The organism is Ruegeria sp. SCP10 (assembly GCF_040329495.1).
Lineage (GTDB): Bacteria > Pseudomonadota > Alphaproteobacteria > Rhodobacterales > Rhodobacteraceae > Ruegeria.
Window position 1 is genome coordinate 1 of sequence record NZ_JBDZYF010000001.1, and the last position, 223,719, is coordinate 223,719.

General features: G+C 57.5%; 230 protein-coding genes, 2 tRNA genes and 2 pseudogenes (1 of these 234 only partly in view). 132 read left to right on the top strand and 102 right to left on the bottom strand.

The window, feature by feature from the left end:
• Positions 1–80 precede the first annotated feature (80 nt).
• Positions 81–476: a DUF5343 domain-containing protein gene (locus tag ABLN87_RS00005; RefSeq protein WP_353006156.1), complete on the bottom strand. Its 396-nt coding sequence runs from the start codon at positions 474–476 to the stop codon at positions 81–83.
• 573 nt (positions 477–1,049) lie between these two features.
• Between ABLN87_RS00005 and ABLN87_RS00010 the strand changes: the two genes are divergently transcribed.
• Positions 1,050–1,370 carry a hypothetical protein gene (locus tag ABLN87_RS00010; protein ID WP_353006158.1) on the top strand — a complete coding sequence of 107 codons (321 nt, stop codon included), beginning with the start codon at positions 1,050–1,052 and terminating at the stop codon, positions 1,368–1,370.
• Between the two features lie 130 nt (positions 1,371–1,500).
• A complete protein-coding gene (locus tag ABLN87_RS00015) occupies positions 1,501–1,953 on the top strand; it encodes a hypothetical protein (protein ID WP_353006161.1) in 453 nt (150 codons plus the stop codon).
• Positions 1,954–2,862: 909 nt separating this feature from the next.
• On the opposite strand, the gene ABLN87_RS00020 is transcribed toward ABLN87_RS00015, so the two are convergent.
• On the bottom strand, positions 2,863–3,000 hold the full coding sequence (locus ABLN87_RS00020) for an entericidin A/B family lipoprotein (protein ID WP_353006163.1): 138 nt from the start codon (positions 2,998–3,000) through the stop codon (positions 2,863–2,865).
• 254 nt (positions 3,001–3,254) lie between these two features.
• Between ABLN87_RS00020 and ABLN87_RS00025 the strand changes: the two genes are divergently transcribed.
• From ABLN87_RS00025 to ABLN87_RS00050, 6 genes are all read left to right on the top strand, one after another.
• Positions 3,255–3,887, top strand: coding sequence for an ATP-dependent Clp protease proteolytic subunit (locus ABLN87_RS00025; protein ID WP_170530866.1), 633 nt, complete (start codon positions 3,255–3,257; stop codon positions 3,885–3,887).
• 133 nt (positions 3,888–4,020) lie between these two features.
• Positions 4,021–5,286: an ATP-dependent Clp protease ATP-binding subunit ClpX gene (gene clpX / locus ABLN87_RS00030; RefSeq protein ID WP_353006165.1), complete on the top strand. Its 1,266-nt coding sequence runs from the start codon at positions 4,021–4,023 to the stop codon at positions 5,284–5,286.
• A 177-nt stretch (positions 5,287–5,463) separates the two neighbouring features.
• Positions 5,464–5,820 (top strand): RidA family protein, encoded by a 357-nt coding sequence (locus tag ABLN87_RS00035; RefSeq protein WP_353006167.1) that lies wholly within the window; start codon positions 5,464–5,466, stop codon positions 5,818–5,820.
• A 78-nt stretch (positions 5,821–5,898) separates the two neighbouring features.
• Positions 5,899–6,282 carry an NADH:ubiquinone oxidoreductase subunit NDUFA12 gene (locus tag ABLN87_RS00040; RefSeq protein ID WP_170530861.1) on the top strand — a complete coding sequence of 128 codons (384 nt, stop codon included), beginning with the start codon at positions 5,899–5,901 and terminating at the stop codon, positions 6,280–6,282.
• A gap of 12 nt (positions 6,283–6,294) precedes the next feature.
• The gene (gene mlaD, locus ABLN87_RS00045) at positions 6,295–6,747 is read left to right on the top strand and encodes an outer membrane lipid asymmetry maintenance protein MlaD (protein WP_353006169.1); all 453 of its coding nucleotides are present in this window, start codon (positions 6,295–6,297) and stop codon (positions 6,745–6,747) included.
• Positions 6,744–7,112, top strand: a complete 369-nt coding sequence (locus ABLN87_RS00050) for a DUF2155 domain-containing protein (protein ID WP_353006171.1) — start codon at positions 6,744–6,746, stop codon at positions 7,110–7,112. The genes mlaD and ABLN87_RS00050 overlap by 4 nt, the downstream gene beginning before the upstream one ends.
• Here ABLN87_RS00050 and aat read toward each other — a convergent pair.
• The 4 genes from aat to ABLN87_RS00070 all read right to left on the bottom strand — a co-directional run bounded on the left by aat (position 7,067) and on the right by ABLN87_RS00070 (position 10,292).
• Complete coding sequence (aat, locus tag ABLN87_RS00055; protein WP_353006173.1) at positions 7,067–7,699, bottom strand: leucyl/phenylalanyl-tRNA--protein transferase; 633 nt, start codon at positions 7,697–7,699, stop codon at positions 7,067–7,069. The genes ABLN87_RS00050 and aat overlap by 46 nt on opposite strands.
• 51 nt (positions 7,700–7,750) lie before the next feature.
• Positions 7,751–9,100 (bottom strand): acetyl-CoA carboxylase biotin carboxylase subunit, encoded by a 1,350-nt coding sequence (accC, locus tag ABLN87_RS00060; RefSeq protein ID WP_353006175.1) that lies wholly within the window; start codon positions 9,098–9,100, stop codon positions 7,751–7,753.
• Between the two features lie 9 nt (positions 9,101–9,109).
• Entirely contained in the window at positions 9,110–9,613 is a 504-nt protein-coding gene (accB, locus tag ABLN87_RS00065) for an acetyl-CoA carboxylase biotin carboxyl carrier protein (protein ID WP_353006177.1), read from the bottom strand.
• 142 nt (positions 9,614–9,755) lie between these two features.
• Positions 9,756–10,292 (bottom strand): LuxR C-terminal-related transcriptional regulator, encoded by a 537-nt coding sequence (locus tag ABLN87_RS00070; RefSeq protein WP_353006179.1) that lies wholly within the window; start codon positions 10,290–10,292, stop codon positions 9,756–9,758.
• A gap of 198 nt (positions 10,293–10,490) precedes the next feature.
• On the opposite strand from ABLN87_RS00070, the gene ABLN87_RS00075 reads away from it, so the two are divergent.
• The 5 genes from ABLN87_RS00075 (at position 10,491) to ABLN87_RS00095 (ending at position 16,397) form a co-directional block, all read left to right on the top strand.
• Positions 10,491–11,780, top strand: a complete 1,290-nt coding sequence (locus tag ABLN87_RS00075) for a helix-turn-helix domain-containing protein (protein WP_353006181.1) — start codon at positions 10,491–10,493, stop codon at positions 11,778–11,780.
• Positions 11,781–11,858: 78 nt separating this feature from the next.
• A complete protein-coding gene (locus ABLN87_RS00080) occupies positions 11,859–12,239 on the top strand; it encodes a response regulator transcription factor (RefSeq protein ID WP_353006183.1) in 381 nt (126 codons plus the stop codon).
• The gene (locus ABLN87_RS00085; RefSeq protein ID WP_353006185.1) at positions 12,236–12,544 is read left to right on the top strand and encodes a hypothetical protein; all 309 of its coding nucleotides are present in this window, start codon (positions 12,236–12,238) and stop codon (positions 12,542–12,544) included. Before ABLN87_RS00080 ends, ABLN87_RS00085 begins: the two co-directional genes overlap by 4 nt.
• Positions 12,544–15,222, top strand: coding sequence for an ATP-binding protein (locus ABLN87_RS00090; RefSeq protein ID WP_353006187.1), 2,679 nt, complete (start codon positions 12,544–12,546; stop codon positions 15,220–15,222). Before ABLN87_RS00085 ends, ABLN87_RS00090 begins: the two co-directional genes overlap by 1 nt.
• A 77-nt stretch (positions 15,223–15,299) precedes the next feature.
• Entirely contained in the window at positions 15,300–16,397 is a 1,098-nt protein-coding gene (locus tag ABLN87_RS00095) for a FliM/FliN family flagellar motor C-terminal domain-containing protein (protein WP_353006189.1), read from the top strand.
• Positions 16,398–16,418: 21 nt separating this feature from the next.
• Here the strand turns inward: ABLN87_RS00095 and ABLN87_RS00100 are convergent, their stop codons facing one another.
• Genes ABLN87_RS00100 through ABLN87_RS00115 form a run of 4 tightly spaced genes read right to left on the bottom strand, consistent with a single transcriptional unit; the run spans position 16,419 to position 18,616 of the window.
• Positions 16,419–16,850 carry a TIGR01244 family sulfur transferase gene (locus ABLN87_RS00100; protein ID WP_353006191.1) on the bottom strand — a complete coding sequence of 144 codons (432 nt, stop codon included), beginning with the start codon at positions 16,848–16,850 and terminating at the stop codon, positions 16,419–16,421.
• Positions 16,851–16,859: 9 nt separating this feature from the next.
• A complete protein-coding gene (locus ABLN87_RS00105) occupies positions 16,860–17,291 on the bottom strand; it encodes a DUF6691 family protein (protein WP_353006193.1) in 432 nt (143 codons plus the stop codon).
• Positions 17,291–17,719, bottom strand: coding sequence for a YeeE/YedE family protein (locus ABLN87_RS00110; protein ID WP_353006195.1), 429 nt, complete (start codon positions 17,717–17,719; stop codon positions 17,291–17,293). The genes ABLN87_RS00105 and ABLN87_RS00110 overlap by 1 nt, the downstream gene beginning before the upstream one ends.
• A 33-nt stretch (positions 17,720–17,752) precedes the next feature.
• Positions 17,753–18,616 (bottom strand): MBL fold metallo-hydrolase, encoded by an 864-nt coding sequence (locus ABLN87_RS00115; RefSeq protein ID WP_353006197.1) that lies wholly within the window; start codon positions 18,614–18,616, stop codon positions 17,753–17,755.
• A 244-nt stretch (positions 18,617–18,860) separates the two neighbouring features.
• On the opposite strand from ABLN87_RS00115, the gene ABLN87_RS00120 reads away from it, so the two are divergent.
• A complete protein-coding gene (locus ABLN87_RS00120; RefSeq protein ID WP_353006199.1) occupies positions 18,861–19,076 on the top strand; it encodes a hypothetical protein in 216 nt (71 codons plus the stop codon).
• Between the two features lie 10 nt (positions 19,077–19,086).
• Here the strand turns inward: ABLN87_RS00120 and ABLN87_RS00125 are convergent, their stop codons facing one another.
• The gene (locus ABLN87_RS00125; RefSeq protein WP_170530829.1) at positions 19,087–19,305 is read right to left on the bottom strand and encodes a hypothetical protein; all 219 of its coding nucleotides are present in this window, start codon (positions 19,303–19,305) and stop codon (positions 19,087–19,089) included.
• A 173-nt stretch (positions 19,306–19,478) separates the two neighbouring features.
• Between ABLN87_RS00125 and ABLN87_RS00130 the strand changes: the two genes are divergently transcribed.
• Entirely contained in the window at positions 19,479–19,745 is a 267-nt protein-coding gene (locus ABLN87_RS00130) for a DUF2312 domain-containing protein (RefSeq protein ID WP_170530827.1), read from the top strand.
• 14 nt (positions 19,746–19,759) lie between these two features.
• On the opposite strand, the gene ABLN87_RS00135 is transcribed toward ABLN87_RS00130, so the two are convergent.
• A complete protein-coding gene (locus ABLN87_RS00135; protein ID WP_353006201.1) occupies positions 19,760–20,638 on the bottom strand; it encodes a hypothetical protein in 879 nt (292 codons plus the stop codon).
• 175 nt (positions 20,639–20,813) lie between these two features.
• On the opposite strand from ABLN87_RS00135, the gene ABLN87_RS00140 reads away from it, so the two are divergent.
• Positions 20,814–20,889 (top strand) — tRNA-Thr (locus ABLN87_RS00140).
• 184 nt (positions 20,890–21,073) lie between these two features.
• On the opposite strand, the gene ABLN87_RS00145 is transcribed toward ABLN87_RS00140, so the two are convergent.
• Together ABLN87_RS00145 and ABLN87_RS00150 are read right to left on the bottom strand one after the other, a co-directional pair.
• A complete protein-coding gene (locus tag ABLN87_RS00145; protein ID WP_353006203.1) occupies positions 21,074–21,283 on the bottom strand; it encodes a hypothetical protein in 210 nt (69 codons plus the stop codon).
• Positions 21,284–21,789: 506 nt separating this feature from the next.
• Positions 21,790–21,863: transfer RNA gene (locus tag ABLN87_RS00150), tRNA-Cys, on the bottom strand.
• Between the two features lie 228 nt (positions 21,864–22,091).
• On the opposite strand from ABLN87_RS00150, the gene ABLN87_RS00155 reads away from it, so the two are divergent.
• The 3 genes from ABLN87_RS00155 (at position 22,092) to ABLN87_RS00165 (ending at position 25,170) form a co-directional block, all read left to right on the top strand.
• Positions 22,092–22,745 (top strand): protein-L-isoaspartate O-methyltransferase family protein, encoded by a 654-nt coding sequence (locus ABLN87_RS00155; RefSeq protein ID WP_353006205.1) that lies wholly within the window; start codon positions 22,092–22,094, stop codon positions 22,743–22,745.
• A 95-nt stretch (positions 22,746–22,840) separates the two neighbouring features.
• The gene (locus tag ABLN87_RS00160; protein ID WP_353006207.1) at positions 22,841–24,259 is read left to right on the top strand and encodes a TolC family outer membrane protein; all 1,419 of its coding nucleotides are present in this window, start codon (positions 22,841–22,843) and stop codon (positions 24,257–24,259) included.
• Positions 24,260–24,333: 74 nt separating this feature from the next.
• Positions 24,334–25,170 (top strand): hypothetical protein, encoded by an 837-nt coding sequence (locus ABLN87_RS00165; protein WP_353006209.1) that lies wholly within the window; start codon positions 24,334–24,336, stop codon positions 25,168–25,170.
• A 4-nt stretch (positions 25,171–25,174) separates the two neighbouring features.
• Here ABLN87_RS00165 and ABLN87_RS00170 read toward each other — a convergent pair whose 3' ends face one another.
• Positions 25,175–26,632 carry a cobyric acid synthase gene (locus ABLN87_RS00170; protein ID WP_353006211.1) on the bottom strand — a complete coding sequence of 486 codons (1,458 nt, stop codon included), beginning with the start codon at positions 26,630–26,632 and terminating at the stop codon, positions 25,175–25,177.
• Positions 26,633–26,691: 59 nt separating this feature from the next.
• Between ABLN87_RS00170 and ABLN87_RS00175 the strand changes: the two genes are divergently transcribed.
• The gene (locus ABLN87_RS00175) at positions 26,692–27,261 is read left to right on the top strand and encodes a cobalamin biosynthesis protein CobQ (protein ID WP_353006213.1); all 570 of its coding nucleotides are present in this window, start codon (positions 26,692–26,694) and stop codon (positions 27,259–27,261) included.
• A gap of 64 nt (positions 27,262–27,325) precedes the next feature.
• Here ABLN87_RS00175 and ABLN87_RS00180 read toward each other — a convergent pair whose 3' ends face one another.
• A complete protein-coding gene (locus ABLN87_RS00180) occupies positions 27,326–27,646 on the bottom strand; it encodes a DUF6280 family protein (RefSeq protein ID WP_008757056.1) in 321 nt (106 codons plus the stop codon).
• Positions 27,647–27,864: 218 nt separating this feature from the next.
• On the opposite strand from ABLN87_RS00180, the gene efp reads away from it, so the two are divergent.
• Positions 27,865–28,428 carry an elongation factor P gene (gene efp, locus ABLN87_RS00185; RefSeq protein WP_170530793.1) on the top strand — a complete coding sequence of 188 codons (564 nt, stop codon included), beginning with the start codon at positions 27,865–27,867 and terminating at the stop codon, positions 28,426–28,428.
• A gap of 63 nt (positions 28,429–28,491) precedes the next feature.
• Here efp and ABLN87_RS00190 read toward each other — a convergent pair whose 3' ends face one another.
• Both ABLN87_RS00190 and ABLN87_RS00195 read right to left on the bottom strand, forming a co-directional pair.
• A complete protein-coding gene (locus ABLN87_RS00190) occupies positions 28,492–29,433 on the bottom strand; it encodes an ABC transporter transmembrane domain-containing protein (protein ID WP_353006216.1) in 942 nt (313 codons plus the stop codon).
• Positions 29,434–29,544: 111 nt separating this feature from the next.
• Entirely contained in the window at positions 29,545–30,282 is a 738-nt protein-coding gene (locus tag ABLN87_RS00195; protein ID WP_353006218.1) for a YgfZ/GcvT domain-containing protein, read from the bottom strand.
• A 73-nt stretch (positions 30,283–30,355) separates the two neighbouring features.
• On the opposite strand from ABLN87_RS00195, the gene ABLN87_RS00200 reads away from it, so the two are divergent.
• Positions 30,356–31,030, top strand: a complete 675-nt coding sequence (locus ABLN87_RS00200) for a TIGR04283 family arsenosugar biosynthesis glycosyltransferase (RefSeq protein ID WP_353006220.1) — start codon at positions 30,356–30,358, stop codon at positions 31,028–31,030.
• 7 nt (positions 31,031–31,037) lie between these two features.
• Here the strand turns inward: ABLN87_RS00200 and ABLN87_RS00205 are convergent.
• A pseudogene (locus ABLN87_RS00205) lies at positions 31,038–31,784 on the bottom strand (hypothetical protein); the annotation flags it as partial.
• Positions 31,785–31,971: 187 nt separating this feature from the next.
• Here ABLN87_RS00205 and ABLN87_RS00210 point away from each other — a divergent pair.
• Complete coding sequence (locus tag ABLN87_RS00210) at positions 31,972–32,811, top strand: DMT family transporter (protein WP_353006222.1); 840 nt, start codon at positions 31,972–31,974, stop codon at positions 32,809–32,811.
• Between the two features lie 109 nt (positions 32,812–32,920).
• Here the strand turns inward: ABLN87_RS00210 and ABLN87_RS00215 are convergent, their stop codons facing one another.
• The 3 genes from ABLN87_RS00215 to ABLN87_RS00225 form a co-directional block, all read right to left on the bottom strand.
• The gene (locus ABLN87_RS00215; protein ID WP_353006224.1) at positions 32,921–33,697 is read right to left on the bottom strand and encodes a hypothetical protein; all 777 of its coding nucleotides are present in this window, start codon (positions 33,695–33,697) and stop codon (positions 32,921–32,923) included.
• Positions 33,698–33,720: 23 nt separating this feature from the next.
• Positions 33,721–35,679 carry a DNA topoisomerase IV subunit B gene (gene parE / locus ABLN87_RS00220; RefSeq protein ID WP_353006226.1) on the bottom strand — a complete coding sequence of 653 codons (1,959 nt, stop codon included), beginning with the start codon at positions 35,677–35,679 and terminating at the stop codon, positions 33,721–33,723.
• 160 nt (positions 35,680–35,839) lie between these two features.
• Positions 35,840–36,832, bottom strand: coding sequence for a Hint domain-containing protein (locus tag ABLN87_RS00225; protein ID WP_353006228.1), 993 nt, complete (start codon positions 36,830–36,832; stop codon positions 35,840–35,842).
• 167 nt (positions 36,833–36,999) lie between these two features.
• Here ABLN87_RS00225 and ABLN87_RS00230 point away from each other — a divergent pair, with 167 nt between their 5' ends.
• Positions 37,000–37,608, top strand: a complete 609-nt coding sequence (locus ABLN87_RS00230) for a carboxymuconolactone decarboxylase family protein (RefSeq protein WP_353006230.1) — start codon at positions 37,000–37,002, stop codon at positions 37,606–37,608.
• Positions 37,609–37,612: 4 nt separating this feature from the next.
• On the opposite strand, the gene ABLN87_RS00235 is transcribed toward ABLN87_RS00230, so the two are convergent.
• The gene (locus ABLN87_RS00235) at positions 37,613–38,488 is read right to left on the bottom strand and encodes an alpha/beta fold hydrolase (RefSeq protein WP_353006232.1); all 876 of its coding nucleotides are present in this window, start codon (positions 38,486–38,488) and stop codon (positions 37,613–37,615) included.
• 123 nt (positions 38,489–38,611) lie between these two features.
• On the opposite strand from ABLN87_RS00235, the gene ppk2 reads away from it, so the two are divergent.
• Positions 38,612–39,532, top strand: coding sequence for a polyphosphate kinase 2 (gene ppk2, locus ABLN87_RS00240; RefSeq protein ID WP_353006234.1), 921 nt, complete (start codon positions 38,612–38,614; stop codon positions 39,530–39,532).
• 122 nt (positions 39,533–39,654) lie between these two features.
• Positions 39,655–41,019: an MATE family efflux transporter gene (locus ABLN87_RS00245; RefSeq protein WP_353008353.1), complete on the top strand. Its 1,365-nt coding sequence runs from the start codon at positions 39,655–39,657 to the stop codon at positions 41,017–41,019.
• A gap of 3 nt (positions 41,020–41,022) precedes the next feature.
• On the opposite strand, the gene ABLN87_RS00250 is transcribed toward ABLN87_RS00245, so the two are convergent.
• Both ABLN87_RS00250 and ABLN87_RS00255 read right to left on the bottom strand, forming a co-directional pair.
• Entirely contained in the window at positions 41,023–41,424 is a 402-nt protein-coding gene (locus tag ABLN87_RS00250) for a hypothetical protein (RefSeq protein WP_353006236.1), read from the bottom strand.
• Between the two features lie 12 nt (positions 41,425–41,436).
• On the bottom strand, positions 41,437–42,639 hold the full coding sequence (locus ABLN87_RS00255) for a pyridoxal phosphate-dependent aminotransferase (protein WP_353008354.1): 1,203 nt from the start codon (positions 42,637–42,639) through the stop codon (positions 41,437–41,439).
• Positions 42,640–42,729: 90 nt separating this feature from the next.
• Here ABLN87_RS00255 and ABLN87_RS00260 point away from each other — a divergent pair, with 90 nt between their 5' ends.
• The 3 genes from ABLN87_RS00260 (at position 42,730) to ABLN87_RS00270 (ending at position 43,952) form a co-directional block, all read left to right on the top strand.
• Positions 42,730–43,122 carry a helix-turn-helix domain-containing protein gene (locus tag ABLN87_RS00260; protein ID WP_353006239.1) on the top strand — a complete coding sequence of 131 codons (393 nt, stop codon included), beginning with the start codon at positions 42,730–42,732 and terminating at the stop codon, positions 43,120–43,122.
• Entirely contained in the window at positions 43,119–43,382 is a 264-nt protein-coding gene (locus tag ABLN87_RS00265) for a succinate dehydrogenase assembly factor 2 (RefSeq protein ID WP_353006241.1), read from the top strand. The genes ABLN87_RS00260 and ABLN87_RS00265 overlap by 4 nt, the downstream gene beginning before the upstream one ends.
• 72 nt (positions 43,383–43,454) lie before the next feature.
• Positions 43,455–43,952 (top strand): MarR family winged helix-turn-helix transcriptional regulator, encoded by a 498-nt coding sequence (locus tag ABLN87_RS00270; protein WP_353006243.1) that lies wholly within the window; start codon positions 43,455–43,457, stop codon positions 43,950–43,952.
• On the opposite strand, the gene ABLN87_RS00275 is transcribed toward ABLN87_RS00270, so the two are convergent.
• Together ABLN87_RS00275 and ABLN87_RS00280 are read right to left on the bottom strand one after the other, a co-directional pair.
• A complete protein-coding gene (locus ABLN87_RS00275; RefSeq protein ID WP_353006245.1) occupies positions 43,891–44,694 on the bottom strand; it encodes a DUF1194 domain-containing protein in 804 nt (267 codons plus the stop codon). The two genes, ABLN87_RS00270 and ABLN87_RS00275, sit on opposite strands and share 62 nt — an antisense overlap.
• Complete coding sequence (locus tag ABLN87_RS00280; protein ID WP_170530760.1) at positions 44,691–45,119, bottom strand: VOC family protein; 429 nt, start codon at positions 45,117–45,119, stop codon at positions 44,691–44,693. Before ABLN87_RS00280 ends, ABLN87_RS00275 begins: the two co-directional genes overlap by 4 nt.
• 177 nt (positions 45,120–45,296) lie before the next feature.
• Here ABLN87_RS00280 and thyX point away from each other — a divergent pair, with 177 nt between their 5' ends.
• On the top strand, positions 45,297–46,208 hold the full coding sequence (thyX, locus tag ABLN87_RS00285; RefSeq protein ID WP_353006248.1) for an FAD-dependent thymidylate synthase: 912 nt from the start codon (positions 45,297–45,299) through the stop codon (positions 46,206–46,208).
• 56 nt (positions 46,209–46,264) lie between these two features.
• Complete coding sequence (locus ABLN87_RS00290) at positions 46,265–46,573, top strand: hypothetical protein (protein WP_353006250.1); 309 nt, start codon at positions 46,265–46,267, stop codon at positions 46,571–46,573.
• 85 nt (positions 46,574–46,658) lie between these two features.
• Here the strand turns inward: ABLN87_RS00290 and ABLN87_RS00295 are convergent, their stop codons facing one another.
• Entirely contained in the window at positions 46,659–46,865 is a 207-nt protein-coding gene (locus ABLN87_RS00295; protein ID WP_170475872.1) for a cold-shock protein, read from the bottom strand.
• Positions 46,866–47,079: 214 nt separating this feature from the next.
• On the opposite strand from ABLN87_RS00295, the gene ABLN87_RS00300 reads away from it, so the two are divergent.
• Complete coding sequence (locus ABLN87_RS00300; RefSeq protein WP_353006252.1) at positions 47,080–47,397, top strand: ArsC/Spx/MgsR family protein; 318 nt, start codon at positions 47,080–47,082, stop codon at positions 47,395–47,397.
• Positions 47,398–47,438: 41 nt separating this feature from the next.
• Entirely contained in the window at positions 47,439–47,807 is a 369-nt protein-coding gene (locus ABLN87_RS00305) for a hypothetical protein (protein WP_170530753.1), read from the top strand.
• A gap of 1 nt (position 47,808) precedes the next feature.
• Here ABLN87_RS00305 and ABLN87_RS00310 read toward each other — a convergent pair whose 3' ends face one another.
• From ABLN87_RS00310 to ABLN87_RS00340, 7 genes are all read right to left on the bottom strand, one after another.
• Positions 47,809–48,327 carry a DoxX family protein gene (locus tag ABLN87_RS00310; RefSeq protein WP_353006255.1) on the bottom strand — a complete coding sequence of 173 codons (519 nt, stop codon included), beginning with the start codon at positions 48,325–48,327 and terminating at the stop codon, positions 47,809–47,811.
• Positions 48,324–49,085 (bottom strand): DNA-binding domain-containing protein, encoded by a 762-nt coding sequence (locus ABLN87_RS00315; protein ID WP_353006258.1) that lies wholly within the window; start codon positions 49,083–49,085, stop codon positions 48,324–48,326. The genes ABLN87_RS00310 and ABLN87_RS00315 overlap by 4 nt, the downstream gene beginning before the upstream one ends.
• Positions 49,082–49,939, bottom strand: coding sequence for a DUF692 domain-containing protein (locus ABLN87_RS00320; RefSeq protein WP_353006260.1), 858 nt, complete (start codon positions 49,937–49,939; stop codon positions 49,082–49,084). The genes ABLN87_RS00315 and ABLN87_RS00320 overlap by 4 nt, the downstream gene beginning before the upstream one ends.
• A gap of 71 nt (positions 49,940–50,010) precedes the next feature.
• Complete coding sequence (locus ABLN87_RS00325) at positions 50,011–50,313, bottom strand: DUF2282 domain-containing protein (protein ID WP_353006262.1); 303 nt, start codon at positions 50,311–50,313, stop codon at positions 50,011–50,013.
• A 221-nt stretch (positions 50,314–50,534) separates the two neighbouring features.
• Positions 50,535–52,493, bottom strand: coding sequence for a threonine--tRNA ligase (gene thrS, locus ABLN87_RS00330; RefSeq protein WP_353006265.1), 1,959 nt, complete (start codon positions 52,491–52,493; stop codon positions 50,535–50,537).
• A gap of 161 nt (positions 52,494–52,654) precedes the next feature.
• On the bottom strand, positions 52,655–53,065 hold the full coding sequence (locus ABLN87_RS00335) for an MAPEG family protein (protein WP_353006268.1): 411 nt from the start codon (positions 53,063–53,065) through the stop codon (positions 52,655–52,657).
• Positions 53,065–53,808: an ArsR/SmtB family transcription factor gene (locus ABLN87_RS00340; RefSeq protein ID WP_353006271.1), complete on the bottom strand. Its 744-nt coding sequence runs from the start codon at positions 53,806–53,808 to the stop codon at positions 53,065–53,067. The genes ABLN87_RS00335 and ABLN87_RS00340 overlap by 1 nt, the downstream gene beginning before the upstream one ends.
• Positions 53,809–53,933: 125 nt before the next feature.
• Between ABLN87_RS00340 and ABLN87_RS00345 the strand changes: the two genes are divergently transcribed.
• From ABLN87_RS00345 to ABLN87_RS00365, 5 genes are all read left to right on the top strand, one after another.
• Complete coding sequence (locus ABLN87_RS00345; protein ID WP_353006274.1) at positions 53,934–54,677, top strand: alpha/beta hydrolase; 744 nt, start codon at positions 53,934–53,936, stop codon at positions 54,675–54,677.
• Positions 54,677–55,669 (top strand): alpha/beta hydrolase, encoded by a 993-nt coding sequence (locus ABLN87_RS00350; RefSeq protein WP_353006276.1) that lies wholly within the window; start codon positions 54,677–54,679, stop codon positions 55,667–55,669. Before ABLN87_RS00345 ends, ABLN87_RS00350 begins: the two co-directional genes overlap by 1 nt.
• Positions 55,669–56,094 carry a VOC family protein gene (locus ABLN87_RS00355; RefSeq protein ID WP_353006279.1) on the top strand — a complete coding sequence of 142 codons (426 nt, stop codon included), beginning with the start codon at positions 55,669–55,671 and terminating at the stop codon, positions 56,092–56,094. Before ABLN87_RS00350 ends, ABLN87_RS00355 begins: the two co-directional genes overlap by 1 nt.
• Positions 56,095–56,114: 20 nt before the next feature.
• Positions 56,115–56,729: a hypothetical protein gene (locus tag ABLN87_RS00360; protein ID WP_353008355.1), complete on the top strand. Its 615-nt coding sequence runs from the start codon at positions 56,115–56,117 to the stop codon at positions 56,727–56,729.
• 85 nt (positions 56,730–56,814) lie between these two features.
• A complete protein-coding gene (locus ABLN87_RS00365; RefSeq protein ID WP_353006282.1) occupies positions 56,815–57,531 on the top strand; it encodes an alpha/beta fold hydrolase in 717 nt (238 codons plus the stop codon).
• Here ABLN87_RS00365 and ABLN87_RS00370 read toward each other — a convergent pair.
• Both ABLN87_RS00370 and phaZ read right to left on the bottom strand, forming a co-directional pair.
• The gene (locus ABLN87_RS00370) at positions 57,522–58,106 is read right to left on the bottom strand and encodes a DUF6151 family protein (RefSeq protein WP_353006284.1); all 585 of its coding nucleotides are present in this window, start codon (positions 58,104–58,106) and stop codon (positions 57,522–57,524) included. The genes ABLN87_RS00365 and ABLN87_RS00370 overlap by 10 nt on opposite strands.
• Positions 58,107–58,110: 4 nt before the next feature.
• On the bottom strand, positions 58,111–59,382 hold the full coding sequence (gene phaZ / locus ABLN87_RS00375) for a polyhydroxyalkanoate depolymerase (protein WP_353006287.1): 1,272 nt from the start codon (positions 59,380–59,382) through the stop codon (positions 58,111–58,113).
• A gap of 112 nt (positions 59,383–59,494) precedes the next feature.
• On the opposite strand from phaZ, the gene ABLN87_RS00380 reads away from it, so the two are divergent.
• From ABLN87_RS00380 to phaR, 3 genes are all read left to right on the top strand, one after another.
• Positions 59,495–61,297, top strand: coding sequence for a PHA/PHB synthase family protein (locus ABLN87_RS00380; protein WP_353006290.1), 1,803 nt, complete (start codon positions 59,495–59,497; stop codon positions 61,295–61,297).
• Positions 61,298–61,427: 130 nt separating this feature from the next.
• Positions 61,428–61,874: a phasin family protein gene (locus ABLN87_RS00385; RefSeq protein ID WP_170530732.1), complete on the top strand. Its 447-nt coding sequence runs from the start codon at positions 61,428–61,430 to the stop codon at positions 61,872–61,874.
• A 136-nt stretch (positions 61,875–62,010) separates the two neighbouring features.
• Positions 62,011–62,562: a polyhydroxyalkanoate synthesis repressor PhaR gene (gene phaR, locus ABLN87_RS00390; protein ID WP_353006292.1), complete on the top strand. Its 552-nt coding sequence runs from the start codon at positions 62,011–62,013 to the stop codon at positions 62,560–62,562.
• 49 nt (positions 62,563–62,611) lie between these two features.
• Here the strand turns inward: phaR and ABLN87_RS00395 are convergent, their stop codons facing one another.
• From ABLN87_RS00395 to ABLN87_RS00425, 7 genes are all read right to left on the bottom strand, one after another.
• Positions 62,612–63,826 (bottom strand): DegT/DnrJ/EryC1/StrS family aminotransferase, encoded by a 1,215-nt coding sequence (locus ABLN87_RS00395; RefSeq protein WP_353006295.1) that lies wholly within the window; start codon positions 63,824–63,826, stop codon positions 62,612–62,614.
• A gap of 117 nt (positions 63,827–63,943) precedes the next feature.
• The gene (locus ABLN87_RS00400) at positions 63,944–65,248 is read right to left on the bottom strand and encodes an NAD(P)/FAD-dependent oxidoreductase (RefSeq protein ID WP_353006297.1); all 1,305 of its coding nucleotides are present in this window, start codon (positions 65,246–65,248) and stop codon (positions 63,944–63,946) included.
• 19 nt (positions 65,249–65,267) lie between these two features.
• Positions 65,268–66,626, bottom strand: coding sequence for a glutamine synthetase family protein (locus ABLN87_RS00405; RefSeq protein ID WP_353006300.1), 1,359 nt, complete (start codon positions 66,624–66,626; stop codon positions 65,268–65,270).
• Positions 66,626–67,306, bottom strand: a complete 681-nt coding sequence (locus tag ABLN87_RS00410; protein ID WP_353006302.1) for a type 1 glutamine amidotransferase — start codon at positions 67,304–67,306, stop codon at positions 66,626–66,628. The genes ABLN87_RS00405 and ABLN87_RS00410 overlap by 1 nt, the downstream gene beginning before the upstream one ends.
• Before the next feature lie 60 nt (positions 67,307–67,366).
• Complete coding sequence (locus tag ABLN87_RS00415) at positions 67,367–68,686, bottom strand: glutamine synthetase family protein (protein WP_353006305.1); 1,320 nt, start codon at positions 68,684–68,686, stop codon at positions 67,367–67,369.
• A 150-nt stretch (positions 68,687–68,836) separates the two neighbouring features.
• Positions 68,837–71,023: a xanthine dehydrogenase family protein molybdopterin-binding subunit gene (locus ABLN87_RS00420; protein WP_353006308.1), complete on the bottom strand. Its 2,187-nt coding sequence runs from the start codon at positions 71,021–71,023 to the stop codon at positions 68,837–68,839.
• 2 nt (positions 71,024–71,025) lie between these two features.
• Entirely contained in the window at positions 71,026–71,490 is a 465-nt protein-coding gene (locus ABLN87_RS00425) for a (2Fe-2S)-binding protein (RefSeq protein WP_170530716.1), read from the bottom strand.
• Positions 71,491–71,626: 136 nt separating this feature from the next.
• Between ABLN87_RS00425 and ABLN87_RS00430 the strand changes: the two genes are divergently transcribed.
• From ABLN87_RS00430 to ABLN87_RS00455, 6 genes are all read left to right on the top strand, one after another.
• The gene (locus ABLN87_RS00430; protein WP_353006309.1) at positions 71,627–72,235 is read left to right on the top strand and encodes a TetR/AcrR family transcriptional regulator; all 609 of its coding nucleotides are present in this window, start codon (positions 71,627–71,629) and stop codon (positions 72,233–72,235) included.
• A 122-nt stretch (positions 72,236–72,357) separates the two neighbouring features.
• Positions 72,358–73,353, top strand: a complete 996-nt coding sequence (dusA, locus tag ABLN87_RS00435) for a tRNA dihydrouridine(20/20a) synthase DusA (RefSeq protein WP_353006311.1) — start codon at positions 72,358–72,360, stop codon at positions 73,351–73,353.
• 37 nt (positions 73,354–73,390) lie between these two features.
• Complete coding sequence (locus ABLN87_RS00440; protein WP_353006313.1) at positions 73,391–74,215, top strand: sulfite exporter TauE/SafE family protein; 825 nt, start codon at positions 73,391–73,393, stop codon at positions 74,213–74,215.
• The gene (locus ABLN87_RS00445) at positions 74,209–74,994 is read left to right on the top strand and encodes a hypothetical protein (RefSeq protein ID WP_353006316.1); all 786 of its coding nucleotides are present in this window, start codon (positions 74,209–74,211) and stop codon (positions 74,992–74,994) included. The genes ABLN87_RS00440 and ABLN87_RS00445 overlap by 7 nt, the downstream gene beginning before the upstream one ends.
• A 35-nt stretch (positions 74,995–75,029) precedes the next feature.
• Positions 75,030–75,758: an STAS/SEC14 domain-containing protein gene (locus ABLN87_RS00450; RefSeq protein ID WP_353006318.1), complete on the top strand. Its 729-nt coding sequence runs from the start codon at positions 75,030–75,032 to the stop codon at positions 75,756–75,758.
• A gap of 303 nt (positions 75,759–76,061) precedes the next feature.
• The gene (locus ABLN87_RS00455; RefSeq protein WP_353006320.1) at positions 76,062–76,283 is read left to right on the top strand and encodes a hypothetical protein; all 222 of its coding nucleotides are present in this window, start codon (positions 76,062–76,064) and stop codon (positions 76,281–76,283) included.
• Between the two features lie 4 nt (positions 76,284–76,287).
• On the opposite strand, the gene ABLN87_RS00460 is transcribed toward ABLN87_RS00455, so the two are convergent.
• The 3 genes from ABLN87_RS00460 to ccmI are packed head-to-tail and all read right to left on the bottom strand — an operon-like array spanning position 76,288 to position 78,229.
• Entirely contained in the window at positions 76,288–76,521 is a 234-nt protein-coding gene (locus tag ABLN87_RS00460) for a DUF1289 domain-containing protein (RefSeq protein ID WP_353006321.1), read from the bottom strand.
• A 17-nt stretch (positions 76,522–76,538) separates the two neighbouring features.
• Positions 76,539–77,003 (bottom strand): Holliday junction resolvase RuvX, encoded by a 465-nt coding sequence (gene ruvX / locus ABLN87_RS00465; RefSeq protein WP_353006323.1) that lies wholly within the window; start codon positions 77,001–77,003, stop codon positions 76,539–76,541.
• Positions 77,000–78,229, bottom strand: a complete 1,230-nt coding sequence (gene ccmI / locus ABLN87_RS00470) for a c-type cytochrome biogenesis protein CcmI (protein ID WP_353006324.1) — start codon at positions 78,227–78,229, stop codon at positions 77,000–77,002. The genes ruvX and ccmI overlap by 4 nt, the downstream gene beginning before the upstream one ends.
• A gap of 176 nt (positions 78,230–78,405) precedes the next feature.
• Between ccmI and ABLN87_RS00475 the strand changes: the two genes are divergently transcribed.
• The 6 genes from ABLN87_RS00475 (at position 78,406) to ABLN87_RS00500 (ending at position 85,198) form a co-directional block, all read left to right on the top strand.
• The gene (locus ABLN87_RS00475; protein ID WP_170530698.1) at positions 78,406–79,650 is read left to right on the top strand and encodes a sarcosine oxidase subunit beta family protein; all 1,245 of its coding nucleotides are present in this window, start codon (positions 78,406–78,408) and stop codon (positions 79,648–79,650) included.
• A gap of 61 nt (positions 79,651–79,711) precedes the next feature.
• A complete protein-coding gene (locus tag ABLN87_RS00480) occupies positions 79,712–80,041 on the top strand; it encodes a sarcosine oxidase subunit delta (RefSeq protein WP_353006326.1) in 330 nt (109 codons plus the stop codon).
• A 67-nt stretch (positions 80,042–80,108) separates the two neighbouring features.
• Positions 80,109–83,123 carry a sarcosine oxidase subunit alpha family protein gene (locus tag ABLN87_RS00485; RefSeq protein ID WP_353006328.1) on the top strand — a complete coding sequence of 1,005 codons (3,015 nt, stop codon included), beginning with the start codon at positions 80,109–80,111 and terminating at the stop codon, positions 83,121–83,123.
• Positions 83,116–83,682 (top strand): sarcosine oxidase subunit gamma, encoded by a 567-nt coding sequence (locus ABLN87_RS00490; protein ID WP_353006331.1) that lies wholly within the window; start codon positions 83,116–83,118, stop codon positions 83,680–83,682. Before ABLN87_RS00485 ends, ABLN87_RS00490 begins: the two co-directional genes overlap by 8 nt.
• A gap of 578 nt (positions 83,683–84,260) precedes the next feature.
• A complete protein-coding gene (locus tag ABLN87_RS00495; protein ID WP_353006332.1) occupies positions 84,261–84,737 on the top strand; it encodes a hypothetical protein in 477 nt (158 codons plus the stop codon).
• A gap of 17 nt (positions 84,738–84,754) precedes the next feature.
• On the top strand, positions 84,755–85,198 hold the full coding sequence (locus tag ABLN87_RS00500; protein ID WP_353006334.1) for a hypothetical protein: 444 nt from the start codon (positions 84,755–84,757) through the stop codon (positions 85,196–85,198).
• A gap of 72 nt (positions 85,199–85,270) precedes the next feature.
• Here ABLN87_RS00500 and ABLN87_RS00505 read toward each other — a convergent pair whose 3' ends face one another.
• On the bottom strand, positions 85,271–86,026 hold the full coding sequence (locus ABLN87_RS00505; protein ID WP_353006335.1) for an FkbM family methyltransferase: 756 nt from the start codon (positions 86,024–86,026) through the stop codon (positions 85,271–85,273).
• Between the two features lie 101 nt (positions 86,027–86,127).
• Here ABLN87_RS00505 and ABLN87_RS00510 point away from each other — a divergent pair, with 101 nt between their 5' ends.
• The 3 genes from ABLN87_RS00510 (at position 86,128) to ABLN87_RS00520 (ending at position 88,116) form a co-directional block, all read left to right on the top strand.
• Positions 86,128–86,727: a superoxide dismutase gene (locus ABLN87_RS00510; RefSeq protein WP_170530688.1), complete on the top strand. Its 600-nt coding sequence runs from the start codon at positions 86,128–86,130 to the stop codon at positions 86,725–86,727.
• Between the two features lie 271 nt (positions 86,728–86,998).
• A complete protein-coding gene (locus ABLN87_RS00515; protein ID WP_353006337.1) occupies positions 86,999–87,451 on the top strand; it encodes a host attachment family protein in 453 nt (150 codons plus the stop codon).
• Between the two features lie 173 nt (positions 87,452–87,624).
• Positions 87,625–88,116 carry a hypothetical protein gene (locus tag ABLN87_RS00520; protein WP_353006339.1) on the top strand — a complete coding sequence of 164 codons (492 nt, stop codon included), beginning with the start codon at positions 87,625–87,627 and terminating at the stop codon, positions 88,114–88,116.
• 17 nt (positions 88,117–88,133) lie between these two features.
• Here the strand turns inward: ABLN87_RS00520 and ABLN87_RS00525 are convergent, their stop codons facing one another.
• On the bottom strand, positions 88,134–88,685 hold the full coding sequence (locus tag ABLN87_RS00525) for a TIGR00730 family Rossman fold protein (RefSeq protein ID WP_353006341.1): 552 nt from the start codon (positions 88,683–88,685) through the stop codon (positions 88,134–88,136).
• A gap of 127 nt (positions 88,686–88,812) precedes the next feature.
• Here ABLN87_RS00525 and ABLN87_RS00530 point away from each other — a divergent pair, with 127 nt between their 5' ends.
• Both ABLN87_RS00530 and ABLN87_RS00535 read left to right on the top strand, forming a co-directional pair.
• On the top strand, positions 88,813–90,129 hold the full coding sequence (locus ABLN87_RS00530; RefSeq protein WP_353006344.1) for a LysM peptidoglycan-binding domain-containing protein: 1,317 nt from the start codon (positions 88,813–88,815) through the stop codon (positions 90,127–90,129).
• Between the two features lie 74 nt (positions 90,130–90,203).
• Positions 90,204–92,009 carry an ABCB family ABC transporter ATP-binding protein/permease gene (locus tag ABLN87_RS00535; protein ID WP_353006347.1) on the top strand — a complete coding sequence of 602 codons (1,806 nt, stop codon included), beginning with the start codon at positions 90,204–90,206 and terminating at the stop codon, positions 92,007–92,009.
• Positions 92,010–92,510: 501 nt separating this feature from the next.
• Here ABLN87_RS00535 and ABLN87_RS00540 read toward each other — a convergent pair.
• Entirely contained in the window at positions 92,511–96,278 is a 3,768-nt protein-coding gene (locus tag ABLN87_RS00540; protein WP_353006350.1) for an efflux RND transporter permease subunit, read from the bottom strand.
• Positions 96,275–97,501, bottom strand: coding sequence for an efflux RND transporter periplasmic adaptor subunit (locus ABLN87_RS00545; RefSeq protein WP_353006353.1), 1,227 nt, complete (start codon positions 97,499–97,501; stop codon positions 96,275–96,277). Before ABLN87_RS00545 ends, ABLN87_RS00540 begins: the two co-directional genes overlap by 4 nt.
• A gap of 226 nt (positions 97,502–97,727) precedes the next feature.
• Here ABLN87_RS00545 and ABLN87_RS00550 point away from each other — a divergent pair, with 226 nt between their 5' ends.
• The 5 genes and pseudogenes from ABLN87_RS00550 (at position 97,728) to ABLN87_RS00570 (ending at position 103,097) form a co-directional block, all read left to right on the top strand.
• Positions 97,728–98,399 (top strand): hypothetical protein, encoded by a 672-nt coding sequence (locus ABLN87_RS00550; RefSeq protein ID WP_353006355.1) that lies wholly within the window; start codon positions 97,728–97,730, stop codon positions 98,397–98,399.
• 39 nt (positions 98,400–98,438) lie between these two features.
• Positions 98,439–99,761 (top strand): PQQ-like beta-propeller repeat protein, encoded by a 1,323-nt coding sequence (locus tag ABLN87_RS00555; protein ID WP_353006357.1) that lies wholly within the window; start codon positions 98,439–98,441, stop codon positions 99,759–99,761.
• Between the two features lie 48 nt (positions 99,762–99,809).
• A complete protein-coding gene (gene der, locus ABLN87_RS00560; protein ID WP_353006359.1) occupies positions 99,810–101,273 on the top strand; it encodes a ribosome biogenesis GTPase Der in 1,464 nt (487 codons plus the stop codon).
• A gap of 163 nt (positions 101,274–101,436) precedes the next feature.
• A pseudogene (locus ABLN87_RS00565) lies at positions 101,437–102,423 on the top strand (fatty acid desaturase).
• Positions 102,424–102,509: 86 nt separating this feature from the next.
• Positions 102,510–103,097: a helix-hairpin-helix domain-containing protein gene (locus ABLN87_RS00570; protein WP_353006362.1), complete on the top strand. Its 588-nt coding sequence runs from the start codon at positions 102,510–102,512 to the stop codon at positions 103,095–103,097.
• Positions 103,098–103,151: 54 nt separating this feature from the next.
• Here the strand turns inward: ABLN87_RS00570 and serS are convergent, their stop codons facing one another.
• Positions 103,152–104,444 carry a serine--tRNA ligase gene (gene serS / locus ABLN87_RS00575; protein ID WP_353006365.1) on the bottom strand — a complete coding sequence of 431 codons (1,293 nt, stop codon included), beginning with the start codon at positions 104,442–104,444 and terminating at the stop codon, positions 103,152–103,154.
• A gap of 86 nt (positions 104,445–104,530) precedes the next feature.
• The gene (locus ABLN87_RS00580) at positions 104,531–106,192 is read right to left on the bottom strand and encodes a mechanosensitive ion channel family protein (protein WP_353006368.1); all 1,662 of its coding nucleotides are present in this window, start codon (positions 106,190–106,192) and stop codon (positions 104,531–104,533) included.
• Between the two features lie 199 nt (positions 106,193–106,391).
• Between ABLN87_RS00580 and yajC the strand changes: the two genes are divergently transcribed.
• The 10 genes from yajC (at position 106,392) to ABLN87_RS00630 (ending at position 113,385) form a co-directional block, all read left to right on the top strand.
• Positions 106,392–106,679, top strand: coding sequence for a preprotein translocase subunit YajC (yajC, locus tag ABLN87_RS00585; RefSeq protein WP_170686211.1), 288 nt, complete (start codon positions 106,392–106,394; stop codon positions 106,677–106,679).
• A gap of 33 nt (positions 106,680–106,712) precedes the next feature.
• Positions 106,713–108,374, top strand: coding sequence for a protein translocase subunit SecD (gene secD, locus ABLN87_RS00590; RefSeq protein WP_353006371.1), 1,662 nt, complete (start codon positions 106,713–106,715; stop codon positions 108,372–108,374).
• Position 108,375: 1 nt separating this feature from the next.
• On the top strand, positions 108,376–109,344 hold the full coding sequence (gene secF / locus ABLN87_RS00595) for a protein translocase subunit SecF (protein ID WP_353006374.1): 969 nt from the start codon (positions 108,376–108,378) through the stop codon (positions 109,342–109,344).
• Entirely contained in the window at positions 109,337–110,083 is a 747-nt protein-coding gene (locus ABLN87_RS00600) for a sulfite exporter TauE/SafE family protein (RefSeq protein ID WP_353006377.1), read from the top strand. Before secF ends, ABLN87_RS00600 begins: the two co-directional genes overlap by 8 nt.
• A gap of 9 nt (positions 110,084–110,092) precedes the next feature.
• Positions 110,093–110,446 carry an Mth938-like domain-containing protein gene (locus ABLN87_RS00605; RefSeq protein ID WP_353006380.1) on the top strand — a complete coding sequence of 118 codons (354 nt, stop codon included), beginning with the start codon at positions 110,093–110,095 and terminating at the stop codon, positions 110,444–110,446.
• Between the two features lie 146 nt (positions 110,447–110,592).
• Positions 110,593–111,207: a heme ABC exporter ATP-binding protein CcmA gene (gene ccmA / locus ABLN87_RS00610; protein ID WP_353006383.1), complete on the top strand. Its 615-nt coding sequence runs from the start codon at positions 110,593–110,595 to the stop codon at positions 111,205–111,207.
• Entirely contained in the window at positions 111,204–111,860 is a 657-nt protein-coding gene (gene ccmB, locus ABLN87_RS00615) for a heme exporter protein CcmB (RefSeq protein ID WP_353006386.1), read from the top strand. The genes ccmA and ccmB overlap by 4 nt, the downstream gene beginning before the upstream one ends.
• A 61-nt stretch (positions 111,861–111,921) precedes the next feature.
• On the top strand, positions 111,922–112,695 hold the full coding sequence (locus tag ABLN87_RS00620) for a heme ABC transporter permease (RefSeq protein ID WP_353006388.1): 774 nt from the start codon (positions 111,922–111,924) through the stop codon (positions 112,693–112,695).
• Complete coding sequence (gene ccmD, locus ABLN87_RS00625; RefSeq protein ID WP_353006390.1) at positions 112,692–112,850, top strand: heme exporter protein CcmD; 159 nt, start codon at positions 112,692–112,694, stop codon at positions 112,848–112,850. Before ABLN87_RS00620 ends, ccmD begins: the two co-directional genes overlap by 4 nt.
• On the top strand, positions 112,843–113,385 hold the full coding sequence (locus ABLN87_RS00630) for a DsbE family thiol:disulfide interchange protein (RefSeq protein ID WP_353006392.1): 543 nt from the start codon (positions 112,843–112,845) through the stop codon (positions 113,383–113,385). The genes ccmD and ABLN87_RS00630 overlap by 8 nt, the downstream gene beginning before the upstream one ends.
• On the opposite strand, the gene ABLN87_RS00635 is transcribed toward ABLN87_RS00630, so the two are convergent.
• Positions 113,380–114,072 (bottom strand): SDR family NAD(P)-dependent oxidoreductase, encoded by a 693-nt coding sequence (locus ABLN87_RS00635; protein WP_353006394.1) that lies wholly within the window; start codon positions 114,070–114,072, stop codon positions 113,380–113,382. The two genes, ABLN87_RS00630 and ABLN87_RS00635, sit on opposite strands and share 6 nt — an antisense overlap.
• A 148-nt stretch (positions 114,073–114,220) precedes the next feature.
• A complete protein-coding gene (gene acnA / locus ABLN87_RS00640; RefSeq protein ID WP_353006396.1) occupies positions 114,221–116,911 on the bottom strand; it encodes an aconitate hydratase AcnA in 2,691 nt (896 codons plus the stop codon).
• Positions 116,912–117,137: 226 nt separating this feature from the next.
• On the opposite strand from acnA, the gene ABLN87_RS00645 reads away from it, so the two are divergent.
• The gene (locus ABLN87_RS00645; RefSeq protein ID WP_353006398.1) at positions 117,138–117,839 is read left to right on the top strand and encodes a DUF1223 domain-containing protein; all 702 of its coding nucleotides are present in this window, start codon (positions 117,138–117,140) and stop codon (positions 117,837–117,839) included.
• Here ABLN87_RS00645 and ABLN87_RS00650 read toward each other — a convergent pair whose 3' ends face one another.
• The 4 genes from ABLN87_RS00650 to purB form a co-directional block, all read right to left on the bottom strand.
• Entirely contained in the window at positions 117,840–118,763 is a 924-nt protein-coding gene (locus tag ABLN87_RS00650) for a lysophospholipid acyltransferase family protein (protein WP_353006400.1), read from the bottom strand.
• A gap of 129 nt (positions 118,764–118,892) precedes the next feature.
• Positions 118,893–119,984, bottom strand: a complete 1,092-nt coding sequence (locus ABLN87_RS00655; RefSeq protein WP_417750372.1) for a flagellar motor switch protein FliG — start codon at positions 119,982–119,984, stop codon at positions 118,893–118,895.
• Positions 119,985–120,139: 155 nt separating this feature from the next.
• The gene (locus ABLN87_RS00660) at positions 120,140–120,679 is read right to left on the bottom strand and encodes a tetratricopeptide repeat protein (RefSeq protein WP_353006402.1); all 540 of its coding nucleotides are present in this window, start codon (positions 120,677–120,679) and stop codon (positions 120,140–120,142) included.
• Between the two features lie 370 nt (positions 120,680–121,049).
• Positions 121,050–122,354 carry an adenylosuccinate lyase gene (gene purB / locus ABLN87_RS00665; RefSeq protein WP_353006404.1) on the bottom strand — a complete coding sequence of 435 codons (1,305 nt, stop codon included), beginning with the start codon at positions 122,352–122,354 and terminating at the stop codon, positions 121,050–121,052.
• Between the two features lie 89 nt (positions 122,355–122,443).
• On the opposite strand from purB, the gene ABLN87_RS00670 reads away from it, so the two are divergent.
• From ABLN87_RS00670 to ABLN87_RS00680, 3 genes are all read left to right on the top strand, one after another.
• Positions 122,444–122,776, top strand: a complete 333-nt coding sequence (locus ABLN87_RS00670; protein WP_353006406.1) for a hypothetical protein — start codon at positions 122,444–122,446, stop codon at positions 122,774–122,776.
• Positions 122,773–123,195, top strand: coding sequence for a DUF6314 family protein (locus ABLN87_RS00675; protein WP_353006409.1), 423 nt, complete (start codon positions 122,773–122,775; stop codon positions 123,193–123,195). Before ABLN87_RS00670 ends, ABLN87_RS00675 begins: the two co-directional genes overlap by 4 nt.
• 75 nt (positions 123,196–123,270) lie before the next feature.
• Positions 123,271–123,858: a biotin transporter BioY gene (locus tag ABLN87_RS00680; RefSeq protein ID WP_353006412.1), complete on the top strand. Its 588-nt coding sequence runs from the start codon at positions 123,271–123,273 to the stop codon at positions 123,856–123,858.
• Positions 123,859–123,957: 99 nt separating this feature from the next.
• Here ABLN87_RS00680 and ABLN87_RS00685 read toward each other — a convergent pair whose 3' ends face one another.
• Both ABLN87_RS00685 and ABLN87_RS00690 read right to left on the bottom strand, forming a co-directional pair.
• Entirely contained in the window at positions 123,958–124,767 is an 810-nt protein-coding gene (locus ABLN87_RS00685) for a glycosyl transferase (RefSeq protein ID WP_353006415.1), read from the bottom strand.
• 50 nt (positions 124,768–124,817) lie between these two features.
• Complete coding sequence (locus ABLN87_RS00690) at positions 124,818–126,035, bottom strand: bifunctional alpha/beta hydrolase/OsmC family protein (RefSeq protein ID WP_353006418.1); 1,218 nt, start codon at positions 126,033–126,035, stop codon at positions 124,818–124,820.
• 250 nt (positions 126,036–126,285) lie between these two features.
• On the opposite strand from ABLN87_RS00690, the gene ABLN87_RS00695 reads away from it, so the two are divergent.
• On the top strand, positions 126,286–126,480 hold the full coding sequence (locus ABLN87_RS00695; protein WP_353006421.1) for a hypothetical protein: 195 nt from the start codon (positions 126,286–126,288) through the stop codon (positions 126,478–126,480).
• Between the two features lie 8 nt (positions 126,481–126,488).
• Here ABLN87_RS00695 and dddP read toward each other — a convergent pair whose 3' ends face one another.
• The gene (gene dddP / locus ABLN87_RS00700) at positions 126,489–127,829 is read right to left on the bottom strand and encodes a dimethylsulfonioproprionate lyase DddP (RefSeq protein WP_353006424.1); all 1,341 of its coding nucleotides are present in this window, start codon (positions 127,827–127,829) and stop codon (positions 126,489–126,491) included.
• Between the two features lie 123 nt (positions 127,830–127,952).
• Here dddP and ABLN87_RS00705 point away from each other — a divergent pair, with 123 nt between their 5' ends.
• On the top strand, positions 127,953–128,696 hold the full coding sequence (locus tag ABLN87_RS00705; RefSeq protein ID WP_353006426.1) for a heme-dependent oxidative N-demethylase family protein: 744 nt from the start codon (positions 127,953–127,955) through the stop codon (positions 128,694–128,696).
• Between the two features lie 36 nt (positions 128,697–128,732).
• On the opposite strand, the gene ABLN87_RS00710 is transcribed toward ABLN87_RS00705, so the two are convergent.
• From ABLN87_RS00710 to ABLN87_RS00730, 5 genes are all read right to left on the bottom strand, one after another.
• The gene (locus tag ABLN87_RS00710; protein ID WP_353006429.1) at positions 128,733–129,656 is read right to left on the bottom strand and encodes a hypothetical protein; all 924 of its coding nucleotides are present in this window, start codon (positions 129,654–129,656) and stop codon (positions 128,733–128,735) included.
• Positions 129,657–129,855: 199 nt separating this feature from the next.
• Entirely contained in the window at positions 129,856–130,647 is a 792-nt protein-coding gene (locus ABLN87_RS00715; RefSeq protein WP_353006432.1) for a lytic murein transglycosylase, read from the bottom strand.
• A gap of 63 nt (positions 130,648–130,710) precedes the next feature.
• Complete coding sequence (locus ABLN87_RS00720; RefSeq protein WP_353006435.1) at positions 130,711–131,355, bottom strand: MSMEG_1061 family FMN-dependent PPOX-type flavoprotein; 645 nt, start codon at positions 131,353–131,355, stop codon at positions 130,711–130,713.
• A 106-nt stretch (positions 131,356–131,461) separates the two neighbouring features.
• Positions 131,462–132,868 carry a type I glutamate--ammonia ligase gene (gene glnA, locus ABLN87_RS00725; protein ID WP_170530610.1) on the bottom strand — a complete coding sequence of 469 codons (1,407 nt, stop codon included), beginning with the start codon at positions 132,866–132,868 and terminating at the stop codon, positions 131,462–131,464.
• A 33-nt stretch (positions 132,869–132,901) separates the two neighbouring features.
• Positions 132,902–133,240 (bottom strand): P-II family nitrogen regulator, encoded by a 339-nt coding sequence (locus tag ABLN87_RS00730; protein WP_050602105.1) that lies wholly within the window; start codon positions 133,238–133,240, stop codon positions 132,902–132,904.
• Between the two features lie 169 nt (positions 133,241–133,409).
• Between ABLN87_RS00730 and ABLN87_RS00735 the strand changes: the two genes are divergently transcribed.
• From ABLN87_RS00735 to tig, 3 genes are all read left to right on the top strand, one after another.
• Entirely contained in the window at positions 133,410–135,062 is a 1,653-nt protein-coding gene (locus ABLN87_RS00735) for an NAD(P)H-hydrate dehydratase (RefSeq protein WP_353006439.1), read from the top strand.
• A gap of 296 nt (positions 135,063–135,358) precedes the next feature.
• Positions 135,359–136,483 (top strand): porin, encoded by a 1,125-nt coding sequence (locus tag ABLN87_RS00740; protein WP_353006442.1) that lies wholly within the window; start codon positions 135,359–135,361, stop codon positions 136,481–136,483.
• Between the two features lie 185 nt (positions 136,484–136,668).
• A complete protein-coding gene (gene tig, locus ABLN87_RS00745; RefSeq protein ID WP_353006445.1) occupies positions 136,669–138,000 on the top strand; it encodes a trigger factor in 1,332 nt (443 codons plus the stop codon).
• Positions 138,001–138,101: 101 nt separating this feature from the next.
• Here the strand turns inward: tig and ABLN87_RS00750 are convergent, their stop codons facing one another.
• The 6 genes from ABLN87_RS00750 to rpsF form a co-directional block, all read right to left on the bottom strand.
• Positions 138,102–138,956, bottom strand: a complete 855-nt coding sequence (locus ABLN87_RS00750) for an acyl-homoserine-lactone synthase (RefSeq protein WP_170530606.1) — start codon at positions 138,954–138,956, stop codon at positions 138,102–138,104.
• Between the two features lie 107 nt (positions 138,957–139,063).
• Positions 139,064–139,765 carry a LuxR family transcriptional regulator gene (locus ABLN87_RS00755; RefSeq protein ID WP_353006449.1) on the bottom strand — a complete coding sequence of 234 codons (702 nt, stop codon included), beginning with the start codon at positions 139,763–139,765 and terminating at the stop codon, positions 139,064–139,066.
• 237 nt (positions 139,766–140,002) lie between these two features.
• Complete coding sequence (locus tag ABLN87_RS00760; RefSeq protein WP_353006452.1) at positions 140,003–140,488, bottom strand: lytic transglycosylase domain-containing protein; 486 nt, start codon at positions 140,486–140,488, stop codon at positions 140,003–140,005.
• A gap of 149 nt (positions 140,489–140,637) precedes the next feature.
• A complete protein-coding gene (gene rplI / locus ABLN87_RS00765; RefSeq protein ID WP_353006455.1) occupies positions 140,638–141,261 on the bottom strand; it encodes a 50S ribosomal protein L9 in 624 nt (207 codons plus the stop codon).
• 12 nt (positions 141,262–141,273) lie between these two features.
• Positions 141,274–141,501 (bottom strand): 30S ribosomal protein S18, encoded by a 228-nt coding sequence (gene rpsR / locus ABLN87_RS00770; protein WP_005608650.1) that lies wholly within the window; start codon positions 141,499–141,501, stop codon positions 141,274–141,276.
• Positions 141,502–141,528: 27 nt separating this feature from the next.
• Positions 141,529–141,882, bottom strand: coding sequence for a 30S ribosomal protein S6 (gene rpsF / locus ABLN87_RS00775; protein WP_039970775.1), 354 nt, complete (start codon positions 141,880–141,882; stop codon positions 141,529–141,531).
• Positions 141,883–142,164: 282 nt separating this feature from the next.
• On the opposite strand from rpsF, the gene ABLN87_RS00780 reads away from it, so the two are divergent.
• Entirely contained in the window at positions 142,165–142,683 is a 519-nt protein-coding gene (locus tag ABLN87_RS00780) for a hypothetical protein (protein WP_353006459.1), read from the top strand.
• 129 nt (positions 142,684–142,812) lie between these two features.
• Positions 142,813–143,385, top strand: a complete 573-nt coding sequence (locus ABLN87_RS00785) for a YceI family protein (RefSeq protein ID WP_353006462.1) — start codon at positions 142,813–142,815, stop codon at positions 143,383–143,385.
• A gap of 62 nt (positions 143,386–143,447) precedes the next feature.
• Here ABLN87_RS00785 and ABLN87_RS00790 read toward each other — a convergent pair whose 3' ends face one another.
• Positions 143,448–144,674 carry a cytochrome b/b6 domain-containing protein gene (locus ABLN87_RS00790; protein WP_353006465.1) on the bottom strand — a complete coding sequence of 409 codons (1,227 nt, stop codon included), beginning with the start codon at positions 144,672–144,674 and terminating at the stop codon, positions 143,448–143,450.
• A 166-nt stretch (positions 144,675–144,840) separates the two neighbouring features.
• On the opposite strand from ABLN87_RS00790, the gene fabD reads away from it, so the two are divergent.
• From fabD to mltG, 7 genes are all read left to right on the top strand, one after another.
• Positions 144,841–145,779 carry an ACP S-malonyltransferase gene (gene fabD, locus ABLN87_RS00795; protein ID WP_353006468.1) on the top strand — a complete coding sequence of 313 codons (939 nt, stop codon included), beginning with the start codon at positions 144,841–144,843 and terminating at the stop codon, positions 145,777–145,779.
• Between the two features lie 42 nt (positions 145,780–145,821).
• The gene (gene fabG / locus ABLN87_RS00800) at positions 145,822–146,559 is read left to right on the top strand and encodes a 3-oxoacyl-[acyl-carrier-protein] reductase (protein WP_170530597.1); all 738 of its coding nucleotides are present in this window, start codon (positions 145,822–145,824) and stop codon (positions 146,557–146,559) included.
• Positions 146,560–146,769: 210 nt separating this feature from the next.
• Positions 146,770–147,003: an acyl carrier protein gene (locus ABLN87_RS00805; RefSeq protein WP_008756330.1), complete on the top strand. Its 234-nt coding sequence runs from the start codon at positions 146,770–146,772 to the stop codon at positions 147,001–147,003.
• A gap of 138 nt (positions 147,004–147,141) precedes the next feature.
• Positions 147,142–147,681, top strand: a complete 540-nt coding sequence (locus ABLN87_RS00810; protein WP_353006471.1) for a GNAT family N-acetyltransferase — start codon at positions 147,142–147,144, stop codon at positions 147,679–147,681.
• Between the two features lie 121 nt (positions 147,682–147,802).
• Complete coding sequence (locus ABLN87_RS00815; protein WP_353006474.1) at positions 147,803–148,546, top strand: 1-(5-phosphoribosyl)-5-[(5-phosphoribosylamino)methylideneamino] imidazole-4-carboxamide isomerase; 744 nt, start codon at positions 147,803–147,805, stop codon at positions 148,544–148,546.
• 123 nt (positions 148,547–148,669) lie between these two features.
• Positions 148,670–149,935, top strand: coding sequence for a beta-ketoacyl-ACP synthase II (gene fabF / locus ABLN87_RS00820; RefSeq protein ID WP_170530594.1), 1,266 nt, complete (start codon positions 148,670–148,672; stop codon positions 149,933–149,935).
• Positions 149,936–151,093, top strand: coding sequence for an endolytic transglycosylase MltG (gene mltG, locus ABLN87_RS00825; protein ID WP_353006478.1), 1,158 nt, complete (start codon positions 149,936–149,938; stop codon positions 151,091–151,093).
• A 50-nt stretch (positions 151,094–151,143) separates the two neighbouring features.
• Here mltG and ABLN87_RS00830 read toward each other — a convergent pair whose 3' ends face one another.
• Positions 151,144–152,406, bottom strand: coding sequence for a DEAD/DEAH box helicase (locus ABLN87_RS00830; protein WP_353006481.1), 1,263 nt, complete (start codon positions 152,404–152,406; stop codon positions 151,144–151,146).
• Positions 152,407–152,735: 329 nt separating this feature from the next.
• On the bottom strand, positions 152,736–153,536 hold the full coding sequence (gene phhA / locus ABLN87_RS00835; protein ID WP_353006483.1) for a phenylalanine 4-monooxygenase: 801 nt from the start codon (positions 153,534–153,536) through the stop codon (positions 152,736–152,738).
• A gap of 109 nt (positions 153,537–153,645) precedes the next feature.
• On the opposite strand from phhA, the gene ABLN87_RS00840 reads away from it, so the two are divergent.
• The 19 genes from ABLN87_RS00840 (at position 153,646) to ABLN87_RS00930 (ending at position 169,367) form a co-directional block, all read left to right on the top strand.
• The gene (locus ABLN87_RS00840) at positions 153,646–154,113 is read left to right on the top strand and encodes an Lrp/AsnC family transcriptional regulator (protein ID WP_353006486.1); all 468 of its coding nucleotides are present in this window, start codon (positions 153,646–153,648) and stop codon (positions 154,111–154,113) included.
• A gap of 595 nt (positions 154,114–154,708) precedes the next feature.
• A complete protein-coding gene (locus ABLN87_RS00845; protein WP_353008358.1) occupies positions 154,709–155,935 on the top strand; it encodes a DNA-packaging protein in 1,227 nt (408 codons plus the stop codon).
• A 78-nt stretch (positions 155,936–156,013) separates the two neighbouring features.
• On the top strand, positions 156,014–156,676 hold the full coding sequence (locus tag ABLN87_RS00850) for a hypothetical protein (protein WP_353006489.1): 663 nt from the start codon (positions 156,014–156,016) through the stop codon (positions 156,674–156,676).
• A gap of 168 nt (positions 156,677–156,844) precedes the next feature.
• Positions 156,845–158,005 carry a phage portal protein gene (locus ABLN87_RS00855; RefSeq protein WP_353006493.1) on the top strand — a complete coding sequence of 387 codons (1,161 nt, stop codon included), beginning with the start codon at positions 156,845–156,847 and terminating at the stop codon, positions 158,003–158,005.
• Positions 157,998–158,216 (top strand): GTA head formation protein, RCAP_rcc01685 family, encoded by a 219-nt coding sequence (locus tag ABLN87_RS00860; RefSeq protein ID WP_353006496.1) that lies wholly within the window; start codon positions 157,998–158,000, stop codon positions 158,214–158,216. Before ABLN87_RS00855 ends, ABLN87_RS00860 begins: the two co-directional genes overlap by 8 nt.
• Before the next feature lie 14 nt (positions 158,217–158,230).
• On the top strand, positions 158,231–158,788 hold the full coding sequence (locus ABLN87_RS00865; protein WP_353008359.1) for an HK97 family phage prohead protease: 558 nt from the start codon (positions 158,231–158,233) through the stop codon (positions 158,786–158,788).
• A gap of 35 nt (positions 158,789–158,823) precedes the next feature.
• The gene (locus ABLN87_RS00870; RefSeq protein WP_353006499.1) at positions 158,824–160,002 is read left to right on the top strand and encodes a phage major capsid protein; all 1,179 of its coding nucleotides are present in this window, start codon (positions 158,824–158,826) and stop codon (positions 160,000–160,002) included.
• Between the two features lie 175 nt (positions 160,003–160,177).
• A complete protein-coding gene (locus tag ABLN87_RS00875) occupies positions 160,178–160,777 on the top strand; it encodes a head-tail connector protein (protein ID WP_353006502.1) in 600 nt (199 codons plus the stop codon).
• On the top strand, positions 160,774–161,112 hold the full coding sequence (locus ABLN87_RS00880; RefSeq protein WP_353006505.1) for a phage head closure protein: 339 nt from the start codon (positions 160,774–160,776) through the stop codon (positions 161,110–161,112). Before ABLN87_RS00875 ends, ABLN87_RS00880 begins: the two co-directional genes overlap by 4 nt.
• Entirely contained in the window at positions 161,109–161,522 is a 414-nt protein-coding gene (locus ABLN87_RS00885) for a DUF3168 domain-containing protein (RefSeq protein ID WP_353006508.1), read from the top strand. The genes ABLN87_RS00880 and ABLN87_RS00885 overlap by 4 nt, the downstream gene beginning before the upstream one ends.
• A gap of 20 nt (positions 161,523–161,542) precedes the next feature.
• Complete coding sequence (locus tag ABLN87_RS00890) at positions 161,543–161,956, top strand: phage major tail protein, TP901-1 family (RefSeq protein ID WP_170530581.1); 414 nt, start codon at positions 161,543–161,545, stop codon at positions 161,954–161,956.
• Positions 161,957–161,960: 4 nt separating this feature from the next.
• The gene (locus tag ABLN87_RS00895; protein WP_353006511.1) at positions 161,961–162,281 is read left to right on the top strand and encodes a gene transfer agent family protein; all 321 of its coding nucleotides are present in this window, start codon (positions 161,961–161,963) and stop codon (positions 162,279–162,281) included.
• Positions 162,278–162,487, top strand: coding sequence for a rcc01693 family protein (locus ABLN87_RS00900; RefSeq protein ID WP_353006514.1), 210 nt, complete (start codon positions 162,278–162,280; stop codon positions 162,485–162,487). The genes ABLN87_RS00895 and ABLN87_RS00900 overlap by 4 nt, the downstream gene beginning before the upstream one ends.
• The gene (locus ABLN87_RS00905; RefSeq protein WP_353006517.1) at positions 162,474–163,136 is read left to right on the top strand and encodes a phage tail tape measure protein; all 663 of its coding nucleotides are present in this window, start codon (positions 162,474–162,476) and stop codon (positions 163,134–163,136) included. Before ABLN87_RS00900 ends, ABLN87_RS00905 begins: the two co-directional genes overlap by 14 nt.
• 15 nt (positions 163,137–163,151) lie before the next feature.
• Positions 163,152–163,784 (top strand): DUF2460 domain-containing protein, encoded by a 633-nt coding sequence (locus ABLN87_RS00910; protein WP_353006520.1) that lies wholly within the window; start codon positions 163,152–163,154, stop codon positions 163,782–163,784.
• Positions 163,784–164,671: a DUF2163 domain-containing protein gene (locus tag ABLN87_RS00915; protein WP_353006523.1), complete on the top strand. Its 888-nt coding sequence runs from the start codon at positions 163,784–163,786 to the stop codon at positions 164,669–164,671. The genes ABLN87_RS00910 and ABLN87_RS00915 overlap by 1 nt, the downstream gene beginning before the upstream one ends.
• Positions 164,668–165,114, top strand: a complete 447-nt coding sequence (locus ABLN87_RS00920) for an NlpC/P60 family protein (protein WP_353006526.1) — start codon at positions 164,668–164,670, stop codon at positions 165,112–165,114. Before ABLN87_RS00915 ends, ABLN87_RS00920 begins: the two co-directional genes overlap by 4 nt.
• Positions 165,114–169,061 carry a baseplate multidomain protein megatron gene (locus tag ABLN87_RS00925; protein WP_353006529.1) on the top strand — a complete coding sequence of 1,316 codons (3,948 nt, stop codon included), beginning with the start codon at positions 165,114–165,116 and terminating at the stop codon, positions 169,059–169,061. Before ABLN87_RS00920 ends, ABLN87_RS00925 begins: the two co-directional genes overlap by 1 nt.
• Before the next feature lie 9 nt (positions 169,062–169,070).
• On the top strand, positions 169,071–169,367 hold the full coding sequence (locus ABLN87_RS00930; protein WP_353006532.1) for a hypothetical protein: 297 nt from the start codon (positions 169,071–169,073) through the stop codon (positions 169,365–169,367).
• Here the strand turns inward: ABLN87_RS00930 and ABLN87_RS00935 are convergent.
• Complete coding sequence (locus ABLN87_RS00935) at positions 169,348–169,686, bottom strand: TraR/DksA family transcriptional regulator (RefSeq protein WP_353006534.1); 339 nt, start codon at positions 169,684–169,686, stop codon at positions 169,348–169,350. The genes ABLN87_RS00930 and ABLN87_RS00935 overlap by 20 nt on opposite strands.
• A gap of 84 nt (positions 169,687–169,770) precedes the next feature.
• On the opposite strand from ABLN87_RS00935, the gene cysE reads away from it, so the two are divergent.
• A complete protein-coding gene (gene cysE, locus ABLN87_RS00940) occupies positions 169,771–170,580 on the top strand; it encodes a serine O-acetyltransferase (protein ID WP_353006537.1) in 810 nt (269 codons plus the stop codon).
• Positions 170,581–170,649: 69 nt separating this feature from the next.
• On the opposite strand, the gene ABLN87_RS00945 is transcribed toward cysE, so the two are convergent.
• The 5 genes from ABLN87_RS00945 to ABLN87_RS00965 all read right to left on the bottom strand — a co-directional run bounded on the left by ABLN87_RS00945 (position 170,650) and on the right by ABLN87_RS00965 (position 176,156).
• Complete coding sequence (locus ABLN87_RS00945; RefSeq protein ID WP_353006540.1) at positions 170,650–171,951, bottom strand: pyruvate dehydrogenase complex dihydrolipoamide acetyltransferase; 1,302 nt, start codon at positions 171,949–171,951, stop codon at positions 170,650–170,652.
• A gap of 12 nt (positions 171,952–171,963) precedes the next feature.
• On the bottom strand, positions 171,964–173,334 hold the full coding sequence (locus tag ABLN87_RS00950; RefSeq protein WP_353006543.1) for a pyruvate dehydrogenase complex E1 component subunit beta: 1,371 nt from the start codon (positions 173,332–173,334) through the stop codon (positions 171,964–171,966).
• A 15-nt stretch (positions 173,335–173,349) separates the two neighbouring features.
• Complete coding sequence (gene pdhA, locus ABLN87_RS00955) at positions 173,350–174,339, bottom strand: pyruvate dehydrogenase (acetyl-transferring) E1 component subunit alpha (RefSeq protein WP_353006546.1); 990 nt, start codon at positions 174,337–174,339, stop codon at positions 173,350–173,352.
• A gap of 176 nt (positions 174,340–174,515) precedes the next feature.
• A complete protein-coding gene (locus ABLN87_RS00960; protein ID WP_353006549.1) occupies positions 174,516–174,815 on the bottom strand; it encodes an FtsB family cell division protein in 300 nt (99 codons plus the stop codon).
• Positions 174,816–174,965: 150 nt separating this feature from the next.
• Positions 174,966–176,156 carry a phosphoglycerate kinase gene (locus ABLN87_RS00965; RefSeq protein ID WP_353006552.1) on the bottom strand — a complete coding sequence of 397 codons (1,191 nt, stop codon included), beginning with the start codon at positions 176,154–176,156 and terminating at the stop codon, positions 174,966–174,968.
• A gap of 136 nt (positions 176,157–176,292) precedes the next feature.
• On the opposite strand from ABLN87_RS00965, the gene ABLN87_RS00970 reads away from it, so the two are divergent.
• Together ABLN87_RS00970 and ABLN87_RS00975 are read left to right on the top strand one after the other, a co-directional pair.
• Positions 176,293–176,799 (top strand): peptidylprolyl isomerase, encoded by a 507-nt coding sequence (locus ABLN87_RS00970; protein ID WP_353006555.1) that lies wholly within the window; start codon positions 176,293–176,295, stop codon positions 176,797–176,799.
• A complete protein-coding gene (locus tag ABLN87_RS00975) occupies positions 176,792–177,349 on the top strand; it encodes a peptidylprolyl isomerase (protein ID WP_353006558.1) in 558 nt (185 codons plus the stop codon). The genes ABLN87_RS00970 and ABLN87_RS00975 overlap by 8 nt, the downstream gene beginning before the upstream one ends.
• 45 nt (positions 177,350–177,394) lie before the next feature.
• On the opposite strand, the gene ABLN87_RS00980 is transcribed toward ABLN87_RS00975, so the two are convergent.
• From ABLN87_RS00980 to ABLN87_RS01010, 7 genes are all read right to left on the bottom strand, one after another.
• The gene (locus ABLN87_RS00980; RefSeq protein WP_353006561.1) at positions 177,395–178,684 is read right to left on the bottom strand and encodes a hypothetical protein; all 1,290 of its coding nucleotides are present in this window, start codon (positions 178,682–178,684) and stop codon (positions 177,395–177,397) included.
• A gap of 148 nt (positions 178,685–178,832) precedes the next feature.
• Positions 178,833–179,522 (bottom strand): aquaporin Z, encoded by a 690-nt coding sequence (aqpZ, locus tag ABLN87_RS00985; RefSeq protein ID WP_353006564.1) that lies wholly within the window; start codon positions 179,520–179,522, stop codon positions 178,833–178,835.
• Between the two features lie 114 nt (positions 179,523–179,636).
• Complete coding sequence (locus tag ABLN87_RS00990) at positions 179,637–180,446, bottom strand: zinc-dependent peptidase (RefSeq protein WP_353006567.1); 810 nt, start codon at positions 180,444–180,446, stop codon at positions 179,637–179,639.
• A gap of 110 nt (positions 180,447–180,556) precedes the next feature.
• Positions 180,557–181,057, bottom strand: coding sequence for a bactofilin family protein (locus tag ABLN87_RS00995; RefSeq protein WP_170530561.1), 501 nt, complete (start codon positions 181,055–181,057; stop codon positions 180,557–180,559).
• Positions 181,047–182,375 (bottom strand): M23 family metallopeptidase, encoded by a 1,329-nt coding sequence (locus ABLN87_RS01000; protein WP_353006570.1) that lies wholly within the window; start codon positions 182,373–182,375, stop codon positions 181,047–181,049. The genes ABLN87_RS00995 and ABLN87_RS01000 overlap by 11 nt, the downstream gene beginning before the upstream one ends.
• Positions 182,376–182,550: 175 nt before the next feature.
• Positions 182,551–183,369, bottom strand: coding sequence for a ferritin-like domain-containing protein (locus tag ABLN87_RS01005; RefSeq protein WP_353008361.1), 819 nt, complete (start codon positions 183,367–183,369; stop codon positions 182,551–182,553).
• A gap of 87 nt (positions 183,370–183,456) precedes the next feature.
• Positions 183,457–183,918, bottom strand: a complete 462-nt coding sequence (locus ABLN87_RS01010) for a peroxiredoxin (RefSeq protein WP_353006573.1) — start codon at positions 183,916–183,918, stop codon at positions 183,457–183,459.
• Positions 183,919–183,986: 68 nt separating this feature from the next.
• Between ABLN87_RS01010 and ABLN87_RS01015 the strand changes: the two genes are divergently transcribed.
• The 4 genes from ABLN87_RS01015 (at position 183,987) to ABLN87_RS01030 (ending at position 190,534) form a co-directional block, all read left to right on the top strand.
• Entirely contained in the window at positions 183,987–187,373 is a 3,387-nt protein-coding gene (locus ABLN87_RS01015) for a DUF3971 domain-containing protein (RefSeq protein WP_353006576.1), read from the top strand.
• Between the two features lie 44 nt (positions 187,374–187,417).
• A complete protein-coding gene (gene queA, locus ABLN87_RS01020; RefSeq protein ID WP_353006578.1) occupies positions 187,418–188,464 on the top strand; it encodes a tRNA preQ1(34) S-adenosylmethionine ribosyltransferase-isomerase QueA in 1,047 nt (348 codons plus the stop codon).
• 113 nt (positions 188,465–188,577) lie between these two features.
• Entirely contained in the window at positions 188,578–189,849 is a 1,272-nt protein-coding gene (locus tag ABLN87_RS01025) for an MFS transporter (protein WP_170530557.1), read from the top strand.
• Between the two features lie 109 nt (positions 189,850–189,958).
• Complete coding sequence (locus tag ABLN87_RS01030) at positions 189,959–190,534, top strand: DUF924 family protein (RefSeq protein WP_353006581.1); 576 nt, start codon at positions 189,959–189,961, stop codon at positions 190,532–190,534.
• Here ABLN87_RS01030 and ABLN87_RS01035 read toward each other — a convergent pair.
• Positions 190,531–190,965 (bottom strand): hypothetical protein, encoded by a 435-nt coding sequence (locus ABLN87_RS01035; RefSeq protein ID WP_353006583.1) that lies wholly within the window; start codon positions 190,963–190,965, stop codon positions 190,531–190,533. The genes ABLN87_RS01030 and ABLN87_RS01035 overlap by 4 nt on opposite strands.
• A gap of 215 nt (positions 190,966–191,180) precedes the next feature.
• On the opposite strand from ABLN87_RS01035, the gene lpdA reads away from it, so the two are divergent.
• Complete coding sequence (lpdA, locus tag ABLN87_RS01040; protein WP_353006586.1) at positions 191,181–192,575, top strand: dihydrolipoyl dehydrogenase; 1,395 nt, start codon at positions 191,181–191,183, stop codon at positions 192,573–192,575.
• Between the two features lie 134 nt (positions 192,576–192,709).
• Here the strand turns inward: lpdA and ABLN87_RS01045 are convergent, their stop codons facing one another.
• Positions 192,710–194,095 (bottom strand): dipeptidase, encoded by a 1,386-nt coding sequence (locus ABLN87_RS01045; RefSeq protein ID WP_353006589.1) that lies wholly within the window; start codon positions 194,093–194,095, stop codon positions 192,710–192,712.
• A gap of 332 nt (positions 194,096–194,427) precedes the next feature.
• On the opposite strand from ABLN87_RS01045, the gene hemA reads away from it, so the two are divergent.
• The 3 genes from hemA (at position 194,428) to ispG (ending at position 198,181) form a co-directional block, all read left to right on the top strand.
• Positions 194,428–195,651, top strand: coding sequence for a 5-aminolevulinate synthase (gene hemA / locus ABLN87_RS01050; RefSeq protein ID WP_353008362.1), 1,224 nt, complete (start codon positions 194,428–194,430; stop codon positions 195,649–195,651).
• A 131-nt stretch (positions 195,652–195,782) separates the two neighbouring features.
• Positions 195,783–196,988, top strand: a complete 1,206-nt coding sequence (locus ABLN87_RS01055; protein WP_353006592.1) for a helix-turn-helix domain-containing protein — start codon at positions 195,783–195,785, stop codon at positions 196,986–196,988.
• Between the two features lie 71 nt (positions 196,989–197,059).
• Positions 197,060–198,181 (top strand): flavodoxin-dependent (E)-4-hydroxy-3-methylbut-2-enyl-diphosphate synthase, encoded by a 1,122-nt coding sequence (gene ispG, locus ABLN87_RS01060; RefSeq protein WP_353006595.1) that lies wholly within the window; start codon positions 197,060–197,062, stop codon positions 198,179–198,181.
• Positions 198,182–198,199: 18 nt separating this feature from the next.
• Here the strand turns inward: ispG and ABLN87_RS01065 are convergent, their stop codons facing one another.
• From ABLN87_RS01065 to ABLN87_RS01080, 4 genes are all read right to left on the bottom strand, one after another.
• Positions 198,200–199,150 carry a Hint domain-containing protein gene (locus ABLN87_RS01065; RefSeq protein ID WP_353006598.1) on the bottom strand — a complete coding sequence of 317 codons (951 nt, stop codon included), beginning with the start codon at positions 199,148–199,150 and terminating at the stop codon, positions 198,200–198,202.
• A 183-nt stretch (positions 199,151–199,333) separates the two neighbouring features.
• Positions 199,334–200,404 carry an agmatine deiminase family protein gene (locus ABLN87_RS01070; protein ID WP_353006601.1) on the bottom strand — a complete coding sequence of 357 codons (1,071 nt, stop codon included), beginning with the start codon at positions 200,402–200,404 and terminating at the stop codon, positions 199,334–199,336.
• A gap of 10 nt (positions 200,405–200,414) precedes the next feature.
• Positions 200,415–201,173 (bottom strand): DsbA family protein, encoded by a 759-nt coding sequence (locus ABLN87_RS01075; RefSeq protein ID WP_353006604.1) that lies wholly within the window; start codon positions 201,171–201,173, stop codon positions 200,415–200,417.
• Complete coding sequence (locus tag ABLN87_RS01080) at positions 201,170–202,555, bottom strand: M48 family metalloprotease (RefSeq protein ID WP_353006607.1); 1,386 nt, start codon at positions 202,553–202,555, stop codon at positions 201,170–201,172. The genes ABLN87_RS01075 and ABLN87_RS01080 overlap by 4 nt, the downstream gene beginning before the upstream one ends.
• Between ABLN87_RS01080 and ABLN87_RS01085 the strand changes: the two genes are divergently transcribed.
• The 3 genes from ABLN87_RS01085 (at position 202,554) to ABLN87_RS01095 (ending at position 207,588) form a co-directional block, all read left to right on the top strand.
• Positions 202,554–203,717, top strand: coding sequence for a pyridoxal phosphate-dependent aminotransferase (locus ABLN87_RS01085; RefSeq protein WP_353006610.1), 1,164 nt, complete (start codon positions 202,554–202,556; stop codon positions 203,715–203,717). The two genes, ABLN87_RS01080 and ABLN87_RS01085, sit on opposite strands and share 2 nt — an antisense overlap.
• Before the next feature lie 66 nt (positions 203,718–203,783).
• Positions 203,784–205,004: an N-acetylmuramoyl-L-alanine amidase gene (locus ABLN87_RS01090; protein ID WP_353006612.1), complete on the top strand. Its 1,221-nt coding sequence runs from the start codon at positions 203,784–203,786 to the stop codon at positions 205,002–205,004.
• A gap of 94 nt (positions 205,005–205,098) precedes the next feature.
• The gene (locus ABLN87_RS01095; protein ID WP_353006615.1) at positions 205,099–207,588 is read left to right on the top strand and encodes a penicillin-binding protein 1A; all 2,490 of its coding nucleotides are present in this window, start codon (positions 205,099–205,101) and stop codon (positions 207,586–207,588) included.
• Here the strand turns inward: ABLN87_RS01095 and ABLN87_RS01100 are convergent.
• The gene (locus ABLN87_RS01100) at positions 207,582–208,415 is read right to left on the bottom strand and encodes an aminoglycoside phosphotransferase family protein (RefSeq protein ID WP_353006618.1); all 834 of its coding nucleotides are present in this window, start codon (positions 208,413–208,415) and stop codon (positions 207,582–207,584) included. The two genes, ABLN87_RS01095 and ABLN87_RS01100, sit on opposite strands and share 7 nt — an antisense overlap.
• A gap of 77 nt (positions 208,416–208,492) precedes the next feature.
• Between ABLN87_RS01100 and prfB the strand changes: the two genes are divergently transcribed.
• The 3 genes from prfB (at position 208,493) to ABLN87_RS01115 (ending at position 212,004) form a co-directional block, all read left to right on the top strand.
• Positions 208,493–209,617 (top strand): peptide chain release factor 2, encoded by a 1,125-nt coding sequence (gene prfB, locus ABLN87_RS01105; protein ID WP_353006621.1) that lies wholly within the window; start codon positions 208,493–208,495, stop codon positions 209,615–209,617.
• A 184-nt stretch (positions 209,618–209,801) separates the two neighbouring features.
• Positions 209,802–211,202 (top strand): amidase, encoded by a 1,401-nt coding sequence (locus tag ABLN87_RS01110; RefSeq protein WP_353006624.1) that lies wholly within the window; start codon positions 209,802–209,804, stop codon positions 211,200–211,202.
• A 25-nt stretch (positions 211,203–211,227) separates the two neighbouring features.
• Positions 211,228–212,004: a DUF2189 domain-containing protein gene (locus ABLN87_RS01115; RefSeq protein WP_353006627.1), complete on the top strand. Its 777-nt coding sequence runs from the start codon at positions 211,228–211,230 to the stop codon at positions 212,002–212,004.
• 31 nt (positions 212,005–212,035) lie between these two features.
• Here the strand turns inward: ABLN87_RS01115 and ABLN87_RS01120 are convergent, their stop codons facing one another.
• The 4 genes from ABLN87_RS01120 to ABLN87_RS01135 all read right to left on the bottom strand — a co-directional run bounded on the left by ABLN87_RS01120 (position 212,036) and on the right by ABLN87_RS01135 (position 215,775).
• Complete coding sequence (locus tag ABLN87_RS01120) at positions 212,036–212,983, bottom strand: helix-turn-helix domain-containing protein (RefSeq protein ID WP_353006630.1); 948 nt, start codon at positions 212,981–212,983, stop codon at positions 212,036–212,038.
• A gap of 72 nt (positions 212,984–213,055) precedes the next feature.
• On the bottom strand, positions 213,056–213,616 hold the full coding sequence (gene ilvN, locus ABLN87_RS01125) for an acetolactate synthase small subunit (protein WP_170530541.1): 561 nt from the start codon (positions 213,614–213,616) through the stop codon (positions 213,056–213,058).
• A 6-nt stretch (positions 213,617–213,622) separates the two neighbouring features.
• Entirely contained in the window at positions 213,623–214,024 is a 402-nt protein-coding gene (locus ABLN87_RS01130) for a hypothetical protein (RefSeq protein WP_353006634.1), read from the bottom strand.
• Complete coding sequence (locus ABLN87_RS01135; protein WP_170530540.1) at positions 214,024–215,775, bottom strand: acetolactate synthase 3 large subunit; 1,752 nt, start codon at positions 215,773–215,775, stop codon at positions 214,024–214,026. The genes ABLN87_RS01130 and ABLN87_RS01135 overlap by 1 nt, the downstream gene beginning before the upstream one ends.
• A gap of 420 nt (positions 215,776–216,195) precedes the next feature.
• On the opposite strand from ABLN87_RS01135, the gene ABLN87_RS01140 reads away from it, so the two are divergent.
• Positions 216,196–217,041, top strand: coding sequence for a HalD/BesD family halogenase (locus ABLN87_RS01140; protein ID WP_353006639.1), 846 nt, complete (start codon positions 216,196–216,198; stop codon positions 217,039–217,041).
• Positions 217,042–217,087: 46 nt separating this feature from the next.
• Positions 217,088–217,471: a bleomycin resistance protein gene (locus ABLN87_RS01145; RefSeq protein ID WP_353006642.1), complete on the top strand. Its 384-nt coding sequence runs from the start codon at positions 217,088–217,090 to the stop codon at positions 217,469–217,471.
• An 80-nt stretch (positions 217,472–217,551) separates the two neighbouring features.
• On the opposite strand, the gene ABLN87_RS01150 is transcribed toward ABLN87_RS01145, so the two are convergent.
• Entirely contained in the window at positions 217,552–218,190 is a 639-nt protein-coding gene (locus ABLN87_RS01150) for a response regulator transcription factor (protein ID WP_353006645.1), read from the bottom strand.
• Positions 218,187–219,620: a cache domain-containing protein gene (locus ABLN87_RS01155; protein WP_353006648.1), complete on the bottom strand. Its 1,434-nt coding sequence runs from the start codon at positions 219,618–219,620 to the stop codon at positions 218,187–218,189. Before ABLN87_RS01155 ends, ABLN87_RS01150 begins: the two co-directional genes overlap by 4 nt.
• A gap of 250 nt (positions 219,621–219,870) precedes the next feature.
• Here ABLN87_RS01155 and ABLN87_RS01160 point away from each other — a divergent pair, with 250 nt between their 5' ends.
• The 3 genes from ABLN87_RS01160 to ABLN87_RS01170 form a co-directional block, all read left to right on the top strand.
• On the top strand, positions 219,871–220,953 hold the full coding sequence (locus ABLN87_RS01160; protein WP_353006651.1) for a TRAP transporter substrate-binding protein: 1,083 nt from the start codon (positions 219,871–219,873) through the stop codon (positions 220,951–220,953).
• A gap of 120 nt (positions 220,954–221,073) precedes the next feature.
• Complete coding sequence (locus tag ABLN87_RS01165; RefSeq protein WP_170530534.1) at positions 221,074–222,000, top strand: TRAP transporter small permease subunit; 927 nt, start codon at positions 221,074–221,076, stop codon at positions 221,998–222,000.
• A gap of 17 nt (positions 222,001–222,017) precedes the next feature.
• Positions 222,018–223,719 carry the 5' portion of a TRAP transporter large permease gene (locus ABLN87_RS01170; RefSeq protein ID WP_353006655.1) on the top strand. It continues 653 nt past the right edge of the window, so 1,702 of the gene's 2,355 nt are visible here — the first part of the coding sequence; the start codon lies at positions 222,018–222,020; the stop codon falls past the right edge of the window.

A 223,719-nucleotide genomic window follows, 5' to 3' on the forward strand; every position in this document is an offset into this window, starting at 1 on the left:
CACACAGTGCACTGGGCTATCGCCCGCCAGCACCTGAAACCATCATCCCAATGGATTACAGGCCGATGATGCACTAACAATCAGGTTGGACCAGTCAGATGAGGCTGCTCACTATCGCTCATTGTTCCTTGCGATAATGTCTTAACTTTGTTCACTACTTCTTGCTTACTCATGTTTTGAGCATCCTTACGTAGAACGAACAAATCAGAGTAAGTTTCTTTTATAGCTTCTGCTAATACCGCATCGCCTTGTGTCTGATCTAAGAATCTAAAATAGCGATCCTTAGGTTTGCTATCAGAGTCTAAGAAATCCAGTTGCTTTAGCAGAGTGATAACGAGTCGATCAGCTGCAGATGAGAACCCGATGTTTGCAAGGTGTCGCGTAGTGAATCTTTCTGGGGCTTGCCCTGCTTGAATTTCCTTAAAAATGCTCTCTACGTTTTTAAAGCTAGTCAAATATGCTTTGGGAAGTGCCATAGTATCTCCTCGTTAATATGAGGAGATTGGCATCAAGGGTTTTCAATTTCTAGATGTTTGTTGAATCCAGTTTGGATTTGATACGAAGCGTCATGCCAACCATCCCACCCGCCCGGCAGCACCGCCGGGCCGCGCCGACCCGCCCCCATGGGGCGGCGCGTTTGCGCCACCCCTCGGGTCGGTCGCGGCCCTATGCGCCCTGTAGCCCGATGTACTAAAGTCTTCAAAATCAATTGGCTCTTGCCGTTTGTTCCTTCAAAATGCGTAACGTGAAAGCGCGAGGAGGCAGTGAGGCAGTGAGACAGTGAAGGCTTCATTGATTTGGAAAATCATTGCCATCGTCCTCGCAGCGGTTTTCCTGTATTTTTCTAGGGTCGTGACGCAAGGCGAAAGTGTTTGGCCCACTGTCGCAATCGTATTTCTTGTCAGCTTGGGATTTCTGTTTTCTGAGTTCAGGAAGAAATAGCCAAATCGCTTTTCGTCACAAGCGAGTGGCACTGTGACCCACCTCACAGCCCCAATCACCCCCTCCTGCTAAGATTGACCCAACGGAACCCTCGGTAGGAGGCGCAGATGTCCACATCCATGATCCCCATCATCGCCCTCGGGTCTGCGGGTCTTTATTCCGTGGCCATGATCGCAATGAAGTTCTGGTGGAAACTCCCCGGCGTGGGTCTTGGCCTGCTGATCGTCGCGACCTTGCTGGCCGGGGCTACACTGGAACTCGCCGCGCTGCGCGAGGAGCGTTTGGGCATTATCTACACCGGCATTCTGGGGGCCGAGGTTGTTCTGATCGCCATCGCCTCGTTCTTTCTGTTCGGCGAGAATTTTTCATACCGTGAAGCCTTCGGTATTAGCCTTGTCATCATCGGCACCGCGCTGGCCTGGGCCTGAGCGCGCCTGTTATCTAACGCCAATCTAAGCCCTTCATGAAGTTTCCTTTAGGTAAGTTGCAACCCGTCCTCACCCTCCCAATCTGTGGAACACGGGCCGCTGATGGCCTCAACCTCAGGGAGGAAAGCCCATGACCAGATTTATGACTGCCGGAGCAGCCGCTCTGGCCACGAGCCTCGCCCTCGGTACCGCTGCCGCCGCCGACACCACACCCGATCTGCGTGGAACTTGGACAGCCAGCCAAACCACCGTGTCGCCCTCGAATTCGGCCACCGGTGCTGCGCCGCGTTTCAACAAGTCGGAATGGGTGCTCGACATCAAGGTGCAACATGACAATGCGTTCTGGGGGCCCAGCATGTGGCGCCGCAGCGCCATGGATGATTGGACCATGTACGAAGCGACGGGTTCGATCAGTCAGGATGGCTCGGGCAAGATCGGCATCATCGAGAGTTCTGCCGAACCTACCACCGGAATCAACGCGCTGATCGATGCGCGATATGAGGATGGCAAGATCTACGCAGATTTCCGTAGCCTGCGGACTGGAACGACCTACAGCACTGTTCTGGAACGACAGGTGAACTGAAGCGTCTCCGGCCTGATCTATTGTAGGGGGTACCAGCTGCCCAAGCGGGCAGCGTTTAGTAGGTATTTATGATCAGGTCGGGACGCTTCTCAGAACCAAGCCCGCCTTGGTGGTCGGCCATCGATTCGGGCTCAACCAAGGCGGGATCAGTCAAGTTTCGGCTGCGGGTGGCCTTCGCACCTGCAGCATCGACTGGGTTTCGAGTGTTTTTCTTCGGTTCGGACTTTTCCACGCGCAAGCAGGCCAAGTTACAAAACTTCTCGATTTATCCACATCCTCCTCCCGGCGGATATCAACAGGTTATCCCCGTCTAATTTTCATGCTGCAGTGCTATTTTCTTGCTGGTTTCAGGCCGCAATGTAACAGTGAGATCACCGCAGCACTTCCTCGGAACAGGCAGCGGGGCGCAAGGGCCAGGGGGCCAACGCAGGATCGGGTGGATTTTAGGATTTGCTCGGGTTTGCAGGGGCTTACCTGTTGCTGACCGGTCGAGTTGGGTGTCAGATCCCGGGTCGATAGATCAGCTTCTCAAAATGGGTCTTGGGCGCTGTAACGGCCTTCGGGTCGAAGCGGCAGTCGCAGCTTCGAAAGGGGCTGAGGCAACTGGATTGGGGTGCCCCTTGGGGCGCGCTGAACCGGTAAGGCGTCAGGAGTGTCCGCAAGGACACATGCAAAGACCGCGTCTGCGCACCTGACGCCTTTTCCTATTCTGGTTCCATACAGGCCATCATCCAAGACCCCTTCGAATGGAAACGGGGTTCCTTCGTGTGAACGAAAGAACCCCGTCTTTGTGTCAGATAATGCAGTGCCGCGTCTATGCACCTGTAGCGCCAAGACTAGTGGTTCTGGATCAGAAGATCAACAATATGTTGATGAATTCTGGCGCGGCTCCGCAATATACTGGGCCTGTCAGATGTTCTCTTGAACCTCGGTGGCCGCATTCTGGATTGCATCCCCCGCGTTTTCGATATCTTTGCCCGCGCCTTTGGCGGTTTCGCAGGCGGTCAGGGCAAACAGGCTCAGGCCAATCAGGATTGCTCGGATCATATTCGTCTCCTTGGTGGTCGATCATGATTTCAGTAGCACCTTTTCCCAAGCGGGACCAGCATCAGCGGCGCTGTTCGTGGCAAAAGCGACAGGCCCGGTTGAATATGGCCTGACGCAACGCCAGCGATCAACAATCTCACAATCGGCCTGCGAAGTGAGGTGCACCCCTTGCAGCCCCCCAAAGGCAACACTAAGACTCGGGTAACACTTGTTGGGATACTCTCCCGATCCATAGCAAAGCAGGCAGGTTAAGAATGTTCGATCCAGTAGACACCTACATGAATACGCTTGTCCCCATGGTTGTTGAGCAGACCAGCCGGGGTGAGCGCGCCTATGACATTTTCTCACGCTTGCTGAAAGAGCGGATTATTTTCATCAACGGCCCGATCCATGACGGGATGAGCCATCTTGTGGTGGCGCAGCTGCTGCATCTTGAGGCGGAAAACCCGAACAAGGAAATCTCGATCTACATCAATTCGCCCGGCGGCGTGGTGACCAGTGGTTTGTCGATCTACGACACAATGCAGTACATCAAGCCGAAATGTTCGACATTGGTGATCGGTCAGGCGGCCTCGATGGGGTCGGTCCTGCTGGCCGGTGGCGAGAAGGGGATGCGCTTTTCGCTGCCCAACAGCCGCATCATGGTGCACCAGCCCAGCGGCGGCTATCAGGGTCAGGCCAGCGACATCATGATCCACGCGGCCGAGACGCAGAAACTGAAAGATCGCCTGTATGACATCTATGTGCGCCATACAGGGCAGACAAAAAAGGCGGTTGAAAAAGCGCTGGATCGTGACAATTTCATGAGCCCGGAAGAGGCGAAAGACTGGGGCCATATCGACGAGATCGTCGAGAACCGCGCCAAGATGGACACGGAAGAAGCCTAACAAACATGCCTGGCGCCATCGGCGTCGGGCGCATTTTTGAGATTGTAGCCGCCACAGTGCTGGCCTAAGCTGCATGAACATGCGCAAGCGCGGCCCCAAATAGGGGCAGTGGACGAAGCCCGAAAGGTAGATCATGGCGACGAATTCAGGCGGTGACAGCAAAAACACGCTCTACTGTAGCTTTTGTGGAAAAAGCCAGCATGAGGTGCGCAAGCTGATCGCAGGTCCGACCGTTTTCATCTGCGATGAATGTGTCGAGCTATGCATGGACATCATTCGGGAAGAGACCAAAGCCAGCGGGCTGAAATCCTCTGATGGGGTGCCAACACCCAAGGACATTTGTGAGGTGCTGGACGACTACGTCATCGGTCAGGCCACGGCAAAGCGTGTTCTCTCGGTTGCGGTCCATAATCACTACAAACGTCTGAATCACGCGCAAAAGGCCGGCGGCGATATTGAGCTGGCGAAATCCAACATCCTGTTGATCGGCCCAACGGGTTGCGGCAAGACATTGCTGGCCCAGACGCTGGCGCGCATTCTGGATGTCCCGTTCACCATGGCAGATGCAACCACTCTGACCGAGGCGGGCTATGTGGGTGAAGATGTCGAGAACATCATCCTCAAATTGCTGCAGGCCAGTGAGTATAATGTTGAACGCGCACAACGCGGGATCGTCTATATTGACGAGGTCGACAAGATCACGCGCAAATCAGAAAACCCATCGATCACGCGCGACGTCTCGGGCGAAGGGGTGCAGCAGGCGCTACTGAAGCTGATGGAAGGCACCGTTGCCAGTGTACCGCCTCAGGGCGGCCGCAAGCACCCGCAGCAGGAATTCCTGCAGGTGGACACGACCAACATCCTGTTTATCTGCGGTGGCGCTTTTGCAGGGCTGGACAAGATTATCGCACAGCGTGGCAAGGGCTCGGCCATGGGCTTTGGTGCTGATGTGCGCGACAATGATGATCGCGGCGTGGGTGAGATATTCAAGGATCTGGAACCCGAAGACCTGCTGAAATTCGGCCTGATCCCGGAATTTGTTGGCCGCTTGCCGGTTCTGGCGACTTTGGAAGACTTGGACGAAGACGCACTTGTCACAATTCTGACCAAGCCCAAGAACGCGTTGGTCAAGCAATATCAACGTCTCTTCGAACTCGAAGACGCCGAGTTGGCCTTTACCGATGATGCGTTGAAAGCGATTGCCAAAAAGGCGATCGAACGCAAGACCGGCGCGCGCGGGTTGCGATCGATCCTTGAAGATATCTTGCTGGACACGATGTTCGAACTACCGGGCATGAAGAACGTGACCGAGGTGGTCGTGAACGAAGAAGCCGTGACTTCTGTCGCACAACCTTTGATCATCTATGCCGAGACGGCAGAATCTGCGTCAGCTGGCTAAACGCTAGAGCTGCTGAGGGGCTTTGGCGGCCTTGTCGTCGTGGGGTGACATCGTCGCCTGATTGGCGCGGTTTCTTCTGTATCTGGCTAACAATTTCTCGGAGCGCGCGACAGAGCCTCGCTCACTCTCTCGACAGATAAGCCGCGCGCTCCATTCCCGCGAAAAGGTTAAATTGCAATGAAACGAATTTCTTCTGGTGGCGAATTCGAAGCCAAAGTTGGCTATTGCCGCGCTGTTGTCGCTGGGGGATGGGTGCATGTCGCCGGTACGGTTGGACAGGGCGAGGACGTTGCCGCTCAATGCAAATCCGCTTTGTCGATCATCGAAAAAGCGCTATCAGAGGCGGGCGCAGGGTTCTCGGACGTGGTGCGTGTAACGTACATTCTGCCCGATCGTCATGAGTTCGAAGCTTGCTGGCCCACACTGGCCGAAACATTTGGCGACAATCCACCCGCAGCTACCATGATCGAATGTGGCTTGATTGATCCGAAGTACCGGATCGAAATCGAAGTGACGGCATTCTTGCCTGACTAAGCAGATCGTACGGGCAGCACTGGACCTTGGCGCGCCTTTGGTCCATACCATTCCCGAGCACTTTGCCGGAGGCACCTGATGGGCATTCTGAACACTCTTCTGCGGGCCGTGACCTGGTGGAACGGGGCAACCCTGAACACCCAGATTTATACCGCGCGAAAAGGTGTGAAAGTTGGCGAAGACAACGAAGGCAACGTCTTCTATCGCAATGCGGATGACAGCAAACGCTGGGTGATTTTCAATGGCGAAGCCGAAGCCAGCCGCGTTGATCCAGATTGGCATGGCTGGTTGCACCGCACTTGGGATGAACCTCCGACAGATAAGCCGCTGCCCCATAAATCTTGGGAGAAACCGCATCAGGAAAACCTGACGGGCACCGCTCTGGCTTACACCCCGGCAGGATCGCTGCGCAGACCCGATCCGGTCGAGCGCAAAGACTATGAGGCCTGGAGCCCCGAATAACAGAGGCGAGCAATGTCGACCCACAATTGGACCGAAGTCATCGTCGGTGGTGCCGTTCTGGCGGTTGCCGTGTCATTTGGCGTTTACGCCAGCCAGTCGACGGGCCTGTCGCAAAGCAGCGCGGGTTATGAGCTGGGGGCCTCCTTCCGGTCGCTTGAAGGGGTCGGCGTGGGCACTGATGTGCGTTTGGCCGGGGTCAAGATCGGCACCGTAACCGACGTCGATCTGAACCCAGATACCTATCGCGCCGATACGACCTTTACGATTGCGGATGGGATCCTTGTTCCGGATGACAGCGCGATCGTGATCTCGTCCGAAGGTCTTCTGGGTGGCAATTTTGTTGAGGTCATGCCGGGCGGCTCACCGCTCTTTTTCGAGCCGGGGGACGAGATTGAAGATACCCAAGGCGCGGTTAGCCTGATTTCACTGCTGGTCAAATTCGTGGCCGGAGACAGCAGCGAATGAAGCATTCGGTGCTGATGGCGATGGCGTTCTGCGCAACGACTGCAACTGCGCAGCAGAAGGTCGAATCCGGCCCTGGTGCCATGTTGCGCGGCTTGGACAAAGTAAACGGCCAGACCATCGATATCGAAATGCAAAACGGCGATACCCAGCCCGTGTTTGGATTGGATGTGGCCTTGGGGGATTGCAGGTACCCGGCGGATAATCCCACAGGTGATGCGTTTGCCTATCTGACGATCTGGGAAAAAGGCAAAGCAGATCAGCTGTTTGACGGTTGGATGATTGCGACGTCACCGGCGCTGAACGCATTGGATCATGCGCGCTATGATGTCTGGGTGATCCGCTGTATCACACCATCCGCTGACTGAGGAATATCAGCGGAAAAATCAGCGCTTGCGTTGATCGCTTCCTCAAGTGCTTCACGATATGTACCGCGTGGAATTTCGATGGCGCCAAGCGAGGCAAGGTGAGTTGTCAAGAACTGCGTATCAAACAGTTTGAAACCCGTTTGTCTAAGCCGGTCGACCAGATAGGCCAGGGCGATTTTTGAGGCATCAGTACGCCTCGAAAACATGCTTTCGCCAAAGAAAGCCGCCCCCAACACGACGCCATAGACGCCGCCAACCAGCTTGTCGTTATCCCATACCTCAAGTGAATGGGCGTGACCTGTCATGTGTAGTTGATCATAAAGGTGTCGCAACTCGCCGTTGATCCAGGTATCCACCCGGTCTGCGCAGCCATCGACGACGCCGTTGAAATCCTGATCGATTGAGATGTCAAAGCCGGATCTACGCAGGCTCCGGGCCAGACTGCGCGAGATATGAAAGCCGTCCAGAGGGAACACGCCCCTGTATTTTGGGTCGACCCAGAACAGCTCAGGGTCATCCCGATGTTCTGCCATGGGAAAAATGCCGATGGAGTAGCCATGCAGCAAAAGTTCTGCAGTCAGGCTCATTAGAAAAACCCGAAGGCCGGAGGATTGGTTCCATCCGGCCTTCCAGACAGGTTAGTCTGCCATATTCTCCGCAAGCCAGTGCTCCAGCCAGTGGATGTTGTACTCACCGCTATGCAGGTCAGGTTCCTGCAGCAGCGCGTGGAACAGCGGCACGGTGGTGTCGATACCGTCAACGATCAACTCTCCCAATGCGCGTTCAAGGCGCGCCAGCGCCTCGGCCCGGTCGCGCCCCTGTACGATCAGCTTTGCGATTAGCGAGTCGTAGTAGGGCGGGATCGAATACCCGTCATACAGTGCCGAATCCATCCGCACGCCCAGACCGCCCGGCGCATGATAAGCCGTGATCTTACCGGGGCAGGGTGAGAAATTGGGCAGTTTCTCGGCATTGATCCGAACCTCGATGGCGTGGCCTTCGATTTCCAGATCGTCCTGAGTGAACGACATCGGCAAGCCCGAGGCGACGCGGATTTGCTCGCGCACAAGATCGACGCCGAAAATGCCTTCGGTTACCGGGTGTTCCACCTGCAGGCGGGTGTTCATCTCAATGAAATAGAACTCACCGTTTTCGTAGAGGAACTCGATGGTACCCGCGCCGATATAGTTGATCTTCGCCACGGCGTCGGCGCAGATCTTACCGATCCTGGCCCGTTCTTCTGGGGTGATGCTGGGGCCGGGGGCCTCTTCAAAGACTTTCTGGTGGCGGCGCTGCAACGAGCAATCGCGCTCGCCCAGATGCACGGCCTTGCCTTTGCCGTCGCCAAAAACCTGAATTTCGATATGGCGCGGTGTGGTAAGGTATTTTTCGATATAGACCTCGTCATTGCCAAAGGCGGCCTTGCCCTCGGCGCGTGCGGTCATGAAGGCGCTTTCCATCTCGTCGGCGTTCATCGCGACTTTCATGCCGCGTCCGCCACCGCCTGCGGTGGCTTTGATGATGACGGGATAGCCGAATTCCTCGCCGATCTTCTTGGCCGCGGCCAGATCAGGCACGCCGCCGTCCGAACCGGGAACACACGGCACACCCAGCGCCTTCATCGTGTCCTTGGCGGTGATCTTGTCGCCCATCACGCGGATATGTTCGGCGGTGGGGCCTATGAATGTGATGTCGTGGTCTTCGACGATCTGCACGAACTCGGCATTTTCGGACAGAAAGCCATAGCCAGGATGGATCGCCTGCGCGCCGGTGATCTCACAGGCCGAAATGATCGCGGGCATGGACAGGTAGCTTTGCGGGCTGGGCGGAGGGCCGATACAGACCGATTCGTCCGCCATGCGCACATGCATCGCGTCGCTGTCGGCGGTGGAGTGGACGGCGACCGTCTTAATCCCCATCTCGCGCGCGGCGCGGATGACGCGCAGGGCGATCTCGCCTCGGTTGGCAATCAGGATCTTGTCGAACATGGGCCCGCCTTACTCGATGATGACCAGAGGAGTACCGAATTCCACGGCGTCGCCATCGCCAACCAGGATGCGTTTGACGGTGCCCGATTTGGGCGCGTGGATGTGGTTCATGGTCTTCATCGCTTCGACGATCAGCAGCGTGTCACCTTCGGACACCGCTCCGCCGACGGAAATGAACGACGGCGCGCCGGGTTCGGCCTGCATGTAAACCGTACCCACCATGGGTGAGGTGACCGCGCCGGGGTGGCTGGCCGGGTCTTCTTGTGCAGCAGGGGCTTCGGCGGCAGCTGCAGCAGGGGCGGGTGCGGCGGCGGGGGCTGTCGGGGCGGCGGCAGGAACGGCGACCTGAACCGGCGCAGCGACTGCCTGTGTCATGCGACTGACGCGCACATTCAGGCTGTCTTCTTCGCCATACTCGCGTTTCACCTGCAATTCAGTCAGGTCGTTTTCGCGCAGCAATTCGGCCAGTGCCTTGATGAATGCTACATCTGCGTCGTGCTTGGTATCTGTCATGAGTGTCCTCGACGGTTCCCCTAGTGGCCCATCTAAACCTGCGGGCTTTGGTCTGATTACGCAGCGTTATAAGCTAAGCTTGGGGCCATGAAAAGCGCAGTCTGAGGCGGTAATTTAAGGAATTTGCGCGGGTAGAGTGCAGTCAGAGCGGCATGCCTGAAAGTTTCGCCACGAGCTCTGATAACTTGCGCGCGCCGAACTTTTCCAGCAGGCGTGCGCGGTAGGCTTCGATCGTGCGATAGCTGAGGCCGAGTTCGACACCGATTTCCTTGGCCGAGAGGCCGCGGCAGGACAGGATCGCCACTTCGCGTTCCCGCACGGTCAGTTCGACCAGGGGGCGTTCTTCCGAGATGTCTGAAAAGCTCCAAATACCATGACGGAATGGATCATCCGGTGTCAGCGACCTGCCGCGTGCGCGACACCAGAACAAATCGCCATTGCGTCGTCGCATCACCCGTTCATCGGTGTAATACCCGGTGTCCCGCATCACCTGCAAGCTGCGCGCGCCGATCCTTTCCCAATCCGCGACGGAGGGGTAGAGGTGAAGCAGAGGCATGTTGCGATAGTCGCTCTCACCCCCTCCGAAGGTCCGCGCAAACTGCAGATTGCAGCGCCGGATGATCCGGTTTTCCAGTTCAACCAGCCCAATTGGGGCATATTCGAAGGCGGGGTCACTCATCGTCATATCGTGCCGGGAATTGGTCGAAAATAGAAGAGGTCATGAGAATTTGCTGTGGATTTGAAGTGGGTGATTTACCGTTGCTTTTGTTAATCTTGTAAATCTTATCTGAAAACTCTGCCTTAACTACATTGCTTAACTAAGATATCTTGAAAATACTCAGCTGCGATTGAAAGCTTGGCGAGGGAGGAACCTTTGATGCGCGATACGCTTACCGGCAGCCGGATTCGCGAACGTCGTCAGATCTCCGGGCTCAGGCAATCCGAGCTTGCAAAGCGCGTTGGAATTTCGCCGTCATATCTGAATTTGATTGAACATAACCGCCGCAGGATCGGTGGAAAGCTTCTAGTCGATATTGCCGAAGCCTTGGATGTAGAGCCCTCGCTGCTGACCCAGGGGATCGAGGCGACGCTGATTTCTGCACTGCGAGAGGCCGCGGCAGATGCAGTCGGACAGCGGGCTGAGGTTGACGGGCTGGAGGAACTTGCCAGTCGCTTTCCTGGCTGGGCCGGCGTTCTGGCGCAAATGCATCAGCGCGTCGTGTCACTGGAACGCACGGTCGAAACGCTATCGGACCGATTGACACATGACCCGCATCTGGCCGCGTCGATGCATGAGGTTCTGACAACCGCTGCCGCCATTCGATCCACTGCATCCATTCTGGCGGACACGCAGGATATCGAAACCGAATGGCAGGACCGGTTTCACAAGAACCTACATCAGGATGCTGAACGCCTGGCCGAAAGCTCTAAGGCGCTGGTGTCTTATCTGGATGAAAGCGATGCGGCCAAGACCCCCCGTAGTGTCCCGCTGGAAGAGGTTGAGAGCTTTTTTGCAGCCCGAAACTACAGTTTTCCCGAACTCGAAGCGGGGGCAGGGGTTGAGAGTATTGCCCTAGACGGGCTGAACACCGCCACCGCCCGTTCTGTCGCCCAAGAGATTCTACGCTGGTGCGCAGAGGACGCGGTTGCGATACCGCTTGCCGAGTTAAAGCAAATTCTCGCTAAGGGCGAACCGGACCCTATCACGTTGGCGCAACGTTTCGCGGTCGATATCCCTACAGTTTTGCGACGTTTGGCCTTTGTGCCAGAGGAGGATTTGACGCGCCCTGCAGGGCTGGCCTTGTGCGATGCATCGGGCAGCGTCCTGTTCCTCAAACCGCTTCCCGGTTTCGTTATGCCGCGCCATGGCGAGGCTTGTCCATTGTGGCCCTTGTTCACCGCTCTCAGTCGTCCTCTGGTGCCGGTTCGAAAGCAAATCGCTCAGCTGGGGCGCAGTGCGGCTGAGTTCGAGTGCCATGCTTACGCCTGGCCTCATGCGGTGACCGGCTATGATCAGGACCCGGCTTATCGGTCGGTCATGCTGGTGCGACCGGTCGGGGAAGAGGGGGCATCGGCTTTGACCCATGTCGGGGCCAATTGCCGGGTGTGTCCCAGCCGAGATTGCACATCGCGGCGCGAGCCTTCGATTCTGAGCGAAGGTTTTTGACAGGTCGATGACTGACCGCTTAATCTGGCGGTGGCAGAGGGCCAAGAGCGCGATCTGCCATGGGGAGGAACTGAAAATATGAGCCGTAAGGTTCTGTTGATCGAGGATGAGCCGAACATCGCTGAGGCCATCCGCTTTTTGCTGACACGCGAAGGCTGGCAGGTTGAAACGCATGCCGAAGGGTCTGATGCGGTTCAGGTGATTCAGGCTGCAGCCCCGGATCTTGTCATCCTCGATGTCATGCTACCGGGAAAAAACGGCATGGATATTCTGCGCGACCTGCGCGAGTTGGACGGGATGCAACGCTTGCCGGTCTTGATGCTGACGGCACGCGGGCAATCCCGCGATCGGGAAATGGCGGAAAATGCCGGGGTTAGCCGCTTCATGACCAAACCGTTTTCAAATGCCGAGGTGCTGACTGCGGTGCGTGATCTACACGCTCAGGCCTCGCGGGCATGACCTCTGACAGCGACATAGACCAGATACCAAAGGGCAAACGGTCTTCGCTATTCCTTGGGCGGCAAAGCTACCGCCGTCGCAGACTGGCCGATGCCGCCCGGTTATTGCCGTTTCTGGGTGCGGCGCTTTTGGCACTGCCGCTGCTTTGGCCGGATCAGAGCGCGGGCGACGACGCTGTGCCGCTTTCATCGGCTATGCTGTATATTTTTGTGTGCTGGGGCGTGTTGATCGCGATTGGCCTGATCTTTGGCCTGACCGCTAGAGGGTTGGGCGTTCGCGACGATATTGGCGCGGACAAAGACTGATGGCGACGCCTAACATTCTAATATTGGTCAGCCTAGGCTACGTGGTGCTGCTGTTTGGTGTGGCCTTCGCAGCTGAGAGAATAGCCGAGGCGGGGCGAGGGAAATGGCTACGCTCGCCCCTAATCTACACGCTGTCCTTGTCGATCTATTGTACCGCCTGGACCTTTTACGGCGCGGTTGGCAATGCCGCGCGGTCCGGTCTGGAATACGTGACGATCTATCTGGGGCCGACGCTGGTGATGGTCAGTTGGTGGTGGGGATTGCGCAAGCTGGTGCGGGTTGCGCGCAGCCAGAGGGTGACCTCAATCGCCGACCTTCTGTCCTCCCGCTACGGAAAATCAAACACCCTTGCGGTCTGTGTCACCATTTTGGCGGTGCTTGCCGGTACGCCGTATATTGCCCTGCAACTTCAGTCGATCACCCTGTCGTTTTCGATATTTGTCGAAGCTGATCCATCTGGCCTATACCCAAGCGGATCAAATGTATTCTGGGTTGCGGCCGGTTTGGCTGTCTTCGCTATTCTATTCGGCACGCGAAATCTGGACGTGAACGAGCGTCATCATGGCGTTGTCACAGCGATTGCGGTGGAATCGGTGGTCAAATTGTTTGCCCTGATCGCCGTTGGTGTGTTTGTCGTCTGGGGCATTGCCGGTGGGATTGGCCCAATGATGGATCGGATTGATGCCTCGGAAATTGGCCAATGGAACATCGACGCAGGTCGCTGGACTGCGTTCATATTCCTGTCTGCGGCAGCCTTTGTCTGTCTGCCGCGCATGTTTCAAGTCATGGTCGTTGAAAATGACGATGAAGGCCATCTGAGGACAGCAGCTTGGGCGTTTCCCTTGTACCTGCTGCTGATGAGCCTGTTTGTTGTTCCCATTGCGGTCGTCGGGTTGGACCTTTTGCCGCCTGGTTCCAACCCTGATCTTTTTGTTCTGACGGTGCCGCTGTCACAGGGCAATGATTGGCTTGCCATGCTGTCCTTTATCGGTGGTTTTTCGTCGGCCACTTCGATGGTGATTATCACGGCGATGGCGCTGTCCACCATGGTATCGAACCAGATTGTCATGCCGATCTGGCTGAATACCCATGAACGGGTGGGATCTGTTCCTGGTGATGTACGGACCATTGTTTTGATGGCGCGTCGGGTTTCGATCGCTGCGGTCATGGCGCTGGGATATTTTTATTACAGCCTGATTGGCGATGGCGCGGCGCTGGCTTCGATCGGCTTGATTGCCTTTGCTGGGGTCTCGCAAATCCTGCCCGCCCTTGTGGGCGGATTGTTCTGGCGGGGGGCCACGCGCATCGGCGCTTTGGCCGGGCTGACGGTGGGATTTACGCTCTGGTGCTACACGCTGCTCTTGCCGGGGATGGGTGGGCTTTGGATGCCTCAATCGGTGATCGAGCAAGGCCCATTTGGTATCGGGTGGCTGCGTCCTCAGGCCCTCTTCGGAATCGAGGGGATGGACCCGATGGTCCACACCGTGATGTGGTCGATCTCTTTGAACACAATCGCTTTTTGCGTCGCGTCGCTTCTTAGCTTCCCCAGCCCGTTGGAGCGGTTGCAGGGGGCCCAGTTTGTGAATGTCTTTGACCATTCCGTTGCGCCGCGCGGCTGGGCGGGGTCGGTGGCGCAAAGCGAAGACTTGATGATCATGACCCAGCGTATTCTAGGCACCGGCCCCGCGCAGGCGTTCTTTCAGGCTGAATCCGAGCATCAGGGTGGGAGGTCACACCTGCCCGAGCCCACGCCGGGCTTCCTGAACCGGCTTGAACGTGAACTCAGCGGTTCGGTTGGTGCGGCCACGGCCCATGCCATGATTAGTCAGATCGTGGGAGGCACTTCAATTTCGGTCGAGGATTTGTTGGCTGTTGCGGACGAATCCGCTCAGTTGCTGGAATACTCCAGCCAGCTGGAGGTCAAGTCGGCAGAGCTAAGCCGGACCGCGCGGCAGCTGCGCGAAGCCAACACCAAGCTAACCCTTATGTCGGAACAAAAAGACAGCTTCCTGAGCCAGGTTAGCCATGAGCTGCGCACCCCGATGACCTCGATCCGGGCGTTTTCCGAAATCCTGCGCGACACCGCAGGGCTGAGCGCCGAGGAACAGACCAAATTTGCTGCAACCATTCATGATGAAGCCTTACGGCTAACCCGTTTGCTGGATGATCTGTTGGATCTGAGTGTGCTTGAAAATGGCCAGGTCAGCTTGAACATGAGCGATGGTAGCCTGCGTTCGGTGCTGGATCGTGCGGTTTCAACCGCGCTGGCCGGAGCATCGAAACCTCTGACAATCCGCCGAACACGCGCTTCGGAACGTATTCCGCTACACACTGACCTCGACCGCTTCGGGCAGGTTGTCATCAACCTGATTTCCAACGCGCAGAAATACTGCGATGCGGATGAGCCCGTTCTGACGATTTCGGCCCATGATATCGGGGGACGCGTGGTGATTGATTTCGTTGACAATGGCAGCGGCATTCCGGTCGACGCCCAATCGTTGGTGTTCGAGAAATTTGCGCGCATCGGGATCGACAAGGCCGGCGGGGCGGGGCTGGGGCTGGCGATCTGTCGCGAGATCATGCAGCGGCTTGGTGGCGAGATCAGTTATCTGCCGGGGCAGGGCGGAGCTGCGTTCCGGGTCAGCCTGCCGTTGGCCTATCAACAAGCGGCGCAATAAGGGCGGATAAAGAACTTCGTAACACTCACCGGGTTACATCAAGGGTCAGAGGCTCGAACAATTGGTGAGTTTTGGTCATGTCAGAGGCAGGGAACACCGCGCTGTTACGCAAGCTGTCAGCGGGGCGCGAGGATTTGAAGAACCGGCCGCGTTCAGTGCTGCGCGCACTGCGTCTGGGATTCGCGCGGGCAGCAGCAGATCGGCTGAACCTGCCCCTTGCAGTGATTGGCGCAAAGCAATCACTGCAGCCTGCCAATGATCTGGTCGATGCGGTTGGCGATGATTGGCTGCTGTTGTTCCTGAAAGGGCCAGATGGATTTGCAGCCGCCTGCCTTGATCCAAATGCAGTGTCGGCCATTTTGCAGACCCAGACCATTGGTCAGGTCATCGAAACTGCGCCGGAGGCGCGCGCGTTCACGAATACGGATGCGGCAATGACGGCACCGCTGCTGGAAGCTGCGCTGGCCAAGGCGGCTGAACTGGCAGAAAATGCATCGGATGATGTGGGGCTGATCGGTTATGAATACATGTCTCGTGCGCAAGATTTGCGATCCGTCTGCCTGACACTGGTTGAAGATATGTATTGCGGGTTCGAACTGACGGTCGACCTGGCAGGTGGCATACGGCAGGGACATATCTGCGTTTTGTTGCCACAAAAGTCATCCCCCGTAGAGGATTGCCTGATCCCCGAAGCGGATGACGGGCCCAGCCTGGAGCAATCTTCGGGCGTTGTCCGGGCCGAATTGAACGCCGTTTTATGTCGCATGAATGTGCCACTGTCTGATCTTTCAGGCCTTGGCGCTGGGGATATTCTGCCGCTGCAACATGCGCGCATCGACCGGACAGAAATTCTGGCCATCGATCGGTCGCGGACTGCGGTTGGGCGGCTTGGTCAATGTGGCGGCTTGCGTGCGGTGCGGATTAACGAACAGGCCCCTTTGGCGGCGTTATCCGATATTGAGACGCAGGAATTTATCGAAAGCCGGGCAGCTTCGGCCAGTCAAAACGCACCTGATATGCCATCCGGCGCCCAAGCCGTCGATGTCACAGACTATCGCGCTGGTCCGGACACTCTGGAAGCCCAAGAGGGTGATCTGAGTTTTGAGAACTCGGAACAAATGGTGGCTGAGATTTCGCAGCTGGCGGGGCTAAGCGGCCCCGATGATGTGAGTTAGCCGTTTGGATATAACTGAACCCTAGTCCACAGCCTTGCGCATATGATCCAATGCCGGACGCAGGTTTTCCAGCTGGTAGCCTGCGCGTGTAGTGGCATTTAGAATGTCGTCGGTGCTCATTCGGTCGCATTGCCCCAAGGCCCATACGACCGAACACCGCGTGCCAGATGCGCAATAGGCTAACACCGGTCCACCACAAGCTTCGGCCATATCCCTTTGCCGAGCCACGTTTTCGGGCGTCATGGTCTGATGGGTCAGTTCCAGAACCTCATACTCCAACCCGGCTGCGCGCACGGCCTTGCCGATGGCGTCGGATTGCATGTCCGAGGGAACCTCGGCGTTGGGTCGGTTGCAAATTACCTTGACGAACCCGGCTTGGGCGATGGCGGGCACATCCTCAACCGTGATCTGAGGCGAGACGGCGTAGCGGGGGGTAATTGGGCGAATCTCCATGCCAAATCCTTAGGTTGGGTTTGCGGCCCTGTCTAGCTGTGCGCCAAGGCCAGGTGCGATGAACATTCCTGTGATCATCGCCAGCATAAATAGCAATCCGCCGAGGCCCCCATAACTTAGCGAAGCCATTGCGGGCCCGGGGCACAGCCCAACAAGCCCCCAGCCCATGCCAAACAGCGCAGAGCCGATGATCAGGCGACGGTCCGGTTCGGGGCGTGGAGGTGCTGGAAACTGGCCGCCAACGATGGGTTGCCGTCCGCTGGTCATCCGCCAGGCGATCAGCATAGGCAGGATGGCCCCACCCATCACAAAGGCAAGCGTCGGGTCCCAGGCGCCGAACAGATCCAGCCAACCCTGAACCTTAGTTGTGTCGGTCATGCCTGAAACCAGTAGGCCGGTGCCAAACAAAGCCCCTGCGATCAAAGCGATCAGGATGCGCATCAGATGACCCCCAGCATGTGCCGCAGGGCCAAAACGGTCAGCGCACCGGCTGCGATGTAAATCAGTGTTGCCACAATGCCGCGCAGTGAGAACCGAGAGATGCCGCATACGCCGTGGCCAGAGGTGCAACCATTTGCGATGCGGGTCCCGACACCCACTAGCAGCCCTGCGATCACGACCAGCAGCAGATTTCCGGTCAGATGCGTTTCAGATTGTGGTGCGATCAATGGGCGCATCAGCAGGGGCATTCCGATTAAGCCGACAATAAATGCCAGACGCTCGGCGATCTCGTTGCGCGCGCTGCCGTCGACCAGCCCTCCCAGTATACCGCTGGCCCCCATGACGCGGCCATTGCCGAGCAGATACACCGCACCGCCAAGGCCAATCAGCAGACCGCCCATAAGGCCCATCACCCAAGATGCGTCCATATCCGATACGTCCTTAATGTTGATGTCGCAGTGTCAGAGCTTGTTGATCGGCAGCTTGAGCATCACATCGCCCTGCTCATCCGCCGGGGGCATCTGACCCGCACGCATATTGACCTGCAGAGACGGCAGGATCAGGCGTGGCATCGCCAGCGTTGCATCCCGTGCATCGCGCATTTCCACGAACTCTTCGATGCTGCGCCCCTGTCCGATATGAATGTTGAGCGCTTTTTGCTCACCCACAGTGGTTTCCCAGGCGTATTGATCCCGTCCTGGGGCCTTGTAATCATGCCCCACGTAGACCCGCGTTTCATCGGGCAGGGCGAGGATTTTCTGGATCGATTCATACAGCGTAGAGGATGACCCGCCCGGAAAGTCGCAACGGGCGGTGCCAAAATCGGGCATGAACAATGTATCGCCAACAAAGGCCGCGTCGCCGATCACATAGGTCAGGCAGGCTGGGGTATGACCCGGCGTGTGCAACACATCCCCGCGCATCTGACCGATATGAAAGCTATCGCCTTGCTTGAACAGGGCATCGAATTGACTGCCATCGCGCTGGAATTCAGTGCCTTCGTTGAATACTTTGCCAAAGGTGTCCTGCACGGTCACGATCTGATCGCCGATCCCGATTTTACCACCCAGCTTTTTCTGAAGATAAGGCGCGGCCGACAGGTGATCGGCGTGGACATGGCTTTCGAGGATCCACTCGACCTTCAGATCGTTTGATTGGATATAGTCAACGATGACGTCCGCGGCCTTCGTCCCGGTGCGTCCTGATGCATGATCGAAATCCAGAACGCTGTCGACGATGGCGCAGGCCCGGCCTTCGGGTTCGTGCACGACATAGGAAACCGTGAAGGTTTGATCATCGAAAAAAGCCTGCACTTTAGGGGTCATATCATCCTCCGTCCCGATCTATATAACATGTATTGGATGTGGAATGTGTTTCAACTGCCGATTTGGCTATTGATGTCTGTCAAGGCAGCCACACCAATATTGGATTAAACTTTAGTCGAACCGGGAAAGACTGCCGAAACTACCGAATTACCCGGCAAGATTCCGCACAACCTGAGGTTAGATTGTTCTGGTCTTAATCCCGTTACCTATATCGGAGATACTGGCACCACTTGGGAGGAGCGATATGAAACATAACACCCTGTTTTCCGAATTCACAGAGATTGAACAAAAGCTCGAGAATGCCTGTCTCGATACGCGCCTGGCCCTGCAACCGAGTGTGAGCAAGATCGTTGATCGCATGCGCCGTCAGGGCATGCATGTCCCATCTCGTTTGCGTCGACTGGACTCGGCGTTGTGCGAAGATGCAATGGAAGCGCAGTTTGACAATATGCCTGTCTAATTCCGCAAGGTCATCCGAAGGAAATCCCGAGGATGACCAGCATCAAGCCAATCACCGACAGGAAAAGTGATCCGAGGTTCCAGGGCAGAACGCCCTGAACAACCGCACGCAGTTCATCATCAGACAGTCCTGCTTTGCGCGCTTTCATCACGCGCAGAATGCACCAGACCAACCCGGCAAGCCCGGCAACGGACAGGGCGGCCCCGCCCCAAGTGATGAATTCAAACATGGTTCCCCGCAAAGCTGCCTGATCCGCACCCGCGATTAAAGGATCGGGGCAATTCGCACAAGCGCGCTTTGGGCCCGGTTCGGGATTGCGTGCTTGCGACCGGGGCGGTCGCACTGTATCCGGCATCTTGCCGATGTCACAGCATCAGATTCTAGCCTTGGGGAGAGACGCCTATGGAAGACATGACCGAAGATCAGGCCACCGCCAACTACCGCGTCACAGCGGGAGAGCTGCGTCAGTTCATCGAACGGTTTGAACGGCTGGATGCTGAGAAAAAGGATCTGGCTGAACAGCAAAAAGAAGTCATGGCCGAGGCCAAGGCCCGGGGCTACGACACCAAGGTCATGCGGAAGGTCATTGCCTTGCGTAAGCGCGACAAGGACGACATCGCCGAAGAAGAAGCAGTGCTGGAAATGTACAAAGAAGCATTGGGAATGTAGAGCGTCTGACTGGTTCAGACCTCTAATATTCGTACATTCGGCATTGTTCGGATTTTTGCCATGTCTTGTGCATAAAGCTCCGAAAACGCACTGACGATTTCCGTGCTCCAGCCCGGCAGGTTTAACTCCTCCTCAACCCGATCGGGTTGAGCATGGGCCTCAAGTAGCCCAGCCAGCTCAGCTCCCGATGCAAGCCGCGCGCCGGATTGTTCCTGCTGGATCAATGGCAAAAGCTGATGTTTACCCTGTTCGGTCAGCAATGAGGCCAGCAGTGTATGCTCTCCGGGGATGGCAATGCTGTCGGGCAAACCGGCCATGGCGCGTAGGATATCTCCCCAGATCAGTGGCGAGTCCTCGTTCTCCCAAAGCGTGATTTTGACATCTGGAACCAGATCGCCCAAGTCTTCGATCATAGTAACCCAGCTGAGACAGCTCAGGTCTGTCGTATCCAATATTGATCTGGTGCGTGCCGGGTCCAGTGCCTTCAAAACCCTTGGGATGAAAAGACCAGGGTTCATCAGCCCGGCAAAGATTTCGATCTGCGCGCCGTTCAGCAAGTCCTGCGTATACGCAGCCCGCTTCCCTGCAAATGGATAGATTTGCCCATGTTGCAAGGCCGCGCGCATCGGCCCAAAGAACTTTTCGCTGGAGACAACGACACGCTGAATATCCGCAGCATCAGGCAGAACGGCATTCATCTGCTCGCGCGCCTCTGCCAGTGGCAGACCGCTCGCCATGGCGTCGGACATGACCTTGACGAATTGCCTGCACCGGCGTGGTCCTAGTGGTAAGGTCCCAGCCTTGTACAGCGCGCCCTTGTGGGCTGCGAGATTTGCCAGCAATTGCCCCGCATCCGTGTAGGGAACCCCGGCGTGAATGACTACATGCATCATGTTCCTTGCGCCCGACTGTCCTGCAGAGCCGTTTTCAGCTTTGCTTCACTGTTATCAAGACCGGGCATTTCGTTGCGAGCGATTTCACACTTTCTCAGGAAATTCGACAATCCCTAACTCTATGCTAAATTTCCGGCTTGCAGTCTCTGTCCGGAGACAGTAATCGACGGTCAGCGCCCCTATAGCTCAGCTGGTAGAGCAACTGATTTGTAATCAGTAGGTCCGCGGTTCGAGTCCGTGTGGGGGCACCAGAAAATAAAAGTAAGACAAATAGTTACCTCATTCTAGGGGCCCGGTCTCTCCGAACGCCCGGATCTACCCGAGTCGGACACTCGTGTTTATTGGTCTTGGTGCAGTGCGATTGTGTTGTCCTTGAGCTAATGAATCTAACAGATCAACTCATCAATGCGCTGCAAAAAATATTGAACAGGACGCTCATTCCATCACGCCCAAGCGCTCGATCCAGCTCTTGAGGCTGCCCTTGATATAGTGCCGTCCGACGCCATCAGAACTCGGGTCAGTGTGAAAACAACACTTTCCTTTCTGCTTTACGCCACTGACAGAATAGCCACTGATGCCGACCAGATAGCGAGTGTTGAAAACGCGCGCGGTGCCGTCAACTTTTTCAGCGAAAAACAGTTTCATTCGGTTATTCTCCTGCTCGATTTCCGGGGGTGTAGATAGTCACTATTTTCCGGGGGGTTGGCATGCACCGCCCCCACGGAACTTACTGGTTAGCCGGTAGGCATGAACAAAATACTCGGTACCCGTTCGATCATTGCGAAAAATGAACCGGTTCGCTGGGGTGTAAATGAGCGCGTCATGTTAGAAGCCGGCCCCAATAACCAATGCCAGATCCTCTTTCCCAGGTAACCTGCGTGCCCATGAGACATTGGACTTTAGTGTTTGTTCATGTGCGCGCTCTACGTCGCGGACAGTGGGCCAGATCAGCAGCTCGATCCGGGCAGTGCGTACGCAGCGATATTCTTACAGATGTTCGCTTTCGCTCATAAGACGGAGGCATAGGCCAACAGAGGCAATAAACACCTTGTTTTGAAAGGCTTAGGTGGAAAGGCTGCATCATTCTCGGTGTGTCCCACTTTGTGTCACACCCGAGCATCACAGGGCTAAGTCAATGATTTGGACATAAATGGAGGCGAGTACCGGAATCGAACCGGTGTACACGGATTTGCAATCCGCTGCGTCACCACTCCGCCAACTCGCCTTTTCAAGTAAAATCAGATACTTGCCGTGGTGTGTTTGGCGTTCTAGCAGCTTTGCGACAGGGCGTCCAGAGGACAGTCGTGAAATTTCCGGACCAAAGTGCGAAATACCGCGATTTCATACTCAGCCCAATCGTTGAAGATGGAGGATTGCGGCAATAGAGGCGTTGCCGGTGACCAAGGGATGTGGCAAAAGCCGAACAGGCTTGAGACTTCAGACGAGAGATCACATGACAGATTTCGCAACGCGACGCCGCATAATGGTTGATACTCAGGTGCGACCTTCGGATGTGACGAAATTCCCTATCATTGATGCCATGCTCTCGGTGCCGCGCGAGGATTTTGTGCCGGACTCGCAGCGCGAAGCCGCCTATGTCGAAGACGTAATCAATCTGGGGAATGGGCGTAGTTTGTTAGAGCCGCGGACCCTGGCCAAGATGTTGGATGCGTTGAACATTTGTAATGACGAGGTCGTGCTCGATATTGCGCCGGCGCTGGGGTACTCGACAGCGGTGGCCGCGCGTATGGCGGAACTGGTTGTTGCCGTGGAAAGCGACGAAGCGCTTGCGGGTGAGGCACAAACCGCTCTGACCGAAGTCGCCGCTGACAATGCCGTGGTTCACGTTGGTCCGCTTGAGCAGGGCGCGGAAGAACACGGGCCTTATGACGTGATCATGATCCAAGGCGGGGTGCAGCAGGTTCCCGATGCTCTTCTGGATCAATTGAAGGATAGCGGTCGCATTGCGTGCCTGTTTGTTGAGGACGGATTGGGTGTCGTTCGCATCGGGCGCAAGGCGGGTGGGCGCGTCAGTTGGCGCGATGCGTTCAATGCCAGTGCTCCGGTACTTGATAGCTTTTCCCATCAGAGTGCATTTTCGCTATAGTCCAAAGGTAGTTTGTTCTGCCACCTTGATTAGTTGAAAATGACGGCGCAAATTGCCGACAGGGCAGAAATTTTTTGAGTTGAGAGGATTTGGTGATGCGTAGGACGGCGACTGGCAAACTGGTCAGAGCGTGTGCATTGACCGCAGGACTGGCCTTAAGCGTTATGCCGCTGCGTCAGGCATGGGCTGATAACCTTACAGATGCGTTTATCGGGGCCTACAACACCAGCGGATTGTTGGAGCAAAATCGTGCATTGCTGCGGGCTGCGGACGAAGACGTGGCGATTGCGCTGGCTGCTCTGCGCCCCATTATCAACTGGACAGTGAATATAAGCCAGGACTACTCGAGGACGCGAACCGGTGCGTCTGTTGCAACGGCCAATCCGGCGCGTTTCTTTTCCGGATTGACGCTTAGCCAGCTTTTGTATGATGGCGGGGCATCTGTGTTGGGCAAGCAGTCAGCGCAGGAGACCGTCCTGTCCACCCGGCAGTCTCTAATTGATATTGAACAGCAGGTCTTGTTCCGCGCCGCAACGGCATACCTAGGCGTGTTGCTTCAGGAAGAAACCGTTCAGATCCGCCAGAATAACGTCGATCTGTCCAGCGAAGAGCTGCGTGCTTCGAATGACCGTTTCGAAGTAGGTGAAGTCACCCGGACCGATGTGGCGTTGTCTGAATCTCAGCTGGCAAGTTCACGTGCGGATCTTGCGGATGCGCAGGGTGATCTAAGCACTGCCCAAGCAGAATATGTCAATGCTGTCGGAAAGCGACCGGGGCGCACATCAGGGCAGCCCAGCCTTCCGAACCTGCCGCGCTCTCAATCTGAAGCAATCAATCTGGCATTGCGCAACCACCCTTCAATCCTGTCCGCACAGCACCAGGTGCGAGCTTTGGATCTTATCGTTCAGCAGCAGCGCGCGAATCTCGGTCCTAATGTCAGTTTGAGCGCTGACGTTGGTGTGAGAGAAGACTTTGATGATGACGATTATCAAAATACTGCAGGTGTTGCTCTTAGCTTGAGCCAACCAATTTATGCTGGTGGTCGACTGGCGGCGAGTGTTCGTCGTGCCATGGCCACACGCGATGCGTCGCGGGCGAACCTTTTGAATGTGCAAAAAGATATCACGCAGGGCGTGACGGATGCCTATGTCCGGTTTGAAACCGCGACAGCCAGTCTGACGGCGTCAACCGAACGCGTTCGAGCCTCACAGGTAGCCTTTGACGGGATTCGGGAAGAGGCTACACTGGGTGCACGAACCACATTGGATGTGCTGACGGCCCAGCAGGATTTGCTGGATGCGCAACTGGCTGAGATCGCGTCGCGGACCGAGCGTTCGCTGGCGGCTTATCAGCTGCTGCAGGCTCAAGGCCTGCTGACGGCCGAGCGTCTGGGACTGGCCGTGCAGATCTACGACCCGACTCTCTATTACAATCTGGTCAAAAAAGCGCCGGCCCAGGTCAGCAAACAGAGTAAGGATCTGGATCGCGTGCTAAAAGCGTTGCGCCGGGACTGACGGGCAATACTATCTGTTGTTCGCTTTGATAGGATTGGCTACACTCTACCCTGAGGATAGAGCGGTAGAGAAAAATGGCGGATAATGTCGTAAAAGCCGGGATCGAAGACGTTTTGTCTTCGGTCAAACGTCTGGTCAGTGAGGAAGGTAAAGCGGGCAAGGGGGCTGATCAAAGCGCCAAGGCGCGCAAACCCGGTCGTTTGGTGTTGACGGATGCGTTGCGCATCTCAAAACCCGCTGCGGCTGAAACCGGCCCGCTGAAACTGGAACCCGAATACAGTGCCGAAGTTTCGGCGAAACCAATGCTGCTGCGCGCGTGCGATATTGTGCGAGATGATGCGGGCGCCGATCAGGAGGCCCCCAGCGAAGTGGCGATGGATGAGCAGTCGGACGACCCGACACTCAGCCTGAGTGCCAAGATTGAAGCGCTGGAAGCTGCCATTGCCCGTACTGAAGATCAGTGGGAGCCTGACGGTGACAGCGATGATGCCTATTCAGGTACACCGAATCAAAGCCTGTCCTGGGATACGGGTACGGCATTTGCTGAAAGTGATGGGCAAGCCTCGCTTGAAGAACAGCCAGAAGATGCGCAGCCCGAGAGCGATCAAGTTGTTTCCGACGAAGAAGAACCAGTTGTCGAAACGCCTCGACAAGAAGAGTTAGAAAGTGATGAGGCGCAGCCCGCCACATTTATCCGCTCTGCCGAGGCTGAGCCCGTGACCGAGTCTGCGGAACAGGAGACTGCGCTGCTTCGGGAACTGTCAGTTGACGAAGAAGCGTTGCGTTCAATGATCGCCGAGGTTGTTCGGGAAGAGCTGAAAGGCGCGTTGGGCGAACGGATCACGCGCAATGTCCGCAAAATGGTGCGGCGCGAGATTTATCGCGCATTGGCTGCGCAGGAACTGGAATAGCCGCTCAGGCGCGCTTTGGCGCCTGCGCCATTTCCAGCAACTGGTCTAAATCCATAGTCTGTTCCAGATGATCGGCCAGCGCATCAAGCGTTTGCTCAACCCCGTCCTCATACGCACTCTCAGATTTCACACCCAATGTTGCCAGATATTGGGCGCGGAACGCATCGGATGAGAATATGCCGTGCAGGTAGCTGCCCAGAATAAGACCGTTTGCGCTGGCGGCTCCTTCAGGCCGGCCGGCGACTTCCAGCCAGGCACGCGCGCAATCCGGGCCTTCGGTACGACCCATGTGAATTTCATACCCGCTGACAGGCGCGCGGTTGGGCAGGGCTACTGCTTCGGTCAGCGTCACATGCTTCTTGCCCGCCATCACTGTGTCAACATCCAGCAGGCCAAGCCCTTCTACGGTACCCGGGTGACCGTCTACGCCATCAGGGTCGGCGATGGTTTTGCCCAACATCTGATAGCCGCCACACAGGCCCAGAACATGTCCGCCACGACGGACATGCGCCAGCAGGTCGATATCCCACCCCTGAGCCCTGAAATAGGTCAGATCGCCGATGGTGGATTTGCTGCCGGGCAGCAATACAAGGTCGGCATCGCCGGGCAGGGGGCGGCCTGCGGGTATGATCTCGACGCTCACGCCGGGTTCTGCGCATAACGGGTCCAGATCGTCGAAATTGGCCATCCTCTCAAGTTGAGGAACCACAACCTTACAGGCGCCGCCGGTATGGGATCGAATGTCCATCATGTCTTCGGCGGGCAGTTTCCACGCATCGTGAAACCACGGGACAACGCCCAAACAGGGCCAACCGGTGCGTTCCGCAATGTCATCGCGCCCTTCATCAAAAAGAGACACATCGCCCTTGAACCTGTTCACGGCAAATCCTTTGATCATCGCCAGATCGCCGTCATCAAGTACGGCCTGGGTACCAACGATCTGCGCGATCACGCCACCCCGGTGGATGTCACCGACCAAAACCACAGGAACACCCGCCGCGCAGGCAAAGCCCATATTGGCGATGTCGCCCGCGCGCAGGTTGGTCTCGGCGGGGCTGCCGGCCCCTTCGATCAGGACCAGATCAGCATCCCCGCACAGCCGGTCAAAACTCTCCAACGCGGCGCCCAGCAACTTGGATTTGTCCTTGCGATAGTCCCCGGCCTTCATGGTTCCAGCGCGCTGTCCCTGCACGATGATCTGAGCACCGGTGTCGGTTTCGGGTTTCAGCAGGATCGGGTTCATATCCGTATGCGTGGCACGTTTTGCAGCCCGCGCTTGCAGTGCCTGCGCCCGTCCGATCTCACCCCCGTTCTCGGTCACCGCAGCATTGTTCGACATGTTCTGCGGTTTGAACGGAGCAACTCTCAACCCACGCCGCGTATAAGCGCGCGCCAGCCCGGCCACGAGAACCGATTTTCCGACATTGCTGCCGGTCCCCTGAATCATGATGGCACGAACCATAGTCGTCTCCTATGCTGACGTGCAGATGACCTGATTTGACGCCGAAGGGAAAGCCCTGGATGAACACGCCCGCGCATCTTTTGATCGGCGCCGCCGTTTTTGCTCGGCCCGCACATGGGCGCATTCTGGGGGCCGCCTTGCTGGGGTCGTTGCTGCCGGATATGTCCCTTTATCTGATGGCGGGTACATCGCTCTATGTTCTGGGTATCCCGCCAAATGTCGTCTTTGATGAGCTTTATTTCTCATCCACCTGGCAGACGATCTTTGCGATCGACAATTCGTTTATTCTTTGGGGGCTGGCTTTGATACTGGGCGTGTGGCGAGGCTGGTCATTTCTGATTGTGATAGCTTCTGCTGGATTGCTGCATCTGGCAACAGATTTCCTGCTTCACGCTGGCGATGGGCGTCCGCAATTCTGGCCTCTCAGCGACTGGGTCTTTCACAGCCCAGTCAGTTATTGGGACAGTACGCACCACGCATTCTGGGTTGTGCCTATCTCGACCCTGATCTGCGCAGCCGCCTACGCGGTTTTGTGGCGACGGGGCCTTTCGATCACGACCAAGGTATTTTTTACTGTTTTGCTGGGTGCTGAATTCTGGACTGCTGGGCAATGGTTGCGGTTTTTCTGACCACACAAAGAAAAACGCGCCCCGGTGACAGGGGCGCGTTTTTTCAAACCGGCAATTTGCAGGTTCAGGCTGCTTCGGCCTGCTGAGCGGCGTTGCGACGCTCACTTTCTTCGCGCGACAGTGCTACCGAGGTGCGCACGCCACGACCGACGAACTCCATCAAGCCACCGACAACCCGCTCGTTGGGGTCGATACCGGCACAGGATAGAACTTCGCGCCCATCACGCGAACGGGCCCAGCGGGCGATCTGTTCGGGGCCATTGCCGTATTTCTTGTCGTCGGCGATAGCATCATCAAGCGCAGCCAACACAACGGCTGCAAAAAGTTTGCGAGCACGATTGCCTTGCTCATTGTTAAAGGCAGTGCCGTCAACGAAATCTCTCATCTCGTCTTCCTTGTTGTTCTTGCTCTTGCATTTTCGGCGTGACGGTCCTTATGACCTATTAGCTGCGATTCGGATACAGCTAAAATGCATAGTTGCGTTGCGTCATGTGCATAGCTTGCTGCAGGTGCAGCACTAAGTGTCGTTGTCTTGTCAGGGTTGGCCCTGCCAGATATAGGGACGGCAACTGACGCATCAACCGTTTGTGAAGGAAATATGTAATGCCCAAGATAAATGGGAACGAAATTCGCCCCGGCAATGTGCTTGAGCATAACGACGGGCTGTGGGCAGCTGTAAAAGTGGATCACGTAAAGCCCGGTAAAGGCGGCGCTTTTGCTCAGGTCGAGCTGCGCAATTTGCGCAACGGATCCAAGCTGAACGAACGGTTCCGTTCTGCGGATAAAGTCGAACGCGTGCGCCTTGAGCAGAAGGATCAGCAGTTCCTGTACGAGTCCGATGGCATGCTGGTGTTCATGGATGCTGAGACATATGAACAGATCGAACTGCCAGCTGACCTGCTGGGCGAACGGCGTCCGTTTCTGCAGGACGGCATGACAATTGTTGTCGAATTTTATGAAAGCGAGGCGTTGAACGCGACGCTGCCTCAAAAGGTGACTTGCAAGATTGTCGAGACCGAGCCCGTGGTCAAAGGTCAGACCGCTGCGAACTCGTTCAAACCGGCGATTTTAGACAATGGTGTCAAGGTCATGGTGCCGCCCTTTATCGGGCAGGATGAGATGATCATCGTCAACACCGAGACCATGGAATACTCCGAACGCGCGTAACACTGCATCAAGCGTTCCATAGATTTCAAAAGACCGTGCAAGCACCCGCTGCGCGGTCTTTTCTTATGGTTTGTGCATCCGACGATAGCGCGACGGGTCAGGGCCGAATAACTCAAGCATCAGCTCATACTTGATACGGTTCGCACTAACTTGCCGGTAGAAGGCGATCAGGAATGACGTTGGCCCCTGAATTCGGCTGAGCCCACTGGTGGCGGCCACCACGGTGCCCACATCGGTTCGGCCTTGAAGCACCAACCAGCCGCCCAACATCAGAACGCCGACAGTACCTGCACCGTTGATGACGCTCAGGAGAAATTTGGCTGACAGTTTCCAAAGAAACATTCGCCGCCGCGTTTCATATATATCGTCAAACATCGCGTTGATATCGTGTTCGGCCGCTTTCAAATCATCAGTGGTCAGAGTGTCAGTGGCCTGTCGCAGAACACGGACACGTTCAGCGACAAAGACGTTCACTTTTCGTTGCGACATCAAGACGATAACGATTTGTGGCACGATCATCGAAAACGCAATCATTCCAAGCCCCGGTTGGGTAGAGGAGATATAGCCGATCACGCTGATCAGGGTGCCGATCTGCACCACCGGATCCGAGAACGCACCACCTGCAAATTTCCCGAGTTCCTCGGCCTCGGCCGATATCGCGGTGCTCATTGCACCCTTGCGGACGGTTTCACCTGACGCATTCAAATCGGTCGATCGCCACAGAAGGCGCTGGCGGATCAGGCGGATCAGGTCCTCACCCAGGGTCCCGGCACGGTACCCCAAGACCCATTTCAGCGCGAGGCTCAGAAGGATGACACCCATCATCCCAAGGCCCAAGAGAACCAGCCGTTCGATCCCCACATTGGTCGAGGTCAGGTGGTTGATGATGTCACGCTGAAACTCAAGTGGAACCGCGGCCAGTGCAGCAACAGCCAGTGACAGTACGATTAGAAAAATCTGCCGTCCGGCGCTGGCGCGCCAGATTGCGGTGTAGAGCTTTAGCATGACGGCACCCGGATGGTTTCGGCGACCTCAGTTTGGCAGTGCAGGACAGCAGATCAAACCTGTCCTCGGCGGGCCGTTTTCAAGCCGTAACGGATCGGCAACAGCGGGGATCTAGTCGGCGCGTGTGATCACTGCGTCCTCGGCACGCATTTCGCCCTTGGCGCGATCAAAGCGCAGATGGGCGATCCCATGTGCCCCGGATTGTGTGAACAGAGTCCCCGCCGGTTTCCCGTCAACTTTGATCTCGGTTCCTGCTGGCGCGCTGCCTTCAACCTGAACCCGGCACAGTCCTTTGCGCAGCTCGGTCTTGTGTTTCATCCGGGCGGTAACTTCCTGCCCGACATAGCAGCCTTTTTTGAAATCCACGCCGTTCAGGTCTTCGAAACGCGACTCAAGGATGTAGCTGTCCTGATGCAATTCTATCCCGCTTTCGGGAATACAATGACGCACACGGATGGCATCCCAGTTGGTCCCGTCATCACCTTCGGGTCTATCGGTATAGGCGCGCCAGCCCATGTCCGCATGGCGCGGATCGGGGAGGGCACCTTCGGGCGCAGGCCCCGTGCCACGCTGGAGGTTCAGGCCCGCGGGTTCAATCGCCACATCTGCGCGCAATTTGTACATGCCCAGCCGTTTTGTCAGCCCGTCCCCTAGCGCCTCGGCCACATCCAATAGCACGGTTTCGCCGTCCCGTTTCAGAAAGAAATCGGCCAGATATTTACCTTGAGGGTTCAGTAGTGCCGCATAGACCAGCCCGGCCTCCAGTCCGCCAATATCGTTGGTGATCAGGTCCTGCAAAAAACTCTCGGTGTCCGAGCCGGTCAGGCGCAGGATGCGGCGATTGGGCATTGCAGGGTCCTCGTCATTTGCTCTGGCCTCGTGATATAGGAAGTTCTGCTGCCAAGACCAGAGGTTATCAGCTGTGCCCGCGCCGATCAGCATCGTGATCCCAACATTGAATGCGGAAGCCACGCTGCCCGCCTGTTTGCAGGCCCTGATGGAGGGGCTGCATGCAGGCTTGATCCGTGAACTGATCATCAGCGATGGTGGCTCGACCGATCTGACACCGAAGATCGCTGAAGAAGCCGGGGCAGAGCTGGTCGACGGGTCCGCCTCGCGCGGGGGACAGTTACGGCGTGGCTGTGCCCTGGCCAGGGGTGATTGGGTGCTGATCCTACACGCCGATACTGTGCTGGAACCAGGTTGGACGAAACCCGTGGCGGACCATCTGGCTTTGCAATCCCCTGCGGCGTTTCGGCTGTCATTTCGCGCCAAGGGATTGGCCCCGCGCTGGGTCGCCGGTTGGGCCAACCTACGCAGCGGCTTGTTCAGCTTGCCTTATGGTGATCAGGGTTTGTTGGTTCCGCGCGATGTCTATCTGAGTGCCGGGGGCTACAAGGATCAGCCATTGATGGAGGACGTGGCCCTTGCGTGCGCGCTGCCTCGGATCGCGCTGCTGCAGGCGCGCGCCGTCACGAGTGCGGAGCGGTATGAACGGTCGGGCTGGCTGCGACGGGGGGCTCGGAACCTGTGGACCCTGATGCGCTATCTTCTCGGGGCTGATCCGGAACATCTTGCCCAGGAGTATCGGCGCTAAATGAAGTGCGCAGTTCGACAATTGACTTGCCCAGCCTGAATGGCGCGGCAAAGCTGACCAGACATAACGCAACGATCTGGAGCACCAGAATATGCGCGTTGGACTGCAAATACTCCCACTCGTCCTTGAGCTTGGCGACCTGCTCGATCAGATCATCATAGCTCTGGGCGAGGATCAGGTAGTCTCCTGCAATCGCAGGCACTTTGCGGCGCATGTTGTCAATGGCGGTCTGCGTGTCGTCGTCTAGTGAGGTGAAAACCAGGAATTGATCGATGTTGAAAGCATCCGCCTTGGCTGACATCTGCTCCATCTCATCCTTCTCTTGCCGTCCAAACAGGAAATGTAGCCCTTGCAGCGGAGCGACCTCATTTGTGACCTCGATGAACAACGGCAGATCGGCATTGCTGGCGGTGGAAGCCGACAGAAACTCGACCTTTTCGCACAAAACGCCCGTGTCGGGGTCATAAGCGGGATCACAGAACCGCAACCTGAAACGTGCGGCGTCGCGGTCAAAGGCCGACGAGGCCGCATAGGCCACATCAATCTGTCGATCCAGCCGAGAGCTATCGGCCGTATAAAGACCCGCCAGAACAGCGACCAACGCACCGATGCCGCCCAGCACGACCCAGACCAGATCAGCCAGTTTCCACGCCCGGTGACCTGCGGGTTTTCGGAACAGAAATCCGGTTCCGACCAACCCCAGCACAAAGAACAGGATCAGAAGTGGTAATTGGTTCTCGGCCACGAAGTTCATGACCCCAAGTTTAGGCGCTGCACTGTTCCATGCAACCGGGATCACGCGCAGTTGTTTCGAAGATGCGAAAGGTAAGTACACATACAAAACCAAAAGGGATCGAATTCCGGATTGAGATTGAACGCCTCCTGTGCAACCTGCGTAGTTGACCCAATCAGGGCCAAGACACAGCGCGGAAGGCACAAGCGTGACCCTGTTCGTCATCCTCATCATTCTTACGGCGGCTTTGCTGCATGCGGTCTGGAATGCCATAGTCAAAACGGCCGTAGACCGGACGACGACGTTGGGCCTTGTGGCATTTGGGCATGTGATCCCGGCCTCGGTTATGATCCTGTTGCTACCGCTGCCCAGTGCCGAAAGCTTCGTCTACATCGCGCTCTCGACCGTTGTGCATTTTGGCTACTATTTCATGCTGGGCAAAGCCTATCAGCACGGCGACCTGAGCGTTGTTTACCCTATCGCACGCGGCATCGTGCCTGCGCTGGTTTCGCTCTGGGCCATGGTGTTGGTGGGTGAGGTCCTGCCCCTGCAAGCCTGGGGTGGGATCGCCCTGATCGCGCTGGGCATCCAGCTGAGTAGCTGGAGCGCCCTGCGATCCGGCGTCGGGCGCAGCGCGCTGGGCTTTGCGCTGGGCACGGGGTTCTGCATCTCGATCTATTCGGTGGTCGACGGGATCGGCGTGCGACTGTCGGGCAATACGCTCAGCTACTGGGCCTGGGGCGCGTTCCTGCACCTGTTCATCGCGGGGTTTGTGGGGGTGCGCAAGCGGGACACTTTGGCGGCGCTGCCCGCCAAGGTCTGGATGATCGGCATCCTAGGCGGGTTGGTGTCAATGACGGCCTATGGTCTGGTGCTCTATGCTAAGAACTTCGCGCCTTTGGGGGCCGTGTCGGCCTTGCGCGAAACCTCGGTGATCTTCGCGGCGCTGATCGGGTTTGTGTTTTTGCACGAGGGCAACTGGATGCGCCGATTGGGCGCGGCGGTGCTGATGGCCGGAGGCGTTGCGCTGATCGGGCTGGCAGTCTGATGAACGCCGGGCTGAAGCTCGGCCTAAAGGGTGGGGAGACGTCCCGCGCTATCCTCCCTATGCTTGACGCAGAGCATCAAGCACGCGCCCCACCCGCCCCGATAACGGGCTATTTTCTAGACGCATATTCGTTCAGGCGTGCTGTCAATGCACTTATGTCTGCTTCATAGTTGGCAACCGCAATGTTTTTGGGCCTAATACAAAAACCACGCTCTCGAATTAACAGAACACCCTTTTCATCTTTGATGCCCCAAAGAATATTACTTAATGATTGTAATAGCTTAACGCCCGCAAGGTCTTTATTCGGTTCGTTTATTACAAATCTAAATGAACCAACTACGATGTCAGTTAATGAGGCAAGGTGAGAGGTGCCGTTTAGAGTGTTGTCTATTGATACGATGTTACCGAGTTGATGGTTTTTTTGGCTCTGTTGAAATACGATGCCGGTTTCGAAAACTTCCTTAAAATACTGCTCCTGCTTGAAGTCAGTTGTGCGATCAAACTTGACAACACCAGGAGCGTTTCCGTTCTCGCGCAGGAACTGATCAAACTTCATTAAGAGCGTGTTTATTCCAAACTTCAGACGTTTGTCGTGAGGCTGACCTTTAGCAATCGCATGTGGAGTAATGTAACAGCAAGCTTTGCAGTGATGCTTCGCAGCGAGTTTTAGAACCGCGTTTTTAGCGTCAGTGTGCGCTTGTCGGGTAACATCCTTGGATATCCCGCCGGGGGAGAATTTTAGTTTGTCGTTTGGCTTAAAACCATACTTCCTACGTATAGCAATCATGCCTTTGTGGATTTTAAGCAGTTGATCAGATGGAAAGAAAACACTGGCGTAAATTAGAAATTCTTTGCTGCCGTCTTGATCAGCTTCGTCGGCGTACATGACGTACATAAATATTCCTTACCTCAAACATCCAACTCCTCCACAAACCGCGCGTTCTCCTGAATGTATTGGAACCGCAGTTCGGGTTTTTTGCCCATCAGGCGCTCGACCAGATCGCCGGTCTCGCCGGGTTCGTCCTCATCAATCGTGACGCGGATCAGTTTGCGCGAGGCCGGGTCCATCGTGGTCTCTTTCAGGTCCTTGGCGTCCATCTCGCCCAGACCCTTGAAGCGCGAGACGTCGATCTTGCCCTTTCCGCCCAGACCTTTCTCAAGCCATTCGTCACGCTCAGCCTCGTCCAGACAATAGACGCGTTTGGCGCCTTGGGTCAGGCGGTAAAGGGGCGGGCACGCCAAATACAGGTGGCCCGCGTCGATCATGGGCCGCATCTGGGTGAAGAAGAACGTCATCAGCAGCGAGGCGATATGCGCCCCGTCCACGTCCGCGTCGGTCATGATGATGATCTTGTCATAGCGCAGGTCGTCGACGTTGAACTTGGTGCCAAGACCCACACCCAGTGCCTGCGTCAGGTCGTTGATCTCGGCATTGGTGCCCAGTTTCGAACTGGCCGCGCCCAGCACGTTCAGGATCTTACCGCGCAGGGGCAAAAGGGCCTGCGTTTTTCGGTCGCGACCCATTTTTGCAGATCCGCCCGCAGAATCGCCCTCGACGATGAATAATTCCGTTCCGTCGCGTGTTGAACTACTACAGTCCACCAACTTGCCGGGGAGACGAAGTTTCTTAGTGGCGGACTTGCGTTGTGTTTCCTTCTCGGCCCGTCGGCGCAGGCGTTCCTCAGCCCTCAGGATGAGGAAATCCAGGATCGCGCCGGCGGATTTCGTGTCCGCGGCCAGCCAGTTGTCAAAATGGTCGCGGACAGAGTTTTCGACCAGTCGCTGTGCCTCGACCGTGGCAAGGCGATCCTTGGTTTGGCCCACAAATTCCGGTTCGGAGATGAAGCAGGAGACCAGCGCGCAGCCGCCGGTGATCAGATCGTCGCGCGTGATCTGTCCTGCCTTCTTGTTGTTGATCAGCTCACCATAGGCTTTGATCCCCTTGAGGACCGCCGCCCAGAACCCCGCAACATGGGTGCCACCCTCAGGCGTTGGCACGGTGTTACAGTAGGACTGGATGAACCCATCGCGCGACGGTGTCCAGTTGATCGCCCATTCGACCTTGCCGGGGGTGCCGAATTTTTCCTGAAAGTCCACGGTGCCCGCAAAGGGCTGCTCGGCATAGGTGGACGAGCCGTTCATCGTTTCCTTGAGGTAGTCGGATAGGCCGCCGGGGAAGTGGAACGTGGCTTCGGTGGGCGTTTCCCCGTCATCGATGGCGGATTTCCAACGGATTTCCACGCCGGAGAACAGGTAGGCCTTGGAGCGGATGGATTTGAACAGGCGTGCCGGTTTGAACTTGTGGTGGCCAAAGATGTCGGCATCGGCATGGAAGGTCACGGTGGTGCCGCGCCGGTTGGGGGCCGCGCCGACCTTTTCAACCGGGCCCTGCGGGACGCCGCGTGAGAAGCGTTGTTCAAACAGCGTCTTGTCCCGCGCCACCTGCACGACCATCGAATCCGACAGCGCGTTCACCACGGACGCGCCAACACCATGCAGACCGCCCGAGGTCTGATAGGCCTTGCCCGAGAACTTGCCCCCCGCGTGCAGGGTACACAGGATAACCTCAAGCGCCGATTTGTCGGGGAATTTCGGGTGCGGATCGATCGGAATGCCGCGCCCGTTGTCGCGCACGGTCAGGGCGTAATCGGCGTGCAGTTCGACCTCGATCCGGTTGGCATGGCCCGCGACCGCTTCGTCCATCGAATTGTCGAGGATTTCAGCCACCATATGGTGCAACGCGCGCTCATCGGTCCCGCCGATATACATGCCGGGGCGTTTGCGAACAGGTTCCAGCCCTTCCAGCACCTCGATCGAGGAGGCGTCATAGGTGGTGGTTGCGTCGGGCGTCAACAGATCGTCGGGCATGGGTGCTGCTCTTATTCTTGGGTTTCCCCCATTATGGCAGGGGATGTGGTTCGGGGGAAGAGGGCCACGAGGTGTTGTGTGCAATTTGCACGCTTCAATTGCCCTGTCATGCCGTTTTGCAGCAACAGGGCCGCGTTCGCGAACCGTGTAAGTCAAACCGTTAGAAGGCGACGGGATTTCCGGCGGGGGCACGAAGTGTTGGGTGCAACATCTGCACTTCCCGCGGTTTCAAAACCGGAAGGACCGTTTCGCCGAAGGGCCCACCGCGGGACATCAGTTCGGGAAACAGTTCAAAAAGCTCTCGCTTGGTTTCGCGGGCCATCGCATCCAGGCTGGTGTCCCCGGGGAAAAAGGTTTCAGACCAAAGGCCTTCGACCTGCACCAGCTCATGTTGGTCAAACAGGATATGGATATACTCGACGTCCTGATCTGGCGGATCCTGCGTAACAGATTGCCCGTCAACAAGCCCTTTGGCCGGCGCAAGCATCACCCTATCGCCAAAATACAGTTGCATCTGGTGAGAGGACACGACGATCCGATGCTGTGGGGAAACCAGCAGGTCGCGTGCAGGGCATCCCGGCGATAAACTGTCTTTGCCTATGCGGATCGGGCAGAATCTTGGGGATTGCCTCAACTCAGCCGAGGAGAGATGCCGCCGACCGATCCAGCGCACAGGACGGCTGCTGCCGTCTGCGACGATGACGGGGTCCCCGGGCCTGAGGGTTTCAATGCGCTGTTCGCCGGATGGGGTCAGGATCAAAGACCCAGCAGTAAAGCAGACAAAGGAGGGCAGTGTGTCGTAGTCAACGGGCGGAGCGGTGACGATGGTGTTGTTGGTGTTTGCGATTGTATCGCCGACATTTGCGTTGCCAGATGTGACGATGATGTATTGTGGATTCGAAAACTGGAGCAGCGTGAAGGTGACCGGCGATCCGCCAACAGTGCCGCTATAGGTCTCAAAGGTCTGAAAGTTGGTCGAGTTGCCTATAAAGCCAGGGACGCCTGAAACATCCAGCTGAGCGCCGCCATCGGCGTCGGGATCCTCCAAGGTGTCATCATTGTCGATGACTGCTACTTGAAACGCGTTCAGGACGGTAACATTGGTCGAGCTCAACGGGTCGGCATTAATTTCGAGTATCGTGACAAATTTCATCTGATTTACTCGCGATGAACAACTTTAATGAAAGTATAAATTCATCATACACGAAATAGGTGCAGAACATAATAAGGTTGAATACTAGTGCACCGATTTCCGATTTCTCTCGATAACTCAGAGATTTACGAATAACCTGGCCGGGAAACCAATGAGGCAGGGCGAATATGAGCTGGATCAAAACCGTACCGTTTGAGCAGGCCACAGGGCGGCTGCGAAAACTCTACGACCGTGTGACCGGACCAAACAACAATGTGGATAACATCATGATGGTGCATTCCCTGCGCCCGCATTCGATGGAAGGCCATATGGCGATATACAAGACCGTGTTGCATCATTCCGGAAACACGGTTCCAAAGTGGTTTCTTGAGGTTTTGGGCGTTTGGGTCAGTTCTCTCAATCGCTGCGGTTATTGCGTTGAACATCATTTCAGCGGTTTGCAGCGACTGTTGCGCGATACGCCGCGCGGGGACGCTATCCGTGCAGCGATTGAGGCGCGGCGCGTCGAAGAGGCGCCTTTGGACACGGCTCAGATTGCTGCGATGCACTATGCCCGGAAACTGACCGAAGAGCCGGGGGCCATGGTAGAAGCGGATGTGATTGCCCTGCGCGACGCCGGGTGGGAGGATGGTGAAATCCTAGAAATCAATCAGGTCTGCGCTTACTTCTCTTACGCCAACCGGACGGTTTTGGGGCTGGGCTGCTCGACCGATGGCGATGTACTCGGGTTATCTCCAAACAACTCGGATGACCCCGAAGACTGGGGCCATACCTAGGGGCTCAGTCCGCGATCCAATCCAGTATGGCCCGGGCAACAACCTTAGGCCGCTGGTGATGCAGCCAGTGATCGGTGCCGGGGATATCGATGCGGGTCAGGTCAGGGGCAAAAGCCTCGAGCCCGGCCGTCGCTTCGGGCAATAACGCTTTATCATCTGCCCCCCAGAGCAACAGATGTGGACACTGGACCTGTAAGCGATCCAGGGGCAGTTCGGGCAGGTCAGCGCGAGGTTTGCCGGGGTCAGCGACCACAAGCGGTGAGGCGCGATACCAGTTCAGCATCGCCTCAATCCGACCGGGGCGCGCCCATTCAGTGCGATAGTCCTGCTTCCGCGCATCAGACAACCAGTCCAGCCCCATACCAAACCGAAAGAAACGTTCCAGGCGCGCAAAGTTATCTGCGGAAAACCGCTGCGCTGCGTCGGGCGCACGTAGGTCGTTGATATAGGCTGAGGCTTTAGATTGCGCGCCACCTGCCGCCATGGCGCGTTGGAACGGCACGGGGTGGACGCCGTTTGCGATAATCAGCCGGCTGACCAGATCGGGTCGGAACATTGCCAGTCCATAGGCCACCGATGCGCCCCAATCGTGGCCCATCACACAGACCGGCCCGCCAAGCTGTTCGATCAAAGCTGCCATATCTGACACCAACAGGGACAAGGTGTAGTTGCCAACACCCTCGGGGCACCAGCTTTGCCCGTAACCGCGCTGGTCTGGGGCGATGCAATGAAAGCGGTGGGATAGGTGCGGGGCCATATCGCTCCAAGCCCCGCCGTATTCCGGAAACCCATGCAACATCAGCAATGGTGATTTGTCGCTTTCACCCCAGTGACGCAATAGGAAGGGGTGGCCGTTCAGGTCCGCGAATTCCGTGTCCATTTCTACCCCGATTGTTGAACAGCGATATGATGGGTTTTCCTCATATCTATTTGATGCCGATCAAAGCGCAATTCGACGCTTTCTGCTAGCCGTGCCGGAACAACGAGGGAAAGGAAACACTACATGGACGCTGTAGCAGCACGCGAAGAAAAGCAATCTTCTGTCAAAATCGTGCCAAAGCCTGATCAGGAAACTGCTCAGCCCTGTCACGATAAAATCCGCCTGGCGTTTGAAAGCGGCAGATATCCCTACGCACACAAGATGGCGCGTAAGGACTACGAGGCGCAGAAGGCAATGTTGCAGGCGGAACTGCTGAAAGTACAGCATTGGGCGCAGGAGACGGGGCAGCGGTTCGTGCTGTTATTCGAAGGGCGCGATGCGGCTGGCAAGGGCGGCACGATCAAGCGGTTCATGGAGCATTTGAACCCGCGACAGGCGCGTGTTGTGGCATTGAACAAACCCACCTGGGAAGAAAAAGGTCAGTGGTACTATCAACGCTATGTCCAGGAGTTGCCGACGGTCGGGGAAATGGTCTTCTATGATCGGTCCTGGTACAACCGGGCCGGGGTCGAACGTGTGATGGGGTTCTGCTCGCCCAATGAATATTTAGAATTCATGCGCCAGACACCGGATCTTGAGCGGATGCTGGTCCGGTCGGGTATTCAGCTGTACAAATACTGGTTCTCGGTCACGCAGGATGAACAACAACGCCGGTTCAAAAGCCGCGAAACCGATCCGTTGAAACAGTGGAAGTTGTCGCCCATCGACAAGGCCAGCCTGGACAAGTGGGACGACTATACCGAGGCGAAAGAGGCGATGTTCTTCTATACAGACACTGCCGATGCGCCCTGGACCATTGTCAAATCGAACGACAAGAAACGCGCGCGACTGAATTGCATGCGCCACTTTCTGGCGTCGCTTGACTACCCCGAGAAAAACGAAGCGATCGTTGGTGAGCCTGACCCGCTAATCGTCGGGCAGGCCCATCACGTGATTCACCAGTCCGAACATATTCTGGGCGCTTCGCTGCATCCCAGCACTTGACCTTAGAGAACTAAGTTCTGAGGTTGTGCAGCCCACAGACATACGTCAGCGAATAAGTCTCATGACGATATTTATCTGATCCGCTCTTGCCCCGGCTTCGGGCCGCGCATATGGCTGGTCGGATGAACAAGGTGATGACATATCCGGCCCATTTCAAGGCCATCGCTGTGCTGGGCTTGCCGTTGATCGGCGGGCATCTGGCACAGTTTGCGATCGGTTTGACCGATACTGTCATGCTGGGCTGGTACGGGGTCGAGGCCCTAGCGGCGGTGACACTAGCCAGCAGCTATTTCTTTGTTCTGTTCCTGTTTGGGGCCGGGTTTGGCTGGGCGGTGATGCCGATGGTTGCAACGGCCGCAGCGGAAGAGGATGAAACCAGCATCCGCCGTTCGACGCGCATGGGCTTGTGGTTGTCATTGCTCTATGCGGCGCTTGTTATGCCGTTGCTGTGGTGGTCCTATCCGATCCTGATCGCTTTGAGACAAGAGCCACAAGTAGCAGAAACAGCGGCACAATACCTGCGTGTGGCAGGGTGGGGCCTGTTCCCGGCGCTGTTGGTCATGGTGTTGAAATCTTATTTGGCGGCGCTGGAACGCACCCAGATTGTCCTGTGGATCACAGTTGTTGCTGCCCTTGTGAATGGCGTGACCAACTATGCCTTGATTTTCGGGAACTGGGGCGCGCCAGAGCTTGGGGTGATGGGCGCGGCCATTGCATCAGTGGTCACGCAGATTGTGTCGCTGGTCGCGGTTGTTGCCTATGCGGTTTACGTTTTGCCGCAATACAACCTGTTCCAACGTTTCTGGCGCCCGGATTGGGAGATGTTTGGAAGCGTTCTGCGCCTTGGCGTACCGATCGGTCTGACAACTCTGGCCGAAGTCACGTTGTTCGCGACCTCAGCGGTCATGATGGGATGGCTAGGTCAAGTGCCTCTGGCGGCGCATGGGATTGCTTTGAACCTCGCATCGGCCACTTTCATGGTGCATCTGGGTCTATCGAACGCGGCTACCATTCGGGCTGGCAATGCTCTGGGGCGGCGAGATCGTGCACATCTTGAAAAAGGCGCAATCGCGGTGACCATCATGTCACTGGTTATGTCCGTTTTGACGGTGATCCTGTTCCTCACCTGTGCCGAGCCTTTGATTTCGCTGTTTATGGAATCTGACGACCCACAGCGTGGCCAGATCCTGGCTATCGGAACTGGATTGCTTGCCATGGCAGCGCTGTTTCAACTGGTCGATGGCGCTCAGGTCATTGCGCTGGGCCTGCTGCGTGGCTTGCAGGATGCCAAGGTTCCGATGGTGATGGCCGGGCTGAGCTACTGGGTCGTTGGCCTGCCATCTTCCTATTACTTTGGTTTTGTCCGAGGCATGGATGGCATTGGCGTGTGGATGGGCCTGGTTCTGGGACTTGCATGTGCAGCCATACTGCTGATGGCGCGGTTCTGGATGCGATCCGTGCGTGAAGTGGGTGTTCCGGCTGAGTAACTGTTAGCCCTTTTCCAGTCGATCTGCCTTTTTCCGAACCAGCACAGACCGCAGATCGTGCATCGCCATCAAAAGCCGGTCGGTGACATCGTCTAACTGTTCGTCGGTGGCTTTGGACTGTGCCCATTGAGTTGTCACGTTCAGATAATCAACCGCCCGGTGAATATCATCTATGTCACGCTGGGCCAGAAGGGCCTTGCGATCCTCCATCCATCGTGTGATCTCAGCCTTGTCTGAATCGGTCAGGCTACGCTGACCATGTGGCTTGACCTCGCCGTTGCGGATGTTGATCACCGCGATCTGGTCCATCTCAATCCGCCGCTGGCGGTTTTCGGTGTCGACCTTGAACACAGCCGCACCATTCTCGCGGACACGAAAGTAGTATTCGGGCAGTTCGGCCGTCATGAAGGTCTCCGTTCAGGTCAGAGCCGCGCAAAAGCGCTGAATGCGGGTGCAGGCCTCTTTCAAGGCCTCATCTGAGGTCGCGTAGCTGACCCGGAAATTGGGTGACAGGCCAAATGCCGCGCCAAACACCACCGCGACGTCGGCCTCTTCCAGCAGAGCTGTTGCAAAGGCTTCGTCGTTTTCAATCACCGTCCCGGCAGGGGTTGTCTTGCCGATCAGTCCCGCGATGGACGGGTAAACATAAAAGGCACCTTCCGGGGTGGGGCAACTGATGCCGTCGATGGCGTTCAGCATATCGACAACCAGATCGCGACGGCGTTTGAAGGTCACGTTATTGGGGGCCAGGAAATCCTGTGTACCGTTCAACGCCTCGACCGCGGCCCATTGGCTGATCGAACAGGGGTTCGAGGTGGATTGCGACTGTACCTTGCGCATCGCCGCGATCAGGGCCTCAGGCCCGGCGGCATAGCCGATCCGCCACCCTGTCATGGCATAGGCCTTGGATACGCCATTGCAGGTAAGCGTGCGGTCGTAAAGCTTGGGCTCGACTTGTGCAGGAGTGCAGAATTCAAACCCGTCATAGGCCAGATGTTCGTACATATCGTCGGTCATCACCCAGACATGAGGGTGACGCAACAGAACATCGGTAAGCTCTTTCAACTCCGCGTGGCTGTAACCCGCACCCGTCGGGTTCGACGGAGAGTTGAAGATCAGCCATTTTGTTTTGGGTGTAATAGCAGCCTCAAGTTGATCGGCAGTCAGCTTGAAATTTGTCTGAAGCGAAGTTTCCGCAATCACCGGAGTTCCGCCCGCCAGCAGAACCATATCTGGATAGCTGACCCAGTAGGGGGCAGGAATGACGACCTCATCCCCCTCGTTCAGGGTTGCCATCAGCGCGTTATACAACGTCTGTTTGCCACCCGTACCCACCGAAACCTGTGCGGGAGTGTAGTCGAGCCCGTGATCACGTTTCATCTTGGCGCAGACGGCCTGTTTCAACTCGGGGATGCCGTCAGGTGCGGTGTATTTCGTTTTGCCCGCCGCTATGGCCGCAACAGCGGCGTCCTTGATGTTTTGGGGTGTGTCGAAATCCGGCTCACCTGCGCTCAGGCCGATGATGTCACGCCCGGCGGCTTTCAGCTCGGCCGCCTTGGCTGTCATCGCAATCGTTGGGGAAGGTTTGACGCGGGACAATGTCGCAGACAGGAAACTCATGGCGGCCTCGGTTTGTATGTTCAGCCTGACTGTCATAGGGTGCGCCCGAAGGACGATCAAGCGATATGAAATCGGAAAGCGGAGACCTGAATGAACGACGAATACGATTGGTTTGGACCAGACGCGGCGACATTTGGGGATCGGTTGGCCGGCGCGCGAGAGGCTGCTGGGATGAACCAGGCGGAACTGGCCCGGAGGCTGGGTGTCAAGAAATCGACGATTGTTGATTGGGAAAATGACCTGTCCGAGCCGCGCGCAAACCGTCTGTCGATGATGGCGGGCATGGTGAACGTGTCGATCAGATGGTTGCTGACTGGCGAAGGCGAAGGCATGGACGCGCCCGTAGATGCAGATAGCAATAATCTGGATATTGCCGGAGCCGTCGCCGAGCTGCGCGCAATTCGCGGCGAAATGCGCGCCTGTTCGGAACGCGCCGCGCGGCTGGAAAAAAAGCTGCGGCTGATGCTGGAAGCAGGCCAATGACCGAGGCGCGCGATATTCGCATCAAACGCATGAAAATGCGGTCGATGCGGCGGGGTATCAAAGAGATGGATTTGATCCTGTCAGCCTATGCTGATCGTAATCTGGACACGATGGATGTGGCGGGTCTGGATCAGTATGACGCCTTACTGAACGAAAACGATCAAGACCTGTATCAATGGGTGACTGGGCAGGTCCCTCCTCCCGACGCGCTGTCCGACTTGATCGCTGACATCGCTCAGACCTTTCAAAAGGAAGGATAATTCCAGCTTAACTGATTTTTCGGGATTTCGGTTCATCGTGGCGGAAAGAACGCGACTGAATCGGAGGGTCGGATGAGTATGGAATTGCAGGTCTCGGCATCGGGCGCCAAAGGGTTCATGACCAGCTACCTTGAGGCGTTGGCGCTTGTCGAACGGCTGCACCGGCTGCTTTTGGACGTGATCAAGGATGAGTTCGAGCGGGTCGGGGTGCTGGAAATCAACGCCGTTCAGGCGCTGCTATTGTTCAATATCGGCGATCATGAAGTGACGGCGGGCGAGTTGAAAAGCCGCGGATACTATCAGGGCAGCAATGTCAGCTATAACCTGAAAAAGCTGGTTGAGATGGGGTATATGCACCACCAGAGGTGTGAAATCGACCGTCGCTCTGTCCGGGTGCGGCTGACGCCACGCGGTCGGGAAATCCGGGATATCGTATCTGAGCTTTTTGCGCGCCATGCGGACGGGTTGCAAAGCCGTGGTGTGCTGGCGCAAGAGGGGATCGAAGATATTACTGGATCACTGCGCCGGGTTGAGCGGTACTGGACGGACCAGATTCGCTATATCTACTGATACGCGAAGATTTGTTTTCTGGAGGGTGCGTCAGATCATGTGCTGGGTTAGTCGAAGGAAGACCTCCGAGTTGTAAACCGCTGAGCTCGCGTTCCAGCTTTCTGCGCATAGCGCGCTCGAAATCCTCGAAACCCTGCGCTACTTCCAGAAACGCGCCCGGCCCGTGCAAAACATTGTTTTCGAAGAACGGGATCAGGAACAGCTCGCCTTCAAAATCTGCTGCATTGATGACCAGCCCGTTGACCACGACATCACTGAATGGGAAGTGCCGATAGGCGTTTTGTGGGCCATAGCCGTCATTGTTCGATCCGTCCCCCGACAGATCAATGGTCTTGAATAGGCAAGTGGGTGCCCGTTCCAACAAGGCGGCGCCAAAGGCCAATGCGTATCCCATCGCAGTGGCGGATTGGGTGTCCGACCGCTGGGATTGACTGATTTGTGTTGCGGCGGCCAGAACATCGCCACTGTTTTCGATCATCCGCCAATCCATGATGATATGTTGGACGGACCGCCCACTCCATTCATAGACTGAAAGCGCGACCGGCATCGGCGACGAAAAGAAGGCGTCATGAACCTCGGGGGCGAGTAGGGCGGCCGCCAAGCCTTGCCGTTGCAGAGCGTCTTCTGCCTCATCCACCGAAACAGAGATATCCAGCGCCAACGCCAGCGCCAGACGGCAGCGCTCTGCCTGAACGGGGCTGGCCAGGGCGGCCAGACCTAGTGCTATAAGGGTGCGGATCACCAGTGCCCGGTACTTTCCATGCTGGCCCAGGGCTCTGCCGGTTCCAACGCGTCGCCGTTTTGCAGCAACTCAACCGAGATATTGTCCGGCGAGCGGACAAAAGCCATGCGCCCGTCACGCGGCGGACGGTTGATGACCACCCCATTGTCCTGAAGATGCTGGCAGGTCGCATAGATATCGTCGACGCCGTAGGCGAGGTGGCCAAAGTGGCGGCTGTCGCTCGGCAATGCGTCGTCACCATCCCAATTGTAAGTCAGCTCAATCGGTCGATCTTCTTGCCCCGGCGGTGCCAAGAAAATGAGGGTGAACCGGCCCTGTTCGCTTTCGTACCGGCGGGTTTCCTTCAGGCCAAGCAGTTCATAGAACGCCATGGATTTCTCAAGATCCTTCACGCGAACCATGGTGTGAAGATATGTCAGCCCCATCTCGGCAATCCTTCTTTTTTGAATGAGTTCGCTCTCAGCTTAGCGCGCTGCCGGGACGTGTCGAGGGGGCGGGGAACACAATTCCGAAAAACCGTGCATCAGGCCATATCCTGCGGTTCCAGCGGATGACCTGTCGATATATAGTGGCAGGCGACTCAGTATCGAAAGGAAGTTTTCATGCCCCTGTCTGCCGACCAACAGGCCGAGATCGAAGCGCAGCGCACGCAATCGCATCAAACACGCCGTGTCGTTGCAACGGGGATGGAAGATCACCTGTATACTGCGCATCAGGTGCTGGATCACGGGTTTGTCCGCGTCATCGACTATATGGGCGATGATGCGGCCATCTGTCAGGCGGCGCGCGTGTCTTATGGCAAGGGCACGAAGTCGGTTCAGAATGACGAAGGTCTGATCCGCTATCTGATGCGGCATTGGCATTCGACCCCGTTCGAGATGTGCGAGGTAAAGCTGCACGTCAAACTTCCGGTTTTTGTCGCGCGCCAGTGGATTCGTCACCGGACCGCCAATGTGAACGAATACTCGGCGCGCTATTCTATTCTGGATCGTGAGTTTTACATCCCCGCGCCCGAGCATGTCGCCGCGCAGTCAGAAGTGAATAATCAAGGCCGTGGATCAACTCTGGAAGGGGAAGAGGCCGCACGGGTTCTGGAAATGCTCAAGGCTGACAGCACCCGCTGCTATGACAATTATGAGGCGATGATCAGCCAGGACGGCCAGCAGGGGTTGGCGCGTGAATTGGCGCGGATGAACTTGCCGGCCAACATCTATACGCAGTGGTACTGGAAGGTTGATCTGCACAACCTGTTCCATTTCCTGCGCCTGCGCGCCGATCCGCATGCACAGTATGAGATCCGGGTTTATGCCGATACCATGTGCAAGATCGTGGCCGATTGGGTGCCATTCGCCTATCGGGCCTTCGAAGATTACCGCCTTGGCGCGGTGAACCTGTCCGCTCAGATGGTCGACAGCTTGCGCCGGATGCTGGCAGGCGAAAGCGTCACTCAGGAAAGCTCTGGCATGACTGCGCGGGAATGGCGTGAATTCGAGGCCATTATCAAGGAAAACTGATTCAAAAGCATAGCGGTTGTCTATACAGGCCGTCATGAAACTGTTACTTTGATTTCATGATCTATGCTTCGTTTCTTTCCGTTTTGGGCCTTACCTTCTCGCTGGCTGTGCCCGCTCAGGCCAAATCCCCGATTGCCGAAGTGTTATGCGAGCCGACCCAACGGCTGCATGAGAAGCTCAAGGGGCAATTTCGGTCCGAGCGTGTGGCAACGGGTATGCGTGGGCCTGAACAGATTATGGAGGTCTGGAGCAGTGATCGGGGCGACTGGACCATGGTTGTGACCTATGCCACCGGAACTTCCTGCATCGTTGCGATGGGACAAGACTGGTATTCGCATGCTGAGGATAAGCCAGCACGGGGATAGGGCATTTGCCGGATAGGGGGCGGGTGACGGCCGGAAATTGGCCGCCAACCTTAATTGGAAAACCCCGCGTGGGGCGGGGGCGTCGTTACAACGGTTTCAAATCAGCTGCCATCTGGCGGCCGTCACGTCCGTCCTGCAACTCGTACGCGACTTTCTGATTGTCTGCGAGTCCGGTCAGGCCGGACCGTTCTACGGCCGAGATATGCACAAACACATCTTTGCCCCCTTCGTCGGGGGCAATAAACCCATAGCCTTTGGTGGTATTGAACCATTTCACGGTGCCAGTTGGCATCTCCCGTGTCTCCTTCTACTTTCGCATTGTCCCACAAATGGGTGGGGCGGTGGTTGGCAGAACCGCAAAAGCAGGCTGTTTCCAATGCTGACGACAGCCGATTTTGCATGTTTCACCTTTTTCAACATTGCACGGTGAAGTAAAAAATCAAGAATAACCGCTGGAAACCGGTTGGTTCGCCTAAAATTGAAACAAATACCGAAGCAGGACAAACATGCGTCTTTATGGGCTGAAAAATTGTGACACGTGCCGCAAGGCCTTGAAATCACTTCCTAATGCTGAGTTTGTGGATGTGCGCGCAGATGGCGTTCCGGAAAATCTGCTGTCGCAGGCTCTTGCCACGTTCGGCGAGGCTTTGCTCAACACCCGTTCGACAACCTGGCGTGGTTTGGAGGATGCGCAGCGTTCCCGCCCGGCAATGGAGTTGTTGAAGGAACATCCGACCCTGATGAAACGTCCACTGATTGAAAAAGATGGTTCGTTGACGTTGGGTTGGACAGCTGAAACGCGGTCAACGCTTGGCGTCGCCTGATCGGATGCTTATCTGATCTGACGCAACTGCGAGGATAGTTTATGCGAAACGCCGCAATGATTTTGGGTGTCATCGCCGGTTTGATCGGGATGATTGTTGGGTTCTTCGGGTACGGGTATGTCGAGGCGATCAAGCATTTCGGCGATATCGATGGCATCGCCGAGCAGGTCGATAACCCCGGTTTGATCCAAACGGCCTCGATCGTTGCGCCTTTGCTAGCGATCGCAGGGGGCGCGATGGCCCATGCGCGTGCTCTGATCGCAGGCATCTTGCTGTTGGTTTCAGCTGCGGGGATGTATTATGCGTTTGGGTTTGGTGTCTTCACCATGTTCCCGATTGCGTTTGCAGGCGTTGCCGGGGTGCTTGGGCTCGCCGCTGGAAAACCGGACGAACCCAAGGCGCATTTCTAGCTCATTTCAGCTTCAACAGGCGATCCAGCGACAGAGGGCCCGCGCCGTTGAGTACGATCACGAGGAACAGGAAGGTCCACAAAACCCGCTGGTCCAGAATGTCCGGGGCTGCGTTGAACAGGCTGCCCAGTTTCACGCCATGGCCGGTCACATCGACCAGCGTCTGAACCCAGACAAAGCCAATCATACCCAGGGCAGCCAAACGCGTGAACAGGCCGACCAGCAACAAGGCGGGCAGAACAAACTCGGCCACGGTCCCAAGGAAAACCACGACACGTTGGTACAAGGTCATCTGCGTGACGTCCCACAAAACAGCCTCGGCCGCTTTGGGGAATATCTGTCCAAATGCTCCGCTGGATGGTGAAAAGATCGACCCATCGATCTTTAGCATGGCCGAGTTCCAATAGTAGACCAGCAGCACAGCGATAAAGACCAGCCGCGCAAGCGTGGGTGTCAGCCAGCCGGACGCATGGTCCGCCTTGCCCAGAACGTTGTTGTGGATTGAGATCAGGGCAGTCATGATTCCAGCCTTTCGATAGTCACAGAAGTTATGGCACCGCCTTGCAACAGCAATGCCAGCGTGGGTCCAAGATCAAAGTCCAGAGTGTCAGCGGCGGCTTTTTCGAATGCTTCGCCGATGGTGTCCCCTGATTGTATGTAGGCAATCCAATCTGCGCCGCCCTGCGGCAGCAGGTGAGGGGCCGGATCGTACTCTGGTCGGGTGATCAGCACATCCTCGGCCCCGGTTGAGGGCTTGGGCGCGTCAGCCTCAGTGTTGAAGCGCCAGATCGCATGAATAGGCCAATCCGACCGGATGACCTGCATCGAAGGTGCGAATTCCAAACGGGCGCGCATGATCTCTTCGGGTGAGACAGCCAGTGCATCCGCGGGCGCAGGTTGGCTGTCTGCGGCGTGGTAGGACCGGCGCAGCGCCAGTTCTAACCGGGCCACATCGGGCAGGTAAGCCAGATGAGACAGCTGCGGCATGTTGGCCAGAAAGTCGGGAAACACCTCACCATAAAACATCATCAACGGCGAGGTCGGAGGGTGCTGGCGCAGAAAAATCCCGGACAGCCCGTCCATATTCTGAGTGCCCAGCAGCTTGGTGATAACAGGAAATGCCTGATGCATCGCCTCGGTCAGCGATACCGCGACATTGTTACGATAGACGCTGAACCGGCGGCCCGCAGACTGATCGTAAGCATCCATCAAACCCTTGGGCACTGGTGCTTTTGCATCCAGCAAGGCCGCATGAAATTCGGTTTGCGAAACGCTCATGCAGGGACCCGCTCCAATGCGGATTGCGCGCGTTCAGCTTCCGCGCGCAGCACAGGCCAATCGGGGACATCTGTATCCCACTCAACCAAAACAGGTTTGGGGCCTGATCGTTCCAGCACATGGTCCAGCAGGGCCCAAACCGGGTCCACAACCTCGCGGCCGTGGCTGTCGATCAGCAGGGGATGGCCGTGGTCGTCTTCGTCCTCATCATGACCACCCAGGTGAATTTCGCCTACCTGATCAAGTGGATAGGCATCAATGTAGCCTTGAGGTGAGAAATCCAGATTGGTGGCCGAGACAAAGACGTTGTTCACATCCAGCAACAAGCCACAGCCTGTGCGCTTGGCGATCTCGCGCAGGAAATCGGGTTCGGACCACGTGCTTTCTTCGAACGCCAGATAGCTGGAGGGATTCTCGAGTAGCATCTGACGACCGACTGTCTCTTGCACCTGATCAATATGTGCGCAAATCCGCGCCAGCGTCGCATCCGTGTAGGGCAGGGGCAGCAGGTCGTTGAAGAAATGGCTGTCATGGGTCGACCAGGCCAGATGTTCAGAGAAGCTGGCGGGGCTCAGCCAACCGACGAGATGTTTGAGCCGGGCCAGATGATCGGGGTCTAGCGGGCTTTCGCCACCGATGGACAAGCCAACGCCGTGAACGGAGATCGGAAATTGTTCTGCAAGATGGCGCAGCTGAGCCAATGGGCGGCCGCCGTCTCCCATGTAGTTTTCGGCATGAACTTCAAGCCAGGCGACAGGTTGGGCGTGCTCCAGTATTTGCGAAAAATGCTGTGGTTTGTAACCAACACCTGGCGCTGCGGGCAGACGATTGGATCTGAGGGCATCATCCAGCATTTGCACGCTCCTTCTGATCGAAGAAAAGGGCGGGCGAAGGTGCCCGCCCCCTAAAGTCGTTTGCTCGACGCTTATGCCGGCAGGTCGCGCTTCAGCTCTTCCAGCGAACCTTTGCGCGGTGTGCCGTCTGCCTCTGCAGGCAGTTCGATTTCGCCGCAGGTGCCTGCGTCAACCAGGGTCCAGGCGTTGCCCTGATAGTCAACGGTCGAAGTGCCCGCACATGTGGTGCCGGGGCCTGCTGCACAATCGTTTTGACCGGCCAGCGAAACGCCATAGCACTTTTCTTTGGCTTGGGCGGTTGCGGTGGTTGCTGCACCCGATACGGCGGCTGCGACTGCGGTTGCGATAACCAGGGACTTTGCTGTGTTCGACATCTCGGAAATCCTCTTGATGACTGGGTATGTCTGCTTGTGACAATGACAAAGGTAAGGGCAAGTTGGCTATTGTTAAATTCACGAGCCCGTGTCTCACAAGCGCGTCAGGGCGCGGGGCGCGCCCTTGTAAGGTAATCTACTGTTTTTGAAGGAAAAAGGATAGAGTGTTTCAATCCGACCCCTGTGCGGGGGTCGGATTTCCGGCGAGATGGTGCCGAATGTTACAACAGGTCAGGCGGGGTCGCGGCCTGCGACAGCTCATTTGTTACAGCCTCAAGCGGCTGAACCTGCGTTTGTTTTTCGCCAAGGCGTCGAACACTGACAGTGCGGTCCTCGACTTCGCGATGACCAACCGCCAGAATCACCGGTACTTTGGCCAGCGAATGTTCGCGGACCTTGTAGTTGATCTTTTCGTTGCGGATATCCGCCTCGGCTCGCACTCCGGTGGCCTTGAGCGCTTCGACGACCTCCAACACATAGTCATCCGCGTCCGAGGTGATCGACGCGACCGTGACCTGACGTGGGGCCAGCCAAAAGGGCAGCTTGCCTGCGTGTTCTTCGATCAGGATGCCGATAAAGCGTTCGAACGATCCCAAGGTCGCGCGGTGCAGCATAACGGGGCGATGTTTGCCGCCGTCTGCGCCGATATAAGTGGCGTCCAGCCGTTCGGGCAGAACGAAATCGACCTGATGTGTACCGCATTGCCAGTCACGACCAATCGCGTCGGTCAGAACAAACTCCAGCTTCGGGCCGTAGAATGCGCCTTCGCCGGGGTTGAGTTCCGGTTCGATCCCAGCGGCACGCGTCGCGCTGAGCAGGGCGGCTTCGGCCTTGTCCCAAACCTCGTCCGAGCCAGACCGCTTTTCGGGACGATCCGAGAACTTGACCGAGAAATTCTCGAACCCAAGATCCTTGTAAATCTGCGACAGGAAGCGAATGAACTCGGCGGTTTCAGATTCGATCTGGTCTTCGGTGCAGAAAATGTGACCGTCATCCTGTGTGAAGCCACGCACGCGCATGATGCCGTGCAGGGCACCTGACGGTTCATACCGGTTGCACGATCCGAATTCTGCCATCCGCAGCGGCAGATCGCGGTAAGACTTCAGCCCTTGATTGAAAATCTGCACATGACAGGGGCAGTTCATCGGTTTCAAGGCGTTAACAGCCTTTTCACGCGCATGTTCTTCGTCCACTTCGACGATGAACATATTTTCCTGATACTTATCCCAGTGACCCGAAGCTTCCCATAGCTTGCGGTCAACGACCTGAGGTGTATTGACCTCGACATAACCACCGCTGCGCTGTTTGCGGCGCATGTAGTCCTGCAGCTGAGTGTATATGGTCCAACCGTTCGGATGCCAGAATATCTGACCGGGGGCCTCTTCCTGCATGTGGAACAGGTCCATCTCGCGGCCCAGCTTGCGGTGGTCGCGCTTGGCGGCCTCCTCCAGCATATGCAGGTGAGCCTTCAGCTTTTCCTTGCCGGTGAAGGCCACGCCATAGATACGCTGCAACATTGCACGGTCGCTGTCGCCGCGCCAGTAAGCGCCCGCGATGGACATCAGCTTGAACGCATCGCCCGGCACCTGACCGGTATGCTGCAGGTGTGGGCCGCGGCACAGGTCCTGCCAGTCGCCATGCCAATACATGCGCAGCGGCTCGTCACCCGGAATGGCGTCGATAAGCTCGACCTTATAGGGTTCATCGTTGGCGGTATAGAAATCGATCGCGCGCTGACGGTCCCAGACCTCGGTGGTCACGGGGTCGCGCTTGTTGATGATTTCCTTCATCTTCTTTTCGATCAGGCCGAGATCTTCAGGGGTGAAGGGCTCTGACCGGTCGAAGTCATAGTACCAGCCGTTGTCAATCACCGGGCCGATGGTGACCTTGGTGTCGGGCCAGATTTCCTGCACTGCGCGCGCCATGATATGGGCCAGATCGTGACGGATCAGCTCATTGGCTTGTGCCTCATCCTTCATGGTGTGGATGGCGATCTGCGCGTCGGTTTCGATAGGCCATTGCAAGTCCCAGTGCTGACCATCGACGGTGGCCGAGATCGCTTTCTTGGCCAAAGAAGTCGAGATATCGGCAGCCACCTGTGCGGGCGTGACACCTGCGTCATAGGATCGTGCATTGCCATCAGGGAAGATAAGTGAGACGGATTTTGAATCCAGGGCCATGGTCTGGCTCTCCTCGTCGGTTTGGCGCCCACTGAACGCCCGGTTGCGGGTTATGGTGTTTTGGCTATTTGCTACTGGCGCGGCGTGAAGTCAACCGCTTTGAATGCAAATGCGAAAAGCACCACGCAACCAAAGGATTGCGTGGCACGGTTTCAGGATGTTCAGACGGCAGCAAAAACCGCGTAGCCCATGATCAGGCAGCACACCCATCCAGTTGTGAACAGAATGGGCCGCAGAGGCATGCGCGCAATGCCCGTGATCATGCCGATGGCGTGTAGGACGCGCACCCAGAAAAACACAACCGCAGCCCAATAGGTCAGCACCATAAAGCCGTCCAACGTGTTGACGATCAGAACCAAAACGGCAAACGGCATACCCTGTTCGAGCAGATTCAACTGCGCGCGATGTGCCCTTTGCACCCAGGGGCGCAGGTTTGGAATCTGTGCAGGTCGGGCAAAGGCTTCCTCGCCCGAGGGGTCGGTCGAAACGCCAACCACGTATGGAATCCACATGGAAACAGCGAGCAGCATCAGGCATGTCAGTACGCCCAGTTCAGTTGGAAACTCAGCCATTATGCGCTCTCCTTCAGAGCGTCACCGGTCTCCAGCCAGCTCTTGAGTGAGGCTGCCAGGCGCGCCCAACCTTCGGCAAAGCCTTCCTGACCAGCGGCAAGGTCATAGTGTTCGATGGTCAACTTGCAGACATCACCTTGTGGTTCGATCAGATAAACCATTGTCGATTGCGGGGCGTCGGGGCCCATGAACAGAGGCTCGAACCCCATCTCGATCCGGGTTTTTGGGTCCAGCTTTTGCGTCATCTGCCGCAGCATCTCATTGCCGTCAGGGGTAATGAAATGCACTGTTGCACCAGGCGAGACCTCTCCGCGTACTTCGTTGCACAGGAAGTGATAGGCTGCCATCTGATCTGGCTTGGTTAGTGCATCCCACAGCGCATCCTGTGTGCAGCGGATAAAGGTCTGCATCATAAAATCTGGTTTTCCCATACGAGTCTCCGTTTCCAATTTGAGTTTCAGCGCATTGACCGCGCTTGCTTGCGGTTGAAGAAAAGGGGCGACCCAACGGTCCAGCATGTCCTGCAGGGGCATGGGGTTCAGATAGTGATATTTGAACCGCCCATGTTTGCGGGTCAGGACCAGCCCGGCATCTTCCAGTAGTTTCAGATGCTTCATGACGCCAAAGCGGGTCATGTCGAAATGTGCCTCTAACTGCGACAGAGATTGACCATCTTCCTGTCGCAGCAGGTCCAGAATCTCTCGGCGAGCGGGGTCATTCAGAGCTTTGAATAGCATGTCCATAATTGTCTTATATGTGATTCTATAGTCACGTGACAATATGGTAACCTAAAAAATCTGAAATCAGGTTTAAACTCCCAGCCCGCGCGGGCTAGGGTGTCACAAATCAAAATATGAAGGGCGGCGAGATGAGCGCTTTTTTGACAACCGATCAGGGGCGGCGGATCGCTTATGATCTGAGCGAAGGCCAAGGCCCGACCATCGTGTTTTTGTCAGGTCTAAAATCAGACAAAGAAGGCACAAAAGCCGTTCATCTAGAGGCTTGGGCCAAAGCGCGCGGGCAAGCATTCTTACGGTTTGACTATTCGGGTCATGGCGAAAGTTCCGGTGCGTTTACCGAAGGCAGCATCGGCGATTGGCACGAAGACACAGTTGCCGCAGTGTCCGCGCTGACGCAGGGGCCTTTGATCATCGTGGGTTCTTCCATGGGGGGCTGGCAGGCCTTGTTGCTCGCCAAAACCCTCGCAGATCGCATCGTGGGGATGGTCACAATCGCCGCCGCTCCGGACTTTACGGAAGATGGGTATTGGGCGTCATTTACAGATGTGCAGAAGGCAGCGCTGGAAACAGTTGGCCAAGTTGAGTTGCCGTCCGACTATATGGAGCCTTACATCATCACAAAGCGCCTGATTGACGACGGGCGTCAGAATCTTGTGCTGAGAGAAGCGCTGGATCTACCTTTCCCAACACGTTTTTTGCAGGGCACAGCGGATACCGCTGTATCTACCGAAACGGCGGTGCGCTTGCTGAATCATGCCTCAGGGCCTGATATGCGACTGCTGTTGGTGAAAGATGCCGACCACAGATTCTCCGATGACATGTGCCTGTCATTGATCGAGCGTGCGATTCTGGACGTGATGGGAGAAGGCTGATGCGGAAGTTTGGATTGTACCTGGGGCGTTTTCTTCTGGCGCTGATCGCAGTTGGTGCTCTGGTCTACTGGTTCGGTCCGCGTGAAGAGGTCGATCTTCATCCGCGCTTCGAATCTTCCAAATTCGGCGAAGGGGTGCAGGTTTACTTTGAAAGCACCGAATCCGCCTTTGATGACATCGTGCCCGGTGTCGAAAAGCGTGTGATCTGGCAGGACGGCTACGAAGAACAACGCACGCCTTATTCGGTTCTGTATGTGCATGGCTTTTCGGCCAGTTCCGAAGAAATCAGACCAGTCCCCGACAGGGTCGCGGATGCGTTGGGTGCCAACCTGGTTTATACCCGTCTGCAAGGTCACGGGCGCAACGGTGCCGCGATGGGTGAGGCAACAGCCTCGGGCTGGATGCAGGATCTGGCCGAAGGGTTGGCCGCCGCACGGGCCGTGGGTGACAAAGTTGTGGTCATTTCGACCTCAACCGGTGGAACACTGGTCGCAGCAGCCGCGCTTGACCCAGACCTCAGCACAGAAGTGGTTGGTATGATCTTCGTTTCGCCAAACTTTGGCGTGAATACACCGGTCGCCTTTATTCCTGGCCTGCCATGGGCCCGGTCCTGGTTGCCTCTGCTGATGGGAGAAGAACGGGACGTGTCGGGCCCAGACCCCGAGAAAAACAAATACTGGTCCTCGGTTTACCCGTGGGTCGCTGTCGTCCCCATGACTGTACTAGTGGACACGATCTATGCGCTGGATTTCGACGGTGCGCAGATACCGGCCTTGTTCTGGTTTTCAGATGACGATCAAGTCGTCCGCCCGGATCGGACACACAAAGTGGCGCAGAGCTGGGGTGCTGATGCAACGGTACAGCTGGTTACAATGGGTGAGGGGGATGATCCGATGTCTCATGTGGTCGCTGGGCGTTTGATGTCGCCCGGGCAGACTGACGCGGCAGTCTCTGGTATTTTGGACTGGTTGAAAACCCAAGGCGTGGAGTGATGGAACAGCGCATCAGCCTGATAACCGTCGGGGTCGAAAACCCCGAAGCTGCGGCAACATTTTATGAGGCGATGGGCTGGAACCGTGTCGACAGCCCAGACGGTGTGATCGCCTTTGATCTGATCAGTCAAACGCTTGGTCTATACCCTTTGTCCGCATTGGCCGATGAGATCGGCGTCGCCAAAGATAGTTTGAACCGCGGCGCGATCACGCTGAGCTATAATTGCCGACAGAAAGAAGACGTGGCGCAGGTTCTGCACGATGCCGAGGCGGCAGGCGCTACGGTCCTGAAACCCGCATCGGATGTATTTTGGGGTGGGCATCACGGCTATTTCCGCACCCCAGACGGAACGATCTGGGAGGTTGCTTTCAACCCTTTCTCCACGCTTGGGCCAGATGGGGCCTTTCGCTGGGCGGGGTACTGAGGATGCGCAAACCGGGCAGCATGTGGAGCCTTGAAACGCTCGGCCGCGTGCGTCTGTCCCGGCACTTTTTCATGCGGGATTTTCTGTATTCCGAGATCGGGAATTTCCACCAACACCAGAACATCCCTGAAAACCCCGATCTTGCGATCGAGACCGGCCGTGCCTTTTGCCAGACTTTGCTGGACCCGCTTGAAGAGACATTCGGGCGTGTTGCCGTCCGCTCGGGCTATCGCTCGCCATCGTTGAACCAGTTCGGCAATGAAAACCGGCTGAATTGCGCGCGCAACGATAACCCTTTAGAATGTCATATCTGGGATCGAGGCGTTGGAGAGGCGCGTATCGCTGGGGCGTCGATTGTGATCCCGTGGTTCGCGGATCAATATGAGCAAGGCCGGGATTGGCGCGATCTTGCCTGGTGGATGCATGATCATCTGGACTATTCCGAAATCTGGTTCTTTCCCAAGCTCTGCGCCTTCAATCTAGTTTGGCGGCCCGAACCGGTACGCCGGATCGATAGTTACATCGCACCTCGGGGGTGTTTGTTACGCACAGGGGCCGAGCCGAGCGAAAGCCAAACGGCCAGACAGGCCCGATACGCCAATTTCCCAGCTTTTCGCGGTATCCGCTATCCGTAAGTTTCTGCTTGCCGGGGCCGGATAAAACTCTCATCCTGAGAAGAAAAAGAAGGGGTTCGGAAGCCCGAACTGATGGAGGCCCCGCGTGATCGAGCCGCTGGTATTGCTACCCGGTTTTATGTGTGACGCCCGATTGTTTCATCCTCAGATCGACGCGCTGTCGCGCGATCGGGCTGTCATGTTTGCACCGATTTCATCAGGCGAACGGATCGAAGAGATCGCATCTGGCCTGCTCGATCAGCTGCCGCATCGATTTGCCCTGGCGGGGCTAGGTCTGGGCGGTGTTGTCGCGCTTGAGATCGTAAGGCGCGCGGCGGATCGGGTGTCGCGCCTCTGCCTGATTTCGACCGATGCGCAGTCCGACACGCCACAGATGGCCGCCGCACGCGAAGAGTTGATCATTGGTGCGCAAGCCGGGCGGTTGGAAGAAGTGATGCGCAAGGTGATCGGGTCGGATGCGCTGGCCCCCGGGCCGCAACGTATCCCCATATTGAACCAGCTCTTTGCCATGGCTATCGATCTGGGCCCCGATGTATTTGTGCGTCAAATGCGGGCCTTGCAACGACGACCGGATCAGCAGAGCATCCTTTGCCGGGTCAAAGTTCCGGGTCTGATCCTTGGCGGAACACATGATACGCTTATCCCGGTGCGTAAGCACGAGTTTATGGCCGAGATGATCCCCGAAGCCCAATTGCAGATGATTGAACGTGCAGGTCACCTTCCGACGCTGGAAAACCCGGATGTGCTGAATGCAGCCTTGCAGGGCTGGCTGAACTTCAACCCAAGACCCAGCTACGGGTAAAGAGCATCGCGTTCGGATTTGTCGATCAGCTTGGGGCTGACCACCGGCTCACCGGTTGCGGCGTCAAAGAATGGTGTTTGCTTCCACTTGCCGGACAGGCGCGATTTGGCAACACGTTTGAGCATTGCAACAATTGCCGCGCGAATGCCTTCGTGCTTGTGTTTGCCACCCGATGTGGGGATGTAGGCCCGTGTTGTGATGGGGCCCAGGGCCGTAGTGTCGCTGAAACGGGCTGCAATGAACCCGACAAATGGGAATTTCGGCGTGTTCGGCGTTGCCGCCAGCGGTGCGTTGCAGCATGTCGCATACCACCGCAGCATACCATTGGGGCTCAGCCTTATCGCGGCTAGATTTTCACTGCCTGTCTCAAAGCTGAGCTCGTCCGGAGCAATTTGAAACACTTCAACAGCGCCGGGCGCTGGGTCGGGTTGTTTGAAATACAACTGTCCTGCGCGGCAATCGGCGCAAAAGCACACGGCATGCGAGCCATGTTTAAGACCCTGAGGCTTGATACGCCCTGTTACCTGACCGCAGGTGCAAGAGAACGCGAGACCGGATTGATCGCTCTCGCCCATCGTCTTAGGCCACTTTGTTTCGGTTCGCCGCCCGGCGTAGCGGCTTGCGGCTGTTTTCGTTCATGAAATCAATCACAAGCGGGCGAATATTGTCGCGCCAGCTGCGGCCGGCGAAAATGCCGTAATGGCCCGCATTCGGCTCAACATGGCTGGCCTTTTTGCTGTCCGACAGGCCAGTGCACAGATCAAGCGCGGCAATGCATTGGCCCGGGGCCGAGATATCATCATTCGCGCCTTCGACGGTTTTGACCGCGACATCGGTGATCTTGCTAATGTCGACTTTGTGACCTGCTACAACAAATTCGTTGCGCGCAATCTCACGCCCTTTGAAGATACGTTCCACTGTGGATAGGTAGAACTCGGCGGTCATGTCCATGACGGCCAAGTATTCATCGTAGAAGCGATTATGTGCATCATGATCGGACGCCTCATCCCGGATCACGCGCTGGATCTGGTCTGAAAACGCCTTGGAGTGCCGCTCGGCATTCATCGACATGAAAGAGGCCAGTTGAAGCAGGCCGGGATAGACCATGCGGCCTACACCTTTGTATTTGAACCCAACCCGTTGGATCATGGTTTCTTCCAGCTGGCCCATTGTCACGCGGCGACCGAAATCCGTGACATCAGTCGGTGTCGCATCTGGGTCAACCGGACCGCCGATCAATGTCAGGGTGCTGGGCTGCGCCTTAGGTTCGACCTCGGCCAGATAAGCAGTTGCGGCCAGGGTCAGCGGTGCGGGCTGACAAACAGCAACAACATGGGTGTCTGGCCCCAGCTCTTTCATGAAATCGACAAGATAAAGCGTGTAATCCTCGACATCGAACTTGCCTGCAGACACAGGAATATCGCGCGCGTTATGCCAGTCAGTGATATAAACTTCGCAATTGACAAGCAGGCTTTTGACGGTCGAGCGCAGCAATGTCGCATAGTGCCCCGACATCGGCGCAACCAGCAAAACCTTGCGCGGTTGCTTTTCTCGTCCATTTACCTTGAAATGGATGAGATCGCCAAAAGGACGTTCCAAAACTGTGGTAACATCAACAAGATGATCTTTGCCGTCTTCGCAGGTAAACGTACGAATGCCCCAGTCGGGTTTAACAACCATGCGCTGGAAGGTGCGCTCGGTCACTTCACCCCAGGCGGCCATCCAGCTGAAGGCAGGGTTTGGAACCATCGAAAACAACGGGTAGGACGCCATCGCGCTGGCAGTCGAACCAAGCCATTGGTTCGTGTTGCGCATGGTCTCCATCAAGTCGTAGGTCAACATGTAGCGCATGGAAGCGGCCTCCAGAGTCTAAGGCTGTTCGGTTCGGACCATTCGCCGCTTTGTCCCCCGACACCCACGACGTTATTCTGCATAGCAGCGAGGTTAGGGGGGAATTGTTAAAATGACAACAAGCGAAGACCAAATGCCCGAAGTGACTGAAGAACATATTGAACGACTTAAAGAAAATATGGAAAAGGTCGAAACTCTATCCAAGCGGCTTGTCGAAGTTATGGCGTCGAAAAAGCCACATACCTCTGCGCTGGACGGTCCGAATCAAGAGCTTTTCGCACGAGCAGCAACTGTCTATTTCGCCGAGGCCTGGCAAAACCCTGCCAAGCTGCTGGAACAGCAGATTGAGTATTGGGGCAAATCGGTTCTGAACTTTGCCGAAGCGCAGCAAGCGTTGACCATAGGTGAGGTGGATGACGAACATGACATGCCCGCCGACAAACGTTTTTCCAACCCGATGTGGGACACCAACCCCTATTTCCGCCTGATCCGCCAGCAGTACCAGACCAACGCACAGGCCATCACTCAGGCGGTGGCTTCGGTCGATGATCTGGACGCCAAGGATAAGCGGCGCCTCAGCTATTTCTCGCAACAGATCATCGACATGATGGCGCCGACCAATTTTCTGGCGACAAACCCGGATGCCTTGCAAAAGGCGGTGGAAACCGAGGGCCAGTCGCTCATCAACGGGTTGGAAAACCTGGTGTCAGACCTCGAAGCAAACGATGGCGAGCTCGTGGTCAAGCTGGCCGACGAAAACGCGTTTGAGGTTGGCGGCAATCTGGCGACTACCCCGGGTGACGTGATCTATCGCAATCGCATGATGGAGCTGATCCAATACAAGCCTGCAACCGAAACGGTGCATGAAACACCGATTGTGTTGTTCCCACCCTGGATCAACAAGTTTTATATTCTTGACCTGAAGGCCCAGAACAGCCTGATCAAATGGATCACGGAACAGGGTTATACCCTGTTTGTTGTCAGCTGGGTCAACCCGAATCCAAGCTACGCCGAAACTGGGATGGAGGATTACATTCAGGACGGTTTCCTGGCTGCCATCGAGGTCGCAAAGCAGATCTGCAAGGTCAAGCAGGTCAACGCGATTGGCTACTGCATTGCGGGCACGACGCTCAGCCTGACATTGGCCTTGATGAAACAACGGGGCGATAAGTCGATAAAATCGGCAACGCTTTTCACCGCGCTGACGGATTTCTCGGAACAGGGAGAGTTCACACCGTTTCTGCAAAATGACTTCATCGACGGGATCGAAGAAGAGGTGACAAAAGAGGGCGTGCTGCGATCGTGGATCATGGGGCGCACGATGTCATTCCTGCGCTCGCGTGATCTGGTCTATGGTCCGGCCATCCGTAGCTATATGATGGGTGAGGTGCCTCCGGCCTTCGATTTGCTGTTTTGGAATGGCGATGGTGCGAACTTGCCAGCGAAGATGGCGGTCGATTATCTGCGCGGCCTGTGCCAACGCAACGAATTTGCCTCGGACGGGATCGAACTTTTGGGTCACAAGCTGACGCTGGCCGATGTGGATGTCCCTTTGATGGCCATCACCTGCGAAACTGATCATATCGCCGCCTGGAAAGACTGCTATCGCGGTGTGCAAAAGATGGGGTCGCGTTCAAAGACCTTTGTTGTCTCGGAATCCGGCCATATAGCAGGGATCGTGAACCCGCCCAGCAAGAAGAAGTATGGCCATTACACAAACCCCGATCTGAAATCAGATGCAGACACCTGGCTGAAAGAGGCGGATTTCCACGAAGGATCTTGGTGGCCCATATGGGAGGCCTGGCTGAAGAAGCGGTCGGGCAAACAGGTGCCAGCTCGGGAGACAGGCGATTCGACCCATCCAAGCCTTGCACCGGCTCCCGGGACCTATGTCGTCGCCAATCCAAACATCTGATTTCATTTTGAAACTACAGTTTTTCTGCATTGCAGCAAGAAAAAACTTGCAATGCTGCAATGCAGAAACCATATTGTCATCAAGCTGACGAAAGCCGGGGTGGGCCCGGCTCAGCAAAAGGATTAGAACGATGGCAAAGACTCAAGACTTTTCCGCGATCATGAAAGACATGATGGGCGCGTTCCCTGTGGACACCACCGCGCTGGAAGGCGCATTCAAATCGACCGCTTCGCTGAACGAAAAGCTGTCGGGCGTTGCTCTGGAAGCGGCTGAAAAATCGGCTGAGATCTCGAACAAATGGACCAAGGATACCCTGGCCAAGATGACCGAGATGTCGAAAGCCAAGGCAGAGCCTGCTGACTATGCCAAAGCGGCAACCGATTTCGCAAGCGCGTCGGCTGAAGTAGCAGCTGAAAACCTGGCCGCTTTCGCTGAAATCGCGAAAAAAGTTCAGACCGAAACTGTTGAGCTGCTGATGGCCGCTGGCAAAGACGCTGCTGAAGAAGCAACCGCAGCTGTCAAGAAAGCAACCAACGACGTGACGACTGCCGCCAAGAAAGCCGCAGCCGCCAAGTAAGAGCTTCGCGATACGCGCACCTTATTCCTCCCAAAAGGTGCATTCGCGTTGGGCAGGTCCATTGACCTGCCCTTTCTTTTTGTGCTGCACTCGCATAACCTGTGCTGCAACGCATCATCCTTGGGGAGGGTACTAGGTGTCGGATAACGAAAAACCGCTGTTGATTAAGCGCTACGCCAGCCGCAGGCTGTATAACACCGAGACCAGCGACTACGTGACGCTAGAAGACATAGCAGGTTTTATCCGGGACGGGCGCGAAGTTCAGATCATTGACCTGAAAACAGGCGACGACCTGACGCGGCAGTATCTTCTGCAAATCATTGCCGAACACGAAAGCCGCGGTGAGAATGTTCTGCCGGTGAATGTGCTGAATGACCTTGTGCGTAGTTATATGGTGCCAGGCGGGGGCATGATGCCTCAGTTCCTGCAAAGCTCGTTCGAGATGTTGCGCGAAAGTCAAAGCAAGATGATGGAGAACATGAACGCGATGAACCCGATGGCGCAGATGCCCGGATTCGATGCGTTGCAGGCGCAGCAACAAGCGTTTCTGAAGGCCATGACCGGGGGGCTGTCCGGCGGATGGTCCGGGCCGGATCAGGAAGAGAAAAAGCCCGAAGCGAATGAAGATCTGGACGATATCAAAAAGCAGCTGGCCGAGTTGCAGAACAAACTGTCCAAACTGAACTGATCTTTGGTTCGTGGAAAAGATGGCCCGCTATGTGCGGGCCTTTTTTATGTCAGGTGCCGTAAACCGGAACCGGGCCAGTCACCTCACCGACCGAGGCCAGTAGGATATCGGCGATCACATCCAATTCTTCGCGCGTCAGGCGCACGGGCAGGCGCACATCACAGGCTTTCATCAGCATGTCGCGCGTCTGCGGAAGCTCGAAGGTTTCAGGCAGGAACTGCCAGTTCCAGAAGGCACGAGCATTGTCTTCGCTCAGGCCAAAGACCTGAACCTTGACGCCTCGCGCCTCGGATGCGGCGGCAAAGGCGCGGATTTCGGCCTCGTCCAGCCCCACCAGATTGAATTGGATCGAATCCGGCGCACGACGTTCGGGTGCAAGCGGGGCTGGGACGTCGATATAGTCCGAGCTGTTCAGACGTTCCGCCACATAGTCATGGTTTGCCAATCCGTCCTGAACCCGGCGTGCCAGCTCGGGGATTTGCGGCCGGATGACGGCGGCGCTCAGGTTGCTCATCCGAAGGTTATAAAGCGGCAGTTGGTTCTGCCAGCGGGCGAAGGCCTGCTCTAGCTCAGGTGAGTTGTCGCCGCGTGGGGTTTTGTGCTTTTTCCAGTTGTGTTCATAGGCTCCCGACATGATCACAGCGCGTGCGACCAGATCGGCGTCATCGGTGATCAGAATGCCACCTTCGCCGGCATTGATCATCTTGTAGGACTGGAATGAAAAGCAGCCAACCTTACCGATGGTGCCGATGTTCCGGCCATGCCAGGTGGTGCCCAGCGAATGCGCAGCGTCTTCGATCACCGGGATGTCGCGCGCGTCACATAGTTCCATGATCGCGTCCATATCCGAGGTATGGCCGCGCATATGGCTGATGATAACCGCCTGCACATCGTCCAGCTTGGCCGCGAAGTCGGCCATGTTGATGCGGTAGTTCTCGCCCACCTCGCAGAGAACCGGAATACAATCCGCGTGCACGACCGAGGAGGGAACAGCGGCAAAGGTAAAGCCGGGGATCAGCACTCGTGCATCCCGTGGCAGGCCCAGAGCCTTCAGCGACAGGAACAATGCAGCCGAGCAGGACGAAACCGCAAGCGCGTATTTCGAACCCAGCAAAGCGGCGAATTCTGCCTCAAGCAGGGCAACCGGCGCATCTTGCAGCGCGGTATAGCGAAACAGGTCACCCGACTGCATTAGCGCGTTGATGGCATGTCGGGCAGCGGCGGGGATGGGTTCGGCGTCATGGACGTTGGGGGGCAGCGTCATATTTGAAATTCCCGAATTCTAACTTTCGTTTATTTAAATCAAGCGGGCAGGCTGTGCCAAGCCCCCAATCGCTAGATCGGCAAAAATTTCACCAAACTGTCGCAATCAAGAACGGGATTAGATGCCCAGACGATCCCGCATCGCAAACCATGTCATCGCCAGCACCAGCAGGGGGCTGCGCAGGGCCGGACCGCCCGGAAAGGGCAGGGCCGGGACGCGGGACATGGTATCGAACCCTTCGGCCTGCCCTTGAACGGCCAAAGCCATAAGCTGCCCCGCATGCGTTGCGGTGCCAACGCCGTGGCCGGAATATCCCGATGCCGAAAGAATGTTGGGGGCAAGTCGCGCAAGATATGGCATTCGGCGCATTGTAATCGCCAAAGTACCGCCCCATGCGTAGTCGATCTTCACGTCTTTCAAATGCGGGAAAATCTCAACCATCGGCTTGCGCACTTTGGCGGCGATGTCGGATGGGAAGCGATAGCCATAGCTTTCACCACCGCCAAATAAGAGCCGCCGATCAGCGCTGAGGCGAAAGTAGTTCACCACAAATTTCGTATCCGCTACGGCGACATCTTGAGTCAAAACGCGGGCGGCGTCATCGCCAAGCGGTTCTGTCGCTGCAATGAAGTTGTTGATCGGCATGACCCGCGATGCCACCTGCCGGTTCAGCGCACCAAGATAGCCATTGCAGGCCAGAATAAGGTGCTGGGCGCGTACCGTCCCGTTTTCGGTGCGCATGACCACTGAATCGCCCTCTTCGATCCCCAGAACCTCGGTTCTTTCGTGAATGCGCGCACCTGCGTTATGCGCTGCCTGTGCCAGCCCAAGCGCATAGTTCAGCGGATGCAAATGCGCGGCGCCCTTGTCCAGATATCCACCTCTGTAAGTAGGAGAAGGGCACAGCGCATGTCCGGCGGCCTCATCCAGAAGCTCCAGCTGATCGTAGCCATATGTGTTCGACAGATGCTCGGCATGGGCGTGCAGCTCTTTCTGGTCCGAGATTGACAGCCCAAGATCAGCCACACCGGGTTTCAAATCGCAATCGATCTGGTGCTTGGCGATTAGGGATTTGACCAAATCCTTCGCGTCTTCGGCCAAATCCCACAGCTTGGTGGCATCATCCTGCCCGACCAACCGTTCCAGACTTTCCTGATCCATGCGCTGGGCGCTGCCCAACTGCCCGCCATTGCGACCCGAAGCCCCGAACCCGACGCGGTGTGCTTCGAGCAGCACGACATCCAGCCCGGCCTCAGCCAAGTGCAGCGCTGCTGACAACCCGGTGTAGCCGCCGCCGACGATACAGACGTCTGCGCGGGTTTCGCCTTCGAACGCAGCGAACGGCGCTATGGTGTTGGCCGTCGCGGTATACCAGCTTTCCGGGTATTCAGCCTTGCGGTCGTTGGAATACAGAAGGTTCATAGCGACCGGCTCCGCTGGTTCAGACGTTCAGCAACAGGTGCTCGCGTTCCCAGGGTGAGATGACCTGCAGGAATTCCTCGTATTCAGCTCGCTTCACGATACCATAAACACGCGCGAATTCGGGCCCGAGAACCTTGTGCAATTCTGTGGCCTCATCAAACAGATCCAGCGCATTGCCCATGACCTGAGGGATATCGCCATCGCCTTCATACGCATCGCCATAGAACTGACGGCGGGGTCGTTCCTGTTGAGTCAGGCCCAGATAGCCACAGGCCAGCGACAGTGCGATGCCCAGATAGGGGTTGCAGTCCATTCCTGCGATGCGGTTTTCAACCCGACGGGCCTCAGGGCCGGACAGGGGCACGCGGATACCTGTTGTTCGATTGTCACGCGCCCATTCCAGATTGATCGGCGCGGCGTGGTCTTTGACATAGCGCCGATAGGAATTCACATAAGGCGCCATCACGGCCAGTCCTGCGGGCAGATGGTTCTGCAGCCCCGCGATATAGTGATAAAACGCATCCGTCTCGCCGCCTTGCGGACCCGAAAAGATGTTTTGCCCGGTCTCCATCTCAATGATCGAATGGTGGATATGCATGGCCGAACCGGGCTCATCCTCGATCGGTTTGGCCATGAACGTGGCGAAACAATTGTGTCGCAGCGCAGCCTCGCGGATCAGGCGTTTGAAATAGAACACCTCATCCGCCAGCTTGACGGGATCGCCATGACGCAGGTTGATCTCGAGCTGACCGGCGCCACCTTCCTGGGTGATACCGTCAATCTCGAACCCCTGATGTTCGGCAAAGTCATAGATGTCATCAATCACTGGGCCGAATTCATCGACGGCGGTCATTGAATAGGCCTGACGTGCTGCTGCCGGGCGGCCTGAGCGGCCCATCATAGGCTTGATCCCCTGCGCCGGGTCTACGTTTGGGGCAACCAGAAAGAATTCCATCTCCGGGGCAACAACGGGTTTCCACCCTTTGTCGTGGTAGAGCTGTACGACACGTTTCAACACGTTGCGCGGGCTGAACGGGATCGGCTCGCCATCCCGGTCATAGGCGTCGTGGATCACTTGCAATGTCCAATCCCCGGTCCAAGGCGCAGCAGACGCGGTCGAGAAGTCAGGTTTCAGGATCATGTCCCGTTCGATAAACCCGTCTTCACCCGCAGCTTCTCCCCAATCCCCGGTGATTGTCTGATAAAAGATACTGTCGGGCAGGTGGAAATAGGATTGCCGCGCAAACTTCGACGCGGGAACCGCCTTGCCGCGCGCGATGCCGGGCAGGTCCGAAATGATGCACTCAACCTCATCCAGCCGGTGCCCTTCGATGTAAGCTTGTGCTGCCGGAGGCAGTGCGTCTGTCCAATCGGCCATCAGGCCCTCGCTTTCTTCAGGAAATTCGCCATAAGCTGTGCGATCTGAGCGTTGTGATCTGGTGCCGATTGCCGGTTCGCAGCGGCCTGCATCAGATCATCGGGTACCACACCCTTGCCGCGCGTGCGCATCAGCCCGGTTACAAAGTCGTTGGAAAACTCGGGATGTGCCTGAACGGTCCATATCTGATCGCCATATTGCAACATCGCATTCTGACAGAAGTCACTTTGGCCTGTCACCTTGGCCCCTTCGGGCAGGGCAACTACCTGATCCTGATGCCAGGCGTTCAGCCAGACCTTTTCGCCCTCAAAGTCATACTCGGTGCGTCCAACGGACCACCCGCCATCAAATTTTTCGACCTTGCCGCCAAGGGCCTGTGCGATGATCTGATGACCAAAACAAACGCCGACCATGGGTTTGCCGCTTTGGTGGATTTGGCGGATCAACTCTTCGAGCCGTGGAATCCACGGCAGGTCCTCATAGGCGCCATATTTGGACCCTGTGATCAACCACCCGTCGGCCTCATCCGCGCTGTCCGGAAATATCTCGTCCACAACGGCAAAGGTTTCGAACTCTAGCCCGTGGCCTTTCAGGAGGGCGGGAAATAACGAGTCGTAGTCTCCGAAGTCGTCTTTAAGCGCGTCGGGGGTGTGGCCGGTTTGTAGAATACCGATTTTCATAAGTCACCGAATTTGATCAAATTCAGAAATACCCTAGTCGCGAACGCCGGGCAAGGGGGGTCAAACAGCTTCGAGATAACTCAGCCAATGCTGGTCTTCAGGACGATCTGCAAAGCGCGCGATCTCTTGCCGTTTTGTCAGTGCCATGTTGCGGATCAACTCAAGTGGGAACAGGCGGGTCATGATTGGGTCGGCCTCGAATTGGTCAATCGCTTCGGACCAGCTGCTCGCAAGCTGCGGCAACCCGTCCACCTCATAGGCATTCCCGGTGATCGGGGCGGGCGGCTTCATATCATCTTCGATCCCGATCAGCGCAGCACCCAGTATGGCGGTCAGCATCAGGTAAGGGTTGATATCACCGCCGGCTACACGATGTTCGATACGCCGGGCGGCCGGTGCGCCCCCTGGTATACGGATTGCCGCTGTTCGGTTTTCATAGGCCCAGCTTGCGCCAGTGGGTGCATGTGCACCGGGCACCAGTCGTGCATAAGAATTGCCGTGTGGTGCGAAAATCAGGCTACTGGCTGGCATGGCCGCCAGACAGCCCGCAACGGCAGATCGCAACAGGTCGGTGCCTTCGGGGCTACCATCATCAAAAACGTTTCGCCCATCGGCATCGATGACCGAGAAATGCACATGCATCCCGTTTCCCGCATCATTAGCATAAGGTTTCGCCATGAATGTCGCGGAAAACCCGTGTTTGCGGGCCAAGCCGCGCGTCAACGCCTTGAAAAGCCATGTATCGTCTGCACAGCGCATCGCATCCTGATGGTTCAGGTTAATCTCGAACTGGCCGATGCCGCTTTCGGATATGGCGGTTTGCGCCGGAATGCCCATCACGGCGCAGCCATCGTAGAGATCAGTGAAGAACGCCTCGAACGCATCCATTTCCGCGACTGACAACACCGCTTCATCCGTCAGGCGACGGCCGGTTATTGGGTTCAGAGGAGGTTGAGGGTGCGGGCCGGAAGCGTCCAGCAGGGTGAACTCTAGTTCAGTCGCGGCAACCACCGACCATCCGCGCTGGGCGTAACGTGATATTACCGCCGAAAGGGCGTGCCGTGGGTCGCCCGCGAACGGAGTACCGGCATCGTCGTAAAGACTCATGGGAACCAACGCTGTTTCCGCGCTTAGCCACGGGATTGGGACCGGCCCACGTTCCGTTGGCAGCAGAACGCCATCGGCATCGCCGCTTTCAAACACAAGTGGGCTGCCTTCGATATCCGCGCCCCACAGGTCCACATTCAGAGCCGAGAACGGCATCCGCACCGCACCCTTCGACAGCTTGTCCGCATAACTTGGTGGAACCCGCTTGCCGCGCATTTGACCGTTCAGATCGCAGGCTGCGACGCGAAAATTATGCAAAGTGCTTAGGTCCATTTTTCAGGTTCCGATCTTCCGATTAACTGAGATGTATCGAAGCAGGTCCCCGAAGTCACGAAATTTGATCAAATTATTTATAAGGAGCTTCCTGCAAAGAAAAACGCCGCCCAAAGGGGCGGCGCAATTTGCGTTATGGGATCCAATAGATCAGACGAAGCTGATGCCGTCCTCTGTCATCGGATGCGCCGCAATCTGAACGCCCGACAGAGTGTTGATCGCATTGGCCAAAGCAGGCGCGGCTGGGGGCGTTCCTGGCTCACCCACCCCGGTGGGGGCTTCGGCTGATGGCACGATATGGACATCAATGGCAGCAATATCACCGATCCTAAGCGGCTCATAGTCGGGGAAGTTCGATTGATCTACAGCGCCGCCGGTCAGCGTGATCTGGCCGCGCATAACGTGACCGATGCCATAACCGATGCCACCTTCCATCTGGGCACGAACAACATCAGGGTTAACCGCAATCCCGCAATCCACTGCACAGGTCACCTTTTCGATCTTGATGCCCGATTCAGGGTCGCCAGAGACTTCTACGACCTGAGCGGCATAGGATCCAAAGGACTTGTGCACAGCGATACCCTGAGCCCGTCCGTCAGCAGGATTGCCCCAATTGGCCTTCTCAGCCGCCAGTTTCAAGACGCCTGCTTTGCGCGACTGATCTGGATCACTACCATCGGCCAGGTATGAGAGACGGAATTCAACCGGATCACGACCCGCGGCCTTTGCCGCCAGGTCCATCATGACCTCCATAACGTATCCGGTGTGGGTGTGCCCCACTGACCGCCACCACAGAACCGAGGTTGCTTTGGGCGTATCCGTCAGACCGAGCGCCATGCCGGGAATATTGTAGGGGCTGTCTGCAATACCCTCGATCGAGCTGTGGTCGACGCCGTCATGAACCGAGAAGGATTCGAACGGCGTTCCCTTCATGATCGACTGACCGGCCACCTGATGCTGCCATCCAACGATATTGCCATCCGCGTCTAAACCAACCCGCGCTTTGTGGCCAAAGGCCGGGCGATAGTATCCGCTGCGGATGTCATCCTCGCGCGTCCAAACCAGCTTCACAGGGCGCGACCGGTCAGTGACCACAAAGGCCAGCGCAGCTTCGACCTGATAGTCAGCATCTGGCGTCGCGCGGCGCCCAAAGGATCCGCCAGCCAGCATTGTCTTGATCTGGATTTTCTCTGGCGGCAGTTGGAATATCTGCTGGTAGGCCATGTGCGGACCGGTCGGCATCTGCGCGCCGTCGTGCAGAATGATGTCGCCCTCAGCGGTCTCTTCGATGGTGCAGTTCAGCGGCTCCATCGGCGCATGGGCCAGCAGGGGGAAATAGAACGACTGTTCGATCACAGTATCCGCACCATCAATGGCTGCGGCGACCGTTGCGGCGTCCGCCTGGTTCACGTTGAACTCTGGCTCTGCGTCCAGCGCGGCCATGATCTCGGCTTTGATTTGGTCCGAGTCACGGGTTTCTGCCGCTGACATGTCCCATTCGATCTCAAGCATGTCTCTTGCCTGAATCGCGGCCCATGTATTTTCGGCATAAACCGCAACACCGGCCTGATTGGGTAGAATAGCCGCGTTGATATAGCCTTTGATCTCTTTCGATGCGCTGTCGTCAAAGCCCAAAGCGATGCCACCGCGCGACTCTGGCCGCTTGATCATGGCCACCATCTGGTTGGGCAGATGCACATCCATCGCAAATTTCGCCTGGCCGTTGCCCTTGATCGCCGAATCCTTGCGACGCACGCTCTCGTTTCCGATCAATCGGAATTCCGACGGGTCGTTCAGGCGGGGCTCTGCTGGCACCTCCAGTTCAGATGCGGCGGCAACAAACTCTGCAATCGGTGCGGTTTTGTCGCCAGCAGCGATGATTCCATCCACGATGGAGACACCGCTTGGGTCGACGCCCCAGCTTTGGGCGGCAGCATTGATCAGCATCTCGCGCGCGGCGGCACCTGCCTGACGGTATTGCATCCATGAGTTTGCAATCGCAGTAGAACCCCCAGTCCCCTGGAACGGGCCGAACAGAAGATTGTTGTAAACCTGCGGGTCAGACGGGGCGAATTCGTATTCGATCTGGTCCATCGTCACGCCAAGCTCTTCGGCAATGATGGTTGGCAGACCGGTTGCCGGGCCCTGACCCATCTCAAAATGCTTGACGATTGCGGTCACGGTGCCATCCGCATCAATTTTCACAAACGGATTGAGCTGGGCGCCGTCCGAGGATGCCGCAGCAAGTGCGCCATCAGGGCGGGCACCGACAATCAAAACGGCGCTGGCTGCTGCTGCGCCTTTCAAAAATCCACGGCGGGAGGTGTTGATGGTCATGATCAGGCCTCCAGAATTTCAGATGCGCGCTGAACACCAGCGCGGATGCGTTGATAGGTGGCGCAGCGGCAGGCATTGCCCCACATGTATTCGTCGATTTCTTCAGCACTGGGTTTTGGGTTTTCAGACAAAAGACCCACAGCTGACATCACTTGACCGGATTGGCAGTATCCGCATTGCACCACATCCAGCTCGACCCAGGCTTGTTGCACGGCCGCGCCGATTTTGTCGTCGCCGATGGCTTCAATGGTGGTGATCTCGGCATCCTCCAGATCTTCGACATAGGTCTGGCACGACCGGACAGGTTCGCCGTTGACGTGAACAGTGCAAGCGCCGCATGAGGCAACGCCGCAACCGAATTTGGTGCCGGTCAGCTTAAGCTCATCCCGGATCACCCACAGCAGGGGGGTGCCGGGTTCGGCGTCAACCGTGTGGGTCTCGCCGTTCAGTTTTAGTGAAAGGGCCATGGGGGTCGTCTCCTGTTGGCTGTTACCTGAATCGGTAAACTGTCGCGTTTACATGTGGCACAGGAAATGCGCCCTGTAAACTGGTAAGTTTACGTAGTGTTTGACCTGCGCAGGTCAATGGGTCTATAGCTCTGCCATGAACGAATGCAGCGCGCCGAATGCGTCAAAATACGCGCAGATCATCGACGCAGCCGTAGCCGAATTCCTTGAAAAGGGATTTGCCGCGTCCAGTATGGATCGCATCTCGGCCCGGGCCGAAGTTTCCAAGCGTACACTTTATAAGTATTTTGAAAGCAAGGAAAATCTCTTTCGATCCATTGTCGTGGAGTTATCGAGCAGATTCGCGGAAGTGGTCGAGATCAAGTACGATTCAGACCGGGACATACGCGAACAGATGACAGAGCTGGCCTGGGCCGAGGGGCGTATCCTGATGCTGCCCGAGGTCATCGCCATGTCGCGCATGGTGATAAGCGAAACTTTGCGCAACCCGATGCTTGCCGCCGAAGCGCAGGGCAAACTGGACAAGACAGCTACCTTTGTCGACATGCTGAAAGGCGCGGCGGAGGATGGAAAACTGAATATTGATGACCCTGAACAGGCGGGCAAGGAGTTCATCGGCCTGATCAAGGCGCGTGCGTTCTGGCCCTTGCTGTTCAGTGGTTCGGTGCTCAGCAAGGCCGAGATGGCCGAGACAATTGAGAACAGCGTCGAGATGATGATCAGCCGATATGGGCTTCCTAGCTAAGGGCCTTCTGAGCCGGTTAGATGTCCGATGGCAATCCGGATAAATACAGGTTAGACCCGGCGGGCCGTGCGCATGCTAGTATTTCCAATGCCAGGCCTACAGAGTTAGACGGGGGTTTTGCTGTGACAGGCAAGGCAATAAGTGCAGCGCGATTGTCTGTTGCGCCGATGATGGATTGGACCGATCGTCACTGCCGGTATTTTCATCGGCTGCTCAGTCGTGAGACCTTGTTGTACACAGAAATGGTGACTGCGCCCGCTCTGGTACGGGGTGGGGCGTTGCATCTGCTCGACCATAACCCCGAAGAGCATCCGCTGGCCCTGCAGCTTGGCGGTTCCGATCCTGAGGAGCTGGCACAGGCGGCGCGGCTTGGGGCAGATGCGGGCTATGATGAGATCAATCTGAACTGCGGCTGCCCCTCAGACCGAGTGCAATCCGGAACCTTTGGTGCGGTCTTGATGAAAGAACCGGGCCGTGTGGCCGAATGCGTTTCGGCGATGCGGGCATCGGTCGATGTTAACGTGACGGTCAAGTGCCGGATCGGGGTCGATGATCAACAGCCTCAAGAGGTTCTGCCAGATTTCCTGACCCAAATCCGCGCGGCAGGATGCATGCGGGTGACGATCCACGCCCGAAAAGCTTGGTTGCAGGGGCTCAGCCCAAAGGAGAACCGGGATATCCCTCCGCTTGATTATGATCTGGTGCATCAGATGAAGGCGGACTTCCCGGATATGCATATCTCGATCAATGGCGGGATCACGTCGCTGGATCAGGCACAGGCGCATCTTGAGGCTGGTCTAGATGGCGTCATGATCGGGCGCGCAGCCTACCACCAGCCAACCGATATTCTGGCTCAGGCGGATATGAGGATTTACCAGACCGGCGCAGCTGTGGATCCAATTGCAGTTGTTCAGGACATGGTGCCATATGTCGAACGCCACCTTGCCAATGGGGGGCGTTTGCACCAGATCACCCGGCATATGCTTGGCCTGTTCGCTGGCCGCCCGGGGGCTCGGGCATGGCGACGGGCCTTGTCCGAAGGGGCGGTGCAGAACGGGGCCGGGCCGGAAGTGATGTTACAGGCCCTGGACCGTGTCGCACCTATGGCAGAGGCTTAGGAAGGTAACACCGGCACCGCCGGTTCTTGGGGGAAATATGCCCGATACAATGTTGCTGGCGCAGATGCTGGGTCTTTTGCTTGTGATCGGAGCGTTTGCAGGCGTTCTGGCCGGGCTTTTGGGGGTAGGTGGCGGCATCGTGCTGGTGCCGGCGTTCTTCTACGCCTTCCAAACACTAGGATATGGCGGACCACAGTTGATGCAGCTGTGCCTTGCCACGTCTTTAGCGACGATAATCGTCACCTCTATTCGTTCGGTCCTGGCCCACAACAAAAAGGGCGCGGTGGATTGGGATATCCTGCGCGGTTGGGGGCCGGGGATCGTTGTGGGGGCGGTTTTCGGCGTTCTGATCGCGTCTGCCCTACGAACCGAGGCGCTGCAGGCGTTGTTTGGGGTCTTGGGCATGGTGATCGGTGCCTATCTGGGGTTGGGAAAATCCGATTGGCGGCTGGGCGATGCGATGCCCAAGGGGATCAAACGTGCGGCTCTTTCTCCCTCAGTCGGGTTTCTGTCCGTCCTGATGGGGATCGGAGGGGGCAGTTTCGGTGTGCCGCTTATGAGCCTTTATAACACGCCCATCCATCGCGCCGTTGCGACAGCAGCCGGGTTTGGCGTGATCATTGCCGTACCTTCCGTTCTTGGGTTTTTGTTCCTGGGCATTGCGCCGGAACATCGCCCGCCCTTGACCATCGGCGCAGTGAACCTTGTCGCCTTCGGCATCGTCGTGGCGATGACTATGATCACCGCGCCCTGGGGGGTAAAGCTGGCCCACGCGATGGATCCGAAGCCGCTTAAGCGTGTCTTTGCTGTGTTTCTGACGCTGGTGGCGTTGAACATGTTACGCAAGGCGCTGGGATGGTAGGTGATTTCTGGTCGCGTGGATGGGTGAAATTTCCCTATGACCCGGTGTTGGCTGATTGGGTCGAACACGCCCTACCGGCCGCGCAGCAGTCGGTGCGCGATCCAGCTTTTGCAGAATGGCTGGATTGCGAAGGCACATGGTTTGTTGGTGTTGATGCGCTACCGAACGATACTGAGGGTCGCGTTGGGAACTCAGCGCCACTGGCGGGCAAGGCCGCCACTTTCTTGCAGGATCACTTTGGCCAGTTGCCATTACACCGAGGTCAGGTCTCGGTCATTTATCCCGGATACCCACGCGCCCGGCGAGGCGAAAGCGAGGCTGCCGCGCGGTATAGGCGCAATCGGGATGCGGCCCATGTGGATGGATTGCGCCCCATGGGGCGGGATCGCCGACGGCGGATTGACGAACCTCATGCGTGGATATTGGGCATCCCGCTGAACGAGGCCAGTGAAGATGCTGCGCCTCTGGTTGTTTGGGACGAAAGCCACAAGGCCATAGGCGCAGCCTTTCGGGATGCGCTTGCGGACCACGCGGGTGATGTTTTGCACACGGTTGATATCACCGATATCTATCAGGCCACACGCCGCACTGTATTTGAAACCTGCACCCGGATCGCTCTGCCTGCCAAACCGGGTGAGGCCTATCTGTTGCACCGCCACTGTCTGCACGGGGTTGCCCCATGGGGTGACGGGGCCTCGGTCGGGCCAGATGGACGGATGATCGCCTATTTCCGCCCGGAATATCCGGGGGGAGTGGCCGAATGGATCGAATCCCCATAACCTCCGATCATTGTTTTGAGTGGAGGTTTTGAACCATGATTACGGTTCACACGAATTCAGACGGTGCGTTGATAGAAGTCGAACTGTCAGGTGAAGTCACCAGCGCAGACTATTCCCAGACACTGGTTCCTGCGATCGAGGCTGCCTTGGCCGAGCATGAAGCGATCAGATTGCTGGTCATCGTTCAGCCCGAGTTCAAAGGCTATGATCTGGGGGCCGCGTGGTCCGATACCAAGCTGGGGCTCAGCCACTGGCGTGGGTTTGACCGGATCGCGGTTGTGGCCGATCAGGGTTGGGTGCAAACCAGTATCCGTCTGGCCGCCCCGATCCTACCCTGTCCGACGCAGGTGTTCGAGATGGCAGAACTGGAAGCTGCACGGCGATGGATGCGTGAGTCTCTGGGATCGATCCATGTCACCGATCTGGGCGGACCCTGTGTTCAGATCAGCCTGTTGGGCAAGCTGGACCCCGACGAATACAGCAAAGCGGAAAAGGCACTGGACACTGTTCTGCAAGAGCGCGAGAGTTTTCGGCTGCTGATTGACCTGCGCGAGTTTGACGGCTGGCAAGGGCTATCGGCACTGGCTGCACATTTCCGCCTGGCTCGAAATCACATCCGCCTGCTGGATCGCGCGGCCATTGTTGGTGACGCAGCATGGCAGCATATCGCACAGCGCGTGGCCCGCCATATCCTGGGTGTTCGCACGCAGTTTTTCCCCTCTGCTGAGGTAGAAAACGCCAAATCCTGGCTGACTGCTGGCTGAAATCTACACAAATACGATTCGAACACCGACATTGGAGTGCGCTTATTGACGTGTTTGGTGCCGATAGGCGTCATTTTGTGACGTAAGGGAATTTGTGGGTATTTGTTGGAAATTTCGGTTTTTGGCTCAAAAACGATCAAAATTCGAGAGTTTTCCCCGTAAAATTGAGGATCGAACTGGCTACCTCGGCGCTGTCGCCGCGGGTTGCCACTCACGCCGGAAACGTTCTTGAGCACGACCCCTCTCAGCTCGAACGCTGCCCGCGGCGACACTGATTATTTAATTCACTAAAGGATGCTCGAAATGACGTTCAGGACTGTCTTAAATAAAATCTTTTTCGCCCGCGGCGTTGTTCAGACTTTGCCCGGTGATCTGGCTGAGGATCATGAGGTCACGACCCCAGATCAACTCAAAACCAGCCAATCCGAGATCGCCGGTCTATTTGCCGAGGAATTGCGTGGCCGCCATCCAATTCACGATGCAGCACGTATAAAACTGCCAGAGCATCACGACACAGCGAACTGACGAGTTACAACCCGTTCAGGCGCGCGGCCCGACCGCCCCGACGTTTCGCAAGACGCGGCTTGCGGTTGGGCAGGTCTTCCATGACTTCCGCGCGCTCTGTGCTGTCCATCTTGGACCAGCGGGTGATCTCATCAATCGTGCGGTAGCAGCCGGTGCAAATACGCTCAGTCGGGTGTACGACACAGATCTGGATACAGGGGCTTTCCACCTCGTTCCGTTTCCAAACCATGTTTGTCATGTGCGGTCTCCGACCCGTTACAAAAAGCTCAACCTGTCGAGCGCTCCTTGAAGGATATAACCCGCTGCGACATGATCAATAACCTGTCCGCGACGTTTTCGTGTCGTATCCGCCTCTAACAGTGCCTTTTCTGCCGCAACCGTGCTGAGGCGTTCATCCCAGAAGCCGATGGGGCATTCGGTCAGACGCGACAGGTTGCGGGCAAAGGCGCGGGTCGACTGGCACCTGGGACCTTCTGTTCCGTCCATGTTTTTGGGCAGGCCCAGGATGATGCCACCGATCTCTCGGTCGGCGATCAACTCAAGCAATCGGGCGGAATCGAGGGTGAACTTTTTGCGGCGCACGGTTTCAAGCGGGCTTGCCACACCGCGCATCCGGTCTGATACAGCGACACCGATCGTCTTTTCGCCAAGATCCAGACCCATCAGCGCGGTCATCGGCGCCAGTGATGCGGCAAAACCCCCGAACTCATCATGGATCATTGGGCAATACCCGCCTGCAGCGCCGCGGCGTCGATCAATTGCAAGGCGGCGGTGTTGCCAGCAAATACGTTCACGGCCTCGTCGCGGATATCGATGGCGCGTTGGGCTTGTCCCAGAACGCCGAGTGCTGCGATCAGGCGCGCCCATTCTTCGGGGGTGCCGCCCTCGGTCGCCAAACGATCCGACAGTTGGTTCACCATGCCTTGAATCATTTCCTGCCGTTCTTCCGGCGTAAGGTCGGCAGCAGCAGCCACATCCTCTTGGCTGGGACCAGATTGTCCTGGTACCGGGACAGTTTCGGGTGCATTGAAAACACCTGCGCGCCAGGCAAGGTCATCCAATTGGGCCCGGATCGCCTCGGCCCATGGCGCACCCGCAGGGGCATCGCGCAAGGTTTCGATCCAGACGCGATACGCGATGTCCGGGCGACCGATTTGTGCCAGCATCTGACCAGAGTAGTATCGCGCGGGGCCGTGGTTCGGATCGCGATCCAGGGCGTGCGAAAGGGCCTGTTCGGCCTCGGGTGAGACATAACCATTCGCGGCCAAAATCATCATTTCAGCAAGATCCGCATAAGCGTCAGCTGTTGCCGCGTCGCCTGACAGTTCAATCACCCGCTGTTGCGCTGCATACCCCGCGCGAAAATTCCCGGCATTTGTTTCATGTTGTGCCAGCAGCATCTGCCCCTGCAGATCGTCCGGGCGCGCTGCAACTGTTTCGCGTAACTGACCGAGAAGATTGGTATAACTTTCATCCAACTGCCTTGGCGGAGGCGCAGGTGTCATTTCTTCGACGACGGCTTGCGATGGCCGGTTCTCGCGGACGTCTTCCGCCAATTCGATCCGCGCCTGAAGCGGCATATCCGGCAAACCTACTGTACCTAGACGTTGGTACATAAATGCCGCACCGCCGACGAGTATCAGTGCCAGTCCGCCAATCACAATCAAGGACAGGACCCGCGAAGGACCGACCTCGGAAGTCTTTTTGTTCATCTGGGCGTCTGCCGCCAGAATACGGCGAGAGATTTCGGTGCGCACCCTCTCGGCATCTGCCTCGCCAATAACGCCGCGGGCCAGATCGCGGTCAACGCCCACCAGTTGTTCCCTATAGACACGAAGGTCATAAGCTGCGGCGGGCTCTGCATCGCGGCGACCACGGAGCAAGCTGTAGCTTAGAAAGGCTGCGATCAGCAGCGCGATGGACAGTATCAGAACCCAGAACGTCATGGCTCCTCCGAAGTAGCTGATCTGACTTAGACCCGCCAGTCGTTTGACAAAAGGGACAAATGGCCGCGAATGGACGACATGTCGCAATAGTGCGATATTGTGGCGTTGTGCGGCAGAGATATTCTGCCGCTTCAAGGCATATCTGCGCCCAATCACCGAACCGGATGGATTCGCATATGAAACACTATTCAGCCTTTGCTGTTGCGCGCGAAGCGTTGCGCTATCACACAGGATGGGAACGCGCGTGGCGGTCCCCTGAACCCAAGAAACGTTATGACGTGATTATCGTCGGTGCGGGGGGGCATGGTCTGGCGACGGCCTACTATCTGGGCAAGAACTACGGCATCCAGAATATAGCGATCATCGAAAAGGGCTGGCTGGGTGGTGGCAACACCGGTCGGAATACGACCATCATCCGGTCGAACTATCTGCAGGACCCATCGGCCGCTTTGTACGAAAAGGCGCGCAGCCTCTATGAGGATCTGAGCCAGGACCTGAACTACAACGTGATGTTCAGCCCGCGCGGCGTAATGATGCTGGCGCAGACCCAGCACGAAATTCGGGGTTACCAGCGCACGGCGCATGCAAATGCCCTGCAAGGGGTGAAAACCGAATGGATCGGGCCTGAGCGCGTCAAACAGCTGGTGCCGATCATCAATATCGATGGCCCGCGTTATCCGGTTCTGGGGGCTCTGTGGCAGGAACGCGGTGGTACCGCGCGCCACGATGCGGTGGCCTGGGGCTATGCGCGTGCGTGTTCTGCCATGGGCATGGATATCATCCAGAAATGCGAGGTCACCGGGGTTCGGTCGGAAAATGGCCGCGTCGTTGGCGTCGATACCACCAAGGGCGCAATTGACTGTGACAAGCTGGGCATCGTCGTCGCGGGCCATTCGGGTCAGCTGGCCGAGATGGCAGGCTTCCGTCTGCCGCTGGAAGCCGTGGCGCTGCAGGCGCTGGTGTCTGAGCCGATCAAACCCTGTATGGACGTGGTTGTAATGGCCAACACTGTGCATGGGTATATGAGCCAGTCCGACAAGGGTGAAATGGTGATCGGTGGCGGGACCGATGGGTTCAACAACTACACCCAGCGCGGCAGCTTCCACCATATCGAAGAAACCGTGCGCGCTCTGATCGAGACCTTCCCGATGATCTCACGCCTGAAAATGCTGCGTCAGTGGGGTGGGATCGTGGATATGACCGGTGACCGCTCGCCCATCCTGTCGACCACACCTCTGGGTAACTGCTTTATCAACTGCGGCTGGGGCACCGGTGGCTTCAAGGCCATTCCAGGCTCGGGCTGGGGCATGGCGCAGCTTATGGCCACGGGCCATTCGCCACTGACCGAAGCCTTCACGATGGACCGCTTCAAGGAGGGCCGCTTTATCGACGAAAGCGTTGCCGCCGGGGTGGCGCACTGATGCGTTCACAGTTCACCGAAATCCTGTTGTCTCACCTCTGCGTCTTCGAGGAGATCGCATCATGCTGACACTTCAATGTCCCTTCACCGGCGCCATGCTGGATGAAACCGAACTCCATTGTGGCGGCGAAGCGCATCGTAAACGCTTTGGCCCGGGCTCCTCGGATGAGGAGTTTGAAGGCTACATGTTCACCCGCGAAAACGCGCGCGGTGTGCATTTCGAACTGTGGTTGCACGCCTATGGCATCGGCAAATGGTTCATCGCGGCCCGCGACACGGAAACACTTGAGGTCTACGGAACTTATCCGGCACAGACCACTGAACCGCCGCAAGAGGTCAAGGACGCCATCACAGCCAAACGCCCCGGATGGTCGTGGAGAGAGTTCTCCTGATGCTTCATCTTTTCCAAAATACTACCGCCGGGGGCTCAGACGCCTCCACCTGCGAAAGGTCCGCACAATGAGCACCCGTCTCGCAAAACAAGGCCGGCTGATTGACCGGTCGAAAAAGGTTACCTTCTCCTTCAACGGCACCTCGATGCAGGGCTTCGAAGGCGATACGCTGGCCTCGGCTCTGCTGGCCAATGATCAGATGATGGTTGGCCGGTCGTTCAAGTACCACCGCCCGCGCGGCATGGTCGCCAGCGGAGCGGAAGAACCAAATGCTTTGGTCGGGCTGGGGCAGGGCAACCGGTTCGAGCCGAACCAGCGCGCCACCACGACCGAGCTGTTCAACGGTCTGACGGCGATCTCGCAGAACCACTGGCCAAACCTGGAATTCGATATCGGTGCGGTCAATACTGCATTTGCGCGGTTCCTGCCTGCCGGGTTCTACTACAAGACGTTCATCCATCCGAAACCGTTCTGGAAACACGTCTACGAGCCGTTCATCCGCCAGTCCGCCGGTCTGGGCAAAGCGCCCGATAAGGATAGCCGCGATGCGGATACCTATGAACATTTCTATTCCTTCACCGATGTGCTGGTGATCGGTGGCGGTGTGGCGGGTCTGCAAGCGGCCAAGGTGGCGGCGGCCTCCGGTGCCAAGGTCATGCTGATCGAACAGACTGCAAACTGGGGTGGTCGCGCTCCGGTTGATGGCGGCACCATCAATGGCGAGCCTGTGGATAAGTTCGTGGAACAATTGGTTTCCGAGCTTGAGGCAATGGACAACGTCACCATGCGCGCCCGTTGTATGGGCGCAGGGGTTTACGACCATGGTTATGTGCTGGGCTATGAACGTCTGACTGACCACAAACCTGGCACCCAGGGCCCGCGTCATCGTCTGTGGCGCATCCGCGCCAAGCAGGTCGTCACCGCGACGGGTGCGATTGAGCGCCCCCTGTCCTTTGCAGGCAACGATGTGCCGGGCGTCATGCTGGCCTCTGCCATGCGTGACTACGTTGTGAACTGGGGCGTGACCCCGGGCCAGCGCGTGATCGTTGCAACCAACAATGACGACGCTTACCGCACCGCGATCATCCTGAAACAGGCGGGTGTTGACGTGTTGCGTGTGGTCGATGCCCGTGCCGCGGCAGGTCCGTTGGCCGAAGAGGCCCGCCAGTTGGGTATTCGTGTCGATCCCGGCAAGGCGATTGCCAAGGTCAAAGGTGGCAAGCGTGTCAAGAAAGTTGCCATCTGCAATCAAGAAGGCGTCGGCGGCGCGCGTGAAGAGGTTGAGGCCGATGCAGTTGCCATGTCTGGTGGCTGGTCCCCGGTTGTGCACATGTGGTCGCATTGCGGCGGCAAGCTGATCTGGGATGAGGCAAACGCCCATTTCCGCCCCGATCCCGCACGTCCCCCGCGTGGAGCCGATGGCGAAGGTTTCGTGCTGGCCGCAGGCAGTTCGAACGGGCCTCTTGCGCTGGGTGAAGTTCTGGCCGACGCGGATGCCGCGGGCAAAGCGGCGGCGAAAGCAGCCGGGCACCAAGCCAAACGCGCCAAGGCCCCAGAGGGTGAAACCACCGCTGAGGCACCGATGGAACCCGTCTGGCTGATGCCCGCCAATGCGGAAATCCAGCTGCGGGCCAAATCCTGGCTGGATTTCCAGAACGACGTGAAGGTCTCGGACGTTCAACTGGCTGCGCGCGAAGGCTATGAAAGCGTTGAACATACCAAGCGCTATACCACGCTGGGCATGGCGACAGATCAGGGTAAGCTGAGCAATATCAACGGCCTGGCGATCCTTGCTGATGCGTTGGACTCGGAGATTCCGAAGGTTGGCACCACCACCTTCCGTCCGCCCTACACGCCGATCTCGCTGGCGTCGATTGGTGGCGAAGCGCGTGGCGAAGTCTTCCAGCCGATCCGTCAAACGCCGATGCACAATTGGCATGACAAGAACGGTGCCGATTGGGAGCCTGTCGGCCATTGGCGCCGGACCTATGCCTATGTCCGTCCCGATGAATCCGTGCATGATGCGGTGAATCGCGAGGTGAGGAACACCCGCGAAAACCTCGGCCTGCTGGACGCCTCGACGCTGGGCAAGCTGATCGTCAAGGGCCCGGATGCGGGCAAGTTCCTGGACATGATGTACACCAACATGATGTCCACGCTGAAGATCGGCAAATGCCGCTATGGGCTGATGTGTTCCGAGAATGGCTTCCTGATCGACGACGGCGTTGTCGCGCGGATCGATGAGGATACATGGCTGTGCCACACCACCACCGGCGGGGCCGAGCGTATCCATGGTCATATGGAAGAATGGCTGCAAACCGAATGGTGGGACTGGAAAGTCTACGTTGCCAACGTGACCGAGCAGTATGCTCAGGTCGCCGTAGTCGGCCCCAATGCCCGCAAGGTGCTTGAGAAGCTGGGTGGCATGGACGTCAGTAAAGAGGCGCTGCCCTTCATGGAATGGCGCGATGGCAAGATCGGCGACTTCGATTGCCGTGCCTACCGCATCTCGTTCTCGGGTGAGTTGTCCTATGAAATCGCCGTTCCTGCCAGCCGGGGTCAGGCGTTCTGGGATGCGCTGATGGAGGCAGGTAAAGAGTTCGGTGTGATGCCTTATGGCACCGAATGTCTGCACATCCTGCGGGCCGAGAAGGGCTTTATCATGATCGGGGATGAGACCGACGGCACAGTGATCCCGCAGGATCTTGGGCTGCATTGGGCTCTGTCCAAGAAGAAAGAGGACTATCTGGGCAAACGCGCCCATTCGCGCAGCCACATGGCCGACCCGGACCGTTGGAAACTGGTGGGGCTGGAGACTGTGGATGGTTCCGTCATCCCAGATGGCGCTTATGCGGTGGGTGAGGGCGTCAACGCCAACGGTCAGCGCAATATGATCGGGCGTGTCACCTCGACCTACTACTCGGCCAATCTGGGCAAAGGCATCGCCATGGGTCTGATCAAGCATGGGCCCGATCGGATGGGGGAGATTGTCGAGTTCCCAGGCACCGACGGCAAAATCTACAAAGCCAAGATCGTAGATCCGATCTTCTATGACAAAGACGGGGAGAAGCAGAATGTCTGAACCCATCAGCGCCCTGAATCACGCAAGCTATGACGGCATCGCCAAGATCGAGGAATGCGGACTGCAGGGCATGATCACCCTGCGCGGCAACCAATCCGACAAGGTGCTGGCCAAAGCGATCAAAGACGCCACCGGGCAAAAAGTGCCCGGTCAGCATGAGGCATTGGTGAGTGGCGATACTGGCGTCTGCTGGATGTCCCCGGACGAATTGCTGGTGCTGGTCCCGTATGCCGAGGTCGAGGCCAAACTGGCCGCGATGAACAATGCACTTGGCGGAACCCACGCTTTGGCAGTGAACGTCTCGGACGCGCGTGCCGTGTTCCGGGTCTCAGGTGCCAATGCGCGCGAGGTGATGGGCAAGGTTGCACCGGTGGATTTCTCGGGCGATGCGTTCCAGCCCGGACAAATCCGCCGCTCGCGCTTGGCGCAGGTGGCAGGGGCATTCTGGATGGATGACGCCGACAGCTTCCGCGTGGTCTGCTTCCGTTCGGCTGCGGACTACGTGTTCAAACTGCTCAAGGTTGCGGCACAGCCTGGCAGTGAGGTCGGAGTTTACTGACCAGTCCGCATATCTGATGGCTCAGTCAATGGCCGCCTTGTCCTAGACAAGCGGCCATGATTTTTTGTGCCAACTCACAGCGCATTGTGCGTGTGAGGTGCACAACAGATTCTGTCGCGAATGTCTCCGCGAGAATTCTCCTATTGCGGGTGCCAGCTGACTAGAGTAGCGATCTCTAGAAGGCTAAAACACAAAAACTTTGTTATGAAATTCTCTAGACTATTCGTAGGCGGCTTAATCGCCGTCTCAACTATACCCAACGTGACTATCGCCGAGACCTATTCAGAGTCGTTTGAATGCGTTTTTGGCAATGGCTTGGCAAATAGGCCAACTCCGACCCGTGTTGTTTTTTCAATTGATGCACGAAGGCAATCAGCTCTTCTACATGAAGTCGAAATGCGCGGTATAGATACGCCGAAACGATCGGCCTCAATCAACAGAAATCGATTTTCTTGGATCGTCAGACGATGAAGGCAATAGCCAGTTCGAAATCGAATGTACAAGCTTCACATGACGGGAAGGCCAATGGCACGTGTGTTGAAGTGCAATACTAGAAATGGAAAGAACGGAGTAATACTTTGAATAAGATAGCATTTGTATTGGCACTAGGACTTTTGTCCATACCGGCCATCTCGGTTTCTCAAACCTTCACAGAGACCTATGAGTGCAAGTTTGGCCCTGGCCTTGTCAACAAGCCGACACCCGAATCCCTGGCGTTTTCGGTCGATGAATATGGCCGTTCCGCCTACATACATGAGATCGAGATACCGGATATCGATACGCGGCCGGGTCCTGCTAGGGTCAAGCGCGACAGTATTCGAAATTTGTCAATTGCTTGGGTCGGGCAGGACTATGTCTATTCAGCAACCGGCAGAAGCTACGCTTCGAATGAGTCGCGTATTGATGCGATCGATCTGCTCACTCAAGAGTTCACGGTGTTTCTGGACCGCCGGACTTTGAAGGCAACCGCGCGGTCAACCTCACACAGTGCATACCTGCCGCGAGACGGTTTTGCTCGAGGAAAATGCAAACAAATTCCCACGCCATCCAGCTGATAAAAAGGTGCCGAAAAATGAAAAGGAAACTTCTTGCGATAGGTTTGTCTGTATTTGCCGCTGCAGCGCAAGCCGAAGTGGTGAATTATGAGTGCGAGCTTCATAGCATGGAAGCGCGTGGATGGATTCCCCCCGAGGTTTGGCTAAGCGTTGATGCTGCAAACAAGCGTGCCCGGGCTTATGATGGGGCGATCCGCGAGGACAATAGAGTGGCGGGTCGGAACGAGCAGCAACCCAAAGACACCAAGTTCAAGGTTAATCGACGCGGTGAATACCAGATGAATTGGCGGGTCAGCCTGATGGCCAGCGCGGGTGGCCAAGTACGTCTTTCCTACACCGTTATGTTGAACCCGCAGACCAATGAATTTGAGATGGTCGCGCGCTTCCCGCAGGCGAATGTGACGAACCGACCTAGCGGTGTCGGCAGTTGCAAAGTGGTGAATACACACTCGTTGTACTGATACGCTGGTCGTTGAGGGAGGAGCGTTTTGAGCGTTCTTCCCGATGATCCCCGCCGGCGGTTTCTCAGATCACTAGGATGTGAACAGATACGTCTGAAAGCCGGTCAAGGCGCTCTCATCTGTCATCGAGCGATCTGATCCGGTGCCCTCTCGCTGGCACGTATGATAGAAGGACAGTAGATCGGACAGGTACTTCATCCTGTCTGATCTCTCTTCCTCGCTCAGCAATGGCGCATGTGTTGAGAGTAGCAACGGCGGGCGGTGCTGTTTGAGCCAGGGTATCAACGTCGGCAGAACAAAAAACTCGGCCCCTTCAATATCCATCTTGACCAGTGAAACCTTTGACAGATCACAGGTCGACTGGAACTGCTCCCATGTGATCGTCAGCGCGTCATTCCCATGGGCTTCGTCATGCAGCAGGGATGTGGTCGAGTCCCCGGGCTCGCCCCAGACAGAGGCCATTCTGGCCACGCCAAACGTGTCGGACAAGGCGACAGCGAAAGCAGAGACATTTCTGATCTGGTTCAGGTCCAGATTCCACGCCAGAAACCGGTAGGCCGCTGGATCAGGCTCAAAGCAATAGACATGCCGGGCTTTGCGGGCCCCATACAGAACCGTCGGGCCGATCCAGGCCCCGATATCAAGATAGTCGCTATCGGGCGTCAGAAATCTGTCGAGGACCTTGAACGTTTCGGGCTCCCATGTTCCATCGCCTGCTTCGCGCCAGAATTTTGAATGGTACGGATCAAGGCGAAAAGCCTCGCCCTTCAGATTGCCCGTATAGTATCCGCGCGCGCGGTAGAACATCTTGCGTGCCTTTGTTCGCATCGCGGACCTTTCGGTTTTCTTGTCGTGGCCCTTGACCTGCGGCGCTTGCCAAAGCATTTAACCTTTGGAAACCGCAACATTCATTTCAACAGGGGGCCGACATGGCTTTTGAACTTCCTGATCTTCCTTATGCACATGACGCGCTGGCAGCCAAGGGTATGTCCGCTGAAACACTGGAATTTCACCACGACCTGCACCACAAGGCCTATGTCGATAACGGCAACAAACTGATCGCGGGCACAGAGTGGGACGGCAAGTCGCTGGAAGAGATCATTGTCGGTACCTATGATGCCAATGCCGTGGCGCAGAACGGTATCTTCAACAACATCAGCCAGCTGTGGAACCACAACCAGTTCTGGGAGATGATGGGCCCGGATGGCAACGCGATGCCCGGTGAGCTGGAAAAAGCGCTGACCGAGAGCTTTGGCTCTGTTGACGAGTTCAAGTCGCAGTTCAGCGCTGCGGGTGCCGGTCAGTTCGGTTCGGGCTGGGCGTGGCTGGTGAAAAACGCTGACGGCTCGCTGGCCGTGACCAAGACGGAAAACGGCGTGAACCCGCTGTGCTTTGGTCAGACCGCGCTGTTGGGCTGTGACGTGTGGGAGCACAGCTACTACATCGACTTCCGCAACAAGCGCCCGGTTTACCTATCGAACTTCCTCGACAATTTGGTGAACTGGGAAAACGTCGCATCGCGCATGTAGTGTCTGACCCGATTACGGGCGTTTAAGGGCTTGCTGGCGGAGACGCTGGCAGGCCTTTTTGCTGCGAACAACCGTTCATAAACGAAGTTTCATGCTGAGACGGGATTGAATGCGGCCCTGCAGTGCTTACCTAAGGTGAAGCGGACCGGGAGAGCCGCAAACCACATACCAAAAGACAGGCAAGGCGCCGGATTCGTCCGGCAACGTGGGAACCAACCCCGCCTGATTGACGAGGGATGCGTCGCAGAAAACGTCATAACAGGAGATCTCGATGGTCGCACTTTCACAGGGAACTTGGGTCATTGTCGCAGATGGAGAGAAGGCATTGTTCATGGAGAACATAACTGATGCCGAAGACCCCAATCTGGTTGTTGTTTCAGTCGAAGAGGCAGACATGCCAGCTGCGCAACCTTCTGACCGGGCAGGGCGGCGCAATGATGGCGGACCCAACCAGAAGTCAGCCTTGAATGATGCGTCCTGGAAAACTCATGCCAAGTCTCTGTTTGTGCAGGAATTGGCAACTTTGTTGAATCGCAAGGGGCTGAAGGGTGCTTACAAACGCCTTGTTCTAGTCGCAAGCCCGCATGTTCTAGGGCTTTTGCGCCGGCGGCTGCACAGTGAGGTGCTGGCCAAGGTCGTGGCGGAGGTCGACAAGACACTGACAAACCATCCGTTGCACAAAGTTGAACGAGTGCTGATTTCCAAGCTGGCGCGGCCTGCCTGAGCCACTAAGCGACTCTTAATCCAGATTTCATGAAAAACTGAGGTGTGCGGGGTTAACTTCTCCGCCACTCAGGCGCTAAGGTTCATCCGCGGTATCAACCCATAGGGTAATTGTTCGAGGTGTGGTTCGATACGCGGACATCGGCGCCATTTTTCGTAAAAAGGAAAAGACATATGAACAAGATCGTAGTAGCCGCCTTGGCATCGTGCATTGTATCTAGCGCTGCCTGGGCTGAAGACCAGAAGCCCGAGAGCTTTCTGGTCGTTGAACTGGCCAACTCGGCGCAAATCTCAGATGGGGTTCTCACCTTAGACGGTGTGGATGGTTCGGTTTTGGCCTTTTCTGATCGACCCTATCGCGACACGAAAACCTTGCCCTTATCAGCGATGATCGACAATTGGTCAAAAGGCGAGAATGATCTGGCCTCTGATCCGCCCAACGCAGCATTGACTGGCATAGTAGATGGCGAAGAGGTCGGAGTGGTCCTGGAATTGAGCGGCCCAAAACAAACCGGCGAAAAATTGAGTTTTTCCGTTCAGCAGCTTGCCGGACCCGATGTGACCGAGCTTCAGAATGTTGCGTTGATGATCGATGACATCTGTATCAACGGGACGTCCTACTGCCTGATGACGGGAAGTATCAATGACCTTGGTGGGGGTGACTGATCCTAAGACTGCGCGCGTTAGCCCATCAACGCGCGCAATTTCGAGATTGCTGCATCCGATGTCTCGACCCAGGTGATCAATTCGATCAAAGATGTGTCTGCGAAGCCTTGACTGGTCATCTGTTCCAGAAGCATTTTCAGGGCGTCCCAATAGCCGTCAACATTCACCACAACAATGGGTTTGTCGTGCAAGCCCAGCTGCCGCCATGTGAGTGCTTCGAACAACTCGTCCAGCGATCCGGGGCCACCGGGCAGAACAACCACCGCGTCAGCGTTCATGATCATCACTTTCTTGCGCTCGTGCATAGTTTCGGTGATCACGAAATGGGTCAGGTCGGTCTTGCCGACCTCGCGTTGAACCAGATGCACGGGTATGACCCCAAACGTCTCTCCGCCTGCGGTTTGAGCCGCGCGTGCAACCTCTCCCATAAGGCCGACATCACCGGCGCCATAGACCAGCCGCCAGCCCTCGCGCGCCAGCAGAGTCCCAAGCGATTGGGCCGCGCTGGCATAGGCTTTGATAGCGCCATCGCGTGACCCGCAATACACACAGACAGACTTCTGAGACATGAATTTGGCGCTCCGGGGTTGTGTCAGAGGTTTTGACCCGTGATAGCGGGATTGATAAATTGGCTCAACTGTCCGCCTGAACACATTCAGAAACCATGTGTTTGTGCTGCGGGGTGAAAGGAAAACAATGGACGCCAAGTCGGGAAACGGAAGTTCGGGCAATTTCATTTGGGGGGTCGTTGCCGCAATAGTCGCGCTGTTGGGCTTGGGCGGGGCGTACCTGTCCGGTGCATTTGACAGCGCGCCGGACCAAGCGGATGCGCCTCAGGAACAAACGGCTGCTGCGCCTGCGCCCGAAGCATCAGAGCCGAGCGCACAGGCGGCGGACACCGAGACAAACGCTCCAACCGATGCGGAACCTGACACCGCGCCCGATATCGATGCGGATGGCGACGCAGAGAATCTCGCGCAAGAAGGGGCAGAAACACCTCAGATAACCGCTCCGGTTTTGGATCAGATTTTCGTCGAGAAAGACGGCAATGCACTCCTCTCGGGTGAGGCTGCGCCCGGGAGTGAGGTTCGGGTTTTGCTGGATGGTGAAGCCGTGCACAGCTTTACGGTCGACAATACCGGACAGTTCGCCGAATTTGTTTCGATCCCGTTCAGTGAGGTTGCGCGGGGATTGGTGTTGGAAACGTCTGATGGTGCGGTGACTGCCCAATCCGATGACTACCTGATTGCGGCCCTGCCGAAACCTGTTGAAGAAGAGCAGGTCGCCAGCGCCGAGCCTTCCGTAACACCCGAGAATAACGGGGCCGACACTGCAGCCCCGTCTGATGCCTCTGACACCGCAGACGCTGGGGAACAACCACTGCAGCCTGCGGATACTGAGGTTGCTGAGGCTCCGGCGGAAAGCGTTTCACAGGCTGAAGCCACATCAGAGGATCAGCAAGTGGCCGTGCTGCGCTCGGGCGAAGAAGGGGTCGAACTGGTTCAATCTCCATCGACGGACACGACAGAGCCCGAGCAAGTGGAACTGGATACGATCGGCTATTCGGATAAGGGCGACGTTCAGTTGACGGGCCGGGTCACCGAAGGCTCAGCTGTGCGCCTCTATCTGAACAACCGTCTGGTTGCGGATGTTACGCCTGAGGCAGGCGGCAATTGGAGAGGTGAGTTGCAGGGGATTGAACCCGGTGTTTACACCCTGCGCGTTGATGAGGTCGGCACCGATGGTACCGTTGTCAGTCGCCTTGAGACGCCGTTCAAGCGCGAGCCTGTCGAAGTTCTGCAAGCGGCAGACGCCGCGACAACCGCGGATGCCGCCGCTGAAACACCCCCTATCCGCCAGGTCACCGTGCAAAAAGGGGATACCTTGTGGGCGATTTCGCGTGAACGTTTTGGTGATGGTGTCCTGTATGTGCGCCTGTTCGATGCCAACCGCGATCTGATCCGTGATCCTGATCTGATCTATCCGGGGCAGATTTTCACGATCCCCGAATAAAAACTTCTGGCCCTTTGAGGGCCAGACGATATCTCTGACCGCAGATAAGGCACGTGATGAGACGGACGGCCCCGATGACTTCTGACGAAATGGCCGAGATCGACGAACGCCGCTCGGGCTGGCGGACGATCCGGAAAGTAACACCTTACCTGTGGCCGGATGACGAGCCCTGGGTGAAACGCCGGGTGGTCATTGCGATGGCCTTACTGGTGCTGGCCAAGCTGATCGCTGTTTATACGCCGATCCTGTACAAAGGGGCGGTCGATGCGCTGGCAGGCGAAGGGGTGCCACCCGTGGCGCTGGGCGCAGTCGGCTTGACAGTTGCCTACGGTGTCGCGCGGATGATGACAGTGGGCTTTCAGCAGCTACGGGATGCAGCCTTTGCACCAGTGGGTCAGAGGGCCCTGCGCGCGCTGGCGCTAGAGACCTTCCAGCATATCCATCAGCTTTCGATGCGATATCACGTCTCCCGCCGTACCGGTGGGCTTAGCCGGATTATCGAGCGTGGCGTCAAAGGGGTCGACTTTCTGCTGCGGTTCCTGCTGTTCTCAATCGGGCCGTTGATTCTGGAATTGCTGTTGGTTGCCATCATCCTGATGTGGCTGTTTGATGTCTGGTATCTGGTCGTCGTCGCCGTGACGATCGCACTTTACATCTGGTTCACCTTCGCGGTCACCGAATGGCGCGTGAAACTGCGGCGCGAGATGAACGACCAGGATACCGAAGCGAACCAGCGCGCCATCGACAGCCTGTTGAACTTCGAAACCGTCAAGTACTTCAACGCCGAAACGCGTGAGGCTGAACGATACGATGTGTCGATGAAAGCCTATGCCGGGGCGGCGTTAAAAACAGCCTATTCATTGGCATTTCTGAATTTCGGCCAGTCCTTACTGATCACCTGTGGCCTGATCGGTGTCATGTTGCTGGCCGCCGTCGGGGTGCAAAACGGCTCACTCACCGTGGGCGATTTTGTGATGGTGAATGCCTACATGATTCAGATCACCGTTCCACTGAACTTTCTGGGCACAGTGTACCGCGAAATCCGGCAGTCTTTGGTTGATATGGGGCAGATGTTTGATTTGTTGGAACAGCCTGCCGAGGTCGAAGACAAGCCCGCGGCGCCCGACCTTCAGGTCAACGGGGGTGAGGTTACCTTGCAGGATGTGCGTTTCGGCTATGAGGCAGAGCGCGAGATCCTCAAAGGCGTATCTTTGACTGTTCCTGCCGGGCAGACTGTGGCCATTGTGGGCGCCACCGGGTCGGGGAAATCGACCATCGGGCGTTTGTTGTTTCGCTTCTACGACGTCACCGGCGGATCGCTGAAGATTGATGGCCAGGATGTTCGCGATGTGACGCAGGACAGCCTACATGCCTCTATCGGTGTGGTGCCGCAGGATACTGTCCTGTTCAATGACACCATCCGTTACAACATCGCCTATGGACGGGACGGCGCGACGCAGGCGGATGTAGAAGAGGCCGCACGCGCAGCGCAGATACATGAGTTCATCACCTCTCTGCCCGAGGGGTACGATACCAAGGTTGGTGAGCGCGGGTTGAAACTGTCAGGCGGTGAGAAGCAGCGCGTTGGCATCGCCCGGACGCTGCTTAAGAACCCACCCATTCTGCTGCTGGACGAGGCGACCTCGGCGCTGGATACTGACACCGAGCAAGAGATAAAAGATGCCTTGGCCCGCGCGGGTGAGGGGCGCACAGTTATCACGATTGCCCATAGGCTCAGCACGATTGCTGAGGCGGATCAGATCGTGGTTCTGGAAAGCGGCGAGATTATCGAACAGGGCACACATGATGCATTGTTGGCGCATGAAGGGCGTTATGCGCAGCTTTGGAGCCGCCAGCAATCAGATACTCAGGCTGCCTAAAAGTAACTACTATTACCGGGTTGCAGGCAATCTGAGGAATGTTCATCTTTGTTCTATGAGCATTGGCTCAATAACTGGATTAGTCATGATCGGATCACTTACGCGAGCTGTCATTGTCATTTTGCTGGCTGCTTCATTTCAGTTTACCGCTCTGAACTCTGAAGCGGCACCGGCCACGGTAGAGACCTATCAAGCCAGTGCTAACTGGGATCAGGGTCACCATGAGCGAAAGGGACACAAAAACCGAACTGGAGATGATAGGGGTCGGACAAATGCTCGGGATGTCGGGTCTCGGGCCCGCGAAGCCAGATCGAATAGCGACGAAAATTCTGCAGCAAGCATTGCTCAAAACATATTGAGCGGAATCGCCTGCTTAGACAACCCTAAGTGCGGGCAGATTTGGATACCTCCCGGCGGGCGGTAGTTGATGATCCTGAACGGAAGCACTTAGTAAACCCTACATTGATGCAAAAAAGGGCCGGTTGATCCGGCCCTTTTGATTTACTCCGCAGCTTTCAACGGTGCACCGGGTGGTGCGTCTGGCGTTTTGTCCGCTGCTGCGGGTGGATCTGTCCAAACAAGCTCGGTTGCTTGCATGGCGCGCGCGCTGCGCCCGATGGCCATATCCTGCGCGATCTGGCTAGAGCGGCCGGTGGTGACGCGTGCCAGCACCCTGCCAAACCAGATCGCGTAGGTGGTCACCCAAACGCGCAGCGCCAGCATCGAGGGCGTGACAATCAACGTCAGAACCGTTGCGATGCCCAACCCGAAGACCACGGCAGTTGCCAGCTGCTTCCACCACAACGCGGTCGGGCTGTCGATTGTGTAGCCGCCATTGATGAAGTCCAGAGACAGGCCAAACATCATCGGCGTCAGGCCCGCCATGGTGGTTAGGGTGGTCAGCAGAACTGGGCGAATCCGGGCTTCGGCCGTGCGAACAATCGCATCAATACGCGGCATATAGCGGCTGTATTCCTGATAGGTATCGATCAGAACAATGTTGTTGTTCACCACAATCCCCGCCAGCGCCACGATCCCGGTGCCGGTCATGATGATCGAGAAGGGTTGCTCCATCACCAGCATCCCGATCAGTACCCCGGTGGTGGACAGGACCACGGCCAGCAGAACCAGGATCGAGTTGTAGAAGCTGTTGAACTGTGCCAGTAGGATCACGAACATCAAACCCAACGCACCAGCGAAGGCATTCATCAGGAAGGCCCCGGATTCGGCTTGATCCTCCTGATCGCCGGTCCATTCCCAGCTGATCGCAGGGTCGAAGGGGCTTGTGTCCAGCCACTCGGTCAGAACAGCGATCCGCTCGTTCGGGTTGATCAGGCTGGTCCGCGCTTCACCATCGTCGATGGCTGTGCGCAGCTCGTCAATCGAAGCTGCACCCGTCAGCATCACCAGATCGAACCGCTTGCCATCCGGCATGGTCAGGGTTGATGCGGTAGGCTCTGTGCCGTCCTCGAGAGCGCGGACCACGGCCAGACGCTGTTCGGTGCCGTCACTGCCGTCCACAAACAGTTTGCTTAGGCCCGGTTCAACATCCGCTTTGACATCGTAGTAGCGCTCCTGATCAATGCGGTTGATCTCGGCCAGTTTGGGCACCGGTTGGCGCGTGACAAAGTTCGACAAGGGCACCAACCCGTCAGGCGTACGGACTTTCAAGGTATCCAGCGTTGAAAGCACCCGATCTTCCTCGGGCAGGCGAACGCGGATTTCGATTTCTTCATCCGTGCTGTCAGGGCGCATCTCTCCCAGCAGAATGCCACGTGTGACCAGTTGAACCATCGCGCCAACGGTCGCCACATCGGCGCCGAAACGGCCCGCTTTGGCAACGTCCACATCGATCTGCCAGTCGATGCCGGGCAGGGGCAGGGTGTCTTCAACCTTGATCAGACCGGGTGTCGTATCGAACTGCGCGCGTGCGGCGTTGGTGGCTGCGGTCAAGCTGTCCCAATTGTCACCCTTGATCCGCAGATGCACGGGCTTGGCCGAGGCGGGGCCTTGTTCTAGCGCCGCAATTTCGACAACGAATCCCGGCAGTTCGGCCAGTTGAGCCCCCAGCTCTTCCAGGACAAAGTCGCCGTCATACTCGGGGGCCACGGAATGACGATCAAACAAGCCGCCCAGAATGGGCTCGTGTACATTGGGGCGATCTTCCCATGGGATGATTTCGAACTGGACGCGACCAACCGTGTCTGCCGGGGCTTCGGCCCCTCCATTATTCTGATTCAGGCCGCCTTCGCCCGCAAATGAGAACACATTGATAACCGCTGGATGCGCGGCAATGACCTGTTCTGCTGCCAGCACCATGGCGTCTTTTTCATCAAGAGACAGATTCCCACGTGCACGTACATAGGCGGTAGCCTGTTCCGGTTCGCTTTCAACGAAAAACTCAACACCGCGATTGTTTTCACCAAAGATCGACATCACCGTGATGACCGCAAAGACAACGGCGCCGATGGACACGATGGGCATGATCGGATTGCCCACGATGAACTTGATGACATAGCCAAAAGGCGTGTGCTCCTTGGCTGTATGAACCTTGGAATCAGGTGCGCGCTGGATCTTGGCCGCACCCAAGGCGACCGAGCCACTAAACGCCCCAATCATCATCAAAAACGCGCCGAGGATCCGCCCACCTGTGGGCGACAGGTAGTCGGGATTGACCATTTGCATGGCACCCAGAAACACAAGGTAAAAGGTCGGCAGAACCAGAACAGCCCGCAACCACCATGGGGTGCGTGCGCGTAGCCAGTTAGACGAACGGTCGAAGATACGGCTCAGCCGTCCTGACACGCCGCCCACCACGGGCAGATAGACCAGGGCAACGATCAGCGAGGCTGACAGGACAAAGATCAGCGTCACGGGCAGCATCTTCATGAACTCACCCGGTACACCCGGCCAGAACAGCATCGGCAGGAAGGCACAGAGCGTTGTGGCCGTTGAGGACACGATGGGCCAGAACATCCGCTGGGCAGCCTCGACATAGGCATGCATAGGCCCCACGCCTTCCTTGATGCGCTTGTCGGCGTATTCGACCACTACGATGGCCCCGTCGACCAGCATCCCAACCGCCAGGATCAAGCCGAACATAACCATGTTCGAAATCGTCACACCCATGGCGGCGAGAAAGGCAAAGCACAGCAGGAACGAGGTCGGAATCGCAAAACCCACCAGCAGGGCGGCACGGGTGCCCAGCGAGGCCAGAACCACGATCATCACCAGCGCAATCGCCGTCAGAACCGAGCCTTCCAGCTGGCTGACCATGGAACCGACGATCCGACTTTGGTCGTTCGACGTGCCTACATCGACTGCAGCTTGCAGCTCAGGCGGCCATTTGCTTTGCGCTTCGGCTACGGTAGCTTTGACCTGTTCGACCGTGTCGATCAGGTTGAACCCTTTGCGTTTGACCACCTGCAAGGCAACAGTTGGCACATTGTCAAAACGGGCCGTGCCTTCGCGGTCTTCAAAGGTATAGTTGATCTCGGCCAGCTCTCCCAACGTGATTACCCGGTCACCATTGACCTTGATCGGAAGGCCATACACGTCCCCCGGGGTTTTAAAGGATGAAGGGATTTTGACTGAGAATGTGCCCTGTGCAGTATCAACTTCACCGGCTGCGATCAGCTGGTTGTTGTTGCGAACAACATCAATCAACTCAGCTGCAGTGACGTTGTAGGCTTCGAGCCTTAACGGATCGATTATGACTTCCAGTAGCTCGTCCCGATTGCCGGCGATCCCGGCCTCAAGCACTGAATCCAGTGCCTCCAGCTCATCCTGCAGGTCTTTGGCGACGCGCGCCATCGTGCGTTCCGGCACCGCGCCGGTCAAGTTGACGATGACGACGGGAAATTCCGAGAAGTTGACCTCGGTAATCGTATATTGTTCGGCCCCGTCGGGGAAATCCGCCTGCGCACTGTTCATCGCATCGCGCACATCTGCGATGGTAGCGGATTTGTCCCAGCCGAACTCAAACTCCAAGAGGATGCCCGCGTAGCCCTCGGCGGCGGTGGCGGTCATCGAGTCCAGCCCGTCGAGATCGGCCATCTCGGTTTCCATTGGTCTGATCAGCAGGCTCTCACTGTCCTCTGCTGAGATGCCCGGAAACTGGGTAGAGACAAAGAGCATCGGGATGTCGATATCCGGCTCGCCTTCTTTCGGCAGGTTCACATAGGCAAAGCCGCCGATGACCAGCGAGATGGCGATAAAGGCCAGAACCATTCGGGCCCGATCAGCGGCCCATGCGACAACACCTGTCATTGCGACGCTTCCTGATAGGTTGGGGCGACAGTGACGCCCCGGATCACGAATTCCTGTCCGACAACGATAATATCAACGGTTTCTGCCAATCCGCCAACCCAAACGCCCTCGGCCGTGTCGCGCAGCACGCGGATGGGTGCAAAATCGACAATATTCCCCGCTCCGACCGTCCGAACGCCCAATTGGCCCTCGTTATTCAGCGTCAATGCTGACTGAGGCAGCAAATGTGCCTTGGCCCCTTCGGCGGCAATGCGAATCGTGGCGGTTTGTCCATCGCGGATGGTCAGGTCCGCGTTGGGCACGGTGATTTCCACCTCGAAGGTGCGGGTGGTTTCATCCGCTGAACGGCTAAGGAATGTCACGCGGCCTTCAACCTGTCGGCCCGTGACCAGCTGTGCAGATGCTTCAGCACCGACTTGCACGCGATTGACCTCGGTCTCGGGTACAAATCCGACCAACTTGATCGGGTCCAGCTGAATTACCGTGGCACAAAGAGAGCCAGGCTGCATCAAGCTGCCAAGTTCCGCCGTGTCGCTTTCTAGCAGACCTCGGAACGGGGCGTCTATGGTCAGGCGGTTGATCTCACGCTGAGCGGCCTCAACTTCGGCAGCAGCAGCTTCGATCCCTGCACGGGTGGCTTCCAACCCGGCTTCCGCAGACTTGATGCCCGCTTCGGCGCTGCTCATCGCAGCTTCGCTTGAGATGCGGCGGGTTTCTGAACCGAACCCGGTTTCCGACAGTTTCCGGGCTGCAGTCAGGTTGATCTCGGCTTCGGCGACAAGGGCGTGAGCCTCTTCCAGGCGCGCTTCGGATTCAGGGATACGGCTTTCCGCTTCCAGCTTCCGGGCCATCGCCTCGGCCAAGCTGGCGGGACGGCTGCCGGGATCAAGTTCGCACAGCAGATCGCCGCTTTCGACAAAGGCGCCGCGCCGCTTGGGTTCTGACACAACGGTCGATGTGGTTTCGGCCAGCACTTCAACCTGACGGTTCGCTTGTGTTTCGCCGCGCAACAGAACGGCGCTGTCGATCTCGCGCGCTTGCGAGCGAATAGCCACCACGCGCACCGCGTCTTCGGCTGCGGCGTCCGGGTTTTCACCCTCAGCGGCGGCAGGCGCATCCGCGTCGTCGCGCCCGGCAAATGCAAATAGCGAGTCGCGCTCAAAAACCAGAAAATATAAGGCAACAATCACCAGAAGGGCGTTGATGAATGAAATCAACCGCATAAAGTGGTACTCCCAGAGTTCCGCATCAGAAAATATCTGACATTCATGCCTGTAGATGGGGTTCGGCATGTGGATTTTCTACGCTGAACTGAATAGTTCGGTTCACTTTTTTTCGCAAGGGCGGACTCTGGCATCAAGATCGTGCGAAATCCGGCTCTTGGCTTGGCCGTGGCGGCGGGGTATGACATGGCGCACGAATGCAAGACAAAACAGCCCGGGGGCAGGGATGAGCGATACCGACAGTTTCATCGATGAGGTCACAGAAGAGGTCCGGCGCGACCGGATGTACCTGCTGTTGCGCCGCTGGGGCTGGGTTGGTGTTGTTGCTGTCATCTTGATCGTGGGTGGCGCGGCCTTCAATGAGGTCCGCAAAGCGCGCGAAACAGCACGAGCACAATCGCTCGGGGATGAGATTCTCGCGGCATTGTCCGAGAATGATTCCGCGGCGCGGGCTGCTGGCTTGCAAGGGATTGAGACACAATCTGCGGGTGGTGAGGCGGTTTTGAACATGTTGCTGTCCGCGTCGCAGATCGAAGCCGGTTCAGAGCCGGATGCAGTAGCCAGCCTGAATGCAATCGCTGTGCAGGGGGATCTGCCGGAAATCTATCGCGCGATTGCAAGCTTCAAAGCGCTTTTGCTGCAGACAGATACGATGCCAGTTGCAGATCGGCGCCTGCAGTTTGAGGCGCTGGCCGCCCCTGGTGCACCGCTGCGTCTACTGGCGGAAGAACAATTGGCGCTCATCGACATTTCCGAAGGCAATGTGGATGCGGCCCTGGATCGTCTGCAAGCGCTGCGACAAGATGCCGAGATCGGGATCGATATGCAGCAGCGCGCCGCGCAACTGATCACCGCTTTGGGTGGCGAGCCGGACCCGTTAGTGGCACAACAAGGCTAAGCTGACGGGAAGACAAAGGACAGGCGAGTTCGGATTGATATGGTAACAAATGTATTCTCCCGCATGGGGCTGCCCGCTGCGGCGATTGCCCTGACCACGTTGGCTGCCTGCCAAGAGCCCGAGGTTATCCTGCCCGGCGCACGCGAAGACATCCGGCCCGCATCCGATACCGAGACTGTCGAAACGCAAGGGTCGCAGCCCATCAGCCTGCCGGCGCAAACTGCGAATAGCAGCTGGTCACAAAGCCCCGGTACGCCTGCCTTCAGAACAACCCATGCCGCGTTGCGGGCTGCGCCGCAGCGGGTGTGGTCGGCTTCGATCGGTGCAGGCGACTCGCGCAAGCAGCGCATCACTGCTGAGCCCGTTGTCGCCGGTGGCCTGATCTACACGCTTGACGCGGCCAGCACCGTTTCGGCGGTGACACCTCAGGGGCAGGTTGCATGGACTGCGGATCTTATCCCTGCCACGGATAAAGACGGTGATGCCACAGGCGGTGGCATGGCCTACGCGGATGGGGTTCTTTACGTGTCATCGGGTTTTGGCCGTCTGACAGCGTTGGACGCCAAAACTGGTGCCGTTCGCTGGCAGAATCGCCTGAACGCAACAGGCAGTGGTTCACCCCTAGTGTCAGATGGGCTTTTGTATCTGGTCGCGGGCGACGAAACCGGCTGGGCCATCACAACCAAGGATGGGCGCATCGCTTGGCAGATCGAAGGCACCCCGAGCGTCGGCAATGTTCTGGGTGCACCAGCGCCGGTCATTGCCTCGGACCTTTCGGTATTTGCGTTCGGATCAGGGGACATCGCAGCCACCTTCCGTCGTGGTGGGATCCGTCGTTGGAACGCCTCGGTTGCTGGTGGGCGTCGGGGGCGGGCCGCCGCTCAGATCGTGGACGTCACGGGTTCCCCCATGGTGGTCGGCGATACGATCTACATCGGAAACCACTCGGGCCGCACGGTTGCGTTTGACGCCGCATCGGGTGAGCGAAATTGGACCGCAGATGAAGGCGCGGTCGATACTGTCTGGCCTGCAGGCAATAGCATTTTCCTGATCAGTGATCGTAGCCAGCTGGTACGCCTGAGTGCGGCTGACGGGTCCGTTATCTGGGCGCAGGACCTACCAGGTTTTGTAAAAGATCGACCAGGACGGCGCGGGCCGATTGTGGCCCATTATGGCCCGATTTTGGCGGGTGGGCGTCTTGTGGTGGCGTCCAATGATGGCTATCTGCGCTTCTTCAATCCAGTTGACGGATCGCTGATCAATCAGGTCGAGGTGCCGGGCGGCGCAACAACAACGCCTGTTGTGGCCAACCAGACATTATACGTCGTCTCGACCAAGGGTGATCTACACGCTTTTCGTTGACCCAAAGATACGCTAAAGGGCGCATCTTGAGTCTTGAAAGTTGAGAACATGTCGCTGACCCTCGCCATCGTGGGGCGCCCGAATGTGGGCAAATCCACCCTGTTCAACCGCCTTGTGGGCAAACGTCTGGCCTTGGTCGATGACCAGCCCGGCGTGACGCGCGACCTGCGCGAAGGCGAAGGGCGGCTGGGCGATCTGCGGTTCACCGTGATCGATACGGCGGGTCTTGAGGATGCGACCGATGACAGCCTTCAGGGCAGAATGCGCCGTTTGACCGAACGTGCGGTGGATATGGCCGATGTGTGCCTGTTCATGATAGACGCGCGCACCGGGCTGACCCCAACCGATGAAATGTTTGCCGAGATCCTGCGCAAACGCTCAAAACACGTGATTTTGGCTGCTAACAAGGCCGAAGGCTCGGCGGCGGATGCGGGTGTGTTGGAAGCATACAATCTGGGCCTAGGTGAGCCAGTGCGCCTATCAGGAGAGCATGGCGAGGGGATGACAGACCTTTATGCCCAGCTGATGCCCTTGGCAGATGCGGCTGAGGAAAAGGCAGAGGATGACGCGCCCATCGTCGACATTGAGCTTGATGAGGAAGGCGAGGGCGAAACACCTCTGATCACCGCAGCCAAGCCCTTGCAGGTTGCCGTCGTAGGTCGCCCGAATGCTGGTAAATCCACCCTGATCAATAAGATCATCGGTGAAGATCGCCTGCTGACCGGCCCCGAAGCCGGGATTACCCGCGACGCGATCAGCCTGCGGATCGACTGGGCCGATCCCGATGGCGACAGCACTCCTATGCGGATTTTCGACACGGCGGGGATGCGCAAAAAGGCCAAGGTTCAGGAAAAGCTTGAAAAACTCTCGGTGTCAGATGGTCTGCGCGCTGTGAAGTTTGCCGAAGTTGTGGTCGTCCTTCTGGATGCGGCGATTCCCTTCGAGCAGCAGGACCTGCGCATCGCTGACCTTGCTGAACGCGAAGGACGTGCCGTGGTCGTTGCCGTCAACAAATGGGATATCGAAGAGGACAAGCAGGAAAAACTGCGTGACTTGAAAGAGTCCTTTGAACGTTTGCTACCGCAACTGCGCGGTGCACCCCTGATCACCGTATCGGCGAAGACGGGTCGAGGTCTCGAACGCTTGCGTGCTGCGATCCTTCGTGCGCATGACGTCTGGAATCGCCGCGTGCCCACAGCTGCGTTGAACCGCTGGTTGACCGCAATGCTGGAGCAGCACCCGCCACCAGCGCCCCAGGGGCGTCGGATCAAACTGCGCTATATGACCCAGGCCAAAACCCGCCCGCCGGGGTTTGTGGTGATGTGTTCACATCCCGACAAGATGCCCGCCAGCTACACCCGCTATCTGGTGAATGGTTTGCGCGAAGATTTTGACATGCCCGGCACGCCGATCCGCCTGACCCTGCGGGGGCAAGGCGACAAGAACCCGTATAAGGGACGGCGCAAGAAAAATGCCGGCGCTTTGGCCAAGCATCTCAAGGGTAAGGCGTAACTGCGCCAATTTTCAGCGTTTTTAGCCTCGGGGCGTGACAGCGCCTTTTCCCCGCGCTAGCATTCGTCTGCGTGCATATGTTTCTACGCGCGCTGCTTGTACGCGGGCAATCCGCGCTTATTTTTGGTTCAAATTTAACCAAGCCTCGTGGGGAGCGCATTGGATGGATCTTAGGGAATATACAAGGCAATACGCAGTTCAGGATAACAGGCTGGCAGCGCTGAGCTATTTTGGAACCTTTGCTGTGTATTTTGCATCGCTGGCTCTCGCGATCGCGTTTGTGGATCGCTGGTATATCATGGTTCCGGCTGGCATCGTTTTTGCTTTCTCAGCCGTACGTCTTTATGTGTTGCAACACGACTGCGGGCACCATTCGCTGTTTGAAACACGGCAACAGAATGAATGGGCGGGGCATGGGTTGTCTCCGTTTACATTCGCGCCGTTCGAGGTGATGAAGCAGAACCACAATCTGCATCATTCGGGAATCGGCAATCTGGAACACCGCGAAACCGGTGAAATCCACACCATGACCCTGCGGGAGTGGTCTGAAGCAGACTGGAAGAAACGCCTGTTCTACCGTCTGTATCGCAACCCGTTCATTCTTGTGCCGGTCGGGGCGTTGTTCACCTATTTCATCCGCTATCGCTGGCCAAAGAACACGGTCCGGTTCGGCGTTGCTGGTGTTCTTTTGCACAACCTGTCGATCATCGTGTTTCTGGGGTTGCTCTGGCTGATCGCGGGGACAACGGGCATTCTGGTCTGGCTTGTGTTTTCGTTTATCGGAGGAATGCTGGGTGTGTTCCTTGTCTATCTTCAGCACAACTTCGAAGACACCTATTGGGACAGGCGGCCTGATCTCGATCCTAAAATCGCAGCGCTACAGGGATCTTCGGCTTTGGACTTTGGATGGTGGTTCGATAATGCGGTGGCCTGAATCACCCTGCACGATATCCACCATTTCAATGCCCGCATCCCGTCTTACAGGCTGCGCGCCTGTCACTATAATCTGCCGCCCGAATACACCCCGCGCCGGATCAAGTTTCCCGAGGCTGTGGCAGCGCTGAACCTCAAGCTTTGGGACGAAGATGCAAAGCGTCTGGTGCCTTTTCCGAAAAAGGGGCGCACGGCCAATTTGGCCCATAGCGGTTAAGATCGCAGCAAGTGGCCCTCGTGACTTGAAGATCTGTATATCTAGTGTATATACGCAAAAGCAGGGAATGATAGAAAGGACCAATAATGACCGCAGTGACCAACGTAAAAGGTGTTGGAGACGTGCTCGCCACAGCTTTGGCCGCCAATGGCTTTAAGACAGCAGAAGCCATGGCAAAGGCCAAGCCCGAAGATTTGGTCAAGGTTCCCAGAATTGGTCTGGCGCGCGCGGCTGTCCTGATCGCTGCCGCCAAAGAAGCAATCGCCGCGAAACCCGCCACTGCGAAACGCACTCCGGCAACGCGGCGTGCCACGACACGCAAACCGGCAGCCCGCAAACCCGCGACCCGAACGACCACTGCGCGCAAAACAGTCGCAGCCGCTGCGGCCGAAAAACGTGCGGAAGAAGCTGCTAAGAAAGCAGCTGCAGAGAAAGCCGCTGCCGAAGCCGCCGAGGCGAAGGCTAAGAAAAAGGCCAAAGCCAAAGCAAAGGCTGAGAAGGCTGCCAAGAAACGCGCCGAGATGGAGGCCGCGTTTTCGAAAGCCAAGGACAAGGTGAAGGCCAAGTCTAAAAAGGACAAGAAGTCCAAGAAGAACGACAAGAAAAAAGATGCTGGCAAGAAAGACAGCAAGAAGAAAGACAAGAAAAAGGATAAGAAAAAGGCGAAGAAGTAACCTATCTTCGCCCCATAGTATGAAAAGCCGGCGCTGATCGAAGCGCCGGTTTTCTTATGCCAGTGTCCCGTCGGTTTGAAGCGTCAGCTTACCGCCCAGATAAGGGCTCAGCACCTCGGGCAGGGTCACAGTACCATCTTCGTTCTGGCCGTTTTCCAGCACTGCGATCAGGCAACGGCCTACGGCCAGCCCCGAGCCGTTCAAGCTGTGCACATATTCCGGTTTGCCGCCGCCTTCGGGACGGAATCGCGCGTTCATGCGGCGGGCCTGAAAATCACCGGTGGTCGAGACCGAGCTGATTTCGCGATAGGTGTTCTGACCTGGCAACCACGCTTCGATATCAAAAGTGCGGCGCGCGCCAAAGCCCATGTCGCCGGTGCACAGGACAACGGTGCGGTAGGGGATGCCCAACTGCTCCAGCAAGTCCTCGGCACAGCGCAGCATGCGCTTTTGTTCCTCATCCGATTTGTCGGGATGAGTGATCGAGACCATTTCGACCTTTTCGAACTGGTGCTGTCGCAGCATTCCGGCGGTGTCCTTACCAGCGCTGCCAGCCTCGGACCGGAAGCAGGCGGTGTGGGCCGTCATGCGGATGGGCAGGGCGGATTCGTCCAGGATGTCACCGGCCACCGAATAGGTCAGCGTTACCTCAGAGGTGGGGATCAGCCACCAGCCATTGGTGGTTTGATAGCTGTCATCGCCGAACTTCGGCAGCTTGTCGGTGCCGTACATCGCCTCATCCCGGACCAGAACGGGCGTTTGCATTTCGGTCAGACCATTCTTGTCGATATGGGTGTCCAGCATGAACTGGGCCAGCGCCCGGTGAATGCGCGCAACGCCTTTTGACAGGTTTACAAAGCGGCTACCGCTGGTCTTGGCGGCGGTTTCAAAATCCATCGCTGCGGCAACGGCGGGGATGTCGTAGTGCTCCTTCGGGTCAAACTCAAAGTTGCGCGGGTTTCCCCAACGGGTCACCTCGACATTGTCATCCTCATCCGCACCCTGTGGTACGTCGTCAGCGGGCAGGTTTGCAATGCGGGCTAGTTGGTCGGTCAGCAGCGCATCAAGGTCCTTGGCCTCGTTTTGCATCTGGGCGATTTCGGCCTTTTTCTGCGCCACAAGCGCGCGTAGGCGTTCGAACTCGGCTTCATCCCCGCGGCCCTTGGCGGCGCCGACCTCTTTGCTGGCCTTGTTCTGTTCGGCCTGCGCCGTCTCAGCGGCCAGAATCTTGGCCCGGCGGCTTTCATCCAGCCGCAACAAATCTGACGACACCGGCGCGTCCCCACGGCGCGCAAGGGCGGCGTCAAAGGCGGCGGGGTTTTCGCGTATGGCGCGGATGTCGTGCATGGTTCAGATCCTTAATGCGTGAATCACTAAAGCCGCTTATGCACCATATGGCAGCAAGGGTGTAGCACCGGTTAAGCGATTTCCGCCTAGGCCTTTTCATCCCCATCATCTTCATGCGCCAGATGGCCGTCCCAACCTTCAGTAGGAATTTTGGGCTCTGGCGGATCGGCGATATAAGACGGCGTCATGATCTGGACGTTGTTCTCGTTGAAAACGGCCACGATGTTACGGTGCAGATCAGATTTGATCTTGGGAATGATGCTGCCGCGCGTCGTGTATCCGTTGATCTGATAGTTGATCGCGTAGTCAGCCAACGCAGTCCACAAAACGAAGGGTTCTGGTTTGGTCTTGATGCTCTTGGTGCGATGCGCGGCTTCGATCAGCATCGCCTCGATCTTTTCAGGTGGCTCTTCGTAACCAATGCCAACCGTTGTGTGCAGCAACAAGCCGCTGCCATCGGTTTTCTTCGAGAAATTCACAACGTCCGAATTCATCAACTGGGAATTTGGGATCGAGATCAACTCGTTCTTGATGGATTTCAGATGCGTTTCCATCAGCTTGATCTGGACCACGTCGCCGATGTGATCGCCGATTTGAATGCGGTCCCCGATCGAGGTGGAGCGGCGATAGATCACAAACAGCCCAGCCAGCATGTTTGACACGACCGAGTTCGCGCCTAACGACAGCATAGCCCCCACAAGGATGGTCAGCCCCTGAAAGGCTGCCGAGTCCGAGCCCGGAATGTAAGGCACCGCAAAGACAAGGGCGATTAGAACGACGACAACGCGGGCGATGTTGAAGGTTGGATTGATCCAGTGCCTTTCGAAATCCCGCATCTCAAAGGACCCGGCCTCGACCGCATCAAAAAACACGCGCATTCCCCGAATGATATAGAGCGTGATCCATGTGATCAGCGCCAGCATGATCAAGTTGGGGATGTAGCTGATGATCCCTCGGAAAATCAGCAGGACCGGATCTGTCAGATAGGTTAGCAGCAACTGCGCAAAATACCGTGTCTCGGCAAACGACAGCAGCACGAAGGATAGGTAATAGTAGAAACCCAGAAAGAAGAGGATCAGCAGGATAAAGTTCAGCCCATAGCGGATCAGAGCGGCAATCGCTTCGGCCTGGACACTTTTGGCCGTCACGGTTTCGACGTCTTTCAGATAGCTTTGAACGATTTCCAGCGTGCGCCGTCTGATCCGGCGGTGAAGCCACAGGATCAACACAATGAAGACGGCAAACCCAAAGGTCCAGCCTGCAGCCTCTATCGCTCCGGAGACGCGGGCCTCGTCGCTTCGGTTGGCACGGTAGGTGACGATTGCTTCGCGGATCGCATCTCCCTGCAACACGCTGATAATATCGATCTCCATCTGGTCCAGTTCGGCATCCGCCTCGGTTGCCACGGACACAACAACACCATCTGCAAGAATCTCTGTTCCGAGCTCGCTGTCCCGATAGGTGATCTCGACGTTCAGGCTTTCTGATGATTCAGCGATTTCAATGATCCTGTTCTGGACCCGCTCAGCCCGTTCATTGGCGGGCAGAGCAGAAGAACCACGCAGGAAGAAAAGCGGATCGCCGTCGATGATGACAGGCGCTTTGAACACTTCAGAGCCAGCCGCGTCAGCGTCGGATGGCTCGGCGGGTGTATCCTGCGCCTGTCCTGCGGTGGATAGAATGGTGATCAGCAGCAGCGCGGACAGCAAAAGCTTCAGTCGCTGCAAGTATTTGTAGAGAAATCTCATCACGCCCCCCTAGGGCCGACTATACCCAAGATGCCTCATGTTCCTAGGGCATATCTGCAACGCTCTGCGCCGTCTTTGGGGGGCAAGGGCCGTACAGGTAGGTCACACCGCCGCCTTTGCTTGCAAACAGGCATATCAGCGCATAGGTTCCCGCCAAATTTGCGGAACGGTACCGCAGCTCAAAGCAAAGGAATATCCCATGGAAGGTGGCGCAATCGCCCAGTTTCTCCCGCTGATCCTGATCTTCGCGATCATGTATTTTCTGCTGATCCGTCCGCAGCAAAAGAAGATGAAAGAGCATCAGGCCATGGTCGAAGCGGTGCGCCGTGGTGATCAAGTTGTCACCCAAGGCGGTCTGATCGGCAAAGTGTCGAAGGTCAAGGAAGGCGAGAACGAGATCGAGGTCGAGATCGCTGAGGGCGTCAAGGTTCGCGTGGTCAAGTCAACCGTTGCTCAAGTTCTGAACAAGACCGAACCTGCGAAGTAACTTCGCCTGACAATTCCTTGAAAAGGCAGGGTAATGCTGCAAATTGACACCTGGAAGCGGGTTCTGATCTGGCTGGTCTGCGTGACCGGCCTGCTCTTGGCCCTGCCGAATGCGTTCTACACGCGGGTCGAGCTTTCGAACGACGCCAAAGCCGCAATCGAACTGGGCGCGGATACGCCGGAAAATCAGGCCGACGCCGCGCTATGGCCAAACTGGCTGCCATCGTCGCTGGTCAATCTAGGCCTTGATCTTCGGGGCGGCGCGCATCTGCTGGCCGAAGTGAAGGTCGAAGACGTCTACGAGGCGCGGATGGAAGCGATGTGGCCGGAAATCCGCGATGCGCTGCGGGATGAACGGTCCACTGTCGGTACGATCCGCAGGCAGGACGCAGCACCCGGTGAGATTCGTGTGCGCATCAGCCAGCCCGAAGGCATGCCCCGCGCGCTAGAGGTTGTCAGGGGATTGGCCCGCCAGGTGCAGACCCTGACCGGAGTAGGCGCCACGGATATCGAGGCCCGTGCCGACGGGGACACGATTATCGTGCAACTCTCCGAGGCCGAAAAACTGGCCTCGGACGACCGAACGGTACGTCAGGCGCTGGAAATCGTGCGCCGCCGGATTGATGAGGTCGGCACGCGTGAACCAACCATCCAACGTCAGGGTTCGGATCGTATCCTAATCCAGGTGCCGGGGATCGGCAGCGCCGGAGAGTTGAAGGATATCATCGGAACCACGGCGCAGCTGACCTTTAACCCGGTAATCAACCGTGGCACCGATCCAGATGCCGTCGCTGGCATCGGTCAAGAGGTGGTGCCGTCGATTGATGAAAACGGTGTCTTCTACATCATCGAATCCGCACCGGTGGTAACCGGTGAGGAACTGGTGGATGCGCAGCCCTCCTTTGACCAAAATGGCCGCCCGGCTGTCAGCTTCCGCTTTAACACCTCGGGCGCGCGTAAGTTTGGTGACTACACTCGCGACAATATCGGCGCGCCTTTTGCGATTGTTCTGGATGATGAGGTCATCTCGGCCCCTGTCATCCAAAGCCATATCCCGGGTGGGTCCGGGATCATCACCGGAAATTTCACCGTTGAGGAAAGCACCAACCTTGCTATCTTGCTGCGCGCGGGTGCCTTGCCAGCCGAATTGGTCTTTCTGGAAGAACGCACGATCGGTCCCGAGTTGGGCCAAGACAGTATCGATGCGGGCAAGGTCGCAACCATCGTGGCCTTTGTGGCTGTGCTGGCCTTCATGGCGCTCAGCTACGGATTGTTTGGTCTCTTCGCCAATGTCGCGCTCATCATCAACGTGGGTCTGCTGTTCGGCCTTCTATCCCTCATCGGAGCTACATTAACTCTACCAGGCATCGCGGGCATTGTTCTAACAGTTGGTATGGCGGTTGACGCCAATGTGCTGATCTTTGAACGAATCCGGGAAGAACTGAAATCCGCCAAAGGCCCGGCACGCGCTATTGAGCTGGGCTATGAAAAGGCGCTGTCGGCCATTGTGGACGCCAATGTCACCACCTTCATCACCGCCGTGATCCTGTTTGCCATGGGCAGCGGGCCGGTACGCGGATTTGCGATCACACTGGGGTTGGGCATTCTGACCTCGGTCTTTACGGCGATCTTCGTCACGCGACTGTTGGTTGTCATCTGGTTCGAACGCCGCCGCCCGAAAACGATCGAGGTTTGACATGAGACTGAAACTCGTACCCCAAAACACCTCGTTCGATTTCTTCAGCCGCTGGAAGCTCTGGCTGGGTATCTCGGGCCTGATGATGGTCATTGCCTTTACCTCTTTCCTGCTGCAGGGGCTGAACTTTGGTATCGACTTCCGTGGTGGGACGACCATTCGGACCCAAAGTGCGGTTGAAATTGACGTGGGTGCCTATCGTGACGCCATCGCGCCTTTGGGGCTTGGCGATGTGACGATAACCGAGATTTTTGATCCGACCTTTGGCCCGGATGAAAACGTCGCAATGATCCGCATTCAGGCGCAGGCCGATGCCGAAGCGGTCGAGGCTGCGACGATAACCGCCGTCGAAGAGGCGCTGAAAACCGTGATCCCGGATATTCAGTTTGTCTCGGTCGAATCGGTCGGCCCGAAAGTATCTGGCGAATTGATTCAAACGGCGATCATCGCCGTGGCATTGGCCATTGGCGCGGTGCTTGTCTACATCTGGCTACGCTTTGAATGGCAGTTCGCACTAGGTGCGGTCGCGGCCCTTGTGCACGATGTGATCCTGACTATCGGCATCTTTTCAGAGCTGCAAATCCGCTTTGATCTGGCTATCATCGCAGCACTGCTGACCATCGTCGGTTACTCATTGAACGACACAGTGGTTGTCTTCGACCGGGTGCGCGAGAACCTGCGGAAATACAAAAAGAAAGACCTCAAAGAGGTGCTCAACATCTCGATCAACGAAACGCTCAGCCGGACGGTCATGACCTCGGTCACGACCCTGCTGGCGCTGATCTCGCTCTATGTGCTGGGCGGCGATGTGATCCGCGGCTTTGTGTTCGCTATGATCTGGGGCGTGATCGTGGGGACCTATTCGTCGGTCTTCGTGGCCTCGACCATCCTTTTGTGGTTGGGTGTTAAGCGCGACTGGTCCAAGCCATCAAACAACGCGGGCAACCAGTTTGCCAACGTGGATGCCTGAGCTTTTCGGCCAGTCCTCTCAGGGGCTGGCCATCATTGTCTTTGCCGCAGGTCTCAGCGGTGTTGTACGCGGGTTTTCAGGTTTTGGAACTGCGCTGATCTTCCTTCCCCTTGCAACGCCGCATTTGGGTCCGTTTGGTGCCCTGATCGGTTTAACCATCATGGATGTCTTCGGCCCGTTGCCCAATCTGCGACGGGCTTGGGCGTCTGTGAATCAGGCCGACCTGTGGCGCTTGGTAGTAAGCTGCGCCGCGCTCTTGCCTGTTGGCCTCTGGGTTCTCACCCAAGTCAACCCGGATGTGTTCCGCTACGCGGTCAGTGGCCTTGCGCTGGCCATGCTGGCCATCTTGATCCTGGGCCTGCGCTATCACGGTCACGTCGGCCGCATGATGGTCAGCGCGATCGGTGCCGCAGCCGGTTTCCTGGGGGGTGTTGCGGGCCTTCCGGGGCCAGCTGTCATTCTGTTTTATATGTCACGACCGCTACCGGTCGAGGTGATCCGGGCAACCATCTTGTTGTTCCTTCTGGCGTTCGACTTCCTGCTGCTGGGGTTTTTGACGGCAATGGGGCAAGTCACCTATGCAACTGCAGGTCTGGGGCTTGCGCTGGCTATACCAAACCTGCTGGGCAATTGGCTGGGCGGCTGGCTGTTCCGACCCGAGCGAGAGCGCCTGTACCGCAACGCGGCCTACGTGGCGATTGCCTTTGCCGCCTTGTCCGGTCTGCCGCTTTGGGGCTAAAAGGCACTCATGCGATTGAATGAGATCACCTATACAAATGCCCAACCTGTCGATGGCTATGGCCCTGGTTTTTTTCGCATTGGTGGACAGGTGCATCACAGCGGTGTCCTGACCGGTCCAATAGGAACAATACGTTGGGACGGCTATGCACAGGTAGACGACCTGCTGGCACTTGCAGATGTGGTCGATGTCTTGTTCATCGGTACAGGCGCTGAGCTAACTCATATCCCGGCAGACCTGCGCAATGCTCTGGAAGAGGCGGGCCTGGGTGTCGAGATCATGAACTCCCCCGCTGCCTGCCGGACCTATAACGTGCTGCTCTCCGAGGGTCGCCGCATCGCGCTCGCCCTGATCCCCGTGTAAGCGGATCCCTCTTCATCTGGCCAAAAATATCCCGGAGAGCGCGAGAGGCTGGCCTCTCGCTCCGGTCCTCGTCACCAGAACCAGCCCGCGAACCCTGCGGCAAATCCATCCTTTTGCCCGCCTCGCCAATCAGATAAGCGATGGATATGACACTCACGGTGACAGATTTGGCGATTGCGCGTGGCGGCATTCCCGTGCTCGAAGGGTTGAGCTTTTCGCTTGCCCCCGGTCAGGCACTGATCCTTCGCGGACCGAACGGCATCGGCAAGACAACGCTGCTGCGCACTTTGGCAAGTCTGCAACCACCGCTGTCCGGGCGTATCGACGGGGCCGAGGATCGGATGGCATATGCTTCACATTCAGACGGGTTGAAACCCACTCTAACTGTGACAGAGAATCTCACCTTCTGGGCTGCGGTCTTCGGAACGCATGACATCCAGCCTGCATTGGATGCCTTTCAGCTGAACGCGCTTGCAGATCGCCACGCGGGCAATCTGTCGGCAGGCCAAAAACGGCGGCTGGGCTTGGCGCGCATGTTGGTGACGGGCCGACCCATCTGGGCCTTGGATGAGCCGACCGTTTCCCTGGACCAAAGCGCGGTGCAGATGTTCGCGTCAACCGTGCAAAGGCATCTGGGGCAGGGCGGTTCCGCCCTAATCGCCACCCATATCGATCTGGGTCTTGAAGCTGAAATACTGGATGTCGGCCCCTTCAAAGCCCGTCTTGACCTGACCGATGACCTGGACGGAGGGTTCCTATGATCGCCCTGCTGCTGCGCGACCTGAAACTGGCCTTTCGGGCCGGGGGCGGCTTTGGTCTGGGGCTGGCCTTTTTCCTGATCGTGACGGTTCTGGTGCCCTTTGCAGTTGGACCGCAGTCGGCGCTGCTGTCCACCATCGCACCCGGCATTCTATGGCTCGGTGCGCTCTTGGCCTGTCTGCTTTCGCTCGACCGCCTCTTGGCGCTGGATTGGGAAGATGGATCACTGGATCTTCTCGCCACGGCCCCGCTGCCGCTTGAGGCGATTGTCTCCATCAAGGCGCTTGCGCATTGGATCACCACGGGGCTGCCGCTGGTCTTGGCGGCCCCCTTTCTGGGCATCTTATTGAATCTGCCACCATCGGGTTTTTTCTGGCTGGTGATCTCGCTGCTGCTGGGCACCCCTGCCATGAGCGTGATCGGCATCTTTGGCGCAGCCTTGACCGTTGGGCTCAAACGCGGGGGGTTACTGCTTTCGCTCTTGGTTCTGCCGCTCTACGTTCCGACTCTGATCTTCGGGGCCGAGGTCGCCCGTCGCGGTGCGACCGGAATGGACACACAGACCCCGCTGCTGATGCTGGCCGGGATTACCGCCGCCACGATTGCCTTGCTGCCATTTGCCAGCGCGGCTGTGCTACGGATCAATCTGCGGTGAAGCGCCACATTCTTGACGGAGGTCAATTGAGAAACTGCCGGTTTCAGACTAGATATCAGCCATGACAATCGCAGCCAGAGCCAACACCCTTTGGGAATATGCCAATCCGCGCAAATTTCTTGCCACCAGCGAACGCATTTTGCCGTTTTTCTGGATCACCTCAGCATTGTGTCTGATGGTCGGGCTTGTCTGGGGCTTTTTCTTCACGCCGGACGACTACAAACAAGGATCGACCGTCAAGATCATCTATCTGCATGTTCCTGCGGCATTGATGGCCATCAACTGCTGGCTGATGATGCTGGTGACCTCGTTGATCTGGCTGGTGCGCCGCCATCATGTCAGCGCTTTGGCCGCCCGGGCCGCAGCCCCGGTGGGCATTGTCATGACTCTGATTGCGCTGGCAACCGGAGCCATCTGGGGCCAGCCCATGTGGGGCACCTGGTGGGCGTGGGACCCGCGCTTGACCTCATTCCTGATCCTGTTTCTGTTCTACCTTGGCTATGTGGCGCTTTGGGAAGCCATAGAAGACCCTGATACGGCGGCCGACCTGACATCGGTCCTGTGTCTGGTGGGCTCGGTCTTCGCCATCCTCAGCCGCTATGCAGTGAATTTCTGGAACCAAGGCCTGCATCAGGGCGCATCCGTTATGCGGGCCGGAGCCATCACAGGCACAGATACCGAGGAGAAGGTGAGTAACATCTTCTTTTACCCGCTTCTGATCTGCATCATCGGTTTCGTCTTGCTGTTCATCGCGCTGATTCTGTACCGCACGGGCACCGAAATCCGCGCGCGGCGCGTCAAGGCCCTGCTGGCACGCGAAAGGGTGGGCGGATGATCCCCGATCTTGGAAAATATGCAGATGCTGTTCTGTGGTCTTATGCCGTTTCAATCGGCTTGATGCTGGCGCTTGTCGCGATCAGCGTGATGCGCGGCCGCAAAGTACGGAGCGAGATGGAAAAGGTTGAACAAAGAGTGGCGCGCAATGGCTAAGATTTCGCCCCTTATGATCGCGCCGCCACTAATCTTCGGTGCTTTTGCGGTTCTTGCCGGAATTGGTATGTTCCGTGAGGATCCTGACGCGCTGCCCTCTGCGCGGCAAGGACAGCCTGCACCACCTGTCGTCCTGACCGAGTTTCCCGGAAAAACCTTGTTCGACGATGAAACGCTGCGGGATGGTGAGGTCAAGCTGGTCAACTACTGGGCAAGCTGGTGCGCCCCCTGCCGGGCCGAGCATCCCAACCTCGAAGCGCTGTCTGCCGAAGGCATCCCCGTCTACGGCATCAACTACAAAGATCAGTTGGATAATGCCGAAAGCTTTCTTCAAGAACTGGGCGATCCCTATTCAGGCATAGGCCGAGACGAACAAGGCCGCATGGCGCTGGACTGGGGCCTCTACGGCGTGCCCGAGACCTATGTGATCGATGGCGACGGCACCGTGATCCTACGCTTCGCCGGGCCGATTACGCGGCGTGTCATCGAAAGCACGATCCGGCCTGCTCTGGAACAGGCGGCAGGCGGCTCATAACCGATACCCGCCGGTAACGCCCAGAACTTCGCCCGTAATGAAACTGGCGTCATCCGAGGCCAAAAACCGAACGGCCTTTGCAATATCTTCTGGCCGCCCTACGCGTCCAACAGCGGTATCCTTGACGAATAGGGCGGTCAGGTCGTCCGGGCGCGGAGCTTCGGGGATGTTGATCGCGCCAGGGGCCACGGCATTCACGCGAATACCCTTCGGGCCCAACTCTTTGGCCATACCACGCGTCCACAAGTTCAGCGCGGCTTTGCTGGCCCCATAGGTCACCGCATCCTTGGGCGGCAGAACGGCATTCATCGAAGAGATGCTGACAATCGCGGCGCCCGGTTTCAGATGCAGCAAAGCTGCGGTCAGCAATGCGGCGGGCACCAGCAGGTTCAGGTCCAATATGGAGAGGTGATCATCCTTATCGAACACGTCTTTCGGGGTCATCGTAACCGCCCCGGCATTGTTCACGATCAGATCGAGACGTCCAAACTTTTCTATGACCTGCTGAATAACCGCCTCGGGCTGCCCCTCTGCTGTCAGGTCAGATCGCAAGGCCAGACACTCGCTTTTCTCCTCCGGTTCGCTCGTCAACCAGGTGAACGCCACATGGTGGTCGCCGTGCAATTCGTCGACAATTGCGCGCCCAATTCCGCGCGCGCCGCCTGTTATCAATGCCACTTTATCCATACCAGCCTCCTTGCGCTGACCAGACCCGGATTATGGGCGATATTCAACTTCTTCTGTTCACAAATACCTCGGAGCGCGAGGCAGAGCCTCGCTGAAAATGAAAAAGGACGCCCTCAGGCGTCCCTTCAAGGTCATGTACGATCCGATCTCAGCCGGCCTTTGCCAAGTTCCGCAACACGTAATGCAGCACACCGCCGTTTTCGATGTATTCGATCTCGGGCGCGGTATCGATCCGGCATTTCAGAGTAATGGTCTTCTCGGACCCATCGCCATAGGTGATGGTGCAGGGTACCTCTTGCAGCGGCTCGACAGAATCCAACCCATGAATCGACACTGTCTCATCACCTTTCAGGCCCAGTGTTTTGCGTGTGTCCCCGCCCGTGAATTCCAGCGGAATAACACCCATGCCAACAAGATTTGACCGATGGATGCGCTCAAAGCTTTCGGCGATCACGGCCTTCACACCCAACAAGGCGGTCCCTTTGGCAGCCCAGTCGCGGGACGAGCCCGCGCCATATTGCTCACCGCCAAATACCACCAAGGGCGTGCCCTGTTCCTGATAGGCCATCGACGCCTCATAGACCGAGGTCTGTTGGCCATCAGGCCCTTTCGTGTACCCGCCTTCAACGCCATCCAGCATCTCGTTCTTGACGCGGATATTGGCAAAGGTACCGCGCATCATGATCTCGTGATTGCCGCGTCGTGATCCATATGAGTTGAACTCGCGCGGCTGCACCTGCCGTTCGATCAGATACTTCCCGGCAGGGGTGGTGGTCGCGAACGATCCGGCGGGCGAGATATGATCGGTGGTGATCATGTCCCCCAGGATCAATAGCACCTTGGCCCCATCGATATTCGAGATGGTGCCCGGTTCGGCCCCCATACCCTGGAAATAAGGCGGGTTCTGGATATAGGTCGAGGTCGGCGGCCAGTCATAGGTTTCCTGTTGCGGCACCTCGACGCTCTGCCATTTCTCGTCGCCCTTGAAGACGTCCGCATACTTAGACTGGAACGCTTCGCGGGTCACGGTCGCCTCGACCAGTTCCGCAATCTCGGCCTGGCTGGGCCAGAGGTCTTTCATGTAGACATCGTTGCCATCCTTGTCCTGACCAATGGGGTCCGAAGTGAGGTCAATATCCAGCGTACCGGCCAGCGCATAGATCACGACCAGCGGTGGCGAGGCCAGATAATTGGCGCGTACATCAGGCGAGATGCGGCCCTCAAAGTTGCGGTTGCCCGACAGAACCGACGTGGCGACCAGATCGCCTTCGGCAATGGCTTCGCTGATTTCCTTCTGAATTGGGCCCGAGTTCCCGATACAGGTGGTGCAGCCATAGCCCACAAGGTTAAAGCCAATCTTGTCCAGATCGTCCTGCAAACCAGCAGCCTCAAGATAGGCCGACACAACCTGCGATCCCGGCGCCAGTGAGGTCTTGACCCAAGGTTTGCGATCCAGACCCAGAGCCGCTGCCTTACGCGCCACCAGACCCGCACCAATCATAACATATGGGTTCGACGTATTGGTGCAGGAGGTGATCGAGGCGATCACGACCTTGCCCGATTCCATCGTGTAGTCTTCACCTTTGACGGCGACTTCCTTGCCCATAGGGCGTTTGAACGTCTCAGACATTTCCTTTGTGAAGGCGGCCTTGGCATCCGTCAGCGCAACATAGTCCTGCGGACGTTTTGGGCCGGAAATCGCAGGTACGATGGTGCCCATATCCAGCGTCAATGTATCGGTGTAGATCGGGGCGTAATCCGAACCGCGCCAGAACCCGTTTTCCTTGGCATAGGCTTCGACCAGCGCAATGCGGTCTTCGTCGCGGCCTGTATTCCGCATATAGCGCAGGGTCTCTCCGTCGATGGGGAAGAAGCCACAGGTCGCACCGTATTCAGGTGCCATATTGGCTATGGTCGCCCGATCTGCCAGCGGCAGATGGTCCAGACCTTCACCGTAGAATTCGACAAATTTGCCGACGACGCCTTTTTCACGCAGCATCTCGACTACTTTCAGAACCAGGTCCGTGCCAGTCGTGCCTTCGATCATGGACCCTGTCAGCTCAAAGCCCACAACCTCGGGGATCAGCATCGAGATCGGTTGACCCAGCATCGCGGCCTCGGCCTCGATCCCGCCGACGCCCCAGCCCAGTACGGCCATGCCATTGACCATGGTGGTGTGGCTGTCGGTGCCGACCAGCGTGTCGGGGTAGGCGACCTCTTCCCCAGTTTGGTCGGTATCGGTCCAGACAGTCTGGGCCAGATATTCCAGGTTCACCTGGTGGCAAATGCCAGTACCGGGGGGCACAACGCGGAAGTTGTTGAACGCGGTCTGACCCCATTTCAGGAACTGGTAACGTTCCATGTTGCGTTCATACTCGCGGTCCACATTCATCTGAAAGGCGCGTGGGTTGCCGAACTCGTCGATCATGACCGAGTGGTCGATGACCAGATCGACTGGGTTCAACGGGTTGATCTTCTGCGCGTCACCGCCCAGGCCTTTGATCCCGTCGCGCATCGCGGCGAGGTCGACGACCGCCGGAACACCGGTGAAATCCTGCATCAAAACGCGGGCAGGGCGATAAGCGATCTCTCGTGGGTTTTTACCCCCATTCGCACCCCATTCGGCAAAGGCCTTGATGTCATCGACCGAGACCGAGAAACCCTCATCCTCGAACCGCAGCATGTTTTCGAGCACCACTTTCAACGCGGCAGGCAGGTTCGAGAAATCGCCGAGACCGGCCTGTTGCGCCGCAGGGATCGAATAGTAGGAAATGGATTTACCATTCACGCTCAGGCTGCGGCGGGTCTTGGCGGTGTCCTGTCCGACTTTGATGGGCATCTGTTGGCCTCCCTCTCAAATGACTTGGATTATGGGGTCGCTACACTTTATCTGCATCACCAGCACTGTCGGTTCAAGGGTGATCAGCGCTTTTGATTTGATTTTTGTATACCATTGTACACGGCGATCTAAGTGTATTCTTACTGCGTTTCAAGAAACCTTGATTGGAGGTTGAACGTCAAAGCAGCTAAACCTTCTGAACAGCCCAACCAGCCAAGGCCTACCGATGTCTAAAGCCACTGTCGTTACAACCGTTCTTGCCCTTCTGCTCGCGACCCATGCTGCGGCCGAAGAAGATCCGGTTGTGATTGAGCTGTTTACCTCGCAGGGGTGTTCGTCATGCCCGCCAGCCGACCGGATCATGCACGAACTCGCGAAACGCGACGATGTGATCGGTCTGGCGCTGCATGTGGACTATTGGGACTATATCGGCTGGAAAGATGAATATGCAGATCCTGATCATACGTTGCGACAGCGCGCCTATGCGCGTCAGGGTGGGCGGTCGATGATCTATACGCCTCAGATGGTGATCAACGGACAAGAGGATGTGGTCGGCGCCAAAGCAGGCGAGTTAAACCAGTTGATCGAGTCGCATTTGGCGGCCACGCCCCAGGCTTCGGTTCAGGCCCGACGTGATGGGGATGCAATATTGGTCGATGTTACCCCAGTCGCATTGCCCTATGGGCAAGTCTATGATGTGCGGGTGGTTCAGTATTCTCCGATGCGGCATGCCTCGATCCGTCGGGGTGAGTTGGCCGGGCATGACCTGGACTATGCCAACGTTGTTGAAAACTGGCAGATCGCAGGTCAATGGGATGGCACAGCGTCGCAGAGTTTCGAGACCCCTCTGAACGCCGAATTCCCTGCCGTCGTTTTGGTGCAACAAGTCGGACACGGACCCATTGTTGCCGCCGCCAATGTGAAATGATCAGGGCATTTCCTCAAGGCTGACACCCAGGCCATTCCAGTGTTTCCAGCGGCGGTGAATCCAGAACCACTGACCCATATGCTGGCGAACCATCTGTTCCAGATCATTGTTGGTAAACTGCGTCATCTCTTGCGGAGTCGTGTGCGGAACGGGGTCGTGCAGAATGATCTCAAAATCCAGCCCGTTGGGTTGACGAACTGCGTAGCACGGGATCAAGACGGCTTTGTATTTTATCGCCAGTTCAGCATTCAGTACCGATGTGATCGCCGGTTTGCCGAAAAACTGTAGCTGTTCGCCACCCTGTGAATGCAGGTCCGAGACGATGGCGATGATGCCGCCCTTCTTGAGGGACCTGACCATTTCCACCATGCCGCGCCGGCCCTGTTCGAACATGGGCGAGCCGGATTTGTAGAAGGCTTCGACATATGCGTCGTTGAAATAAGGATTTGCCATCCGTCGATACAGGCAGCCAATCGGTTTGTCGTTGCGATGCTGCAATGCAACGCGTGCAGCCAGATAGTGCCCGAAATGCGCTGTGATCATCATGACCGGGCGACCTTCGGCAATCGCTGCGTCAAAGGCTTCGATACCGGGCCCGCTTATTTTTGCGTGTTTCTGACGTTCGATGAACCCTTCGGGCGAAAAATGCTCCATAATTGCGCGCCCGGCATTGTCAGACACGTCGCTGCTGATCTTCCTCGCCTCGGCGTCTGAAAGTTCGGGGCAGGTTAGGTTCAGGTTGCGCAGAACCCGTCGGCGAAAGCCGACAATAGGGGCAAGACCGCGGACGATAGCGCCCATTGCGGGGATGCGCTGCTCGTAAGGCAGCAGGCGCATCGCGCCGATGACCGCCTTCAGGAACAGATTGGCGACATAGTATTTCGCAAGCTCACTTCGGCTGAGCCTTGACTTTTCGACGGGCATGAAAGCGTCTCACCGCGTTTTGCGCATTTTGGGGTCAGACATATATGTCAGGACCTGCAATCTCAAGCGTTCAAGCACGGTTGACGCCAGACAGGTTGGTTTGACCTTGAGAAGCAGCAAGCGAAGGATCTAATCTTCTTCCTCCTCGGTTTCGACCAGAACGATCGTGCCTGCATCAACCAGTGTGCGCACGGCGCCAACGATTTGAGTCATCGCGTCTTCGGCCTCAGCCTGTTTGACCCGCCCGCGCTCGGCCATTTCTTCGCGCAGGTTATCGGCCATTCGGGCGGAGATGTTCGACAACAGAAACTCAACCGATGCCTTGTCATCATCTGCAGCAGCGCCCGCCAAGGCGGTGATCAGAACCGGTTGTTCAACCTCGCGCAGCACCGCTGGGATATCGCGTGCCTGAATACGGGTCTGTATATGCGCAAAGGTAAAGATGGACTGACGAACAACGCTGGCGAAATCGGCATCTTCCGCATCCAGAGCATCCAGCAAACCGTCGCGGGTTGCGGCAGCGGATTGGTTCAGGATTGCCCCGACACGCGCGCCCGGGCCATCGCTGAACGCTTGGGCCGGACGTTGATCCAGTTGTGAGGCCAGCGACCAGCCGATACGCTCTACCGCTTCGGGTGTGACGCTGGCGGTCTTTGATATCGCGTAGGTGATGCGTCGCGCGACCGGACCGGGCAGGTGCCCCAAAAGCTGCGCGGCCTGCGCCGTATCGAGCTTGGACAGCATGACAGCGGCCACCTCGGTGCTTTCGGCTTGTGCCAAGTCTGCCAGTTCTTCGGTTGGAATTTCCCGCAAACGCTGCCAAGGATCCCCGATCTGGCGAACACCGGCAACCTTGCGCAAGCGTGCAGCCGTCGCAGGGGCAATCTTACCGTTTATGGCATCCAGCGCGCCGGCCAGCCCATGGGGAAAGGACAGTCCGATGTTATCGAGCGCATCCCCAAACTCTTGCGCCACGGAGTCCAGTGTGACCCGATCCACCAACCCCATCTGGCCAAGCTGATGCGTAAGCCGTTCCTGCAGATCGTCTGGCAGCTCCTCCAGCGGGATATCCGCGCCTTCATTTAGCAGCAGCCGCACGACAACGGCGGCTTTTTGCAAACTGCTCAGCGATCTGGGGACGATCTTGGCAGCGCTGCTTTCAGTGCCCGCGGGTGGCGTCGCCCCCGGAGCCATTTTTATCAGTGCGTTTGTATCCTGCATGTGCCTGCCGAGCCAAATTCAGTTCCGCAGTCAGCATAGATAGAGTTGGGTAAAGAAAGGCTGAAGCCCAATGCACTAAAACAAACCCATCGCCAGCCCCGGCTGATGCTTTTTGCATATCCGGAAAGCTGGCGATGTGCCGCTGTTCAAAGGTCTTAATAGCTGTATGTCAGCCCGGTCTGGATCGCCTCGCGCAACGAGGCCTCTGCCCAGGTACCTTCTCCGCCGCGGGCCTTGATCTCGCGCCACTGCTCAATGGCCAGATCGGTTTTGCCTTCGGCTACGAACCCCTGACCCATATAGCTGCGGGCCAGAATATTATCGGGGTTGGCCGCGATGGCCTTTTCATAGAACAGGTTCGCCAGCTCAAGCTCACCCATCTTGCGGTAGGTAAAGCCCCAATAGGTCTGAACACGGTCATCGGCCTGATCCATGATCCGCAGAATACCCTGAGCGTTTTTGTACTGGCCATCATAGGCCAGTTCACGAACGGCGTCATAAAGCTGATCATCCGAGAACTTGTTTTTGTCCGGCTTTACGCATCTACCGGCCGCTTCGTCATACACCCGGCCGAACAGGCACTTCTTGGTTGTGTTCGTGGGTTTGGGCGGATTGCTGTCGCCGCCTGCGGCGTGGACAGCGGGGGCAAAGGCAAAGGCTTGAAACGCGATTGCGGATGCTAGGACAAGGCGCATTATTCGACTCCGTTCTCAGGTCTGCTTCTTGAAATCATAGTGTGATCTTCCAAAAAGCTAACACCGGATCGGTCGCGTTTATTCACAAACAGGAAAGAAATTTTTCAGCTGTTGATGATTTTCAGGCAGCTTTGGGTTTCCTGGTCCCAGGTTGTCCCTTCGATACAGGATTGGGTTTGCTTGCTATGGCCGCTACAGGCCAGGCTGGCTGAGGCCATGCAAACAAGTGCGATTGAGCATAATACGGTTCTGATCATGATCTGTCCTCTTCGCGGAAGTATCGCCACCAGACTACCCGATTCCCGTGGATTCATCAAAAAGCCCGGCCAGCATCAGGCTAGCCGGGCTTTTTCTGAGTTATCGCAGGCGCTTATTCGCCAAACACTCGCTCGAAAATCGTATCGACATGTTTGGTGTGATAGCCGAGGTCGAACTTCTCTTCGATTTCCTCGGCGCTCAGCGCAGCGGTGACATCGGCGTCTGCCAGTAGTTCTTCTTTGAAGTCGGTCCGATGTTCCCAGACCTTCAGCGCGTTGCGCTGAACCATGGCATAGGCATCTTCGCGGCTGACACCGGCTTGGGTCAGGGCAAGCAGAACGCGCTGGCTCATGACCAGCCCGGGGAATTTGTTCATGTTTTCCAGCATGTTCTCGGGGAAGATCAGCATCTTGTCGATCACACCCGTTAGCCGGGCCAGTGCAAAATCCAGTGTGATCGTAGCATCGGGCCCGATCATGCGTTCGACCGAGGAATGCGAGATATCGCGTTCATGCCACAGCGCCACATTCTCCATCGCCGGGATCACAGCCGCGCGCACCATGCGGGCCAGACCGGTCAGATTCTCGGTCAGAACCGGGTTCTTCTTGTGCGGCATGGCCGAGGAGCCTTTTTGGCCCATCGAGAAGAATTCGGCGCCTTCCAGAACTTCGGTCCGCTGCATGTGGCGAATTTCGATGGCGATGTTTTCGATGCTGCTGGCGATGACGCCCAGCGTAGCAAAGAACGCCGCGTGACGGTCGCGCGGGATGACCTGCGTGCTGATCGGCTCTGGCACCAGACCCAACTGATCGCAGACATGTTCCTCGACACGCGGATCGACATTGGCGAAGGTACCCACCGCGCCGCTGATCGCGCCGGTGGCGATTTCTGCACGGGCGTCGCGCATGCGGGACAGGTTGCGGTCCATCTCGGCGTAGAAGCGGGCGAAGGTCAGTCCCATGGTGGTCGGTTCGGCATGGATACCGTGGCTGCGGCCAATGCGGACGGTATGTTTGTGCTCGATCGCGCGGCGTTTCAGGGCCGCCAGCAGACCTTCGAGATCTGCGATCAGAATGTCGGCGGCACGGGTTAGTTGCACGTTGAGACAGGTGTCCAGCACATCCGATGATGTCATGCCCTGATGCACAAAACGTGCCTCTTCGCTGCCGACATGTTCAGCCAGGTGGGTCAGGAAGGCGATGACGTCGTGCTTGGTGACGGCCTCGATCTCGTCAATCCGGGCCACGTCAAATTCCACGTCTTTGGCTTTCCACACCGCGTCGGCGTTCTCACGCGGGATCACGCCCAGATCGGCCATGGCGTCGCAGGCATGAGCCTCGATCTCGTACCAAATGCGGAATTTGGATTCAGGCGACCAGATGGCGACCATATCGGGGCGGGAATAACGTGGAATCATTGGCAGCATCGCCTTATTGTGATTGGGCAGTGGGTGATGTCGCGGGGTTTAAACCTGAGCAGCCACAGGAACAAGACGAGAGTGCAAATATGAGACGGTTTGCCCTGATTCTAGCGATCTGGCCAGGTGTTTTGGCAGCGAGCGAGTTCAGAGAGCTGTCAGGCCCGGAAATACTGGCGGCATTGACGGAGCGAAAGTTGGATTATGGCGGCGGTGTCTGGCAAACCTTCGAGGGCTCGATGCTGACGCAGTACTTCTCGGGCGGACCCAGCGCGGGTCGGTGGGCCGTTCGGGATAATCGCTATTGTTCGCTCTGGCCGCCGTCGGACTTGTGGGCCTGTTACGACGTTCAACAAAACGGTCAGACGATCCGGTTTATTGATGACGCGGGCAGCGCAACAGATGGCGTGTTTGCGGAATGATCCTGCCGGGCGATTTGAAGGATTTCGCCGGAACCTGGCTTCTGACGCGAAAAATCAGGGACAACAAGGCCGGGCAGACTGTGCAGGCCGATGGCCGCGCTGATCTAGTGCCAGATGCCAACGGTTTGACCTATAGCGAAGAGGTGACGGTGCGTGTTCCGGGTCAGCCACCGATGAAGGGCACCCGTCGCTATCTATGGCGGCTAGATGGGGATCGCATTGCCATTCATTTTGACGATGGGCGGTATTTTCATACGCTGAAACTTGGCGAAACCACGGTGACCGACCATCACGATTGTGCCCCTGACAGCTATGATGCAGATTACGATTTCTCGGGATGGCCGATCTGGACAGTCCGTTGGACCGTGTCTGGACCGCGAAAATCTTATGAAATGGAGACCAAATACACGCTGCGATAGCGTAATCATCTTGCAGCAGACGCCCAGAACAGGCATTGCTGCAGGTGCAAATAAATCCGAACGTGGAGATATGAGATGAACGCAAACGTTTTGGCCAATGCATTTGGCCCGCGCGAAGGGACGGCGCTGCGCGTCAAGCAGGTGGCTCTGGTTGTCTTGGGTGTCGCAGCTCTGGCTATCGCCGCAAAGATCAAAGTGCCAATGTGGCCGGTCCCGATGACAATGGGTACCTTTGCCGTTCTGACCATCGGCACAGCCTATGGCGCGCGCCTGGGTCTGATCACAATGATGGGCTATCTGCTGGTCGGTGCTTTGGGCTTTGACGTTTTTGCCGGTTCGTCGGCTGAGAAATTTGGCCTGACCTACATGATGGGCGGCACGGGCGGCTATCTGGTTGGCTATCTGCTGGCCACCGTCATGCTGGGCGCCTTGGCCGCACGTGGTTGGGACCGGTCGGTTGGCAAACTGGCATTCGCACTGCTTTTGGCCAACGTGCTGATCTATGTTCCTGGCCTGCTGTGGCTGGGCCAACTGTATGGTTGGGATAAGCCTATCCTTGAATGGGGTCTGACACCGTTCCTGGCAGGGGATGCGATCAAGCTGGCTTTGGCTGCGCTGCTAATCCCTGCGGTTTGGAAACTGGTTGGAAACGCGCGCGGCTAACCGCGATTGCCATTTTCAATCTGAATGACCCGCGCCGGAGAGATTCGGCGCGGTTTTTTGTTTTTGAGATTTTGCTTGGATTACGAAAGCGGGTCGAAACTAGTTGCCTTCGGCCTGATCCCAGATCCGGGCCACCCAGTTCGCAGGTCGAAAGTACTGTCGCATCGCGCGGAGTTTGTGCTTTGACCTGAGCGCCCGCAGGATATGCTGTTTCGGGGACAGGTGCGGAACCGCGTCGTTATACTGCCCTTTGATCGCGTCCGGCGGGTTCAGCGACCCGGCAAAGATGACCACGCGGGTGCCTTTGGGTGGGCGCGTGTCTTTGAAGTAGTTCAGTGGGAAAGTTGGAATGCACTCGATCCGGAAATGACGCACCCATCCGGTCGGCCAGAACTTTATACCGTTTGGTGCATTTTTCGTGACGAAATGCTGCTCGAACCGGTACTTGTCGGCCACGCCCTGAGGGTCAGCCGCAAAGACATCCTGAAGCGATGCAAGGGCACCAACAGGCATGCGGTAGATTGAGGTTTGACCCAGCCGGTTTAGAGGCTTGGCCACGTTGCGCGCCAGGACGACATCCTGAGGAGCACCAAACTCAAAGAACGGGTCCAAAGAGCCCGTGATCGCAACATCCAGATCCAGGAACAGAAATGGCCCCTTTAGATCGGCCAGTTCAGCAGCCCAAAGCCTGGATTTCGGCCATTGGCCGATGGTGCGTTCGGGCATGAACCCCGGCATTTCGGGCAAGTCAAAGCACTCAACGCCCGGGTCGACCCCGTCGCGCGTGTCTGTAAAGGCGACAAAACGGAAGGGCGGCGTCGTGTTGGCGCAGACCATCCGGTACAGGCGGTTGATATAGGGGGCACCGTAGCGCGTGCCCCAGTTTATGCAAACGATCTGTTTGTCCATGCGCCTGCCGCTCACTGCACAATAAAGCGGCCTTGTGGCAGCTATTCCAATCAGTTGTCAATCAGTATGGTCGTGACGAGTGCCGAGCCTTCCAGCGTTCTGTGCACCGGGCATTTGTCGGCAATTTCCAGCAGCCGTTCTTTTTGTTCCCGGGTCAATGGGCCCTGCAATCGGATTTTCCGGTTGAACTGATCCACTTTGCCTTCGTTTGCCAGCCCTGCATCCTGTGCATGAACTTTGTCATGACAGACATCCACACTGATCCCGGTCAGGGGCCACCGTTTGCGTCGCGCATACATGCGAATGGTCATCGAGGTGCAGGCCCCAAGCCCGGACGAAACGAACCCATAAGGCGACATGCCGCGATCCGTACCGCCATATGAGACAGGTTCATCCGCTACGGCATGATGGCGCGGTCCGGCCTGAATATCCTGCAAAAACCCATCCGGGTCTGCTTCGGTCACGCGAATAACGCCCTCGGGCGCGCCTGGAGGCGGGGCCGGAGGCCGCAGAGGCACGTATCGCGATACCCATGCAGCGATAACATCCGCCGCATACTCCGCATCTGCGGCACGGGTGATCAAGTGATCGGCGTCATCAAGTGTCACAAAGCTCTTGGGATGCTTGGCGGCCAGAAAGAGGGTGCTGGCGTTGTCGATGCTGACGGTTTCATCCAAGGGTGCATGAAGGATCAATAAGGCGGCTTTCAACTCTGCCACTGAGGGTGTCAGGGCCGTCTCAGCAATGTCGTCTACAAAGGCTTTGCCAATGCGGAACGGTCGACCACCCAGCGAGACCTCGGCGCTGCCTTCCTGCTGTATCTCGGTCAAAGCCTGTTCGAAATGGTGCGAAACATGGCTGGGATCAGCAGGGGCCCCCAGCGTGACCACCGCTTTGACCGATGGGATACCCGCGCGGGCGCGCAGCACAGCGGCTCCCCCTAGTGAATGGCCAATCAGCAGGGCTGGGGCCATGTTTCGGCCAGCCAGATAGGTCGCCGCCGCAATCAGGTCTTCGACATTCGATGTGAAAGTGGTGTTGGAAAACTCGCCCTCGGAATGCCCCAGCCCTGTAAAGTCGAACCGAAGCACTGCGATCCCCATTGCCGCCAATCGGGCTGAGATACGGCGCGCGGCAGGGATATCTTTGGAACAGGTGAAGCAATGGGCAAACAGGGCCGTCGCCAGAACCGGACCATCGGGTAAATCCAGCCGAGCGGCAAGTTGACCGCCATCATGACCGGCAAAGGTGATGCGTTCCGTGGGCATTTCGGCTCCTTCCATTGGGGGCGTTTGCAATATTGCGATCATGCAGGGCCTGCCACAACCTATATGTCAAAGGCGTCACGGTAAGGTGAGGGACTGCCGTAAGGTTGGCGACGGGTTTGTGGTCCGCCATCGAAACGGGAAGATAAGCCATTCATTCCGTTTTGTGATGTATAGTCATTCAAACATTCGTTTTAATTATTTCACATAAAGACCCATCTTCCCGCTATCGAAACCATAGCCGGAGGGAAACATGGTAGATATTGCAGCAAAGCCAAATGCACCCTGGGTTGGCATGGAACGGCTGGTCGCACTTATTCTGGCCGTCGTCTTGGGGTTTGCGCTGGGCCAGTCTTTGCCACTTAGCGAGAATGAGCGTTCTGGTACAATCAGCCAGCCCGTCGAAGACTGGCATGGCAACGTGCGGCGGTCGACCTGGCCTGACTAACCGGGTTACTACAGCCCCTTAAGCTGGGCATCGAACGGATATCGCGTCAGGTTTTCATAACCATCTTCGGTTATGAGAACCTGATCTTCCAACTTGATCGAGAAATCGCCGCCCACCTCGCCAACCGCGGCCTCGACACACAAAACCATGCCGGGTTCCAGCGGATAGTCATAAGCCCCTGCAACCGCCTTGTCCGGGTAGGCGACCAGTGGCCATTCATCGCACAGGCCTACGCCGTGCATCAGGCAGCCGTATTTCTGGGCCTGAAACTTATCATCCAGCCGGTGCGAATTCGCTGTCAATTCGGGGATCATGACGCCGGGTTTCAGCATCTCCATATTGGTCATGATATGCTCATGGGCATGTTGCATCGCATAGATCATGTCGGCACGCGGTTTCTGATCCCCGATCCACCAAGTGCGTGAAATATCGATGCAAATCCCGTAGGATCCGATCAGATCGGTGTCAAATGCGATGATCTCATTCTGCTGCGTGATCCGGGGACCACATTCCTGGAACCAGGGGTTTGTGCGTTGGCCCGACGCCAGCAGACGTGTCTCGATCCATTCACCACCGCGGCGGATGTTTTCGGCATGCAGAACGGCCCAGATGTCATCTTCCGATGTCTTTCCATCACCCACATTGGCGCGGGCAAAGGCCTCCATCTCGGCCACGGCGGTCTCACAGGCATGGCTGGCACAGCGCATGGCCAGGATTTCATCGGGTCCTTTGATAGCGCGGGTTTTCTCGGTCAGCTCTTCGCCTTCCATGATCTCAAAACCCTGTGCCTCAAGCGCGCGCAGCCCATGCAGCATGATTTTGTCGACGGCCAGCCGTTTGTTGCCGCCGCCATGCTCCTCGATCAGCACCCGCACCTCGTTCGAGAACACATCGGCCGCCACATCCACCTTGTCGCCGCGGTCAAAGTAAAACAAATCCGCGCCCGATCGCTGTTCGCGGACCAGAGGATTGAATGTGGAGAGGAAAGGGGAGTTCTTGTAGTCCCAGATCACCATATAGCCATCGGCACACAGCAGGACCGCACGAAATGGGTTGTGGGTGTTCCATAGCTGCATATTGGTGCTGTCGGTCGCGTAACGGATGTTCAGCGGATCGAAAATCAGCAAACCACCATAACCGCGATCTACGATAGCCTGGGTTAGGCGTTTCCACCGAAATGCGCGCATCTGGTCCAGATTGGGCAGCGCGAGCCCTGCGGCTGACCATTCGTCAAAGGCCAGCTGGGTGGGTCCGATCTCGATTCTGTCGTTGTCATTCGGTGTGCCATCGCCCAGCGTTTCGCCACGAGTTGGGTCGATTTTACGGGTATCCCGATAGTGTTGATTCACAACGCGCCTCCCTCAGATTGAGGCAATCTTGTTGAGACGGTCGAAAGACGTCGCAGAAGATTGCGACCGCCCGCTTGTCGTTTTTTGACCGACATTCGGGAAATTCAATGATAGCTGGTTTTTATGAGCGTGATCCTGCAAAAGAAAATTCCTTACGATCCGACGGACTTACGCGCCTTGCCGGGCATCCAGCCGACACAGATGCAGGATTGGCTGTATCAGGATGATGCCTTTGCGGCGCAGATGAATAGACGCGCGGCGCTGCTGAGTGAACGTCGTGACGATGTGCTGGCGCTGGACCCGCAGGCAGAAGAGGCCGCGCAGGAGTTGTTGGCGCTGCTTCTGGCAACGGCTTACCCCGATGCGACTGATCACGTAGTGCGGCCTGATGGGGTGCGCGTTGAAATTGATACGGCACGACCGATGGATACGCTCTGCTTGCTGGTGCAAGAGGATTTCTGCATCCTTCAAAAGCATGGGAACGAACACGTTCTAACAGGTGCGGTTCTGTGCTTTCCGGCCAGCTGGCGCCTGTCGGAAAAATTCATGCGGCCTTTGGTGGATATTCATATCCCCGTTGACAGCTATGATGACAACATTGCGCGGCGCGTGCAGCGTCTGTTTGATGGGATAAAGCCTGATCGCCCGCTGTGGCGCTTCAATGCGCTTTGGTATGAAGACCCCGAGCTTTACCAGCCCCGCAGTGCCAGCACCCCGCGTGAAAAGCCCGAGGAGGGGACAACCTCGTATCTACGTAGCGAGCGCCAAACCTTGCTGCGTTTGCCGCACACCGGGGCGGTTGTTTTTTCGATCCACACTTATGTTCTGGCTGCAAACAGCCTGTCAGAAATGGAAAACCCCGCCTGATGGCGGGGCCTCCAAGGAGGGTCTTCGGTAATTCTTTTACATGCCCAGGACGTTGGCCACGTCGGCAAAGGCATTGCTGGCATTCAGCGCTACGATGGCAGAGGAAAAGACCAGAACCTGCGTGTTGAGCCGGAAATCTTCACCCCGGATCAGATTGACGGCTGCCATCGAACAGGCGATGGGCATGGAAACGCTGGCGATCACGCCGGTTACACACCAACTGCTAAGACGCAGGATGTCGCTTGGGCGGTCTTCGTCTTCGGTATTGTCTTGGATCTGCTCAAAAGGTTTGTTTTCGTTTGATGGCGGCTCCAGCGTCTCATCCGCGCGAAACGCGATGCTCAGTAGCTGGTCATCGGTCAGCTGGATCGGGCGGGCAGACGGGTTCGAGACCGCGATCTGTTCGTCGGGCTCGGGTATGTCCACACCCGCGAATTGGCCGGATATTGATTGGAAAATCTGTTTTCTGTCTCGGGATTTCCCAGGCGCCAAAGTGTCAAACGCACTCATGAACTGTTCGAGCGTCAAAACAGTGCGCGGCGATAGCCATTCGACGCGACGGGTCGAGCAGATATCGACCATGCGATATAACATGACCGCGAGCATCAGTTCTGAAATCTCAGGATCGTCCAGTACAGGAGAGACTGGCGAGACAATGATCTGCATCCTGTTCTGCGGGCGTGTAGCAATGCGACGACGCGGTGCTGTTTTCAGCCCCACCACCCGATCCAGGCGGTCATGATGGGTGTCCGCGTTCGCGGCCTCGCGCTTAAGCGTCAAGCGCACAAGGTACTGGCTTGAGACGATGCTGGCCTCTGTGTGATTCAGCATCGCTTTGCGCTCGATCAGGTGACCGTAATCCTGAAGTGTTGTCGCGACGATCGAACTAAACCGTTCGATTGCGCCATCGGCGTCGCCATCGAATTGCAGGCCGCCATGATAACTGCGGTTCTGAGCCACGGGAGTTTCCTTTGTCGCTTTCGTTGTAAATGAAAGGTTAACAACCGTTTTTGGGTAGAATTTGACGAAAAGTGCAAAAAAATCGAAAAATCCAATGATTGATTACGCTTTGGAAACCAATAAAATAAGGGGTTTTTGCGACCGCTGTGGCGACATTGTGGCGAAATTGCGTAAATCACGTGTTGCGCACATGACTGGGCTATTGGTCGATTCGGGCGGCCATGATGGCGATGGATTGCTGGTAAACCGTGGCCGCGTTCCACTGTTCGATAACAGCGAAATTGGGCTGCCCCGGCTGATAGCCGCGCCCCGGTTTCCACCCTTTTTTGCGCAGGAAATTGGCGGTTGAGGCCATTGCATCCGTCAGGTTGTAAAAATCCACGCGGCGATCCCCAGTGGCATCCACACCGTATTTTAGAGCATTGCCCGGCAGGAACTGGGTATGGCCCAGCTCGCCATGTTTTGCCCCTTTTGTCGCCATGGTGATACTGCCCTGATCGACCAGTTTCAGTGCCCCAATTGCATGGGGAACGAAGAACTCGGATCGGCGACAATCATAGGCCAGAGTGGTTATTGCTGACACGACTTGGCTGTCGCCCATGAAATTGCCAAAGCCGGTTTCCATGCCGTGGATGGCAATCAGAACGCCTGCTGGCACGCCGTATTGCTGTTCAAGCGCAGCGTAAAACTGCGGGTTCCGGGCTTTGCGCTTGCGCCCTTGGGCCACAATCGTGTCTGCCCCGCGCACGCGCATGAATTTGTCCAGCGAGTATCTGAAACTCTTCTGATTTCGGTCCGCAGCGATCGTTCTGGTGGCATATTGCGTCTGTGCCAGCGCTTGAAGGCCCTTCTTTTTCACTCCTGCCTTTCTGGCCTCTTTGGTGAAATCGGCTTTCCAGGCGTCGAACCCGGCACTGGTATTTCCGCAAGGGGCCGCAAGGCCAAGCGTCGGTGCAGACAGGGCGAGCGTGAGGCTTAGAATGCGCAACATCAAGTCAATTCCTTTGTACAATCTGCACCAAGGCTAAACGCCAACCGTTCCAAGGCAAAGGCTTTAATACAGGTCCAACTCGCCTGCTTGCTGGAGGTCTTCGAACCATTCATCAGGCGTTTTGCCGATCTTGGCGTGTTTGACCATCATCGCGTTCATGTTTGGCAGGTCTGAGGAGTCTGGCCAATTCTCCGGCTGCCAGAGGTTGGCGCGGATGACGCATTTGGGGCAGTGGGCAAAGGCGGTGTCGACATGGACCAGCAGCCCCAGTTTGGGCGCTTTTCCGTTGACGGCCATGGGGCCCAAAAGCGTCTCATCCGCACAGATACGCGCGGTGCCGCGAAGGCGCAGCGTCTCGATCTTTCCGGGGACAAAGAAGATCACACTGACGCGTGGGTCTTTCAGAACGTTGTGAAAGGTATCGACGCGCTTGTTGCCGGGGCGGTCAGGGATGGCAAGCAAGTTGTCAGAGATGACATGCACGAACCCTTCGGGGTCGCCACGCGGCGAGATATCAAGATACCCGTCCGGGTTGGCAGATGCGATCAAGCAGAAGGTGGACCTGTCGACGAAGTCCCTGCACATCTGATCCAGAGCCGGCAGTTCCTTTGCGATGATCTGAGGCAATGGCGCGCCGGTGATACCTTCCAGCTGTTCTATCGAGGTCACATAATCTGTGAATTGCGCGAACGGGTCATCGGATGACATATGCTCTCTCCCAACCTGTTTTGGCGGCCAGTTTGAAAGATCACGCCAAACGAAACAAGGGCGCCCGAATGGACGCCCTTGCAGATAGATGTAACCCAGTGCCGGATCAGCAGCTGTAGTACATGCCGTATTCTACCGGGTGCGGCGTGTGCTCGTAGGTTTCGACCTCTTCCATCTTCAGCGCGATGTAGCCGTCGATCTGGTCTTTGGTGAACACGTCGCCCTGCAGCAGGAAGTCGTGATCGGATGCCAGAGCTTCCAGAGCCTCGCGCAGCGAACCGCAAACGGTTGGAATGTCGGCCAGTTCTTCGGCAGGCAGATCGTACAAGTTCTTATCCATGGCCTCGCCCGGATCGATCTTGTTCTTGATGCCGTCCAGACCAGCCATCAGCAGCGCAGCAAACGCCAGGTAGGGGTTCGCAGCCGGATCCGGGAAGCGAGCCTCGACCCGCTTGGCCTTCGGGCTTTCGGTCCACGGAATACGGACACAGCCCGAACGGTTACGGGCCGAGTAGGCGCGCAGAACAGGGGCCTCAAAACCCGGGATCAGACGTTTGTAGCTGTTGGTCGACGGGTTGGTGAAGGCGTTCAGGGTCTTGGCGTGCTTCAGAACACCGCCGATGAAGTACAGCGCTTCGTCCGACAGATCGGCGTATTTGTCGCCAGCGAACAGAGGCTTGCCGTCTTTCCAGATCGACATGTTCACATGCATACCGGTGCCGTTGTCACCTGCGATCGGCTTCGGCATGAAGGTGGCCGATTTGCCGTAGGCATGTGCCACGTTGTGGATGACATACTTGTACTTCTGCAGCTCGTCGGCTTGCTTGGTCAGGCTGTCAAAGATCAGACCCAGCTCGTGCTGGCACGAGGCAACCTCGTGGTGGTGCTTGTCGACCTTCATGCCCAGACGTTTCATGGTCGACAGCATTTCCGAACGCAGGTCCTGGCTTTCATCAATTGGGTTGACCGGGAAGTAACCGCCCTTGACGCCCGGACGATGGCCCATGTTGCCCATTTCGTACTCAGTGTCAGTGTTCCAGGACGCGTCGGTGGCATCCACTTCGTAGGAAACCTTGTTGATGCTGTTCGAGAAGCGGACATCGTCAAACAGGAAGAATTCGGCCTCGGGGCCCATATAGGCCACATCACCGATGCCCGAAGATTTCAGGTAGGCTTCGGCTTTTTCAGCGGTGCCACGCGGGTCGCGCTCATACGCTTCACCAGTATCGGGCTCCACAACCGAGCAGTGCAGGCAGATGGTCTTTTCCGCATAGAACGGATCGACATAAGCGCTGTCAGTATCGGGCATCAGTTTCATGTCAGATGCTTCGATTGATTTCCAGCCCGCGATGGATGACCCGTCGAACATGAAGCCTTCTTCGAGGAAGTCTTCGTCAACCTGATCGGCCATAACGGTCACGTGCTGAAGTTTGCCGCGCGGGTCGGTAAAGCGGATGTCGACATATTCTGCGTCTTCATCGCGGATCAGCTGAAGAACTGCGTCCTTGCTCATACTATCTATTCCTCTGGTTTGAAGATGGGTGTGTTACAGCGCGTCCGAGCCGGTCTCGCCGGTACGGATGCGGATGGCTTGTTCAACGGGCGAGACAAAGATCTTACCGTCGCCGATCTTGTCGGTTTTTGCGGCCGAAACGATGGCTTCGATGGCGGCGTCGACCTGATCGTCGTCCAGCACCACCTCGACCTTCACTTTGGGCAGGAAGTCGACCACATATTCAGCACCACGGTACAGTTCCGTGTGACCTTTCTGGCGGCCAAAGCCCTTAACCTCGATCACGCTGAGGCCCTGGACGCCGACGTCCTGCAATGCCTCTTTCACTTCGTCCAGTTTGAACGGCTTGATGATCGCTTCGATCTTTTTCATCCCGGCTCACCTCGCATGGTTGTCAGACCCGCAGTGATCACGTCTAAATCAGGGGGGCAATGTGATTGCGGATTTGGCCTGTTTCGGATGGATGGAATCTTGGCGGCGGGTTAAGTTTTGTGCAACTTGCACAAAAAGTAATCACAATTGAATCGCATGAGGGTTCGAGATGGTGGAATTGCTGACGGCGGCGCAGATGCGGGCGATTGAACAGGCGGCCATCGAGTCCGGTAAAGTCACCGGGCTGGAGTTGATGGAGCGTGCCGGGCAGGGCGTTGTTGAGGCGATCTTTGAGGAATGGCCGGAGTTGACGGATCGAGGGGCCAGCCCCTCGAGCTCCCCGGGATATTTGGGGCCAGATGAAGAGGATCCCCTGCGTGCCGTGGTGTTGTGTGGGCCGGGGAACAATGGCGGTGACGGGTTTGTTGTCGCGCGGTTGTTGCGAGAGCGGGGATGGGAGGTTGAGGTTTTTCTGTATGGCGATCCCCTTAAATTGCCACCGGATGCGCGGATGAACTATGAGCGGTGGATAAGCATCGGAGAGGCAAATCCCCCATCAAAGTTGCCAACTGATACTTGCCTTAAGCTGATCGATGTTTTTTCGAAGGCAGAGGTTCCAACGGTTTTCGTGGATGCTGTGTTCGGTACCGGACTTTCAAAGCCGCTTTCCAAAAGCACTTTCGAGTTTGATTTACTTATGCAAAACCTGATCTCTCATGAGAATGTCAAACGTGTGGCAGTCGATGTTCCTTCGGGCTTGTGTTCGGATAGCGGAAAGCAAATTGGTCACAGTTATCGTGCAGAATTGACCGTTTCGTTTAACGCATTAAAGGATGGCCATGTTCTTGGAATGGGGCCTGATGTTTGCGGAAAAGTCGTCGTCAAATCCATTGGTCTTGAAAGAAAAGGATTGTCTGAGAGAGCTTCTGATCCGGTGCAGTTGATCGAAATCGATCTGGACTCGGATTGCGATGTGTTTTCAGAAACTCGAGAGCTCACCAAGTCTGCGTCGTCTCACAAATACTCCCACGGCCATGCACTGATCCTGTCCGGCGGTCCCGGCAAAACAGGCGCAGCCCGGTTGGCGGCGCGGGCGCCTTTGCGGATTGGGGCAGGGCTGGCGACGCTGGGTGTACCTCCCTCGGCGCAGATGGAGGTTGCGGCGCAAGTGACGGCGATCATGTTGCAGCGGGTTGAAGGCGCAGATGGGTTGTCTGAGGTGTTGCAGGACGAACGGCTGAATGCCTTGTGCCTTGGCCCCGGTTTGGGTTTGGACCGTGCGCGCGAACTCGTGCCGGTTGCCTTGGAAGCTGGGCGCGCAACGGTTTTGGACGCGGATGCTTTGACCGCTTTTGCAGATGACCCTGTTGCACTGTTCGCGCAACTGCACAAGAACTGTGTACTGACCCCTCATGGGGGCGAGTTTGCGCGTTTGTTTCCGGACATCTCGGAAAAACTAAACGCTGTGCCAATCAAAGGTCCGGCCTATTCCAAGGTTGATGCGACGCGAGAGGCCGCTCAACGGGCAGGGTGCATTGTGCTGTTTAAAGGACCAGACACGGTGATCGCAAACCCGGACGGGCAGTGTTCTATCAATGCCGCGGTTTATGAACGCGGGGCCCCTTGGCTGGCAACAGCTGGGTCAGGCGATGTCTTGGCCGGGTTTATCACTGGTTTGCTTGCACGCGGTTTCGGCCCGATGCAGGCTGCTGAAAGCGCAGCCTGGCTTCATGTGGAATGTGCCCGACAGTTCGGGCCGGGCCTGGTCGCCGAGGACTTGCCTGAGCAACTGCCGGCCGTGTTTCGGACACTGGAGACGTGAAGGCAATTAGCGGGTTTTGGCCGAGACCGCCAAGAAATAGCGGTTTTATAGTGTCGCCGGTCGCTGAGCGATGCCTGGGATTTGCATGAGCCACCGCAAAGGTGCAAACTTGCCTTGGTGGATCAAAAGAGACACCACGCAATTCCAAGCTAGTGCTCAAAACAATATTTATGCCCACATCTGTGGGATTTGGCAGCTGAATCGACGGCGGGCGACCCGGAACCTGCATCACGAAAACACATGTTTTTGTGATTGTCTGGGCGGTACCAAAACCTAAGCCATTGATGGTGATTGATATGAACTCTTATTTCAAACCAACATCCGCTGCCGCCATTGTGGTTACAGCCACTGCGACCTCGGCAATCGCCGAATTGAAGTATGAAAACAACAGTGGCGGTTATGTCGAACTGTACGGTCAGTTCAACCCGGCGCTGATCTCGGTCGACGATGGGCAGGAAACCGAAACCCGCGTGCTGGACAATGATCTGTCCAACAGCCGGGTTGGCCTGCGTCTGATGCAGCCCTTCGGGACCAACGAATTCACGTTCCGGTTTGAAACCGGGTTAGGTTTGCCCGGATCGGCATCAGCTGATCAGTTTGGCACCAACAGTGATGGGTGGTCGCGTGAGGATATCCGACATGTGGATTTCGCGCTGAAGGGGGGATGGGGTAAATTCTCGGCCGGACAGGGCAGCATGGCCTCGGACGGGGCGGCTGAGGTGGACCTGACCTATGTCGGTACGGCACTTTATTCCTTTACCAATGATGAGAATTCCAGCTTCTTCTATCGTGGCACTGATGGCGTTCTCAGTGACATCACAATAGGAGACAGCAGCAGTAACTTCGATGGGTCCCGGCGTGGTCGCATTCGCTATGACACGCCAGATTTCAACGGGTTTTTAGCCGCCATCGCCTATGGTCAGAACATTCTGTCCAGTAGTGATGATGATGACTACTACGATATCAGCCTTGGATATCAGTCCACCTTTGCTGGTGGTGCTGAGTTCAAAGCCGCGCTGGCCTATGCCGTGCGGTCGCGTGATGACAATTCCGGAGACCGCAAGGATACGATCGGATCCGCCTCGGTTCTGTTGCCCAGCGGGTTAGGCGTTACATTCGCGGCTGGTACCCGGGATGAGGATGAGGCTGGCGTCTCGGATCCCAGTTTCTGGTATGGGAAGCTGTCATATGAAGGCGATTGGATTGCATGGGGAAAAACCGGTGTCGGTATTGACTACTATGACGGCTCGGACTTCGAGACCGACGGTTCTAGTACCCAGGCCTGGGGGATCGCTGTGGTTCAGCGGATCGACAGCATCAATACCGATGCCTACCTGAAATACCGCAATCACGATTTTGATGACGGGACTTCGTTCGACAAGAATGCGGCTTGGGTTTTGGGCGCGCGCTGGCGGTTCTAAAAGCACGTTCTGAAGGAATGCACTGGCCCCGCTTTGATACTGAGCGTTTTTTCGTTGCAGACACCCTAAAACCGGGGTGATCGGCCCTTTGACCCCTTGCACGCGGGCGGCTGTGCAAATAGAAGGCGTCAAATTTGCCCGGCGCGCCCGTGTTGCGCGCCCCGAATCCTATGGGGACTACCATAATGCAGGTTACCGAGACGCTGAACGAAGGTCTGAAACGCGGCTACAACATCGTTGTGACCGCAGCTGAGCTGGACGATAAGGTCAACGAAAAACTGACCGAAGCGCAGCCCGAGGTCGAAATGAAAGGTTTCCGCAAAGGCAAGGTGCCGATGGCGCTGCTGAAGAAGCAGTTTGGCCAGCGTCTGTTGGGTGAAGCCATGCAGGAAACCATCGACGGTGCGATGAACAAGCACTTTGAAGACAGTGGCGACCGCCCTGCGCTGCAGCCTGAGGTCAAGATGACCAACGAGGACTGGAAAGAAGGCGACGATGTCGAAGTTGCGATGTCCTACGAAGCCCTGCCAGCGATCCCCGAGGTTGACCTGAAGTCGGTCGAGCTGGAAAAGCTGGTTGTCAAAGCCGATGATGCAGCGGTCGAAGAAGCGCTGAACAACCTGGCGGAAACCGCGCAGGACTTCAAAGCGCGCCGCAAGGGTTCGAAAGCCAAGGACGGCGACCAGATCGTGTTTGATTTTGTCGGCAAGGTCGATGGCGAAGAGTTCGAAGGCGGCTCGGCCGAGGATTACCCGCTGGTTCTGGGCTCGAACAGCTTTATCCCGGGTTTCGAAGAGCAGCTGGTCGGCGTGAAGGCCGAAGAAGAAAAGGACGTGAACGTCACTTTCCCCGAGGAATACGGTGCGGAACACCTGGCCGGTAAAGATGCGGTTTTCAGCTGCACAATCAAAGAAGTGAAAGAACCGGTTGCCGCTGAACTGAATGACGAGCTGGCCAAGAAATTCGGTGCTGAAGATCTGGAAGCCTTGAAAGGTCAGATTTCTGAGCGTCTGGAAGCTGAATATGCTGGCGCCTCGCGCGCTGTTATGAAGCGCGGCCTGCTGGATGTGCTGGACGAGAAAGTCTCGTTTGACCTGCCCCCGTCGCTAGTTGAGGCCGAGGCCAAGCAGATCGCGCATCAGCTGTTCCACGAAGAAAACCCGGATGTGGAAGGCCACGACCATGGCGAGATTGAGCCGACCGACGAGCACAACAAGCTGGCCGAACGCCGCGTGCGTCTGGGCCTGTTGCTGGCCGAGCTGGGCCAGAAAGCCGAGGTTGAGGTGACCGATGCGGAGATGACTCAGGCGATCATGAACCAGGCGCGTCAGTACCCGGGTCAGGAACGTCAGTTCTTTGAGTTCGTGCAGCAGAACGCTCAGATGCAGCAGCAGCTGCGCGCGCCAATCTTCGAAGACAAGGTTGTCGACTACGTGTTCGAACTGGCGACAGTTGCGGACAAAGAAGTCAGCAAGGACGATCTGCAAAAAGCCGTTGAGGCACTGGAAGAGGAATAATCCTCTTCCCCCCCCCTTTTGTGGGGGGCTGTAATAGAGCGGAGCCGCCTTTGAACAGGGCGGCTCCGCGTGGGTGGCTTTTGTATTATGAGGTGAGGGGGTCAGGCCTCATGAGCAAAAGCACGGGGGGTATCTAGCAGAGCATGTCTTTGCTCTGGCGTGAAGGTATCGGTCAGCGTCTCAATCAACCGAAGAACATCTTGACGTTCCTCTTCGGTGCGCGCTGCGCTCATCTGCTCGACAAAGTATTTCTCAAGATCCGTGAGCGGTTTGTGATCGCGGTTCGCGGGTTGCTTCTCGATGGCTTTTTTCGAGTTGAACAGGGCCAGAGCCTCTTCTTCTTCCAGGAACACGTCCTCGTGGATACCGGCGAATTCGCGAATGCCTTGGATACGTTCGTCAGTACAATCCAGCAGTGCGGCCAGAGCCGACACTTTGCCCATCGGAACGGTTTTGCCCACATAGTCGTAAGGCGCGCAATTCGAGCGTTTCAGAACCCGGTCCATAACCGGATCAATGACAGTGATGATGTCTTCCATGCCAGCATTCTTGGCGTATTCAAGCGAGCCAATCATCAATTCGCAGGTCGCATAAGAGACCGAGTTTTTCTCTTTCCCGCGGCTGAGCCTTTGAGTGTCGACACAGAAGCGTGTGGATTCCCACATTCTTGCGCTGCGGATCGGAGCCTCTCCGTCGAGAATGGCTGAGAAAACATCAGCCAGCATGTGAGGTCCGGTGGTCTGTAGGGCACGCACGGCTGCGACGACATTCCCCCCGTCGTCGAGTCCGATCACATATGCCGGGTCCAGATGATCGAATTCGTCGATCTCTTTCCCGTCTTCGATCTTTACGTCCCATCCAAGGCGCCCGCCGAAAACGCGTGCGCGCAGTTCATACATTTCGTCGAGAACTTCGCCGAACAGGTGTCTGTTCAGCCCATCAACAACAACAATCATTTTTTCCCCCTTCGAGTGGTTGTTCGGTAAACTAGACGTTACCGTTTTGCCGGGGGTTTTCTATTGGGGGTTTCCCGTATTTTGGCAGAATTTGGGGTTTTTTGTGGTTAACTAGGCGTAATGAGGCCGATGGCAATGGCGCGACCAACCGCTTGTGGCGTTGTTAATGCGCTGAGTTTCTCGCGGCTAGATCGCAGATGAACCTCAACCGTGCGATGTGAAATCGACAGGATATCGCCGATATCCTGTTGCGATTTCCCCGCTGCAACCCATTGTAGAATCTCGACTTCACGTGTCGAAAGGTTGGGATGGTAGAGCGCACTTGTAACCTCATCAGAAGACACGACATGGTCGTGAATATGTACAGCCATGGATTGCAAGTCGCCAATCACATGGGTGTAGAGCTTGCGCCACTCTTCCTTGCTGCAGTCGCGCGAGGCGCTCAGCAATCCGATATCCCCGAACGGCCCCCGGACTGGTATCGTAACACCTTGGTTTGATATGCCAAATTCACTGGCATCATTGAACATGCGCTGGAATTCAGGGCCGCGTTCCAACCGGCTCCAATCCACGGGTGCGATACTGCGACGGGCCATGTGGATCGTGGGGTCGATCATGATCAGACCCTGGTTCTGGTAATGTTCGGTCCAAGCATCATCATAGGTTACAAAGCCCGCAACCGTGCCAGACGCAGGGTTCATGCCTGCATAGGCGGCATGATCCATATCATGCTTTTCGCACACTTGTTTCAGAAACTCGGTATACCGAGTTTCTGCATCCGGCAGAGTGCTCAGATCAACAATTTCCATGCGGCGTCTACCAACTGCGGCCCATCCCACAGGCCCGATGGTGTCTTCGGACCAGTAGTAAACTTAGAGCGGAACCCAAATTACCTCACATCGGAAAGGACAACATACTTTCGGGAATATGACAAGGCGAGGTGCCAATTGTCTGCACATTTGAGTATTACTTGCGTAGACTAGAACATTTATATCACTATAACCAAATTCCAAATCCACAGGCGTTGTCCTGGATTTGGTATGGTGTCAGGGGCCAGGTCTCAGGCCTGTTTCAACCAGCATTCCGCGCGCTTTTGCTTCGGGATAGAAGCCTTTGGCGTACAGGAAAATCGCCCGTTGCTGGTCACCATCGGATAGCAGCCATGCGCCCCGTAGGTACTTCCCTGCGAACTCCAGATTGGTATCTGCGTCCAATAGGCCCTGAGCGTCGCCCTGATAGCCCATTGAGCGCGCTGTGGCCGGCAGAATCTGCAACAGTCCGTAATACGGTCGGTTTACAGCCCACGGTCTGTGCGTACTTTCACGGATCGCCAGCTTGTGCACGAGTTCGCGGGGCAGGTCGTAATGATCGGCCCAATTGTTGATCGATGCACGCAGTTCTGGCGTTTCATTGGGGTAGAGCGGAGGATCGAACGCTTCGGTGTCGTTTCGCGATACCTCGGCGCCGCTACATGCGTTTAGAGCCGAGATTGCGATCAACGTGATGAGGCCACGGCGGGAGAAGACTGCCATTTATGTACTCCAAGCTCAGAAGCGCGATGATATGGATCGCATTGGGTGTCGCAACCATATCCGTGAATTTGGGCCGAATTTTGCTGGTTGGAAATTAAAAAAGGGCCGCGCGGAAGGCGCAGCCCTTTGTTGCGTTCAGCGTGGCCTGATCAGGCTTTTGCTTCGTCTTCTTCAGCAGCGGGTGCTGTGTCAGAAACCAGCTCGTCATCATCCGAAGCGGCGGAACCGATGTCGTCGAACAGTTCTGCGATCTCGAATTCAGCAGCGGCTTCTTCTTCAGCGGCCAGTTCCTGGATCGATTTGCCCGACGCCTGCAGTTCGGCTTCTTCTTCCGAACGGGCGACGTTCATCTTGATCTCAACTTCGACCTCGGGGTGCAGTTTGACTGCCAGCGAGTGCAGACCCAGTTCCTTGATCGGTGCGATCAGGGCGATCTGTTTCTTGTCGACTGTGAACCCAGCCTGAGTCGCAGCGTCTGCGGCGTCACGCGGGGTGACCGAGCCGTACAGAGCGCCAGCATCCGAGGCCGAGCGAATCACGATGAACTGCTGACCGTCCAGCTTTTCAGCCAGTGCTTCAGCTTCTTTCTTGGTTTCCAAGTTGTGCGCTTCAAGCTGCGCTTTGCGCGCTTCGAACGAGGCGATGTTCGACTCGGACGCGCTCAGCGCTTTGCCCTGGGGCAGCAGGAAGTTGCGGGCGTAGCCGGGCTTGACGTCAACGACGTCGCCCATCTGACCCAGTTTCGCAACGCGTTCCAGAAGGATAACTTGCATGTCAGTCTCTCCTTACTTCACGGCGTAGGGCAGCAGGGCGAGGAAGCGGGCGCGCTTGATAGCACGGGCCAGTTCACGCTGCTTTTTTGCCGAAACGGCGGTGATGCGCGAAGGTACGATCTTGCCACGCTCAGAGATGTAGCGCTGCAGCAGACGGGTGTCTTTGTAGTCGATTTTCGGCGCGTTCTCACCCGAGAACGGGCAGACCTTGCGGCGGCGGAAAAATGGTTTTGCGGCCATGGTTTATGTCCTTTCGTCAGGCGTTGATCAGCGGCGCTCGCGGCGGCCTTCGCGCTCGTCGCGCTTCTGCATCTGGACCGAAGGGCCCTCGGCGTGCTCGTCGACCTTGATGGTCAGAACGCGCATCACGTCATCATGCAGGCGCATCAGGCGCTCCATTTCCTGAACGGCGCCCGCGGGGGCGTCGGTCTTCAGGAAAGAGTAGTGACCCTTGCGGTTCTTGTTGATCTTGTAGGCCATCGTCTTAACGCCCCAGTACTCGCTGTCGACGACGTTGCCGCCGTTGTCAGCCAGAACGGTGCCGAAGTGTTCGACAAGGCTTTCTGCCTGCGCGTTGGACAGATCCTGACGCGCGATCATTACATGCTCATACAGTGGCATGTTCACTCCTGTTTATATCAAGGCGCATTTCAAAGGCGGGGCCATCTGGTCCTTCGCGACCCTGCCACGAGAGGCTGCGCGATTCATACGTAGTGCGAAGGATGGCCCGATATACACGTTTCAGCGCGCGGGGCAAGACCTGCCATAGATGCCTTGGTGAAGTCGCCCAATTTCCTTTGCTGCGCCCAATTCCTGACGCTTTTCGGCTCAAGGTTGTTTACCAAACCGGAGATGAGCCGGACAGTTAGCCGAGAAAGGCAACCTATTCAGGGTGAATATGTTATGACCGCGATGAACACAAACACACTTACCAAGCAGACCCCCAGCGCGAGCTTTGAGCATTCGGTGCCGGTCAAGATCGCGTTCAAGGCGAACTGGCAGGCGCGGATCATTCTAGCGCGGGTTGTTGGCGCGTTTCTGATCGTCTCTGCCTTTTCCATGTGGCTGATGCCGGGGTCGGTGATTGGCGCTGAGGTCTGGCCGATCAAACTGGCTGCATCCATGTTGTTCCTGATTATCGGGGTCAGCCTGCTGACGATCGAGTTGATGGACCCGCGTCCAGACGCCTATTTTGATCCCATCCGCCGCGAAGTGCGCATTCTGCAAAAGAATGAAAACGGTCGCCCACAGACCGTACTGCGCCGCAGCTATGACACGTTGGGTGGAGCCCGTTTCGAGGACGATGAGGTGGAACTCTATGACGTCGATGGTAGTCTTTTGATGAAGCTGCCCTTGCAATCGGCGGATGTTAGCCGAGCGCTCAAAGCGCAATTGAGCCAAACAGTAACAATTTTCGCCTGATTTTTATTCTGTTCAAAAAGGAACAGAGTTTGTGAATCAAAATGACTTGTGTGCCGCCGTTTGGCGGCACATTTTTGTTTCCGAGCAAACGCACTAGTTTGCATAGTGTTCATAAACCCGGAGACTGTCATGAAATTCACACTTCTTGCCGCCGCGCTTGCACTGTCGGCGACCACAGCGTTCGCCAGTGCCGAGAAATACGTTCTGGACCCGAGCCACAGCCAAGTACTCTTCAGCTACGACCACCTTGGTTTTTCGACCACCTATGGCATGTTCTCGGGCTTTGAGGGCGAGATCATGTTTGATCAGGAAAACCCTGCAGCCTCGACTGTGTCGGTCTCCATGCCTGTGATGTCGATGTTTACTGGCTGGGAAGCGCGCTCGGATCACTTTATGACCGAAGATTTCTTTGGTGCCTCTGAGGGAGACATGGTCACCTTTACCTCGACCGGTATTGAAGTCACCGGTGAAGGCACAGCTAATATCACAGGTGATCTGACCATGAACGGCGTCACCAAATCGGTTGTTCTAGATGCGAAGCTGAACAAAGTGGATCAGCACCCGATGGCAAATAAGCCCTGGGCGGGTTTCAACGCGACCACAACTCTGGTCCGCAGCGAATTTGATCTGGGCCAGTTCGCCCCGTTCGTCAGCGATGAAGTCGAAGTTCAGATCTCGGTCGAAGCGCAAAAAGCAGACTAATATCCGATCTAACTCTGGAATAGAAACCGCCGGCGGCTTTGCCCCGGCGGTTTTTTGTAGGCTTATTCGGCCCGGATCGCGGTCAGATCAATCGTAACCGATACGGCAAAGGCCAGCGAATCCTCGGCTGGCATCGTCGCGCCGATTTCGAAATCGAGACGGTTTAGCTCCAGCCGCCCTGCAACGGTTGCGGTGTTGCCCTGAAGTGCCAGGTCGAACGGCAAGACCACATCCAGCGTCTTGTCTCGAATGGTCAGGGGGCCGCGGGCCTCGTACCCGGTTTCTGTTTTATACAGGTCGGCTGCAAAACGCGCGGTTGGAAACTGGTTGTTGTCAAAGAAATCGGCACCCATCGCCTGATCCGTGACCGTTCCAAGGGTAAGCGATCCGATAGATACATTTACATCAACCGATCCGGCCAGGCCGGGCTCAGATAGGTCCTCGAAAGCGATGGCTGCTGTCCAATCCGCAAAACTACCGGTGACCGGGCTGCCTAGCTGCGTGATCGTGATCGACAGGGTGCCATCTTGCACCTGCCAGTCCGATTGCACCTCGGCAAGCTCTGTCGTGTCGGTATGTGCCTTGGAGTGATCTGCAAAGACGCCGATCATCCCGCCGCCGATCAGAACCGCGCCCCAGATGCACAGCGCTGCGAAGGTGGGCAGGATGGAGTGGTGTTGGGCAGGGGGCTCTGGGGCGTCAGAGTGGCCGGGCAACATGCGACGCAAGGTGCTGTCTTTATCAACTACATGGTGTTTCAAAGCGCCCATGATGTGCAGTGCTAAGGACCCTGCCAGAACACAAATGAACAGCCAATGCAGCCCGGCTGTGACCTCTGCCACATAGGGCGATTTGGGGACAAAGGGCAGATTTTGCCCAAAGGGCCAGAAGATCGGAGCAAATCCTTCGGTAGCGGCGTGATGTATCCAGCCCGTTAGCGGGACAAGAACCAGAGAGGCATAGAGCATCCAATGCACCGTCTCGGCGGCGAAGGCTTCGGGCTTGTTTTCGGCATTCAGCAGCCCGGGTTTGGTTTGCGTGACGGCCCAGAGGATGCGCCCCAGCGCGACAAAGAACACTGTAATCCCGACAGTTTTGTGAAGTGAGAACAACTGGGCGGCGCGGGCGATGTCCTCTTCTGTGGTCGGTATAGAGGGGTCGTAGATCGCGTGGGCCAGTTGGTTTGCGAACCATCCCAAAGGCAGTGCCGTAAAAATCAGCAGAGCGGTCAGCCAGTGAAAGGCTTTGGTGACACTGCCATAGCTTGAGAACGTGTTAGTTGCGGGCATCGGATGGGAACTCCGGATTTGTTTGGCTGTGTCCAACCTAAAGCCACCGGGCGGGCGTGCAAGTAACAGCTTGCGCACATACCCAGTGCCGCTATGCACCCTACTTGTGCCGCGCCCCTTGTCAGTTTACACCCCGCCGCAACCTAACGTCATCCATGAGGTTGCAATGACACGCGCGTTCGTTTTCCCGGGGCAGGGTGCCCAGACCATCGGAATGGGCAAAGCACTGGCCGAAGCCTATCCGGCCGCCCAAGCCGTTTTTGATGAGGTCGACGACGCACTGGGTGAAAAACTGAGCCATCTAATCTGGGAAGGTGACATTGCTGATCTCACGCTGACGCAGAACGCTCAACCCGCGCTGATGGCCACCTCGCTGGCCGCACTGCGCGCGTTGGAGGCTGAGGGTGTCTCGGTCACCGATGCGGCCTTTGTGGCGGGGCATTCGCTGGGGGAATATTCAGCGCTGGCGGCTGCGGGTGCATTGTCGGTCGCCGATACCGCCCGCCTTTTGCGTAAGCGCGGGCAGGCGATGCAAAGTGCCGTTCCCGTCGGCGAAGGCGCGATGGCTGCAATCCTTGGTCTTGACCTGGAAGGCGTGCGTGCCGTGGCCGAAGAAGCGGCACAAGGTGATGTTTGTCAGGCGGCTAATGATAACGATCCGACCCAGGTTGTTGTGTCCGGTGCCAAAGCGGCGGTTGAACGTGCGGCAGAGATTGCCAAAGAAAAGGGCGCAAAACGTGCGATTTTGTTGCCTGTAAGTGCTCCATTTCACTGTGCGCTGATGCAACCTGCTGCAGATGTAATGGCAGAGGCCCTGGCGGCGGTTGAGATCAAAGCTCCGGCAGTGCCTCTCGTCGCCAATGTGCGCGCCGAGGCGGTCTCGGACCCTGATCTGATCCGGCAGCTGCTGGTCGAACAGGTAACCGGTTCCGTGCGCTGGCGTGAAAGCGTGCAGTATATGGCGGCGCAAGGGGTGACCGAAACCTGGGAGATCGGCGCAGGCAAGGCGCTGTCAGGCATGGTGCGCAAGATCAACCGCGACATAGTCGGCAAGGCGGTTGGCACACCTGACGATGTCCAAAAGGCCATTGGCGCCGAATCGTAAGCATAGAATGCGCCCGCAAGGGCGCCTCACGAAGGAAACAGAATGTTTGATTTGACTGGTAAGAATGCGCTGATCACGGGCGCGTCAGGCGGGATCGGAGGTGACATTGCGCGCGCTCTGCATGGCGCAGGGGCTGCGGTTGGCCTGTCCGGCACACGGGTAGAGCCCTTGCAAGCGCTGGCAGATGAGCTGGGCGAGCGTGCGCATGTTCTGCCTTGCAACTTGAGTGACCCCGAGTCCGTAGAGGCGCTGCCGAAACAGGCAGCCGAGGCCATGGGATCGGTGGATATTCTGGTCAACAACGCTGGGATCACCCGGGACAATCTGTTTATGCGTATGTCCGATGAGGAATGGCAGAGCGTCATCGACGTTAACATGACCTCGACCATGAAACTGTGCAAAGGCGTTATCCGGGGCATGATGAAGGCGCGTTGGGGCCGGATCGTGAATGTCTCGTCCGTTGTTGCTGCGATCGGCAATCCGGGGCAAGCGAACTATGCAGCGTCGAAGGCCGGAATGATCGGCTTTTCCAAGGCCTTGGCGCATGAAGTTGCAACGCGCGGTATTACCGTAAACGCGGTGGCCCCAGGCTTTATCACCACGGCCATGACCGAGAAGCTGACCGAGGAGCAGAAAAAGGGGCTGCTGCTTAAGGTTCCGGCGGGTCGGATGGGCGATCCCGAGGAAATCGCGGCGGCGGTTCTTTACCTAGCCAGTCCCGAAGCAGGCTATGTCACGGGAAGCACCTTGCATGTGAATGGCGGTATGGCCATGTTGTGAGCGCATAACAGGACAGGCGCGAAAGCGTTTGCCTTGTGCGCCGACTATGTTATAGGCGGCGCATCTATGCAGAGGCCGGTTGTTCAGATCGGCCTTCTACTTTCCCGGTGCACCGGGACCCAAACCGCCCGGAATGGGCAAACTAAAGCCAGCCTGAGCGGGCAAGGGCAGAACCGGGCAAACCGCCCTGAATAGGAATGAGGAATAGACATGAGCGACGTCGCAGATCGCGTTAAGAAGATCGTTGTTGAGCACCTGGGTGTTGAAGAGGACAAAGTTGCGGAAAACGCGTCCTTCATCGACGATCTGGGCGCAGACAGCCTGGACACTGTTGAGCTGGTCATGGCCTTCGAAGAAGAGTTCGGCATCGAAATCCCTGATGACGCAGCCGAGACCATTCAGACCTTCGGCGACGCGGTCAAATTCATCAGCGAAGCGTCCTAAGCGTTTCATTTCTGATCAAAAGCGGCGCTTCCGGGCAACGGAGGCGCCGTTTTTTATTGTCTCCCGCAATTCTGTCTTGCGCCAGTGCCTTTCGCTGAGCACTGTTTCCATTGAGGCATAATTCCAAGTGGGCAGGCTATGATAAGATCCACTCCTATGATCAATACGGCGCGGCTGACATTGTGTGCGATGCGGCCCGAGGATTTTGAGCGTTTTGCCGAAATCTGGCGTGATCCTTGCGTTGTCGAACATATCGGCGGCTCGCCGCGGTCACGTGGAGAATCCTGGGACTCGTTTTTGCGAAACGCTGGGCACTGGCAGATGGCTGGCTTTGGCCAGTGGGGTATTCTGCAGCAATCGAATCGTAAGCTGATTGGTCAGGCCGGGTTTTTCTATGGAAATCGCGGGCTCGGTGAGGATTTCGATGCCTGTCCCGAAGCAGGTTGGGTTCTGGCCACCGAAGCGCAGGGGCAGGGATTGGGATATGAGGCAGCTTTGGCTGCACATGACTGGTTTGACCGAATTATGCCCGGCCCGTTGGTGGCCATGGTGAATGCGGCCAATGAGTCCTCGCAGAAACTGGCCGAAAAGCTTGGATATGCGCGGATGCGCGTGGCGCAGTTCAATGGCACAGATGTCCAGCTGTTGCGTCGCGACGGTCCCCCTGCGCGGGCGTAAACTCGCCTATATCTACAGATGCCGCAAAACGGCTAAACTGTGCCGATCCCGATCGAACGGGCGCGATTCCTGCGTTTATGCTACACTGTGTTTTAGAGCGATTGAGCGAAGGAGCGTGCTCATGAGGATTTACCCCACTATGGAATTGCAGAACGGCCGATGTGTGACACTGGACAAGGGCCGTCTGGATGAGGCAATGATCTGGCATGTGAATCCGGTTGAAACGGCACGCGGCTGGTCAACAGCGGGTGCTGAGTGGATGCATCTGACGGATTTCGATGCGATCGAAGGGCGCGATACCAATTCCGAGCTGGTCGAAGAATTGATCCGCACGGCAGAGATGCCGGTGCAACTGGCCGGTGGCATGCGAACCCGCGAGCAGGTTGAAAACTGGATCGACAAAGGGGCCGGTCGGATCGTTATCGGAACCCTGGCAGCCCGGGACCCGAAGCTTGTCAAGGAACTGGCGAAGCTTTATCCGGACCAGATCGTTCTGGCGGTGGATGTCTGGAAAGGGTTCGTCATGACCGAAGGGTGGCGCAGCCAAAGTGCGTTCACGCCTGAGGCGTTCATCGACGCGTTTGATGGCACACCCTTTGCCGCCATTCTCGTCACCGATATTGACAGCGATGTGGAAGATGTCGAGGCGCAGCTTGGACTAATCTCCGGGCTGGCGCAGCATTCTCGGACGCCGGTCATTGCCAGCGGGGTTGTGCGCACGGCGGACGATATCTCGCGCCTTAGCTATATACCTAACATCGCGGGGGCCTTGGTGGGCCGCGCATTGTTCCGCAAAACCGTGGATCTGTCCGATGTGCTTGACGTTGCTGCCTCGGCGCGGGAACCCGTCGCGCAGTTTCAGTAGTACCGCAACGATTGACAGCAAGGCGGTAAGTCGCTTGCGCCGATTATCGCCTTGCTCTTGCCCCCGGACCCCGGGCCGGGGTATGAGCGTTTCTCATAACAGCAAGCAGGCAAGAGGCACTACATGCGCAGAGTCGTCGTAACCGGTCTGGGATTGGTCACTCCTTTGGCCAGCGGGGTCGAAGAAACCTGGTCGCGCCTGCTGGACGGTGAGTCCGGCGCAGGCCCCATCACGTTGTTTGATGCCGAAGCAAGCGGTGTCACCACGACATATGCATGCGAAGTTCCCCGTGGCGACGGAACAAAAGGCACATTCAATCCTGACGATTGGATGCCACCGAAAGAACAGCGTAAGATCGAGGATTTTATTCTGTATTCCATCGCTGCAGCCGAAATGGCGTGCAAGGATGCAGGCTGGACCCCGGAAGGTGAGGAAGATCGCCTGCGGACGGGGGTTCTGATTGGGTCCGGAATTGGTGGTCTAGGCTCGATTGCCGAAACCGCCAATCTGATCCGTGACAAGGGTCCGCGCCGCGTGTCGCCCTTCTTTATTCCGGGTGCGTTGATCAATCTGGCCTCGGGTCAGGTGTCGATCCGGTTTGGGTTCAAGGGACCGAACCATTCGGTCGTGACGGCTTGCTCCACGGGGGCACATGCGATTGGCGACGCCAGCCGGATCATCCGCGCGGGGGATGCGGATGTGATGATCGCAGGCGGCGGCGAAGGCTGCATTTGCGAGATTGGTATTGCGGGTTTTAACGCGTGCAAAGCGCTGTCGACCAAATATGCCGACGATCCGAAGAAAGCCAGCCGCCCTTATGATATCGACCGCGACGGATTTGTCATGGGCGAAGGTTCGGGCATCGTGGTGCTGGAAGACTATGAACACGCCAAGGCGCGCGGTGCCAAGATTTATGCCGAGGTGCTGGGCTATGGCATGTCGGGTGACGCCTATCATATCACTGCACCTTCCGAGGACGGAGACGGTGCCGAGCGTTCGATGAAGGCCGCGCTGCGCAGCGCGGGACTTGAGCCGAAAGATTTGGACTATATCAACGCACATGGCACCTCGACCATGGCGGACACAATCGAACTGGGCGCGGTTGAACGCCTGTTGGGTGATCACGCCGCGAATGCGACGATGACCTCGACCAAATCGGCCACAGGGCACCTGCTGGGTGCTGCGGGCGCGATCGAGGCGATCTTCTCGATCCTTGCGATCCGCGATCAGGTTGCCCCGCCGACGATCAACCTGGACAATCCGGCGGTCGAAACGCCTATCGATCTGGCGCCTAATGCAAAACGCGAGCGTGAGATCAATGTGGCCTTGTCAAATTCGTTCGGGTTTGGTGGCACCAATGCCAGCGTGATCTTCGGGAAAGTCAGTTAAATGTGGCGGGCCATTGCATCAAACGCGCTGACCATTCTGGTGGTCGGCCTGTTTCTGATGGGCGGTCTGATCTTGTGGGGCCAGACCCAGTACAAGGCTGAGGGCCCGTTGGAAACCGCGATCTGTCTGCAGGTTGCAGGCGGGTCGAACATGACCCGCGTCAGCCGTGAGCTAGAGGATCAGGGCGCCATCAGCAGTGCCACGATCTTTCGTATGGCGGCGGATTATACCGACCGGTCGCAGCAGTTGAAGGCTGGCAGCTTTCTGGTGCGCGAAGGTGCGTCGATGGAGGAGATTATCGACGAAATCACCAGCAGCGGTGCCAGTACCTGTGGGTCTGAGATAGAATACCGGATCGGTGTGACCCGTGCCCAGACCCGGGTGCGCGAACTGAATCCGGCGACGCTGGATTTCGATGAGATCGCGTCATTCGATGCAGCGGAAGAGGAAACTCCGGAGGCCTATACCCAGAAACGTAACGAAGCGGATACTCGCTATCGTGTGTCGCTGGCCGAGGGTGTGACCTCGTGGCAGGTGGTGGAGGCGTTGAAGGGTTTTGAAGCACTGAGCGGTGAGGTGACTGAGATTCCCGCCGAAGGGTCGTTGGCACCTGACAGCTATGATGTCGCTGCCGGGCAGGACCGGAATGAAATCCTGAAGGCGATGCAGGATAAGCAGCAATTGCGTATCAATGCAGCCTGGGAGAACAGACAGGAAGGCCTGCCACTGCAAAGCCCCGAAGAGATGTTGATCCTTGCGTCGATCATCGAGAAGGAAACCGGCGTCGCCGGTGAACGTGGTCAGGTAGCAAGCGTGTTTGTAAACCGTCTGAACCAAGGCATGCGGCTACAAACGGACCCGACTGTGATCTATGGTGTCACCAAGGGGCAGGGGACGTTGGGACGTGGGCTGCGTCGCAGCGAATTGAACCGCCCAACGCCTTGGAACACCTATCAGATCGACGGTTTGCCGCCGACACCAATCGCGAACCCAGGTCAGGCGAGCCTTGAGGCTGCCGTATCCCCGGACAACACGGATTTCATTTTCTTTGTTGCCGATGGAACAGGTGGTCACGCCTTTGCTGAGACGCTGCAAGAGCACAACCTCAACGTCGCCAAATGGCGCGAGATTGAGGCCGAACGGAATTCGGGCAACTAACCTGAAAAGAGAAAACAGCGCCAACTAGGGCGCTGTTTTTTTTGTCTAGATCAAGCTGCCGGTTTGCGGCGGGGGCGCCGACGCTTGGATTGCGAAGGCTTTGACGTCCCGTTTGCTGGTTTCGGCTTAAAGCTGCGGCGTCTGTTGCCTTGTCGCCGACCGGGGCGTTCCATTTGGACGGCCTCGGGCATCTCACCGCTGGCGACGGGGATGTCGATTCTCATCAGCTTTTGAATCTGGCGCAGCAGGTCGACCTCTTCCGGAGAACAGAAGGCAATAGCCTCGCCTTCGCGTCCGGCGCGAGCGGTGCGCCCTATGCGATGGACATAGTTGTCGGGTACTTCGGGCAGGTCGTAGTTGATAACATAAGCCACGCCGGGAATATCGATTCCGCGTGCGGCCACATCCGTTGCGACAAGCACTGTAGTTTCACCGGCGCGGAAGGCCTTGATCGCGCGATCTCGTTGCCCCTGACTTTTGTTGCCATGGATCGAGGCCGCGTTGTAGCCATCTGCGACAAGGCCTTTCATCAGCTTCTCGGCCCCGTGTTTGGTGCGCGAGAAGACGAGCGTCAGCGCATCAGTATCCTGCGACAGGATTTCACGCAGCTTTTGGGGTTTTTCCGGCTTGCTGACAAAATGCACCGATTGGGTGATCTTGTCTGCGGCCTTGCCCGGAGGTGAAACCTGCACGCGCTGCGGGTTGGTCAGATAGGCTCGGCTAAGCTCTTCCATCTGCTTGGGCATGGTGGCCGAGAACAGCATGGTCTGGCGCGGGGTTCCCAGAGCAGGCGCGATCTTGCGTAGTGCGTGGATAAAGCCCAAGTCCAGCATTTGGTCCGCCTCATCCAGCACCAGATGGCGTACAGCGCCGAGATCGACCGCGCCGCGCTCCATCAGGTCGATCAGACGACCGGGGGTCGCCACCAGAATGTCTGTGCCGCGCGCCAGAAAGGCGATCTGTTTGTTGATCGATTGGCCGCCCACAACCGTGGCGACGCGCAGCTTTGTCTTTCTGGTCAGATTGCGCAGGCTGTCGGCGATCTGGTTTACCAACTCGCGCGTCGGGGCAAGGATCAGGGCCTTGGCGGTTTTGGGATCGGGCTTGCCTGGTTGGGCCAAGAGGTGATCGATCAAAGGCAGGCCAAAGGCCAATGTTTTGCCGGTTCCCGTTTGGGCCAGGCCGAGGATGTCATGCCCGTTCAGGGCCAATGGAATGGCTTGGTTCTGGATCGGGGTCGGTTCAGAAAAGTTTGCGCGTTTCAGCGCGTCGTTCAGCGCGGGCGCCAGGCCCAGCATGTCGAAGTCGAACAATGTTTATCCTTTTCGCCCCGAGCCACATTGGCGGGAGCGCAATTGAAACAGGTCGCGCGGCAACCGCGCAACCGGCAGGGGTTTTGCGTGACCTCGGGATATACAGGCGCACCCTGTGCTATCTGGCCGTCGCATCAAGAACCCTGCGTGAAGGGGAACTGGAGAAGTGTTTGTAGGGCGCTGTGGGGCGGGTGAGGCCCGCCGGTGCTCACGCATCAGCGCTATTTGAGGGGCACATGCGGTGTCGAGATAGGATTGTCAAGCCATGAACCATGCTAACTGCCGGCCAGTGGCCGTTTGACCGCAGGTAACAAGTCGATTTCGATGATTCATTCTGCAGCCGTAACCTTTGGCGGGAACTTGTTTGGTAACAGGCCCAACGAACGCGCCTGATGCACGTCGGCGAGAAGATCGCGTTCGGCAGCAGCAAAGAGTTCTTGGGGATCGTCCAAGACGAAGTACCCCATCTGATGCATGTCAATCCGATACGGTGTTCGCAGAATAGTCAGAACATCAAACGGATCGCGGTCGGGAACATCACTGGACACAGAATAAATCAGTTCGGTTGGCGAAGATGCAAGACCAGATCCCAGCGCTTTGATTTGCCCGTTCTGGCGGCGCAAGCCAAACTCGATCGAGAACCAGTAGAGGCGGATCAACCAAGTGTAGTCGGAGGCATCGGCCCGTGCTCCGGCCGTTCCGATTGCGTGACTGAACGCTGCAAAGCGCGGGTCGCTGAGCAACGGTGTATGCCCAAAAATCTCGTGAAAAATGTCTGGCTCTTCGATGTAATCGAAATCTTCTCGAGACCGGATGAAAGACGCGGCAGGAAAGACCTTGTTGGCTAGCATTCCAAAGAACTCTTTGAAGCCGATCAGGGCTGGGACGGGCTGAACCTGCCAACCGGTCATATCGAGCAGTCGGTTCGAGATGTCAGCACATGAGGGGACTTTGGTTTTGGGAAGGTCCAGGCGGTCCAGGCCATCAAGATATTCCCGCGCCATGAAGCTGCGAATGCTCGGTTCCTGCGCGGCATAGAGATCGGCCCAGACGGCGTCTTCTTCTGCGGAATAGTCAATGTGACCCCGCGCATCGGCGCATTTTGCAGTGTACTTGGTCGATTTGGGCATCTCGGGCGTCCTCCTGCAACGAGTCTAGAGGTGTCGTGCCAAGAAAAATCTTTGAAATTCGTGGAAATATCGCCAAAATTGAGATGAACAATTCAACGAAGGGCAAAAAGTGAAAGAAATACTTCAGCCCTCAGACATTTCAATCCTGCGGGAGCTGCAGGTCAGTGGCCGTCTGTCGATGCAGGAATTGGCGGAACGAACCGGCCTGTCCGCATCGCAATGCTGGCGGAGGGTTCGTGATCTTGAAGCCGCGGGCGTGGTTTCGGGATATCGCGCGCAGGTCGCGGCCAAGGCGGTGGGTCTGAATGCGATTGCTTATGTACATGTGGCGCTGCGCGATCATCAGGAAGACAGTATATCTTCGTTCTTGCGCCTGGTTGAAACAGAGCCGCAGATCGTTGAGTGCGCCTCGATCACCGGGGATCATGATTTCATCCTTAAGGTTTATGCCAAGACGCCGGAAGATCTGGAGCATTTTATTATGCAGCGGCTCTTGAAATCAGGGCTGGTGCGCGACACGCGCAGCAACTTTGTTTTGCGCCAGACCAAAACACGTGGGCCTTTACCGATCTTGTGAGCTTGAGCCTTAAGAAAAATTAACGATTTCCGTCCGTTGGGTGTTGCGGGCCGTTGCGCGCAACATTGACTTTGCGCGCGGTATCGCGTATAAGTTTTGTCATGCTAGAAGAAGTGGGCAGCGGCCCCGGGGCGACCCGGCGGCCGTTTTTCGTTTCTGTCGTGCGGAGAAAACTCACGCATGAGGTCACAGGCAAACATGACATTAATTACCCCGGAGGAGCGGATTTCCCAGACGGCTGACTTGTTGCAGTCGCTTGAGAGGTCCATTCGCGATCTGCGGCAAGCGGCGGAAGACCTGCGCAAACAGATCGGTGCCGGGGAGGATGCAGATCTTGCTGGTTCAGCCAAGCAACTCGGGCAGTTAGAGGGGCTGATCCGCAGTTGCCAGAAAGTGGAGACAAGCTTTGTCGAACAACATCATAGACAAGCCGGAATTGCCCAAGGAGGGTACGCGCTCGACCTTGAGCGCGCTCGATTTGAAATTGGGTGCAGGCTGGCTCGCCTCCGCGCCTGCTGCGGTGCAGGACAGATTTCTGAGTGAGATCGGGGAGGGGGGGCTGTGTGCCCTCCCTTTCCTGTTTGAGTTCTGGGCGCTGCCGCATCAATTGCCGCCTGAAGGCGACTGGCGATCCTGGGTCATCATGGGCGGTCGTGGTGCGGGCAAGACGCGCGCGGGCTCGGAATGGGTACGGTCGATGGTTGAAGGGTCTTTGCCGTTGGACAGGGGGGAGGCCTGTCGCGTGGCTCTGGTGGGTGAAACCTTTGATCAGGTACGCGATGTGATGATCTTTGGCGATAGCGGGATATTGCAGTGCTCGCCGTCGGATCGTCGGCCTACGTGGAAGGCATCGGAACGGAAACTGGTCTGGCCCAACGGGGCTGAGGTACAGGCGTTCTCCGCGCATGACCCCGAAGGGTTGCGCGGCCCTCAGTTCGATGCGGCTTGGGTAGATGAACTGGCCAAGTGGAAGAAGGCGGGTGAGACCTGGGATATGTTGCAATTTGCGTTGCGGTTGGGGGATCAACCTCGGGTCTGTGTGACCACGACACCGCGCAATGTGAAGGTTTTGAAGGACTTGCTGGCGTCGCCGTCGACCGTGCAGACCCACGCGCCGACCGAGGCGAACCGGGCCAATCTTGCGGACTCGTTTCTGGCCGAGGTGCGCGCGCGCTATGCCGGTACCCGGCTGGGGCGGCAGGAGTTGGACGGGGTGCTGCTGTCGGATGCCGAGGGGGCGCTCTGGACGGGCTCGATGCTGGAGGCGGCACGGGTGAGCCGCGTGCCTGCGTTGGATCGCATCGTGGTGGCGCTGGACCCGGCGGTGACGGCAGGGGCGGATGCGGATGCTTGTGGGATCGTGGTGGTCGGCGCTCAGGTGCAGGGGCCACCAGAGGACTGGCGCGCCTACGTACTGGCCGACCGGACGGTGCAGGGCGTTGGCCCGGCGGGCTGGGCGCAGGCAGCGATTGATGCGATGGATGAGTTTGGAGCCGAACGGCTGGTGGCCGAGGTCAATCAGGGCGGGCAACTGGTGGAAGAGGTCGTGCGGCAGGTGGACCCTCTGGTCCCGTTCCGCGCGGTGCGGGCCTCACGCGGCAAGGTGGCACGGGCCGAGCCTGTGGCAGCGTTGTACGAGCAGGGGCGGGTGAGCCATGTGGCCGGGCTGGACGCGCTCGAGGAGCAGATGTGCCAGATGACCGCGCGCGGGTTCGAGGGGCAGGGCTCACCCGACCGGGTCGACGCGCTGGTCTGGGCGCTGCATGAGTTGATTGTGGGGCCCGCGGGGGTGTATCGGCGGCCTAGGGTGCGGAGTTTGTGAAAAAGCTATTTCTTTGGTGTATGGTTTCTATTGTGCTTTAAACCGTTTTTTTTCTGGTTTCAGGGACATACGCGCTGTATGGCCAATCGTATGTCATTCGTTTCAGTTACAGCTCTCCGTGCGCCTGGTTTGGAAGAAATCCTGACACCAAAAGAACGTTTGCTTTGGTCGGGTCGTCCGGGTTGTGGTTTGAAGTTTTTTCAAGCTGTAGGTGAAGAACGGAAGTTACAAGTGTTTATTCTAGTAGCACTTGTTGCGCTTTGGGCAACGCTGCCATTCATAGATGCTGACCCAGAGGCACGCTTCGGTCGATTTAAGGCTTTGTTTGTGTATGGTATTGCAACGTTGGCCTTGCTTTCTTTTTCGGCCTACCTCGCCGCTCAACGCCAGTTTGTTCTGAGCAATTTGATTTACTACGTTACCGATTCACGCGTAATCATCTGTCGTTTTGGAAGAAATTGGAGGCTTGGCACCCGGCTATTTGTCGTTTCGTGCGAACATTCAACAACATTTCCATACGAGGTGCTGCCCACCCGGCCCTATCCGTCGCTAAGGGTAGGAACCCTGCTTTCAGAACAACAGGTTCAATTCCTAGGGTTTGGTTTGTCGCATACAGGTCATCCGGAACGGTTTGCTCGTGGTGTTGAACCAATTTACTTGGACTACCTGGCAAACTCAGAACAGTTGCTTGCGATGATAAGGTCTTGTGCAGGAGATCGAAAGGCGGCGAACGACGTCTGATCTCAAAGGTCATTTCTGTTAGAGGGTCGTTGGAATTGTGAGGGTTTGTTTCTCGTCCTGCTACCGCTGTTGCCCACCCCCCGTACGCCCCATTCCCAAGGCTTAAACTTCTCTGCGTCATAACTCCTTTCAACAAGCCGGGCAGAGCGGCGGCAGAAAGGAGCACAGATGGTATTCGATTTCTTGCGTCGTGGATCGGCTGAGGCAGCGCCCGAGGCGAAGGCGAGCGCGGCAGGGCCTGTGGTGGCGTGGCAGACGGGCGGGCGCGTGGCGTGGAGCCCCAGGGACGCGGTTTCGCTGACGCGGACGGGGTTTTCGGGGAATCCAGTGGGGTTCCGTTCGGTCAAGTTGATTGCCGAGGCCGCGGCGGCTTTGCCTTTGGTGCTGCAGGATCAGGCGCAGCGGTTTGATGTACATCCGATCCTGTCGCTGATGCGGCGTCCGAATGCGGCGCAGGGGCGGGCGGAGTTGATGGAGGCGCTATTCGGGCAGTTGCTGCTGTCGGGTAATGCGTATGTCGAGGCTGTGCAGGCCGAGGAAGGCTTACCGGTTGAGCTGCATGTGTTGCGATCTGATCGGATGAGCGTGGTGCCGGGGGCGGATGGTTGGCCGAAGGCGTATGACTATGCGGTCGGTGGCAAGAAGCACCGGTTCGCGGCGGAAAATATCTGTCATCTCAAGTCGTTCCATCCTCAGGATGATCACTATGGGTTCTCGCCGATGCAGGCGGCGGCGATGGCGATTGATGTGCATAACAGCGCGTCGCGGTGGTCGAAATCGTTGTTGGATAATGCGGCGCGGCCTTCGGGGGCGCTGGTGTGGAAGGGCGATGGCCATGGGGTGATGGCCGAGGATCAGTTCCGGCGGTTGTCGGACGAGATCGAGCAGAACTATCGCGGGGCGCGGAATGCCGGGCGACCGATGGTTCTGGAAGGGGGGCTGGATTGGAAGCCGATGGGCTTTTCGCCGTCCGATATGGAGTTTCAAAAGACAAAGGAAGCCGCCGCCCGCGAGATCGCGCTGGCCTTTGGGGTCCCGCCGATGCTGCTGGGGATCCAGGGCGACGCGACCTATTCGAACTATCAGGAGGCCAACCGGGCGTTTTATCGCCTGACTGTGCTGCCTCTGGTGACGCGGGTGGCGGCGGCGGTGGCTGAGTGGTTATCGGGCTTTACGGGCGAGGAATTGGTACTGAAGCCCGATCTGGATCAGGTCCCGGCACTGTCGTCGGAACGGGATGCGCAGTGGGCGCGGGTCAGCGGGGCCGAGTTCCTGAGCGATGCCGAGAAACGCGCGTTGCTGGGGCTGCCGGAGCGTGGCGATGGGTGATCCGTATCCTCCGTTCGAGTGTGCGCCAGGCCTGCGGCTGGCCGCGCACGAGCGGGTGGCCGAGATTCAGCACGCACATCTGTGTCGGCGGCTGGATCAGATCGAAGAAATGATGGAGCGGCTGGAGAAGCGGTTATGGCTGACGGTCTATGGCGTGGCGGCAGTGATCTTGGCACAAGCCTTTCAGTCCCTTTTGGCAGTAACGCCATGAGTTCAGTGGTTTACATGGAGAAGTTCATGGATTTGGAACATAAATTTGCACGGTTTGGCGATGGTTTGTCGGTGACCGATGACGCGGTGATCGAGGGCTATGCCAGCCTGTTCGGGCAGGTCGATCAGGGCAGCGACGTGGTGCAGCGCGGGGCGTATCGCGGTTCTCTTGCGGGGCTGGCCGAGGCGGGCCAACGGGTCAAGATGCTGTGGCAGCATGACCCGGCGCAGCCCATCGGTGTCTGGGATGAGGTGCGCGAGGACGACAAGGGCCTGTGGGTCAAAGGGCGTCTGCTGGAAAGCACGCAGAAGGGCCGAGAAGCGGCCGAGCTGATCCGTGCGGGGGCAATGGATGGCCTGTCGATTGGCTATCGCACCAAGCGGGCCGTGAAGAATGACAAGGGCCAGCGGGTCCTGACCGAACTGGAGCTGTGGGAGGTATCACTGGTGACCTTCCCGATGCTGACCAGTGCGCGGGTGGCGGCCAAGGGTGTGGACCCTGAGGCCGAGAACACCCTGCGCAGTATTGCCGAGGTGTTCATCGACGCCCGGCAGGAGCTGGCGCGGACCTAGCGCGCCTCAAACCCACCGAAAAACAGGACATGCTGATGAGCAAGACCGAGACCCCGGCCTTGACCGGAGAGGGTGCGCCCCTGGTTCAGGAGGTGAAGCAGGCGATGGCTGGCTTCGTGAATGAATTCAAGGGCCTTAAGGCTGAAGTTAAAACCAAACTGCAACAGACAGAAGAGCGAGTGACCATGCTGGATCGTAAATCAACCATCGCGGCACGCCCGCATCTTGCGGCCGCGAACGAGGACGGTGCGCCGCATCAGAAAGCTTTTGATGCCTATGTGCGTTCGGGCGAGGATGACGGGCTGCGCGGGCTCGAGATCGAGGCCAAATCGCTGTCGACCGCTGTGAATAGCGAGGGCGGGTATCTGGTTGATCCGCAGACCGCCGAGGCAATCAAATCGGTTCTGAATTCGACCGCGTCGATCCGTTCGATTGCATCGGTTGTGAATGTCGAGGCGAACTCGTTCGATGTGCTGATCGACCATACCGATGTGGGTGCCGGCTGGGCCGATGAGAATTCGGCGACGGCAGAAACCGGGACCCCGTCGATTGACCGTATCTCGATCCCGCTGCACGAGCTGAGCGCCTTGCCCAAAGCCTCGCAGCGCTTGCTGGATGACAGTGCGTTTGATGTCGAAGGCTGGCTGGCCGGTCGCATTGCGGACAAGTTCGCGCGTGCCGAAGCAGCGGCGTTTATCAACGGCGATGGTGTGGACAAACCCAAGGGTCTGATGATCCACCGCGCCGTGCCGGATGATGGTTGGTCTTGGGGCAGCCTTGGCTATGTCGCCACCGGCATCGATGGTGGTATCGACGCGGATGCGATTGTCGATGTGGTCTATGCGCTGGGCGCGCAATACCGCGTCAATGGCACCTTCGTCATGAACTCGAAAACCGCCGGTCTGATCCGCAAGTTGAAAGATAGTGATGGCCGTTTCCTGTGGTCGGATGGTCTGGCCGCAGGTGAGCCTGCGCGTCTGATGGGCTATCCGGTTCTGATCGCCGAGGACATGCCGGATGCGGTCTCGGACAGCTTCTCGATCGCGTTTGGCGATTTCCAGGCCGGTTACACCATTGCCGAGCGTCCCGATTTGCGCGTGCTGCGTGATCCGTTCAGCGCCAAGCCGCATGTCCTGTTCTACGCAACCAAGCGCGTGGGCGGTGATGTCAGCGACTTTGCCGCAATCAAGCTGCTGAAATTCGGCACCGCCTGAGCGGTGACGGATCCGGGGGGCCGGGCGACCGGTCCTTCGGGCGGCGGGTACGGGCCGGGGTGAGATCCCCCGCGTTGTCTAGCTGCTCCCCTCCGTCCGAGCAACGTGGGGCGGCGCGTGCCCGTCATTTTCAAGACTACGGCCCCGGAGGGGTCCGAGATTGCGGAGTGAATGGATGATGTTGATCGAAGAGACCGCCATCGCGGATGCGACGCTGCCGGTGGATCAGTTCAAGGCGCATTTGCGGATGGGCACGGGGTTTGCCGAGAGTGATGTGCAGGATGAGGTTCTGAAAGGCTTCTTGCGTGCCGCCCTTGCGGCAATCGAGGCCAGAACCGGCAAAGTGCTGATCGAGCGCACCTTTTCCTGGAGCCTCAGCTGTTGGCGCGACCCGGCGGGCGAAGTACTGCCCGTGGCCCCGGTTTCAGCAATTGATGCGGTCACTATGACAGATGCGACGGGCGCGGACACTGATCTTGATGCCGATGCCTATCGGTTGGAGCGCGATAGTCAGCGCCCCCGATTGCGACCTACGGCAACGTCTTTGCCAAGTGTTTCAACGGGTGGATCGGTGAAGATTGCCTTCACTGCAGGTATGGCCGCAGGTTGGGATAGCTTGCCTGCCGATCTGGGACAGGCGGTGCTGCTGCTGGCAGCGCATTACTACGAATACCGCGATGAGACGTCGCTGAGCGATGGGTGCATGCCCTTTGGGGTTACCAGCCTGATTCAGCGATACCGCATGGTGCGCTTTGGTTCGGGAATGGCGCAATGACAGCGCCCCGTCTGAACCGCGAGCTGGTGCTGGAAACACCGGATCGTGTTGCCGATGGCGCGGGCGGGTTCATTGAAACCTGGACGGAGCTGGGCACGCTTTGGGCCGAAGTTACGGCACGCAGCGGATCCGAACGGGCCATCGCAGGGGTGCCGATATCGCGGGTGGGTTATCGCATCGTAGTGCGCGGGGCGCCCGAGGGATCGTCGATGCGGCCAACACCGGATCAGCGTTTTGTCGAAGGCACGCGGCGTTTCGTGATCCGCGCGGTCGCGGATCGGGATCCGCGCGGCCAGTACCTGACCTGTTTCGCAGATGAAGAGGTGGCGGCATGAGCTATGGCGTAGCAGCCGCGTTGCAGGCGGCGGTGTTTCAGCAATTGTCTGGGCACGCAGATGTCAGCGCGCAATCCGGCGGTGCAATCTTTGATGCGGTGCCGACCGGGCCGGTCCCTGCCACCTATGTGACGCTGGGCCCGGAAGAGGTCCGCGAAGCATCGGACAAATCCGGCGCAGGTGCGCTGCATCGGTTCACGGTCTCGGTAGTGTCCGAGGCCGCAGGATTTGGCGCTGCAAAATCACTGGCCGGTGCCGTGTGTGACGCGCTGGATGGCGCGGGGCTGAGTTTGGATCGGGGCCGCCTCGTGGGGCTGTGGTTCGAGCGCGCCAGCGCCCGACGCACCGGAACCGGCGGTGCAATCCGCCAGATCGACCTGAGATTCCGCGCCCGCGTGGAAGACGACTAAGCAATCAACGGAGAGAGCACATGGCTGCCCAGAACGGAAAAGACCTGTTGGTCAAAGTGGATATGAACGGCACGGGCCTGTTCGAAACCATCGCGGGCCTGCGCGCCACGCGGATCAGTTTCAATGCCGAAAGCGTGGATGTGACCACGCTGGAAAGCCAGGGGGGCTGGCGCGAGTTGCTGTCGGGGGCGGGGGTCAAATCGGCCGCGATCTCGGGCTCGGGCGTCTTCAAGGATGAAGGCACCGACGAGCGCGCGCGACAGCTGTTCTTTGATGGTGAGACGCCGGGCTTTCAGGTGATCATCCCCGATTTCGGCATTGTCGAGGGGCCGTTTCAGGTGACTGGCATCGAGTATGCGGGCTCGCACAATGGTGAGGCGACCTATGAGATGAGTCTAGCAAGCGCCGGCGCGCTGACCTTTACAGGGCTGTAATCCGATGGCCAATCCGTGGACGGGCGAGGTGGCATTGACCATCAATGGGGAGCGGCGGGTGCTCAAGCTGACGCTGGGTGCTTTGGCGGAATTGGAACAGGAACTGGACACCAGGTCATTGGTTGAGTTGGTCCAGCGGTTCGAGGGCGGCGGTTATTCCAGCGGCGATGTAATGGCGCTGATCGTGGCGGGGCTGCGCGGGGGCGGTTCAGATGTGACCCGTGCTGACGTGATGCATGCCGAGATCGAAGGTGGGCCCCTGGCCGGAGCCAGGGCCGCGGCTGAGCTGCTGGCGCGGGCCTTCATGGTGCCGGGTGGCGCATGAGGGGGTTTGACTGGCCCGTTCTGATGCGGGCCGGGTTCCTCGGGCTGCGGCTGACGCCGGATCAGTTCTGGCGTCTGACCCCGGCCGAGCTGCGGCTGATGTTGGGGCAGGGTGCCGGGCTGCCCGCGATGAACCGGGCCGGGCTGGATGCGCTGTTAGCAGCATATCCGGACAGAGAACAAGGAGAGCGTGATGACGGATCGTGATGGGTTTGACGACCTGCAGGAGCGGGGCGAGGCGCTGGGCGACTCGTTAGGTGATGCAGCCAGCATGGCGGCGGCATTTGACAGTCAGATGAAGCGGATCGGCGCTGCGTTTGAGGAAACGGGCAAGGATGTCGCCACGCTGGAGCGGGGGATGTCAAGCGGGCTACGCAAAGCCTTTGATGGTGTGGTGCTGGATGGGAAGAGTCTGTCTGATGCGCTGGACGTGCTGAAGAATTCGCTGATCCAGACGGCCTATTCGGCTGCGATCAAGCCGGTAACGGATCACTTTGGTGGGCTGTTGTCCGGTACGGTCGGTGGCCTTGTGAAGGGGCTTCTGCCTTTTGCCGATGGCGGTAGCTTCAGCCAGGGGCGCGTGATGCCCTTTGCCAATGGCGGTGTGATCAGCGGCCCCACCACCTTTCCGATGCGCGGCGGCACTGGCCTGATGGGCGAGGCGGGCCCTGAGGCCATCATGCCATTGGCACGCGGGGCGGATGGCAAACTGGGGGTTCGCAGCGCAGGCGGCGGGCGTGCCGTCAACGTCGTCATGAACATCTCAACACCCGATGTTCATGGGTTCCGCCGCAGCCAGGGCCAGATCGCAGCACAAATGAGCCGCGCTTTGGGGCGCGGCAATCGCAACAGATAAAACCGGGAGCAGGTCATGAATTTTCACGAGGTCAGATTTCCGGCCAGCCTGAGCTTTGGCTCGGTCGGCGGTCCCGAGCGGCGCACAGATATCGTGACGCTGGCCAACGGATTCGAAGAACGCAATACCCCCTGGGCCCATTCGCGCCGTCGCTATGACGCGGGGCTTGGGATGCGGTCGCTGGATGATATCGAGACGCTGATTTCCTTCTTTGAGGCGCGGCAGGGGCAGATGTTCGGGTTCCGTTGGAAGGATTGGTCTGATTTCAAATCGGGTCTGGCTTCGGCCGGTGTGGAACGAGGTGATCAGGTCATCGCGCTGGGCGATGGTGTGCGCACTGAATTTCAGCTGGTCAAGACCTATACCTCGGGCGGTGTCAGCTACGTGCGCCCGATTGCCAAGCCGGCGCTGGGCACCGTGGTGCTGGGGTTGGATCAGGATGAAATTCGAGAAGGCGTGGATTTCGAAGTTGATCTGACTACAGGCGCAGTCGTGTTCGCGGATCCGCCGCCTGAGGGTGTCGAGATCACAGCCGGGTACGAGTTCGACGTGCCGGTGCGGTTCGATACCGACAAGATTCAGACCAGTGTTGCTAGCTTTCAGGCCGGTGACGCGCCAAATGTTCCTGTGGTCGAGGTGCGTGTCTGATGGCCGGGGATGTTCAGGGGCTGCACGCCCATCTTCAGACCGGTCTGACCACTGTATGCCGTTGTTGGGCAATCACGCGCGCGGATGGGCAGGAATATGGCTTTACGGATCACGACCGGGAACTGGAATTCGAAGGCGTGACCTTCAAGGCCAGTACAGGCCTGACCGCTGCGGCGATTGAACAGGCGACCGGGCTGTCGATTGATAACACCGAAGCAATGGGCGCGCTGTCTGACGCCGCCGTGCGCGAGGAAGATATCGAAGCGGGCCGGTTCGATGGCGCAAAGGTGCGGGCCTGGTTGGTCAACTGGGCCGATCTGGATCAGCGCATCCTGCAGTTTCGCGGATCGATTGGAGAGCTGCGCCGCTCGCGCGGGGCATTTCACGCCGAGCTGCGCGGGCTGACCGATCTGCTGAACCGTCCGCTTGGGCGCATCTATCAGAAACCCTGTACGGCGGTTCTGGGCGACAAAGTGTGTCGGTTCAATACCAACGCCGAGGGGTTCTCGTTTGAGGCAGAGACTGTGGCCTTTGACGGTGCTACATTGATCCGTGTGGACGGGGCTGAAAACGCGGCTGCGGCATGGTTTGAGCGTGGTCGTCTGGACGTTCTGTCCGGTACGGCCCGCGGACTTTGGTCTTCGATCAAAGCGGATCAGAGGGTTGATGGCGGGCGCGAGGTGACCTTGTGGTCCGGAATTGGCGGAGGGCTGTCTGTTGGCGACCGGGTCCGGCTGACCGCGGGCTGCGACAAGCGCATGACAACCTGCCGGTTGAAGTTCAACAATATTCTGAATTTTCAGGGCTTTCCCGATCTTCCGGGCGAAGATTGGATGATGGCGGTGCCCAAAAAGACCAATTCGAACAACGGGGGAAGCAGGCGGTGACACCACACAGACAGGATATCGTGGACGAGGTGCGCAGCTGGCTTGGCACGCCCTACGTTCATCAGGCTTCGACCAAGGGGGCAGGCACGGATTGCCTGGGTCTTCTGCGCGGCGTTTGGCGCGCGCAAATCGGTCATGAGCCGGAAGAAGTGCCCATCTACACGATGGATTGGTCTGAACCTCAGGGTGAGGAACGGATGTGGGCTGCTGCGCAGCGTCATTTGATCGAAAAGCCGATTGAGGATCTGTCGGCGGGCGATGTCGTGTTGTTTCGCATGCGCGACAGCGGCATCGCAAAGCATTTGGGGATCGTGACCAGCATCGGCGCAGTTCCGCGCTTTGTTCATGCCTATTCCGGCTACGGCGTTGTCGAAAATGCCCTGAGCGAGCCGTGGCGTCGGCGGATTGTGGCCTGTTTTGAATTCCCGTTGGAGGACCGCTGATGGCGACGATAGTTCTTTCCGCAGCCGGTGCTGCATTAGGTGGGTCAATCGGTGGCACGATTGCCGGCCTGTCGACCGCCATTATTGGCCGTGCCGTGGGCGCAACCATCGGGCGGGTGATTGACCAACGGCTTCTCAGCCAATCCGTGATGGGCGGCGGCAGTGACGTCGTCGAAACCGGGCGCATGGATCGGTTTCGCCTGACCGAGACAGGCGAGGGCGCGCCGGTGTCGACCGTGTTCGGGCGGATGCGGGTCGGAGGGCAGGTGATCTGGGCTTCGGATTTTCTAGAAACGCGCAGTGAGACCACCGAAGGTGGCGGCGGCGGCAAAGGCAAGCCGAAGACGCCCAAGGTGACGACCGTTACCTACAGCTACTCCATCTCGCTGGCGATTGCCGTTGGCGCGGGAAAGATCGCAGATGTTGGCCGCGTCTGGGCCGATGGCGAAGAACAGGAACTGAGCAGCCTGAACATGCGCATCTATCATGGGTCTGACGATCAGTTGCCGGACCCTCTGATCGAATCCATCGAAGGCGCGGGCCAGGTGCCAGGCTATCGTGGTACGGCCTATGTCGTGATAGAAGACTTCCAGCTTGGGAACTTCGGAAATCGTGTTCCGCAGTTTTCCTTCGAAGTCGTACGCCCACCGCAAACGGACCTGCCGGATCGCGACACCTCGGTGCAAGAGTTGGTACGGGGTGTTGCCATGATGCCCGGGTCGGGTGAATACGCCTTGGCCAGCTCGCAGGTGAACTATGCGCTTGGTTACGGCAAAAGCGCACCGGCCAACGCCAGCTCAGCCTCGGGCTGGACGGATCTGGTGACCTCGACCCGCGCGTTGACGCATGAGCTGCCGCAATGCGATGCGACCTCGCTGATCGTGTCCTGGTTCGGGGATGATCTGCGCTGCGGGTCCTGTGACATCCGTCCCAAGGTTGAACGCCGTGATGCAGATGGGCAGGGGATGCCATGGAACGTATCTGGCCTGTCACGCAGCCAGGCGCAGTTGGTAGCGCGAGAGGATGATCGCCCGGTCTATGGTGGGACGCCCACGGATGCCTCGGTCGTCGAGGCGATCCGGCATCTGAAGCTATGGGGCAAGCGGGTCATGTTCTACCCGTTCATCCTGATGGAACAGTCGGCTGGAAACGGGTTGCCCGACCCCTGGTCGGATGCAACAGATCAGCCACATCTGCCCTGGCGCGGGCGGATCACTTTGAGCGAGGCCCCCGGGCGCACGGGTTCCCCCGATGGCACTGCGGATGCCGACGCGCAGGTTGCCGCGTTTTTTGGAACCGCGAAGGCCAGTGATTTCATCATCGGCAATGGCACTGTCAGCTACTCAGGCCCTCAGGAATGGGGGCTGCATCGGTTCATTCTGCACTATGCAGCCTTGTGTAAGGCTGCGGGTGGGGTCAGCTCGTTTTGTATCGCATCCGAGATGCGCGGGTTGACGCAAATACGCGGAGCGAGCGGTTTCCCGGCTGTTGCACGTCTGCGGGCGCTGGCGGCTGAGGTGCGCAGCATTTTGGGCCCCGATACCAAAATCGGCTATGCAGCGGATTGGAGCGAATATTTTGGCTATCAACCGCCCGGTACCAATGATCGGCTGTTCCACCTCGATCCACTATGGGCCGATGGCAATATCGATTTCATCGGTATCGACAATTACATGCCCCTGTCCGATTGGCGCGATGGTGAGGATCACCTGGATGCCGAGGCGGGCGCGCCCTCGATCTATGATCTGGACTATTTGCGCAACAACATCGAAGGCGGTGAAGGGTATGATTGGTACTATGCCTCACCCGAGGAAGCAGAGGCGCAGATCCGTGCTCCGATAGAAGATGGCGTGTATGACGAGCCTTGGATCTGGCGCTATAAGGATGTGCGGAACTGGTGGTTGAACACCCATCACGATCGGATCGACGGTATGCGGCAGGCCAATCCCACAGATTGGATTCCGGGGTCAAAGCCGATCTGGTTCACCGAACTGGGCTGTGCGGCAATCGACAAGGGCACCAATCAGCCGAACAAGTTCCTTGATCCAAAATCGTCGGAATCTCAACTGCCTGTCTATTCCAACGGCATGCGTGATGATTTCATTCAGGTTCAGTACCTTAGGGCCATGCTGAGCTATTGGGGCGATCCTCAGATCAATCCGACCTCAACGGTCTATGGCGGCCCAATGGTGGATATGTCCAATGCCTATGTCTGGGCTTGGGATGCGCGGCCGTTTCCGGCGTTCCCGAACCAAGGCGCGAAATGGAGTGACGGCGGCAACTATGCGCGCGGTCACTGGCTGAACGGGCGATCAGGCGCACGCACGCTGGCTTCGGTCGTGACTGAAATCTGCTATGGCGCCGGGGTGACTGATATCGACGTATCGGGCCTCTATGGCGTTGTACGTGGCTATGTCATCGAAGACGTCACCAATGCGCGGTCCGCCCTCCAACCACTGATGCTGCGCTATGGGTTCGACGCCATCGAACGTGAGGGCGTGTTGCTGTTTCAGATGCGGGATGGCTATGGCGCTGTAGATCTGAACCCGGATCTTCTGGCGGTCAGCCCCGATCTGGATGGCACTGTCGAATATCGTCGTGAGGCCGAGGCGGAGATGACCGGTCGCGTGCGCCTGCGTTTTGTCCAGTCCGATGCAGACCACGATTTCGTCGCCGAAGAGGCAGTGCTGCCCGATGTCAGTACCCATTCCGTTTCGGTCAATGAGATGCCCCTTTCCATGACGCGCGGTGAGGGAAGACAAACAGCGGAACGCTGGCTTAGCGAGGCGCGCGTGTCGCGGGATAGCACCCGGTTCGCGCTGCCGCCGTCGATGATGCATCTGGGGGCCGGGGATGTCGTCCGCCTGTCGGGCGAAGCCAAGGGCGCGCTCTACCGGATTGACCGGATGGAGACGGCAGAACTGCAACTGGCAGATGCGGTGCGGGTTGAGCCGGGGGTCTATAAGCTCCCGGATATCGAAGAGGACCCGGTCTCGGTGAAGCCCTATCTTGCACCCGTTCCGGTGCTGCCGGTCTTTATGGATTTGCCACTGATCACCGGGGCCGAGGTGCCACATGCGCCTTATCTGGCCGTTTCGGCTGATCCATGGCCGGGCAACGCGGCGGTCTATAGCTCCACCACGGATCAGGGCTATACGCTCAGCGACGTGATCACTGCGCCTGCCACCATTGGCCAGACCGAAACGCCGCTGCTGCGCGCCACTGCCGGGCTCTGGGATGACGGACCAATCCTTCGGGTCAGGCTGATCGACGGTCAATTGGAGTCGCAACCGCGCGAGGCATTGCTGAACGGGTTGAACCTTGCGGCCATCGGCGATGGAACACCCGGCAATTGGGAAGTGTTCCAGTTCTCGAACGCGGTGCTGGAAAGCCCCGGTGTCTACGCGCTTTCGGGGCGATTGCGCGGGCAGCTGGGGACGGATGCCCTGATGCCGGATGCCTGGCCTGATGGGTCTGTCTTTGTGCTGCTGAATGACAGTGTCTCGCAGATCAACCTGCTGCGGACCGAGCGGCGGATAGATAAGCACTATCGCATCGGACCGGCGACCCGAGGATATGATGATCCGTCCTATACGCACCTGGTGCAAGCCTTTGATGGCAATGGGCTTCGCCCCTATTCGCCGGCACATCTGACGGCAAGGGCGACCACCGATGGTCATACCGTTGGCTGGGAGCGTCGCACGCGTTTGGACGGCGATGACTGGTCCGGTCTGGACGTACCATTGGGCGAAGAAACCGAAGCGTATCTGGTGCGCGCTTGGTCCGGCACAACGGTTCTGCGTGAAGAGGTGGTGACCCAAACGCAATGGGCCTACACGTCCGCGATGCAGGCCGCAGATGGGGTCTCCGGGCCGTTTGACGTAGAAGTTGCGCAGGTTTCCGCCATTTACGGTCCGGGTGCTTCGGCCCGCGTGATGGTCGGGTAGCCCGGCCTGATGCGCCCTTTACTTCATGGCGATCTCAGTGCTGCGGCGCGGGCCTTGTTGGCCGTGCCGCAGCGCCAGAGAAAGCCTCTGTGCCTGAAGATTATCGCCGAAGCGGAGTTGGCCGATGCGTATGTCAGATCATCCGGTCGCTTGCATCCGCTATATGGCAATGGATCGCTGATGGCGGCTGCGCGAAACCGAAAACCGGTGGACGAGCCCGGCTTTGACGACGTGAACTATTGTCAGTGTTTTGAACTGGTTCTGCGTCAGCTGGTCCGCTTTCACCTTAGCCAGAGGCGCAGCTGACGCATTTGCTGGCCACCAGATCCAGCTTTAGCCTGCCGTCCGGAATTCGATCGCCGCAGTCCTCGCAATATCCGTACTCGCCGTCTTGCAAACGTTGCAATGCAGCCTTCAGGCGGCGCGTTTCGATATCCCGGTTGGCTTGCTGCGCTTTGGCCATCGCCTGATTTTGCAAGGCATCCATACGGCTGAGGCGTCCGACGGCCTGTTGGTCCAATTCGACGATGGCCTGTGCCTGCTGAGATGATGCCGAAAGCGCCGTTAGCTCGGCTAAACGGGCGCGAATGAGGATGTCAAAATGGCTTCGTTCTGTTTCATTCATTTTTGTTGAAGACCCGATCACGGGTTTGCGTTTGGTGTTTTTGTCACTAAATGGCATTCTAGGCGCAGCAGAGGATCAAAAGCCATGTTTGAAAAGCGCAGCCATGTAACGCCGGTCGATCCGGTTTGGACCCGCATCACCTCAGAGGCGACCGAGGCCGTGGAACAAGAGCCGCTGATGGGCGGACTCGTCCATGCTTGTGTCTTGCACCATCGCAGTCTCGAGCGGGCTTTGTCTTATCGGATTTCGGCCAAACTGTGTTCGAATGAGATGTCGATGATGGTGCTGCGCGAGATCGTGGATGAGGCCTATGCCGATGATTCCAGCCTGATCGAAGCAGCGCGTGCCGATTTGATGGCCGTCTATGAACGTGATCCGGCCTGTCACCGCCTTTTGCAGCCGATCTTGTATTTCAAAGGCTATCAGGCAATGCAGGCCTATCGCGTGGCGCATTGGCTGTGGCGTAAGGGTCGGCACGATCTGGCGTATTTCTTCCAGATGCGCTCGTCCGAGATATTCGGGATCGATATTCACCCTGCCGCCAAAATCGGCAAAGGGATCATGATCGACCATGCCCATTCGATCGTCATTGGTGAGACTGCGATTGTCGGCGACAATGTCTCGATGCTGCATTCGGTCACGCTGGGTGGGACTGGCAAGGAAGAGGAGCAGCGCCATCCCAAGATTGGTGATGGTGTTCTGATCGGTGCCGGGGCCAAGGTTCTGGGCAATATCGAGGTCGGACATTGCAGCCGCATTGCTGCGGGGTCTGTGGTTCTGCAGCCCGTGCCATCTTGCAAAACCGTTGCTGGCATACCTGCCAAGATTGTAGGCGAGGCTGGTTGTGATCAACCTTCGATCTCGATGGATCACATGCTCGGCAAAGACCAGTAGTTTGATATAGATAAACGCAAAAGGCCGCCTCGGATATCGTGGCGGCCTTTGTTTTTTGGTCGGCTGCGCTTAGGCCAACATGACCATCGGGTTCTCCAGATTGTCGACGATAGCCTGCAGCAATTCGGCTCCAAGTGCACCATCGATGACCCGATGATCGACGGACATGGTCACCGACATGACAGTGGCAACTGCCAGTTCTCCGTCATCACCAACAACAGGCTTCTTAACCCCCGAACCGACGGCCAGAATACCGGCATGTGGCGGGTTCACGATAGCGTCGAAATTGTCGATGCCGAACATGCCCAGGTTCGAGACCGCGAAAGTGCCACCCTGATATTCATGCGGCGCCAGCTTTCGCTCGCGGGCACGACTGGCGAGGTCTTTCATTTCGGTTGACAGCGCTGACAGCGACTTGGTGTCGGCGTCCTGCAGGACCGGGGTGAACAAGCCGCCTTCGATGGCAACCGCAACGGCCACATCCGAAGGTTTCAATTGCAGAACCCGATCACCTGCCCAAACCGCATTGCAAGCCGGAACCTGTTGCAGCGCGTTGGCGACAGCCTTGATGATGAAGTCATTGACGCTGAGCTTGACGCCACGGCCTTCCAATTGCTTGTTCAACTGGCTGCGGAATTTCAGCAGGGCGTCCAGCTTGATGTCGCGGCGCAAGTAGAAATGCGGGATTGTCTGTTTGGCCTCGGACAGGCGCGCGGCGATGGTTTTGCGCATTCCGTCGAGTTTGATTTCTTCGTAGTCGCGCCCTTCGTACATCCGGGCGACCGCATCTGCCGATGGGCCAGCCGGAGCAGCAGCCACCGGAGCCGCTGCGGCGGGTGCCGGCGCGGCGGCAGGTGCCGTTGCGGTTGCGCCTTCGACATCGGCCTTGACGATCCGGCCATGCGGGCCGGAGCCTGTGATCTGCGCGAGATCGAGACCTTTTTGCGCAGCGATGCGACGGGCCAGCGGCGAGGCGAAGATACGACCGCCATCTGCCTTGACCGGAGCCGCCGGAGCAGGGGCGAGCGCCTCGGGTGCCGCTGCTGGCGCGGCAGCCTCGTTGCCCGCGGCGGCTGGGGCCGCCCGAGGCGTTGCGGCAGGCGTGGCCGCTATATCATCAGCGCTTTCGCCATCTTCCAGCAGGACCGCGATGGCGGTGTTGACCTTGACGCCTTCGGTACCCTCGGCGATCAGGATCTTGCCGATGGTGCCTTCGTCAACGGCTTCGAACTCCATCGTGGCCTTGTCGGTTTCGATCTCTGCCAGCAGGTCGCCGGAGGAGACGGTGTCACCCTCTTTGACCAGCCATTTGGCAAGCGTGCCTTCCTCCATGGTTGGCGACAGGGCGGGCATCAGAATTTCTGTGGGCATCTGTGTCGCTCCTTACCGGTAGGTCACTTGTTTGACCGCCGCGATCACCTCATCCGTGGTGATCAGGGCCAGCTTTTCCAGGTTCGCGGCATAGGGCATCGGAACGTCCTTGCCGGTGCAGTTGATGACCGGCGCGTCGAGATAGTCGAACGCTTCCTGCATCACGACCGAGCTGATGTAGCTGCCGACCGAGCCTTGCGGCCAGCCTTCTTCGACCGTGACCAGACGGTTTGTTTTCATCACCGAGTTGATGATCGCGCCGGTGTCCATCGGACGGATCGTGCGCAGGTCGATGACCTCGGCGCTGATGCCTTCTTCGGCGAGTTTGTCGGCGGCTTCGAGGGCATATTGCATGCCGATGCCGAAACTGACGATGGTCACATCCGAGCCTTCGCGCCAGATGCGGGCCTTGCCCAGAGGAATGGACAGGTCATCCACTTGCGGCACGTCGAATGTGCGTCCGTAGAGGATTTCGTTTTCCAGGAAGATCACCGGGTTGGGATCGCGGATCGCCGATTTCAGCAGGCCTTTGGCGTCAGCTGCGGAATAAGGCATCACGACTTTCAGGCCGGGGATCTGCATGTACCATGCGGCGTAGTCCTGTGAGTGCTGCGCGGCCACGCGGGCGGCGGCACCGTTGGGGCCGCGGAACACGATGGGGCAGCCCATCTGACCACCGGACATATACAGCGTCTTGGCCGCAGAGTTGATGATCTGGTCAATCGCCTGCATGGCGAAGTTGAAGGTCATGAACTCGACAATGGGTTTCAGGCCACCAAAGGCTGAACCAACCGCGATACCGGCAAAGCCATGCTCTGTGATCGGGGTATCGATCACGCGTTTGGGGCCGAACTCGTCCAAAAGACCCTGGCTGATCTTATAGGCGCCCTGATACTCGGCGACTTCTTCGCCCATCAGGTAGACGTCTTCGTCGCCGCGCATTTCCTCGGCCATCGCATCGCGTAGTGCTTCGCGGACGGTTTCGGATTTCATTTCGGCATCGGCGGGCCAATCCGGCGATAGGTCCACCACCGGAGCTGCCGGGGCAGCGGCAGGAGCGGGGGCCTCAACCGCCGCAGGGGCGGCTTCGGCCACCGCTGCGGCTGCGGGCGCAGCCGCGGGCAGGGCGGAGGCGTCTTCGCCTTCTTCCACCAGCACCGCGATAGGGGTATTCACCTTGACCCCCTCGGTGCCTTCCGCGATCAGGATTTTGCCAACGATGCCTTCATCGACAGCTTCGAACTCCATGGTCGCCTTGTCGGTTTCGATCTCGGCCATGATGTCGCCGGAAGATACGGTGTCGCCTTCTTTGACCAGCCACTTGGCCAGCGTGCCCTCTTCCATCGTGGGCGAAAGGGCGGGCATAAGAATTTCGGTTGCCATGTCTTATTCGTCCTCTCAGGCGTAAATATCGGTCCAGAGCTCTTCGACGGAAGGCTCGGGGCTTTCTTTCGAGAATTCGGCGGCCTGATTGACGACCTCTTTGATCTCTTTGTCGATCGCTTTCAGATCATCCTCGGTCGCGTGTTTGCCGGTCAGCAGCAGTTCGCGCACATGTTCGATCGGGTCGCTTTGTTCGCGGACCTTCTGAACCTCTTCGCGGGTGCGGTATTTGGCCGGGTCGGACATCGAGTGGCCGCGATAGCGGTAGGTCTTGACCTCAAGGATGTAAGGGCCCTTGCCCGCGCGGCAGTGGGCGACAGCCTTTTCGCCCGCTTCTTTAACGGCCAGCACATCCATACCGTTGACCATCTCACCGGGAATGCCGAAAGCCTGACCGCGGTGATAAATATCGGCAGACGATGTCGAGCGCGCCTGCGCGGTGCCCATGGCGTATTGGTTGTTCTCGATCACGAATACGACAGGCAAGTCCCAAAGAGCGGCCATGTTGAAGGTCTCATAAACCTGACCCTGGTTGGCGGCACCGTCTCCGAAATAGGTGAATGTCACGCCGCCGTTTTCTTTGTACTTGTCCGCAAAGGCCAGCCCGGCACCTAGCGGGACCTGCGCACCTACGATGCCGTGGCCGCCGTAGAAATGCTTCTCTTTCGAGAACATGTGCATCGAGCCGCCTTTGCCCTTGGACAAACCGCCCTCGCGCCCGGTCAGTTCGGCCATCACGCCGCCCGGATCCATGCCGCAGGCCAACATATGACCGTGATCGCGGTACGAGGTGATCCGCTTGTCGCCTTCCTTGGCGGCCGCCTCCAGACCGACAACAACCGCTTCCTGTCCGATATAGAGGTGGCAGAACCCACCGATCAGACCCATTCCATAGAGCTGACCAGCCTTTTCCTCGAATCGGCGGATCAGAAGCATCTCGCGGTAGTATGTCTTGAGTTCTTCCGCAGAAACATTTGGTTTCTTTGTGGTTTTTCGCGCAGCCATCTTGGCGACCTCTCCCTTTCGGACAGATAGTTTAGCGTTAAACTATCTCATAAAGCATTTCGGGCATTCTGGCGAGGGGAAATCTGACGCAGCGTCGCACGGCGTGGCGACCGGCTAGGGCGTAACCGGTTTGTTTGCGAAGAAAGACAGGGAATTGGACGATAGCTTGGTCCGTCTTAACGGATCACAATCTCATCTGCGCGGATCATGCCCAGGATTGACCGCGCCTGTTGATCCAGCAGGTCAAGATCCAGATAGGTATCTGACAGGCGGCGCGTCAGGTTTTCCATCTCGACGATCTCGGTTTCAAGCTTGGTCAAGTCGCGTGACAGAGCGTCCCGTTCCGCTGCAATCTCGACCCGTCGGAACAGGCCATAGTCGCCCTGCACGGCGGCAAAGGTGAAATAGACACCCAGCATGAAAGCCACCGAGAAAAATGCGACTGAGCCCAAACCGGGGCGATTGGAACGGGACACTCTGTTTACCGCCGTATGAAAACTTGCCTCAATAACGGGTCCTTTGCGAACCTCTGGCAGCACTATGTCACAGGTGATTCGGCTTGTGAATCCCCTGATTCGCAAAATCTTGCGGGAAAATCAGATTATTCGACGGCCCGCAAAACAGGGCTATTGCTCCAGCGCAGCAACTCCGGGCAGGGTTTTGCCCTCCATCCATTCCAGAAATGCTCCGCCCGCTGTTGAGATATACGAGAAATCCGCTGCAGCGCCGGATGCGTTGAGCGCCGCAACCGTATCGCCCCCACCTGCGACCGACACCAACTGGCCTGCGCGTGTCAGCGCGGCGGCTTTCAGCGCGGCTGCGTTTGTGGCCATATCAAACGGTTCCAGTTCAAACGCACCCAGAGGGCCGTTCCAGATCAGGGTCTGGCTTTTCGCGAAGATCTCGGAAATTGCCGCAACGCTTTCGGGACCGGCATCCAGGATCATGCCCTCCTCGGTGCATTGATCTGCGGGCAGCACCTGATGCGGCGCATGAGCCGCGAAGCTTTCGGCCACCACGATGTCGATGGGCAGGACGATGGTGCAGCCCGAGGTTTCGGCCTTTGCCATTATTTCAGCTGCGGTATCTTTCATATCACGCTCGGCCAGCGATTTTCCGACATTGATCCCTTGCGCAACGAGAAAGGTATTCGCCATGCCGCCACCGATCACCAGATAGTCTACCTTGTCGATCAGGTTGCCTAGCAGTTCCAGCTTGGTCGACACTTTCGCGCCACCCACAACTGCCGTCACAGGGCGTTTTGGCGCGCCCAAGGCACCTTCCAACGCTTGCAGTTCAGCTTGCATCAAGCGGCCTGCACAGGCGGGTAGAAGACGGGCTAGCGCTTCGGTCGAGCTATGGGCACGGTGTGCGGCTGAAAACGCGTCGTTGCAATAGACGTCGCCCAGCTTGGCCATGCCTGCGGCCAGATCAGCATCGTTCTTGGTTTCTGCCGCGTGAAAGCGAGTGTTTTCCAACAGCAGAACTTGACCCGGTTGCAGGGCCTCTGCGGCCAGTTCCGCCTCGGTTCCGACGCAATCAGCGGCAAACAGGACGGCCGTGTCAAAGGCGCTTTCCAGTGTTGGCACCAACTGTTTCAGAGATAGGTTCTCGCGTCGCTCACCACCCGGTCGCCCGAAATGTGCCAGCAAGATCGGTTTGCCGCCTGCGGCCAGAATATCGCGCACGGTGGGCACGATCCGCTCAATGCGGGTGGCGTCCGTCACGACACCGTCCACGACGGGCACGTTGATGTCCACGCGCACCAGAACGCGTTTGCCGTTCAGGTCCATGTCGTCCAGCGTTTTCCAGCCCATCGTGCAATCCTTCGTGCGTTTGTTACCGATTTAGGCGGTTCTTTTCCTTCATTTTGCCCTCAGGTCAATGCGTCACTTGGCTTTCACGCGCCCGGCGCATAGGTATTTGCGCAAGATAAAACGACAGGAGGGCCAGATGGCCGAAATCAAGGATCCCGAAAACACCATCATCATCGAGCTGAAAGACGGCAATGTCGTGATCGAGCTGCTGCCCGATGTGGCCCCTCAGCACAGCGCACGGATGAAGGAACTGGCCCGTGGTGGCGAGTATGACAACGTGGCTTTTCACCGTGTGATCGACGGCTTCATGGCGCAAACCGGCGACGTCCAGCATGGCGACATGGAAGACGGGTTCAACATTCGCATGGCGGGCACAGGCGGGTCTTCGTTGCCGAACGTTCCGGCAGAGTTCTCGAAACTGCCGCATGACCGGGGTACTCTGGGTGCAGCGCGTTCGCAGAATCCGGACTCGGCCAACTCGCAGTTCTTCATCAACTTCAAGGACAACCACTTTCTGAACGGTCAGTACACCGTATATGGCCGTGTCATCGACGGCATGGAACATGTAGACGCCATCGTGCGAGGCGAGCCGCCGATGCAGCCTGATCGCATGATCAGCGTGAAAGTGGCCGCAGATGCGTAAGCTGGCTGTCGTTTTCACTTTGCTGGCCAGCCCGGCCTTGGCCACAGGCCTGCAGATCGAGGTCGAAGGGGAAGGGGCCAACGGCACCATCCTCGTTGACCTGTTCGAAGATGTCGCCCCGCAACATGTCGAACAGATCACCGCTTTGGCCGGCGAAGGCCAATATGACGGTGTGGTGTTTCACCGCGTGATCGACGGGTTCATGGCCCAAACCGGCGATGTGCAATATGGCGATCAAAGCGATGAGGCGTTTGACATGCGCTATGCGGGCCGTGGCGGGTCGGATCGCCCGGACGTACCGGCAGAGTTCTCGGATGTCAGCTTTGATCGTGGTGTCGTTGGCATGGCGCGGTCGCAGGACCCCAACAGCGCCAACTCGCAATTCTTCATCATGTTTGAACCGGGGCCGTTTCTGAATGGTCAGTACACGGTTGTCGGTCAGGTCACCGAAGGCATGGATGTGGTTGATGCGATCAAGCGTGGTCATCCTGAATCGGGTGCTGTTTCGGGTCAGCCGGATGTGATGAAAACCGTCACTGTAACCGAATAAAAGATTGGCCCGGCGCGCGCCAATGCGCCGGGTCACCCCCGTGACCTAGTTCACCTTTTCTGACGCTTGCTGTGCCGCTGGAAACGCCGCACGCCTGATCCGGGCCAGCAACCCGTTTTCCCTAATATGCTGTTGATAGGCCCTGTACGATGGCGACTGTGACAGGCACCGTTCTTCATGCCAGGCGCGCATGAAATAGATGAAGTTCACCCCCAGCAGGGCCATGCAATTGGCCACTCCGGTCCAGAAATCCACCGCGATGAACGGGATCGAGACAAGCCACCAGCTGATGTTCTTGCTGATGTACGAGGGGTGTTTGCTTAGATTATAGGGGAAATCACAGGCCAGTCCGCGATAGGTGAGGTTGGAAAACCGAAGCCCCATACGGGCCGCTGTCAGGCAGTATATCCCAAGGAAAAACAGGATCGTGCAGCCCCAGATCGTGTAGAGAACCGGATAATCCCACAGCCACGCACCCCAGGCGAACCCCTCTTGGGTGTAGTTGAAATAGTCCCGCGACAGTACCTGCCAGAACGGCGCATAGCAGGCCAGGCAGACCAGCCAGCCGCTGACGGTGGTTTCTGTCCATCGGATATGGGACATCAGCAGCCGGGTGGCCGTTGCGTAGCCGATGACAACAACGGTCAGATCAAGGAAGAATGAAAAGCGGAACAGGTATTCATAGACCTGGGGGAAGCTTGTCATCTCCCACAAGGATCGCGACTGAAAAAATGTCCAGTCATAGACCAGATAGCAGAACATCAGAGGTAGAAAGTAGCCTTTGACCAAAAGGCCCAGCAGATAGACTTTGAGGCCGCGAGTGCGGGTGGATTGCTGCCCAAAGGTCAGAACCACGCGCCCCAGATGCCACATCCCATCCCGCGGATGCCGCATCATGAAATGCACCGAAGTGACAACCGCCAGAACGACGGCCAGAATTAACCACCAGTAGTCGGCGAGCAGCGAAAAGAAGGGTGAATACCAATCCCCGCGATAAAGGTCCGCTGACCAATAAAACAAGGCAAGCAATCCGGCACTGGCCGCCAGTCCGACCAGCTTGACCTGAAAATCTTGAATATAGCCAGCATCACGAAAGTTCTGCGCCTTGAAAACCAGCCCGCTGCCGGGCATGCGGTGAAGCTTGGCAAAGGCGAATTCTGACGCGACCATCAAACCAAATACGGTCAGGGCGAACAGCACGGTTTGATCGCGGTCTGAAACACCGGGCATCGCGGGCCACAGATAGTGCAGGATCGGGATACTGAAGATCGCGACCAACCCGGTTGAGGCCGGGATGGCCGATGCGGGACGCTTAAAACCGGTTCGCGAGGTCATGAACAGAAACTCTTACACATACGCAGCGATATTCGCGGCTTTCGGGCGGAATTCAACCTGGCAGTTATCAGGGCGGGAATTCCGACGGAATGTGTGTCTTGTATCAGATCAAGCGGCGCAACCCTTTGGCTGCGCCGTTTTGTTCAGGTTAGTCGTCGGGAGACATCACTTTCCAGATCAGTGCGCCAATTGCAGCACCGATCAGCGGCGCCACCCAGAACAGCCACAACTGAGCAAGTGCCGGGCCATCGGCAAACAGCGCAACACCGGTAGACCGTGCCGGATTCACCGATGTGTTGGTCACCGGAATCGAGATCAGGTGGATCAGCGTCAGGCACAGACCGATCGCAATCGGGGCAAACCCGGCAGGGGCGCCGCTTGAGGTCGCACCCAGGATGACCAGCAGGAAGAACGCGGTCAGCACGATCTCGATCACCAAAGCGGACATCATTGAGTATCCCTCAGGTGAGGCGTCGCCATATCCGTTTGAGGCAAATCCGCCGACGCCCTCAAAGCCGGGCGCGCCGCTGACGATCAGATACAGAACGACGGCTGCCGCGATAGCGCCGATGACCTGAGCGACCCAATAGGGCAACAGGTCTTTGGCTGGAAACCGCCCGCCGATCATCAGCCCCAGGCTGACCGCCGGGTTGAAATGCCCGCCCGAGATATGGCCAACCGTATAGGCCATGGTCAGGACAGTCAGGCCAAAGGCGAAGGATACACCCAGCCATCCGATACCTACATCTGCCACACCAGCGGCCAGAACCGCACTGCCGCATCCGCCCAGAACCAGCCAGAATGTGCCGAAAAACTCGGCCATAAGTTTTGATGACATGAAAACTCCTCCGATAAACCAATGGGTTTGAGTTTAGTTCAGAAGATGCCTTTTGTTAAATTTACAGGCACGGGGAGTTTTCTGGGGAACGTGTCACAGATAACGTGTATTGCATTAAGTCCAGCTGACCGGGTCCAGTTGAAACAGCAGTGAGAGCTGTTCATAGACATCGGGCACACTGTCTTTCAGCGCGTTTGGGCGTTCAAAGAAAACCTCGACTGAGACGGCGAAAAACTCTTCATGCCCTTCGGCGCCGTAGGGATCGATGACAGTGGGTCTTCCGGTTTCAACCGCGTGGACATGGGCATCGTAGGCGGCGACAAAGACGCGCTCCCAATCGGCATAGCTCTGCCCTCGGCTCAGGACGGGTACGCCATCTGTGCCGCCAGACAGATCATCGATCTGATGCGCAAACTCATGAAAGACAACATTGTGCCCGTCATGGTCGTTCAGGGCCCCTTGCCGACTATGCGCCCAGGATAGGATCACCGGGCCTCGGTTCCAGCTTTCTCCGGTGCGGATGATTTCTTTCTCCGTCACGACGTAGCCGCTGCGCATTTGTTGGCGGGATTTGAACGCATTCGGGTAGATCAGAATGGTCGTCAGATTGTCGAACCACATGTCGGTGTTCAAAACCAGAAGGCAGGCCTGAGCCGAGATCGAAAGGCGCATCTCTTCTGTGACCTCAAGCCCATCACAGCCAAAGAAGCGAACCTGATCCTGAAACAGGGTCATCTTACCGTCCAACTTGCTGCGCAAATCAGGTGGCAACCGTCGAACGATCGGTACCATGGTCTCGACCAGCTGTCGTTCCGAAGCTGTTAGCGTGGTGGCCAGCAACCGGGCGCGGGCCTGACGGCGCGACCACAGGTAGTAGGCGATGGCACAGGCGATCAGGGCGACAAGGCTGAGGAGTATCAACATGATCCGACCCTATGCCAGTTCCTGCCCGGCGGGAAACGCAAATCGGGCGTCGAAAGAAAAACGCCGCAGGATTGTCCTGCGGCGTTTCAGAAATCTGCTTCGCGTTAGGCTTACTGCTTGACGTCCGCCGCAGGGTTGCCGCCGGATTTGCCGCTGCGACCGGGGTTCAGCGGATCGTCCTGACGCTGGACCGAGCCTTCGAAATGCGCGCCGCTTTCGATTGCGATGGTCTTGTGAATGATGTCGCCTTCAACTCGAGCGGTCGAGGTCAGGCGGACCTTCAGGCCACGCACGCGGCCCACGATACGGCCATTGACCACAACGTCGTCCGCGGTGACTTCGCCCTTGATCGTGGCGGTTTCACCAATGGTCAGCAAATGCGCGCGGATGTCGCCTTCGACAGTGCCTTCAACCTGAATGTCGCCGGTTGTCTTGATGTTACCGGTGATGTGCAGGTCCGAGGACAGAACCGACGCGGGCGGCTTTGGCTTGGGCGCGGTGCTGGCCTTGGTCTCGGATGGGGCAGGGGCCGCCGGAGTCGCCGGAGCAGCAGGTTTTGCCGCCTCAGTTTCCTTGGATCCGGGCTCGTTCATTTTGCTCTTAGAAAACATTTCTCGCAGCCTTGATGTAAGTCATTGGGTTTACAGGTTTCCCGTTCACGCGCACCTCATAGTGCAAATGCGTGCCGGTGGACCGTCCGGTGCTACCCATATCAGCAATATGATCCCCGCGCGAGACCCTTTGGCCGACCTTTACGTTGATCTTGGTGTTATGAGCATAAAGTGTCTCAATCCCGAAGGCATGTTTGATCTTCACAAGGCGGCCAAAGCCGGATTGCCACCCGGCATGGCTGACCACACCATCGGCAGTTGCAAAGATGTCGGTGCCCTGAGGGCCGGCAAAATCCACGCCATTGTGCATCCTGCGACCGCCGGTTTTGGGGTCGCGGCGCGAGCCGAAGCCGCTGGTGAAGCGAACTGCAGAATGCACTGGGGTAGCAAAGGGCGCCTTCTCCGCCGCGATGCGGTACAGATTCAGCTGGTCCATTTGTTGCAGAAGCTGGTTTGCACGCACCTCATCGGCAGAGAGATCACTCTCGCCGCGGGTGCTCATCGATAAAGGGGTCAGCGGACCGCCCATACCGCTATATCCGCGCCGGACCTCTTCGATGATACGATCTGTTGGCATCCCTGCCTGACGGAACATTTTGTCCAATGGCTCGACCGAGATAACCATCGCCTCTTCCAATTGGCGGAAGATCTCGTCGCTGCGTTCCTGCATCAGGCGGATTTCCAGCTCCAATTCGTCGCGCTGATCCAGCGCGGTCTGCGCATCGGCGGCGACTTGGTCGCGTTCTTCGGCGGTGCGCGCCAATGCGTCGGTCATGAACTCCATCTGCGCCGGGTCGCCGACCGACGCCAGATACATCTCTGATCCGTCGCTGTCCTGCTTCAGCTCGGTCAGTTCAGTGCGGATCTCTTCACGCTGTTTCATGGTTGTGCGCAAGGTCGTCTGGATCACCTCGATCCCGGTTTCCAACTCGCGGCGGCGGTTTTCCGAGGACAGCAGTTCCGACTGCATTGCCGAAATCTGCGCAAGGGCTGCATTGAACCGATCCTGTGCGGCCAGCGCTTCCTGCGCGCGGGCGTCCCGTTCAGCAGACAATATGTTCAGCCGTTCCTGATAGGTCGCCTGATCGCGTTTCGCCTGTTCCCGGAAGTTGCCTGACCCAATGCTGTCCATCAGCAGGATCGCGGTCGAAAGCGCCGTCCAGCCAACAATCACCGCGACACCGGCAACAGCGACCACCTGCGTCTCGGAACTTAGCCGGATGAACCGGGTGTCCTGATCTGATTTAAGAAAAACCCGGCGTTCCGGGAAACGGCGTTCGAGCCATGAGTGAAACTTTATTGCCAGACGTGTTCTCACGCGTCTTACCTCTCATCCCCAAGATCGGGACCGGTCGTGGTGCAATCTCCGTCCCTTGGGGGGATTTCATAAAGCGGACCGGGACATCGGGCAAGTTTGCTGACCAATTTGAAGCGAAGCTTGCGAAATTACCCTGTGTCATCGGCAGGAATTCGCCTAAATTAACCTATTTGGATCAATCTGAGACGGTGCCGGGCCGGGGTAAGTCTTCGGTGAGGGGCCAGTAGAAATCTGGCGGCAATCCTGCCTCGGCGCGTTTCTCTTCGTTAAAGGGCGGTTTCAGGACGCCATGGAAATAGCGTCGCACCAAGTCGTGGAACACATCCTTGGGATCGGCATTCTCACGTCCGCACAGGAAATGGAACCATTTGGACCCGAAGGCCACATGCCCGACCTCTTCTGCGTAGATGACTTCCAGCGCCGCAATGGCCTGATCGGCCTTGGCCTTCCGAAAGATGTTGATCATGCCGGGCGTGACGTCCAACCCGCGGGCTTCCAGTACCATGGGCACGACGGCCAGACGCCCCATCAAGTCCTCTGCCGTGTCTTCGGCCGCACGCCACATACCTGCATGCGCGGGCAGGGCACCGTAAGAGCTGCCCATCTGTTCCAGGCAGTCGCAGACCATCTCAAAATGGCGCGACTCTTCCTCGGCGCATTTCACCCAGTCGTCGTAGAATCCGATGGGCATCGGGACATGCCCAAACCGGGCTATGATGTCCCAATGCAGGTCGACCGCATTAAGCTCGATATGGGCAACGGCGTGCAGCAGAGCGATCCGCCCAGCCTCGGTTCCCGGTTTCCGCTTGGGAACTTCGCGTGGAGACAGCAGCTCGGGTTTGTCCGGACGCGCGGGTTGCAAGGGGGGCGTCGCGGTGCCGATCTCGATCGTCTCGGCCTCACCTTTGCGGGCGGCGAACCACGCGGCGGCGTGGCGTTTCGAAAGGGCGGTTTTTTCCCGCCCGTCCGCTGTTGTCAGAACCTCGGTGGCCATCTGGGTCAGTGTTTTGGTCACGGCTGCGCTCCGCCTGATAAATGCAAGGCTGCGGCATAAACCGGATGGCCGCCGGGGTCGAGAGGCCTACATCGCCTTCACAGCATCCAACACGGCATCAACATGGCCAGGCACCTTGACCTTGCGCCAAAGCTGCGCAATGCGGCCTTCGCCGTCGATGATGAAAGTGGACCGTTCGATTCCCATCGACTTGCGGCCATACATGTTCTTTTCAACCCAGACACCATAGTCTTCGCAGACGGTCGAGTTTTCGTCGGACAAAAGCGGCGTGGTCAGCCCGTGCTTGGCGACAAACTTGTCATGTTTGGCAACGCTGTCGCGCGAGATGCCGAAAACTTGAGCACCTGCATCGGCAAAGGCCTGAAGTTGTTCCGAGAAACCGATGGATTCCTTGGTACAGCCCGGCGTATCATCACGGGGATAGAAAAACAAAACGACGGTTGTGCCGCGCAGGTCAGATAGGGTGACCTCGCCACCTCCGTCACGAGGCAGGGTGAAATCGGGGGCCATGTCTGAAATGTCGGGCATTGGATACTCCGCAATAGGGTTTTAAGGGCTGCCCGACATCATAGGGCGATATCAGCGGGTTAAAAGGCGTGGACAGCAAATTGGCGCAGCAGGAACAGCAAGGGGGCGATCCGCCGGAACCTGCCCCGCGTCGCCGCTCGCGCCGCCGGGTTGCAGGGCTCTGGGCCATGCGCGGGGCCGTCCTGCTGGTGGTGCTGGCGCTAATTGCGGGTTTCATGCTGATCGGCCAGCGCATGCATGCCCCGGCCTGGGTACGGGATCGGGTCGAGGCGCGGCTGGAACAGAGCCTTGGCGGGCTACAGGTTCGGTTTGGCGATGTCAGTTTTATCATCAATGAAGGCTGGCGCCCACGCCTGCGCCTGACAGATGTCAGCATCGCGGATGCGGCGGGCCAGCAAATCGCGCAGGTGTCGGACATGCGGGCGAGCCTGGCCATGCGCCCCTTACTGCGCGGCCACGTCCGGCCCAAGCGCATCCTGCTGAGCGGTGCTCAGATTTCATTGACGCGAGGCCTGGATGGGGCGCTGACCCTCACGGTTGGCACTGACAGTTCACCAGTTCAGCAGGCCCCCAACCTGGCGCAGCTGATCGAAACCTCGGATGATGTCTTTTTGTCTCCGATGCTCTCGGCCCTTACATCCGTCCGGCTGGACGCGATCACGCTGGACTACCGCGATCTGCGACTGGGTCGGTCATGGATCATGGATGGCGGGCATATCCAGATCACCCGCAACGACAACGAAATGCGACTGGCAACGGGCTTCTCGGTCCTCTCGGGGCGCGACTTTGTCAGCGGGATCGAGGCCAATTACACCAGCGTCCTGGGCACGCCCGAGGCGCGGTTCGGGGTCACGATCACGGATCTACCTGCCGAGGATGTCTACGGCCAAAGCCCTGCGTTGGCATGGCTGCAAGTTCTGCGTACGCCAATCTCTGGCGCGTTGCGGGGCAGCATCGATGGAGAAGGCGCAGTCGGTTCGCTGTTTGCAACGCTCAATCTGGGGGCCGGTGTGGTGCAGCCAACGCCCGAGACGCGCCCGGTGCCGTTTGATTCGGCCCGAACCTATTTCACCTATGAGCCCACGCGACAGGAGATCGATTTTAACGAAGTATCGGTTGTCTCGGCTTGGGGGGCGGTGCAGGCGTCCGGTAAGGCCTATTTGCAGGGCGTCGAAAATGGTACGCTGGACAGCCTTGATGCGCAGCTTCGATTCACCGGTATCGACGCCAATCCGGCGGGGCTGTTCCCCGAGGCTTTGAAGCTGCGGCAGGCGGATCTTGATTTCAAAATGACCTTTGCTCCGTTCAAGTTGCGCCTCGGACAGATAACAGTCGAAGACGGCGAACATCGTGTGCGCGCATCGGGTGAGCTAGTCGGGCTGGAAGAGGGCTGGTCCGTTGATCTGGATGCCCATCTGGATCGCATGACCTCGGATCAGGTGCTTGGCTATTGGCCTGAACGTCTGGCCCCGAAGCCGCGCGAATGGGTCACGAAGAACCTATATCAGGGCAAGCTGTCGGATATGGACTTCGCATTGCGGCTGCGGCCCGGATCGAAACCCGATCTTTATCTGGATTTCGGGTTCGAAGACGCAACGATCCGGTTTGTAAAAACGCTGCCCCCGATTGAAAACGCGCAAGGTCAGGCCAGCCTGATCAACAACAGGTTCACGGCAACAGCGCAGAACGGGATTGTTGTCGCAGATGCTGGCGGTCCGGTGGACGCGTCGGGAACGTCCTTCATTATCCCGGATACGGATATCAAGAAATCCGCCCCCGCCATTGCCCGCATCAAAGCCTCAGGCAGTGTGACAGCCGCGCTGTCGTTGCTGGATCGACCACCGCTGTCCTTGCTCAGCAAAGCCAATCTGCCAGTTGATCTGGCTGATGGTACCGTTTCGCTAAGCGGTACGCTGTCTTTGCCCTTAAAGAAAAAGCTGAAGTTTCAGGAGACCCAGTTCCATTTTGATGGCGATCTAGACAACCTAAGCAGCGATAGGCTGGTTCCCGGATTTTCTGTTACCGCTGATACCCTGCGCTTGAATGGCGATCAAACTGGCGTGCAGATCGCAGGGCAGGGCCTTTTCGGTGATGTGCCGATCGAGGCCAGTTGGCGGCAACCCATCAATGGTGAAACGGCGCAGCGCAGCGAATTGACCGGCCAGATTGAGTTGTCTCCCAAACTGATGGAAGCGCTGAAGGCGGGGCTGCCACGCGGGATGCTAACGGGGAAAGGCACGGCCGACATCACGCTCGGGATCGGTGCAGGGGAACCGCCGAAACTGTCGGCCCAGTCTGATTTGCGGGGGGTCGCACTCGCCATCCCGGAACTCAGCTGGCGCAAAGCTGCGGGCAGCAGCGGAACGCTCAGTATTGAAGCCACATTGGGAGATCAGATCAGTGTCGATAGCTTGCAATTGAACGCGGCTGGATTGCGGGCCAAAGGCGCGATTTCCTTCCGTGAAGATGGGGCGTTTGATCGCGTCAGCTTCAGCTCATTTGATGTGGGTGATTGGCTGGCCGTCCCGGCGGTGCTGATCGGGCGCGAGGCCGGACCGCCCGACATCCGCGTGCTGGGGGGCGTGCTGAACCTGGGCCGCGCGCAATTCGGCGCTGGAGACGGGGGCGCAGGCGGCTCGGGCCAAGGATCGCAGGTGGACGTGACGCTGGATCGGTTGCAGGTCACCGAAACCGTGGCGTTGACCGGATTTCAGGGGGTTTTTCAAACCACGGGCGGGGTCAATGGAAGCTTTCGAGCGCGCGTGAACGGGGATGCTGCGGTTCAGGGGCAGGTGACGCCGCGTGGCAATCGCAGCGCTGTGAGCCTGACCTCTGACGACGCAGGGGCCGTTTTGCGCGCTGCCGGGGTGCTGACACAGGCAAAGGGGGGCGATCTGGATTTGCAGCTTGAGCCAGTAACCGCGCCCGACAGCTATGACGTGATCCTCAAGATCATAAATACCCGCATTACCGACGCCCCTGCCATGGCGGCGCTGCTGAATGCCATCAGCCTTGTGGGTCTACTGGATGAGATGGCTGGGCAGGGGATCTTCTTCTCATCCATCGACAGCCGGATGAGGCTGACGCCGACCGAAATCAAAGTGCTAAGCGGCAGCGCCGTTGGCCCGTCGATGGGTCTGTCTTTCGACGGCATTATTGATACGGTGAACGGCAGGCTGGATCTACGTGGTGCGATCTCGCCAATCTACCTGGTGAATGCCATCGGCAGCGTGCTGACCCGCAAGGGTGAGGGGATCATCGGCTTTAACTATTCTCTCACTGGCCCACTGAGCGCACCAAGAGTGTCGGTGAACCCTCTGTCCGGATTGGCCCCGTTGTTCCTGCGCAATCTGTTGCGCCCCCCGGCACCCACCGTCTCGGACGGGCCGAATGCGCAGCGCCAGAAACCGGATGAGCCAAAGCGGACCTTTGGATCACCGCCTCGGGACAATTGAACCGGGATATGGCCGAATCTGCTTTGGCCTTGTAAGGCGCGGCCATGAAACTCAGCGATTTTGATTTCCACCTGCCCGAAGACCTGATTGCCACGCGGCCCGCCAATCCGCGATCCTCGGCGCGTTTGCTGGTTGCAAAAGGGGATAGGGTCACCGACAGCAACGTTTTCGATCTACCCGATTGGTTGCGAGCCGGCGACCGCCTTGTTTTGAACGACACACGGGTGATCCCGGCGCGCTTGAGCGGGCGCAGACACCGAGATAGCGCGCAGGGCCCAGTCTCTGCCGCGATCGAAGCAACCTTGCTAGAGCCGCAGTCAGATGGCTGTTGGACCTCCTTGGTCAAACCTTTGAAAAAGGTGAAACCAGAGGAGGAGATCGTCTTCTCGGACGATTTGTCAGCGGTGTTGGATCGGGTTGAGGACGGTCAGGCTTTTCTGCGCTTCAACCTGACTGGTGATGATTTCGACGCGGCGCTGGAACAGGCAGGCGCGATGCCTTTGCCGCCTTACATTGCCGCCAAACGCCCGGCGGATGAGCAGGACAAGACCGACTACCAGACCATCTGGGCCCAAAATGCAGGTGCCGTGGCTGCGCCAACCGCATCACTGCATTTTGATGAGGCGCTGATGCAGGCCTTGGCCGCACGGGGCATCACCTTCAGCCATGTGACATTGCACGTAGGCGCGGGTACGTTTCTGCCGGTGAAGGTCGAGGATGTGACCACCCACAAGATGCATGCCGAATGGGGACGAGTCAGCGCGGAAGCCGCAAATGAGATCCGCGCGACCAAAGCCGCAGGCGGACGCGTCATCCCGGTGGGCACCACAGCGCTGCGCCTGATCGAAAGCGCTGCGCGCCCGGGGCAGATCGAGGCCTGGGAAGGTGAAACTGACGTCTTCATCTACCCCGGCTTTCAGTTCCATGTAACCGATGCGCTGATGACCAATTTCCACCTGCCCAAATCCACCTTGTTGATGCTGGTGTCCGCCCTGATGGGTCAGGACCGGATGCGGCAGCTCTATGATCATGCAATCGCTCAGAAATATCGTTTCTTCTCATACGGAGATTCGTCGCTTTTGATCCCGTGAGGGCCGCGTTTCAGGCGGCGAACTCCAGGAATGTCGTAGACAAGCGCGACCGAGGCGGTTTTTGATCGCACCAACGAATCCGTATTCTGATCGGCATTTACCCGGAGGCCCCAATGATTCAGGTTCTGTCCAGCGCGTGGGCGTTGTTGCTGGGAATGGGGCTGTTGATGGTCGGCAACGGCCTGCAGGGCACGATCCTGGGTGTGCGTGGTGAGATCGAAGGCTTCTCGACGCTCGAGATGTCCTTCGTGATGTCTGCCTATTTTGTCGGCTTTCTGGGCGGATCACGTCTGGCGCCCGAGATGATCCGCCGCGTTGGCCATGTGCGCGTCTTTGCGGCGCTCGCTTCGTTCATCTCGGCTGTCATGATCATGTATCCGATGCTGACCGACCCGATAGCCTGGGTCTTGGGTCGTGTTGTGATCGGCTTCTGTTTCTCGGGCGTGTACGTGACCGCAGAAAGCTGGCTGAATAACGCAGCCAGCAATGAAAACCGTGGGCAGGCTCTGTCGCTTTACATGATCGTTCAGATGACCGGCATCATCAGCGCGCAGGGCTTGGTTCTGCTCGGGGACCCGGCTGGCTATCAGACCTTTGTTATCGCCTCGATTTTGGTTTCGATCTCATTCGCGCCGATTTTGCTGTCCATCTCGCCAACCCCTGCATTCGATTCAACCAAGCCGATGACATTGCGCGAGCTGCTTGGAAAGTCGCCCTTGGCCTGCGTTGGTATGTTCTTTCTGGGCGGCGTGTTCTCGGCGCAGTTTGGTATGTCGGCGGTTTACGGCGCGCGGGCCGGGTTGTCGCTGTTCGAGATCTCGACCTTTGTGGCCGCGTTTTATATCGGCGCGGTTGTCTTTCAATATCCGCTGGGTTGGTTCTCGGACCGAATGGACCGCCGCCTGCTGATCACGCTGGTCTCGGTCGCAGGTGGCGTTGGTGCCGTGGTCGGGATGATCTATGGCGTGACCTATCCTGTTCTGCTTGGGTCGGCGTTTGTCATCGGAGGTCTGTCGAACCCGCTTTATTCATTGCTGATTGCGCATGCGAACGACTTTCTTGATCACGAGGATATGGCGGCAGCTTCAGGCGGATTGGTGTTCATCAACGGCCTGGGTGCCATTGCGGGTCCGCTGATCACGGGTTGGTTAATGGGCGATGAGGTCTTTGGCCCGCAGGGCTTTTTCCTGTTCCTCGCCGCATTGCTGTTCATGACCGCGATTTATGCGCTTTATCGGACCACACAGCGTCCGACGGTTCCTGTTGACGAGACCGGTACGATGTCGCCGCTTTACCCCACAGCCTCGCCTGTGGCGTTTGAGGTGGCGCAGGAAGTGGCCATTGAAGCCGCCGAGGCCGAGCAGGATGCGCAGGAAACAGCTTAAGACACGAAAATATGTCGCAAATGTTGCAATATGTTACTGTCACAAATCTGTAAAATGGCCATAAATGACGTTACGTCCCTGGGGAGGGCACAAGACGGAGTTTAGGGCAATGGTAGGGCCTGAAGACGTACTGAGTTTTTGGTTGGATGAAGTTGGTCCAGACGGTTGGTATCTGCAGGATGATGCCTTGGACGCAAAAATCCGTGATCGTTTTCTTAAAACCTGGGAAGCATCGACCGAAGGCAAGTTTTCGCTTTGGTTGACTTATCCCAGCGGTGCCTTGGCATACATCATTCTGACCGATCAGTTTCCGCGCAACATGTTTCGGGGCAGTGCGCGGGCGTTCTCAACCGATCGGGCTGCGCTGGCCGCAGCCAAATGTGCGGTCGACAAAGGCTGGGACCTGAAGATCGATGAACCGGCGCGGCAGTTCTTCTATTTGCCGATGATGCATTCAGAAAACCTGTGCGACCAGGAACGCTGTGTCCGTTTGATTTGCCAAAACCTCAGCAGCGAGCCCAGCAATCTGTTGCATGCACGCGCCCATCGTGAGGTGATCCGCAAATTCGGCCGGTTCCCCTATCGGAATGAGGCTTTGTCACGCCATTCCACCGAACATGAAATGGCCTATGTCAGCATGGGCGGCTATGGCTCGACAGTGCGGGAATTACAGGCTGGGGGTTAAACCTCGGGCACGCATCCGCGAATGGCCAGAACCTTCTCGGTGATCACATCGCCTGCGGTGGTGATGGCCGTCTCCACCAACACATCAGGTTCTTCGGCCAGGTCGGAGAACTGGGTCTGAGCAGATTTCAAACTGTCTTCAATCGCGTCCAAACGATTCAGCGTCATGGAAATACGCTGCGTGGTGGCCGTATCCAAAGCGCTGCCATCCGTTGGCAGAGCTGCCAGTTCGCTGCGCAGGGCAGTTAGCTCTCCGCGAATGCCCTGGGCTTCGTCGCGCAAGGGGGCAACGACTTGAATGATATCCGAAAAATTAGCCGAGATACCCTCCACACTCGACGCTAGTTTCCAGCCAAGAAATAGGCAAAGGGCCACCAGGATCAGGGTGGCATTGAGCAGCGCGAGCAAAAGATCTTTCAATGTTTTGGCCATGGGAAGCCTTTCGAATAAACTGGGGTTGAGACTATGAAATTGCCTAAGGTTCTTCTGTTCTAGCCTTTGGGAAGTCCTGGGTATAGGTTGAAAACAGCGCCTTTTCGCTGCTGGTTCCTCGCGTCGCTTTTGTCGCGGATGTGCCGTGTTGATGCGCTTTGAGAAGTAGTTTAATGGTAAACTAAATTTCGTTCGACCTGCGCCGAGAGGGACACATGGCTGCACAATCTTTTGATCTGATCGTTATCGGGGCTGGTCCGGGGGGCTATGTCGCTGCTATCCGCGCCGCGCAATTGGGGTTAAATACCTGTGTGGTTGAACGAGAGCATCTGGGCGGGATCTGCCTGAATTGGGGCTGTATCCCGACCAAGGCACTGCTGCGCTCTTCCGAGGTGTTCCACCTGATGGAGCGCGCCAAGGATTTCGGCCTGAAGGCGGATAAGGTCGGATATGATCTGGATGCGGTCGTCAAACGCTCACGCGGTGTAGCAGGGCAGCTTTCGGGTGGCATCGGACACCTGCTGAAGAAGAACAAAGTGACCGTGGTGATGGGCGAGGCGACGATACCGGCCAAAGGCAAGGTTACGGTCAAAACAGACAAAGGCACCGAAGAACTGACCGCCAAGAACATCGTTCTGGCCACCGGCGCCCGCGCGCGTGAATTGCCGGGGCTGGAAGCTGACGGCGATCTGGTTTGGACATATAAACACGCGCTGCAACCGCCGCGGATGCCGAAGAAGCTGCTCGTCATCGGCTCGGGCGCAATCGGGATCGAATTCGCCAGTTTCTATAACACGCTGGGCGCGGATACGACCGTTGTCGAAGTCATGGACCGCGTACTGCCCGTCGAAGACGCCGAGATCAGTGCGTTTGCCAAGAAGGCCTTTACCAAACAAGGCATGACCATCATGGAAAAGGCGATGGTCAAACAACTGGATCGCGCCAAAGGCAAGGTTGCCGCACATATCGAGGTGAAGGGCAAAATCGAAAAACACAATTTCGACACTGTGATCTCCGCTGTCGGCATCGTCGGCAATGTCGAAAACCTGGGGCTGGAAGCGCTTGGCGTCAAAATAGACCGGACCCACGTGGTCACGGATGAATATTGCCGTACCGGCGTCGATGGGCTCTATGCCATTGGTGATATCGCAGGCGCTCCCTGGCTGGCGCATAAGGCTAGCCACGAAGGCGTTATGGTCGCGGACCTGATCGCCGGGAAACACGCGCACCCGGTCAAGCCCGAAAGCATCGCAGGCTGCACCTATTGCCAACCGCAGGTCGCCTCGGTCGGGTACAGCGAAGCCAAGGCAAAGGAACTTGGCTATGACATCAAGGTCGGTCGCTTCCCCTTCATCGGCAATGGCAAGGCCATCGCACTGGGTGAGCCTGAAGGTCTGATCAAAACTGTCTTTGACGCCAAGACCGGAGAGCTGCTGGGCGCCCATATGATCGGCGCGGAAGTCACAGAACTGATTCAGGGCTATGTGGTTGGCCGCCAGTTGGAGACTACCGAAGAAGATCTGATGAACACCGTCTTCCCGCATCCGACCCTGTCAGAGATGATGCACGAAGCCGTTCTGGATGCCTATGGGCGCGTAATCCACATGTAAGGGTAGGGGGCTCTGCCCCCGTCGCGGCAAGCCACGACTCCCCCGAGGTATTTTCAAACAGAAGAAGCAGGGCATCCGAACTTCTTCTGTTCCCAAATACCTCGGAGCGCGAGGCAGAGCCTCGCAAAATACTTCTACTTATTCAAAGCGTCCAGAATGCGGGCCCAGGAACGGATGCCCTTGTGGAAGCTTTTGACGTCATATTTTTCGTTGGGCGAATGGATGGCGTCATCGTCATTGGCATAGCCGACCAGCATGGAATCCAGCCCGAGCACTGTGTTGAAATACCCAACGACAGGGATAGAGCCGCCCATCCCGGTAAAGACCGCCTCGCGGCCCCATTCGTCAGATAGCGCACCGCGTGCGGCTTCGAATTCAGGCCGGTTCAGATTCATGACCGAGGCTGGCGATCCTTCCAGGTCGTTGTCCCATACTACTTTGGCATCTGGTGACAGGCGATCTTCTACATGTTTGCGGATTTTGTCACGCAGCGCGTCCGGGTCCATGTCACCCACAAGGCGACAGGTTATCTTGCAATGCGCCTCGGATGGGATAACCGTTTTCGACCCTGCACCGTTGTAGCCACCCCACAGCCCGTTCACCTCGAGCGTTGGCCGGGCCCATTGCTGTTCAAGCGTGGAATAGCCCTTTTCCCCATGCGGTTGGCTGTAGCCGACCGAATTCAGGTACTCGGCTTCGTCAAACCCGCAATTCTGCCATTGGCGCAACTGCTCGGCAGGCACTTCGTGGACGCCTTCGTAGAAGCCTTCCACGGCAACGCGGCCGGTTTCATCGTCGTAGAATGAATCCACAATTTTCGAAAGCTCACGCAGGGGGTTCAGGCCGGGGCCGCCATAGTGGCCCGAATGCAAGTCGATGCGCGGCCCGACGATGGTGAACTCATCCTTGAGCATACCGCGCAACTGCGAAGCAATCGACGGTACCCCCCGCGATACCATCGACGTATCGCAGACCAGCGCCAGATCGGCCTGCAATTCGTCCTTGTTGGCCTCCAGAAACGGCACCAGAGAGGGTGAACCGGATTCTTCTTCACCCTCGAAGAAAAATGTGATGCGGCAGGGCAGGGTGCCGTGAACCGCTTTCCAGGCGCGGCAGGCCTCGACAAAGGTCATCAACTGGCCCTTGTCGTCCGAGGACCCGCGCCCGCGGATGACCTGCCCATGCTCTGTATCTTCGAGGGCCGGATCAAACGGATCACGATTCCACAAGCTCAGCGGATCGACAGGCTGCACATCGTAGTGGCCATAGAACAAAACATGAGGCCCGTCTTGGCCTTCGCCCACATGGCCCACAACCATCGGATGGCCTGGTGTTTCGCGTTTTTCGGCCTGAATACCAATGCTTTGCAAATCCCCGACCAACCAATCGGCAGCCTGATCAACTTGTTCCTTGTAGGCAGGATCGGTTGAGATCGACGGGATGCGCAGCAGCTCCATCAAACGGTCGATCGCGCTTTGCAGGTCATCGTCAATCCGACTGAGCACAGGGTCTAAAGACATGAAGGATTCCTTTGTGGTAGACTGTGTTGGCCGAAACCTATCAGCGTTATCGCCAAGGTCCAGTCGGCGGAGTTAGTAAACTGAGTATTGTATTGGAGCTTATTTGAAACATCGACTTTCGCCTGCGTCGTTTCCTCGCGCCAGATATCCGCAACTTTACTTGTCGGGGCGAGAACAAGGCTGTATTTGATGCAAATCAAAGTTGGGTTTACCCGTTGGCGATAGGCCGAATAACAGGTGAATGCAAACGCGTCCCAAACAGTGTAAGCTGTGACGCTGGAAAGAATATGCCCGGTTTTCTGACCGTTCACCGGGCGACCAAGGAGGGTCCTTTGGACTATACTGCTCAGCTCGATACTGCGATTGCCAGGCTGCATGACGAAGGACGTTACCGGACTTTCATCGACATCGAACGCCGCAAGGGGCATTTCCCCCATGCGGTGCGGACGCGTCCGGATGGGTCGACGCAGGATATCACTGTTTGGTGTGGCAATGACTATCTCGGCATGGGGCAGAATGCGGTGGTTCTGGATGCGATGCACGAAGCCGTCGATGCTTCTGGCGCAGGTTCAGGTGGCACCCGCAATATCTCGGGCACCACCGTTTATCACAAGCGGCTTGAGGCCGAGCTTGCCTATTTGCATGGCAAAGAAGCGGCTCTGCTGTTCACCAGTGCCTATATCGCGAATGACGCAACGCTCAGCACTTTGCCAAAGCTATTCCCGGGCCTCATTATCTATTCTGACGCGCTGAACCATGCCTCGATGATCGAAGGCGTACGCCGCAACGGCGGGTCTAAGCGCATCTTCCGCCACAATGATGTGGAACATTTGCGTGAGTTACTGGAAGCCGACGACCCCAAAGCACCCAAACTGATCGCGTTTGAATCGGTCTATTCCATGGATGGGGATTTTGGACCCATCGAACAGATTTGCGATCTGGCCGATGAATTCGGCGCGCTCACTTACATTGATGAGGTGCATGCGGTTGGCATGTATGGCCCACGTGGCGGTGGCGTGACCGAGCGGGATCGTCTGGCCCATCGCATCGACATCATCAACGGCACGCTGGCCAAGGCCTATGGCGTGATGGGTGGCTATATCGCCGCCAGCGAAAAGATGTGTGACGCGGTACGCTCTTACGCGCCGGGCTTCATCTTTACCACGTCTCTGCCGCCTGCCGTTGCAGCGGGGGCCGCTGCCTCGGTGGCCTATCTGAAAACGGCGCCCGAGCTGCGCGAGCAGCATCAGACCCAGGCCAAGATCCTCAAACTGCGTCTGAAGGGGATGGGGCTGCCGTTGATTGATCATGGCAGCCATATTGTGCCCGTCATCGTGGGCAATCCGGTCCATACGAAAATTCTGAGCGACCGGTTGCTGGATGACTATGGCATTTATGTGCAACCGATCAATTTCCCGACCGTTCCGCGCGGAACTGAGCGGTTGCGGTTTACGCCGTCTCCGGTGCATGGACCGGGCGAAATGAACCGCTTGGTTCAGGCGATGGACGAACTTTGGTCACATTGTGCGCTAAATCGCGCCGAACTTGCCGGATAACCTTACGCTAAAGTGTGCAACTTATTTGCCACGTGTTAAGCTTACGCTAACAAAAGAAGCGGACGAATCGTCTATGGGGGACGATTCGGCGTTAGCGCAAAACGCGTGACAGGCAGAATGGGGCGGCAGGCATGATTGGGCGCAGATCACAGCGCGAATCTGAAGAAGGCGTGGAGTTCAGACCTAAGGGTTTTGACGACTACGAAGTGCGTCTGGGCGACCAGATGCGCGGTGAGCGCGCCACCATGGGTAAGTCGCTTCTGGATGTGCAGCGAGAGCTGCGGATTAAGGCCAACTACATCGCCGCCATCGAAAACGCCGATCCTGATGCGTTTGATACACCCGGCTTCATCGCCGGGTATGTTCGTTCCTACGCTAGGTATCTGGGCATGAACCCGGATGAGACCTTTGCCAGCTTCTGCGCGGAAAGTGGTTTTGAGGTCGCGCATGGGATGTCGGCCGAGGCCTCGGTTGTGCGCAAACCTTCTGGCGATGTTCTGGCACGCGGACCGATGGGTCGTGACCCGTTCATTTCGCCGAACACGCCTTACATTCCGGGCAAGGAATCTCTGGTCAGCCAGATTGAGCCACGCGCGATTGGCTCGTCTTTGGTGCTGTTGGCAGTGATTGCCGGCATCGGCTATGGCGGCTGGTCTGTTTTGAACAAGATTCAACAGGTTCAGGTCAGCCCAGTTGAACAGGCACCGGTCGTTCTGTCAGATCTGGATCCTTTGGATGCGGCCCGGACCAATACAGCCGAAGTCGAAATAGCGGCGGCCAACACCGAAGCGCTGGACCGTCTGTATCGCCCGCAAGCGCTGGATGTCCCTGTTCTGGTCGCGCGCGATGCGCCTATCTCAACGCTCGACCCGCGTGATGTAGGAGCCTTCCGTCCACCGGAATTGCCCGAAGTTGTCGTGGCAGACATTCATACCGTCGAACGCCCAAGCTTGCCGCAGGTTGTTGAACAGATCGACACAACTCTGAAAATCGTGGCCGTGGATCCAGCTTGGATGCGCGTTACGGCCGCCGATGGCAGCGTGATATTTGAAGGCACGCTTGGCACCGTCGAACAAGGCAACGTGTTCGAGGTTCCATTGACCGAAGAACCACCTCAGCTGCGGGCAGGGGCGTCTGGTTCGGTCTATTTCTCGATGGACGGCCAGCATTTTGGCCCTGCGGGTGCCCCCGGCACCGTCGCCAAGGGTGTCGTTCTGTCCAAGGATGCCGTGTCCGAGGTTTATGCCGTGGCCGATCTTGAGGCCGAGCAGAACAGCGCACTTAAGCAGTTGGTCGCTGAGCTGCAGACAGACGTGGCAGAACAGCCCTCTGAGTGATCTAGCCATTGCGGTACCCCGATTGGCGGACTATCTAAAGACGCAACTCAGGCAGATGCGGACCGGTCCCTATGTCCCTCAATCATGTACGCCCCTGGCGGAACATCTATCGTCGTAAGTCTCGTCAGATCATGGTGGGGAACGTGCCGGTCGGTGGCGATGCCCCGATTGCAGTTCAAACCATGACCAACACGTTGACCACGGATGTGGCGGCGACGGTGGCGCAGGTGCAGGCGGCGGCTGAGGCAGGGGCCGATATTGTGCGCGTTTCGGTGCCGGATGAGGCATCATCAAAAGCTCTGAAAGAGATCGTGCGCGAAAGTCCTGTGCCGATCGTGGCTGATATCCACTTTCACTACCGTCGTGGCATCGAAGCCGCCGAGTCAGGTGCTGCCTGCCTGCGGATCAATCCGGGCAATATTGGCAATGAACAGCGCGTGAAAGAGGTCATCCAGGCCGCACGCGACCACGACTGTTCCATCCGGATCGGCGTGAATGCGGGCAGTTTGGAAAAGCACCTGCTTGAGAAATATGCCGAACCCTGCCCCGAGGCGATGGTTGAAAGCGGGTTGGAGCATATCCGCATTCTGAAAGACAATGACTTTCATAATTTCAAGATCAGCGTGAAGGCCAGCGACGTGTTCCTGTCGGCTGCCGCCTATCAGGGCATTGCCGAGGCCACAGACGCGCCGATCCATCTGGGCATTACCGAGGCCGGCGGGCTGGTCAGTGGCACCATCAAATCGGCCATCGGTCTGGGCAACCTGCTGTGGATGGGTATCGGCGACACAATCCGCGTCAGCTTGTCTGCCGATCCGGTGGAAGAGGTTAAGGTGGGCTATGAGATTCTGAAATCTCTGGGCCTGCGCCATAGGGGCGTGAACATTATCTCATGCCCTTCCTGCGCGCGTCAGGGGTTTGACGTGATCAAGACGGTTGAGGCTCTGGAGCAACGGCTGGAACATATCAAGACACCGATGTCCCTGTCGATCATCGGTTGCGTGGTCAACGGCCCAGGCGAGGCGTTGATGACCGATGTGGGCTTTACCGGCGGTGGGGCCGGGTCCGGCATGGTGTATCTGGCGGGCAAAGCCAGCCACAAGATGTCAAACGACCAGATGATCGAGCATATCGTCGAAGAAGTAGAGAAGAAAGCCGCAGAACTGGACGCAGCAGCAGAAGCGGCGGAGTAGCTTTAGGTACTGGCGCAACTACCGGGCTGGCGGAGTAAGCAGGCGACCTTCTCTGACACAGATGGATTTCCGGGCCGTGTTGGCGAAGGAAACCGGTTCGCGATCTGCCAATTCGGGAAAGAGGTCCAGAATTTCATCGCGGGCACTTTGACCTGTTGCCTCAAGGCTTTGATCCGCAGGAAACAGGCTTTCTGTCTCCACTCCGTTGGAATAGATGATCTCATGAGTGTCGAAGAGGATGTGATAGTAGTCGACATACCCACCTGGTTCGAAACGGATCGAGCTGTCGTTGACCAGAGCTTTGGCAGGCACCAGAACCTCACCCTCTCCAAACAACAACTGGGCCCTCCAACCTGTAATGAGAATCCGGTGCTGCGGCGACAGTTTCAGAACATCGCTGTTGCCAATTGCGCCTTTCTTGAAGACGACAGGGGCCAAGTCGCCATGCGCGAAGCGCTTTGCTGCGCCAATCCAGCGAATGGGTTGTGCGCCGTTGTCTTTGGTATGGACAAGATCGCCAACAGCTAGGTCTTCCACCGAAACCTCACCATTGACGGTTCGTATCCGGGTTCCAGCGACAAAACACACAACGATTTCGGACGGAACGTTTACAATTCCCGAAGCCGTATAAGTTGTCCCCGTGACGATTGGAGTACCACCCGGATACTGAACGAGGTGGGTCGAGATGAAGTTTCCGCCGCCGCCGATCACCATTCCCAATGCATCCGGGCCGCCGGTTCCATCGATTTGCTGTTGCCAGCCAAAGGCAAGAGTTTGCCCAACCCAACTTGCGGGCAAAGACCCGGTTACGGCGGTAATGACGGGCAGGTTGGCTGTTTCCGTATCAGGGTTGTTGTCGCCTATGCCAAATGAGTCATCGTCCGAAAACGTGATCGTCCCGACGACACCCAGAGATGTAAAGGTTCCCCAAGCCGTTCCGGTAACGCCTATTATGTCAATACTGGGCATAAATCATCTCAACTCGTTCAAAAACTCAGTAAATCTGATGATACGCTTATCAGCGTCGTCGCGCGCAATAGTGGCAAAATCACGGAATTAACATGTAGATTCCCTGCACATTGCGGTCGGGTGACCAAGTAAAGCACCACAAAACTGTTTGAGCTTCATCAACCCGGTTTTGCCGGATCATCCTTATGAACTGGGCATTTGTTGCGTCGCGCAGTGAATGCCGCCACCCAATTCGCCCAGGGGATCGACGTCCAGGGTAACAATCTCACGCCCGGCGTAGTGGCGCTTGAGCGCGTTTCGAGCGATGTCGTCGGTTTCCGCATCGCCAAACTGGGCCATGATCACCGCGCCGTTGCAAACATAGTAGTTGGCGTAGGAGGCGACAAATTCCGGGTCGCGCACGCGGCGCTCATATGGCTCCGGAATGACTTCGACACGCAAGCCTTCGGCGATCAGCCTGTCATGAGTGTCCAAGGCGGCGGTATGGAACGGGTCGTTCGGATCAGGGTCATCCGGCAAATTGATCAGCACCCGCCCGGGCCCCGTGAACCGTGCCAGACTGTCGATGTGGTAATCTGTTATGTCCTCGCCCAAAACGCCCTCGGACCAGATCATCCGTTCTGCGCCGTAACCCTTTAAAAGCAAAGCCTCGACCTCTGCGCGCGATAGCCCGGGATTGCGGTTTTCATTTACCCACGAACTCTCATGGGCCATGAGCAGGCCGTGGCCGTCCTGTTCCACGCCTCCGGCTTCGCCGTTTAGCCCGGTCGGTATGATCGGGATGTCCAGCCGCTCGGCGATGCGACGGGCGATTTGCGCATCGTTCTTATGAACCTGCTTGCCACCCCAGCCGTTGAATTGAATGTGGCTGATGGCCAGATCGCCCGAGGTATTTGTCACAAAGATCGGACCGCTGTCCCGACACCAAAGATCATCTGTTGGAACATCCCAAAGCTGGACATTGTCCGAGAGAGAGCGGCGCGCCTGACCATGGTGTTCCCGCGCCGCAAGCATGACCACGGGTTCAAAAGCCGATATGGCGTTTGCGATATCCGCAATGGTCTGCTGAACCATCTTCAGCCATTCCGTGTCGCGATAAACAGCACGGTTTACCGGCCATTGCATGAACGTAAGCTGGTGAGGTTCCTCTTCTGCCGGTACGAAGTAGCCAGCAGAAGGGCCCGCGGATGCGTAACGTGCCTGAGACAAGGCGCCTACCGCTCCGATACCAAGGACGAATTCACGTCTGCGCATCTGGGCCTATTCACCCCCGATCAGCCCGAACACCATCTGCAATCTGCTGCATCTGATCCGCAGGCAGGAAGCCGCGCAGCATTTCGGTGCCCAGAACAAAGGACGGCGTACCCGAGATCTGCATCCGTTGCGCCAACGCGCGGGTGCGGGTGATCTCATCGGTGACCTGATCGCTGTCCATAGCGGCGATGATGGCGTCGCTGTCCAGGCCCAGACCGTAGGAGATGCGGCGCAGGGTGACTTCGCTGGGCTCTCCTGTGAATTCCAGCAGGGCGTCATGCACCTGCTTATACGCATCGTCCCCGGCCACATGCTTGGCGGCCACGGCAAAGCGCGAAGACAGAACCGAGGCATCGCCAAGGATCGGGAATTCCTTGATCACCAAACGGATGTTTCCGTCGGCTTCCAGCAACTGCGCGACCTCAGGAACCGCGCGGCGGCAATAGCCACAGCGATAGTCCATGAATTCGACAAGGGTGATGTCGCCATCCGGGTTGCCGCCGATCCAGCTGTAGCCGTCATTGAACAGCTCATCCACGTTTGCGGCCACCAGATCCTTGTCTGCGGCGGCTTCGGCTGCGGCGTTGCGCTGTTCCAGAATATTGATCGCTTCCAGAATAACCTCGGGGTTTTCCAGAAGGAATTCGCGCACCTGCGCACCAAATTCGGCGCGTTCCGCATCGCTCATGGCGTTCAGATCCAGCGCTTGTGCCGGGCCTGCGATCAGGGAAAGCCCCAGTAGGGCGGGGGCTGCATGTCTGAGGATCATTTCCGTTTCCTTTTCGAGTTCTTCTTTGCGCGTTCCGACGCAATCAACACATCCTGTGCCCTTTGCCAACCCGGAGACCCCTCGGGTAATTGCCCGACGGCGCGCCTTGCGTGGATCCCTGCATCCGCCAGCCGGCCTTGCAGGGCATATCTCTCAGCGGTGACGGCCGAGGCCATCCCATTGTTGCCGACCTGTGCGTAGGCCAGTCCCAAATCCCGCATCAGGCGGGCATCGCGAAAATCGCGAGCGCGTGCCTTTTCAAGCACGTGCAGGGCGTCCTTGGTCTTGCCTTGCGCCAAAAGGGCACGCCCATAGCCTGCCAGGATCAACGAGTCATTCGGTGCCATTTCAACTGCCTGACCATAGGCTTGAACCGCCTCAGCCAGTTGTCTGTTTTCCAACAGGATTTGCCCCTTGAGCTCATAGTAGAACGGATCGTCCGGGCGAATGGCCAGCGCCTCGTCAATCGCGGCGCGCGCACTGGCCAGATTGCGGTTCTGATGGTGGGCCGAGGCTTCTCGCATCATGCGGATGTCGCGATCGGTCTCTTCCTTGGCGCGGCGCAGGGTCCAGGACGGGGTGCGCAAAAAGGCCGAGAGCTTGCCTTTGACACGCGCAAACCAGTAGTCGGCATTTGCGTTGGGCTGGGCCTTGTCGCCGAACTCTTCCAGAAACGCTTCGGCGGCGCGCAGGCGTTCGCGGCTGGTGGGATGCGACCGCATATACGGGTCCTGATTTGCCGTGCTCAGCAGTTCTTGCCCAGCGAATTTGCGGTGAAGCGTGACCATCCCGCTGGGGGAGATACCGGCCCATCGCAAGTAGCTGGCCGCGCTGCGATCGGCCGAGGCCTCTTCAGCCCGTGTATGCCCCAGAAAGCTACGCAGCGCAGAGCTCTGCACACCCGCGGCAATCCCGGCGGCGGCCTCTCCGCCGCCCGCCGCAGCTGCGATCAGCGCCAATGCGGTGCCAAGGCCTGCATTGCGGTTCGCCGCACGCAGATTCTCTGAACGCCGCGCCAGATGCCCGTTGGCGATATGCGCGGCTTCGTGTGCGATCACCGCCTGCAGCATTTCGGGGCTGTCGACGCCCAGGATCAGGCCATAGTTCAAGTAGATCGCGTTATAGTCGATCACAAAGGCGTTAAACGTGCTGTCATTGACCACTAGGATTCGAACCCGGTTGGTGTTCAGCCCGGCTGCGCGGAGCACGGGAAAGGCCAGTTCTCGCAGGCCGTATTCGATATCGGGGTCGCGGATCAGGCTTTGCGCATGGCTCTGCACCGCCGCCGTCAGCCACAGGACAGCCGCCAGTATCAGGGCCGGGATTGACGCCAGCCGGGATACACGTTCAAAAGCCATGGCTGCAACATGGGAGATGGGCATGAGAAACTCAACCCGATCCGGGGTCGATCCGTTTATTGTGATGGACGTGATGGAGGCCGCGCGCAAAGCAGAAGAGGCCGGACGCCATATCATTCATATGGAAGTCGGCCAGCCCGGAACCGGTGCTCCGAAAGGCGCGACCGAGGCTTTGGCCCACGCGATGCAGCAGGGCCCGTTGGGCTATACGGTGGCTTTGGGCCTGCCCGCGCTGCGCCAGCGCATCGCGCAGATGTATGGCGATTGGTACAATGTCGATCTGAGCTCCGAACGGGTGGTGATCACTCCGGGGTCGTCGGGCGGGTTTCTTCTGGCCTTTACAGCGCTGTTCGACAGCGGCGACCGCGTCGGCATCGGCGCGCCGGGCTATCCGTCTTATCGACAAATTCTGAAAGCGCTGGGATTGGTGCCGGTCGATCTGCCAACCGCGCCCGAGAACCGATTGCAGCCTGTGCCATCCGATTTCGCAGGGCTGGACCTGCAGGGTCTGATGGTGGCGTCACCCGCCAATCCGACCGGCACCATGCTGAATCGCGCAGCCATGGGCGCTCTGATCGATGCGGCGTACGAGCAGGGCGCATCCTTCATCAGCGATGAAATCTACCATGGGCTGGAATATGAGGCCAAAGCCGTCACCGCATTGGAACTGACGGATGAGTGCTATGTGATCAACTCATTTTCCAAGTATTTCTCGATGACCGGCTGGCGGGTTGGTTGGATGGTGGTGCCCGAGGATCAGGTGCGCGTGGTCGAGCGCATTGCCCAGAACATGTTCATCTGCGCCCCTCATGCCAGTCAGGTGGCCGCGCTGGCCGCGATGGAGTGCACGGATGAATTGCAAGCCAATCTCGACGTCTATCGCCGGAACCGAGCGTTAATGCTGGACGGGCTGCCCAAGGCCGGTTTCACCAATATCGCCCCACCTGATGGGGCGTTCTACGTCTATGCTGATGTCTCGGATCTGACCAATGACAGTCGCGCCTTTGCGGCTGACATTCTGGACAAGGCGGGCGTTGCAGTCACGCCGGGGCTGGATTTCGACCCCACGCGCGGGCACACGACCCTGCGATTTTCCTACGCGCGCGCCACTGCTGATATCCAAGAGGGACTGGCGCGACTACAGGCATTCATGTCCGAACGCGGCGCGTTGGTGCGACAGGGCTGACCCGTTCACAAAAGCTGCGGCTTGGTATAGGGTGCCTACCAAACGATCTCGGGATAACTTGAGGCCATGAGCAGGATTTTCTATTGCATCGCGCTGATCTGGGCGCTGTCTTGTGCTGCTGTCGCGCAGGATTTCAGCGCCCTTGCACGCATTCAGCCGGATCAAAGCCGCATTGTCGACACCGGTCGCACCGGTGTGCAGGTCGATCTTGGCCTTAGCCAGGGGGTGCCGTACCGCATCTTCACCCTGCGCGATCCATACCGGATGGTGATGGATTTCCAAGAGGTCGACTGGAGTGGCCTGAACAGTTCAGACTTCCTGCAATCCGAGCTGATCAGCGGCGTTCGGTTTGGCGCTTATGTTCCTGGCTGGTCTCGATTGGTGCTGGAACTTGGTGCACCGATGGCCGTGGACACCGCCGAGATGCAGATCGATCCGAATGCTGGCACGGCCACGCTGACGCTCAACCTCAAAGGCGTTGATTTCGACGTGTTCAACGCCTCGGCAGGTGAGCCCAAGAATCCCGGTTGGGATTTGCCTGAACCTTCGCTGACCGGTCAGGCGACCCCCCGCAAGTCCGATGGCCCTTTGCGCGTGATGCTGGACCCCGGACATGGCGGTATCGATCCGGGGGCTGAGGTTGGGGGGATCACCGAGAAAAACATGATGCTGACCTTTGCGCGCGAACTGCGGGAAATGCTGTTGCGTTCCGGCGGGTATGAGGTGGTCATGACCCGTGTAGACGATCAGTTCGTTTCGCTGGAACGTCGCATCGCGCTGGCGCATCGGGCAGGCGCGGATGTGTTTATCTCGCTGCATGCGGATTCGCTGTCCGAGGGGCAGGCTCATGGCGCGGCGGTTTACACCCTGTCGGATGAGGCCTCAGATGTGGCCAGTGCAAAGCTGGCCGAACGCCACGATCGCGCGGATTTGCTGGCGGGCGTCGATCTGAAAGGTGCGGATGATGTGGTCACGGACGTCCTGCTGGATCTGGCCCGGCAAGAGACCGAGCCCCGCACAGACGCGCTGGCGCAGGCCCTGGTCAATGGTATGGCGCAGCAGGGCGGGCCAATGAATCGCAAGCCATTGCGCACCGCATCATTCTCGGTGCTGAAGGCCGCAGATATACCCTCGGTTCTGGTGGAATTGGGGTTTCTGTCCAGCCCCCGAGACCTGGAAAATATCAAAAACCCCGATTGGCGCGCCAAGATGGCCTTTGGTATTTATCAGGGGCTTGAGGACTGGAACCAGCAGGATGTGATCAGGCGGTCCCTGATTGGACAGTGACCTGACGCCTCAAAACGGCTAGAATGTGCCTGTGGTTTTGACCCTTGGGCGGTGCGCCCCTATATAGGCGGCAGCGCGAGAAAAAGGCAGTAACGTGATCCGGTTTGTTCTTTCGATTTTCGGGGCGATCTTCAGCCTCGTGACTTTGGGTATTTTTATGGCGGCGCTGGTGGTTGGTGCCGTGTTCTGGATGTATGGTCGTGACTTGCCCAGCCATGAATCACTGGCCCAATACAAACCGCCAACGATCAGCCGGATTTATTCAGGCGAAGGCCAGCTGATCGACGAGTTCGCGCAGGAGCGCCGCCTGTTCACCCCGTCCGAGGAAATCCCCGATCTGGTGAAGCAGGCCTTTATTTCTGCCGAAGACAAGAATTTCTACAGCCATCAGGGCTATGACCCGCGCGGGATCATCGCGGCTGGGGTTGAGGCGGTGCGCACCAAAGGGGAAACCGTGCGCGGGGCCTCGACCATCACGCAGCAGGTGATGAAGAACTTCCTGTTGTCCGGCGACCGCCGGGCCGAGCGCAAGATCAAAGAGATCATCCTCGCCACCCGGCTTGAGGATACCTTGGACAAGGAGCAAATCCTCGAACTCTATATGAACGAGATTTTCCTGGGTCAGAACTCTTATGGTGTAACCGCTGCCGCCCAGACCTATTTCAACAAGACCTTGCAGGAACTGGCCCCGCATGAGGCCGCGACACTGGCCTCGATGCCCAAGGCGCCGTCTGACTATCACCCGGTTCGGCAAAAAGAACGCCTGCTTGCACGCCGCAACTATGTGCTGCGCGAGATGAACCAGAACGGCTATATCGATCAGGCGACTTATGAGACCGAAGTCGAGATGCCTTTGCGGTCGGTGCAGAACGGCGATTTCGAAAGCTTCCGCACCGCGCTGCCACCGCGCGATTATTTTACCGATGAAATCCGCCGCCAGCTGAGTGAGGATTTTGGTGAGGGCGAATTCTTTACCGGGGGTTTCACTGTTCGTGCCTCGGTTGATGAGGAAATGCAGGTCGAGGCCGCCAAGGCCCTGCGTACCGCATTGCAGAAATATGACCTGTCTCGTGGCAAATGGCGTGGAACCGGTGAGGTGATTGCCGAAGACGCGCTGGCGGATGAGGCGCAATGGCGCGATGCGCTGTCTCTGATGGAAATCCCGCGCGATGTGGTGCTGCCGACCCAATGGTATCCGGCTGTGGTGCTGGACGTCGCCGAGCAGCAATTGACCGTCGGGATCGAGGATGGTCCATCCGACGGCATCATCCCGCGTTCTGACATCAAGTGGATGCAGGGCAATTTCTTCGACAATTTCAAACGCGGCGATGTGATCCTTGTGATGGCCGGGGAAGAGGGGCAGTGGTCCGCCCGTCAGGTGCCCGAAGTGCAGGGCGGCTTTGTCGCGATGGACGTGAACTCAGGCCGCGTTTTGGCAATGCAGGGGGGGTTCTCGTACCAGGACACTGTGTTCAACCGCGCGACGCAGGCGCAGCGCCAGCCGGGGTCTTCATTCAAGCCTTTCGTCTATGCGGCTGCGCTGGACAGCGGCTATAGCCCGGCAACCATCGTTGTGGACGCGCCGATTGAAGTGAACACGCCACAGGGCTTGTGGCGGCCCAAGAACTCGTCGAACAAATTCTACGGCCCGACGCCGCTGCGTACCGGGATCGAACAATCCCGAAACCTGATGACCATCCGTTTGGCGCAAGAGGTGACGATGCCAGTTGTTGCCGGATACGCCGAGCGGTTCGGTGTGTATGACCGCATGGGCGCTTTCCTGGCCAGCTCACTTGGGTCCGAAGAGACGACGCTCTACAAAATGGTTGCGGCTTACGCGATGTTCGCAAATGGCGGTGAACGGGTAGAGCCCACGCTGGTCGACCGAATTCAGGATCGGTTCGGCAAGACGATCTATCGCCATGATGATCGGCAATGTCTGGATTGCAATTCCAGCTGGCTGGAGCCGGATGAATCGCCCACGATTGAGACCAACCGCTCGCAGGTCATGGATGCGATTACGGCCTATCAGCTAACCTCGATGATGAAGGGTGTTGTCGACCGGGGTACGGCCTCGCGCTTTGTGAACCTTCCGGTGCCGACTGCGGGTAAGACCGGAACGACCAACGACTCGAAAGACGCCTGGTTCATCGGCTTTACCTCGAACATCGTAGCGGGGTGCTACATCGGCTATGACCGTCCGCGCCCGATGGGCAGGGGGGCCTATGGCGGCACCATGTGCGGCCCGGTGTTCCAAAGCTTCATGGAAAAAGCGGTTGAGAAGTATGGCGGGGGCCCGTTTGACGTGCCGCCCGGTGGTCATTTTATCAAGATCGACCGGTTCAGCGGCGCGCGCTTGCCCGCAGAGGCGACAGGTGATTATGTCGTGGCGGAGTATTTCCGCGATGGTGTCGATGGCTTTATCGATCGGATCTATGATGGTGGTTTTGCCATCGGATCAGACCTGCCGCTGTTCGAAGAAGTTCAGCGCGCAGGTGTACAGGTGCAAACCTCAACAGGTGAAACGGTCACCGTCGGCCCGAAAGCCTCGCAAGGCGATTTGAGCACGGGCGGTCTTTACTGATTTGCTGCGTTAAGTAGCATACGCAACAAATCGGCCTCTTTGTCTTGTGCAAGGGGGCCGCTTGCCCTCCAGTAGATCGACAACGCGCATTTGGCGGCGGCCCATTGGGCCAGGCGCTGTCGGTCAACGCCAAGGGTATCTGCGTAGAGCGAAAGGCATTTGTTCATGTGATCAGGTTGGCGCACGAGCTGCGGCATACCCTTGGGATGCCGGATCGCGTTGGCCAGTTCAAAGGCAAGATCGCCCAGATAGCCTTTGGCGTCGATGACACGCGGACACGCGCCGCTGAGGATGACATTGTCGGGGTGCAGATCGCCGTGCAGCGGGGTAATTCTCGTCTGACTGTTCAACAGGCTTTGTGCCAATTGGGTGGCCTGTTGCATATCCCGAACCAGATCGGCCGGGCAGGAGGGGGCGAACTGGCATTCAAGCAAGGGGCGGAACACCTGGGTCAGCGGGCGCAGCCCAGAAATCTGCGGGGTGGCCTTGGCGTGCAGGCGTTTAGCTGTCTCTGCCAAAGTGACTAGGGCCTGACCATACTCTCCCCGCCGCGCGATATCCCCGAGCGTGGGGCCTTCGAGCCATTCCATCAGGATCGCCGTTCCGGTTTCTTTGAGAATCCTGACGGCCCCCCGGTCTTGCCAAGAGCTCAGGATTTCGCTTCCCGCTGCTTCGTTGCCGCGATCCGGGCGATGATAGAGCTTAAGCGCAGCTGCTGTGCCGCCAGAATTCAGAACCTTCCAAACACGGGCCGCGCCGGTTTCAGCAACCGGCGCAATCAAGGTCAGCTGCCATTGATCCAGAATCTCTTGTGGTGGGTTCTGCATTCCCGATGCGCCTGTCTTGTGGTGGCCTCCACCTCTTGCTATCACGCAGGCCTGATTGAGCAAGTTGGGACAACACCATGCGCGCCGAAACCCAAAATATCGTGGCGGAGATAGAAAAGTCGCTGGAGCTGCTGGCGCAGCGCATGGACTATGAAACCGCGCCTCACCGGCTTGAGGAGTTCAATGCGCGGGTCGAGGATCCGAACCTGTGGGACAGCCCTGAAAACGCGCAGAAACTGATGCGCGAGCGGCAGATGCTGGTCGACGCCATTGAGACATACGAATCCATCAAAACTGACCTTAGCGACAATATTGAGCTGATCGAACTGGGCGAGATGGAAGAGGATGACGAGGTTGTTAAGGACGCCGAAGAGGCCATCGCCAAGCTGGGCTCGAAGGCTGCCAAGAAAGAGCTTGAAGCGCTGTTGGATGGCGAGGCTGACGGCAACGACACTTTTCTTGAGATCAATTCAGGTGCAGGTGGCACGGAAAGCTGCGACTGGGCCTCGATGCTGGCGCGCATGTATGTGCGCTGGGCAGAGAAAAAGGGCTATACGGTCGAGTTGCAATCGGAGACGGCCGGTGAAGAGGCTGGGATTAAGTCTGCGGCGTATAAAATCACCGGTCATAATGCTTATGGTTGGCTGAAATCGGAAAGCGGCGTGCACCGATTGGTGCGAATTTCTCCGTTCGATTCGGCGGCAAAACGGCATACGTCTTTCAGTTCGGTCTGGGTCTACCCGGTCGTGGACGACAATATCGAGATCGAGGTGAACCCGTCGGATATTCGGATCGATACTTACAGGTCATCCGGTGCAGGTGGCCAGCACGTAAACACCACCGACTCGGCGGTACGTATTACGCACATCCCAACCGGGATTGTTGTGACCTCGTCCGAGAAATCGCAGCACCAGAACCGGGATATTGCGATGAAGGCACTGAAATCGCGGCTTTATCAGCAAGAGCTGGACCGCCGGAACGCCGACATCAACGCCGCGCATGAGGCGAAAGGTGATGCGGGCTGGGGCAACCAGATCCGGTCTTACGTGTTGCAGCCCTATCAGATGGTGAAAGACCTGCGGACAAACCATGAGACCTCGGACACCAAAGGGGTGTTGGACGGGGATCTGGATGGGTTCATGGCGGCGACGCTGGCGTTGAATGTGGCGGGTAAAAGCCGGTCCGAAGCGCAAGGCGAGTAAGTCGGCAGGGGGCTCTGCCCCGCCGCGGCAGGCCGCGACTCCCCCGGGATATTTTTGGCCAGATGAAGCGGATCCGGTGTGCGTGTCCGGGGCGGAAAAGATGTATTGAAACAGTGGGTTTTAATGATCTGGTGGCGCAGCTAGGCTGGGTGTGACTTTCACGACCCCTGCCGCTGGAGCCTAAATGGACATCACAAAATATTCTGCGCGGATGCTGATCGCGGACTTATCGGAGCGGCGGGTGTCTGCGGAAGGCGTGATGCGCGCGACGCTGGAGCGGATCGGGCAGGTCAACGGCGCGGTGAACGCCATCGTGGCGTTACGGGATGAAGAGGCGCTGTTGGCCGAGGCGCGTGCGATCGATGCCGGGCCAATACGCGGGGCACTTCATGGGGTGCCCGTGGCGGTGAAGGATTTGGTCAATGTAGCGGGTGTCGTCTCATCACAAGGATCGCCGCTGTTTGACGGGTTCGTGCCCGAGACGGATGATTTGATCGCGGCGCGGATGCGGGCGGCGGGGGCGATCCTGATTGGCAAGACCAACACGCCGGAATTTGGCCTTGGGTCGCATACGTTCAATCCGGTCTATGGGGCGACACGCAATCCCTACGATGCCGCACGGACCTGCGGTGGGTCTTCGGGTGGGGCGGCGGTGGCCTTGGCGACCGGGATGGTGACGCTGGCCGATGGATCGGACATGATGGGCAGCTTGCGCAACCCGGCCGCCTGGAACAACGTCTACGGGTTTCGGCCCAGTTGGGGCCTGGTGCCGTCGGACCCGGTTGGGGACAGCTTTCTGCACCAACTGTCAACCCTTGGACCAATGGCGCGCAGCCCCGAGGATATTGGCCTGTTGCTGGATGTGATCGCGGGGTTTGATTCGCGATTGCCCTTGAACGCGCCCCATGGGTCTGTGTCGCCGGTTGAGCCCCTGGATTTGACGGGGATGCGCATTGGCTGGCTGGCGGATTGGGGGGGTGCCTTCCCGATGGAGGCGGGGATATTGGACCTCTGCGAAACGGCTTTGGGCGTATTCGGGCAGTTGGGGGCCCATATCGAGCGGATACCGCCGCCTTTTGATGCGGAGCGTTTGTGGGACAGTTGGATCACGTTGCGCTCTTGGTCTGTTGCCTCGGGTCTTGAGCCATTGTCCCAGAACCGAGATGCCCTAAAAGACAGCGCACAGTGGGAACTGGACTGGGGGCTGGCGCTGTCGGCGATGCAAGTGCATCAGGCGAGCGTGGTACGGTCCGATTGGTTCCGTAAGGCAGTCGAGGTTTTTGACCGCTACGATGCCCTGATCCTGCCGGCGGCGCAGGTCTGGCCATTTGATGTCGACCTGCCATACCCCACCGAAATCTCTGGGCGGGCCATGGATACATATCACCGCTGGATGCATGTGACCGTGCCCGTCAGCCTGATCGGTCTGCCCTGCCTGGCGGTTCCTGCCGGTTTTGGGGGGCAAGGATTGCCGATGGGGTTGCAACTGTTCGGGCCGCGTGGGTCGGATGCCCGCCTGTTGTCCATTGGTGCGGCCTGTCATGCGGCAACAGAGTGGCCCCAAAGGCGGCCCGCCTTGCAGTAACGCCTCACGGCGAGGAGGAGTTGAGATGGATAGACCCTTTGGTGTTCCGAACCTGCGCCCGGTGAACCGCGCAATGATACGGCAGGCATTGCATCAGGCCTGGGCTGATCTGCGCCGTGCGCCGATCTTTGGTCTGATCTTTGCCGGGTTTTATGTTCTGGCCGGGTGGGCCATGGCATGGATCACCGTGCAAACCGGCACAAGTTTCTGGCTGGTTCTGGCCGCGATCGGCTTTCCGCTAATCGGGCCGTTTGCGGCTGTCGGCCTATACGAGGTCTCTCGTCGGTTAGAACAGGGGGAACCTCTTGATATGCCTGCCGTATTCGGTGTCGTGCTGCAGCAAAGCCGCCGCCAATTGCCCTCGATCTGCGCCATCATCGTTGTGGTGTTTTTGTTCTGGTTCTTTTTGGGCCACATGATCTTTGCCCTGTTCATGGGGCTCTCGACGATGACGAACATATCCAGTTCGTTGGAGGTTTTTCTGACCCCCAACGGGGTGATGATGTTGGCTGTCGGCACGGCTGTTGGTGCGGTTTTTGCAACGCTGCTTTATATGATTTCGGTTTTGTCGATACCGATGCTGCTGGATCGAGAACTGGATTTTGTCACCGCCATGATCGCCAGCTTTACATATGTCTCACAAAATAAAGTCGTGATGCTGGCTTGGGGGCTGTTTATCGCGGTTTTGACCTTTGTTGCGATGCTTCCCTGGTTTTTGGGCCTGTTGATCGTGCTGCCTCTGTTGGGCCATGCAAGCTGGCATTTGTACCGGGGAATTTGCAGTGAAGACGCACCAGATTGATCAATCTACCATAGGCGCCGTTTCGCGAGGGTTAGATCGATGGCCCACCGGTTTTTGCAGAGTGTCGCGCGGCTTGGAACACGGTTTCAGCGTTCTGTTTGAGATGGCGCAGAACAACCGGCTGTGGCTGATGCGGGTCAGAGGGTTTGATAACCGTTCCGCGCCAAATTTCGGCATCCTGATTCAGCAAGTATATCTTACTGTTATGGCCACCGCGTTGTGAGGTCAGAATGTAGACATGATCGCCAGTGGTCGCTGCAATCCCTTGAATTTCGCGCGCTTGCGGTGATGTGCCGGGCATATAGGCTCGGGGTGTATAACCCCGTATCAAGGTGCATTGAGGTCGCCGTTTGGCGTAAAGCAAGGTCACTTGTGGTGCCGAGGGCTGGCTTTCGGCGACCGCATAGAAACCGGATGCAAATGTCCTTGGTCCTCGAACTTCAGATCCGGACCCCAGAAACTGTGTCAGAATTGAACTTGCAGGATGTTCTTTGACAGCAGGAATTTCACCTAAGGGGCTTAGGACAATCCTTGCATCAACATCGAAAAACCGACAAATCCGATCCAAAACATCTGGGCGTGGGAAGCTTTCGCCTGCGAGGTAGCGATTGAACTGCGTCCGATTGATGCCGAGGTTTCGGCATAAGGCCGAGACAGATGGGTAGTCGCGCGCAAGGTGCCTTAGGTTCGAGCCGAACATAGCCCGAAGCTCAGCAGGGCTGCGAATGTCATCGGCCATGTTTTTCCCCGGCGCTTTTATTGCTTCATGTATTAAAAGTTCAGGCTTACGGATAACCGCAGGCACTGAGAAATCACAAAAATCACCAAAACAACGCATCCCCAAATCGCGTTGCGGCCCGAAGCTAACGTCACGTAAGCCAAAAGCAATAGGCTTTATCTCAATTTGTTTGAGGTTTTTCTCAGAAGAAGGAGCGTTATGGTAAAAATAACGCACATAAAGCCACTCGATTGCCAGCATCTGTGGAAATCGGCCGAATTCAAATCGACCCCGCCCGAAGTTTTCGGAGGCAGGGTCGGGGCTTAAGACAGATCAATCGCCTCGCAGCAGGGCGGCAACACCGGTACGGGCGATTTCAATCAGTCCTAGTGGGCGCATCAGATCGGCAAAGGCGTCGATCTTGTCGGGTGCGCCTGTGATCTCAAAAATGAACGAATTCAGCGTGCTGTCGACCACATTGGCGCGGAAGATATCGGCCAGACGCAGTGCCTCGACCCGCTTGTCCCCTTCGCCAACGACCTTGATGATCGCCAGCTCGCGCTCGACCGAAGGGCCTTCGACCGTGAGGTCATGTACATCATGAACCGGAACGATCCGGCCCAGCTGTGTCTTGATTTGTTCGATCACCTGCGGGGTACCGGTGGTGACGATGGTGATGCGGCTTAGGTGGCCGGTGTGATCCACCTCAGCCACCGTAAGGCTTTCGATGTTGTAACCACGGCCCGAGAACAGACCGATCACACGGGCCAGAACGCCGGGCTCGTTCTCGACCAGAACCGCAATTGTGTGCCGTTCCTGCACGTCCGAAAATGTGGGCCGTAGGTTATAAGCCGAATGGCGGGTAGAGCCTTTTTTGATATGTAGGGCTGACATGCCAGGTTATTCCTTTTCGTAGTGAAGGCCGGAAATACCTTCTGCGTTCTGAAGTACCGTCCAGATTGTCTCCCGCAGCGCTTCAACCTTGGGAGCCGCGTGATACTTTTTGAACATTTTTCTTACATAGTCGGTTTTGGGCGCGAGCTGCACCATGTGCCCGTCGCCGTAGTTCGAGCATCCGAAGATCAGAGCGAACGGTTCGTTATGTTGCACCTCGTGATACCACCCCCAGTCCTCGGCGCATGAGAACGTGATTTCATGTCCGGCTTCGGTGAGACCCTGCACTAGGAACTCACTGAGTTCTTTGCCAAAAACGTCCGGATTGATGTAGTCATCTGACTGTTCATCCAACTCGCCCGGTGTTGGATTGAACCGGTTGGAGTTAAAACAGATCAGTTTATTCATCATACCAGAACCGAACCTTTGGAATCGATCACGCCTTGCGTCTCGGCCTCGCCCAGCAACATTTCGTTATGCGCCTTGCCCGACGGGATCATGGGGAAGCAGTTCTCGTGCTTTTCCACCAGGCAGTCAAAGATCACCGGACCGTCATAGTTGATCATCTCCATGATCGCGTCATCCAGATCGGCGGGGTCGGAACACAGGATACCCTTGGCCCCGAAGGCCTCAGCGAGTTTCACGAAATCGGGCAGGGCTTCGGACCAGCTATGCGAATACCGCTCGCCATGCAGCAGCTCCTGCCACTGGCGCACCATGCCGAGGCGTTCATTGTTCAGGATGAACTGCTTCACCGGCAGGCGGTACTGAACGGCGGTGCCCATTTCCTGCATATTCATCAGCCACGATGCCTCACCGGCAACGTTGATCACCAACGCGTCGGGATGCGCCATTTGAACGCCAATCGACGCAGGGAAACCGTAGCCCATCGTGCCCAGACCACCGGATGTCATCCAGCGGTTGGGATCTTCAAAGCCCAAATACTGGGCGGCCCACATCTGGTGCTGGCCCACTTCGGTGGTGATGTAGCGATCATGCTTCTTGGTCAGTTCTTCCAGCCGTTGCAGCGCGTGTTGGGGCTTGATGGTTTTTTCGCTGGCGGTAAAGGCCAAACAGTTCACCTTGCGCCAATCCGCAATCTGTGCCTGCCATTGTTTGACATTCGCCGCATCCGTCTTGCGGCCCCGCGCTTTCCAGATCTTCAGGATATCCTCAAGCACATGGGCCACATCGCCCACAATCGGGATATCCACACGGATCACCTTGTTGATCGAGGAGGGGTCGATATCGATATGCGCCTTTTTTGAATTGGGCGAGAACGCGTCGATCCGTCCGGTGATCCGGTCATCGAACCGCGCACCGATATTGATCATCAGATCGCAATCATGCATTGCCATATTGGCCTCATAGAGACCATGCATCCCAAGCATACCCAGCCAGTTTTTGCCCGAAGCCGGATAGGCACCAAGACCCATCAGGGTCGAGGTGATCGGAAAGCCAGTCGCATCGACCAACTCGCGCAGCAGCTGGCTGGCTGCAGGACCCGAGTTGATGACGCCACCACCCGTATAGAACACCGGCTTTTTTGCGGTCTCTATCGCCGCAACCAACTCGGTGATCTCTTCCAGATCGCCTTTCAGGATGGGTTGGTAATGCGAGGTTGAGGATTTGGGCGAAGCGTACTCGCCCGAGGCAAACTGCACGTCCTTGGGAATGTCGATCAATACGGGGCCAGGGCGGCCCGAGGTGGCGACGTGGAAGGCTTCGTGCATGGTCTCGGCCAAAGAATCCGTGTCTTTCACCAACCAGTTGTGTTTCGTGCAGGGGCGGGTAATTCCAACCGTGTCGGCCTCCTGAAACGCGTCCGAGCCAATCATGAAGGTCGGAACCTGGCCGGTCAGAACAACGATCGGGATCGAATCCAGCAACGCGTCAGTCAGGCCAGTTACCGCGTTGGTCGCGCCTGGTCCGGATGTCACCAACGCAACGCCGGGTTTGCCGGTCGACCGCGCATAGCCTTCGGCGGCGTGCACGGCTCCCTGTTCGTGGCGTACGAGAATGTGGCGAATGTCGTTTTGCAGAAAGATCTCATCATAGATCGGTAGCACAGCGCCGCCGGGGTATCCGAATACCGTGTCCACGCCCTGATCCTTGAGGGCCTGAACCACCATCTTTGCGCCGGTCATCTCACGTGTCATCTGCTTTGCTCCGTTCGCGACATGTGTCTTGCGTTTGACAAAAAAAAGCCCCCGACGTTTTCGGAGGCGCATGGGTTCGATTATGGTTTACCGTTACCGGCCCATGCGCTTGTTTCCCACGATTACGACTAGCGTTCTCATCGCCAGAGGCTCCTTTTTGCGTGCAGGGACATTATGAGCGGCACGCAAGGGCGTCAACAGGCAATTGCACCAATTTTCTATCTTCAAGATGGTATTTTGCGACATTTTATTGCGCAGATTGCCGCAAGTTGGGAATTTTAGCGAAAAATGATGCCTTGGACGCCGGATGGGATGGATATTCGCCGGTCTGAATGCGTCAAGCAAATGTCCAAAATGGGCATGATTGGGCGGTTTAACTGAGTCACGCTGACAGAGACGGGACTACGAGGGAGGTATGTCATGCTGCATGATCTGGTGGATTTGGGCCGCTATCCCATCGACCGGCCAGGTTCACAGGCGTATGACCGGATGATCGATGATGTTCAGCGCGAACTGAGCGAAGATGGCTGTGCGGTATTGCCGGGTTTTGTGCATCCCGACGGACTCGAATTGTTGGTGAAAGAGGCCGACGCGGTGTCGCCGCAGGCCCATCGCTCCTTCAACCGAACGAACGCCTATTTCACTAAAGATGACCCGCGGTTCGGAATCGGCCATCCCATCCGCCGCTTCTATGAACGATCGAATGCCTTTGTCCCGGCGGACAATTTCCCTAAATCCGGACCCCTGCGACGGATATATGAGTTTGACGGGTTCATGCCCTTCATCCGGACTGCGCTGGAGGAGCCTGCAGATCGGTTCTTTCGCTATGACGACCCGCTGGCAGATGTGATCATCAATGTCGTGGAAGCGGGGCAGGGCTTTCCCTGGCATTTCGACACCAACAACTTCACGGTGACTCTGGCCATTCAAAATGGTGAAGACGGGGGTGCGTTCGAATATGCGCCGAACCTGCGGACTTCGGAGGATGAGAATTTCGGTGCAGTCTCTGCCGTTCTGGATGGTGACATGTCGCGCGTGCGCCGGTTGGAACTGCAGCCAGGCGATCTGCAAATCTTCAAGGGGCGGTATTCCCTGCACCGGGTCGCACCGGTTTTTGGGACCCGCCAAAGATATGTCGGCATCTTTTCCTTTGTGGAAACCGAAGGCATGTGCGGCGGGGTCGAGCGGACCCGGCAGCTATACGGTCGTGTTCTGCCGCATCATTATGAGCGTGAAGGTACACGGCAGGATCAATTGCTGGATTGAGCCAGCAGAACGTGTAGCATGATCCCGATGCAGGCCGGAGGTTCCGATGCCCGAAGTGCTACAGATTACGCCGTTTGTTCTCTGCGCGTCACTGGAGGCGCAGATTGATTTCTATTGCCGACGTTTGGGGTTTGAATGCGGATTTAAACAGGACAACTATGCCTTTCTGTCGCGGGGGCCAGTTGCTGTCCGGTTGCTGGAATGCCCGCCGCGCACCGATGGCAAAGCTTTGGGCGATAACCAGTCCTTTTACATCGATGTGAAAGGTATCGATGCGCTCTATGACGGTCTGAAAGATGGTTTGAGCGACCTGCCCGAGGGACGGGTGCGGCCACCTTTTGATCAGCCCTATCTACAGCGCGAGTTTCACGTTCTTGATGAGGACGGGACTTTGATCTTTTTCGGGGAAGATATTCGCCCTCGGAATTAAAGCCTCCCGCCCATCGGCAACGCGCCTTTGGCGCGTCTTCTCTGGTTGGGCCGGGCGGCGCGTGCCGCGCCGCGTCTGGATCAGAACCCCACGCCAGTGCCCTGCAAGACCCCATGTTCCAGCGCATAGCGGGTGAGCCCAGCGGTGGAGGAAATACCCAGTTTACGTTTGATGTTCTTGCGGTGAGTTTCGACCGTGCGAACCGAGATATCCAAGGCCAGGGCGACTTCTTTATTGGATTTGCCCTGCGCCAGCTCCAGAAGGATCGTCTGTTCCCGGCCGGTCAGGGCCTCTCGGGTGCTGTCGCCTTTGGGTTTCAGCGACCCGCTTGCTCCGGTGCACAGATATTGCTCGTCCGCCATGACCGCATCGATGGCCTGTTTGATTTCGTCTGTCGGCACATCCTTGAGAAGATAGCCTTTAGCCCCGTGGCTGAGCGCGGTTGAGATGTATTCTGGGCTGTCATGCATCGACAGGATCAGGATGCGCGTTTGAGGCAAGCGTTCAAGGATCATTTCTGTTGCGCTCAGGCCCCCCAGGCCCGGCATGTTCAGATCCATCAAGATCACGTCGGGGGATAGGCTTGCGGCCTGATCCACAGCAGACTGACCGCTGCTGAGCGTACCGACCACTTCGATCTCGCTATAGCTTTCAAGGATCGACTGGATGCCCTCGGCCACCATCGGGTGATCGTCGACAATAAGGACTCGGATGGTCATGTCCCGGCCTTTCGCTTTGGTGTTGCGTCTTCCTGCGGTGGGAGCAGGTGGCTCAGCGGCAAGCTTGCTTCGATCACCGTGCCGCCATGCGGGCCGCGTGATGACAGAATACGCAGCGCTCCGTCAAGCTGTTCGATGCGCTCCTGCATGTTGCGCAGCCCGATCCCGGTGGCCACACGGCCCGGTTCGTTTCGCAACCCGCGCCCATTGTCGGTGATCCGCATCGTTGCACCTTTCTTATGGCCACGCAGATCGATGGTAACATGTGACGCATCGGCATGACGTTCGATATTGGTCAGCGCTTCTTGCGCAATGCGATAGAGCGCGATTTTGCTGTCCTGATCCAGCCGATTACGGAATACAACGGTCGAGAACTCGGTCTCGATCCCGGTGCGGTCCCGAAAATCATCCGTCAGCGATTTAAGGGCAGGGCCCAAACCCAGATCATCCAGCACTCCAGGGCGTAGGTCGCGACTGATCCGGCGCACTTCGGTTATGGCGGTGCCCAAATGTTCGATCCCTTTGTCCAACGGATCTTCTGCATTTGAAAAATCTCCACGAGATACCCGCCGCCGAGCGGTGTCCAGCGCATAGCGGACGCCAACCAATATCTGGCTGATCCCATCATGCAGTTCCCGCGCAACCCGTCCGCGTTCTTCTTCCTGTGCATCAAATACACGCTGCGTCAGCTCTTTCAGCTTTGCGTCAGCCAGCCGCCGTTCGCGGATGTTCAGCAACATGCCCGAGGCAAACACGATCAGGACAGCCGCCACAACAATGGCGCCGATATACATAAAGGTACGCTGCACGCGGGCTTCGACCTCGGCGCGTGCATTCGCAACAGCGGCAACGATGTCGTCGATGAACACGCCCGTACCGACCACCCAGCGCCAATCCTGTAGCCCGACCACATAGGCGATCATCTGCGCCTCTTCTCCGGTAGACGGTTTTTGCCACATGAAACTGTGCCACCCTGCGCCTTGACGGGCGAGGCGGATAAACTCATTCACAACGGGCGTGCCATCGCTATCGGTCAGGCCCTCCCAGTTGCGGTTGATGAATTCGGTCTGCCGGGGGCTGACAAGGTTGTTGCCATCATAGTCATAGACAAAGAAGAACCCATCCTGACCGTAGATCATGGCCGACAGGATCTGAGACACGAGGTTCTTGGCCACCTCGTCATCAGGTGTCGCGCGACCATAGATGTAAGCAAACCCGTTGCGAGCTTGCGTGACGTAGTTGCGCAGCTCTTCTTTCTTGGCCTCGATCAGGCTGCGTTCCAACGCTTCGATTTCGCGTTCGGCTGTTGCACGCGCTTCATAGGCTACCAGCACGGCAATGGCTGCCACGGCCACAACCAAGGGTATCGCGGCGACAAGGGACAGCTTCTGCGCATAGGTCAGCGAAACCAGATTTCTTAATCTCTGCATTGTCGAATCGATACGCAACAGGCGGCAGAAATGCAAAAAGAATGGACATCTTAAGGACCAGAACGACCGAAAATCCGGGGTTCGAGCCGTTTTTGCTGGTTGTTTTCCTATAAAAACCCGTCAGAAACCTGCGTTTCTACGCAGTACTAGGTATTCCTTTTCACATCTTCGGCATTAGGCTGCGGCCTACTGAATGTGACAGGCCCGGAGTGTTTCCGGGTTACGACTATGTAAGGGGAGGAACACTCATATGGATCGTCGTTCATTTCTAAAGAAGTCAGCTCTGGGCGGCTCGGCTGCTGCGGCAACCGCACTGGCGGCACCAGCCTATGCGCAGGGTCAGCGGACCCTGACGATGGTAACCTCGTGGGGTCGTGGTCTGGCCGGCGTGTTTGACAGTGCACAGCGCTGCGCCGACAACATCAATGCGATGTCCGATGGCAGCCTGAATGTTGACATCAAGGCCGCAGGCGAGCTGGTTGGCGCGTTTGAAGTGTTTGACGCTGTATCTTCGGGTCAGGCCGACATGTACCACGCGGCAGACTACTACTTTGTGGGTCAGCACCCGGGCTATGCCTTCTTCACCGCTGTTCCGTTCGGCATGACCGCGCAGGAACTGGTGAACTGGTACTATCACGATGGCGGTATGGAGCTGCATGACGAGCTGGGCTCGATCTTCGGTCTGAAATCCTTCCTGGCCGGTAACACCGGTGCGCAGGCGGGTGGCTGGTACTCGAAAGAGATCAACGGCCCCGAGGACTTCCAAGGTCTGAAGTTCCGTATGCCGGGTCTGGGTGGCCAGGCGTTGGGCAAACTGGGCGCATCCGTTCAAAACATTCCGGGCTCAGAGGTGTATCAGGCGCTGTCCTCGGGTGCGATTGACGGCACCGAGTGGATCGGCCCCTGGGCGGACGAAAAAGCCGGTTTCCAGGAAATCACCAAGACCTACTACACCGCAGGCTTCCACGAGCCGGGTGCAGGTCTGTCGCTGGCGACCAACCGCGACGTGTTCGAAGAGCTGACGCCTGCCCAGCAGAAGATCATCGAGATCGCAGCCGCCGAAGCGCACCAGTGGAACCTGGCGCAATTCCTGGCCAACAACGGTGCAGCCCTGCAGCGTCTGCAGTCGGGTGGCGTGAAGGTCATGGAATTCCCAGACAGCGTTTGGGACGCCTTCGGTCAGGCCAGCCAAGAAGTTCTGGACGAGAACATGGGCGACGAGCTGTTCAAGAAGATCCACGACAGCGCGATGGCGTCGATGGCATCGTCCTCGGCCTGGCTGAACTTGTCGTCTGGTGCTTATACCGCTCAACGCGATCGCGTGCGCGGCTAAGCCCTGATCATCAGACCAAACGGTTTCCCCGCAGGCGCGGGGAAACCTTTCCTGTTGCACATGCGCGGACCCATCATGCCGCAAGAATAGGCAGTGCAACCGACGCGATCTGGGGACAACATGCAGGACGAAAACGGTATCTCGTTCTTCGGCGCCCTGTGGAATGGACTGATCTGGTTCATTCAGAGCATTGCCGAAGCCTTCTATAATTTTGGATATGCGATCACGCATCCGCAACTGTGGCTGAACTGGTCGGACAATGAAGCTGTGATGCGCTTTGTCTACTATGGCGGGTCGGTCGAGTTCTTCTTTGTGATCTTTGCCCTGTTTCTGGTGCTGACGGCCATCGGTCTCTACTACCGGAATTTCATGTGGGGCATGGTTCGCGGGCTGGAAGGGTTCGCAAACATCACCGGGCGTTTCTTTGCCTGGGCCGGTTTGCTGATGGTGCTTCAGCAGATCATCATTGTTTTCATGCAGCGCGTCTTTACGCGCGCGGATATGGCGTTCGGGTTTGGCATTCCTTTTCAAAAGGATATCAGTTGGTTCGCCGAAGAACTTAAACTATATAACGCCATGGTGGTCTGCCTATGCTGTACCTACACATTTGTGCAAGGCGGACATGTTCGGGTTGACCTGATTTATGCGGGCATCAGCCACCGCGCCAAGCGTGTGGTCGACATGTGTGGTGCGCTCCTGTTCATGATGCCGATGGCGGTGCTGACTTGGATGTATGGCTGGTACTTCATGTGGCGGCATCTGATCGTGCCAAAACCATCGGCCAGTGATACCCTGGACCGGTTGGTTGCCAAATCACGCGCGCTGCGTTGGAATGTGGAAACGATCGGTTTCAGCCCGAACGGTTTCAACGCATATTTCCTGTTCAAAATCCTGCTTGTCCTGTTTGCGGGCATGGTGTTCCTGCATGCGATTGCGTTCCTCTACCGATCGTATCTTGAATATGTGGAAGGGCCCGAGAGCGCCGGAAAGTACCTCGACAAGGACAGCCTTGGCGCAGGTGAAGAAGCCTATGAAGGCGCACATTAGGGACGGAGACCCAGACAATGCTATTCGGACTTGATGGCGTCGAGATAGGCCTCATTATCGTATTTTTCTGCCTTTTCGGAGGCATACTCTCTGGTTTCCCGGTGGCCTTTGCCATTGGTGGGGCCGGGGTCATATCCTTCGGGATCATTGCCGCGCTGGACAGTGCCGGGCTGTTGATCCATCAGGCAATCGATACCAGTTCGCAAATGTACCGGGATTTGGTTGCGACGGGGGTGAAACCCGATTCAGTTTCTGTGTTCCGATACCCGGATTTGCCAAGGATCGGCGAACCGGTCTTCCCCTCGGGATGGGAAACTGCGCTGGACCGCAATGTTTCGTTTATCGTGAACCGTATGAACGAGCGCGTTTTGGCGGGCCAATCGATCGAGACACTGCTGGCCGTGTTGATGTTTGTTCTGATGGGCATCACGCTGGAGCGCTCGAAGATTGCCAATGATCTGCTGACTACAATGGCGCGTGTCTTTGGCCCGTTGCCAGGCGGTTTGGCGGTTTCGATTGTGGTTGTGGGCGCGTTCCTGGCGGCCTCAACCGGGATTGTTGGCGCGACCGTGGTGACCATGGGATTGTTGGCACTGCCGACCATGTTGCGAAACAACTATTCGCCAGAGCTTGCGACCGGTGTGATTGCTGCGTCGGGCACCTTGGGGCAGATCATTCCGCCCTCGATTGTGATTGTCCTTTTGGGGACACTGGCAGGAGATCTGTATTCCACGGCGCAAGAAAGTCGAGCTGTTGCAGCGGGATGCACCGATGCATTGACCTATCTGGGTGAGCCAGCGGTGGTCTCCGTGGGCACATTGTTCCAGGCCGCGCTGCTGCCGGGGATCATGTTGGCACTTCTCTATGCGCTTTACGCATTTGGCTATGCGCTGTTGAACCCTGAGAAAGCACCTGCCGTCGAACTCTCTGGCGGGTCAGGTGAGACGATCACACGATCCGAAGGGCTGACATGGCTACTGGGCGCGCCGGTTGCAATCATAGTTGGCGCGATGCTTCTGGGCAGTGCCGGGATCATTGGTAGCCAGAATATCTCGGTCTCGGCCTTCTCGGATGTGGGGCAGGATGCATCGCTGCGGACAAATGTATCGGAGGAATGCAAAGCCTCGATGATCGACCTGCATGGTCAGGCGGCGTGGGATCAGGCTGTGATCGAGCAACAGGAGATTGATGCAGCCGGTGGAATTGCCAATGCCGAACGTCTGAGCGAGGAAGAAATCGCCGCGGCGCGTGAGACCAAGATTGCCGATGCTGCGCCGATTGGGACCGGTGTCACGATCATCGTTGTGCTGCTGGCCCTGACCCTGGTTCTGGGGCGCGGCATTGCACCATCGCGTTCCCCTCAGCCCTTGATCGTTGGGGCGATTGGCCTGTTGCTGATGTTGCTGGTTGATATCCTGTTGATCTCACCGATCACCTCGTCCGGCGGCACCTTCCTTCTCTTGGCCATCCCGTTTGCTATTGCGATTTATGGCTGCAAGGAAGCGGCTGCACGTTGCGCGACCAATGATCTGATCCGCGTGGTCTTTCCGCCGCTGGTTTTGATCATTGCCGTTCTTGGCTCGATCCTTGGCGGGATCACAAACCCGACACCGGCAGCTGCGCTGGGGGCTGGTGGGGCGATCATGCTGGCGGCTTATCGTAAACTGCGTGAGCAGGGTCAGTCAGGCGGTGTGATCATCTGGTCGACCTTCGCCGTGA

Coding starts and splice junctions, on each gene's coding strand:
- aqpZ (WP_353006564.1), bottom strand. CDS start 179,522: ATGTCATCAAAACTTATGGCCGAGTTTTTCGGCACATTCTGGCTGGTT.
- ABLN87_RS00170 (WP_353006211.1), bottom strand. CDS start 26,632: ATGGTTCGTGCCATCATGATTCAGGGGACCGGCAGCAATGTCGGAAAA.
- ABLN87_RS00965 (WP_353006552.1), bottom strand. CDS start 176,156: ATGGGCTGGAAAACGCTGGACGACATGGACCTGAACGGCAAACGCGTT.
- ABLN87_RS00790 (WP_353006465.1), bottom strand. CDS start 144,674: ATGCCCGCAACTAACACGTTCTCAAGCTATGGCAGTGTCACCAAAGCC.
- ABLN87_RS00130 (WP_170530827.1), top strand. CDS start 19,479: ATGGAAGACATGACCGAAGATCAGGCCACCGCCAACTACCGCGTCACA.
- ABLN87_RS01165 (WP_170530534.1), top strand. CDS start 221,074: ATGCAGGACGAAAACGGTATCTCGTTCTTCGGCGCCCTGTGGAATGGA.
- ABLN87_RS00230 (WP_353006230.1), top strand. CDS start 37,000: ATGAGCTGGATCAAAACCGTACCGTTTGAGCAGGCCACAGGGCGGCTG.
- ABLN87_RS00525 (WP_353006341.1), bottom strand. CDS start 88,685: ATGTCTCAGAAGTCTGTCTGTGTGTATTGCGGGTCACGCGATGGCGCT.
- fabG (WP_170530597.1), top strand. CDS start 145,822: ATGTTTGATTTGACTGGTAAGAATGCGCTGATCACGGGCGCGTCAGGC.
- ABLN87_RS00735 (WP_353006439.1), top strand. CDS start 133,410: ATGGTGGAATTGCTGACGGCGGCGCAGATGCGGGCGATTGAACAGGCG.
- ruvX (WP_353006323.1), bottom strand. CDS start 77,003: ATGATCCATGATGAGTTCGGGGGTTTTGCCGCATCACTGGCGCCGATG.
- ABLN87_RS00635 (WP_353006394.1), bottom strand. CDS start 114,072: ATGGATAAAGTGGCATTGATAACAGGCGGCGCGCGCGGAATTGGGCGC.
- ABLN87_RS00925 (WP_353006529.1), top strand. CDS start 165,114: ATGGCGACGATAGTTCTTTCCGCAGCCGGTGCTGCATTAGGTGGGTCA.
- ABLN87_RS00760 (WP_353006452.1), bottom strand. CDS start 140,488: ATGGCAGTCTTCTCCCGCCGTGGCCTCATCACGTTGATCGCAATCTCG.
- fabF (WP_170530594.1), top strand. CDS start 148,670: ATGCGCAGAGTCGTCGTAACCGGTCTGGGATTGGTCACTCCTTTGGCC.
- ABLN87_RS00895 (WP_353006511.1), top strand. CDS start 161,961: ATGGCCAATCCGTGGACGGGCGAGGTGGCATTGACCATCAATGGGGAG.
- ABLN87_RS00450 (WP_353006318.1), top strand. CDS start 75,030: ATGATTACGGTTCACACGAATTCAGACGGTGCGTTGATAGAAGTCGAA.
- ABLN87_RS01030 (WP_353006581.1), top strand. CDS start 189,959: ATGGTAGGGCCTGAAGACGTACTGAGTTTTTGGTTGGATGAAGTTGGT.
- ABLN87_RS00320 (WP_353006260.1), bottom strand. CDS start 49,939: ATGCTGGATGATGCCCTCAGATCCAATCGTCTGCCCGCAGCGCCAGGT.
- ABLN87_RS00945 (WP_353006540.1), bottom strand. CDS start 171,951: ATGCCCACAGAAATTCTGATGCCCGCCCTGTCGCCAACCATGGAGGAA.
- tig (WP_353006445.1), top strand. CDS start 136,669: ATGCAGGTTACCGAGACGCTGAACGAAGGTCTGAAACGCGGCTACAAC.
- ABLN87_RS00705 (WP_353006426.1), top strand. CDS start 127,953: ATGAGCGTGATCCTGCAAAAGAAAATTCCTTACGATCCGACGGACTTA.
- mltG (WP_353006478.1), top strand. CDS start 149,936: ATGTGGCGGGCCATTGCATCAAACGCGCTGACCATTCTGGTGGTCGGC.
- ABLN87_RS00430 (WP_353006309.1), top strand. CDS start 71,627: ATGAACGAATGCAGCGCGCCGAATGCGTCAAAATACGCGCAGATCATC.
- ABLN87_RS00475 (WP_170530698.1), top strand. CDS start 78,406: ATGAAACACTATTCAGCCTTTGCTGTTGCGCGCGAAGCGTTGCGCTAT.
- ABLN87_RS00025 (WP_170530866.1), top strand. CDS start 3,255: ATGTTCGATCCAGTAGACACCTACATGAATACGCTTGTCCCCATGGTT.
- glnA (WP_170530610.1), bottom strand. CDS start 132,868: ATGAGCAAGGACGCAGTTCTTCAGCTGATCCGCGATGAAGACGCAGAA.
- ABLN87_RS00950 (WP_353006543.1), bottom strand. CDS start 173,334: ATGGCAACCGAAATTCTTATGCCCGCCCTTTCGCCCACGATGGAAGAG.
- ABLN87_RS00780 (WP_353006459.1), top strand. CDS start 142,165: ATGACCGCGATGAACACAAACACACTTACCAAGCAGACCCCCAGCGCG.
- ABLN87_RS00850 (WP_353006489.1), top strand. CDS start 156,014: ATGGCCAATCGTATGTCATTCGTTTCAGTTACAGCTCTCCGTGCGCCT.
- ABLN87_RS01110 (WP_353006624.1), top strand. CDS start 209,802: ATGGACATCACAAAATATTCTGCGCGGATGCTGATCGCGGACTTATCG.
- ABLN87_RS00785 (WP_353006462.1), top strand. CDS start 142,813: ATGAAATTCACACTTCTTGCCGCCGCGCTTGCACTGTCGGCGACCACA.
- ABLN87_RS00535 (WP_353006347.1), top strand. CDS start 90,204: ATGACTTCTGACGAAATGGCCGAGATCGACGAACGCCGCTCGGGCTGG.
- ABLN87_RS00685 (WP_353006415.1), bottom strand. CDS start 124,767: ATGGACAAACAGATCGTTTGCATAAACTGGGGCACGCGCTACGGTGCC.
- ABLN87_RS00720 (WP_353006435.1), bottom strand. CDS start 131,355: ATGTCATCCGATGACCCGTTCGCGCAATTCACAGATTATGTGACCTCG.
- ABLN87_RS01005 (WP_353008361.1), bottom strand. CDS start 183,369: ATGGCCACCGAGGTTCTGACAACAGCGGACGGGCGGGAAAAAACCGCC.
- ABLN87_RS00175 (WP_353006213.1), top strand. CDS start 26,692: ATGAACACGCCCGCGCATCTTTTGATCGGCGCCGCCGTTTTTGCTCGG.
- prfB (WP_353006621.1), top strand. CDS start 208,493: ATGCGCGCCGAAACCCAAAATATCGTGGCGGAGATAGAAAAGTCGCTG.
- ABLN87_RS01075 (WP_353006604.1), bottom strand. CDS start 201,173: ATGATCCTCAGACATGCAGCCCCCGCCCTACTGGGGCTTTCCCTGATC.
- ABLN87_RS01100 (WP_353006618.1), bottom strand. CDS start 208,415: ATGCAGAACCCACCACAAGAGATTCTGGATCAATGGCAGCTGACCTTG.
- ABLN87_RS00630 (WP_353006392.1), top strand. CDS start 112,843: ATGGCTAAGATTTCGCCCCTTATGATCGCGCCGCCACTAATCTTCGGT.
- phaZ (WP_353006287.1), bottom strand. CDS start 59,382: ATGCGCTACATGTTGACCTACGACTTGATGGAGACCATGCGCAACACG.
- ABLN87_RS00550 (WP_353006355.1), top strand. CDS start 97,728: ATGAGCGATACCGACAGTTTCATCGATGAGGTCACAGAAGAGGTCCGG.
- ABLN87_RS00875 (WP_353006502.1), top strand. CDS start 160,178: ATGATGTTGATCGAAGAGACCGCCATCGCGGATGCGACGCTGCCGGTG.
- ABLN87_RS01065 (WP_353006598.1), bottom strand. CDS start 199,150: ATGCCCAGTATTGACATAATAGGCGTTACCGGAACGGCTTGGGGAACC.
- ABLN87_RS00490 (WP_353006331.1), top strand. CDS start 83,116: ATGTCTGAACCCATCAGCGCCCTGAATCACGCAAGCTATGACGGCATC.
- ABLN87_RS00415 (WP_353006305.1), bottom strand. CDS start 68,686: ATGGACCTAAGCACTTTGCATAATTTTCGCGTCGCAGCCTGCGATCTG.
- ccmI (WP_353006324.1), bottom strand. CDS start 78,229: ATGACGTTCTGGGTTCTGATACTGTCCATCGCGCTGCTGATCGCAGCC.
- rpsR (WP_005608650.1), bottom strand. CDS start 141,501: ATGGCCGCAAAACCATTTTTCCGCCGCCGCAAGGTCTGCCCGTTCTCG.
- ABLN87_RS00915 (WP_353006523.1), top strand. CDS start 163,784: ATGGCCGGGGATGTTCAGGGGCTGCACGCCCATCTTCAGACCGGTCTG.
- ABLN87_RS00245 (WP_353008353.1), top strand. CDS start 39,655: ATGAACAAGGTGATGACATATCCGGCCCATTTCAAGGCCATCGCTGTG.
- ABLN87_RS00865 (WP_353008359.1), top strand. CDS start 158,231: ATGGAGAAGTTCATGGATTTGGAACATAAATTTGCACGGTTTGGCGAT.
- ABLN87_RS00545 (WP_353006353.1), bottom strand. CDS start 97,501: ATGCGGTTGATTTCATTCATCAACGCCCTTCTGGTGATTGTTGCCTTA.
- ABLN87_RS00335 (WP_353006268.1), bottom strand. CDS start 53,065: ATGGCTGAGTTTCCAACTGAACTGGGCGTACTGACATGCCTGATGCTG.
- ABLN87_RS00695 (WP_353006421.1), top strand. CDS start 126,286: ATGGTAGATATTGCAGCAAAGCCAAATGCACCCTGGGTTGGCATGGAA.
- ABLN87_RS00605 (WP_353006380.1), top strand. CDS start 110,093: ATGCGATTGAATGAGATCACCTATACAAATGCCCAACCTGTCGATGGC.
- ABLN87_RS00680 (WP_353006412.1), top strand. CDS start 123,271: ATGAACGCAAACGTTTTGGCCAATGCATTTGGCCCGCGCGAAGGGACG.
- ABLN87_RS00870 (WP_353006499.1), top strand. CDS start 158,824: ATGAGCAAGACCGAGACCCCGGCCTTGACCGGAGAGGGTGCGCCCCTG.
- phhA (WP_353006483.1), bottom strand. CDS start 153,536: ATGCCCAAATCGACCAAGTACACTGCAAAATGCGCCGATGCGCGGGGT.
- ABLN87_RS00260 (WP_353006239.1), top strand. CDS start 42,730: ATGAACGACGAATACGATTGGTTTGGACCAGACGCGGCGACATTTGGG.
- ABLN87_RS00370 (WP_353006284.1), bottom strand. CDS start 58,106: ATGGGCGAGAGCGATCAATCCGGTCTCGCGTTCTCTTGCACCTGCGGT.
- ABLN87_RS00460 (WP_353006321.1), bottom strand. CDS start 76,521: ATGACAAACATGGTTTGGAAACGGAACGAGGTGGAAAGCCCCTGTATC.
- pdhA (WP_353006546.1), bottom strand. CDS start 174,339: ATGGCTGCGCGAAAAACCACAAAGAAACCAAATGTTTCTGCGGAAGAA.
- ABLN87_RS00855 (WP_353006493.1), top strand. CDS start 156,845: ATGGTATTCGATTTCTTGCGTCGTGGATCGGCTGAGGCAGCGCCCGAG.
- ABLN87_RS00980 (WP_353006561.1), bottom strand. CDS start 178,684: ATGACCTCGCGAACCGGTTTTAAGCGTCCCGCATCGGCCATCCCGGCC.
- ABLN87_RS00660 (WP_353006402.1), bottom strand. CDS start 120,679: ATGCGCCTTGTCCTAGCATCCGCAATCGCGTTTCAAGCCTTTGCCTTT.
- accC (WP_353006175.1), bottom strand. CDS start 9,100: ATGTTCGACAAGATCCTGATTGCCAACCGAGGCGAGATCGCCCTGCGC.
- ispG (WP_353006595.1), top strand. CDS start 197,060: ATGTCCCTCAATCATGTACGCCCCTGGCGGAACATCTATCGTCGTAAG.
- ABLN87_RS00070 (WP_353006179.1), bottom strand. CDS start 10,292: ATGAGTGACCCCGCCTTCGAATATGCCCCAATTGGGCTGGTTGAACTG.
- ABLN87_RS00975 (WP_353006558.1), top strand. CDS start 176,792: ATGCGTAAGCTGGCTGTCGTTTTCACTTTGCTGGCCAGCCCGGCCTTG.
- ABLN87_RS00755 (WP_353006449.1), bottom strand. CDS start 139,765: ATGGAAATTGTTGATCTGAGCACTCTGCCGGATGCAGAAACTCGGTAT.
- ABLN87_RS00405 (WP_353006300.1), bottom strand. CDS start 66,626: ATGGCCGATTGGACAGACGCACTGCCTCCGGCAGCACAAGCTTACATC.
- ABLN87_RS01055 (WP_353006592.1), top strand. CDS start 195,783: ATGATTGGGCGCAGATCACAGCGCGAATCTGAAGAAGGCGTGGAGTTC.
- ABLN87_RS01145 (WP_353006642.1), top strand. CDS start 217,088: ATGCCCGAAGTGCTACAGATTACGCCGTTTGTTCTCTGCGCGTCACTG.
- rplI (WP_353006455.1), bottom strand. CDS start 141,261: ATGCAAGTTATCCTTCTGGAACGCGTTGCGAAACTGGGTCAGATGGGC.
- der (WP_353006359.1), top strand. CDS start 99,810: ATGTCGCTGACCCTCGCCATCGTGGGGCGCCCGAATGTGGGCAAATCC.
- ABLN87_RS00135 (WP_353006201.1), bottom strand. CDS start 20,638: ATGATGCATGTAGTCATTCACGCCGGGGTTCCCTACACGGATGCGGGG.
- ABLN87_RS00445 (WP_353006316.1), top strand. CDS start 74,209: ATGGTAGGTGATTTCTGGTCGCGTGGATGGGTGAAATTTCCCTATGAC.
- ABLN87_RS00650 (WP_353006400.1), bottom strand. CDS start 118,763: ATGCCCGTCGAAAAGTCAAGGCTCAGCCGAAGTGAGCTTGCGAAATAC.
- ABLN87_RS00040 (WP_170530861.1), top strand. CDS start 5,899: ATGGGCATTCTGAACACTCTTCTGCGGGCCGTGACCTGGTGGAACGGG.
- ABLN87_RS01045 (WP_353006589.1), bottom strand. CDS start 194,095: ATGTCTTTAGACCCTGTGCTCAGTCGGATTGACGATGACCTGCAAAGC.
- ABLN87_RS00425 (WP_170530716.1), bottom strand. CDS start 71,490: ATGGCCCTTTCACTAAAACTGAACGGCGAGACCCACACGGTTGACGCC.
- lpdA (WP_353006586.1), top strand. CDS start 191,181: ATGGCTGCACAATCTTTTGATCTGATCGTTATCGGGGCTGGTCCGGGG.
- clpX (WP_353006165.1), top strand. CDS start 4,021: ATGGCGACGAATTCAGGCGGTGACAGCAAAAACACGCTCTACTGTAGC.
- yajC (WP_170686211.1), top strand. CDS start 106,392: ATGGAAGGTGGCGCAATCGCCCAGTTTCTCCCGCTGATCCTGATCTTC.
- ABLN87_RS01150 (WP_353006645.1), bottom strand. CDS start 218,190: ATGACCATCCGAGTCCTTATTGTCGACGATCACCCGATGGTGGCCGAG.
- ABLN87_RS00035 (WP_353006167.1), top strand. CDS start 5,464: ATGAAACGAATTTCTTCTGGTGGCGAATTCGAAGCCAAAGTTGGCTAT.
- ABLN87_RS01010 (WP_353006573.1), bottom strand. CDS start 183,918: ATGCCCGACATTTCAGACATGGCCCCCGATTTCACCCTGCCTCGTGAC.
- ABLN87_RS00400 (WP_353006297.1), bottom strand. CDS start 65,248: ATGAACCTTCTGTATTCCAACGACCGCAAGGCTGAATACCCGGAAAGC.
- ABLN87_RS00740 (WP_353006442.1), top strand. CDS start 135,359: ATGAACTCTTATTTCAAACCAACATCCGCTGCCGCCATTGTGGTTACA.
- ABLN87_RS00540 (WP_353006350.1), bottom strand. CDS start 96,278: ATGACAGGTGTTGTCGCATGGGCCGCTGATCGGGCCCGAATGGTTCTG.
- ABLN87_RS01070 (WP_353006601.1), bottom strand. CDS start 200,404: ATGCGCAGACGTGAATTCGTCCTTGGTATCGGAGCGGTAGGCGCCTTG.
- ABLN87_RS01035 (WP_353006583.1), bottom strand. CDS start 190,965: ATGGCCAAAACATTGAAAGATCTTTTGCTCGCGCTGCTCAATGCCACC.
- ABLN87_RS00290 (WP_353006250.1), top strand. CDS start 46,265: ATGATCTATGCTTCGTTTCTTTCCGTTTTGGGCCTTACCTTCTCGCTG.
- ABLN87_RS00900 (WP_353006514.1), top strand. CDS start 162,278: ATGAGGGGGTTTGACTGGCCCGTTCTGATGCGGGCCGGGTTCCTCGGG.
- ABLN87_RS00690 (WP_353006418.1), bottom strand. CDS start 126,035: ATGCCCACGGAACGCATCACCTTTGCCGGTCATGATGGCGGTCAACTT.
- ABLN87_RS00010 (WP_353006158.1), top strand. CDS start 1,050: ATGTCCACATCCATGATCCCCATCATCGCCCTCGGGTCTGCGGGTCTT.
- rpsF (WP_039970775.1), bottom strand. CDS start 141,882: ATGCCACTGTATGAGCATGTAATGATCGCGCGTCAGGATCTGTCCAAC.
- ABLN87_RS00250 (WP_353006236.1), bottom strand. CDS start 41,424: ATGACGGCCGAACTGCCCGAATACTACTTTCGTGTCCGCGAGAATGGT.
- ABLN87_RS00930 (WP_353006532.1), top strand. CDS start 169,071: ATGCGCCCTTTACTTCATGGCGATCTCAGTGCTGCGGCGCGGGCCTTG.
- ABLN87_RS00580 (WP_353006368.1), bottom strand. CDS start 106,192: ATGAGATTTCTCTACAAATACTTGCAGCGACTGAAGCTTTTGCTGTCC.
- mlaD (WP_353006169.1), top strand. CDS start 6,295: ATGTCGACCCACAATTGGACCGAAGTCATCGTCGGTGGTGCCGTTCTG.
- accB (WP_353006177.1), bottom strand. CDS start 9,613: ATGACAGATACCAAGCACGACGCAGATGTAGCATTCATCAAGGCACTG.
- ABLN87_RS00675 (WP_353006409.1), top strand. CDS start 122,773: ATGATCCTGCCGGGCGATTTGAAGGATTTCGCCGGAACCTGGCTTCTG.
- ABLN87_RS00265 (WP_353006241.1), top strand. CDS start 43,119: ATGACCGAGGCGCGCGATATTCGCATCAAACGCATGAAAATGCGGTCG.
- thyX (WP_353006248.1), top strand. CDS start 45,297: ATGCCCCTGTCTGCCGACCAACAGGCCGAGATCGAAGCGCAGCGCACG.
- ABLN87_RS00225 (WP_353006228.1), bottom strand. CDS start 36,832: ATGAAATTTGTCACGATACTCGAAATTAATGCCGACCCGTTGAGCTCG.
- ABLN87_RS01160 (WP_353006651.1), top strand. CDS start 219,871: ATGGATCGTCGTTCATTTCTAAAGAAGTCAGCTCTGGGCGGCTCGGCT.
- ABLN87_RS00350 (WP_353006276.1), top strand. CDS start 54,677: ATGCGGAAGTTTGGATTGTACCTGGGGCGTTTTCTTCTGGCGCTGATC.
- ABLN87_RS00235 (WP_353006232.1), bottom strand. CDS start 38,488: ATGGACACGGAATTCGCGGACCTGAACGGCCACCCCTTCCTATTGCGT.
- ABLN87_RS01140 (WP_353006639.1), top strand. CDS start 216,196: ATGCTGCATGATCTGGTGGATTTGGGCCGCTATCCCATCGACCGGCCA.
- ABLN87_RS00300 (WP_353006252.1), top strand. CDS start 47,080: ATGCGTCTTTATGGGCTGAAAAATTGTGACACGTGCCGCAAGGCCTTG.
- ABLN87_RS00345 (WP_353006274.1), top strand. CDS start 53,934: ATGAGCGCTTTTTTGACAACCGATCAGGGGCGGCGGATCGCTTATGAT.
- ABLN87_RS00715 (WP_353006432.1), bottom strand. CDS start 130,647: ATGTTGCGCATTCTAAGCCTCACGCTCGCCCTGTCTGCACCGACGCTT.
- ABLN87_RS00480 (WP_353006326.1), top strand. CDS start 79,712: ATGCTGACACTTCAATGTCCCTTCACCGGCGCCATGCTGGATGAAACC.
- ABLN87_RS01155 (WP_353006648.1), bottom strand. CDS start 219,620: ATGCAGAGATTAAGAAATCTGGTTTCGCTGACCTATGCGCAGAAGCTG.
- ABLN87_RS00905 (WP_353006517.1), top strand. CDS start 162,474: ATGACGGATCGTGATGGGTTTGACGACCTGCAGGAGCGGGGCGAGGCG.
- ABLN87_RS00155 (WP_353006205.1), top strand. CDS start 22,092: ATGACAGATTTCGCAACGCGACGCCGCATAATGGTTGATACTCAGGTG.
- thrS (WP_353006265.1), bottom strand. CDS start 52,493: ATGGCCCTGGATTCAAAATCCGTCTCACTTATCTTCCCTGATGGCAAT.
- ABLN87_RS00115 (WP_353006197.1), bottom strand. CDS start 18,616: ATGACCCCTAAAGTGCAGGCTTTTTTCGATGATCAAACCTTCACGGTT.
- ccmB (WP_353006386.1), top strand. CDS start 111,204: ATGATCGCCCTGCTGCTGCGCGACCTGAAACTGGCCTTTCGGGCCGGG.
- ABLN87_RS01135 (WP_170530540.1), bottom strand. CDS start 215,775: ATGACACGTGAGATGACCGGCGCAAAGATGGTGGTTCAGGCCCTCAAG.
- ABLN87_RS00645 (WP_353006398.1), top strand. CDS start 117,138: ATGTCTAAAGCCACTGTCGTTACAACCGTTCTTGCCCTTCTGCTCGCG.
- ABLN87_RS00500 (WP_353006334.1), top strand. CDS start 84,755: ATGAAAAGGAAACTTCTTGCGATAGGTTTGTCTGTATTTGCCGCTGCA.
- ABLN87_RS00180 (WP_008757056.1), bottom strand. CDS start 27,646: ATGAGAGATTTCGTTGACGGCACTGCCTTTAACAATGAGCAAGGCAAT.
- ABLN87_RS00005 (WP_353006156.1), bottom strand. CDS start 476: ATGGCACTTCCCAAAGCATATTTGACTAGCTTTAAAAACGTAGAGAGC.
- ccmA (WP_353006383.1), top strand. CDS start 110,593: ATGACACTCACGGTGACAGATTTGGCGATTGCGCGTGGCGGCATTCCC.
- ABLN87_RS00145 (WP_353006203.1), bottom strand. CDS start 21,283: ATGAAACTGTTTTTCGCTGAAAAAGTTGACGGCACCGCGCGCGTTTTC.
- ABLN87_RS00890 (WP_170530581.1), top strand. CDS start 161,543: ATGGCTGCCCAGAACGGAAAAGACCTGTTGGTCAAAGTGGATATGAAC.
- ABLN87_RS00570 (WP_353006362.1), top strand. CDS start 102,510: ATGACCGCAGTGACCAACGTAAAAGGTGTTGGAGACGTGCTCGCCACA.
- ABLN87_RS00510 (WP_170530688.1), top strand. CDS start 86,128: ATGGCTTTTGAACTTCCTGATCTTCCTTATGCACATGACGCGCTGGCA.
- ABLN87_RS00910 (WP_353006520.1), top strand. CDS start 163,152: ATGAATTTTCACGAGGTCAGATTTCCGGCCAGCCTGAGCTTTGGCTCG.
- ABLN87_RS01130 (WP_353006634.1), bottom strand. CDS start 214,024: ATGAATAAACTGATCTGTTTTAACTCCAACCGGTTCAATCCAACACCG.
- ABLN87_RS00015 (WP_353006161.1), top strand. CDS start 1,501: ATGACCAGATTTATGACTGCCGGAGCAGCCGCTCTGGCCACGAGCCTC.
- ABLN87_RS00165 (WP_353006209.1), top strand. CDS start 24,334: ATGGCGGATAATGTCGTAAAAGCCGGGATCGAAGACGTTTTGTCTTCG.
- ABLN87_RS00440 (WP_353006313.1), top strand. CDS start 73,391: ATGCCCGATACAATGTTGCTGGCGCAGATGCTGGGTCTTTTGCTTGTG.
- ABLN87_RS00090 (WP_353006187.1), top strand. CDS start 12,544: ATGGCGACGCCTAACATTCTAATATTGGTCAGCCTAGGCTACGTGGTG.
- ABLN87_RS00355 (WP_353006279.1), top strand. CDS start 55,669: ATGGAACAGCGCATCAGCCTGATAACCGTCGGGGTCGAAAACCCCGAA.
- ABLN87_RS00215 (WP_353006224.1), bottom strand. CDS start 33,697: ATGTACGCCGACGAAGCTGATCAAGACGGCAGCAAAGAATTTCTAATT.
- ABLN87_RS00455 (WP_353006320.1), top strand. CDS start 76,062: ATGACGTTCAGGACTGTCTTAAATAAAATCTTTTTCGCCCGCGGCGTT.
- ABLN87_RS00280 (WP_170530760.1), bottom strand. CDS start 45,119: ATGGGGCTGACATATCTTCACACCATGGTTCGCGTGAAGGATCTTGAG.
- ABLN87_RS00600 (WP_353006377.1), top strand. CDS start 109,337: ATGCCTGAGCTTTTCGGCCAGTCCTCTCAGGGGCTGGCCATCATTGTC.
- ABLN87_RS00255 (WP_353008354.1), bottom strand. CDS start 42,639: ATGAGTTTCCTGTCTGCGACATTGTCCCGCGTCAAACCTTCCCCAACG.
- ABLN87_RS00110 (WP_353006195.1), bottom strand. CDS start 17,719: ATGGACGCATCTTGGGTGATGGGCCTTATGGGCGGTCTGCTGATTGGC.
- ABLN87_RS00655 (WP_417750372.1), bottom strand. CDS start 119,984: ATGCAGGATACAAACGCACTGATAAAAATGGCTCCGGGGGCGACGCCA.
- ABLN87_RS00885 (WP_353006508.1), top strand. CDS start 161,109: ATGAGCTATGGCGTAGCAGCCGCGTTGCAGGCGGCGGTGTTTCAGCAA.
- aat (WP_353006173.1), bottom strand. CDS start 7,699: ATGAGCCTGACTGCAGAACTTTTGCTGCATGGCTACTCCATCGGCATT.
- fabD (WP_353006468.1), top strand. CDS start 144,841: ATGACACGCGCGTTCGTTTTCCCGGGGCAGGGTGCCCAGACCATCGGA.
- ABLN87_RS00295 (WP_170475872.1), bottom strand. CDS start 46,865: ATGCCAACTGGCACCGTGAAATGGTTCAATACCACCAAAGGCTATGGG.
- ABLN87_RS00520 (WP_353006339.1), top strand. CDS start 87,625: ATGAACAAGATCGTAGTAGCCGCCTTGGCATCGTGCATTGTATCTAGC.
- ABLN87_RS00620 (WP_353006388.1), top strand. CDS start 111,922: ATGACAATCGCAGCCAGAGCCAACACCCTTTGGGAATATGCCAATCCG.
- ABLN87_RS00020 (WP_353006163.1), bottom strand. CDS start 3,000: ATGATCCGAGCAATCCTGATTGGCCTGAGCCTGTTTGCCCTGACCGCC.
- ABLN87_RS00270 (WP_353006243.1), top strand. CDS start 43,455: ATGAGTATGGAATTGCAGGTCTCGGCATCGGGCGCCAAAGGGTTCATG.
- ABLN87_RS00190 (WP_353006216.1), bottom strand. CDS start 29,433: ATGCTAAAGCTCTACACCGCAATCTGGCGCGCCAGCGCCGGACGGCAG.
- purB (WP_353006404.1), bottom strand. CDS start 122,354: ATGATTCCACGTTATTCCCGCCCCGATATGGTCGCCATCTGGTCGCCT.
- ABLN87_RS00080 (WP_353006183.1), top strand. CDS start 11,859: ATGAGCCGTAAGGTTCTGTTGATCGAGGATGAGCCGAACATCGCTGAG.
- ABLN87_RS01120 (WP_353006630.1), bottom strand. CDS start 212,983: ATGCTGGCAATCGAGTGGCTTTATGTGCGTTATTTTTACCATAACGCT.
- ABLN87_RS00670 (WP_353006406.1), top strand. CDS start 122,444: ATGAGACGGTTTGCCCTGATTCTAGCGATCTGGCCAGGTGTTTTGGCA.
- ABLN87_RS00085 (WP_353006185.1), top strand. CDS start 12,236: ATGACCTCTGACAGCGACATAGACCAGATACCAAAGGGCAAACGGTCT.
- ABLN87_RS00410 (WP_353006302.1), bottom strand. CDS start 67,306: ATGAAAATCGGTATTCTACAAACCGGCCACACCCCCGACGCGCTTAAA.
- ABLN87_RS01085 (WP_353006610.1), top strand. CDS start 202,554: ATGAGAAACTCAACCCGATCCGGGGTCGATCCGTTTATTGTGATGGAC.
- ppk2 (WP_353006234.1), top strand. CDS start 38,612: ATGGACGCTGTAGCAGCACGCGAAGAAAAGCAATCTTCTGTCAAAATC.
- ABLN87_RS00935 (WP_353006534.1), bottom strand. CDS start 169,686: ATGAATGAAACAGAACGAAGCCATTTTGACATCCTCATTCGCGCCCGT.
- ABLN87_RS00100 (WP_353006191.1), bottom strand. CDS start 16,850: ATGGAGATTCGCCCAATTACCCCCCGCTACGCCGTCTCGCCTCAGATC.
- ABLN87_RS00340 (WP_353006271.1), bottom strand. CDS start 53,808: ATGGACATGCTATTCAAAGCTCTGAATGACCCCGCTCGCCGAGAGATT.
- ABLN87_RS00810 (WP_353006471.1), top strand. CDS start 147,142: ATGATAAGATCCACTCCTATGATCAATACGGCGCGGCTGACATTGTGT.
- ABLN87_RS00095 (WP_353006189.1), top strand. CDS start 15,300: ATGTCAGAGGCAGGGAACACCGCGCTGTTACGCAAGCTGTCAGCGGGG.
- cysE (WP_353006537.1), top strand. CDS start 169,771: ATGTTTGAAAAGCGCAGCCATGTAACGCCGGTCGATCCGGTTTGGACC.
- ABLN87_RS00505 (WP_353006335.1), bottom strand. CDS start 86,026: ATGCGAACAAAGGCACGCAAGATGTTCTACCGCGCGCGCGGATACTAT.
- ABLN87_RS01115 (WP_353006627.1), top strand. CDS start 211,228: ATGGATAGACCCTTTGGTGTTCCGAACCTGCGCCCGGTGAACCGCGCA.
- ABLN87_RS01025 (WP_170530557.1), top strand. CDS start 188,578: ATGATTCAGGTTCTGTCCAGCGCGTGGGCGTTGTTGCTGGGAATGGGG.
- secF (WP_353006374.1), top strand. CDS start 108,376: ATGAGACTGAAACTCGTACCCCAAAACACCTCGTTCGATTTCTTCAGC.
- ABLN87_RS00860 (WP_353006496.1), top strand. CDS start 157,998: ATGGGTGATCCGTATCCTCCGTTCGAGTGTGCGCCAGGCCTGCGGCTG.
- ABLN87_RS00805 (WP_008756330.1), top strand. CDS start 146,770: ATGAGCGACGTCGCAGATCGCGTTAAGAAGATCGTTGTTGAGCACCTG.
- ABLN87_RS00990 (WP_353006567.1), bottom strand. CDS start 180,446: ATGTTGATACTCCTCAGCCTTGTCGCCCTGATCGCCTGTGCCATCGCC.
- ABLN87_RS00970 (WP_353006555.1), top strand. CDS start 176,293: ATGGCCGAAATCAAGGATCCCGAAAACACCATCATCATCGAGCTGAAA.
- ABLN87_RS00880 (WP_353006505.1), top strand. CDS start 160,774: ATGACAGCGCCCCGTCTGAACCGCGAGCTGGTGCTGGAAACACCGGAT.
- efp (WP_170530793.1), top strand. CDS start 27,865: ATGCCCAAGATAAATGGGAACGAAATTCGCCCCGGCAATGTGCTTGAG.
- ABLN87_RS00360 (WP_353008355.1), top strand. CDS start 56,115: ATGTGGAGCCTTGAAACGCTCGGCCGCGTGCGTCTGTCCCGGCACTTT.
- ABLN87_RS00125 (WP_170530829.1), bottom strand. CDS start 19,305: ATGTTTGAATTCATCACTTGGGGCGGGGCCGCCCTGTCCGTTGCCGGG.
- ABLN87_RS00120 (WP_353006199.1), top strand. CDS start 18,861: ATGAAACATAACACCCTGTTTTCCGAATTCACAGAGATTGAACAAAAG.
- ABLN87_RS01080 (WP_353006607.1), bottom strand. CDS start 202,555: ATGCCCATCTCCCATGTTGCAGCCATGGCTTTTGAACGTGTATCCCGG.
- ABLN87_RS00050 (WP_353006171.1), top strand. CDS start 6,744: ATGAAGCATTCGGTGCTGATGGCGATGGCGTTCTGCGCAACGACTGCA.
- ilvN (WP_170530541.1), bottom strand. CDS start 213,616: ATGTCAGCCCTACATATCAAAAAAGGCTCTACCCGCCATTCGGCTTAT.
- ABLN87_RS00995 (WP_170530561.1), bottom strand. CDS start 181,057: ATGTTTTCTAAGAGCAAAATGAACGAGCCCGGATCCAAGGAAACTGAG.
- ABLN87_RS00515 (WP_353006337.1), top strand. CDS start 86,999: ATGGTCGCACTTTCACAGGGAACTTGGGTCATTGTCGCAGATGGAGAG.
- ccmD (WP_353006390.1), top strand. CDS start 112,692: ATGATCCCCGATCTTGGAAAATATGCAGATGCTGTTCTGTGGTCTTAT.
- ABLN87_RS00420 (WP_353006308.1), bottom strand. CDS start 71,023: ATGACCATCAACACCTCCCGCCGTGGATTTTTGAAAGGCGCAGCAGCA.
- ABLN87_RS00310 (WP_353006255.1), bottom strand. CDS start 48,327: ATGACTGCCCTGATCTCAATCCACAACAACGTTCTGGGCAAGGCGGAC.
- ABLN87_RS00160 (WP_353006207.1), top strand. CDS start 22,841: ATGCGTAGGACGGCGACTGGCAAACTGGTCAGAGCGTGTGCATTGACC.
- ABLN87_RS00395 (WP_353006295.1), bottom strand. CDS start 63,826: ATGACGCTGCCCCCCAACGTCCATGACGCCGAACCCATCCCCGCCGCT.
- secD (WP_353006371.1), top strand. CDS start 106,713: ATGCTGCAAATTGACACCTGGAAGCGGGTTCTGATCTGGCTGGTCTGC.
- ABLN87_RS00530 (WP_353006344.1), top strand. CDS start 88,813: ATGGACGCCAAGTCGGGAAACGGAAGTTCGGGCAATTTCATTTGGGGG.
- queA (WP_353006578.1), top strand. CDS start 187,418: ATGAAACTCAGCGATTTTGATTTCCACCTGCCCGAAGACCTGATTGCC.
- ABLN87_RS00385 (WP_170530732.1), top strand. CDS start 61,428: ATGGCAAAGACTCAAGACTTTTCCGCGATCATGAAAGACATGATGGGC.
- ABLN87_RS00815 (WP_353006474.1), top strand. CDS start 147,803: ATGAGGATTTACCCCACTATGGAATTGCAGAACGGCCGATGTGTGACA.
- ABLN87_RS01090 (WP_353006612.1), top strand. CDS start 203,784: ATGAGCAGGATTTTCTATTGCATCGCGCTGATCTGGGCGCTGTCTTGT.
- parE (WP_353006226.1), bottom strand. CDS start 35,679: ATGCCCGACGATCTGTTGACGCCCGACGCAACCACCACCTATGACGCC.
- ABLN87_RS00105 (WP_353006193.1), bottom strand. CDS start 17,291: ATGCGCATCCTGATCGCTTTGATCGCAGGGGCTTTGTTTGGCACCGGC.
- ABLN87_RS00555 (WP_353006357.1), top strand. CDS start 98,439: ATGGTAACAAATGTATTCTCCCGCATGGGGCTGCCCGCTGCGGCGATT.
- acnA (WP_353006396.1), bottom strand. CDS start 116,911: ATGCCCATCAAAGTCGGACAGGACACCGCCAAGACCCGCCGCAGCCTG.
- ABLN87_RS00325 (WP_353006262.1), bottom strand. CDS start 50,313: ATGTCGAACACAGCAAAGTCCCTGGTTATCGCAACCGCAGTCGCAGCC.
- ABLN87_RS00730 (WP_050602105.1), bottom strand. CDS start 133,240: ATGAAAAAGATCGAAGCGATCATCAAGCCGTTCAAACTGGACGAAGTG.
- serS (WP_353006365.1), bottom strand. CDS start 104,444: ATGCACGACATCCGCGCCATACGCGAAAACCCCGCCGCCTTTGACGCC.
- ABLN87_RS00195 (WP_353006218.1), bottom strand. CDS start 30,282: ATGCCCAATCGCCGCATCCTGCGCCTGACCGGCTCGGACACCGAGAGT.
- ABLN87_RS00315 (WP_353006258.1), bottom strand. CDS start 49,085: ATGAGCGTTTCGCAAACCGAATTTCATGCGGCCTTGCTGGATGCAAAA.
- ABLN87_RS00750 (WP_170530606.1), bottom strand. CDS start 138,956: ATGATTGTTGTTGTTGATGGGCTGAACAGACACCTGTTCGGCGAAGTT.
- ABLN87_RS00485 (WP_353006328.1), top strand. CDS start 80,109: ATGAGCACCCGTCTCGCAAAACAAGGCCGGCTGATTGACCGGTCGAAA.
- ABLN87_RS00075 (WP_353006181.1), top strand. CDS start 10,491: ATGCGCGATACGCTTACCGGCAGCCGGATTCGCGAACGTCGTCAGATC.
- ABLN87_RS00380 (WP_353006290.1), top strand. CDS start 59,495: ATGACAACAAGCGAAGACCAAATGCCCGAAGTGACTGAAGAACATATT.
- ABLN87_RS00305 (WP_170530753.1), top strand. CDS start 47,439: ATGCGAAACGCCGCAATGATTTTGGGTGTCATCGCCGGTTTGATCGGG.